At 60.4% G+C, this 217885-nt stretch carries 204 protein-coding genes, 10 tRNA genes and 1 pseudogene (1 of these 215 running past the window's edge); 137 read left to right on the forward strand and 78 right to left on the reverse strand.

Annotation, left to right across the window (positions count from 1 at the left end; genetic code table 11):
- Both ADU59_RS17725 and ADU59_RS17730 read right to left on the reverse strand, forming a co-directional pair.
- Positions 1-115, reverse strand: partial view of an FAD-dependent monooxygenase gene (locus ADU59_RS17725; RefSeq protein ID WP_068955488.1) — the start only. 1049 nt of this gene lie to the left of the window's left edge; the window shows 115 of its 1164 coding nt (coding positions 1-115); it begins with the start codon at positions 113-115; the stop codon falls past the left edge of the window.
- Between the two features lie 18 nt (positions 116-133).
- Positions 134-379, reverse strand: coding sequence for a zinc-finger domain-containing protein (locus tag ADU59_RS17730; RefSeq protein ID WP_068955489.1), 246 nt, complete (start codon positions 377-379; stop codon positions 134-136).
- Between the two features lie 165 nt (positions 380-544).
- Here ADU59_RS17730 and ADU59_RS17735 point away from each other — a divergent pair, with 165 nt between their 5' ends.
- From ADU59_RS17735 to ADU59_RS17775, 9 genes are all read left to right on the forward strand, one after another.
- Positions 545-1330 carry an alpha/beta fold hydrolase gene (locus ADU59_RS17735; protein ID WP_068955490.1) on the forward strand — a complete coding sequence of 262 codons (786 nt, stop codon included), beginning with the start codon at positions 545-547 and terminating at the stop codon, positions 1328-1330.
- A gap of 102 nt (positions 1331-1432) precedes the next feature.
- Positions 1433-2260, forward strand: a complete 828-nt coding sequence (cysE, locus tag ADU59_RS17740; RefSeq protein WP_068955491.1) for a serine O-acetyltransferase — start codon at positions 1433-1435, stop codon at positions 2258-2260.
- Positions 2261-2359: 99 nt separating this feature from the next.
- Positions 2360-2563 (forward strand): DUF3126 family protein, encoded by a 204-nt coding sequence (locus tag ADU59_RS17745; protein ID WP_068955492.1) that lies wholly within the window; start codon positions 2360-2362, stop codon positions 2561-2563.
- Positions 2564-2794: 231 nt separating this feature from the next.
- Positions 2795-3148: a phasin family protein gene (locus tag ADU59_RS17750; RefSeq protein WP_068955493.1), complete on the forward strand. Its 354-nt coding sequence runs from the start codon at positions 2795-2797 to the stop codon at positions 3146-3148.
- A 250-nt stretch (positions 3149-3398) separates the two neighbouring features.
- Positions 3399-3752, forward strand: a complete 354-nt coding sequence (gene clpS, locus ADU59_RS17755; protein ID WP_037166601.1) for an ATP-dependent Clp protease adapter ClpS — start codon at positions 3399-3401, stop codon at positions 3750-3752.
- Between the two features lie 9 nt (positions 3753-3761).
- Positions 3762-6281 carry an ATP-dependent Clp protease ATP-binding subunit ClpA gene (gene clpA, locus ADU59_RS17760; protein WP_068955494.1) on the forward strand — a complete coding sequence of 840 codons (2520 nt, stop codon included), beginning with the start codon at positions 3762-3764 and terminating at the stop codon, positions 6279-6281.
- 80 nt (positions 6282-6361) lie between these two features.
- Positions 6362-7099 (forward strand): AzlC family ABC transporter permease, encoded by a 738-nt coding sequence (locus ADU59_RS17765; protein WP_068955495.1) that lies wholly within the window; start codon positions 6362-6364, stop codon positions 7097-7099.
- On the forward strand, positions 7069-7440 hold the full coding sequence (locus ADU59_RS17770; RefSeq protein WP_068955660.1) for an AzlD domain-containing protein: 372 nt from the start codon (positions 7069-7071) through the stop codon (positions 7438-7440). The genes ADU59_RS17765 and ADU59_RS17770 overlap by 31 nt, the downstream gene beginning before the upstream one ends.
- An 85-nt stretch (positions 7441-7525) precedes the next feature.
- Entirely contained in the window at positions 7526-8455 is a 930-nt protein-coding gene (locus ADU59_RS17775) for a phosphatase PAP2 family protein (RefSeq protein ID WP_068955496.1), read from the forward strand.
- A gap of 9 nt (positions 8456-8464) precedes the next feature.
- Here the strand turns inward: ADU59_RS17775 and ADU59_RS17780 are convergent, their stop codons facing one another.
- The 4 genes from ADU59_RS17780 to ADU59_RS17795 are packed head-to-tail and all read right to left on the reverse strand — an operon-like array spanning position 8465 to position 11330.
- Positions 8465-8890, reverse strand: coding sequence for an HIT family protein (locus tag ADU59_RS17780; protein WP_068955497.1), 426 nt, complete (start codon positions 8888-8890; stop codon positions 8465-8467).
- Between the two features lie 35 nt (positions 8891-8925).
- A complete protein-coding gene (locus ADU59_RS17785) occupies positions 8926-10119 on the reverse strand; it encodes a GNAT family N-acetyltransferase (protein WP_068955498.1) in 1194 nt (397 codons plus the stop codon).
- A 3-nt stretch (positions 10120-10122) separates the two neighbouring features.
- On the reverse strand, positions 10123-10848 hold the full coding sequence (locus tag ADU59_RS17790) for a glycerophosphodiester phosphodiesterase (RefSeq protein WP_068955499.1): 726 nt from the start codon (positions 10846-10848) through the stop codon (positions 10123-10125).
- 14 nt (positions 10849-10862) lie between these two features.
- Complete coding sequence (locus tag ADU59_RS17795; RefSeq protein WP_068955500.1) at positions 10863-11330, reverse strand: RidA family protein; 468 nt, start codon at positions 11328-11330, stop codon at positions 10863-10865.
- 154 nt (positions 11331-11484) lie between these two features.
- Between ADU59_RS17795 and ADU59_RS17800 the strand changes: the two genes are divergently transcribed.
- The 14 genes from ADU59_RS17800 to lpxB all read left to right on the forward strand — a co-directional run bounded on the left by ADU59_RS17800 (position 11485) and on the right by lpxB (position 25845).
- Positions 11485-12321, forward strand: a complete 837-nt coding sequence (locus ADU59_RS17800) for a cell envelope integrity EipB family protein (protein WP_068955501.1) — start codon at positions 11485-11487, stop codon at positions 12319-12321.
- Between the two features lie 193 nt (positions 12322-12514).
- Positions 12515-13285, forward strand: a complete 771-nt coding sequence (gene rpsB, locus ADU59_RS17805; RefSeq protein WP_068955502.1) for a 30S ribosomal protein S2 — start codon at positions 12515-12517, stop codon at positions 13283-13285.
- Positions 13286-13538: 253 nt separating this feature from the next.
- The gene (gene tsf, locus ADU59_RS17810) at positions 13539-14465 is read left to right on the forward strand and encodes a translation elongation factor Ts (RefSeq protein WP_068955503.1); all 927 of its coding nucleotides are present in this window, start codon (positions 13539-13541) and stop codon (positions 14463-14465) included.
- Between the two features lie 210 nt (positions 14466-14675).
- The gene (gene pyrH / locus ADU59_RS17815; protein WP_068955504.1) at positions 14676-15398 is read left to right on the forward strand and encodes a UMP kinase; all 723 of its coding nucleotides are present in this window, start codon (positions 14676-14678) and stop codon (positions 15396-15398) included.
- Positions 15399-15449: 51 nt separating this feature from the next.
- Positions 15450-16010 (forward strand): ribosome recycling factor, encoded by a 561-nt coding sequence (gene frr / locus ADU59_RS17820; RefSeq protein ID WP_068955505.1) that lies wholly within the window; start codon positions 15450-15452, stop codon positions 16008-16010.
- 38 nt (positions 16011-16048) lie between these two features.
- Entirely contained in the window at positions 16049-16792 is a 744-nt protein-coding gene (locus tag ADU59_RS17825; protein WP_068955661.1) for an isoprenyl transferase, read from the forward strand.
- Positions 16792-17625: a phosphatidate cytidylyltransferase gene (locus ADU59_RS17830; RefSeq protein ID WP_068955506.1), complete on the forward strand. Its 834-nt coding sequence runs from the start codon at positions 16792-16794 to the stop codon at positions 17623-17625. The genes ADU59_RS17825 and ADU59_RS17830 overlap by 1 nt, the downstream gene beginning before the upstream one ends.
- 30 nt (positions 17626-17655) lie before the next feature.
- Positions 17656-18789 carry an RIP metalloprotease RseP gene (gene rseP / locus ADU59_RS17835; RefSeq protein ID WP_068955507.1) on the forward strand — a complete coding sequence of 378 codons (1134 nt, stop codon included), beginning with the start codon at positions 17656-17658 and terminating at the stop codon, positions 18787-18789.
- 248 nt (positions 18790-19037) lie between these two features.
- Positions 19038-21380 (forward strand): outer membrane protein assembly factor BamA, encoded by a 2343-nt coding sequence (gene bamA, locus ADU59_RS17840; RefSeq protein ID WP_068955508.1) that lies wholly within the window; start codon positions 19038-19040, stop codon positions 21378-21380.
- Between the two features lie 48 nt (positions 21381-21428).
- Complete coding sequence (gene lpxD, locus ADU59_RS17845) at positions 21429-22496, forward strand: UDP-3-O-(3-hydroxymyristoyl)glucosamine N-acyltransferase (RefSeq protein ID WP_068955509.1); 1068 nt, start codon at positions 21429-21431, stop codon at positions 22494-22496.
- Positions 22489-22956, forward strand: coding sequence for a 3-hydroxyacyl-ACP dehydratase FabZ (gene fabZ, locus ADU59_RS17850; protein ID WP_037166637.1), 468 nt, complete (start codon positions 22489-22491; stop codon positions 22954-22956). Before lpxD ends, fabZ begins: the two co-directional genes overlap by 8 nt.
- A gap of 2 nt (positions 22957-22958) precedes the next feature.
- The gene (lpxA, locus tag ADU59_RS17855) at positions 22959-23771 is read left to right on the forward strand and encodes an acyl-ACP--UDP-N-acetylglucosamine O-acyltransferase (RefSeq protein WP_099050862.1); all 813 of its coding nucleotides are present in this window, start codon (positions 22959-22961) and stop codon (positions 23769-23771) included.
- 5 nt (positions 23772-23776) lie between these two features.
- Positions 23777-24658: an LpxI family protein gene (locus ADU59_RS17860; RefSeq protein WP_068955511.1), complete on the forward strand. Its 882-nt coding sequence runs from the start codon at positions 23777-23779 to the stop codon at positions 24656-24658.
- Complete coding sequence (gene lpxB / locus ADU59_RS17865; RefSeq protein ID WP_068955512.1) at positions 24655-25845, forward strand: lipid-A-disaccharide synthase; 1191 nt, start codon at positions 24655-24657, stop codon at positions 25843-25845. Before ADU59_RS17860 ends, lpxB begins: the two co-directional genes overlap by 4 nt.
- A 36-nt stretch (positions 25846-25881) precedes the next feature.
- Here the strand turns inward: lpxB and gltA are convergent, their stop codons facing one another.
- The gene (gene gltA / locus ADU59_RS17870; RefSeq protein WP_068955513.1) at positions 25882-27171 is read right to left on the reverse strand and encodes a citrate synthase; all 1290 of its coding nucleotides are present in this window, start codon (positions 27169-27171) and stop codon (positions 25882-25884) included.
- Between the two features lie 310 nt (positions 27172-27481).
- Here gltA and ADU59_RS17875 point away from each other — a divergent pair, with 310 nt between their 5' ends.
- From ADU59_RS17875 to exbD, 3 genes are all read left to right on the forward strand, one after another.
- Positions 27482-29980 (forward strand): ComEC/Rec2 family competence protein, encoded by a 2499-nt coding sequence (locus ADU59_RS17875; RefSeq protein WP_425332030.1) that lies wholly within the window; start codon positions 27482-27484, stop codon positions 29978-29980.
- A gap of 227 nt (positions 29981-30207) precedes the next feature.
- On the forward strand, positions 30208-31194 hold the full coding sequence (gene exbB, locus ADU59_RS17880; protein WP_068955515.1) for a tonB-system energizer ExbB: 987 nt from the start codon (positions 30208-30210) through the stop codon (positions 31192-31194).
- A 4-nt stretch (positions 31195-31198) separates the two neighbouring features.
- Positions 31199-31624, forward strand: a complete 426-nt coding sequence (gene exbD / locus ADU59_RS17885) for a TonB system transport protein ExbD (RefSeq protein WP_068955516.1) — start codon at positions 31199-31201, stop codon at positions 31622-31624.
- Between the two features lie 14 nt (positions 31625-31638).
- Here exbD and ADU59_RS17890 read toward each other — a convergent pair whose 3' ends face one another.
- Complete coding sequence (locus ADU59_RS17890; protein ID WP_083198328.1) at positions 31639-32355, reverse strand: acyloxyacyl hydrolase; 717 nt, start codon at positions 32353-32355, stop codon at positions 31639-31641.
- 133 nt (positions 32356-32488) lie between these two features.
- Here ADU59_RS17890 and ADU59_RS17895 point away from each other — a divergent pair, with 133 nt between their 5' ends.
- From ADU59_RS17895 to exoR, 6 genes are all read left to right on the forward strand, one after another.
- Positions 32489-33154 carry a protein-L-isoaspartate O-methyltransferase family protein gene (locus ADU59_RS17895; protein ID WP_068955517.1) on the forward strand — a complete coding sequence of 222 codons (666 nt, stop codon included), beginning with the start codon at positions 32489-32491 and terminating at the stop codon, positions 33152-33154.
- Between the two features lie 304 nt (positions 33155-33458).
- Positions 33459-34856: a TolC family outer membrane protein gene (locus tag ADU59_RS17900; protein ID WP_068955663.1), complete on the forward strand. Its 1398-nt coding sequence runs from the start codon at positions 33459-33461 to the stop codon at positions 34854-34856.
- Positions 34857-35080: 224 nt separating this feature from the next.
- Entirely contained in the window at positions 35081-35935 is an 855-nt protein-coding gene (locus ADU59_RS17905; RefSeq protein WP_068955518.1) for a PopZ family protein, read from the forward strand.
- 127 nt (positions 35936-36062) lie between these two features.
- Entirely contained in the window at positions 36063-38903 is a 2841-nt protein-coding gene (locus ADU59_RS17910) for a valine--tRNA ligase (RefSeq protein ID WP_068955519.1), read from the forward strand.
- A gap of 462 nt (positions 38904-39365) precedes the next feature.
- Positions 39366-40592, forward strand: coding sequence for an OmpP1/FadL family transporter (locus tag ADU59_RS17915; protein ID WP_068955520.1), 1227 nt, complete (start codon positions 39366-39368; stop codon positions 40590-40592).
- A 609-nt stretch (positions 40593-41201) separates the two neighbouring features.
- Entirely contained in the window at positions 41202-41999 is a 798-nt protein-coding gene (exoR, locus tag ADU59_RS17920; RefSeq protein WP_068955521.1) for an exopolysaccharide production regulator ExoR, read from the forward strand.
- Between the two features lie 18 nt (positions 42000-42017).
- On the opposite strand, the gene xth is transcribed toward exoR, so the two are convergent.
- The gene (gene xth / locus ADU59_RS17925) at positions 42018-42806 is read right to left on the reverse strand and encodes an exodeoxyribonuclease III (protein ID WP_068955522.1); all 789 of its coding nucleotides are present in this window, start codon (positions 42804-42806) and stop codon (positions 42018-42020) included.
- Positions 42807-42952: 146 nt separating this feature from the next.
- Here xth and ADU59_RS17930 point away from each other — a divergent pair, with 146 nt between their 5' ends.
- Entirely contained in the window at positions 42953-44413 is a 1461-nt protein-coding gene (locus ADU59_RS17930; protein WP_068955523.1) for a phospholipase D-like domain-containing protein, read from the forward strand.
- A gap of 15 nt (positions 44414-44428) precedes the next feature.
- On the opposite strand, the gene erpA is transcribed toward ADU59_RS17930, so the two are convergent.
- Entirely contained in the window at positions 44429-44761 is a 333-nt protein-coding gene (gene erpA / locus ADU59_RS17935; RefSeq protein WP_068955524.1) for an iron-sulfur cluster insertion protein ErpA, read from the reverse strand.
- Positions 44762-44969: 208 nt separating this feature from the next.
- On the opposite strand from erpA, the gene ADU59_RS17940 reads away from it, so the two are divergent.
- The 14 genes from ADU59_RS17940 to ADU59_RS18005 all read left to right on the forward strand — a co-directional run bounded on the left by ADU59_RS17940 (position 44970) and on the right by ADU59_RS18005 (position 61559).
- Positions 44970-46187, forward strand: a complete 1218-nt coding sequence (locus tag ADU59_RS17940; RefSeq protein ID WP_068955525.1) for a deoxyguanosinetriphosphate triphosphohydrolase — start codon at positions 44970-44972, stop codon at positions 46185-46187.
- A 106-nt stretch (positions 46188-46293) separates the two neighbouring features.
- Positions 46294-48054, forward strand: a complete 1761-nt coding sequence (argS, locus tag ADU59_RS17945) for an arginine--tRNA ligase (RefSeq protein ID WP_068955664.1) — start codon at positions 46294-46296, stop codon at positions 48052-48054.
- Between the two features lie 63 nt (positions 48055-48117).
- Positions 48118-51096 carry an SPOR domain-containing protein gene (locus ADU59_RS17950; RefSeq protein WP_068955526.1) on the forward strand — a complete coding sequence of 993 codons (2979 nt, stop codon included), beginning with the start codon at positions 48118-48120 and terminating at the stop codon, positions 51094-51096.
- A gap of 145 nt (positions 51097-51241) precedes the next feature.
- On the forward strand, positions 51242-52258 hold the full coding sequence (gene nagZ / locus ADU59_RS17955; protein WP_068955665.1) for a beta-N-acetylhexosaminidase: 1017 nt from the start codon (positions 51242-51244) through the stop codon (positions 52256-52258).
- Between the two features lie 81 nt (positions 52259-52339).
- Positions 52340-53158 (forward strand): segregation and condensation protein A, encoded by an 819-nt coding sequence (locus ADU59_RS17960; protein ID WP_068955527.1) that lies wholly within the window; start codon positions 52340-52342, stop codon positions 53156-53158.
- 22 nt (positions 53159-53180) lie between these two features.
- Positions 53181-53885 carry an SMC-Scp complex subunit ScpB gene (scpB, locus tag ADU59_RS17965; protein ID WP_068955666.1) on the forward strand — a complete coding sequence of 235 codons (705 nt, stop codon included), beginning with the start codon at positions 53181-53183 and terminating at the stop codon, positions 53883-53885.
- 324 nt (positions 53886-54209) lie between these two features.
- On the forward strand, positions 54210-54416 hold the full coding sequence (locus ADU59_RS17970) for a twin-arginine translocase TatA/TatE family subunit (RefSeq protein ID WP_068955528.1): 207 nt from the start codon (positions 54210-54212) through the stop codon (positions 54414-54416).
- 72 nt (positions 54417-54488) lie between these two features.
- Positions 54489-55124, forward strand: coding sequence for a Sec-independent protein translocase protein TatB (gene tatB / locus ADU59_RS17975; RefSeq protein ID WP_068955529.1), 636 nt, complete (start codon positions 54489-54491; stop codon positions 55122-55124).
- Positions 55121-55939 carry a twin-arginine translocase subunit TatC gene (gene tatC / locus ADU59_RS17980; protein ID WP_068955530.1) on the forward strand — a complete coding sequence of 273 codons (819 nt, stop codon included), beginning with the start codon at positions 55121-55123 and terminating at the stop codon, positions 55937-55939. The genes tatB and tatC overlap by 4 nt, the downstream gene beginning before the upstream one ends.
- A gap of 71 nt (positions 55940-56010) precedes the next feature.
- Positions 56011-57294 (forward strand): serine--tRNA ligase, encoded by a 1284-nt coding sequence (gene serS / locus ADU59_RS17985; protein ID WP_068955531.1) that lies wholly within the window; start codon positions 56011-56013, stop codon positions 57292-57294.
- Positions 57295-57319: 25 nt separating this feature from the next.
- Positions 57320-58090 carry a 5'/3'-nucleotidase SurE gene (surE, locus tag ADU59_RS17990; RefSeq protein WP_068955532.1) on the forward strand — a complete coding sequence of 257 codons (771 nt, stop codon included), beginning with the start codon at positions 57320-57322 and terminating at the stop codon, positions 58088-58090.
- Positions 58087-58740: a protein-L-isoaspartate(D-aspartate) O-methyltransferase gene (locus ADU59_RS17995; RefSeq protein ID WP_068955533.1), complete on the forward strand. Its 654-nt coding sequence runs from the start codon at positions 58087-58089 to the stop codon at positions 58738-58740. The genes surE and ADU59_RS17995 overlap by 4 nt, the downstream gene beginning before the upstream one ends.
- 310 nt (positions 58741-59050) lie before the next feature.
- Complete coding sequence (locus tag ADU59_RS18000) at positions 59051-59713, forward strand: biotin biosynthesis protein BioC (protein ID WP_068955534.1); 663 nt, start codon at positions 59051-59053, stop codon at positions 59711-59713.
- A gap of 316 nt (positions 59714-60029) precedes the next feature.
- The gene (locus ADU59_RS18005) at positions 60030-61559 is read left to right on the forward strand and encodes a peptidoglycan DD-metalloendopeptidase family protein (RefSeq protein WP_068955535.1); all 1530 of its coding nucleotides are present in this window, start codon (positions 60030-60032) and stop codon (positions 61557-61559) included.
- A 59-nt stretch (positions 61560-61618) separates the two neighbouring features.
- Here the strand turns inward: ADU59_RS18005 and ADU59_RS18010 are convergent, their stop codons facing one another.
- Positions 61619-62491 carry an ATP-binding protein gene (locus ADU59_RS18010; RefSeq protein ID WP_068955536.1) on the reverse strand — a complete coding sequence of 291 codons (873 nt, stop codon included), beginning with the start codon at positions 62489-62491 and terminating at the stop codon, positions 61619-61621.
- Positions 62492-62736: 245 nt separating this feature from the next.
- Between ADU59_RS18010 and yajC the strand changes: the two genes are divergently transcribed.
- From yajC to ADU59_RS18035, 5 genes are all read left to right on the forward strand, one after another.
- The gene (yajC, locus tag ADU59_RS18015) at positions 62737-63072 is read left to right on the forward strand and encodes a preprotein translocase subunit YajC (RefSeq protein ID WP_068955537.1); all 336 of its coding nucleotides are present in this window, start codon (positions 62737-62739) and stop codon (positions 63070-63072) included.
- Positions 63073-63131: 59 nt separating this feature from the next.
- Entirely contained in the window at positions 63132-65693 is a 2562-nt protein-coding gene (secDF, locus tag ADU59_RS18020; protein ID WP_068955538.1) for a protein translocase subunit SecDF, read from the forward strand.
- On the forward strand, positions 65694-66080 hold the full coding sequence (locus ADU59_RS18025) for an Mth938-like domain-containing protein (protein ID WP_068955539.1): 387 nt from the start codon (positions 65694-65696) through the stop codon (positions 66078-66080). It begins immediately after the preceding gene.
- Between the two features lie 9 nt (positions 66081-66089).
- The gene (locus ADU59_RS18030; RefSeq protein WP_068955540.1) at positions 66090-66959 is read left to right on the forward strand and encodes a phytoene/squalene synthase family protein; all 870 of its coding nucleotides are present in this window, start codon (positions 66090-66092) and stop codon (positions 66957-66959) included.
- A gap of 129 nt (positions 66960-67088) precedes the next feature.
- Positions 67089-67535, forward strand: a complete 447-nt coding sequence (locus ADU59_RS18035; protein WP_068955541.1) for a hypothetical protein — start codon at positions 67089-67091, stop codon at positions 67533-67535.
- Here the strand turns inward: ADU59_RS18035 and trmFO are convergent.
- The 4 genes from trmFO to ADU59_RS30295 all read right to left on the reverse strand — a co-directional run bounded on the left by trmFO (position 67532) and on the right by ADU59_RS30295 (position 70752).
- The gene (gene trmFO, locus ADU59_RS18040) at positions 67532-68947 is read right to left on the reverse strand and encodes a methylenetetrahydrofolate--tRNA-(uracil(54)-C(5))-methyltransferase (FADH(2)-oxidizing) TrmFO (RefSeq protein ID WP_068955542.1); all 1416 of its coding nucleotides are present in this window, start codon (positions 68945-68947) and stop codon (positions 67532-67534) included. The two genes, ADU59_RS18035 and trmFO, sit on opposite strands and share 4 nt — an antisense overlap.
- 145 nt (positions 68948-69092) lie before the next feature.
- Positions 69093-69236 (reverse strand): DUF1127 domain-containing protein, encoded by a 144-nt coding sequence (locus tag ADU59_RS18045; protein ID WP_068955543.1) that lies wholly within the window; start codon positions 69234-69236, stop codon positions 69093-69095.
- A gap of 485 nt (positions 69237-69721) precedes the next feature.
- On the reverse strand, positions 69722-69865 hold the full coding sequence (locus ADU59_RS18050; protein ID WP_068955544.1) for a DUF1127 domain-containing protein: 144 nt from the start codon (positions 69863-69865) through the stop codon (positions 69722-69724).
- Between the two features lie 401 nt (positions 69866-70266).
- Positions 70267-70752 (reverse strand): hypothetical protein, encoded by a 486-nt coding sequence (locus tag ADU59_RS30295; protein WP_139093190.1) that lies wholly within the window; start codon positions 70750-70752, stop codon positions 70267-70269.
- Between the two features lie 125 nt (positions 70753-70877).
- Between ADU59_RS30295 and ADU59_RS18055 the strand changes: the two genes are divergently transcribed.
- From ADU59_RS18055 to tig, 4 genes are all read left to right on the forward strand, one after another.
- The gene (locus ADU59_RS18055; RefSeq protein ID WP_068955545.1) at positions 70878-71990 is read left to right on the forward strand and encodes a DUF2157 domain-containing protein; all 1113 of its coding nucleotides are present in this window, start codon (positions 70878-70880) and stop codon (positions 71988-71990) included.
- Positions 71987-72604 (forward strand): GDYXXLXY domain-containing protein, encoded by a 618-nt coding sequence (locus tag ADU59_RS18060; protein WP_068955546.1) that lies wholly within the window; start codon positions 71987-71989, stop codon positions 72602-72604. Before ADU59_RS18055 ends, ADU59_RS18060 begins: the two co-directional genes overlap by 4 nt.
- 192 nt (positions 72605-72796) lie before the next feature.
- A tRNA-Leu gene (locus ADU59_RS18065) sits at positions 72797-72881 on the forward strand.
- 172 nt (positions 72882-73053) lie between these two features.
- A complete protein-coding gene (gene tig, locus ADU59_RS18070) occupies positions 73054-74526 on the forward strand; it encodes a trigger factor (protein WP_068955547.1) in 1473 nt (490 codons plus the stop codon).
- 151 nt (positions 74527-74677) lie between these two features.
- On the opposite strand, the gene ADU59_RS18075 is transcribed toward tig, so the two are convergent.
- Positions 74678-77500: a beta strand repeat-containing protein gene (locus ADU59_RS18075; protein WP_068955548.1), complete on the reverse strand. Its 2823-nt coding sequence runs from the start codon at positions 77498-77500 to the stop codon at positions 74678-74680.
- On the opposite strand from ADU59_RS18075, the gene ADU59_RS30300 reads away from it, so the two are divergent.
- The gene (locus ADU59_RS30300; protein ID WP_139093191.1) at positions 77499-77792 is read left to right on the forward strand and encodes a hypothetical protein; all 294 of its coding nucleotides are present in this window, start codon (positions 77499-77501) and stop codon (positions 77790-77792) included. The genes ADU59_RS18075 and ADU59_RS30300 overlap by 2 nt on opposite strands.
- Positions 77793-78366: 574 nt before the next feature.
- On the opposite strand, the gene sthA is transcribed toward ADU59_RS30300, so the two are convergent.
- On the reverse strand, positions 78367-79773 hold the full coding sequence (gene sthA, locus ADU59_RS18080; protein ID WP_068955549.1) for a Si-specific NAD(P)(+) transhydrogenase: 1407 nt from the start codon (positions 79771-79773) through the stop codon (positions 78367-78369).
- A 304-nt stretch (positions 79774-80077) separates the two neighbouring features.
- On the opposite strand from sthA, the gene ADU59_RS18085 reads away from it, so the two are divergent.
- Entirely contained in the window at positions 80078-81097 is a 1020-nt protein-coding gene (locus ADU59_RS18085; RefSeq protein WP_068955667.1) for a magnesium and cobalt transport protein CorA, read from the forward strand.
- Between the two features lie 12 nt (positions 81098-81109).
- Here ADU59_RS18085 and radC read toward each other — a convergent pair whose 3' ends face one another.
- Genes radC through phaC form a run of 4 tightly spaced genes read right to left on the reverse strand, consistent with a single transcriptional unit; the run spans position 81110 to position 85359 of the window.
- On the reverse strand, positions 81110-81901 hold the full coding sequence (gene radC / locus ADU59_RS18090) for a RadC family protein (protein WP_068955550.1): 792 nt from the start codon (positions 81899-81901) through the stop codon (positions 81110-81112).
- An 8-nt stretch (positions 81902-81909) separates the two neighbouring features.
- Positions 81910-82737 carry a type I methionyl aminopeptidase gene (map, locus tag ADU59_RS18095; RefSeq protein ID WP_068955551.1) on the reverse strand — a complete coding sequence of 276 codons (828 nt, stop codon included), beginning with the start codon at positions 82735-82737 and terminating at the stop codon, positions 81910-81912.
- 30 nt (positions 82738-82767) lie between these two features.
- Positions 82768-83487 (reverse strand): DNA/RNA nuclease SfsA, encoded by a 720-nt coding sequence (sfsA, locus tag ADU59_RS18100; protein ID WP_068955552.1) that lies wholly within the window; start codon positions 83485-83487, stop codon positions 82768-82770.
- Between the two features lie 24 nt (positions 83488-83511).
- Positions 83512-85359, reverse strand: a complete 1848-nt coding sequence (gene phaC, locus ADU59_RS18105; protein ID WP_068955553.1) for a poly(3-hydroxyalkanoate) polymerase subunit PhaC — start codon at positions 85357-85359, stop codon at positions 83512-83514.
- A 148-nt stretch (positions 85360-85507) separates the two neighbouring features.
- Between phaC and ADU59_RS18110 the strand changes: the two genes are divergently transcribed.
- The 4 genes from ADU59_RS18110 (at position 85508) to recJ (ending at position 90539) form a co-directional block, all read left to right on the forward strand.
- Positions 85508-85870, forward strand: a complete 363-nt coding sequence (locus tag ADU59_RS18110) for an SHOCT domain-containing protein (protein WP_068955554.1) — start codon at positions 85508-85510, stop codon at positions 85868-85870.
- Between the two features lie 122 nt (positions 85871-85992).
- Entirely contained in the window at positions 85993-87210 is a 1218-nt protein-coding gene (locus tag ADU59_RS18115) for an LL-diaminopimelate aminotransferase (RefSeq protein WP_068955555.1), read from the forward strand.
- Between the two features lie 80 nt (positions 87211-87290).
- Positions 87291-88613 (forward strand): homoserine dehydrogenase, encoded by a 1323-nt coding sequence (locus tag ADU59_RS18120; protein WP_068955556.1) that lies wholly within the window; start codon positions 87291-87293, stop codon positions 88611-88613.
- A 123-nt stretch (positions 88614-88736) separates the two neighbouring features.
- Entirely contained in the window at positions 88737-90539 is a 1803-nt protein-coding gene (gene recJ / locus ADU59_RS18125; protein WP_068955668.1) for a single-stranded-DNA-specific exonuclease RecJ, read from the forward strand.
- 56 nt (positions 90540-90595) lie between these two features.
- On the opposite strand, the gene ADU59_RS18130 is transcribed toward recJ, so the two are convergent.
- The 4 genes from ADU59_RS18130 to ADU59_RS18145 form a co-directional block, all read right to left on the reverse strand.
- Positions 90596-90670: transfer RNA gene (locus tag ADU59_RS18130), tRNA-Glu, on the reverse strand.
- A gap of 187 nt (positions 90671-90857) precedes the next feature.
- Positions 90858-90932: transfer RNA gene (locus ADU59_RS18135), tRNA-Glu, on the reverse strand.
- A gap of 137 nt (positions 90933-91069) precedes the next feature.
- Positions 91070-92371, reverse strand: coding sequence for a D-Ala-D-Ala carboxypeptidase family metallohydrolase (locus ADU59_RS18140; RefSeq protein ID WP_244506458.1), 1302 nt, complete (start codon positions 92369-92371; stop codon positions 91070-91072).
- Between the two features lie 405 nt (positions 92372-92776).
- A complete protein-coding gene (locus ADU59_RS18145; protein WP_068955557.1) occupies positions 92777-93217 on the reverse strand; it encodes a VOC family protein in 441 nt (146 codons plus the stop codon).
- 197 nt (positions 93218-93414) lie between these two features.
- On the opposite strand from ADU59_RS18145, the gene ADU59_RS18150 reads away from it, so the two are divergent.
- The 6 genes from ADU59_RS18150 (at position 93415) to ADU59_RS18175 (ending at position 97047) form a co-directional block, all read left to right on the forward strand.
- Positions 93415-93993 (forward strand): cold-shock protein, encoded by a 579-nt coding sequence (locus tag ADU59_RS18150; RefSeq protein ID WP_068955558.1) that lies wholly within the window; start codon positions 93415-93417, stop codon positions 93991-93993.
- Between the two features lie 3 nt (positions 93994-93996).
- The gene (locus tag ADU59_RS18155) at positions 93997-94479 is read left to right on the forward strand and encodes a DUF192 domain-containing protein (protein WP_068955559.1); all 483 of its coding nucleotides are present in this window, start codon (positions 93997-93999) and stop codon (positions 94477-94479) included.
- Positions 94480-94581: 102 nt separating this feature from the next.
- Positions 94582-94658: transfer RNA gene (locus ADU59_RS18160), tRNA-Pro, on the forward strand.
- 246 nt (positions 94659-94904) lie between these two features.
- Complete coding sequence (locus ADU59_RS18165) at positions 94905-95210, forward strand: ETC complex I subunit (protein ID WP_037211987.1); 306 nt, start codon at positions 94905-94907, stop codon at positions 95208-95210.
- 42 nt (positions 95211-95252) lie between these two features.
- Positions 95253-95329, forward strand: a tRNA-Arg gene (locus ADU59_RS18170).
- A gap of 308 nt (positions 95330-95637) precedes the next feature.
- Positions 95638-97047: an SGNH/GDSL hydrolase family protein gene (locus ADU59_RS18175; protein WP_068955560.1), complete on the forward strand. Its 1410-nt coding sequence runs from the start codon at positions 95638-95640 to the stop codon at positions 97045-97047.
- 38 nt (positions 97048-97085) lie between these two features.
- Here ADU59_RS18175 and ADU59_RS18180 read toward each other — a convergent pair whose 3' ends face one another.
- Both ADU59_RS18180 and ADU59_RS30665 read right to left on the reverse strand, forming a co-directional pair.
- Positions 97086-97391 (reverse strand): helix-turn-helix domain-containing protein, encoded by a 306-nt coding sequence (locus ADU59_RS18180; protein WP_162843356.1) that lies wholly within the window; start codon positions 97389-97391, stop codon positions 97086-97088.
- 43 nt (positions 97392-97434) lie between these two features.
- Complete coding sequence (locus ADU59_RS30665; protein ID WP_158515734.1) at positions 97435-97578, reverse strand: hypothetical protein; 144 nt, start codon at positions 97576-97578, stop codon at positions 97435-97437.
- A 398-nt stretch (positions 97579-97976) separates the two neighbouring features.
- Here ADU59_RS30665 and ADU59_RS18185 point away from each other — a divergent pair, with 398 nt between their 5' ends.
- Together ADU59_RS18185 and ADU59_RS30305 are read left to right on the forward strand one after the other, a co-directional pair.
- On the forward strand, positions 97977-98945 hold the full coding sequence (locus tag ADU59_RS18185; RefSeq protein ID WP_068955561.1) for a GlxA family transcriptional regulator: 969 nt from the start codon (positions 97977-97979) through the stop codon (positions 98943-98945).
- Positions 98946-99121: 176 nt separating this feature from the next.
- A complete protein-coding gene (locus tag ADU59_RS30305) occupies positions 99122-99469 on the forward strand; it encodes a hypothetical protein (protein ID WP_139093192.1) in 348 nt (115 codons plus the stop codon).
- A 171-nt stretch (positions 99470-99640) separates the two neighbouring features.
- On the opposite strand, the gene ADU59_RS18195 is transcribed toward ADU59_RS30305, so the two are convergent.
- Positions 99641-99716: transfer RNA gene (locus ADU59_RS18195), tRNA-Lys, on the reverse strand.
- Positions 99717-99907: 191 nt separating this feature from the next.
- Between ADU59_RS18195 and ADU59_RS18200 the strand changes: the two genes are divergently transcribed.
- Both ADU59_RS18200 and ADU59_RS18205 read left to right on the forward strand, forming a co-directional pair.
- A complete protein-coding gene (locus ADU59_RS18200; RefSeq protein ID WP_068955563.1) occupies positions 99908-100657 on the forward strand; it encodes a cytochrome c biogenesis CcdA family protein in 750 nt (249 codons plus the stop codon).
- A 31-nt stretch (positions 100658-100688) separates the two neighbouring features.
- Positions 100689-101666 (forward strand): AEC family transporter, encoded by a 978-nt coding sequence (locus ADU59_RS18205; RefSeq protein WP_068955564.1) that lies wholly within the window; start codon positions 100689-100691, stop codon positions 101664-101666.
- On the opposite strand, the gene ADU59_RS18210 is transcribed toward ADU59_RS18205, so the two are convergent.
- Entirely contained in the window at positions 101634-102839 is a 1206-nt protein-coding gene (locus ADU59_RS18210; protein ID WP_068955671.1) for a UbiH/UbiF family hydroxylase, read from the reverse strand. The genes ADU59_RS18205 and ADU59_RS18210 overlap by 33 nt on opposite strands.
- Before the next feature lie 281 nt (positions 102840-103120).
- On the opposite strand from ADU59_RS18210, the gene pcsA reads away from it, so the two are divergent.
- From pcsA to ADU59_RS18275, 12 genes are all read left to right on the forward strand, one after another.
- Positions 103121-103846 carry a phosphatidylcholine synthase gene (gene pcsA / locus ADU59_RS18220; RefSeq protein ID WP_068955566.1) on the forward strand — a complete coding sequence of 242 codons (726 nt, stop codon included), beginning with the start codon at positions 103121-103123 and terminating at the stop codon, positions 103844-103846.
- A gap of 9 nt (positions 103847-103855) precedes the next feature.
- Positions 103856-104833: a quinone oxidoreductase family protein gene (locus ADU59_RS18225; RefSeq protein WP_068955567.1), complete on the forward strand. Its 978-nt coding sequence runs from the start codon at positions 103856-103858 to the stop codon at positions 104831-104833.
- A gap of 54 nt (positions 104834-104887) precedes the next feature.
- Entirely contained in the window at positions 104888-106462 is a 1575-nt protein-coding gene (locus ADU59_RS18230) for an ABC transporter ATP-binding protein (protein WP_068955568.1), read from the forward strand.
- The gene (locus ADU59_RS18235; protein WP_068955569.1) at positions 106452-107546 is read left to right on the forward strand and encodes an ABC transporter permease; all 1095 of its coding nucleotides are present in this window, start codon (positions 106452-106454) and stop codon (positions 107544-107546) included. The genes ADU59_RS18230 and ADU59_RS18235 overlap by 11 nt, the downstream gene beginning before the upstream one ends.
- On the forward strand, positions 107546-108466 hold the full coding sequence (locus ADU59_RS18240; protein WP_068955570.1) for an ABC transporter permease: 921 nt from the start codon (positions 107546-107548) through the stop codon (positions 108464-108466). The genes ADU59_RS18235 and ADU59_RS18240 overlap by 1 nt, the downstream gene beginning before the upstream one ends.
- Before the next feature lie 43 nt (positions 108467-108509).
- Positions 108510-109580, forward strand: coding sequence for a BMP family ABC transporter substrate-binding protein (locus ADU59_RS18245; RefSeq protein ID WP_068955571.1), 1071 nt, complete (start codon positions 108510-108512; stop codon positions 109578-109580).
- Positions 109581-109745: 165 nt separating this feature from the next.
- Positions 109746-110708: a galactofuranose ABC transporter, galactofuranose-binding protein YtfQ gene (gene ytfQ, locus ADU59_RS18250; protein WP_068955572.1), complete on the forward strand. Its 963-nt coding sequence runs from the start codon at positions 109746-109748 to the stop codon at positions 110706-110708.
- 205 nt (positions 110709-110913) lie between these two features.
- Entirely contained in the window at positions 110914-112437 is a 1524-nt protein-coding gene (gene ytfR / locus ADU59_RS18255) for a galactofuranose ABC transporter, ATP-binding protein YtfR (RefSeq protein WP_068955573.1), read from the forward strand.
- Entirely contained in the window at positions 112434-113459 is a 1026-nt protein-coding gene (locus ADU59_RS18260; protein ID WP_068955574.1) for an ABC transporter permease, read from the forward strand. The genes ytfR and ADU59_RS18260 overlap by 4 nt, the downstream gene beginning before the upstream one ends.
- Positions 113456-114424, forward strand: a complete 969-nt coding sequence (yjfF, locus tag ADU59_RS18265) for a galactofuranose ABC transporter, permease protein YjfF (protein WP_068955575.1) — start codon at positions 113456-113458, stop codon at positions 114422-114424. The genes ADU59_RS18260 and yjfF overlap by 4 nt, the downstream gene beginning before the upstream one ends.
- Before the next feature lie 12 nt (positions 114425-114436).
- Positions 114437-115204: a FadR/GntR family transcriptional regulator gene (locus tag ADU59_RS18270; RefSeq protein ID WP_068955576.1), complete on the forward strand. Its 768-nt coding sequence runs from the start codon at positions 114437-114439 to the stop codon at positions 115202-115204.
- A 188-nt stretch (positions 115205-115392) separates the two neighbouring features.
- Positions 115393-116670, forward strand: coding sequence for a hemolysin family protein (locus ADU59_RS18275; RefSeq protein ID WP_068955577.1), 1278 nt, complete (start codon positions 115393-115395; stop codon positions 116668-116670).
- 172 nt (positions 116671-116842) lie between these two features.
- On the opposite strand, the gene ADU59_RS30905 is transcribed toward ADU59_RS18275, so the two are convergent.
- From ADU59_RS30905 to ADU59_RS18300, 6 genes are all read right to left on the reverse strand, one after another.
- Complete coding sequence (locus tag ADU59_RS30905) at positions 116843-116989, reverse strand: hypothetical protein (RefSeq protein WP_099050866.1); 147 nt, start codon at positions 116987-116989, stop codon at positions 116843-116845.
- 88 nt (positions 116990-117077) lie between these two features.
- Complete coding sequence (locus ADU59_RS18280; RefSeq protein WP_068955578.1) at positions 117078-118301, reverse strand: molybdopterin molybdotransferase MoeA; 1224 nt, start codon at positions 118299-118301, stop codon at positions 117078-117080.
- A complete protein-coding gene (gene moaC / locus ADU59_RS18285; protein ID WP_068955579.1) occupies positions 118301-118795 on the reverse strand; it encodes a cyclic pyranopterin monophosphate synthase MoaC in 495 nt (164 codons plus the stop codon). The genes ADU59_RS18280 and moaC overlap by 1 nt, the downstream gene beginning before the upstream one ends.
- Complete coding sequence (gene trpC, locus ADU59_RS18290; protein ID WP_068955580.1) at positions 118795-119610, reverse strand: indole-3-glycerol phosphate synthase TrpC; 816 nt, start codon at positions 119608-119610, stop codon at positions 118795-118797. The genes moaC and trpC overlap by 1 nt, the downstream gene beginning before the upstream one ends.
- A gap of 11 nt (positions 119611-119621) precedes the next feature.
- The gene (gene trpD / locus ADU59_RS18295) at positions 119622-120635 is read right to left on the reverse strand and encodes an anthranilate phosphoribosyltransferase (protein ID WP_068955581.1); all 1014 of its coding nucleotides are present in this window, start codon (positions 120633-120635) and stop codon (positions 119622-119624) included.
- Between the two features lie 15 nt (positions 120636-120650).
- On the reverse strand, positions 120651-122546 hold the full coding sequence (locus tag ADU59_RS18300; RefSeq protein ID WP_068955582.1) for a SurA N-terminal domain-containing protein: 1896 nt from the start codon (positions 122544-122546) through the stop codon (positions 120651-120653).
- 382 nt (positions 122547-122928) lie between these two features.
- Here ADU59_RS18300 and ADU59_RS18305 point away from each other — a divergent pair, with 382 nt between their 5' ends.
- Complete coding sequence (locus ADU59_RS18305) at positions 122929-124575, forward strand: Na/Pi cotransporter family protein (RefSeq protein ID WP_068955583.1); 1647 nt, start codon at positions 122929-122931, stop codon at positions 124573-124575.
- Between the two features lie 7 nt (positions 124576-124582).
- Here ADU59_RS18305 and ADU59_RS18310 read toward each other — a convergent pair whose 3' ends face one another.
- Positions 124583-126349: a hypothetical protein gene (locus ADU59_RS18310; RefSeq protein ID WP_083198334.1), complete on the reverse strand. Its 1767-nt coding sequence runs from the start codon at positions 126347-126349 to the stop codon at positions 124583-124585.
- A gap of 192 nt (positions 126350-126541) precedes the next feature.
- Between ADU59_RS18310 and glmU the strand changes: the two genes are divergently transcribed.
- The 4 genes from glmU to ADU59_RS18330 all read left to right on the forward strand — a co-directional run bounded on the left by glmU (position 126542) and on the right by ADU59_RS18330 (position 131116).
- The gene (gene glmU, locus ADU59_RS18315) at positions 126542-127897 is read left to right on the forward strand and encodes a bifunctional UDP-N-acetylglucosamine diphosphorylase/glucosamine-1-phosphate N-acetyltransferase GlmU (protein ID WP_068955584.1); all 1356 of its coding nucleotides are present in this window, start codon (positions 126542-126544) and stop codon (positions 127895-127897) included.
- Between the two features lie 162 nt (positions 127898-128059).
- The gene (gene glmS, locus ADU59_RS18320) at positions 128060-129886 is read left to right on the forward strand and encodes a glutamine--fructose-6-phosphate transaminase (isomerizing) (protein WP_068955585.1); all 1827 of its coding nucleotides are present in this window, start codon (positions 128060-128062) and stop codon (positions 129884-129886) included.
- Positions 129883-130389 (forward strand): GNAT family N-acetyltransferase, encoded by a 507-nt coding sequence (locus tag ADU59_RS18325; protein ID WP_068955586.1) that lies wholly within the window; start codon positions 129883-129885, stop codon positions 130387-130389. Before glmS ends, ADU59_RS18325 begins: the two co-directional genes overlap by 4 nt.
- Before the next feature lie 10 nt (positions 130390-130399).
- Positions 130400-131116, forward strand: a complete 717-nt coding sequence (locus tag ADU59_RS18330) for a DUF502 domain-containing protein (protein ID WP_068955587.1) — start codon at positions 130400-130402, stop codon at positions 131114-131116.
- Here ADU59_RS18330 and recG read toward each other — a convergent pair.
- Positions 131103-133205, reverse strand: a complete 2103-nt coding sequence (gene recG, locus ADU59_RS18335; RefSeq protein ID WP_068955588.1) for an ATP-dependent DNA helicase RecG — start codon at positions 133203-133205, stop codon at positions 131103-131105. The genes ADU59_RS18330 and recG overlap by 14 nt on opposite strands.
- A 117-nt stretch (positions 133206-133322) precedes the next feature.
- Between recG and ADU59_RS18340 the strand changes: the two genes are divergently transcribed.
- Positions 133323-133640, forward strand: a complete 318-nt coding sequence (locus ADU59_RS18340; RefSeq protein WP_068955589.1) for an FAD assembly factor SdhE — start codon at positions 133323-133325, stop codon at positions 133638-133640.
- Positions 133637-137143: a transcription-repair coupling factor gene (mfd, locus tag ADU59_RS18345; RefSeq protein ID WP_068955590.1), complete on the forward strand. Its 3507-nt coding sequence runs from the start codon at positions 133637-133639 to the stop codon at positions 137141-137143. The genes ADU59_RS18340 and mfd overlap by 4 nt, the downstream gene beginning before the upstream one ends.
- A 54-nt stretch (positions 137144-137197) precedes the next feature.
- Here the strand turns inward: mfd and ADU59_RS18350 are convergent, their stop codons facing one another.
- On the reverse strand, positions 137198-137863 hold the full coding sequence (locus tag ADU59_RS18350) for a DsbA family oxidoreductase (protein WP_068955673.1): 666 nt from the start codon (positions 137861-137863) through the stop codon (positions 137198-137200).
- Between the two features lie 101 nt (positions 137864-137964).
- A complete protein-coding gene (locus ADU59_RS18355) occupies positions 137965-139758 on the reverse strand; it encodes an extracellular solute-binding protein (protein ID WP_068955591.1) in 1794 nt (597 codons plus the stop codon).
- A 305-nt stretch (positions 139759-140063) separates the two neighbouring features.
- On the opposite strand from ADU59_RS18355, the gene ADU59_RS18360 reads away from it, so the two are divergent.
- Positions 140064-140696, forward strand: coding sequence for an invasion associated locus B family protein (locus ADU59_RS18360; RefSeq protein ID WP_068955592.1), 633 nt, complete (start codon positions 140064-140066; stop codon positions 140694-140696).
- Positions 140697-140785: 89 nt separating this feature from the next.
- Here ADU59_RS18360 and hspQ read toward each other — a convergent pair whose 3' ends face one another.
- Positions 140786-141115 (reverse strand): heat shock protein HspQ, encoded by a 330-nt coding sequence (gene hspQ / locus ADU59_RS18365; RefSeq protein ID WP_068955674.1) that lies wholly within the window; start codon positions 141113-141115, stop codon positions 140786-140788.
- Positions 141116-141302: 187 nt separating this feature from the next.
- Between hspQ and ADU59_RS18370 the strand changes: the two genes are divergently transcribed.
- Both ADU59_RS18370 and ADU59_RS18375 read left to right on the forward strand, forming a co-directional pair.
- Entirely contained in the window at positions 141303-142343 is a 1041-nt protein-coding gene (locus tag ADU59_RS18370; RefSeq protein WP_068955593.1) for a hypothetical protein, read from the forward strand.
- Positions 142344-142391: 48 nt separating this feature from the next.
- A complete protein-coding gene (locus ADU59_RS18375) occupies positions 142392-143429 on the forward strand; it encodes a TAXI family TRAP transporter solute-binding subunit (RefSeq protein ID WP_068955594.1) in 1038 nt (345 codons plus the stop codon).
- 96 nt (positions 143430-143525) lie between these two features.
- Here the strand turns inward: ADU59_RS18375 and glnA are convergent, their stop codons facing one another.
- Together glnA and ADU59_RS18385 are read right to left on the reverse strand one after the other, a co-directional pair.
- Complete coding sequence (gene glnA, locus ADU59_RS18380; protein WP_068955595.1) at positions 143526-144935, reverse strand: type I glutamate--ammonia ligase; 1410 nt, start codon at positions 144933-144935, stop codon at positions 143526-143528.
- 60 nt (positions 144936-144995) lie between these two features.
- A complete protein-coding gene (locus ADU59_RS18385; RefSeq protein ID WP_018324798.1) occupies positions 144996-145334 on the reverse strand; it encodes a P-II family nitrogen regulator in 339 nt (112 codons plus the stop codon).
- Positions 145335-145671: 337 nt separating this feature from the next.
- Here ADU59_RS18385 and ADU59_RS18390 point away from each other — a divergent pair, with 337 nt between their 5' ends.
- A complete protein-coding gene (locus ADU59_RS18390) occupies positions 145672-147150 on the forward strand; it encodes a bifunctional ADP-dependent NAD(P)H-hydrate dehydratase/NAD(P)H-hydrate epimerase (RefSeq protein ID WP_068955675.1) in 1479 nt (492 codons plus the stop codon).
- On the opposite strand, the gene ADU59_RS18395 is transcribed toward ADU59_RS18390, so the two are convergent.
- Together ADU59_RS18395 and uvrA are read right to left on the reverse strand one after the other, a co-directional pair.
- On the reverse strand, positions 147151-147954 hold the full coding sequence (locus tag ADU59_RS18395; RefSeq protein WP_068955596.1) for a DUF72 domain-containing protein: 804 nt from the start codon (positions 147952-147954) through the stop codon (positions 147151-147153).
- A gap of 24 nt (positions 147955-147978) precedes the next feature.
- Entirely contained in the window at positions 147979-150900 is a 2922-nt protein-coding gene (uvrA, locus tag ADU59_RS18400) for an excinuclease ABC subunit UvrA (RefSeq protein ID WP_068955597.1), read from the reverse strand.
- Between the two features lie 266 nt (positions 150901-151166).
- Between uvrA and ADU59_RS18405 the strand changes: the two genes are divergently transcribed.
- Together ADU59_RS18405 and ADU59_RS18410 are read left to right on the forward strand one after the other, a co-directional pair.
- Positions 151167-151709: a single-stranded DNA-binding protein gene (locus tag ADU59_RS18405; protein WP_068955598.1), complete on the forward strand. Its 543-nt coding sequence runs from the start codon at positions 151167-151169 to the stop codon at positions 151707-151709.
- Between the two features lie 72 nt (positions 151710-151781).
- A complete protein-coding gene (locus ADU59_RS18410; RefSeq protein WP_068955676.1) occupies positions 151782-152039 on the forward strand; it encodes an RDD family protein in 258 nt (85 codons plus the stop codon).
- 10 nt (positions 152040-152049) lie between these two features.
- On the opposite strand, the gene ADU59_RS18415 is transcribed toward ADU59_RS18410, so the two are convergent.
- A complete protein-coding gene (locus ADU59_RS18415; RefSeq protein ID WP_068955599.1) occupies positions 152050-152676 on the reverse strand; it encodes a MarC family protein in 627 nt (208 codons plus the stop codon).
- A 232-nt stretch (positions 152677-152908) separates the two neighbouring features.
- On the opposite strand from ADU59_RS18415, the gene gyrA reads away from it, so the two are divergent.
- The 5 genes from gyrA (at position 152909) to ADU59_RS18440 (ending at position 159127) form a co-directional block, all read left to right on the forward strand.
- A complete protein-coding gene (gene gyrA, locus ADU59_RS18420; RefSeq protein WP_068955600.1) occupies positions 152909-155698 on the forward strand; it encodes a DNA gyrase subunit A in 2790 nt (929 codons plus the stop codon).
- Positions 155699-155819: 121 nt separating this feature from the next.
- Positions 155820-157343 carry an FAD-binding oxidoreductase gene (locus ADU59_RS18425; RefSeq protein ID WP_244506459.1) on the forward strand — a complete coding sequence of 508 codons (1524 nt, stop codon included), beginning with the start codon at positions 155820-155822 and terminating at the stop codon, positions 157341-157343.
- A gap of 11 nt (positions 157344-157354) precedes the next feature.
- Positions 157355-157762, forward strand: coding sequence for a DUF4383 domain-containing protein (locus tag ADU59_RS18430; protein WP_099050874.1), 408 nt, complete (start codon positions 157355-157357; stop codon positions 157760-157762).
- Positions 157762-158838, forward strand: coding sequence for a hypothetical protein (locus ADU59_RS18435; protein WP_068955602.1), 1077 nt, complete (start codon positions 157762-157764; stop codon positions 158836-158838). The genes ADU59_RS18430 and ADU59_RS18435 overlap by 1 nt, the downstream gene beginning before the upstream one ends.
- Positions 158822-159127, forward strand: coding sequence for a hypothetical protein (locus tag ADU59_RS18440; protein WP_139093193.1), 306 nt, complete (start codon positions 158822-158824; stop codon positions 159125-159127). The genes ADU59_RS18435 and ADU59_RS18440 overlap by 17 nt, the downstream gene beginning before the upstream one ends.
- A 106-nt stretch (positions 159128-159233) precedes the next feature.
- On the opposite strand, the gene ADU59_RS30670 is transcribed toward ADU59_RS18440, so the two are convergent.
- A complete protein-coding gene (locus tag ADU59_RS30670) occupies positions 159234-159374 on the reverse strand; it encodes a hypothetical protein (protein WP_158515735.1) in 141 nt (46 codons plus the stop codon).
- A 360-nt stretch (positions 159375-159734) separates the two neighbouring features.
- Here ADU59_RS30670 and coaD point away from each other — a divergent pair, with 360 nt between their 5' ends.
- The 5 genes from coaD to tgt all read left to right on the forward strand — a co-directional run bounded on the left by coaD (position 159735) and on the right by tgt (position 163688).
- Entirely contained in the window at positions 159735-160229 is a 495-nt protein-coding gene (gene coaD / locus ADU59_RS18445) for a pantetheine-phosphate adenylyltransferase (RefSeq protein ID WP_068955603.1), read from the forward strand.
- A gap of 30 nt (positions 160230-160259) precedes the next feature.
- Complete coding sequence (locus ADU59_RS18450) at positions 160260-160829, forward strand: peptidylprolyl isomerase (protein WP_068955604.1); 570 nt, start codon at positions 160260-160262, stop codon at positions 160827-160829.
- Between the two features lie 45 nt (positions 160830-160874).
- A complete protein-coding gene (locus ADU59_RS18455; RefSeq protein ID WP_068955605.1) occupies positions 160875-161384 on the forward strand; it encodes a peptidylprolyl isomerase in 510 nt (169 codons plus the stop codon).
- Between the two features lie 76 nt (positions 161385-161460).
- Entirely contained in the window at positions 161461-162561 is a 1101-nt protein-coding gene (gene queA / locus ADU59_RS18460; RefSeq protein ID WP_068955606.1) for a tRNA preQ1(34) S-adenosylmethionine ribosyltransferase-isomerase QueA, read from the forward strand.
- On the forward strand, positions 162558-163688 hold the full coding sequence (gene tgt / locus ADU59_RS18465; RefSeq protein ID WP_068955607.1) for a tRNA guanosine(34) transglycosylase Tgt: 1131 nt from the start codon (positions 162558-162560) through the stop codon (positions 163686-163688). Before queA ends, tgt begins: the two co-directional genes overlap by 4 nt.
- A 12-nt stretch (positions 163689-163700) precedes the next feature.
- On the opposite strand, the gene ADU59_RS18470 is transcribed toward tgt, so the two are convergent.
- Positions 163701-164126 carry a DUF4864 domain-containing protein gene (locus ADU59_RS18470; protein WP_099050868.1) on the reverse strand — a complete coding sequence of 142 codons (426 nt, stop codon included), beginning with the start codon at positions 164124-164126 and terminating at the stop codon, positions 163701-163703.
- 199 nt (positions 164127-164325) lie between these two features.
- Positions 164326-165612, reverse strand: coding sequence for an NAD(P)/FAD-dependent oxidoreductase (locus ADU59_RS18475; protein WP_068955608.1), 1287 nt, complete (start codon positions 165610-165612; stop codon positions 164326-164328).
- Between the two features lie 286 nt (positions 165613-165898).
- Here ADU59_RS18475 and ADU59_RS18480 point away from each other — a divergent pair, with 286 nt between their 5' ends.
- Positions 165899-166843 carry a phosphoribosylaminoimidazolesuccinocarboxamide synthase gene (locus ADU59_RS18480; RefSeq protein ID WP_099050875.1) on the forward strand — a complete coding sequence of 315 codons (945 nt, stop codon included), beginning with the start codon at positions 165899-165901 and terminating at the stop codon, positions 166841-166843.
- Here the strand turns inward: ADU59_RS18480 and ADU59_RS18485 are convergent.
- The 3 genes from ADU59_RS18485 to metG are packed head-to-tail and all read right to left on the reverse strand — an operon-like array spanning position 166836 to position 169994.
- Positions 166836-167651 (reverse strand): MBL fold metallo-hydrolase, encoded by an 816-nt coding sequence (locus tag ADU59_RS18485; RefSeq protein ID WP_068955610.1) that lies wholly within the window; start codon positions 167649-167651, stop codon positions 166836-166838. The genes ADU59_RS18480 and ADU59_RS18485 overlap by 8 nt on opposite strands.
- Before the next feature lies 1 nt (position 167652).
- A complete protein-coding gene (locus tag ADU59_RS18490; protein ID WP_068955611.1) occupies positions 167653-168432 on the reverse strand; it encodes a TatD family hydrolase in 780 nt (259 codons plus the stop codon).
- An 11-nt stretch (positions 168433-168443) separates the two neighbouring features.
- Complete coding sequence (gene metG / locus ADU59_RS18495) at positions 168444-169994, reverse strand: methionine--tRNA ligase (protein ID WP_068955612.1); 1551 nt, start codon at positions 169992-169994, stop codon at positions 168444-168446.
- Between the two features lie 216 nt (positions 169995-170210).
- On the opposite strand from metG, the gene ADU59_RS18500 reads away from it, so the two are divergent.
- Entirely contained in the window at positions 170211-170528 is a 318-nt protein-coding gene (locus ADU59_RS18500) for a nucleoside triphosphate pyrophosphohydrolase family protein (RefSeq protein ID WP_068955613.1), read from the forward strand.
- Here the strand turns inward: ADU59_RS18500 and ADU59_RS18505 are convergent.
- The 4 genes from ADU59_RS18505 to ADU59_RS18520 all read right to left on the reverse strand — a co-directional run bounded on the left by ADU59_RS18505 (position 170500) and on the right by ADU59_RS18520 (position 174660).
- Entirely contained in the window at positions 170500-171543 is a 1044-nt protein-coding gene (locus tag ADU59_RS18505; RefSeq protein ID WP_068955614.1) for a DNA polymerase III subunit delta', read from the reverse strand. The two genes, ADU59_RS18500 and ADU59_RS18505, sit on opposite strands and share 29 nt — an antisense overlap.
- Entirely contained in the window at positions 171540-172238 is a 699-nt protein-coding gene (tmk, locus tag ADU59_RS18510) for a dTMP kinase (RefSeq protein ID WP_083198330.1), read from the reverse strand. Before tmk ends, ADU59_RS18505 begins: the two co-directional genes overlap by 4 nt.
- 168 nt (positions 172239-172406) lie before the next feature.
- Positions 172407-173561: a D-alanyl-D-alanine carboxypeptidase family protein gene (locus ADU59_RS18515; RefSeq protein ID WP_068955615.1), complete on the reverse strand. Its 1155-nt coding sequence runs from the start codon at positions 173559-173561 to the stop codon at positions 172407-172409.
- A gap of 67 nt (positions 173562-173628) precedes the next feature.
- Positions 173629-174660, reverse strand: a complete 1032-nt coding sequence (locus ADU59_RS18520) for a septal ring lytic transglycosylase RlpA family protein (protein WP_068955616.1) — start codon at positions 174658-174660, stop codon at positions 173629-173631.
- Between the two features lie 424 nt (positions 174661-175084).
- Here ADU59_RS18520 and ADU59_RS18525 point away from each other — a divergent pair.
- Positions 175085-175174, forward strand: a tRNA-Ser gene (locus ADU59_RS18525).
- 40 nt (positions 175175-175214) lie between these two features.
- Here the strand turns inward: ADU59_RS18525 and ADU59_RS18530 are convergent.
- From ADU59_RS18530 to ADU59_RS18545, 4 genes are all read right to left on the reverse strand, one after another.
- Positions 175215-175508, reverse strand: a complete 294-nt coding sequence (locus ADU59_RS18530) for a putative quinol monooxygenase (protein WP_244506460.1) — start codon at positions 175506-175508, stop codon at positions 175215-175217.
- 75 nt (positions 175509-175583) lie between these two features.
- The gene (locus ADU59_RS18535; protein ID WP_068955618.1) at positions 175584-176180 is read right to left on the reverse strand and encodes a cysteine hydrolase family protein; all 597 of its coding nucleotides are present in this window, start codon (positions 176178-176180) and stop codon (positions 175584-175586) included.
- 26 nt (positions 176181-176206) lie between these two features.
- Complete coding sequence (locus ADU59_RS18540; protein WP_068955619.1) at positions 176207-176881, reverse strand: glutathione S-transferase family protein; 675 nt, start codon at positions 176879-176881, stop codon at positions 176207-176209.
- A gap of 29 nt (positions 176882-176910) precedes the next feature.
- Entirely contained in the window at positions 176911-177669 is a 759-nt protein-coding gene (locus tag ADU59_RS18545) for an SDR family NAD(P)-dependent oxidoreductase (protein WP_068955620.1), read from the reverse strand.
- Between the two features lie 172 nt (positions 177670-177841).
- Here ADU59_RS18545 and ADU59_RS18550 point away from each other — a divergent pair, with 172 nt between their 5' ends.
- Positions 177842-178741, forward strand: coding sequence for an AraC family transcriptional regulator (locus ADU59_RS18550; protein WP_068955621.1), 900 nt, complete (start codon positions 177842-177844; stop codon positions 178739-178741).
- Positions 178742-178851: 110 nt separating this feature from the next.
- Here the strand turns inward: ADU59_RS18550 and ADU59_RS18555 are convergent.
- Together ADU59_RS18555 and ADU59_RS18560 are read right to left on the reverse strand one after the other, a co-directional pair.
- Positions 178852-179147, reverse strand: a pseudogene (locus ADU59_RS18555) (thioredoxin domain-containing protein); the annotation flags it as partial.
- A gap of 93 nt (positions 179148-179240) precedes the next feature.
- On the reverse strand, positions 179241-179915 hold the full coding sequence (locus tag ADU59_RS18560) for a glutathione S-transferase (RefSeq protein ID WP_244506461.1): 675 nt from the start codon (positions 179913-179915) through the stop codon (positions 179241-179243).
- A gap of 56 nt (positions 179916-179971) precedes the next feature.
- Here ADU59_RS18560 and ftrA point away from each other — a divergent pair, with 56 nt between their 5' ends.
- Complete coding sequence (ftrA, locus tag ADU59_RS18565) at positions 179972-180955, forward strand: transcriptional regulator FtrA (RefSeq protein WP_068955623.1); 984 nt, start codon at positions 179972-179974, stop codon at positions 180953-180955.
- A 265-nt stretch (positions 180956-181220) separates the two neighbouring features.
- Here the strand turns inward: ftrA and ADU59_RS18570 are convergent, their stop codons facing one another.
- Positions 181221-182105: a LysR substrate-binding domain-containing protein gene (locus tag ADU59_RS18570; protein WP_068955624.1), complete on the reverse strand. Its 885-nt coding sequence runs from the start codon at positions 182103-182105 to the stop codon at positions 181221-181223.
- A 120-nt stretch (positions 182106-182225) separates the two neighbouring features.
- On the opposite strand from ADU59_RS18570, the gene ADU59_RS18575 reads away from it, so the two are divergent.
- Both ADU59_RS18575 and ADU59_RS18580 read left to right on the forward strand, forming a co-directional pair.
- On the forward strand, positions 182226-183098 hold the full coding sequence (locus ADU59_RS18575) for a PhzF family phenazine biosynthesis protein (protein WP_068955625.1): 873 nt from the start codon (positions 182226-182228) through the stop codon (positions 183096-183098).
- Between the two features lie 472 nt (positions 183099-183570).
- Positions 183571-184005 (forward strand): hypothetical protein, encoded by a 435-nt coding sequence (locus ADU59_RS18580; RefSeq protein WP_068955626.1) that lies wholly within the window; start codon positions 183571-183573, stop codon positions 184003-184005.
- Between the two features lie 103 nt (positions 184006-184108).
- Here ADU59_RS18580 and ADU59_RS30675 read toward each other — a convergent pair whose 3' ends face one another.
- Positions 184109-184264 carry a hypothetical protein gene (locus tag ADU59_RS30675; RefSeq protein WP_099050869.1) on the reverse strand — a complete coding sequence of 52 codons (156 nt, stop codon included), beginning with the start codon at positions 184262-184264 and terminating at the stop codon, positions 184109-184111.
- A gap of 351 nt (positions 184265-184615) precedes the next feature.
- On the opposite strand from ADU59_RS30675, the gene ADU59_RS18585 reads away from it, so the two are divergent.
- Positions 184616-184834, forward strand: a complete 219-nt coding sequence (locus ADU59_RS18585; RefSeq protein WP_068955627.1) for a hypothetical protein — start codon at positions 184616-184618, stop codon at positions 184832-184834.
- 164 nt (positions 184835-184998) lie between these two features.
- Here the strand turns inward: ADU59_RS18585 and ADU59_RS18590 are convergent.
- The 3 genes from ADU59_RS18590 to ADU59_RS18600 form a co-directional block, all read right to left on the reverse strand.
- Positions 184999-185072: transfer RNA gene (locus ADU59_RS18590), tRNA-Cys, on the reverse strand.
- Between the two features lie 292 nt (positions 185073-185364).
- Positions 185365-186078: a transcriptional repressor LexA gene (lexA, locus tag ADU59_RS18595; protein WP_068955628.1), complete on the reverse strand. Its 714-nt coding sequence runs from the start codon at positions 186076-186078 to the stop codon at positions 185365-185367.
- Between the two features lie 271 nt (positions 186079-186349).
- Positions 186350-186628 (reverse strand): hypothetical protein, encoded by a 279-nt coding sequence (locus ADU59_RS18600; RefSeq protein ID WP_068955629.1) that lies wholly within the window; start codon positions 186626-186628, stop codon positions 186350-186352.
- A gap of 215 nt (positions 186629-186843) precedes the next feature.
- Here ADU59_RS18600 and ADU59_RS18605 point away from each other — a divergent pair.
- From ADU59_RS18605 to ADU59_RS18630, 6 genes are all read left to right on the forward strand, one after another.
- A tRNA-Asn gene (locus ADU59_RS18605) sits at positions 186844-186918 on the forward strand.
- Between the two features lie 202 nt (positions 186919-187120).
- Positions 187121-187753, forward strand: coding sequence for a LysE family translocator (locus ADU59_RS18610; protein ID WP_068955630.1), 633 nt, complete (start codon positions 187121-187123; stop codon positions 187751-187753).
- A 65-nt stretch (positions 187754-187818) separates the two neighbouring features.
- Entirely contained in the window at positions 187819-188241 is a 423-nt protein-coding gene (locus ADU59_RS18615; RefSeq protein ID WP_068955631.1) for a DUF1365 family protein, read from the forward strand.
- A 43-nt stretch (positions 188242-188284) separates the two neighbouring features.
- Positions 188285-189538 carry an SAM-dependent methyltransferase gene (locus ADU59_RS18620; protein WP_068955632.1) on the forward strand — a complete coding sequence of 418 codons (1254 nt, stop codon included), beginning with the start codon at positions 188285-188287 and terminating at the stop codon, positions 189536-189538.
- Positions 189539-189691: 153 nt separating this feature from the next.
- A complete protein-coding gene (locus ADU59_RS18625; protein ID WP_068955633.1) occupies positions 189692-190048 on the forward strand; it encodes an SMR family transporter in 357 nt (118 codons plus the stop codon).
- Complete coding sequence (locus tag ADU59_RS18630; RefSeq protein ID WP_068955634.1) at positions 190035-190361, forward strand: SMR family transporter; 327 nt, start codon at positions 190035-190037, stop codon at positions 190359-190361. The genes ADU59_RS18625 and ADU59_RS18630 overlap by 14 nt, the downstream gene beginning before the upstream one ends.
- On the opposite strand, the gene ADU59_RS18635 is transcribed toward ADU59_RS18630, so the two are convergent.
- Positions 190349-191191, reverse strand: a complete 843-nt coding sequence (locus ADU59_RS18635) for an SDR family NAD(P)-dependent oxidoreductase (protein ID WP_068955635.1) — start codon at positions 191189-191191, stop codon at positions 190349-190351. The two genes, ADU59_RS18630 and ADU59_RS18635, sit on opposite strands and share 13 nt — an antisense overlap.
- A gap of 105 nt (positions 191192-191296) precedes the next feature.
- The gene (locus tag ADU59_RS18640) at positions 191297-191944 is read right to left on the reverse strand and encodes a ChrR family anti-sigma-E factor (RefSeq protein ID WP_068955636.1); all 648 of its coding nucleotides are present in this window, start codon (positions 191942-191944) and stop codon (positions 191297-191299) included.
- Between the two features lie 318 nt (positions 191945-192262).
- On the opposite strand from ADU59_RS18640, the gene ADU59_RS18645 reads away from it, so the two are divergent.
- The 5 genes from ADU59_RS18645 to ADU59_RS18665 all read left to right on the forward strand — a co-directional run bounded on the left by ADU59_RS18645 (position 192263) and on the right by ADU59_RS18665 (position 196048).
- Positions 192263-193303: a cysteine synthase A gene (locus ADU59_RS18645; RefSeq protein WP_068955637.1), complete on the forward strand. Its 1041-nt coding sequence runs from the start codon at positions 192263-192265 to the stop codon at positions 193301-193303.
- A 7-nt stretch (positions 193304-193310) separates the two neighbouring features.
- Entirely contained in the window at positions 193311-194054 is a 744-nt protein-coding gene (locus ADU59_RS18650) for an alanyl-tRNA editing protein (protein WP_068955638.1), read from the forward strand.
- Between the two features lie 15 nt (positions 194055-194069).
- A complete protein-coding gene (gene sseA, locus ADU59_RS18655; RefSeq protein WP_068955639.1) occupies positions 194070-194924 on the forward strand; it encodes a 3-mercaptopyruvate sulfurtransferase in 855 nt (284 codons plus the stop codon).
- Positions 194925-194929: 5 nt separating this feature from the next.
- On the forward strand, positions 194930-195496 hold the full coding sequence (locus ADU59_RS18660; RefSeq protein WP_068955681.1) for a GNAT family N-acetyltransferase: 567 nt from the start codon (positions 194930-194932) through the stop codon (positions 195494-195496).
- Between the two features lie 81 nt (positions 195497-195577).
- Complete coding sequence (locus ADU59_RS18665; RefSeq protein WP_068955640.1) at positions 195578-196048, forward strand: DUF1203 domain-containing protein; 471 nt, start codon at positions 195578-195580, stop codon at positions 196046-196048.
- A gap of 326 nt (positions 196049-196374) precedes the next feature.
- Here the strand turns inward: ADU59_RS18665 and ald are convergent, their stop codons facing one another.
- Positions 196375-197493 carry an alanine dehydrogenase gene (ald, locus tag ADU59_RS18670; protein WP_068955641.1) on the reverse strand — a complete coding sequence of 373 codons (1119 nt, stop codon included), beginning with the start codon at positions 197491-197493 and terminating at the stop codon, positions 196375-196377.
- A gap of 164 nt (positions 197494-197657) precedes the next feature.
- Between ald and ADU59_RS18675 the strand changes: the two genes are divergently transcribed.
- On the forward strand, positions 197658-198110 hold the full coding sequence (locus tag ADU59_RS18675) for an Lrp/AsnC family transcriptional regulator (RefSeq protein WP_425332032.1): 453 nt from the start codon (positions 197658-197660) through the stop codon (positions 198108-198110).
- 26 nt (positions 198111-198136) lie between these two features.
- On the opposite strand, the gene ADU59_RS18680 is transcribed toward ADU59_RS18675, so the two are convergent.
- The 3 genes from ADU59_RS18680 to ilvA all read right to left on the reverse strand — a co-directional run bounded on the left by ADU59_RS18680 (position 198137) and on the right by ilvA (position 201371).
- A complete protein-coding gene (locus ADU59_RS18680; RefSeq protein WP_068955643.1) occupies positions 198137-199381 on the reverse strand; it encodes a GGDEF domain-containing protein in 1245 nt (414 codons plus the stop codon).
- Positions 199382-199500: 119 nt separating this feature from the next.
- The gene (locus tag ADU59_RS18685) at positions 199501-199818 is read right to left on the reverse strand and encodes an HlyU family transcriptional regulator (protein WP_068955644.1); all 318 of its coding nucleotides are present in this window, start codon (positions 199816-199818) and stop codon (positions 199501-199503) included.
- Between the two features lie 305 nt (positions 199819-200123).
- Entirely contained in the window at positions 200124-201371 is a 1248-nt protein-coding gene (gene ilvA, locus ADU59_RS18695) for a threonine ammonia-lyase (protein WP_068955646.1), read from the reverse strand.
- 181 nt (positions 201372-201552) lie between these two features.
- On the opposite strand from ilvA, the gene ADU59_RS18700 reads away from it, so the two are divergent.
- Positions 201553-202167 carry a hypothetical protein gene (locus tag ADU59_RS18700; RefSeq protein WP_068955647.1) on the forward strand — a complete coding sequence of 205 codons (615 nt, stop codon included), beginning with the start codon at positions 201553-201555 and terminating at the stop codon, positions 202165-202167.
- Between the two features lie 6 nt (positions 202168-202173).
- Here the strand turns inward: ADU59_RS18700 and ADU59_RS18705 are convergent, their stop codons facing one another.
- Positions 202174-202929: a competence/damage-inducible protein A gene (locus ADU59_RS18705; RefSeq protein ID WP_068955648.1), complete on the reverse strand. Its 756-nt coding sequence runs from the start codon at positions 202927-202929 to the stop codon at positions 202174-202176.
- Between the two features lie 164 nt (positions 202930-203093).
- Between ADU59_RS18705 and wrbA the strand changes: the two genes are divergently transcribed.
- On the forward strand, positions 203094-203693 hold the full coding sequence (wrbA, locus tag ADU59_RS18710; protein ID WP_068955649.1) for an NAD(P)H:quinone oxidoreductase type IV: 600 nt from the start codon (positions 203094-203096) through the stop codon (positions 203691-203693).
- Between the two features lie 305 nt (positions 203694-203998).
- Positions 203999-204241, forward strand: coding sequence for a DUF2188 domain-containing protein (locus ADU59_RS18715; RefSeq protein WP_068955650.1), 243 nt, complete (start codon positions 203999-204001; stop codon positions 204239-204241).
- A 215-nt stretch (positions 204242-204456) separates the two neighbouring features.
- Here ADU59_RS18715 and ADU59_RS30680 read toward each other — a convergent pair whose 3' ends face one another.
- Positions 204457-204606, reverse strand: a complete 150-nt coding sequence (locus ADU59_RS30680; protein ID WP_158515736.1) for a hypothetical protein — start codon at positions 204604-204606, stop codon at positions 204457-204459.
- Between the two features lie 145 nt (positions 204607-204751).
- Positions 204752-204994 carry a hypothetical protein gene (locus tag ADU59_RS18720; RefSeq protein ID WP_244506462.1) on the reverse strand — a complete coding sequence of 81 codons (243 nt, stop codon included), beginning with the start codon at positions 204992-204994 and terminating at the stop codon, positions 204752-204754.
- 208 nt (positions 204995-205202) lie between these two features.
- Between ADU59_RS18720 and ADU59_RS18725 the strand changes: the two genes are divergently transcribed.
- The 3 genes from ADU59_RS18725 to ADU59_RS18735 all read left to right on the forward strand — a co-directional run bounded on the left by ADU59_RS18725 (position 205203) and on the right by ADU59_RS18735 (position 206620).
- A tRNA-Leu gene (locus ADU59_RS18725) sits at positions 205203-205287 on the forward strand.
- Between the two features lie 39 nt (positions 205288-205326).
- The gene (gene gpt, locus ADU59_RS18730) at positions 205327-205824 is read left to right on the forward strand and encodes a xanthine phosphoribosyltransferase (RefSeq protein ID WP_068955652.1); all 498 of its coding nucleotides are present in this window, start codon (positions 205327-205329) and stop codon (positions 205822-205824) included.
- Positions 205825-206035: 211 nt separating this feature from the next.
- Positions 206036-206620, forward strand: a complete 585-nt coding sequence (locus tag ADU59_RS18735; RefSeq protein WP_068955653.1) for a hypothetical protein — start codon at positions 206036-206038, stop codon at positions 206618-206620.
- A 59-nt stretch (positions 206621-206679) separates the two neighbouring features.
- Here the strand turns inward: ADU59_RS18735 and ADU59_RS18740 are convergent, their stop codons facing one another.
- On the reverse strand, positions 206680-210282 hold the full coding sequence (locus ADU59_RS18740) for a M10 family metallopeptidase C-terminal domain-containing protein (protein WP_068955654.1): 3603 nt from the start codon (positions 210280-210282) through the stop codon (positions 206680-206682).
- A gap of 231 nt (positions 210283-210513) precedes the next feature.
- On the opposite strand from ADU59_RS18740, the gene ADU59_RS30310 reads away from it, so the two are divergent.
- From ADU59_RS30310 to ADU59_RS18755, 4 genes are all read left to right on the forward strand, one after another.
- Positions 210514-210795: a hypothetical protein gene (locus ADU59_RS30310; protein WP_139093194.1), complete on the forward strand. Its 282-nt coding sequence runs from the start codon at positions 210514-210516 to the stop codon at positions 210793-210795.
- A 661-nt stretch (positions 210796-211456) separates the two neighbouring features.
- On the forward strand, positions 211457-215263 hold the full coding sequence (locus ADU59_RS18745; protein ID WP_068955682.1) for a vitamin B12-dependent ribonucleotide reductase: 3807 nt from the start codon (positions 211457-211459) through the stop codon (positions 215261-215263).
- 26 nt (positions 215264-215289) lie between these two features.
- The gene (locus ADU59_RS18750; protein WP_068955655.1) at positions 215290-215568 is read left to right on the forward strand and encodes a BrnT family toxin; all 279 of its coding nucleotides are present in this window, start codon (positions 215290-215292) and stop codon (positions 215566-215568) included.
- Complete coding sequence (locus tag ADU59_RS18755; protein ID WP_068955656.1) at positions 215549-215890, forward strand: helix-turn-helix domain-containing protein; 342 nt, start codon at positions 215549-215551, stop codon at positions 215888-215890. Before ADU59_RS18750 ends, ADU59_RS18755 begins: the two co-directional genes overlap by 20 nt.
- Positions 215891-216766: 876 nt before the next feature.
- Here the strand turns inward: ADU59_RS18755 and ADU59_RS18760 are convergent.
- Together ADU59_RS18760 and ADU59_RS31390 are read right to left on the reverse strand one after the other, a co-directional pair.
- A complete protein-coding gene (locus ADU59_RS18760) occupies positions 216767-217027 on the reverse strand; it encodes a DUF559 domain-containing protein (RefSeq protein ID WP_338012941.1) in 261 nt (86 codons plus the stop codon).
- Positions 216940-217164, reverse strand: a complete 225-nt coding sequence (locus tag ADU59_RS31390) for a DUF559 domain-containing protein (protein ID WP_338012940.1) — start codon at positions 217162-217164, stop codon at positions 216940-216942. Before ADU59_RS31390 ends, ADU59_RS18760 begins: the two co-directional genes overlap by 88 nt.
- Positions 217165-217885: the final 721 nt, after the last annotated feature.

Genomic DNA, 217885 nt, shown 5'->3' on the forward strand with positions numbered 1-217885 from the left:
GGGCGGACGTCCGTTCGAAGATCTCGCTGGGAATACCCTTGCGGGCAAAACAAAGAGCAGCCGTCAGTCCGGCAATGCCAGCTCCGACGATTGCGACGGGTTTGCCCCGGTTCATGTCGGGAGCGTTTGCCGCTCAGGCCGCCTTCGCATTGAAAGTGCAGCCGTCCGGCACCGTCTGGTCCGCATGGAGCTTGGCGTTGTAACGGTACAGCGTCGAGCAGTAGGAACAGACCTTTTCGATATCATCGCCCATGTCGATATAGATATGCGGATGGTCGTAAGGAACGGATGCGCCGGTGCACATGAATTCCTTGACGCCGATCTCGATCACCGCGTGGCCGCCGTCGTTCTGGAAGTGAGGAATACCGTGCCCGGCCATGTCATGCTCCGTCGTCTGGAAGGATAGTCGAATTTGGCCGCACCATAGAAAGCTTTGCACAAAAAGTGTAGCGGCAAAGATGCCGCGGCCGTGCGTTTTTTGGTGTGCCGGGGTTTTCCCCATGCGGCCGCTGCCATAGGTTCGCTCAAAAACAGGACACCTGCGATGGATTTGAACCCGCCCGCCTTTTCGACCTTTACCCATGACGGCCTCTCGATCGCCTATTTCGACGAGGGTGATCCGTCCGGTGATCCCATTCTTCTGATCCACGGATTTGCATCCAGCGCCAATGTGAACTGGGTCTATCCGGGTTGGCTGAAGACGCTGGGCGATGCGGGATACCGGGTGATCGCGCTCGACAATCGCGGCCATGGCGCCAGCGGCAAGCCGCATGATCCCGGGGTCTATCATCCATCGGCAATGGCAGGCGATGCCGCGGCGCTGCTGGACCATCTCGGCATCGCCGAGGCGCATGTGATGGGCTATTCGATGGGCGCGCGCATTTCCACCTTTCTGACGCTGGCGCATCCCGACCGCGTCCGCTCTCTTGTTCTCGGCGGGCTCGGCATCGGCATGGTGACCGGCGTCGGCGATTGGGATCCGATCGCGGATGCGCTCAACGCTCCGTCTCTCGATGTGGTGACCCACGAGAGGGGGCGGATGTTCCGCGCCTTTGCCGATCAGACCAAAAGCGACCGCAAGGCGCTTGCCGCCTGCATTTCGACCTCGCGCGATCTGCTGTCGGCCGAGGATATGGGCCGCATCGACGTGCCGGTGTTGATTGCCGTTGGTACCAAGGACGATATAGCCGGTTCGGCACAGGAACTGGCCGCTCTTGTTCCTGGTGCCGAGGCGCTGGATATTCCCGGTCGCGATCATATGCTTGCCGTCGGCGATCGGGTCTTCAAGAAGGCCGTGCTTGAGTTTTTGGCAAAGGTCGGGCACGCTTGAGGCTGATGAGGGCTTCCAGGCTTCAATTTTCGGCCAGCCATTTATATCCGGCACGATTTGGCCTATATCACATCGACAGACAGACGACGAAGGAGAGTGGCGATGGTCGCCAGGACTGACATACGCCCGACCGAAACCGTGAAGATCATGGATCCGATCTGGGACAGTCTGCAGGAGGAAGCGCGGATTGCGGCCCAGAACGATCCCTTGCTCGCGGCCTTTCTCTATTCCACCATCATCAACCAGCATTCGCTGGAAGACAGCGTCATCTACCGGATCTGTGAACGGCTCGACCATCCCGATCTGCAGGCCAACCTGCTGCGCCAGACCTTTGCCGAAATGCTGGAAGACTGGCCGGAATGGGGCAGTATCCTGCGTGTCGACATCCAGGCGGTCTACGACCGTGATCCGGCCTGCACCCGTTTCCTCGAGGCAATCCTGTATTTCAAGGGCTTCCATGCGATCCAGACCCACCGGCTGGCGCATTGGCTGATGAACCGCGGACGCCGCGATTTCGCGCTCTACCTCCAGAGCCAGTCCTCGTCGGTTTTCCAGACCGACATCAACCCGGCAGCACGCATCGGCAAGGGCATCTTCCTCGATCATGCGACGGGGCTCGTGGTTGGCGAGACTGCGGTTATCGGCGACAATGTCTCCATCCTGCATGGCGTGACGCTCGGCGGCACCGGCAAGGAGGGCAGCGACCGCCATCCCAAGATCGGTAACGGCGTGCTGATCGGCGCCGGCGCGAAGATCCTCGGCAACATTCATATCGGCAATTGCTCCCGCGTTGCCGCGGGCTCCGTCGTGCTCAAGGAGGTTCCGCCGAAGACCACGGTCGCCGGCGTTCCGGCACGCGTGGTCGGTGAAGCCGGCTGCTCGGAGCCGTCGCGGTCGATGGATCAGTTGCTGGTTTCGTTCGAGATTTGATCCCGGCGTTTTGTCGGGTGGCCGCCTTGCCGGGGGTTTACACCGCTTGAGGCTCTGTGCGAAAAGCGGCGCAAATCAAACCGCCATGGAGAAAAGACTTTGAAGCCCGAAGAAATCAAAAAGCTGGAAGCCTATTTCAAGCGCACCTTCAACCAGGCGATGGTCATCAAGGCGCGGCCGAAGAAGGACGAATCCGCCGAGGTCTATCTGGGCGACGAGTTTCTGGGCGTTGTCTTCCGGGACGAGGAGGACGGTGAACTGTCCTATAACTTCTCGATGGCCATTCTCGATATCGACCTCTGAATGCCATTTTCAGTTGAACGTATAAATTTGACCCGGCTCTGATCTTCAGGCCGGGTTTTTTGATAAATCATACTTTTTGTTTATTTTTTCGCTGAAAACGGGCTGTTTCCGCGGTTTTTCATCAAGCTGTTGCAATGATAGCGTTTTATTGCATTGCACGTATACATTGACTTTATTGTGCGGTGCACATAAATTATTGCTGTCGCGAGCCATCAAAAAAGGAGCAGCCTGATGTTCAATTTCGAAGATGCGAATAAGAAGAGCAAGGAAACGATGGACACGATGTTGAAGAGCTATGCGTCGCTGACGAAGGCTTTTCAGGCGATCGCCACGGAAGCCGCCGACTATTCGAAGAAGGCTTTTGAAGACAGCGTTGCCCACATCGAGAAAATCAGCACCGTCAAGAGCGTCGAGGCCGCGTTCGAACTGCAGACCGGCTACGTGAAATCCGCCTACGAAGGCTATATCGCCGAAGCCACGAAGATCGGCGAAATGTATGCCGACCTCGCCAAGGACGCCTACAAGCCTTACGAAGCGCCGGTCGCCAAGGCGACGGCCGCTGTCAAGGCCGCCGCTGCCGCTTGAGGCTGCTGCCCCACAATTTGAACGTTGAAAAACCGGCCACGCGTTTCGTGGTCGGTTTTTTGTTGTCTGCGTGGCATATTGATGATCTGCGGGTTCAGAAAGTTGATCAATCTTGTGCCTCATGACGCAAATATGATTGCAGTGCGGAAGAACAGCCTTAAAATCCGGAAAAGAACCACTAGATTATGTGTCACGAACAGGTCGCGAATATCTCCCAAGCATTTGCGGCTGGACAAGGGAATGAAGTAGAATGATCGCCATGCCGGTCCGGATGCAAAAAGACAGCGACGGGGATGGGGGCAATGCCAACCGTGGCACGTCTGTCATCACTCGGACAAAGCCGAAGACCAAGAAGCCGAGCCTGTATCGCGTTCTGCTTCTGAACGATGACTACACGCCGATGGAATTCGTGATCCACATCCTGGAGCGCTTTTTCCAGAAGGACCGCGAAGCGGCAACTCTGATCATGCTGCACGTTCACAATCACGGCGTGGGTGAATGCGGTGTTTTTACCTACGAAGTTGCCGAAACCAAAGTGACGCAGGTGATGGATTTCGCCCGCGAGCATCAGCACCCGCTGCAATGCGTCATGGAAAAGAAATGAGGAACTGACGTGCCAACATTTTCAACAAGCCTTGAAAAGGCGCTGCATCAGGCTCTGACGCTGGCCAACGAGCGCCATCATGAATATGCGACCCTGGAGCACCTCCTGCTGGCGTTGATCGACGACGCCGATGCGGCGGCGGTCATGGGCGCATGCAACGTCAACCTCGACAGCCTGCGCAAGACCGTATCCGATTATGTCGACAACGAACTCGGCAACCTGGTGACGGGCTATGACGAGGATTCCAAGCCGACGGCGGGCTTCCAACGGGTCATCCAGCGGGCCGTGATCCATGTCCAGTCGTCCGGACGCGAGGAAGTGACGGGCGCCAATGTGCTCGTTGCCATCTTCGCCGAGCGCGAGAGCCATGCCGCCTATTTCCTGCAGGAGCAGGAGATGACGCGCTACGATGCGGTCAATTTCATATCGCACGGCATCGGCAAGCGGCCCGGCGCCTCCGAGGCGCGTCCGCCGCGTGGCGCCGACGAGCCGGAATCCGAGCAGAAGGCATCACGCGAGCAGGATGAAAGCGGCCCGAAGAAGCAGCAGGATGCGCTGACCGCCTATTGCGTCAACCTCAACGAGAAGGCCAAGGTCGGCAAGATCGACCCGCTGATCGGCCGCCATGCCGAGGTCAACCGCACCATTCAGATCCTGTGCCGCCGCTCGAAGAACAACCCGCTCTATGTCGGTGACCCCGGCGTCGGCAAGACGGCGATCGCCGAAGGTCTGGCCAAGCGCATCGTCGAGAAGAAGGTGCCGGAAGCGTTGCAGGACGCGACGATCTTTTCGCTCGACATGGGCACGCTGCTCGCCGGCACCCGCTATCGCGGTGACTTCGAAGAGCGGCTGAAGCAGGTCGTCAAGGAACTGGAAGAATATCCGGGCGCCGTGCTGTTCATCGACGAGATTCACACCGTGATCGGTGCCGGTGCGACTTCCGGCGGTGCCATGGACGCCTCCAACCTGTTGAAGCCGGCTCTGTCTTCGGGCGCGATCCGCTGCATCGGCTCGACCACCTACAAGGAATACCGCCAGTTCTTCGAAAAGGACCGCGCGCTGGTGCGCCGGTTCCAGAAGATCGATGTCAGCGAACCGACCATCGACGATGCCATCGAGATCATGAAGGGGCTGAAGCCCTACTTCGAGGACTATCACAAGCTGAAATACTCGAACGAGGCGATCAAGTCGGCCGTCGAGCTTTCGGCCCGCTACATCAACGACCGCAAGCTGCCGGACAAAGCGATCGACGTGATCGACGAGACCGGTGCTGCCCAGATGCTGTTGCCCGTCAACAAGCGCCGCAAGCTGATCACCGAAAAGGAGATCGAAGCAACGATTGCAACGATGGCCCGCATTCCGCCGAAGTCTGTTTCCAAGGATGACGAGGCCGTTCTCGCCAATCTGGAAAAGGAACTGCGTTCGGTCGTCTACGGTCAGGATCTGGCAATCGAAGCGCTTGCCTCGGCGATCAAGCTGGCGCGTGCCGGTCTTCGCGAGCCCAACAAGCCGATCGGCTCCTACGTCTTCTCCGGCCCGACAGGTGTCGGCAAGACGGAAGTCGCCAAGCAGCTTGCAGCGTCGCTCGGCGTGGAACTCATCCGCTTCGACATGTCGGAATATATGGAGCGCCACACCGTCTCGCGTCTGCTCGGTGCACCTCCCGGCTATGTCGGCTTCGACCAGGGCGGCCTTTTGACCGATGGTATCGACCAGCATCCGCATTCGGTTCTGCTGCTTGATGAAATCGAGAAGGCGCATCCGGACCTGTTCAACATCCTGTTGCAGGTCATGGATCACGGCTCGCTGACGGACCACAACGGCAAGAAGATCGACTTCCGCAACGTCATCCTGATCATGACGACGAACGCGGGCGCATCGGAAATGGCCAAGGCTGCCTTCGGTTTCGGTTCCTCCAAGCGCGAAGGCGATGATGTCGAGGCGCTGAACCGCCTGTTTACGCCGGAATTCCGCAACCGTCTCGATGCGGTGATCCCGTTTGCATCGCTGCCGACGCCGGTCATCCATCAGGTCGTGCAGAAGTTCGTCATGCAGCTGGAAACCCAGCTTGCCGAACGCAACGTCACCTTCGATCTGCAGCCGGAAGCCATCGCCTGGCTGGCCGACAAGGGCTACGATGAAAAGATGGGTGCGCGGCCGCTGGCGCGCGTCATCCAGGAACACATCAAGAAGCCGCTCGCCGATGAAATTCTCTTCGGCAAGCTGAAAAAGGGCGGCGTCGTCAAGGTAACGGTCGGCACCAAGCCTGATGGCACAAAGGGCCTGTTCCTCGACTACGTTCCGGAAACGGCGCGCATCAAGCCGAAGGCAGAAGTCGTGGCGCCGGTGAAAAAGGCGTCCAAGGCGGCAAAGCCGAAGGAAATGGAAACCGTCGGTGCCGAGCCGGAAAGCCGCGCCAAGCCGAAGAAGGCATCCAAGGCGGCTGTGAGCGAAGAGCCGGCGACTGCCAAGGCTGCCGAGCCGCCCCGCAAGGGAAGCACGGTGCCGAAGGTACCGCGCAAGAAGTAGGCGTATAGAAAAGAGAGACACAGTGCCGGGCGGAATGGTCCGGCACTGTTTTTTTGTGACATGAATCAGCGGATATAGTGATGGACGATAGCCAGACGATCGGCTCCCGGCGGGACTGGTTCCTGATCGGCATGAAGGGCATTTTCAGCCTGCCAGCCATCATCCTGATGCTGTCCTTCGTCGGCTTCTGTGCCTTTACGGCGCAGGCGGGCATTCCGGTAGAACAGGTGGTGTTCATGACGGGGATGGTCTGGGCTCTGCCGGCCAAGGTCATTCTTGTCAGCTCGATCCTCGGCGGCGCCAATCTGCTGACCGCATTCATCGCCGTTACTCTGTCTTCGATCCGGCTGATGCCGATGGTCGCGGCCCTCGTTCCGGAAATCCGCACCGAAAAGACCCCCACCTGGCTCTTGCTGTTCCTGTCGCATTTCGTGGCGATCACCGCCTGGGTGTTCGCGATGGAGCGGGTGCAGGCAGTGCCGCGCGAGCGGCGGATCGCGTTTTTCGCCGGTTTCGGCATCACGCTCGTTCTGGCCAACATGCTTCTGGTGGCGGTCGTCTATCAGTTCGTCGCCGAGTTTCCGCCCATTGTGGCGGGTTGCCTGTTTTTCCTGACGCCGGTTTACTTTCTCGCTTCGATCTGGAGTTCCGCGCGTCACCCGGTGATCTACGTGGCGCTGGCCGTCGGGCTTATTGCCGGCCCGTTGTTTTACTGGCTGGCGCCTCAGTTCGACATTCTGCTGGCAGGCGTCGGCGGCGGCACGCTTGCGTGGGCGGCCGAGCGCAGCTGGCGCCGGCGCAAGGAGGTTCGCGCGTGACCGTGCTCGAAGGCTGGTGGGCCTATGTCTTCATCGCGATTGCCGGCTGGCTTGCGACCGATCTCTGGCGCTGGCTTGGCGTGCTGGCCGGCAATCGGCTGCGCGAGGATTCCGAAGCCTTGAACTGGGTGAGGGCGGTCGCAACCGCGCTGGTGGCCGCCGTCATCGCCAAGCTGATCCTCTATCCGACCGGTGTCCTCGAGCAATCACCGCTCTGGCTTCGTCTGGGCTCGGTGGCCGTGGGCGCAACTGCGTTTTTCATCGGACGCCAAAAACCGGCCATTGGTATCGCCACGGCGATTGCGGTGCTGGCGATTGGCTTGTGGGCATTGGGATTTTGAGAAACGTCAGCCAAAATACCAACGGCGCTTAGCCGAATCTTAAATGCCATGGCGTATGTGTTGCCTGAATTTAAAGGAGCAGCAGATGCGCTTTTTGCCCGGAGAATGGTTCGTCGTCCGAATTATTTTGACACTGGCTGCGTTGGATACCGTCCTGCTCTATTCCAAGAACATACCAGTCGATGTTGTTGGTTACGCCAGCATCATTGGCATCGGACTGTTTCTGGTTGCGGCCGGACAATATTATCGTGTCATCCGTCACGAAGGCCGCCTGGCGTTGGCTTTGATCGCGGCTGGACTGTTTGTGCTGTTCACCATCATCGGTTCGATCTTCAATTACATGTTTCTTCCCAATACCTTTGCGCCGATTGACGATTTTCTGATGCAGGTCGATGCGGCGATGGGATATCATTGGCCCACATTGTTGATCTGGGTATCGAACTACCCGTGGTTCGGGACGTTTTTGTATCAGGTCTATTTCACGTCTCTGCCGCAACTTTTGGTCATCATTCTCGTTTTGGGCTTCATGGGTGAGGCGCAACAGCTGCACCGTTTTCTGCTGACTGGGGTCATCGGTGCGCTTCTGGCGATTGTGATCTGGGCGCTGTTCCCCAATTTCGGTGCCAAGAGCTTCCATGATCTGCCGCAGTCCGTGCTGGACGCATTTCCGATCGCTGTCACACCGGCCTATGGCGATGCACTGCTGGCCCTAAGTCGTGATGGCGTGGAATATCTGTCTCCAAAAAATGTTCTTGGTTTGATTGGCTTCCCATCATTCCATACCGTAATGGCATGCATGTCAGTCTGTTTCGTGCCGCGCCATCGCATTTTGATGCCGGTGATCTTTTGCCTCAATGCCTTCATGGCGCTGGCCATTCTCGTTCAAGGTGGCCATCACCTGATCGATATGATCGGCGGTGTCGGCGTGTTCGCGATAGCCTATGCACTGTCAGGCTTGACAATGCGGAAGTTGAGTATCGATTACCAGAATATCAGCGAACTGAAGACCGTCTGATCCCAGCCGTCAGAGTGCTTCCCTGATTTTCGCGGCATTGGCCGCAAGAACGACCCCATCCTCCATCTTGCCGGAATGCGGCCGCAACGGAACGCCCTCGTGCCGGGGAATGACATGGAAATGCAGGTGGAACACGGACTGGCCCGCAGGCGCTTCGTTGAACTGCATGATCGTCACGCCGTCGGCATCAAAGGCATCCTGTGCTGCGATCGCGACTTTCTGGACGACGGCGATCAGGGAGCCGAGCGTTGCCGGATCCGCGTCGAGAATGTTGCGCGACGCAGCTTTCGGCACGACCAGAACATGGCCTTCCGCCTGCGGCATGACATCCATGAAGACGAGGGTGTTGTCGTCTTCATGGACCTTGTGAGCGGGAATTTCGCCGCGCAGGATTTTGCCGAAGATATTGTTGCTGTCATAGGCGGCGCTGGTCATGTGCGTCTTTCCTCCAAAAATCTGTATCTTTTCGTTTAGTCGTCGGTCTCTTGCCGCTCGCCTTTGCGGAACGGGCTATGCTCGGCAAGGATATCGCTCATCTGCTCGACATCCTGCCGTTCGCGTTCGAGATAATCGGCGACGGCGCGTTTCAACCCCGGATGGGCGATGAAATGGGCCGAATGGGTGGTGGCGGGCAGATATCCGCGTGCCAGCTTGTGTTCGCCTTGCGCGCCAGCCTCCACCCGCTTCAATCCCTCCGAGATCGCGAAATCGATGGCCTGATGGTAGCAGACCTCGAAATGCAGGAACGGATGATCTTCGATCGCGCCCCAGTGGCGGCCATAGAGCGCGTCGCTGCCGATGAAATTGATGGCGCCGGCAATATATTTGCCGTTGCGCCTGGCCATGACCAGCAGGATGTCGTCGGCCATGCGTTCGCCGATCAGCGAATAGAATGCGCGGGTCAGGTAAGGCCGCCCCCATTTGCGACTGCCGGTATCCATGTAGAAGGCGAAGAACTGGTCCCAGACACTTTCCGTCAGGTCCTTGCCGGTCAGCCAGTCGATGCTGATGCCGTGTTCGAGCGCTGCCCGGCGCTCCTTCTTCAGCGCCTTGCGCTTGCGTGACGCCAGCGTCTCAAGGAAGTCGTTGTGCGACGTGTAGCCGTCATTGAGAAAATGAAACTGCTGGTCGGTCCTGTGCAGGAACCCGGCGCGCTCGAATGTCGGGATTTCCTCCTGCGGCACGAACGTCACATGCGCTGACGACACGTTGTGACGGCGGGCGAGTTCCTGCAATCCGGCGGCAAGCGCATCCTGGACCACGCCCGTGTCCGTGCCCAGCGCGCTGAGCAGCCGTGGACCCGTCGCTGGCGTGAACGGAACCGAGCATTGCAGCTTCGGATAATAACGTCCGCCAGCGCGCTCCAGAGCATCGGCCCAGCCGTGATCGAAGACATATTCGCCCTGGCTGTGGTTTTTCAGATAGCAGATCAGGCCGCCAGACAGACCGCCCTGGCCGTCTTCCATCAGAAGGTGCTGGCCGAGCCATCCGGTGTCGGCTGTGGCCGAGCCGGATTCTTCCAGTGAAGAGAGATAGGCATGGGAAACGAACGGATTGTAGAGACCGCCGGATTGTCCCTTGGCGGCCCCGGACAGTCGGTCCCAGCTTTCCTTCGAAATATCCTCAAAGGACGTTTCGACGCGGATTTTGACTTCGCCTGTCATACCCTAAGCGATAAGCCTTTCCTTCGGATCGAAGCCTTCGAATGTCATCTGATCCGCATATTTGAATGTGTGACCGGCCGCGGCATGATCCCTGACTGTCCAGGTAATGACTGCGCGCCCGAGCGACCGTTCCTTGTCGATGAACGAATTTGGCAGATCTCCGTAGAAATAGGAAATGAAATCAAGGCCAAGCTGCATCGCTTCTTCGTGAACGAAGAACTGCTCTGGTTGGTTGCCTCCCGCTGTCAGGCCGAGTGGATAGGGTGGATGCTGAGCCTTGAGATCCTTCAGCAGCCAGTGGTCGAAGCTCATCAGCGCGACATGGCCCTGATAGTTCTCAAGCGTTTCCAGCACCGCGTCGGCAAAACCGTCATCGTCGCCCTTGCGGCCCTTGAGTTCGAGAATGATTGGGACACGGCCTTTGACCAGCCGCAGAAGCTGGCCGAGCGTCGGTACCTTGTCAGCCGTACCGCCGATGGCGACGAGCCCCAATTCGCCAGCCGTCTTTTCGCGGATATCGCCCTTGATGCCGCAAAGCCGCAGCATGTCGTCATCGTGGAAGACCACCGGCACGCTGTCGGCGGTGTATTGTAGGTCGCACTCGATGGCGAAGCCGTTTTCTGCCGCTCTTGCAAAAGCCGAGAGGGTATTTTCCCAGATGGCATGGTTCATGTCGTGATAGCCGCGATGGGCGATCGGCTGCGCTGTCAGCCAGGACAGGTCTTTCATGGGATACCGTCCGCTCAAGCGATTTCGATCACCGCGTCGATTTCGACGGCGGCATTGAAGGGTAGGGCGGCCATGCCGACGGCGGCGCGGGCATGGATGCCGGCATCGCCGAGAACCTTGGCAATCAGGTTGGAGGCGCCGTTGATAACCAGATGCTGCTCGATGAAGGTCGGCTTGGAGGCGACGAAGCCGTTGAGCTTGACGATGCGGCGGATGCGCGAGAGCTCGCCGCCGAGCGCTGCCTTGGCCTGAGCCAGGATGTTGATGGCGCAGAGTTCGGCTGCGCGCTGGCCGGTGGCAACGTCGACAGTGTCACCGAGATGCCCGGTGATCGCAATCTTGCCGTTTTCCATCGGCAGCTGACCGGAGATATAGAGATGCGATCCACTGATGACGAAGGGAACATAATTGGCGGCGGGCGCTGCGGCCTGCGGCAGGGTGATTCCCAGCTCTTTAATGCGTGCTTCTATTTCTGCGGACATGGATGACTCCGGTCATTGTTGTGTTTTGTCGCCAAATGCTGCATGCAAGCCGAGATTCATGAAGTGATGAAATACCGCTTCGGGCTCATCGATGCCTCGCTTTTGCCGGATGTGTTCTTATAGCATCGGCGGCGAGTCCAACAGGAGGAAACGGATGTTTCGTTCAGGCTTTGCCTCTGTCATTCTGGCATGGGCGTGTTTCTCAGGCGTGACGGTCGGCGGTGCCTCCGCAGCATCCGCCAACATCCTGGTGCCGCACCGCGCGGTCTATGATCTGGAATTGAAGGACTCATCGGAACGCTCCGGAATTTCCGGAATGTACGGCCGCATGGTCTATGAATTCAACGGTTCGGCCTGCGAGGGCTATACCGTCAGTTTCCGTTTCGTCACCAAGGTCGATACTGGTGACGAGGTCAAGCTGACGGATCAGCAGACGACGACCTATGAGGATCTGAAAAACGGCAATTTCCGCTTTCTGACCCGTTCCTTCACCGACGAGAAGCTGGACAAGGAAGTCCGCGGTACGGCGCATGAAGCGAAGAAGGGGCTGACCGTCGACCTGACCTCGCCGGACAAGCGAAAGGTCGACCTTGCCCAGGGCCTGTTTCCGACCGAACACATGCTGGAGGTCATCGATCGGGCAAAAAGGGGCGAGAAGTTGTTTGAAACCCGTATCTTTGACGGATCGGATTCGGGCGACAAGACATTGATCACCACCACCATGGTCGGGAAGTTTCAGAAACCGGCCAAGGGCGATGCGGATAGCGGAGACGTCGGAAAAGCAGGCGCAATGGCGGCCAAGCCCTATTGGCCGGTGACGATCTCATACTTCAACGACAACACGTCCGGCGATGCGGTGCCGATCTACCGTATGGAGTTCAAGCTCTATGAAAACGGCATTACCCGCGATCTGACCATGGACTATGGCGATTTCGTCCTCACCGGCAAGCTGGCCGACCTTGAAATGTTCAAGGAAGGCGAGTGCAAATAGGGGCCGCAAGCCCGCACGGCAGTATTTTGCGCCTTTTCTCTTGATTTGTCGGGCGACAGAGGGTATGGGCACCGCATTCCACACGTAAGGTTTGGGGCCGTCCGGGAGAAATCCGGGCAGTTCCACCCGGTGGCGCTTTCGAAGAAAGCGCTGTTTGCCTTGCGGAGGTTCAACCGGAAAAGGAGAAAAAGGCATGGCATTGCCCGATTTTAGCATGCGTCAGCTTCTGGAAGCTGGCGTTCACTTCGGTCACCAGACTCACCGCTGGAACCCGAAAATGAAGCCGTACATCTTCGGCGATCGTTCGAACGTTCACATCATCGACCTCGCGCAGACCGTTCCATTGCTGTCGCGCGCCCTGCAGGTTGTCAGCGACACCGTTGCCAAGGGTGGCCGCGTGCTGTTCGTCGGCACCAAGCGCCAGGCATCCGAAATCATCGCTGACGCTGCCAAGCGTTCGGCTCAGTATTACGTCAATGCCCGCTGGCTCGGCGGCATGATGACCAACTGGAAGACGATTTCGAACTCGATCCAGCGTCTGCGCAAGCTCGACGAAATCCTGAACTCGGAAGCTTCGGGCTTCACCAAGAAGGAACGCCTGAACCTTGAGCGCGAACGCGAAAAGCTGAACCGCGCACTCGGCGGTATCCGCGACATGGGCGGCGTACCGGATCTGATGTTCATCATCGACACCAACAAGGAATCGATCGCCATCGACGAAGCAAAGCGTCTTGGCATCCCGGTTGTTGCGATCATCGACTCGAACTGCGATCCGGACCGCATCGACTTCCCGATCCCCGGCAACGACGACGCTTCGCGTGCGATCTCGCTCTATTGCGATCTGATCTCGCGTGCAGCGCTTGACGGCATTGCCCGTCAGCAGAGCTCGTCCGGCCGCGACCTCGGCGCTTCCTCCGATCTGCCGCTTGAGCCGGCTCTCGAAGAAGTCGCAGCCGAAGCCTGATAAGGCCGAATGGCGGGTCTGCCCGCCATTCCAATCACACGATCAGGACGAGGCCGTTTACGACTGAAGAAGTGAACGGCCTCGTTCTTTTGCATCGGACCGGCCCATCGAGCGCTGGTCGTTACGATGCCTACTCTCGCGATGAACCTTTCATCACGATGTCACATTCAGGGGTCATGCCCTGCCACATCCTCCTGGTATCGCGCCGGCTTTCTGGCTGCGCACCAGCCGAACAAACGAAGAGGCAAAAAAGATGAGCACTATTACTGCAGCAATGGTGAAGGAACTGCGCGAAAAGACCGGCGCAGGCATGATGGATTGCAAGAAGGCACTCGGCGAAACCAATGGCGACATGGAAGCCGCGATCGACTGGCTGCGCGCCAAGGGCATTGCCAAGGCCGACAAGAAGTCGGGCCGCGCTGCTGCTGAAGGCCTCGTCGGCATCGTTGGCAACGGCACCAAGGCCGTCGTCATCGAACTCAATTCCGAAACCGACTTCGTTGCCCGTAACGATGCCTTCCAGGACCTCGTCCGTGGCGTCGCAGCCGTTGCCGTCGGCACCGACGGTTCGGTCGAAACGATCAGCGCGGCAAACTACCCGGCAACGGGCAAGTCGGTTGCTGAAAGCATCACCGACGCGATCGCAACCATCGGCGAAAACATGGCCCTGCGCCGTGCAGCCCTGCTGTCGGTCGAAGACGGCGTTGTCGCGACCTACATCCACAACTCCGTCGCAGACGGCCTCGGCAAGCTCGGCGTTCTCGTCGCGCTGAAGTCGACCGGCGACAAGGATGCGCTGAACGCCATCGGCCGCCAGGTTGCCATGCACATTGCTGCGACCAACCCGCTGGCCATCCGCTCGACGGAAGTCGATGCTGCTGTCGCCGAGCGCGAGCGCAACATCTTCATCGAGCAGGCCCGCGAATCCGGCAAGCCGGAAGCGATCATCGAAAAGATGGTCGAAGGTCGCATGCGCAAGTTCTTCGAAGAAGTCGCTCTTCTGTCGCAGGCTTTCGTTATGAACCCTGACCTGACTGTCGAAGCTGCCGTCAAGGAAGCTGAAAAGACCGTCGGTGCCCCGATCGAAGTTGTCGGCATGGCTCGCCTTCTTCTCGGCGAAGGCGTCGAAAAGGAAGAATCCGACTTCGCAGCCGAAGTGGCTGCTGTCGCCAAGGGTTGATTTCTTCATCCTGATTGGGAAAACACCCATCCTCATTGGGAAACAGTCCGGGCATCGCGTGACAACGCGGTGCCCTTCGTGTATCCGGCATCATCATCACATTGACGCAGGCTCCTTCGGAGATCATCCGGGGTGATATCGGCCGCGCAAGGATGAAAGATCAGTTCCACGCACCATCTCGCATGTGTGCCTTCTTGGACAGGAGTGACGATGTCGGCCAAACCTCTCTACAAACGCGTGCTGCTGAAGGCTTCGGGCGAAGCTCTCATGGGAAACCAGGGGTTCGGGATCGATGTTGCGGTCGCTGACCGGATTGCGTCCGACATAGCCGAAGCGCGCGCCATGGGAGTGGAGGTCGGCGTCGTCGTCGGCGGCGGAAACATCTTTCGCGGTGTCGCGGTTGCGTCCAAGGGCGGAGACCGGGTGACCGGCGACCACATGGGCATGCTGGCGACCGTCATCAACGCGCTGGCGCTGGCAACCTCGCTGCGCAAGCTCGACATCGATACGGTCGTCCTTTCCGCGATCGCCATGCCGGAAATCTGCGAAAGCTTTTCGCAGCGCGCCACGCTTTTTCATCTCTCTCTCGGCCGCGTCGTGATCTTTGCCGGCGGCACGGGCAATCCGTTCTTCACCACCGATTCGGCGGCTGCGCTGCGCGCTGCGGAAATGGGGGCCGAAGCGATCTTCAAGGGCACGCAGGTGGATGGTATCTACACGGCCGACCCGAAGAAGGACCCGACGGCCACCCGTTTCGACCGCCTGACGCACAGCGAGGTCTTGCAGAAGGGGTTGGCCGTCATGGATATTGCCGCCGTGGCGCTGGCGCGTGAAAACAGCATTCCGATCATCGTCTTCTCGATCCACGAGAAGGGCGGGTTCGCGGAAATCTTGACCGGCGGCGGCCGGGCGACCATCGTAACAGACAATTGAGCAGCCAAAGGGCGGCCGCAATGCCGCTGCGATAAATCGGGAGTTTGATCCATGAGTGAAGGTATTGACCTGAGTGACCTGAAGCGCCGCATGGATGGCGCCATTAACGCTTTCAAGAGCGATGTCGCATCGCTGCGCACCGGCCGTGCATCGGCCAACGTGCTCGATCCGGTCATGGTCGAGGCCTATGGTTCGCGCGTGCCGTTGAATCAGGTTGCCAATATCACCGTTCCTGAAGCGCGCATGCTCGGCGTTTCGATCTGGGACAAGTCGATGGTCAACGCCGTCGATCGCGCCATCCGCGAATCGAATCTCGGCCTCAATCCGATCGTTGACGGGCAAAATCTGCGCATTCCGTTGCCGGAATTGAACGAAGAGCGCCGCAAGTCGCTGGTAAAGGTCGCGCATGACTATAGCGAAAAGGCCAAGATTGCTGTGCGCAACGTGCGCCGCGACGGCATGGACAGCCTGAAAAAAGCCGAAAAAGACGGTGACATCGGCCAGGATGTGAGCCGTAGCCAGTCCGAAAAGGTGCAGAAAATGACCGATGAGATGATTTCCGACATCGACCGCTTGCTCGCCGAGAAGGAAAAGGAAATCATGCAGGTCTAGTGTGTCTTTTTCCGAGTCTCTGTTTTTTCGGGCCATTGATGTCGAACCCCTTGCTTAGAAATGTTCCCACGCATGTTGCCATCATCATGGATGGCAACGGCCGTTGGGCCAATTCGCGCGGACTGCCGCGCACCATGGGGCATCGCAAGGGGGTGGAGGCCGTGCGCGAGGCGGTTCGCACCGCCGGCGAAGTGGGTATTCGATACCTGACGCTTTTTGCGTTTTCCTCGGAAAACTGGAGCCGGCCGGAGGCCGAGGTCTCCGACCTGATGGGATTGCTGAAGGCCTTCATCCGGCGCGACCTGGCGGATCTCCACCGCCAGAACGTCCGCATCCGGGTGATTGGAGACAAGGCCAACCTTCGCGGCGATATCTTGCCCCTGCTGCTGGAGGCCGAGGATACGACGCGCGGCAATACCGGCATCACGCTGGTTATTGCATTCAATTACGGCTCTCGCGATGAAATGACACGTGCCATGCAAGCTTTGGCGGTCGAGGTTGCCCAAGGGCGGCTGTCTGCAGATCAAATTACCCCGGAACGCATCGCCAGCAAGCTCGATACGGCCGGCATTCCCGATCCGGATCTCGTGCTGCGTACCAGTGGCGAAGAGCGTCTGTCGAATTTTCTGCTCTGGCAGGCCGCCTATTCGGAATTGCTGTTCGTTCCCGAATTGTGGCCGGACTTCACCCGCGAGGTTTTCCTCGATGCGCTGAAGACCTATGCCGGCCGGGAACGCCGTTTCGGCGGTCTGTCGCAGCCAACGCTTGCGGTCGGTTCCTGATGCAGAGCGAACTGCGGCTGCGCATCATATCCGGCATCGTGCTTGCCATCATCGCCCTTGGTGCAACCTGGGTGGGTGGGACAGCTTTCGAGCTTCTGTCCGTGGCCATCGCCGTACTCGTCTATTACGAATGGTCAACGATCACCCGGCTGGCCGAGCGTGATTTCCAGGGCAATGCGTTCGGCTGGCTGGCGCAGGCGGTGATTGCCGCTCTCATACTGTTCGGCGGCGCCGATGTGACCTTGCTGGTTCTGGCGGCCTTTGCCGTTATCGCCGCGGCATGGGTGTTTTTCCGGGGCGGCAGCTGGTGGCTGCCGGGCGGTATCGTCTATGCGGGCCTCACCGGCATCTCGCTCTCGGCGATCCGGGGCGACAGCGATATCGGCCTGATCGCCATGATCTTCGTTTTCGCCGTCGTCTGGGCGACCGATATCCTCGCCTATTTCACCGGCAGGGCGATCGGCGGCCCGAAACTGGCGCCGCGCATTTCTCCCGGTAAAACATGGTCCGGTGCCATTGGCGGCACGGTTTGCGGCGTGATCGCGGGCGTTGCTGTGTTCATGAGCCATTTTTCGCTGGACGACGCACGCATTCCGTTGCTGGCGCTGGCCCTTTCTGTCGCCAGCCAGATCGGTGATCTCTTCGAATCGCATATAAAGCGCCGCTTTGGCGTGAAGGATTCGAGCAAGCTCATTCCGGGACATGGCGGCGTCATGGACCGTGTCGACGGACTTGTTTTCGCCTGTTTTGCCGCGCTTTTGATTGCTTTGGTGCAAGTCATGTCCGCCGGTGGACAAAGTGCGCCCATGGGGGCAATCCTGCTGGCGCCGTAAATGGCGCCGCATACCTGATCGAGGGACCACATGGCTTACCTGGCCGATATGCTTCACCTGATTCTCGGCTATATCGTGCCGTTCCTGCTGGTGCTGACGCTGCTCGTTTTCGTGCATGAGATGGGCCATTATCTGGTCGGCCGCTGGTCCGGCATCCGTATCCTCGCTTTTTCGGTCGGGTTCGGTCCGGAATTGTTCGGTTACACCGACAAGCAGGGAACGCGCTGGAAGTTTTGTGCCATCCCGCTCGGCGGCTATGTGAAATTCTTCGGCGACGAGGATGCCGCCAGCGTTCCGGACTATGGCCGCCTCGAGCAATATTCGGCCGAGGACCGTGACCGCACCTTCCTGGGTGCAAAGCTGTGGAAGCGGGCCGCCACCGTTGCGGCCGGGCCGATTGCCAATTTCATTCTGGCGATTGCGATCTTCGCCGTGCTTTTTTCCATCTATGGCAAGCCCGTCGCCGATCCCGTCGTTGCGGAAGTCAAGGAAAATAGCGCCGCCGCCAAGGCCGGTGTGCTGCCGGGCGACCTGCTGGTGTCCATCGATGGCACGCACGTCACCACCTTTGACGACGTCCGCCGCTACGTCAGCATCCGTCCGGAAACGCCGATCACCATCCAGATCAAGCGCAAGGGGGAACTGCTCGATCTGCCGATGGTGCCGCAGCGCACCGAAATCACCGATCAGTTCGGCAACAAGATGGAACTCGGCATCATCGGTATCCTGACCAACCAGGAGACAGGCAATTTCCGCCTGCAGAGCTTTGGTCCGCTCGAGGCCGTCGGGCAGGGCGCGGTCGAAAGCTGGCAGATCGTCACCGGCACGTTCAATTATCTCGCCAATCTCGTGACCGGCCGGATGAAGGCCGATCAGCTTGGTGGCCCGATCCGGGTGGCCCAGGCATCCGGCCAGATGGCGACCCTCGGTATCGCTGCCGTGCTGCAGCTGGCGGCGGTGCTGTCAGTTTCCATTGGACTTCTCAATCTAATGCCGGTTCCCGTACTTGATGGCGGGCACTTGATGTTTTATGCGGTTGAGGCCGTCCGGGGAAAGCCGGTGGGTCCGGGCGCGCAGGACATCGCGTTCCGTATCGGTTTTGCCATGGTTCTGATGCTGATGGTTTTTGCCACGTGGAACGACATCAGCTCGCTTCTGGGCTAGGATTTCGGGTTTGCATCGGTGTTGCGGACTTGAGGGAGGCGGTCGGCCCTATTGAGAATTCAATGGGTTGATCGAAAGGAATTGTTTACGATAAAGCAATTCTGTAGTGGCCGTTAGGACACGGTTTCAATTGAAGTAAACAGAAATTAACGTGCGACCTTGCTTGTATGTAAAAAGCGGTTAAAACGGCAACCGTGACCGGAGTCGGTACGAGTTCGCTGCGGGGCATTGGGAAGAAGGTAAGATTTATGAAAGCTGGTTCAAAGTTTTTGAACGCGGTGTCGGCGGTTGCGCTGTCTGCTAGCATGGTCGCAACGGGGACTGGCATTGTAACGCTTGCAAGTGCATCTGTCGCAGAAGCCGCAACGATCAACCGTGTCGAAGTTCGTGGCGCCACCCGTGTCAGCCCCGAGACAGTCCGCGCCAACATCACCATTGTGCCTGGCAAGAGCTTCAGCAACGCCGATATCGATTCTTCGGTGAAGCGCCTCTATTCCACCGGCTATTTCTCCGATGTCAGTATCAATGTCTCCGGTGGTACGCTCGTCGTCACCGTGAGCGAGAACCAGCTCGTCAACCAGGTCGTTTTCAACGGCAACCGCAAGATCAAGGACGACAAGCTGCAGGCGGTTGTCCGCACGCGCTCGCTCGGTCCCTACAGCGAAGCGACAGCTGAAGCCGATATTCAGGCGATCAAGGATGCCTATGCCGGCATCGGTCGCGAAAACGTGAGTGTGACCACGCAGGTTGTTCCGATCGCTGAAGGTCGCGTCAATCTGGCCTTTGTCATCAATGAAGGCGATCGCACCAAGATCACGGCCATCAAATTCGTCGGCAACAATGCCTACAGCAACGGTCGTCTTGAGGCTGTTATCTCGACCAAGGAGTCGGGGATCTTCTCCTTCCTGAGCCGTAAGGACGTTTACAACGCCGACAAGTTGCGCGCAGACGAAGAGCTGTTGCGCCAGTTCTATTACAATCGCGGCTACGCCGATTTCCGTGTTGTCTCGTCGGACGCCGTGCTGAACGAAGCGACCAACGAGTATACGGTAACGATCACCGTCGAAGAGGGTGAGCGCTACGATTTCGGAACGGTCAATGTCGAATCGACCGTCGAAGGCGTGAATGCCGAGGAACTGAAGGGGCTCGTCCGGACCTCCGAAGGTTCGATCTATAAGGCGAAAGACGTTCAGGAAAGCATCTCTGCGATTTCTAAGCGTGTCGCGTCTCAGGGCTATCCGTTTGCCCGTGTAACGCCGCGCGGCAACCGCGATTTCGCCAACCGCACGATCGCTGTCGATTACCTCGTCGATCAGGGCGAGCGCGCCTATATCGAGCGTATCGAGATCCGTGGCAACACGCGTACCCGCGATTATGTTATCCGTCGCGAATTCGATATGAGCGAAGGTGATGCGTTCAACCAGGAAATGATCACGACGGCCAAGCGCCGCCTCGATGCTCTTGGTTATTTCTCCACGGTCAATATCTCGACCCAGCCGGGCAGCGCGTCCGACCGCGTCGTGGTTATCGTTGATGTGCAGGATCAGTCGACCGGTTCGTTCGGCATCGGTGCAGGCTATTCGGCCGGCAGCGGCGGCGGCTTCCTTCTGGAAGCCTCGATCGAGGAGAAGAACTTCCTCGGTCGTGGCCAGTACATCCGCCTTGCCGCAGGTCGTGGCGACAACAGCCGTACATACAACGTCTCGTTCACCGAGCCTTATTTCCTCGGTTACCGTCTGGCTGCCGGTTTCGACGTTTTCAAGAATGAAAACGACTATGACTCGGACAACTACAGATACGAAGATCAGGGCTTCAGCCTGCGCGTAACCGCGCCGATCACGGAAAGACTGTCGACGACATTCCGTTACAATCTGACGCAGATGGATTACCACGGCGACAGGACCGAGCTTTCCACTCCGTATGATCGTGTGATCGATGGGTCTCCTTGGACGCGGTCGTCGATCTCGCAGACTTTGACCTATAACACGCTCGATGATGCGCAGCTGCCGCATGAGGGTATCCTTGCCTCGGCAACGCAGGAATATGCCGGTCTTGGCGGCACGTCGGATTTCTACAAGCTGACGGCCAAGGCCAAGTGGTATTACACCGTCAATGACGATGCTGACATCATTGCATCGCTTTCGGGTGGCGCTGGTCATGTGTTCAAGACCGGCGGCGAGATGGAGGTCTTCGACCAGTTCCAGCTCGGCAGCAACGATATTCGTGGTTTTGAGCGCAACGGTCTCGGTCCGCGTATGTCCAATGGCGACTCGCTCGGCGGTACGACCTATTTCACGGCCTCTGCCGAAGCGACGTTCCCGCTGCCGTTTGTATCTCGCGATGCCGGCTTCCGCGGTGCGATCTTCGCCGATGCTGGTACGCTGTATGGCAACGAAGTGAACCTGACCTACAAGGGTGCCACAGACACCACCAAGGGTGGAACGGGAAGCTCGCTTCGGGCGTCTGTCGGTCTGGGTCTGATCTGGGCATCGCCTTTCGGTCCGCTGCGTGTCGACTATGCGATCCCGGTTGCCAAGGAAGATTACGACAGGGTTCAGAACCTCAAGTTTGGTATCTCGTCCTCCTTCTGATCCTTGCAGTCCAGAACTGCCTGCCAAAACTGTTCTGGAGTGTTGGCCATGGAACACAACTGGTTTTTCCCGCCGCATGATGGGATCCGCCTGAGCGATCTGGCGGATCAGATTGGTGCGACGCTTGAAGACGCATCCTCCGCCGACCGGCTCGTCCGGTCGGTGTCGCCGGTCTACCGGGCGAAGGAGGGGGACATCTGCTACATGCTGTCCCGCAAAAACCGCGCCGAGCTGGAAACCTGTCAGGCGACCGCGATCGTCTGCGACAAGGCTTTGGTGCCGCTCATTCCTTCCCATATTCCTGTTCTTTTGACGGCATATCCCCACACGGCTTTTGCGGTGGCTGGCGCGATCCTGCATCCGCAGGCGATGCGTCCGACCCAAAATCTGTCTGGGGCAGGCGGCATATCGCCCGCTGCTTTCATCGACCCGTCAGCGCAGATCGAGGACAATGTCGATATCGAAGCGACGGCCGTGATCGGCGCAGGCGCACATATCGGCTCAGGCACGTGGATTGCCGCCGGCGCTGTCATCGGGCCCGGCGTGCGTATTGGCCGCGATTGCACGATTTCAGCCGGCGCCAGCGTGCTCTGCGCGCTTGTCGGCAACAATGTCATCATCCACCCCGGCGCCCGGATCGGGCAGGACGGTTTCGGCAATGCGCCGGGACCGAAGGGTGGCATGATCAAGATCGTCCAGATTGGCCGCGTCATCCTGCAGGATAGGGTCGAAGTCGGCGCCAATACGACGATCGATCGCGGCGCAATGGACGATACGGTGGTCGGCGAAGGCACGAAAATCGATAATCTTGTCCAGCTTGGACACAATGTTCGCATCGGCCGCCATTGCGGCATCGCAGCGCAGGTCGGGATTGCCGGCAGCACTGTCATCGGCGACGGCGTCCTGATCGGCGGTGCTGCAGCAATCAACGGGCACATTACCATCGGCGACCGCGCACAGATCGCGGCCATGAGCGGTGTCGCTGCCGACGTGCCTGCGGGCGAGCGTTACGGCGGCATACCGGCACGCCCCATGCGCGACTTTCTTCGCGATGTCGCGGAAATGACGGCGCGGGCACACAACAGACAAAAGAAATCGGGAGGCATTGATGAGTGAAGCAGGAACAACCGTTCTCGGTACAGCCGATATCCGGGAAATCTTGAAGTTGCTTCCCCATCGCTATCCGTTCCTGCTGGTGGACCGGATCATCGAGATCGACGGGGACAATTCGGCGATCGGCATCAAGAACGTGACCGCCAACGAGCCGCATTTCACCGGGCATTTTCCCGAGCAGCCGATCATGCCGGGCGTTCTTCTGATCGAAGGCATGGCCCAGACGGCCGGCGCGATCTGCGCGCGCAAGACCGGCGACGGCAGCAACCTCGTCTATTTTATGACGATCGACAACGCCCGCTTCCGCAAGCCGGTCATCCCGGGCGATCGGGTCGAGTTCCATGTCGTCAAGCAGAAGCAGCGCGGCAATATCTGGAAATTTCACTGTGATGCAAAAGTTGACGGGCAACTTGTCGCAGAAGCTGATATCGGCGCGATGATTATCAGCAAGGAAGACGCCTGAACATGATTGCAGCCACTGCGAAGATCCACCCGCTCTCGGTTATCGAAGACGGGGCGGTGATCGGCGACAATGTTGTTGTCGGCCCCTTCTGCCATGTCGGGCCGAAGGTGACGCTGGCGGACAATGTCGAGCTGATCAGCCATGTGGTCGTGCTCGGACGCACGACAGTCGGTAAGGGATCGAAGATTTTTCCGTCCGCCGTCATCGGCGGCGATTCGCAGAGCGTGCATCACAGTGCGGTCGATACGACTTTGGTGATCGGTGAAAACTGCACCATCCGCGAAGGCGTGACGATGAACACGGGAACCGTCGAGCATGGCGGCGCGACGGTCATCGGCGACAACAATCTGTTTCTCGCCTATGCCCATGTCGCCCATGATTGCCGCCTCGGCAACAATATCATCCTGTCCAACAACGTCATGCTGGCGGGCCATGTCACGGTCGGCGACCGCGCCATTCTCGGCGGCGGCTCGGCCGTACACCAGTTTGTCCGTATCGGGCGTCAGGCGTTCGTCGGAGGGCTTTCGGCTGTCGCCTATGACGTCATTCCCTATGGCATGCTGAATGGCAATCCGGGCTTGCTCGGTGGTCTGAATGTCGTGGGCATGAGCCGCTCCGGCATTGAAAAGCCAGTCATTCATACCGTGCGGCGTGCCTACAAGCAGATTTTCGAAGGTCCGGAATCCATTCGCGCCAATGCCGCAGCGATCCGTGGCGATTACGTCGATTGCCCGCCGGCGCTCGAGATTCTCGATTTCATCGCGGCGGAAAGCGATCGGGCCCTGTCGTCACCGACACGGGGCAGCAAGGGCTGAGGCAGATGAGCTTGGACAGCCGGCCAGAGATCAAAGACCGGCTGGCGATCATCGCTGGTGGCGGTTTGCTGCCGCTGCATGTCGCCGAGGCGGCGCGGATACACGGCGAAAATCCCTTCATCATTGCGCTCACCAACGAATCGGACCGGGACTGGTCCGCGTTCGACCACACGACGCTTGGCATCGGCAATTTCAAGGCGATCAGCGGCGTCTTTCGCGATGCGGGGATCGGCCGCGTGGTCATGTCGGGTGCCGTGCGCCGCCGGCCGGACTGGCGCGATATCAAGCCGACGCTGAGGAGCCTCGCGAAAGTACCCAGCGTTCTGCGCACGCTTCTGTCGGGCGGTGATGATGCCGTTTTGAAAATGGCAATCGAGCTCATCGAGGCCAATGGTGCGCGGGTGATCGGCGTGCAGGAGATCGTGCCGGAGCTTTTGGCCGACATCGGCACGCTGGGCGCCTGCAATCCGGGCGCGGAAGACCAGGCGGATATCGAGGCTGCCGAAGCTGCTGCCATCGCGCTCGGCCATCTGGATGTCGGGCAGGGTGCCGTGGCCGTGGGCGGGCGCGTCGTCGCTCTGGAGGGGCCGGAAGGCACCGACGCGATGCTTGAACGCGTGGCGCGGCTGAAAGCCGATGGCCGCATTTCCAGCCGCCGGCGCGGTGTTCTCGTCAAGCTCTGCAAGCCGCAGCAGGATCTGCGTGCCGACCTGCCGTCGGTCGGGCCTTCGACGATCAGGAGCGCCCAGGCCGCCGGACTTGCCGGCATAGCGGTCGAGGCCGGCCGCGCACTGGTTCTCGAACGGGCCGAGATGATTGCACTGGCCAATGAGGCCGGTCTCTTTGTCACGGGGGTCGACCGCGCCTTGTTGCGAGGTTTGCGATGAACGCGAACGGTCTGAAGCTCGCTGTGATTGCCGGAGAAGTCTCTGGCGACCTGCTTGGGGCCGACCTCGTCAAGTCTCTGCGTCCGCTGACCGGCGGCAATCTCTCCCTGGTGGGGGTTGGCGGCGAGGGGCTGGAGGCGGAGGGGCTTGTATCCCTGTTCGATTATTCCGAGCTGTCCATCATGGGGATCTCGCAGGTCCTGGCCAGGTTGCCGAAGCTCATCCTGCGGATACGCCAGACGGCCAGCGCCATCATTGCGGCCAGGCCGGATGTCCTCGTTATCATTGACAGCCCGGATTTTACCCATCGCGTCGCACGCATCGTCCGCAAGGCTTTGCCGGACCTGCCGATCGTCAACTATGTCTGCCCGAGCGTCTGGGCCTGGAAGCCCGAACGCGCCCTCAAGATGCGGCCCTATGTCGATCACGTTCTGGCGGTGCTTCCCTTTGAGCCGGAGGTGATGCAGCGCCTTGGCGGTCCGCCGACGACCTATGTCGGGCACCGGCTGGCAAGCGACGCCAATGTGCTGTCCGTCCGCGCGCAGCAGGTGGAAAAACACGCCGCGGGGGTGGATGTGGATGTAGCAGCTGCCACATGCCTGCTGCTGCCAGGGTCGCGCGGCAGCGAAATCAGCCGGCTGTTGCCCGCTTTCGGAGAAACGGCGCAGGAGTTGCGCAGCCGTCATCCGGACATGCGGTTCCTGCTCCCGACCGTTCCAAGGCAGGAAAAGCTCGTCCGTCAGATCACCGAATTCTGGCCCGTCAAACCGGAGATCACGGTTGGTGCAGCGGCCAAGTGGCAGGCTTTCGCCGAGGCCGATGCTGCCATTGCCGCATCCGGTACCGTCATTCTCGAGCTTGGGCTGGCCGGTATCCCGGTGGTGTCGACCTACAAGGCCGATTGGATCATTCGGCTGATGCACAAGCGCATCAAGATCTGGACGGCGGCCATTCCCAATCTCGTGGCCGATTATCCGGTGGTGCCGGAATATCTCAACGAAGCGATCCGCCCCGGTGCGCTGTCTCGCTGGGTGGAGCGTCTGACCGCCGTCACGCCCGAGCGCGAGGCGATGCTGTCCGGTTTCCGCACCGTCTGGAAGCGCATGGCGACGGACAGGCCACCCGGAGAGGCCGCCGCCCAAATCGTTCTGGATGTTCTCAATGCAAAAAAGCCCGGCCATCTCTGAAGAGGCCGGGCTTTTCCATGTGCTGATTCCGTCAGCTTAGCGCTTGGAGACGGGTACGTAATCGCGTTCCGGCTCGCCGATGTAGAGCTGGCGCGGACGGCCGATGCGCTGTTCCGGATCTTCGATCATCTCGTTCCACTGGGCGATCCAGCCGACCGTGCGGGCGAGTGCGAACAGCACCGTGAACATGGTCGTGGGGAAGCCGAGAGCCTTCAGCGTGATGCCGGAGTAGAAGTCGATGTTCGGATAGAGCTTCTTCTCGATGAAGTAGCTGTCCGTCAGTGCGATGCGCTCGAGTTCCATCGCAACGTCCAGCAGCGGATCGTCCTTGTGGCCGAGTTCCGCCAGCACTTCATGCGTCGTCTTCTGCATGATCTTGGCGCGCGGGTCGTAGTTCTTGTAGACGCGGTGGCCAAAGCCCATCAGACGGAACGGATCGTTCTTGTCCTTGGCGCGGGCGATAAATTCCGGAATACGATCGACCGAGCCGATTTCAGCCAGCATGTTGAGGGCTGCTTCGTTGGCGCCGCCATGGGCGGGGCCCCAGAGGCAGGCAATACCGGCAGCGATACAGGCGAACGGGTTGGCACCCGAGGAGCCGGCAAGGCGCACTGTGGACGTCGAAGCGTTCTGCTCGTGATCGGCGTGCAGGATGAAGATGCGGTCCATGGCGCGGGCAAGCACCGGATTGACCGTATATTCTTCGCACGGAACAGCAAAACACATGCGCAGGAAGTTCGACGCGTAGTCCAGATCGTTCTTCGGATAAACGAAGGGCTGGCCGATATGGTACTTATAGGCCATGGCGGCGAGCGTCGGCATCTTGGCGATCATCCGCAGGCTGGCAACCATGCGCTGATGCGGATCGGTGATGTCGGTCGAGTCGTGATAGAAGGCCGAAAGGGCGCCGACACAGCCGCACATGACAGCCATCGGATGAGCATCGCGGCGAAAGCCGGTAAAGAAGCGGGACATCTGCTCGTGCACCATCGTATGATGGGTGACGCGGTAGTCGAAGTCGACTTTCTGTGCCTTGGTCGGGAGTTCGCCGTAGAGCAGCAGATAGCAGACTTCCAGGAAGTCGCCATGCTCGGCCAATTGCTCGATCGGATAGCCGCGATGCAGGAGGATACCCTGGTCACCGTCGATATAGGTGATCTTGGATTCACACGATGCTGTCGAGGTGAAGCCGGGGTCGTAGGTAAACTGGCCGGTCTGCTTGTAGAGGGTGCCGATATCGACCACATCCGGACCGATCGACCCCGATCGCACCGGCAATTCTACCGTTTTGTCATCGACGGTTACGACTGCGCTTTTTCCTGTCATGGGGATCCTCCGTTTGCAGCAAATTGGCACACAATTATGCCGCAGATATTAACGCCGACCATGTGCTACCCGATTTAGACACGGCTGCCAAGTTGAACCAAAGGCAAATTGTGCGATGCAAAAATAGGCATATGGCAACGCAATAATTACATGTTCGGCCCGTATGTCCAATGACATAATCGTTCGGGGCTGGTCGCCCGCTGTGGGTCGGGAAACTGCTGCCTGTTTTTTAGGCGAAAATCTCCTCGGTTGCATTTGAGGGTGCCCGGTTGCAAACTGCTGATGGGCGAGTGCGGCTGGAGCGGCATTCATGACTGAGGGGCAGGAGCCAAGAGTGGCGTCACGCACGCGGTTTCGCGGCGCGCTTCCCGATGCCTTTCAGACTTTGCTGAAAATCCCTGAAACACCTGAAAAAACATCGGAAAACCCGGAGCGACCGCCATATTTTACAAGGCTCCCGTCAATTGGCAGGAAGCTGCGAGGGGGCGAGTGGCGTGTTCGGTTCCGGCAGGCCGTGAGGGAGGAGCAGGCCTTCGGTCATGCTTTTCTGTTCATACCGGTGTTCCTTGGCCTGGGTTCGCTCGTGTGGTTTTCGCTTGCCGAGACGCCCGGCTTTCTCAAACTTGCACTGCTGACGTGCGTTTTTGGCATAGCAGCTTTTTTGCTCCGGCATTCGGCCAGCGTCTGGCGCATCATCACGCTTCTGGCTGCGTTGTTTATCGCAGGCATGGTGCTTGCCGCCGTGGAGACGGCGCGCATGGATACGGTGTTGCTCGATACGCCGGTCACGACAATGGTTCGCGGTACGGTCACGGCGCGGGAAACCACCGACCGGGGGTATTGGCGCTACACGGTCGCTGTGACGCAGACCACGGATCCGGTCTTGAAGCGTCCTCCCGAGATGGTCACGCTTCTCTCCCGCAACCGCGAAACGCCGGTCGGGATCGGTGGTGGGATCGAGGGCAGGGCGCGATTGTCGCCGCCATCCGGCGCCGTCCTCCCCGGTCTCAACGATTTCGCCTTCGACAGCTATTTCAAGGGCATCGGCGCAGTTGGGTATTTCTACGGAAAGCCGCAGGCCGTCGCGGCAGCTGACGACGGTGTCAAAGGCGGGATCGCAGCATGGCGTGTTCGCGCGGGCGAGGCTGTGGCCCGATGGCGCGAGGCGATCGGCGCGCGTATTCGCGGAACGATCGGTGGCGATGCAGGCGCAATTGCCGCGGCGCTGGTGACGGCCGAGGAGCGCGCCATCAGCCGTCCGACGATCGAAGCGCTGCGCGAGGCGGGACTTGCGCATGTGCTGGCGATTTCCGGGTTGAACATGGTTCTCGCGGCCGGAACCTTCCTGGTCGGCGCCCGCACGCTTCTCAGTCTCGTTCCGGGGCTGGCACACCGGTTTCCGATCAAGAAGATTGCCGCTGCCGGCGCCCTGATCATGGTGTTCGCCTATATTCTCATCTCGGGCGGTGCTGTGTCTGCCGTCCGGTCCTGGATCATGATTTCCATCATGCTCGTTGCCGTGTTCTTCGATCGGCCGTCGATCAGCCTGCGCAATGTGGCGCTGTCGGCGCTGATCATTCTGGTGGTCACCCCGTCGGCTGCGACCGGCCCCGGTTTCCAGATGTCGTTTGCCGCGACATTGGCGCTGGTCGCCGGTTATGCGCATTGGCGCGAGCGGCCTGGCCGTGACGCGCGGCCGGCCCGCCGCAAAGCCGGGCCGCTGACGGCCGTTGGCGGCTTTTTCGCCGGCTTGCTGCTCAGTTCCTTCATCGGCGGTATGTCGACGATGATTTATTCGGCCGGGCATTTCCACAGGCTTGCGGCCTATGGGCTCGTCGGCAATGTGCTGGCCATGCCGGTCATCAGCATTTTCGTCATGCCGTTCGCCCTGATTGCCATGCTCCTGATGCCCTTTGGGCTGGATCGCTATCCGCTGCTGGTCATGGGGCAGGGGCTGGATTGGATGATCACCATCGCTGATATGGTCTCTTCCTGGGGTGGCGAGGTGACGACCGGCCGCATCCCGGACCATGCTTTCATGCTGATTGCGGCGGGCGGTGTTCTCGCCTGTCTGCTTCGAACATGGCTGGCCGTGTCCGGCCTCATTGTCGTTGCCGCAGGCCTTCTCGTGGTGTGGAGCGGCACTGCTGCGCGGCCAGACGTGGTGATCGCGGAAGATGGGCGTCTGGTGGCGATGATCGAACAGGACAGAGCTGCCACCAACCGGAGCAAGCCGCCCGATTTCGTCTTTTCCCAGTGGCAGCGGGCGCTGCGTTTGCAGAGCCATCAAAAGCCGGAGCAGCGGACTGATCTGGCAATCGAGGATACCGAAGTGCCGGAACCGGCCGTAACAGAGACCGGTGGCGGCCGGAAAAAGCGGCCACCGATCGACAAGGATCTGGCGCGTTTTGCCGTTCGCCAGCTTTTGGCCGAGGCAACGCCCGACCGTTTCCTGTGCGTGCCGAAACAATGGTGTGCCGCCAGGGCGCGGCAGGGCTGGCGGATCGTCACGGTCGAAGACGCGCGGTTTATCGGTATTGCCTGCGACGAGGCGGATATCGTCGTGATACCGGTCATGCTGCGATTTCGCACCTGCCGGTCGGGTGCGCTGCTGTTGAGCGGTCAAAGCCTACGGCGCACGGGGGCGGTCGAGATTTACGGTCCGTCTCCGGGCGAGCCGGCGGGAGAGACCGGCAAGGCGGAGATGCGGGTGGTTTTCGCACTGGAACAGTTGCAGCGGCCATGGGCACGACACAGGACCTACGACTGGCGAACCGGGCTGTTCGATGCGCAGGCACCGGATGAATAAGGCCGGTTCCGGCTTCAGGCATGAGCGATGGGAAGCCGATTTCCGCCAATTTATTTATTCTTGATTAAAGCACTCCACAAATCCTTGTCTTTCCGCCATAGTATGTCATATGAAGCCGCGATGGACGCCGGCGCCGCTGGGGCCGGCTGTCAAATGATGGATTTGCGCGTTCCTGCCATCCCGTTCTCCCAAGCGGACGGTGGGCGATGATGAGATAAGGATAGATCATGCCGAACCGGGTAATGCCGAAATGGATGATGCTGGCGGTCGTGCTGCTGGCCTTCTCGAATGCCGGAGCGCTGCACGCGCAGGAAACACCGGCTGCAGCAACAAGCCAAACGCAACAGCCCGTTCAGGCAGCGCCTGAAGGCAATGTATTGCCGGCAACGCCCACGGATGATGCAGCGCAGACCGCGCCGGACGATGAAACCGTTCGGAATGATGTGCAGGCAGACGCAGCCAATCCGGTCCTGCCGCACGACCTTTCGCCGCTCGGCATGTTCATGGCCGCGGATATTGTCGTCAAGGGTGTCATGGGCGCCCTGGCTCTGGCATCGGTCGCAACCTGGGCCATTCTCCTCGTCAAGTCGTTCGAACTTGCGGCAGCAAAGAGCAGCGCCAGGCGCGCGGTGCGGGCCTTGTCCGACGCGGTGATCCTGCGGGATGTTCGCGAGGCTTTGACGGCTAAGAAGGGGCCTACGGCGCAGATGATTGCGGCTGCGGGCGACGAGTTGTCGAAATCGGAAGCGATCCTCGATATCGTCTCGACGCAGGGCGTGAAGGAACGTGTGGCATCGCAACTGTCCCGCATCGAGGCCGGGGCGGGCAAGCGCATTGCCAGCGGCACCGGCATTCTCGCGACGGTCGGCTCGATCTCGCCCTTCGTGGGGCTTTTCGGCACGGTCTGGGGCATCATGAACTCGTTCATCGGCATCAGCCAGGCGCAGACGACCAATCTTGCCATCGTCGCCCCCGGTATCGCCGAAGCGCTTTTGGCAACGGCCATCGGCCTCGTTGCCGCTATCCCGGCCGTCATCATCTACAATTATTTCGCCCGCTCGATCAGCGGCTATCGTCTGATCCTCGCCGATGCGTCGGCTGCGGTCGAACGGCTCGTCAGCCGTGATCTCGACTTCCGCCAGGCGCGTCGTCTCGCGCCGCGCAAGGCCGAAAGCCATGCGCATACGGAAGCCGGCATCGCGCGGATCGGATAAGACCATGGCCAGCAAGATCAGCGAAAGCGCCGGCGACCTCGAGGAAAACAGCGAGATCAACGTCACTCCTTTCATCGACGTCATGCTCGTTCTGTTGATCATCTTCATGGTGGCGGCGCCGCTCGCCACCGTCGATATGAAGGTCGACCTGCCGCAATCGGCCGCAGCACCGGTCAAGCGCGACGACAAGCCGGTTTTCGTTACCCTGAAGGCCGACCTCTCCCTGGCGCTGGGCAACGATGAAACCGAACGCGACGATTTCGTCGCGGAGCTCAACCGCATGACCGAGGGCAATACGCAGACCCGCATCCTGCTGCGCGCCGACAAGGCCGTCGACTACGGCGAGCTGATGGCGGTCATGAACCTCATCCAGAGGGCGGGCTATGCGAAAATCGGACTTGTCGGCCTGGAAGCGGCCCCTGCCGGCTGAGGCCGGAAGCGGGATTAAAACTTGTATCCGATGGCCAGGCCTGCATGGCTGAGGCCATCGTTCGGCCCGTCGCACAGATTGGCGTGCGACGAATGGTCCGCCGTTGCCAGGATCCGCCAGTTGTCCGTTACCCGGTAACCGACCGCGACCTGCTCGCGAAAGAGCAGGCGGCATCCCAGATCCGGCCCGCGAGCGCCGCTATCCAGATTGCCATTGTGAACGGTCCCCCCAAGGCCGAGTTCGACAAAGAAACGGTCGGTGATATCGGCGGTCCAGCTGAAGCCGCCATAAATCTGATCGACCCCGCCGCCTGCGCCGATGGAGGTGCCAAGATAGATCCTCGGTTCGAGAATGGACTGCTGCCATGTTGCCGTCCCGCCGCTCGACAGCGGATCGAAGAATATCGTGGCGGACGGAAAGATGCCCGATTCGCGCCCGTCTCCGCCATTGATCGAGGCACTGGTGCCGAAACGCAGTTCATCGAAAATCGCTTCGGCGGCCATCGCGCTCTGATGTCCTGGGCTGGAAAAGACCAAAGCTGTCGAGAAAAGTCCAAGCCGAATAAGATTGGTCAGACGTGGCTGTTTAAAACGCACTTGCACTTTTACGCCTCCCGTTCCGGCGATTCGGTTCAATGCATGGGGAATCTGACCGGATTTCTTGCAGATGGGAACCAGAATATGTGTGCCGGCTTTTGTGAAGCTTGCTTTTTTGCAAGAACTGCATTCCATAGCTTGAAACGGCAGATGCGCGGATTTATGAGCTTGGCCATGCCCGGTCGACTCACGCCACCGGTTGTTTTATCTGCGCAAGCCAAAAGCGCGCAAACGCCGGAAGACGATCCGGATCACGAGGGCAGGCAGGATGAATTTCGAAGCAGCACGCATCAAGATGGTCGACAACCAGATCCGCACGACGGATGTGACGTCGCACGCCGTTCTTTCGGCATTCCTGTCGGTTCCGCGAGAAGAGTTCGTGCCTGTGGGGATGAAGCCGCTGGCCTATATCGACAGCGATATCGAGCTGTCGGCAGATCCTGCCACTGGCCGGCGCTACCTGATGGAGCCGTCGCCCCTGGCCAAGCTTCTCCAGCTGGCCGAAATTTCCAAGGGCGACAAGGTGCTCGAGGTCGGTTGCGGCACGGGCTACGCATCGGCAATTCTGTCGGACCTTGCCGGTTCGGTGGTGGCGCTCGAAAGCGATGCCGCACTTGCTTCGGAAGCAACGGCAACTTTGACCCGTCTCGGTTATTCGAATGTTTCGGTCGTCACGGGCGAGCTCGAAAAGGGCCATGCGGCACACGCGCCGTATGACGTGATCTTCGTTCACGGCGCGGTCGAGACGGTCCCGGCATCACTTCTGGCACAGTTGAATGACGGCGGTCGTCTGGTGGCGGTGGTTGGCTTTGGCAATGCGTCACGTGCCCAGCTCTTCCTGCGGGAAAACGGCAAGACATCGGAGCGGCTGGCGTTCAACACAGCCGTCAAGCCGCTGCCGGGATTCCGGCTGGCCCGCGAATTCGTCTTTTGACGATCCGCTGATCGAGAGCACGCAATATCCGATTGCCGCCGCGCAGATCGCAATGTTGCGATTTGGCAACGTGATCTCCGTTTCTCTGCTGTTTGCCCCATAGGCAAGAGCCGACATGGTTGTTCGCACGTCCAATCCGGGCTTCAAAGGAAGCCTTGGGGGCTATTGGGGCGGTGTATTTTCTGTATTTTTCGTCTGCTGGCCGAATATGGCAGGACGCGGCAGCTATCCGGGGGATCCGGACCGTCGATATTGTGCGGAATTGGGAGGCGCTGATCGCAGCAGCTTCCGTACCGGAGTAAAAATTGTGTCGATTTTTTATAAGACGGCTGTGGCGGCGGCTCTTTCCACCGCAGTGTGGTTCATGCCTTGCACCGTTTCCGCTGAAACCATTACCGGTGCGATGGCCAAGGCTTATCAGAACAATCCGGATCTCAACGCTGTTCGCGCCGGTCTTCGCGCAACCGACGAAGGTGTCCCGATCGCCAAATCCGGCTACCGGCCACAGGTTTCGGCAAGCGTGCAGGGGACCTTGACCTCGCTGGAAATGGAGCGGCGCTTCGGCCTGAAGGACACGGTCGAGGACTTTCATACTGGGGTTGCCAGCATTACGGTGACGCAGCAGATTTTCGATGGATTCCAGACATTGAACAATGTCAGGGCTGCGGAGGCCAACGTATTTTCGAGCCGTGAGACGCTCAAGGCTAACGAAATTTCCATCCTGCTGGCAGCCGCGCAGTCCTATGCAAATATTGCGAGAGACCAGCGGATCGTGGCGATCCGGAAGCAGAACCTGGCCTTCCTCAAGGAACAGTTGAAGGCCGCCCAGTCGCGCCTGGGCGTTGGCGAGGGAACGCGGACAGACGTTAGTCAGGCCGAGGCAGAGCTTGCGAGCGCGCAAGCCATATTGGCAAACGCCATTGCCCAGCTGAAGCAGAGTGAATCCGTCTATGTGCAGATCGTCGGTGATGCGCCGGCGGGCGTGAAACAGCCCGCACCGGCATCGAAAGCTCTGCCGAAGACGCTCGATCAGGCTGTTGCGGCCGGTTTACGCGATAACCCGACGATTGCCGCCGCGCAGTACAATGTCGATGCGGCAGGATACAGGGTCAAATCCGCGGAGGGAACGATGTTGCCCGGCGTGGTGGTGCAAGGCTCCGTGGCGCGCAATACAGGCGATGCATCGGAGCGTACCGCAAGCGGTCTCGATAGCACAAGGGCCACCATTACCGCCCGTCTCGAAGTGCCGCTCTACCAGGGGGGCGCTGAATACGGCCAGATCCGGCAGGCCAAGGAGCGTCTCGGCCAGCAGCGCATTCTCGTCGATTCCGCCCGCGCGGCGGTTCAGCAGACGATCGTGTCCGCTCATGCCCAGTTGGAGGCAGCGCTGGCGACGACCATTGCCAACAAGGCGCAGGTCAGTGCGGCCAACATGGCGCTGGCGGGTGTCATCGAGGAGCGCAAGGTCGGCCAGCGCACGACGCTCGACGTGCTTGATGCGCAGCAGAGTGTTCTGGTTGCCGAGGAGAGCCTTGTTTCGTCGCAGCGCAATGCCGTGGTTGCCAGCTATTCGCTGCTGGCGGCGACGGGGCGCCTGACCGTTCGCAGTCAGGGCCTGCAGGTGGCTGAATATCGTGCCGAGGAACATTATGAAGAGGTCAAGGACAAGTGGTTCGGATTGCGCACAGTCGATGACCGGTGATCTTATCGCCTCATAACGCCAACGTTTCCAAAAATGGCGCGACCGTCCTGAACGGGCGGTTTCGCGATGCTGTAATGCAGCGGGTGACGTGGCGAACAAACCTGTGCATGATTCCTACTTGATGATTCGCAGCGTTTTGTTCCGATGTGAACTCGCATACAGTCCGTACCAATGACTGCGCGGCAATGTCTCGATTAAACGCGACCGCAGAAACGGGGATAAGAATGGCACAGCCCAATGTAGCGCGTGAACCTTCGATGGACGAAATTCTTGCGTCCATTCGAAAGATCATCGAAAGCAACGAGCCGGGCATTCCTGGTTTCCCCGCCAACGATTTTGGCCGGGCTCCGGATGATGCCTATCGCGGCTATGACGACGATGCTGAAGACATTCGTCTGACGATCGACGATGAAGGGATCGCCCCGGAATTCGAGACCGGGGAGGCTCATCCCGCTCCGTCCGTGCCTTTCCAGCCGCGAGAGCAGCAGGAGGCGAGTGCGAGGCCCGCAACACCGGCGCCGCCGCTATCGCTTGCCGATGTCGCGGCGCGTGTTCGCGCCGCCTCGGAGCGGCACGCGGTTCCGCTGCGGGAGCCGGAAAGCCCGTCTTCCGCCATTCGCGCCCGATCCGACAATCCGGCCCGGTCCGACAATCCGATGGTAACCTCCCGTATGGCGCCTGTGTCCGCTCCGCTGCCTTCGCAGCCAGAGGTCAGGCATGAGCCGTCGCCGGCGGCGGCAGTTTCCGTCGCCCAGCCGATTGTTGCAGCCGAGGAGAAAGCCGAACCGGCACCGACCGTCGCCGTCGAGCAGCCGGCAGAATTGCGCCAGCCGCTTGCCGTCGTCCCGGAAAAGGATACGGCAGCCATCGTTTCGCCTGCGGTCGGCGAGCAGGTTGCGCGGTCGTTCGGCGATCTGGCCCTGGCCGTCGACAGCAGCGCCCGACGCTCTTTCGATGAGATTGCCGAGGACATGCTGCGCCCGATGCTGCAGGAATGGCTCGATGACAATCTGCCGACGCTCGTTGAGCGGCTGGTGCGCGAGGAAATCGAGCGCGTCGCGCGCGGTCCCCGGCGGTAGACCACGCTTTTTCCATCTGCAAAGCCGCCAGCAACCACACTGGCGGCTTTTTTGGTGTTATTGTTGACACCAAAGCCTCGTTCCGATTTACAAACCACCGATATCAATCAGCAAGTTTGGCTCCAGAATGCTTGAAAAAACCTATGATTCCGCCGCTGTCGAACCCCGTATCGCCCAGCTATGGGATGACGAGGACGCCTTCCGCGCCGGCGCAGGTGCAAAACCGGGCGCCGAGAGCTTCTGCGTCGTCATCCCGCCGCCGAACGTGACCGGTTCGCTGCACATGGGACATGCGCTGAACAACACGCTTCAGGACGTCATGGTGCGCTTCGAGCGCATGCGCGGCAAGGACGTGTTGTGGCAGCCGGGCATGGATCACGCCGGCATCGCCACACAGATGGTCGTCGAGCGCAAACTGATGGAACGCCAATTGCACCGCCGCGAAATGGGTCGCGAGGCCTTCATCGACAAGGTCTGGGAATGGAAGGCCGAATCCGGCGGCCTGATCTTCAACCAGCTGAAGCGTCTGGGCGCATCCTGCGACTGGTCGCGCGAACGCTTCACCATGGATGAAGGTCTGTCGAAGGCTGTTCTTGAGGTCTTTGTCTCGCTCTACAAGGATGGCCTGATCTACAAGGACAAGCGTCTGGTCAACTGGGACCCGAAGCTACTGACGGCGATCTCCGACATGGAGGTCGAGCAGATCGAGATCAAGGGGCATCTCTGGCATCTGCGCTATCCGCTGGAAAAGGGCGTTACCTATCAGCACCCGATTGCCTTTGACGAAGAGGGCAAGCCGACCGAGTTTGAAACGCGCGACTATCTGGTTGTTGCGACCACGCGGCCGGAAACCATGCTCGGCGACACCGGCATTGCGGTCAATCCGGAAGACGAGCGGTACAAATCGATTGTTGGCAAACATGTCATTCTGCCGATCGTCGGCCGCAGGATACCGATCGTTGCCGATGACTATGCCGATCCGGCCGAGGGCACCGGTGCGGTCAAGATTACGCCGGCGCATGATTTCAACGACTTCGAAGTCGGCAAGCGTACCGGTCTTCGCCAGATCAGCATCCTCAATATCGATGCCACCGTTACCATCAAGGAAAACGAGGACTTTCTGGAAGGACTCGACCATCCGGCCGCCCTGCATGGTGCCTGGGACCGGCTGGAAGGACAGGATCGCTTCACCGCGCGGAAGATCATCGTCGAGATTTTCGAAGAAGCCGGCCTGCTCGACAAGATCGAGCCGCATCAGCATATGGTTCCGCACGGCGATCGCGGTGGCGTGCCGATCGAGCCGCGTTTGACCGAGCAATGGTGGGTGGACAACAAGACGCTGGCCAAGCCGGCCATCGCCTCGGTTCGGCAAGGCCGCACCCAATTCGTTCCAAAAAGCTGGGAAAAGACCTATTTCCAGTGGCTGGAAAACATCGAGCCCTGGTGCATTTCCCGCCAGCTCTGGTGGGGACACCAGATTCCTGCCTGGTACGGTCCTGATGGTCAGGTTTTCGTCGAGAAGACCGAGGAAGAAGCGCTGCATGCGGCTATTCAGCATTATCTGGCGCATGAAGGGCCGATGAAGGCCTATGTCGAGGACCTGCTGGAGAACTTCAAGCCGGGCGAGATCCTGACGCGTGACGAAGACGTTCTCGATACGTGGTTCTCGTCGGCGCTCTGGCCGTTCTCGACGCTGGGATGGCCGGACAAGACACCCGAATTGGCCCGATACTATCCGACCAACGTTCTGGTGACCGGGTTTGACATCATTCCGTTCTGGGTTGTCCGGATGATGCAGATGGGCCTGCATTTCATGAAGGATGAAGCCGGCAATCCGGTCGAGCCCTTCCACACCGTCTACATTCATGCTCTGGTGCGCGACAAGAACGGCGCCAAGATGTCGAAGTCGAAGGGCAACGTCATCGACCCCCTGGAACTGATCGACGAATACGGCGCCGATTCGCTGCGGTTCACGCTGGCAATCATGGCGGCGCAGGGCCGCGATGTGAAGCTCGATCCGGCCCGCATCGCCGGCTATCGCAATTTCGGCACCAAGCTCTGGAACGCGACGCGCTTTGCCGGCATGAACGGCGTTGCCAACGATCCGAAGTTCGTGCCCGAAACCTGCTCGCTGACGATCAATCGCTGGATTCTCACCGAGCTTTCCCGCGCGATCCGCGACGTGACCGAAGCCATTGAAGGCTACAGGTTCAACGAGGCGGCCGGCAGCCTCTACCGCTTCGTCTGGAACCAGTTCTGCGACTGGTATCTGGAATTGCTGAAGCCTGTCTTCAGCGGTGACGATGAAGCCGGGAAGGCGGAATCGCAGGCGTGTGTCGCCTATGTTCTCGATGAGACCTACAAGCTGCTGCACCCCTTCATGCCGTTCATGACGGAGGAGCTCTGGGCGCAGACGGCCGGCGAGAGCAGGACGCGCGACAGCCTGCTCTGCCACGCGGACTGGCCGGCAGCGTCCTATGCCGATGACGCAGCTGCAAGCGAGATCAACTGGCTGATCGATCTGGTGTCGGGCATCCGTTCGGTGCGCTCGGAAATGAACGTGCCGCCGGCGGCCATCGCGCCGCTCGTGGTCGTCGAGGCGAGCACGCAGACGAAGGAGCGGCTGGAACGGCATGCCGCGGCCATCCGCCGGCTGGCGCGTGTGGATGCCATCGATCTCGCTGCGGCGGCCCCGAAGGGCAGCGCCCAGATCGTGGTCGGCGAAGCGACGGTTTGCCTGCCGCTCGGCAGCCTGATCGATCTGGCGGCTGAAAAGCTGCGGCTCGAAAAGGCTGTTGGCAAGGTTGACCAGGAGCGTGAGCGTATCCTCGGCAAGCTTTCCAATGAAAAGTTCGTGGCCAATGCCCGTCCGGATGTGGTCGAGGCGGAACGCGAACGTCTCGCCGAGCTTGATGGCCAGAAGGCATCTCTGGGGGTGGCGCTGGCGCGGGTCGCAGACGCCGGTTGAAGACCGGCAATCAGAACGGCGTGCGGAACCGGGGCAACCGCTTCGGGTTCCGGGGCGCTGCCTTGAGCCATTGAAGATCGATCGAGTAAGGCGGCGGTGGCCGCCTTACTCACGTTCTGCGTGATTCTATCGCGTACACGCGGGGATTCCGCCTTCTGTGCCTCATCTTTCGTCGCTGATGCGCGCAGACGTCAAAAAATGGCATTGTTGTGTCGATGTGACACTCAGATACATTTCCGAAAAATTATTCTAACGAATGATGCGGTGTGGAGATTTTGGAGAATTCCATGCTGAATTCTTCGATTTTTGCGCCGTTCAATATTTTCTTACGTAAATTTCTCGTGATCCACAGCTGCTGATCGCCAAATCTAGGCCTTTGCCATTGGCAATTCGCAGTCAATACTTCCGTTCGCGGGGCCGATGTTCGCGTCGGCGACCGATCTGTGTTCAGGGGAGGGACGGATGGTTCACAAGAAAATCAAGACTGCCATGATGGCGGCACTGACTGTTGCATTGGCCGCAAGTGCTGCAAATGCTGGCGGTCTGGAACGTGGCGGCTACAATATCGACCTGCTGTTCGATCCATCGACCTATGCGGCCGAAGCCGCGGCGACCTATGTCAATCCGCAGCGCAAGCTTGACAATGTCGTGGACACGGACCCTAGCAACGGCATTGGCTCGAATGGTCGCGGTGCCGGCAAAACCAATGGTGTTGGTGACACGGAAGGCTACTGGGTTCCCCGTATCGGCGTAAAGGCCGGTTTTGGTGACAGCGTCGACTGCATGGCCGACTATTCGCAGCCCTGGGGCGCACATACCAAGCCGGGTGCGAACTGGATGGGTGCCAACGACAATATCGAAACGAAAATCGAGAGCGACAACTACGCGGCGACATGTTCCTACAAATGGGACGTTGGTAAGGGCCAGTTCCGCATTATCGGTGGTGCTTTTTACCAGGAAGTCAGTGGCTTCAAGGAGCGCCTTGTGACCCCAGTTCTGATGCCGGGCTTTGACGGCATTGGCCGCCTTGACTTGGATGGCAGCGGCTGGGGCTGGCGCGCTGGCGCGGCCTATGAAATTCCCGAATATGCGTTTCGCGCGAGCCTTGTCTACAACAGCGCAGTGGATCTCGACAATCTCGGCGGGACGATCGATCTGACCAAGGTTCTCCTTCCGAACGGGGCTGGTGGTTTTGTTCCGGGCACCAAATACGATGTATCCAGCTTTGCTTCCATGCCGGACTCTCTGGAACTCAAGGTTCAGACCGGCGTAGCCCCCGGTTGGCTCGTCTTCGGATCGGTCAAGTGGACGGACTGGAGCCAGTTGCAGGTCATTCAGATCACTCCGAACAGCACTCTCGATCCACGTAACCTTCCGACAAGCCTTACTCTTCTCTATCGGGATGGTTGGACAGTTTCGGGCGGTGTCGGTCACAAATTCAACGATAAATGGAGCGGCGCGGCCAGCCTGACCTGGGACCGTGGTACCAGCCATGGTTACGGCAATCAGACCGATACCTGGACGCTCGGAACCGGCGTATCCTATTCGCCGACCGAGAATGTCGAACTGAGGCTCGCTGGTGCCATTGGTCTTTTGACAAGCGGCAGCTCGGTTGGCGAGGATGTGAAGTACAACTTCGGCAATGACATCGTCAGCGCTGTCTCCACCTCACTGAAGGTCAAGTTCTGATCATCTGGCGATCATCATCCCAGGAGGCCCGGTGTTCGCATCGGGCCTTTATGTATTCGTGGTGGTTCATTGTCGCGCCCGCGGCCTGCGTCAGTCCCTCACGGCGTGCATGAGCGTTGTCGCGTTCAGGGCCAAATTTCCGCCACTTGCATGGTTTCCCTCCCGGGAATTGCAACCGCCGAAATCGGATTTTTTACGTTTCGGGCATCACGTTTTGTGACGATTCAGCAACACATGCTTTTCTATAGTTCGCCGCAACCTGCCGGTGGGCGATTGTGTCTATTTCCCGCCACAAACTAAGAGCACCGATGGACTTGACAAACGTGCCAGTAAGTTTTGAGCATGCGGCGTTTGAGGGAATATGAGTCATCGCGTTTTCGAAAAAATCCATGTCTCTCGTGATGTTACGTGGCTTCGGAGCAGCTTTTCAGGGCTGCTTGGCAGAGCGTATCGACGTGAGATGGATGGTATGGCTGGGGCGGGCCGTACTCTTGCCGAAAACGCTGGCTACTGTTGGGGAATTGCCGGGGCGAACGACGTTCACGGCAGAGAGCTCATTTGGACTGGCACAGACCGGCTCTTGGGTTTGAACGGAAGAAATAGACTATCATGCTGATACGCGGTTACCGGTCGTTGACGTTTCTTGTTCTGGGTGTTTCGCTCGCGCTGGCCGCGCAGGGACGCGTGGCCTGTGCGTTTGATCCGGGTGCCGGCGTCACCAAGGAATCGGGTCCTTTCGCTCTCTTCAAATTCGGTTTCTCCGCCTACAAGAATGGCCGCAAGGATGAAGCGGTCGAAGCCTATCGTTATGCCGCGGAAAAGGGCCATACGGGCTCCCGCTGGGCACTGGCCAACATGTATGCCTATGGCGACGGCGTGGCCGAAAACGATCTGGAAGCCTTCAAGATCTACAGCGAGATTGCGGAAAAGGGCGTCGAGCCCGGTTCCGAGGATACCGGCTATTTCGTCAATGCGCTGATTTCGCTGGCCGGTTACTATCGCCGCGGCATTCCCGACAGTCCGGTCAAGAGCGATCTCAGCCAGGCCCGCCAGCTCTATTTCCAGGCAGCCTCCACCTTCGGTGTTGCCGAGGCGCAGTTTCAGCTGGCGAAAATGCTTCTCTCCGGCGACGGCGGCAGCGTCAATGTCCAGCAGGCGAAGAAATGGCTCAACCGCGCCCGCAAGAACGGCCATGCCGGCGCCATGGGCGTTTTCGGCAATGTCATCTTCCAGGAAGGTCAGACGACGCGTGGGCTGGCCTATATGACCGCGGCACTCGACCAATGTACGCCAAAGGAACGGCCCTGGCTGCAATCCCTGCAGGAGCAGGCCTTCTCGATTGCCAGCGAAGACGACCGCCGCGCGGCCGTCGTCATGTCACACAGCATTCACCTCGACAGCGACTGAGCCGTCCAGGCCGCCGCTTCATGCGGCGAAATTGAACTCCGCTGCCACCGGCACGTGATCGGACGGCTTTTCCCAGGCGCGCACGTGCTTTTCGACATTCGTCGAGATCAGCTTGTCGGCCGCTTCCGGCGACAGCATCAGATGATCGATGCGGATGCCGAAATTCTTCGGCCAGCAGCCGGCCTGATAATCCCAGAATGTATAGAGCGGCGTCGTATCCGTTGTTGCGCGGACGGCATCGGTGAAGCCGAGATTTTCGAGGCGGCGGAATGCCTGGCGCGTGCGCGGCTGGAACAGCGCGTCGTTCTGCCAGACCTTGACGTCCCAGCAATCATGCGGCTCGGCGATGACGTTGTAGTCACCCGCCAGAATCAGCGGTTCTTCCAGGGCAAGCCGACTCTGCGCAAAAGCATTGAGGCGGTCCATCCAGGACAGTTTATACGGATATTTCTCCGTTTCGACCGGATTGCCGTTCGGCAGGTAGAGCGAGCAGACGCGGATTGCACCGCCTTCGATCGAAAACACACCTTCAATGAACCGGGACTGCTCGTCGGAATCATTGCCCGGCAAGCCGCGATTGACTTCGTCCGGCCGCAGCTTCGAAAGAAGAGCGACGCCGTTGAAGCCCTTCTGGCCGTGGGTCTCGACATGATAGCCAAGCGCTTCGATTTCCGCGCGCGGAAAGCCTTCGTCCATCGTTTTGATTTCCTGAAGGCAGACGATATCGGGCTGCGATTCCTTCAGCCAGGCCACGAGGACGTCGATGCGGGCCCTGACGCCGTTGATGTTCCAGGTAACGATTTTCATGCGGTTGACGTCCTTTTGGCTGCGGCGCGAAGGCCTGCTTTCCTTTTAGCCCCGGTGGTTTCTTTTGACAAATCCGATGTGCAGGGAAGGCGTTATGAGGAGCGTGTCGAATTGCTTCCTGACCCCGGCCCGCTATAGTCGAGAGCATGATCGTTGTGCTCACAACCTACTGGCCGCATGTTCTGGCCGTGCTCTCCGTCGTCCTCGGTGTGCCGGCTGCCATTCACGCCACGATGACCAAGGACGAGGTGCGCTCGGCGCTCGGCTGGGTCGGTGTGATCCTTCTGTCGCCTGTGATCGGCGCGCTCATCTATGCGGTTGCCGGCATCAATCGCATTCGCCGCTCGTCGATCGGACAGCAGCGGTCGCTGTTTCGCGAGCGCGGACCGGATGCCATGGGCCGGTTCGATATTTCGAGTGCCGTTGTCGCTGATCGGTTCGGCCAGCGATTCGGGGCGATGAAGCTGCTGGGAGACCGCGTCAGCCGGCATCGCATGTGCGGCGGAAACGGCATCACCATGCTGGAGGGCGGCGATGCCGCCTACGCGATGATGCTGCAGCAGATCGCGGCTGCAACGCGTTCCATTCTGCTCGAGACCTATATTTTTGACCGCGACCCCGTCGGACTGCGCTTTGCCGATGCGTTGATCGCAGCAGTCAAGCGCGGCGTTACGGTGCGGATACTGATCGACGCGGTTGGTGCGCGATATTCGGTCCCGAGTATCGTCGGCTATCTGCAGGCCGGTGGGGTGACGGTGAGGGTTTTCAACGGCAACATCATCATGGGGCTGCGGCTCCCTTACGCCAATCTGCGCACGCACCGGAAAATCCTTGTGGTCGATGGCGCCGTTGCCTTTACCGGCGGCATGAACATCCGCTCCGGGTTCACGGCGGAATTTGCCGGCGATGACCAGGCGCGCGATACGCATTTCCGTGTATCTGGACCGGTCGTTGCCGATCTCTTTCAGGTGGCATCGGAAGACTGGCAGTTTGCCAGCCGGGAAGCGCTGGACGGTGAAGCGTGGAAAATTTCGCTTGCGCCGCAACAGCAGAAGCCGGCGATGCTGATGCGCGCCGTGCCGTCCGGTCCCGACCGGGCCAACGAATCCAACCACAAGATGATGATGGGGGCGTTTTCGATCGCACGGCGGAATATCCGCATCATGTCGCCTTATTTCCTGCCGGACCGGGAGCTGATCAGCGCCCTTGTTACGGCGGCCATGCGCGGGGTCGAGGTCGATATCATCGTTCCGGCCGTCAACAACCTGATGCTGGTCGATCGTGCCATGACGGCGCAGTTCGACCAGCCCCTTAAGGGCGGGTGCCGCATCTGGCGGGCCACCGGTGCTTTCAATCACGCCAAGCTGATGACGGTGGATGATCGCTGGACCTATGTCGGCTCCTCGAATCTCGATCCGCGCTCGCTGCGGCTGAATTTCGAGATCGATCTGGAAGTGCTGGACGCCGGTTTCGCCGGCGCCGTCGGCCAGAAAATCCAGACGGTGCTGAAGAATGCACAGCCGGTGACGCTAGCCGACCTGCGCGCCAAGCCGTTTGCCACGCGTCTGCTCAACAAGATTTTCTGGCTGGGGTCGCCCTATCTGTAGGGCGATGCGCTTTCGTCAGACCGAGAAGCTCGTGCCGCAGCCGCAGCTCGCCACCGCATTCGGGTTCTTGATCTGGAAGGATTGGCCGAGCAGATTGTCGACGAAGTCGATTTCGGAGCCGCTCATATAGACCAGCGACAGGCTGTCGATCAGCACCTTCGCCTCGCCCTTCTCCAGAATGAGGTCGTCATCGTCGGCATCGCCGACCAGATCGAACTTGTAGGAAAAGCCCGAACATCCGCCGCCTTCGACGGAAACGCGCATGGCCTTTTTCTCGGCATCCGATTTCAGGATCACGGCAATGCGTTTTGCCGCCGAGTCCGAGAGAGTTACAGTTTCAGTGGTCATATCTACCTCCTGCCGGGGTCAAGAACCGGAGAGATTCGCTGTTTACGTCACCCGTCGTCCAGTATTACCGACAGCCGGGAAGGATCGATTGCGCAGCAAATCCTTGTTTTCGTTCAAGGTCCGGGTGTTTTCCACTCGGTGCTTTCCTGCAGCGCCCACTATAGGTATGAAGGCTTTAATACCGCGTCAATGGGATGCTGAACGGGAAATGACATTGGACAGACATGCGCTTGGTTTCGGTGCCGGTGAACGTGCGATTTTCGCCTCCGATCCGTGGGCGAGCCGGGGACGGCTGTTTCCGGAAACCGGCAGCCTGACGCGCTCGGATTTCCAGCGCGACCGCGACCGTATCGTTCATACCACGGCCTTCCGCCGCCTGAAGCACAAGACCCAGGTCTTCATCGCCGCCGACGGCGACCATTATCGCACACGGCTGACCCATACGATCGAGGTCGCGCAGATCGCCCGTGCGCTGGCCCGTGCGCTGAAGCTGGACGAGGATCTCGCCGAGGGGGTCGCGCTCGTCCATGATTTCGGCCACACGCCCTTTGGCCATACCGGCGAAGACGCGCTGCACGAAATGCTCGAGCCCTACGGCGGCTTCGATCATAATGCGCAGTCTTTGCGCATCGTCACCAAGCTTGAACGCCGATACGCCGAATTCGATGGCCTCAATCTGACATGGGAGAGCCTGGAAGGGCTGGTCAAGCACAATGGACCACTGGTGGCTGCGAGCGGCGAGGGCATGCGTGGCCCGGTTCCCCAGCCCATTCTCGACTATTGCGCCGTGCACGATCTGGAGCTGGCGAGCTTTGCCAGCCTCGAAGCACAGGTGGCGGCGATTGCCGACGATATCGCCTACAACACCCACGATATCGATGACGGATTGCGGTCCGGCTATCTGACGTTCGAGATGTTGGAAGAAATTCCCTTCCTGGCCGGCCTGATGCGCGAGGTCGGAGGCCGCTATCCGGGGCTGGAGGCAAGCCGCTTCACCCACGAAATCATGCGCCGTCAGATCACCGCCATGGTCGAGGATGTGATCACTGTCGCGCAGGACAATCTCAAGGATATTCGCCCCGACAGCGCAGCGGACGTGCGCAATGCGGGCAGGGTGATTGCCACGTTCTCCGGCGACATGTCGAAGACGGACCAGCAGATCAAGAAGATGCTGATGACACGGATCTATCGCCATCCCGAGGTGATGCGTGTTCGCGCCAATGCGGCCCAGATCGTCACCGACCTCTACAACGCCTTCATGGCCGACCCGCGTGAGATGCAGAAGCATTACTGGATAGACCAGATCGCCGGCATGGCCGAACCTGCCAAGGCCCGCCATGTGGGCGACTATCTGGCCGGAATGACCGATACTTATGCCATTGCCGTGCACCAGCGCTTGTTTGACCATACTCCTGATTTGCGGTAGTCACCGCGCCGGTTACGGCAGCAGCGAACATATCGGGCTGTCAGCGGCCTGAACGATATTAACGCGATCTCGCGCGCCTTTAGGCGGAGCAGAGCGGATGGGTGCCATGAATCTTTTCACTGACTTCGGATCAAGAATTAAAAACGTCCTGGAAGCGCTTGATATCGTGCGTGAAAATCGATCAGAGCTTGATTTCAGCCGAATCAGCGTTGAATCGCCCCGTGACGCGAGCCATGGTGACGTCGCGACGAATGCGGCAATGGTGCTGGCCAAGCCGCTCGGCACCAATCCGCGTGCGCTTGCCGACCAGATCGTCGCCAAGCTGCAGGAAGATCCGGAAGTGGCCGGTGTCTCGGTGGCTGGCCCTGGCTTCATCAACGTCAAGCTTTCGGTTGCCTATTGGCAGAAGCTGCTGGCCGTGATGGTTGCCGAAGGCACCGCATACGGCAAGAGCACGGTCGGTGCCGGCCGCAAGGTCAATGTCGAATATGTCTCGGCCAATCCGACCGGTCCGATGCATGTCGGCCATTGCCGTGGTGCCGTCGTCGGCGACACGCTGGCCAACCTGCTGGAGTTTGCCGGTTACGAGGTGACCAAGGAATATTACATCAACGACGCCGGCTCGCAGATCGATACGCTCGCCCGGTCCGCTTTCCTGCGGTACCGCGAGGCGCTCGGCGAAAAGATCGGCGAAATCCCGGCTGGGCTCTATCCCGGCGATTATCTCGTTCCGGTCGGCGAGGCGCTGGTGCATGAATTCGGCACCAGCCTTCGGCTCATGCCGGAAGACAAGTGGATGCCGCTGGTCAAGGACCGGACCATCGATGCGATGATGGTGATGATCCGTGAGGATTTGGCAGCTCTCAACGTTCATCACGACGTCTTCTTCTCCGAGCGGACCCTGCATGCCGACGGCGCCGGACGGATCCGTAACGCCATCAACGACCTGACCTTCAAGGGCCATGTCTACAAGGGCGCCTTGCCGCCGCCGAAGGGGCAGCTGCCGGAAGACTGGGAAGACCGCGAACAGACCCTGTTCCGCTCGACCGAAGTCGGTGACGATATCGACCGGCCGCTGATCAAGTCGGACGGTTCCTATACTTACTTTGCCGCCGACGTTGCCTATTTCAAGGACAAGTTCGATCGCGGCTTCAACGAAATGATCTATGTGCTGGGGGCCGACCATGGTGGTTACGTCAAGCGGCTTGAGGCTGTGGCGCGCGCCGTTTCCGGCGGCTCTTCGAAGCTGACGGTGCTTCTGTGCCAGCTCGTCAAACTCTTCCGTGACGGCGAGCCGGTGAAGATGTCGAAGCGCTCTGGCGATTTCGTCACGCTGCGGGATGTGGTCGAGGAAGTCGGCCGGGATTCCGTGCGGTTCATGATGATCTATCGCAAGAGTTCGGAACCGCTGGACTTCGACTTTGCCAAGGTGACAGAACAGTCGAAGGATAACCCGGTCTTCTACGTGCAGTATGCCCATGCGCGTTGCATGTCGGTTTTCCGGCAGGCGGCTGAAGCTTTTCCGGATATCGACTTCGCGACCGTCGATCTCGCCGGCGCTATCGAAGGCAATATCTCCGATTCGAACGAGCTGCAGCTGGTTGCCAAGCTGGCAGAATATCCGCGTGTTATCGAGGCTGCGGCACTGTCGCAGGAGCCTCACAGGATCGCGTTTTACCTCTATGATCTTGCCAGTGCCTTCCATGCGCACTGGAATAAAGGTAAAGATGCTCATGAATTACGTTTTGTTAACGATAAAAATGGAGAATTGACCGTTGCCAGACTAGGGTTGGTGCGTGCTGTCGCCTCGGTGTTGAAGTCGGGCCTGTCTATTACAGGTACCGCTGCACCGGATGAGATGCGATAGTATTGTCACCATTTACCCACAATGCACTGGCAATGACTGGCTAGTAAGTTGTGAGTGGAGCGCATGGCAGACAAACAATTGGCACGAAGCGGGACTGCGGAATTCGACGTTTTGGCGGATGATGATCCATTGGCCGAACTCGCCCGCATTGTCGGCTATGACAATCGTCCCGCGGTCCAGCAGCTGCAGGAGCTCGAAAAACACCGCGATCTGATTCGCCAGGAGCCGGTGCTCGATCTGGAGGACGAACTCCTGCGGGAGTTCGATGTTTATGACGCGCCGCAGGTCGCTCCACCGGTGCATGTCGCTGAACCTGCGCCTGTCGAAGAGCCTGTCTCCTTCACTCCGCTTGAAGCGGAATATGATTTTGCTCCCGCGCAGTCCGTCGAACCGGCAGTGGTCGAATATCAGGCGGAAGAGCTTCCTTTCGAGCCCGTGGCCGATGCTGCCGCATCCGTGATGCCTGTTGCTAAAGAGCCGGCTTTCGTGGAGGCCGATCCTTTCGAAGCCAGCACGCAGTCTGAGCCTGTCGCTCAGTCCTGGCCGCAGGAGCCGGAGGCTGCCGCCCCGGACGTCGGCAATGGCTGGGCGGTCGAGCAGTGGAACGAACCGGTTTTTGACGGAACGGATCTCGAGCGCGAACTTGAGCTGTCCATCGGCTATGATGAAACCCTGGTCGAGACGCCGGACGTTGAAACCCAGCAGACACCGCGCTTCGAACCGGAAGCGGATTTCGCCGCACATGAGGAACGTTCCGACGCGTCTGTCGCTTCGCCTGTGTTCGAAGAGCCTGTTGCATTCGAGCCCGTCGATGACTTTCGCGCTGAAATCGAGCAGCCGGTAGCAGATGTTGCCGTGCCGGAAGCGCGTGCGCAGGACGATCTGCCTGAATGGCAGCCCGAGCCTGCACCTGTCTCTGGCGATGTCGTCATCTCGCCCAAGGACCCGCATGGCATCGACGCCCTTTTGGCCGATATCGAGCGGTTTCCGGTTCCCGCAACCGCCGCTGCAAAGGCGGTTTCGTCGCCGGACGTCACACGCAAGGTCAATTATCCCTTCACCCCGTCCTTCAGCCGCGCCACACCTGTCGCCTCGACTGGCGGCGTGTTGTCACAGAAGGCATTTGCGACGCCACTTGCCGCGGCGGTCGTACCATCGCCTGTCGTGGCGCCCGTCCCGGCAGCTGTCGCCGAGGCGGCCTACCAGCCTGCCGAGACATTCGTGGAGCCGGTGGTGATCGAGGCCGCCCCGGCTCTGAAGCCGGTCACCGACGCGGAGCCGGATTTCGATCTCGACACGTTCGAGCTGGATCTTTCCGGTATCGATCTGGACATTGATCCCTCCGAATTCGAGCTTGCCGCGCAGGAAACGGCCTTTGCGCCCGTCAATGCGGCGCCGGTCAACGTTACGCCCGTCAAGCCCGTCGCGGCCGAACCGGTCATCGCCTATGCGGCACCCGTCACGGATATTCGGCCGGTCCGCGAGCAGGTCGCAGAAGAGCCGGAAAGCGTGCTGGCTTTCGATCCGTCGATGATCGCGGAAACGGAAGAGAGCGTGGCGACGATCGGCGATCTCAATGTGCCGCAATTGCCTGTCGTCGAGCAGGAACGTCCCGTTGTCCATCAGCCGGACTACGATCTCGATATCGACGCTGAAATGGCGCAGCTTTTTGGCACGCCGAGCCGTGCCACGCCAAGTTCCGACCGGGTTGCCGAAGACGAGCATGGGTTCGGCTCCGTTGCCCAGTCCGTCTCGCCGGCCGTTTCTTCGGGCGCCCGCGTCGAAGAAGATTTCGATGAGTTCGAAAAGGCCATGGAAGAGGATTTCCGGTTGTCGCTGACCCAGCGCCAGGACACCGATCCATCTTCGGACCGCCTTGCCGTTGGTTCGGGCTATACGGATAACAGCGATTACGACGACGAACGCACCGGCGTGAACAAGCGCCGTATGATGCTGCTGGCCGCGGCTGTTGCCGGTCTGGCGATCTTCGGCGGCGTTGGCGTCTATGCCTTCATGGGCGGCGGTTCAGCGCTTTCCGGCGGAGAACCGAAGATCATTCTGGCTGACAAGACGCCGGTCAAGATGGTGCCTGTTGAGAAGGGCGGCAAGACCGTTCCGAACCAGGACAAGGCCGTCTACGACCGCGTTGCCGGCGCACAGGACACCATGCCGCAGCAAGGCACTCTGGTCTCTTCCACGGAAGAGCCGGTGGATGTCGTCCAGCGGACCCTGACGCCGGAGAACCTGCCGCTCGAAGGTGCCAATGACGATCTGCCCGGCGTGACGCCGGTGGACGATGATGGCAGCGACCGGCTTTTGCCTGATGGACAGACGGCGGAAAACGCTGCTGCCGATGAAGACCAGTCGCCTGCCGTATCGCCGCGCAAGGTCCGCACGATGATCGTCAAGCCGGATGGCACCCTGGTTGCCCGCGAGGAGCCCGCTGCGACGAACGTCGCTTCGGCAGAGACCAATGCAAACAAGGGCGATCCGCAGGTCAAGGTCGTCAAGACCACGACGGTGACGCAGACAGCCTCGACCTCGCAATCCCAGCCGGTCGCCGCTCAGCTTGCCGCGCAAGGCCAGAAAAGCGCGCTTGCCGAGGCCGCCGATGCGGCAGTCGAGGAAACGGCACCGGTTCGCTCCGTTAAGACCTCAGCGGTTGCCGACACCAGTCCGGTGCCTCAGACGCGTCCGGTCGCGGAGCAGGCCAAGGTTGTCGATACCTTCAAGAACGATCAGGCCGCTGCCCAGCCGGTTGCTGAGGCCAAGCCTGTCGAAACGGCTTCCATCGCGCCAGGCACTTACGTGATCCAGATCGCTTCGCTGCCGTCCGAAGCCGAAGCCCAGGCGTCCTACAAGTCGCTGTCCGGCAAGTTCGGCGGTGTGATCGGCGGCAAGGGCGTCGATATCAAGAAGGCCGAGATTGCCGGCAAGGGCACCTATTTCCGGGTGCGTATCCCGGCCGGTACCCGCGATGCCGCCAACGCGCTGTGCTCGCAATACAAGAGCGCCGGCGGCAGCTGCCTCGTGACGAGGTAGGCTGGCGGAAAAACGGATTTTCAAAAGGCGTGGCGTAACAGCCGCGCCTTTTGGTTTTCAAGGCAGGCTGCAATAGCTGTGAATGATTGTCGGGGTTGGCCAAACTGGCATTCGCCTTGCGGGCAGCAACGACTATGATTTCGACATGACCGAATCAAAAGCATTCATTTCAGGCTGCAAGGGCCTGACCCTCACCTCCGATGAAAAGGCCTTCTTTGCCGGTGAGCGGCCATGGGGCTTCATTCTCTTCGGACGCAATATCGGCGAACCCGAGCAGATTGCCGATCTGACGGCCGCGTTGCGCGACAGTATCGGCAATCCCGATGCTCCCGTGCTGATCGACCAGGAAGGCGGCCGTGTCCAGCGCATCCGTCCGCCGATCGTCGCGCAATATCCGAATGGAGCCGCGATCGGTGAAATTTACCGCCGGGATCGCGAACAGGGACTGCGCGCCGCGTGGCTGATGTCGCGGCTGCATGCCTTCGACCTGATGCGGTTCGGCATCACTGTGGATTGCCTGCCTGTACTCGACGTGCCGATCGAGGGCAGCAGCGATGTCATCGGCAATCGCGCCTATGGCTACGATCCGCGCGCCGTCGCAGAAATTGGCGCCGCCGCCGCTGCAGGCCTCAAGGCAGGCGGCATGCTGCCTGTCATGAAGCATATGCCGGGCCATGGCAGGGCCTTTGTCGATTCCCATCACAAGCTGCCGGTCGTGGATACCGCCTTCGACGAACTGGCCGGAAGCGATTTCCTGCCCTTCGTTGCCATGAAGAACGAGCTGATGGGGATGTCCGCCCATATCGTCTTTACCGCCATCGATCCGGACAATCCGGCGACGACCTCTGCCAAGGTCGTGCGCGAGGTCATCCGTGGCCATATCGGTTTTGATGGATTGCTGTTATCGGACGATGTCTCGATGAACGCCCTGGCGGGCGATATCGAGACGCGGGCACGCGGTATTGTTGCGGCCGGCCTCGATATTGTGTTGCATTGCCACGGCATCATGGATGAAATGCTTCAGGTCGCACGCGTGGCCCCGGTCATTTCCGGTGATACGTTGCGCCGGGTGAAAGCGGTCGAGGCAGGCTTTGCCAAGCCGGACGCAGCCGACGAGGCAGCGCTGCGCGACGAGTTCAACGGCATGCTGGCCATCGCATAGGGGGCACGCGCTGATTTCAGGGGTAGGGCAATCGTGAACAACGCCGGCGACACGCAGAAGAAACCGGCGGCAAGAGCGCCGATGGATCCGCTGTGGCAGGATGAAACGTCCGATCGTGGCCTGCATGAGGAAGCGCTTGTTGTCGATATCGCCGGTTTCGAAGGCCCGCTCGATCTTCTGCTGCATCTCGCCCGCAACCAGCGCGTCGACCTGTCCCGTATCTCCGTCCTGGCGCTTGCCGAGCAATATATCGCCTTCATCGAGCGCGCCCACAGCATCCGGCTTGAGCTTGCAGCCGACTATCTTGTCATGGCGGCTTGGCTCGCCTTTCTGAAGTCCCGGCTGCTGATCCCGCAGCAGGCCAAGGACGAGGGGCCATCGGGCGAGGAAATGGCCTCTGCGCTGGCGTTCCGCCTCAAGCGTCTTGAAGCCATGCGTGAGGCGGCGACCCGGCTGATCAACCGCAACCGGCTCGGCCGCGACGTCTTTGCCCGCGGTGCGCCCGAACATATCCCGGTGGAAAAGACATCGGCCTTCGAGGCTTCGCTCTACGATCTGCTCAATGCCTATGCTTCGCTGCGCCAGCGCGAAGCGGTGATGCAGGTGACCATCGAGAAGCGGCAGGTCTGGTCGCTGGCCGATGCGCGCCTGATTCTCGCCCGGCTGATCGGCGAGATGGTCGACTGGACCGCGCTCGATCATTTTTTGCTGCGCTACATGACCAGCCCGAAGGAGCGCGCAACGGCGATTGCCAGCTCCTTTGCCGCATCGCTCGAAATGGTGCGCGAAGGACGGCTCGAAATCCGTCAGGATGGCGCGTTTTCGCCGATCTATCTGCGCCAGGGGCCAAACCCGCTGACCGCCGAGGGGCTGGCGGATATGGAGGCGGGGCGTGATTGATCCGCAAGAGCATCTGCCGGGGATGATCGAGGAACAGGATGACGCGGGCGTAACGGAAACCCTTCTTGATCCCCGGATCGAGCTGGAAGCCGAACGCATCGCCGAAGCGCTGGTCTTCGCATCGGCCCAGCCGGTCTCCGAAGGCTATATTGCCGCGCGCCTGCCAAGGGGCGCCGATGTTGCGCGTATCATGAGGCGGTTGAAATCGATCTATGCCGAGCGCGGCGTCAACCTACTTCAGATTGCCGATCATTGGGCTTTCCGCACCGCCGCCGATCTCTCCTTCGTCGTCCAGGCGGATGAAAACGAGGTGCGCAAACTGTCGCGGGCAGCCCTCGAAGTGCTGGCCATCATTGCCTATCATCAGCCCGTGACCCGTGCGGAAATCGAGGACATTCGCGGCGTGCAGACCTCCAAGGGCACGCTGGACGTTTTGATGGAAGCCGGCTGGATCCGGTTTCGCGGCCGCCGCCGGACTCCCGGCCGGCCGGTAACCTTTGGGACCACGCGGGATTTCCTCGATCATTTCGGCCTTGAGGAACTGCGCGATCTGCCCGGTCTTGAGGAATTGAAAGGGGCGGGGCTGCTCTCCGGCCGCATTCCCGCCAACTTCCAGATACCCGTGCCGCTTGGCGATGATGGTTTTGGCGAGGACGAGGATCCGATCACACAGCTGGATCTCGAAGAACTTGGCCTGCTGGCGCCGACCGGCGGAGACGGGGAATAGCCGCGTTGACGCATGGCGTCTTTCGCGGAAGAATCTCGTGTTTTTCATGGGATCACCAAGTGTTGACCGGCTGTGTGCAATGGTCGCATCCGCCTCTGCATGCGGATCAAAAAGGCGGTATGCGCCCCATCTCGACGGCTGCCGGTTGTGATCTGGCGGTGAAAGGTCGATTGATACGGCCGGTCGCCTGCCTATCCCTGTCGAACTCGTGAAGCAAGGATTGCGCGGCGTGTCGCTTTCCGTTAACGAGCGAGATACATTGATGTTTGAAAAAGATGGTTGAACATCTTAAATCGGGGTTACAGGCTTCAAGGGAGTAAGGACATGGGTTCTTTTAGTATCTGGCATTGGCTGATCGTTCTGGTCGTGGTTCTGCTGCTGTTCGGTCGCGGCAAGATTCCGGAATTGATGGGCGACGTTGCCAAGGGCATCAAGAGCTTCAAGAAGGGCATGACCGAAGAAGACACGACGACGGCCGAAAAGGGCGTCGACGGCAAGACGGTCGAACACAAATCCGACGAAGTCCGCTGATCATGCATTTTGCTCAGGGCCTGACCCTTGGGGCGGGCCCTGTCGTCCTTCGGTTTTGTGGAGTCACTGAGAATGCTTGATGTCGGCTGGACCGAGCTTGTCGTTATCGCCATCGTTCTGATCCTCGTGGTCGGCCCCAAGGACCTGCCGCCGATGCTGCGTGCGTTCGGCAAGATGATGACCAAGATGCGCGGCATGGCGAACGATTTTCGCCAGCAGTTCGACGAGGCGCTGAAGGAAGCGGACCTTGATGATGTGCGCAAGACGCTGGCCGATGCGCAGAAGCTCAATCCGGCACACACCATCCGCGAGGCGATGAATCCGCTTCGCCAGATGGGCAATGACATCAAGGCCGATCTGCAGAAGGCTACGGCCGTCGATACGAAACCGGCAGCGGCACCAGTGGCCACCGAGACCGTGGCGGAAGCGATTGTTCCGCCAGAGCAACCGAAGACCGATCCGGTCGCGGCCGCAGCGATTGCCTCCGCCGCCAAGCAAATGGACCGTGCTGCCGCCGCCGAAAAGCCGAAAGCCAAGCGGGTTTCCAAGCCTAAGACGGTGGCGGTCGAAACCGCGGCTCCGGTGAAGGCTCCGTCCGCGAAGGTACCGGCGAAAAAGACAAAGGCGGCGACAGCAGCCTCCGACAGCGTAAAGCCGCAAGTCCGCAAGACCGCTGCCAGGACGACCAAGAAAAAGGGTGACGCATGAGCGGCGATATCGACGACAAGCCCCAGCCGCTGATTGCGCATCTGATCGAACTGCGCGCGAGGCTTATGTGGGCCGTTGGCGCGTTTTTCGTGGCGTTCCTGGTGAGCTTCTACTTTGCCAAGGGTATTTTCAACGTGCTCGTGCAGCCCTTCAAATGGGCTGTCGGATGGGCAGGGTTGAGCCACAAGGAAGTGGAACTCATCTATACGGCGCCGCAGGAGTTTTTCTTCACGCAGGTGAAGGTTGCGATGTTCACTGCGCTGGTGATCGCGTTTCCGGTGATCGCCGCGCAGATCTACAAGTTCGTCGCACCCGGGCTTTACAAGAATGAGCGGGCAGCATTCCTGCCGTTTCTGATCGCATCGCCCATTCTGTTCATCATGGGCGGTTGCCTGGTCTATTTCTTCTTCACGCCGATGGTCATGTGGTTCTTCCTGGCGATGCAGCAGGATGGCGGCGAGGGGCAGGTATCGATCCAGCTTCTGCCGAAGGTCTCGGAATATCTGAGCCTGATCATGTCGCTGATCTTCGCCTTTGGCCTGGTGTTCCAGCTGCCGGTGGTCACGACGCTGCTTGCCCGCGTCGGTTTCGTCACCTCCGACGGTCTCAGGGAAAAGCGCAAATATGCGATCGTCATCGCCTTTATCGCCGCCGCGATCCTGACGCCGCCGGACCCGGTCTCCCAGATCGGCCTTGCCCTCCCGGCTATCCTTCTCTACGAGGTTTCCATCTACACGGCCCGACTCGTCGAGCGGCAACGGGCACGCGACGCGGCTGCGCGCGCGGTTGCCGAGACGGAAGAAAACGTCGGCTGATACGCTTGCGTATCGGCACGATGTGTTCGGGTTTTCAGTTTTTACCAAGACCGATCAGGACCTGAACGACCATGCTTGATATCAAATGGATTAGGGACAACGCCGAAGCCCTGGACGCCGCGCTTGCCAAGCGCGGCGCAGAGCCCCTGTCGGCCGCACTGATTTCGCTCGATGAAAAGCGCCGGTCCCTCGTACAGGCGCTGCAGGACATGCAGTCGCGCCGCAACTCCGCTTCCAAGGAAATTGGCGCGGCCATGGCGCAGAAGAACAGCGCGCTTGCCGAGACGCTGAAGGCGGAAGTGGCCGAGCTCAAGACCACGATGCCGGCTCTGGAAGAGGAAAACCGCCAGACGGACGCGGCACTTGCCGACGCCTTGCTGAGCCTTCCCAATATTCCGCTGGACGATGTGCCTGTGGGCAGTGACGAACACGGCAATGTGGTCAAGCATGTCCATGGCCAGAAACCCGGCTGGAATCACAAGCCGAAGGAGCATTTCGAAATCGGCGAAGAGCTCGGCTGGCTGGATTTCGAAGGCGCCGCCAAGATCGCCGGTTCGCGTTTCACCATCGTCAAGGGACAGCTGGCCCGTCTCGAGCGGGCGCTGGGGCAGTTCATGCTCGACCTGCACACGACCGAACATGGCTATCTCGAAGTCCAGCCGCCGCTGATGACGCGCGACGAGGCGATGTATGGTACCGGGCAGCTGCCGAAATTCTCCGAGGATCTTTTCAGGACCACGGATGGCCGCTGGCTGATCCCGACTGCCGAAGTGCCGCTGACCAACATGGTGCGCGAGCAGATCCTCGAAGCCGACGTGCTGCCGCTGCGCTTTACCGCGCTGACGCCCTGCTTCCGCTCGGAAGCCGGCTCTGCCGGCCGCGATACCCGCGGTATGCTGCGCCAGCATCAGTTCAACAAGGTCGAACTGGTGTCGATCACGGATGCCGAAAGCTCGATCGACGAACATGAGCGCATGACGGCCTGTGCCGAAGAGGTTCTGAAACGTCTCGGTCTGCACTATCGGGTGATGACGCTCTGCACCGGCGACATGGGTTTCGGTGCCCGCAAGACCTACGACCTCGAAGTCTGGCTGCCGGGACAGGATGCCTATCGTGAAATTTCGTCCTGCTCGGTCTGTGGTGATTTCCAGGCGCGGCGTATGAATGCGCGCTATCGCACCAAGGACGACAAGAGCCTGAAGTTCGTTCATACGCTGAACGGCTCGGGAACCGCCGTTGGCCGTACCTTGATCGCCGTTATCGAAAACTATCTGAATGAAGACGGATCGGTAACCGTACCGGCCGTATTGTTGCCCTATATGGGTGGCCTTACCAAGATCGAAAAGGCCGGATGAGCCGCGTCTGGCGGTAGGGATAGACATGCGTATTCTGCTGACCAATGACGATGGCATCCATGCCGAGGGCCTTGCTGTCCTCGAGCGGATCGCCCGGACGATCTCCGACGATGTCTGGGTGGTTGCGCCGGAAACCGACCAGAGCGGTCTTGCGCACTCGTTGACCCTGTCGGAGCCGCTGCGTTTGCGGCAGATTTCGGAGAAGCACTTCGCCCTGCGCGGCACGCCGACCGATTGCGTCATCATGGCGGTGCGCAAGGTTCTCGATATCAAGCCGGATCTCATTCTTTCCGGTGTCAATGTCGGCGCCAACATGGCCGATGACGTCACCTATTCCGGTACGATCGCCGGTGCCATCGAGGGGACGCTGCAGGGCATCCGTTCCTTTGCCTTGAGCCAGGCCTATCGTCATGCGGATGGCCCGGCCGTTCCCTGGGATGTGGTGGAAACGCATGCGCCAAAACTGCTGAAGAAGCTGATGCAGCTCGACTTGCCGGATGGCACGTTCCTCAATCTGAATTTCCCGAACTGTGCGGCGGATGCCGTCGCCGGTACCGAGGTTACCAGCCAGGGCAAGCTCGACTTCGGCCTGACGATCGACGAGCGCTCCGATGGGCGCGGTCACCCTTACTTCTGGCTGCGTTTCGGCGAGCGCTTTGGCGATTTCCGGGCCGGGACCGATATTCATGCGATCCGCGAGCACAAGATTTCCGTGACGCCGCTGAAGCTCGACCTGACAGACTATGCCGTGCAGGACCGGGTTGCGCGCGCGCTTCTCGACGGAGCCGCCGATTGAGCCCGCGCGTCATCGAGCAGGAGGGGTTCGCCGCATTGGTGCTGCGCCTGCGGGCCGAGGGGATTTCCGACAAGGATCTGCTCAATGCCGTCGAGCAGACGCCGCGGACGATCTTTGCGCCGCCGCAGTATCAGGAGAATGCCTATTCCTCCCGTCTCGTTCCGCTGGATTGCGGTGCGTTCATGGAGGGCTTCGATTTCGCCGTCCGGCTGCTTCACAGCCTCAACGTCAAGCCGGGGCAGCGCGTTCTTGAGGTCGGAACCGGCAGCGGCTTTACCGCCGGCGTGATGGGGCGGATCGCCGAACGCGTGCTGACGATCGAGCGTTACAAGACGCTGGTGGCTGGTGCGCAGCGCAATCTGGAAAAGGCCGGCATCCGCAACGTGATTGTCCGCCATGCGGATGGCAGCATCGGCCCGGCGGGTGAGGGGACGTTCGACCGCATTCTGGTCACGACCGCCTTCTCGAGCCTGCCGCGGGTCTTTTCCGATCATCTCGTGTCGGGCGGCATTCTCATCGTGCCGATCATGATGAGCGAAACCGAATGCCGGATCGTCCGGCTGACACGGACAGGCAGCCGGTTCGACCGCGAGGACCTGTTCGAGGCGCCGTACCTGCCGTTCGTGCCGCAGATGGCCTCCTTTCTCTGATATTTGCCGGTCGTCCGTTGGCCGTTTTTGCGGCTTTCCCGGAGCGGTATCCGTGAAGGCATTGCAATGGACTGCTGATTCCGTGATTTTTTTGCTGCGACGCAGCAATGCGAAGATGCGGTTTCCTGGCGGTACGGGGATATAGCGTAGCGAAAACAGCGCGTTAATTTTTCATTAACCACGGTCAGCCTCGCGCAAGTTTCGAGGCATAACCGGGATCTGCGCACAAAAGTCATACTTGTGAGCTGACCTCTGATTTCAGGCGTGTGTGTCAGTTCCAATCCAGGCGTCAAGACGCAGGAGACGGCAGATGCAGATTGCGAACAGATTGGCCTCGGCGTCTTCCGGAGACGGACTGAGCAACCTTGCCGGCCGCGCCGCGGCGCAGGGAACGTCCGGCAATCGGGAAGATGGAAATGCGATCGTATCGCTGACCGGCGGCTACGATCCGGCCTCGCGCGTGTCGCTCTCGGCGGAGGCCCTGCTGTTTCTCGGCCGCACCAAGCGCATCCAGGAAAAATATCCGGCCTTGACCAAGGATGAGTGGAGCAACGAGCTGTCGCCGCAGCTTGCCGCCCGCGAGTACCAGGCTTTCGGCAAATACAGCGAGACTGGCGACCACAAGGCCTATTATCGCGCCTTCATCGAGTATTACGACAATCTGCGTCCGGAGGACCAGAACAGCCTTCGCTATTTCGGCACACGCGACGCGGCAATCGCCGGTTTGCGCTCGACGGAATACAGCGCCGAAAGCGGAATCGATGGCGGCTCGACGTTCCAGACGCTCGTTAGCGTGCTGCTGGATGCGGATAAGCCGCAAGCCGCCGACCCGGCGATTTCAACGCAGAGTGCCGCCGGCATGATCACCGGCGATATGTTCGGCTGGGATACCGGTACGATCAGTTACGAGGATGTATCGCAGACACGTGGCGCTCTCTCGGAGATCGAGAAGTTTTATCAGGAAAGCTTCTGAGGATTCTATTCCTCAATCCCCTCACCGATTTTTCACAGGCCGTGTAAAAACCACAAACATGCGGCCTCATGAGCTGCATCGGCGCAGATGCGGGCAAGGCGGAACGTGGCCGCCGGCATCGGGAGTTGGCGTTTGGCTGGGGGCACCTTCTGCTCCGCCCCGCTTGGATAATTGCCGATCGTTTCGGCTCCGGCCACAGATCATGGTTATCAATTCATCAAAAAACATGCGTGCCGGTAGCGGTTTTAACCGCGCGGTAACTCTAATGCGTTTTAATCATCCTACACCGAGTTGTGTTCCAAGTGGGTAAAGCGTCATGCGTATTAGAGTTTCGTCGAGTGTGGGAAAGTCCGTCGTTCGCCTGCTTGCGGCGGTGTTGCTGGCAAGCGTGGCGACAGGTTGCAGCTCCGATGTGAGCCGCTTCGGTGGGCTCTTCTCCAAGTCCGATAACCTCACCACCAGCTCGATCGCGCCCAGCAATGTCCCTGTTCCGCGCGGCGATGTACAGGGGGGCGGCATGGCGGCCATGCCTGCGATGGCAGCCGACAACCGCGAGCAGGTGGTCAGTCAGCCATTCCCCGATCCGGTGAATACGGCGACGACACCGCTCTCCCGTGCCCGTGAAGCCTCGACTCCTATCAATGTTCAGCGCGTCGCACTCGCCGATCCGGCTTCGAAGGTCCGCGATACCTCGCTTGCCCAGCCATTGCCGACTGTTCGCGAAACGGCTAAGGCAGCACAGACGCTCAAGGCCGATCCGGTAACGACAGCCACCACCAAGGGCGGCTGGTCCACAGCGAACGCACCTGCGGTCCTGCTGCGTCAGGGCGATTCGGTTGCGACGCTTTCCAAGCGTTTCGGTGTTCCGGAAAAGGAAATTCTGAAGGCCAATGGCCTGAAGTCGTCGTCCGACGCCGAGCCCGGCCAGCGCATCCTCATCCCGACCTTCGGCGTTGCAGGAAGTGCCGCCAAGGCTGCAGCATCCGATGCTGCGGCGAGCCTTGATGTCGACAAGCAGAAGAATATCCCGCTGCAGCCGGACAATCGTGACGTGGCCATCCTGCCGGGGCAGGCGCAATCGCGTGAAAAGGGTGTCAACCGCACCGATATGGCCGCCGGTAAGCAGCCCGTATCAGGCGACGGCAATGGTCAGGACGGTACCTATACCGTCAAGGCGGGTGATTCCCTGAACCGGATCGCCAAGGCGAACGGCGTGTCGGTCGAAGCGCTGCGCAAGGCCAATGGCATGGAGACTGCGGCGATCCGTATCGGCCAGACCCTGAAGCTTCCGGGTGCCAGCGCATCAACGCCGGACAAGCTGGTGACGGCCTCGGTTCCCGCCAAGAGCGAGGTGAAAACCGCCAAGGCCGATACCAAGCCAACCGAATATACGCCGCCGGTCGCCAAGCAGTCGGTTACGGAAGTCGCCTCCAGGGACGATTCATCCGAGGCGTCGCCGAAGGCAACGGGCATCAGCAAGTATCGCTGGCCGGTTCGTGGCGCGGTCATCGCCGGATATGGTGCCAATGTCGAAGGCAACCGCAACGACGGCATCAATATCTCGGTTCCGGAAGGCACCCCGATCAAGGCGGCCGAAAACGGTGTGGTCATCTATTCCGGCAGCAGCCTCAAGGAACTCGGCAATGCCGTCCTGGTGCGCCATGACGATGGTACGGTCACGGTCTATGGCAACGCTTCGGAACTGAAGGTGCAGCGCGGCCAGAAGATCCAGCGCGGCCAGACGCTGGCATCGTCGGGCATGAGCGGCACGGCAACGCAACCGCAGGTGCACTTCGAGGTGCGCAAGAACGCTACGGCCGTCAATCCGACCACATTCCTCGAGTAGTCGATCCGGCCTCAGCCTATTCTCATAAAAAAAGCCCCGCGTTGGGGCTTTTTTTATGTTCAGACGAGATCGATCTTCGTCTGCGAGCGGCCGGCGAGGTCCTGGATGAACTGCCAGGCGACGCGGCCGGAGCGGGCGCCGCGGGTTGTACTCCATTCCAGCGCATCGGCATGGAGTTGCACGGGATCGGCCGCCAGCCCGAAATGAGCGGCATAGCTGTCGATCATCGCCAGATAGTCATCCTGGCTGCACTTGTAGAAACCGAGCCAGAGCCCGAAACGATCGGACAGTGAAACCTTCTCCTCGACCGCTTCGGACGGATTGATCGCTGTGGATTGCTCGTTTTCCATCATGTGACGCGGCAGCAGATGCCGGCGGTTGGATGTCGCGTAGAGCAGCACGTTCGCCGGCCGGCCTTCTATGCCGCCGTCGAGAACGGCCTTGAGTGACTTGTAGGACGTATCGTCATGATCGAAGGACAGGTCATCGCAGAAGACGATGACCGGTACTGGCGCGGTTTTCAGGATTTCCATCAGAGTCGGCAGCGTGGCGATGTCCTCGCGGTGGACTTCGACCAGTTTCAGGCGGATGCCTGCGTGTTCGGCCACACTGGCGTGAACCGCCTTGACCAGCGATGACTTGCCCATGCCCCGTGCGCCCCAGAGAAGCACGTTGTTTGCCGGAAAGCCCTGCGCAAAGCGCAGCGTGTTGTCGAAGAGGATATCGCGCACATGATCGACGCTGCGGATCAGCTTGAGTTCGACGCGGTTCGGCTTGGTAACCGGCTGCAGATGCAGGCGCTGGGGAGACCAGACGAAACATTCCGCCGCGTTCCAATCGTTGACGGCCGGCGCCGGCCCCGCGATCCGTTCGATGGCTGCCGACAGCTTGCGCATTTCGGCGATCAGAAGGTCGATTTTGGTATCCTGCATCTAAGAGCTTCCCGAAAGATGGCGACAGGTTTCGGCTGAGAGGCCGAACTGTCCGGTAGCACGGCTGATCTAACGGTAAAAGCCGCGAAATCGATGAGAAAGAGCTTCTCCTTGGGCCGATTTCATGTATGAGGCTGAAGACAGAGGCCGGGGGGCGGTTGTTGCATTCATATCAGCCTTTCCTATATTCCGGCGATCCGAAACGCGGGCAGCCTGTCCGCCAAATTGCATTCAAGGAGTGATTGATGTTCATTACCGAGGCATTCGCCCAGACGGCACCCGGCGCAGGTGCCGGTGGCGCTGATATTCTGATGTCGATCCTGCCGTTCCTGCTGATCTTCGTCGTGATGTACTTCCTGATCATCCGTCCGCAGCGCGCCAACATGAAGCGCCGCGAGGAACTGCTGAAGAACATTCGCCGCGGCGATCAGGTCGTCACCGGTGGCGGCATCCTCGGCAAGGTGACGAAGGTCATCGACGATAGCGAACTCGAAGTCGAAATTGCTGACGGCGTGAAGATTCGTGTGGTACGCAGTGGTGTATCCGAAGTCCGTGTGAAGGGCGAACCCGTCAAGGAATAGTCTTGCGGGGAGGCCGGGATACACTGGTCACCTTGTAACGACATATCTTTGAGAGCTTCATGCCATATCTTTCCCGCTGGAAAACCATCATCGTCTGGCTCGTCGTGCTTCTCAGCATCGTGGTGGCCTTGCCGAATGCGGTTCCCAACAGCGTGCTGGATGGTTTGCCGGACTGGGCTCCAAAGAAGCAGTTGATGCTTGGCCTCGATCTTCAGGGCGGATCCCAGATCACGCTGAAGATCGAGCGGGACGATGTGGTCAAGGCCCGTCTCGAGGCCGTCATCGATGCAGTCGGCTCGCGGTTGCGTGCAGCCGCCATCGGCTATTCAGGCCTGTCCGGCACCGGGCAGGCCATTCAGCTTCGTCTTCGTGATCCCGCGCAAACCGATGCTGCGCGCGCGGCATTGAAACCACTGACCGAACCGGTCAAGGCGGGCGGGCTGACGAAAGATGCCGTCAGCGAAGTGACCATCACTAGTTCACCCGATGGTGTCTTGAACCTTGACGTCACGAACGATGGTATCGACCATCGCATTTCGACCACGCTCGACACAGCGATCACCGTGTTACACCAACGGCTGACCGAACTCGGTTCCCTGCAGCCGAAAATCCGCAGGCAGGGTGCCGACCGGATCGTCGTTCAGATCCCCGGCCGCTACGATCCCGAACAGGTCAAATATATCCTCAGCCAGGCGGGTGCGCTGTCGTTTCGAAGCATCGACATGTCGATGGCCGTGCAGGATGCGGTCAACGGCCAGCCGCCGGTCAATTCGGAGGTTCTCTATTCGGCCGACGATCCGCCGATCGGCTATCTCGTCCGCCGGCAGCCGATCATCGCCAACAGCGACATCGTCGACGCCCAAGCGGCCATCAATGCCCAATCGGGCAATCCTGTCGTCAATCTGCGGCTGGGGCCGGAGGGAACCGCACGGTTTGCGCAGGCGACAGCCGACAATGCCGGTGCGACGGTTGCGATCGTTCTCGACGGGTCGGTGATTGCGACGCCGCTGGTGCGCAAGGCAATCACCGACGGCACCGTGCAGCTGGTCGCGGAGATGAGCCCGGAAGGGGCTGACGATCTGGCGCTGCTCTTGCGCGCCGGCGCCTTGCCGACGCCGCTGACCGTTGTCGAGGAGCGATCGATCGGCGCCGGGCGCGGCGCGGATTCGATTCACTCCATTGTGACGGCCGGTGCCATCGGCGCCGTTCTCGTCATCCTGTTCATGGTGGGATTCTACGGACTTTTCGGCGCAGTCGCGAGCCTTGCGGTTGCGCTCAACGTCGTCATGATCATCGCTGTGCTGTCGGCCACGGGGCTGCCGCTGACCTTGCCGGGGATTGCCGGGATCGTGCTGACGATCGGCATGGCGGTCGATTCCAATGTTCTGATCTATGAGCGTATCCGCGAAGAGGTGCGGCATGGCCGGTCTGTGTCGGATGCGATGAAATATGGTTTCTCACGGGCCTTCGCCGCCATCGTCGATGCCAACATCACCACGCTGATCGCCGCCATCATCCTGCTGTTCCTTGGGACCGGTTCGGTTCGCGGTTTTGCCGTAACGCTTGCCATCGGTATCGTCACCACGCTCTTTACCGCTTTCACCCTGACGCGGGTGATGCTGGAGATCTGGGTCGATCGCCGCCGGCCGACGGCGCTGCCGGACGGTATCCGCACCGGTATCTTCGATGGTGCCGCGTTCCGCTTCATGGCGATCCGCAACTATGTCTTTTCGCTGACGGCGATCCTGTCCGTCCTCAGCATGCTGCTGTTCGGTGCGCTCGGGATCAATCTCGGCATCGATTTTTCCGGCGGTTCGGTGATCGAGCTGAAAGCCCGCGAGGGCAATGCCGATATCGAGGATATTCGCGGGCGGCTGTATGAGCTCAATATCGGCGATGTCACGGTAAAGCCGTTCGGTTCGCCGCAGGATGTCGTGGTACGCGTGCATTCGCGCGATGGCGGTGAGAATGCCGAGCAGACATCGGTGATCATGATCCGCGGCGAGCTCGAGGATGCCTATGAATTCCGCCGCGTCGAAGTCGTCGGGCCGTCCGTCTCCGGTGATCTCACGACGGCGGCAACCATTGGCGTGCTCGCCTCGCTGCTGGCGATCCTGATCTATATCTGGGTCCGGTTCGAATGGCAGTTCGCTGCAGGTGCCATCGTCGCCACGCTGCATGACGTGCTGTTGACCATCGGCCTCTTCGTCGTCACCGGCATGGAGTTCAACCTGACGAGCATCGCAGCACTTCTGACCATCGTCGGCTATTCGCTGAACGACACGGTGGTGGTCTATGACCGGGTTCGCGAAAATCTCAGGCGCTATCCGCGCATGCCATTGCCGATCCTGATCGACACCTCGATCAATCAGACCCTGTCGCGAACGGTCCTGACCGGCGCGACGACCACGCTGGCGCTGGCAGCGCTTTGCTTCTTCGGCGGCGAGGCCATCCAGGCATTTGCCTTCGTGATGCTGTTCGGCGTCGCCGTCGGCACGTTCTCCTCCATTTACGTCGCAGGCCCCGTCCTCATCCTCTTCAAGCTGCGGCACGGTGCGCCGGGCGGCGATGCGGAAAAGACCGGTGGAGCCGAGATGCACCCGGCCAAGGGAGCGCAGTAGATGCGTAAGCCGATAGAAATCCGGCAGGCGCATTTCCCGGGCCGGGCGCCGATCGACAGCTATGGCAACGGCGGCTTCCGTTTTGCCGAGATGTCGCATCGCGGTTCGCTGCTGATGCTGCCGTCCGGCATCTACGGCTGGGACATGGTGGAAGGCGATCCATTGACCGCGGACTATTTCCAGCGGGTCTTCGAAGAAGCGGCAGCGATCGAGGTGATCCTTGTCGGAACGGGCAAGGACATAAGGCCGTTGCCGGCCGCGCTGAAGGCGAAGTTCAAGGAACACGCGATTTCATCCGATCCGATGAGCACCGGCGCTGCCATTCGCACCTACAACATCATGCTTGCAGAATCCCGCGCCGTGGCTGCAGCCCTTATTGCCGTCTGAACGATGAACATGCCAGAAAATTCGACTGCCGCCCCCAAGTCGGTCTACGACGCCTGCCTGCCGGCTTTGCGGGATAGCGATCGTGATCGTTATCTCGCCTGCCTGCTGTCGCCACAGGACAAGCGCGGACCGCTGTCGGCGCTCTATGCCTTTCACGCCGAAATCGCTCGAATACGCGATCTGGTGCGTGAACCGCTGCCCGGCGAAATCCGTCTGCAGTGGTGGCGCGATGTGCTTGCTGATCCAGGCGGCGCAAGCGGTGAGGGCCATCCGCTGGCGGAAGCGCTGCTTGCCTGCATCAGACGTCATGAACTGCCGGTTTCGGTGCTTGAGGACATGATCGACGCCCGCATCTTCGATCTCTACGATGATCCGATGGAGAACCGGTCCTCGCTGGAAGGCTATGCGGGCGAGACGGCATCGGCGCTCATCCAGCTCGCCAGTCTCATTCTCGATCCCGCCCATGCGCCGCAATCGGCGTCAGCCGCCGGTCATGCGGGCGTCGCCCAGACGATTGCCGGTCTGCTGCTGCTGCTGCCGCTGCATCGCCGGCGCGGGCAGGTCTATTTTCCGGCGGAGCTTCTGGCTGCGACCGGGCTGGACCGGGATGCCTTTCTGTCCGGCAAGGACGAGCAGGCCGTCACCCTGGCGATCCGGGCATTCGCCGGTCTTGGCCGCGACCATCTGGCCAAGGCACGCGCGGCATCCGATGCGATCTCTCCAATGAACCGCTCCGCCTTCACCACGCTGGCGCTGGCGGAGCCGGTCTTCGACCGTGCCGAGCGGGCGGGCTCGAAACTCTTCGACCAGTCGATCGTTCCGTCGCAATGGCGCCGGCAGTGGTGGATGTGGAAAGCCGCCCGCAGCGGCCGATGGTAAAACGCCCGAAGCAATGGTTGCCGGGCAGCGACCACGATTTCCCAAACGGCGGCACATTGGCGCAAGGTTCGCCTTTTAAGATTGCGCCCGTGTTATCGTCGCATACGGCGCAAAAGAGGAGTCGGCGTCATGGTCTGGCCGGTCGTCATCATCTGCATTCTGCTTGCAGCTGTTTTCTACGTGCGGATGAAGGCGCGTGCCGACAAGGACAGGCGGGAGCCGGATGCCGGTCTGGCAATCCTCGATTTCGGCCGCGCCTTTCCCGAGGAGGCCATCAGGGCCATTCACGCGACGGTCGATGAGAAAGCCTATTTCGTCCGCCTTCACGACGGCAAGGTCGGGTTCATGGCGGCACACGGCAATCATTTCATCTGCCACCTGATCGCGGCGGGCAAGGTCAGTGTCGATGTGAGCCATGCGCGGAGCGGGCAGGGCCTCAAGGTGCATTTCGCCGATTTCTCGCATCTCGACGGCGTCTACGCGTTTGCGAGCCCCGAGATCGCAGCCGAGGTTTCCCTCTGGCTGCTCGACAGCTTCAATCCGCACTCGGATGCTAAGGCCGTCCCGGCGGGTTAACTGTGAGCTTTCAGCCAGGCTGCACAATCTTCCAGCGCGCGCGCGGCGACGAGCTGTTTCTTCATCACCGTCTTGTCCTTGCCCCGGAAGCGCTTGATGCCTTCGGGCTTGACGATGGCGCCGGGTTCCAGCAGCGGAAACAGGCCGAAGTTGATGTTCATCGGCTGAAACGAGCGTTTGCCGGGTTCATCGTCCGAGACGATATGGCCGCCGGTGATATGATTGAGCAGCGAGCCGAAGGCCGTGGTTTCCGGCGGTAGTGGCAGCGGCTGGCCCTTCCGCTCCGCGGCTGCGAAACGGCCGGCCAGAAGGCCGATGCTGGCGCTTTCGACATAGCCTTCGCAGCCGGTGATCTGGCCGGCGAAACGCAAGCCCGGCCGCGATTTCAGCGTCAGCGAGGTGTCAAGCAGCACCGGTGAATGGATATAGGTATTGCGGTGCAGGCCGCCGAGGCGAGCGAACTCGGCTTTTTCAAGCCCGGGAATCATCCGGATGACTTCCGCCTGTGCGCCGTATTTCAGCTTCGTCTGGAACCCAACCATGTTGTAGAGCGTGCCGAGCGCATTGTCCTGGCGCAACTGCACCACCGCATAGGCCTTGACGGTCGGATTGTGAGCGTTGGTGAGGCCCATCGGTTTCATCGGGCCGTGACGCAGGGTTTCACGGCCGCGCTCTGCCATGACCTCAATCGGCAGGCAGCCGTCGAAATAGGGCGTGCCTTCCCACTCCTTGAAGCCGGTCTTGTCGCCGGCGATCAGCGCATCGACGAAGGCGTTGTACTGCGCCTCATCCATCGGGCAGTTGATATAGTCCTTGCCGGTTCCGCCCGGCCCGACCTTGTCGTAGCGTGACTGGAACCAGCAGATATCCATATCGATGCTCTCGGTATGAATGATCGGGGCGATGGCGTCGAAAAAGGCCAGCGCATCGGCGCCGGTTTCGGCCTGGATAGCGCTTGCCAGTGATGGCGCCGTCAGCGGCCCGGTGGCGATGATCGCGAGATCCCACTCCTTCGGCGGCAGGCCGGACACTTCCTCGCGCACGACGGTGATCAGCGGGTGGCTGTCGATCGATGCCGTCACGGCGTCGGAGAAGCCGTCGCGGTCGACCGCGAGTGCGCCACCGGCCGGAACCTGGTTCTTGTCGGCGCAGGACATGATCAGCGAACCGGCCAGCCGCATCTCGGCATGCAGCACGCCAACGGCGTTGCTGGTGGCGTCATCGGAGCGGAAGGAGTTGGAGCAGACCAGTTCGGCAAGGCCGTCGGTCTTGTGGGCATCCGTGCCGCGCACGCCGCGCATTTCGTGAAGAATGACGGGGATGCCCGATTCGGCGATTTGCCAGGCGGCTTCAGAGCCGGCAAGGCCACCGCCGATGACGTGGATGGGAGCGTGGGAAGATTTGTCTGTCATGCGCCGTTTATTAGAGCAAGGCGGGCAGGAAGGAAACCGGTTCCGTGCGGGTGATCGCTTGCAGGAGCCCGGAATCAAAAACGGCACCCCGTGGTGCCGTTTTTAGTCCCTCGACATTCCCGGTCCGGTCAACGGACTGGTCCGATTAACGGAAGGAACGCGAAGCGATGTTGCGGATGTCGAAGCGGGTGATGCCGATGTCCGAAAGGGCGTGGTTGGACAGGTTGCCGAGTTCGGCAACGGTACGGCGATAGTTGATCCAGCTTTTTGCGATACGAATCGGGTTCATGATCTTTTCCTCAGGAAACAAATGAGCAGTGCAGCGATTTGCCTGCTTCGTTGGGATCTTTATAGGCCTTGCGCGGGAAAAGATGGAGTGCAAAGAAAATGCATCTGCTATGCGTTTGTGCAATGCGATGATGCTTCTCTGGGCATTAGGCTGTCTTGATGAAAAAGAAGCCATAGGTTAACGGCCCGTCGGGAGCCGGCCTGTTTGTGTTAACTCTTTGTTTTTCAGAAAAGTTTTTGCGAGGATCGTTGTGCCTGCTGATTGCTTGGCCTGCCGCAGGTTAGCTGCGATTTCCCTGCGGGGAAAATAGGCAATTCTACGGTGCTGCGCTGCTTCGCCGAGGAGGCGGGCCGGGCCGGAGGCGACCAGTGAAGGTTCGCTTGTTTACTGCGCCACGGGGTGGACGAAAAAAACGCCCGCCGGAATGAACCGGAGGGCGTTTGGCAGCTGCGCATCAGGCCGGATAAGCCGGCCGGTTGCGTGAATTACTTGACTGCCTGACGGGCAACGTACTGGATATCGCCACGGCCGATGCCGAGGTCGTTCAGTTCGCGGTCGCTCATGCGGCCGAGTTCGTTGCAGGTCTGACGGTACTTGCGCCAATTGTTGAACGAGCGAGCGATGTTCATGATGCTGGTCCTTTCTAGGGTTTGCCAGCACCGTTTGCTGGCCCTCATCTGATGGTGCGAATATACGTCGCGCGCCTTTGAAATTACAGAGACAATGCTGCATCGCACCCATGCGTTTCTTGCATTCCTCAGGGCTGCCTTGGTCGTGGTTTGACCAAATTCTGTGCGAGCGCGCGAATGCTAAAGAAGGGGATGCTGATTATTGGGAGGTGGTGCGAACAAAAAACAACGCCCGTCAGGGGAGGAGGTCCGACGGGCGTTGCTTGTTCTGATTGGCAACTGGGAGGAGGAGTGTTGCCAATCCCATCGAGGCGCGCTGGGAGGAGGAGTGCGCTGCCCCGAAGTTGTCCTCAAGATAAATCCATCGATCGGAAATGGGTAGAGCCAATGAGGAATGGCACCTATGTGGACGGTGCATGGCTGGCCCATTCCGGCGGCACCCAGATGGTTAAAATTTCACCATTTGCCCGGGTGAGGTGCAAAAAATCGCGAAAATACAATGATTTTCGGGTGTTCTGAAACAAATAACGCCCGCTGGGGGAGGAGGTCCAGCGGGCGTCATTTATGGTGACAGGCAACTGGGAGGAGGAGTGTTGCCCGTCGGATCGGAGTGGCGCTGGGAGGAGGAGTGCGCCACTGCGAATTCTATGATGCGAACCTTTCGGTTCGCTGACCTTTTCCGCGTCTTGCGCGGAAGCGGCTGGTCTTGCCGCTGACGGCCCCGATCGCTTGCGCCGATCTCGTTCCGTCTTCTTGAATTCAATATAGCTCTGCGGCCGGAATTTGTGCAGTGCAATATCATCATGGATGATATGCAGATTTCGCATGAGCCCCGCCGGTGGAGACGTGTCTTTGTCGAGACGACAGATTTGCACGAAACTCTTCATATCCCGTTAACGATGATCCTGTTCTGGGCGCACCCCGGATTTGCGTCGTCTCGTCTTGCTTGTCTAGGAATTATCGAGGCACATGATATGTGTTGCGCAACACACGCATGCAGGGAGATCGGTCGATGTACCGGGGGCGGATCGAGAAAGACTTCAATACATGGGTTTCCAAGGGCATGCTCGATGCCGGAGCGGCAAAGGCGATGCTGGCGGAGTATGACGCCCGCGAATCCGTCTTCAGTACGGGCAGGGTTCTGCTGATATTGGCGGCGGTGCTGCTGTCGGCGGCCATTCTTCTTCTCGTTGCTGCCAATTGGGAAGCCATTCCCCGCCTGGTGCGCGTCGGCGGCATCCTGGGCCTGATCTGGGCGTTTTACCTGCTGGCCGCGTTCTGCCTCGGACGCGGCGTCAAGGGATTGGGCGCCGCATTGCTCGTTCTGGCGACCATGACCTTCGGTGGCGCCATCGCGCTGGTCGGGCAGATGTACCATCTGTCGGGGGATGCGGCCGATGCGCTGCTGGTCTGGTTCGCCGCATCCTGCGTGGCGGCGATCGTCTTCCGGTCTGCGGCGCTGTCAGTGCTTTGCGGTTTCCTGGCGTGGGCCGTTTTCGGCCAGCTGGTGGTCGATAACGATGCCTCGCTGGATGGCAATGGCTACATCTATTTGATCCCGCTCCTGGTCGTCGTCGTGATTGCCCTGGTGCGGTATACCAATGCCGGCATTGCCCGGCATCTGGGCTATCTGCTCGCTTTGGCGTGGCTTGCATGGTTCTATACGGAGCTGCCGGAAGTCTGGGTCGCAGCCGCTCTGTTCGGCGCCGGTCTGCTGGCATTCCTGATTGCCAGCCTTCCCGTCTCGCCGCTTTACCGTTTTGCCCGCGACGCCGGGGCGGCACCTTCCTTCTATAGCTTCGCGCTCGCTATCCTGGGGCTGGCGGCGCTACATGCCGAAACGAGCGGTTTCGCTCAGGAGACGGTACTCGGCGCAACGACACTGGCCGTCGCTCTCGGCGGGATCGCCATCGCCGGCCGGTTGAACGGCGCCGTCCGCTTTCTCGGTTACGCGGTGTTTGCGGCCGAAACCCTCTACCTGGCATTCGAGACGCTGGGCAGCATGCTCGGCACATCCGGATTCTTCCTGATTTCCGGTTTGGTCGTCGGCCTGATCGCCTGGCTGGTCATTCGTGTTGAAAAGCGCCTCTCGGCGCAAACCGTCGCTGAAGGGAGCGTGGCATGAACAAAAATCTGCTGATCCGGCCTTTGTTCGCCGCCATTCTGGTCGCCGTGCTGCAGACCGCCTTCCTCGGCTATATGATCGAAAGCCGTGCCTCGATCCTGCGCAACGGCGTCGATGTCGTGCTGAAGACCGTACCGGTCGATCCCCGCGATCTCCTGCGTGGCGACTACGTCATCCTCGCATACGACATTTCGACGATTCCCGGCGAAAGGGTGAAGGGGAAACGGCCCGATACCTCCGGCACGCATGAACTTTGGGTCCGGCTTGAGAAAACGTCCACCGAATATTGGGATGCGGCGGAGGCATCGTTCGAGCCGCTGGCGCCGCAAGCGGACAGCGTGATCGTCCATGGTAAAATCGGCTATCAGGCTTTGGCTTCATTGTTCGATGCCGCCGGGGCATTGTTGAATCCAGAGGACACTGTGACACCATTGACCAATATCGAGTACGGCATAGAGCGATATTATGTGCCGGAAGGTGAGGGGAAGGTGCTGGAGGAGGCGCGCAATGCCAGTGCGCTGTCCGTAACCGCAAGGGTCGATGATGCCGGCACGATGCAGATCCGGTTGATCGCCATCGACGGGAAACCGCTCTATGAAGAGCCGCTTTACTGACCGGTTGAAGCATTGCTTGCCGGGCAAGTGACAAGAACACGACGGTTGCCGCATTTTTCCTTTGATCGATTGGAAACGGGTGATATAGAGACGCCGCGCTCGGGAACGCCCTGAACCCGGTGCGGAAGGATGACAGGCGTTACGCCGTGATGTTTCTGCATCGACGTGAGCAGGCGCTGCGGTTTTCTGAACGCGGGTATGGTGAAATTGGTAGACACGCCAGATTTAGGTTCTGGTGCCGCAAGGCGTGGGAGTTCAAGTCTCTCTACCCGCACCAGAATGAAGAGACGCCCAAGGCTTGCCTTGGCGTCGATCGAGAGGACGGCGCCATTTTGCTTGCAAAACGGTGACTGATTTGCGTAAAGCCACTCCCGGCAAATGGATCGGCTCAAGTGCTCGTGTACAAGAACACCGACAGAGCCCTGTCAACGTGAAATGAAGGTTTGAACATGCAGGTTATCGAAACGCTCGCTGAAGGGCTGAAGCGCGAACTCAAGGTCGTTATCCCGGCCAAAGACATGGAAGCTCGGATGAACGAGCGCCTGGCCGAAACCAAGGACAAGGTCCGCATCAACGGCTTCCGTCCGGGCAAGGTGCCTTTCGCACATCTGAAGAAGATGTACGGCAAGTCGATCATGGCTGAACTCGTCAACGAACTGGTCCGCGAAAAGCCGACCGAAATCCTGTCGGAGCGCGGCGAAAAGTCTGCGACCCAGCCGGAAATCGCGATGACCGAGAACGAGGCCGAAGCCGACAAGATCCTCAGCGCCGAAGCCGATTTTGAATTCACGGTCGCTTACGAAATCATCCCGGCGATCGAACTCAAGGACGTCAGCGGCATCAAGGTGACCCGCGAAGTCGTCGATATCGACGAAGCCGAAGTTACCGAGCAGATCCTCAAGATCGCTGAAAACGCCCGCACCTACGAGACCAAGAAGGGCAAGGCCGCCAACGGCGACCGCGTCACCATCGACTATCTCGGCAAGGTTGACGGCGAAGCCTTCGACGGCGGCAAGGACGAAGACGCTGAGCTGGTTCTCGGCTCCAACCGTTTCATCCCGGGCTTTGAAGAGCAGCTCGTCGGCCTCAAGGCTGGCGACGAAAAGGTCATCACCGTTACGTTCCCGGCTGAATATCCGGCTGCCAACCTCGCCGGCAAGGAAGCCACCTTCGACATCACCGTCAAGGATGTTGCCGCTGCCGCCGAAATCGAAATCAACGACGACCTCGCCACCAAGCTCGGCCTCGAATCGGCCGACAAGCTGAAGGAAGTCGTTCGCGGCCAGATCGAAAGCCAGTACGGCTCGATGACCCGCCAGAAGGTCAAGCGTCAGATCCTCGACCAGCTGGACGAACTCTACCAGTTCGACACGCCACAGCGCCTCGTCGATGCCGAATTCGATAACATCTGGCGCCAGATCAACACCGACCTCGAGCAGGCCGGCAAGACCTTCGCTGACGAAGACACGACGGAAGAAGACGCCCGCGGCGAATACCGCAAGCTGGCTGAACGCCGCGTCCGCCTCGGCCTCGTTCTCTCGGAAATCGGCGAAAAGGCCGGCGTTACGGTGAGCGACGACGAAATGCAGCGCTCGCTGTTCGAACAGCTGCGCCAGTTCCCGGGCCAGGAAAAGCAGATCATCGACTACTTCCAGAAGACCCCGGGTGCCGCCGCTTCGCTGCGCGCGCCGATCTTCGAAGAAAAGGTCGTCGATCACCTGCTGTCTGAAGTGAAGGTCACCGACAAGACCGTCAGCAAGGAAGAATTGCTGGCCGACGACGAGGACGGCGCTTCGGAAACGAAGAAGGCTCCGAAGAAGAAGGCTGCTGCCAAGGCTGAAGCCGCCGAAGGCGAAGAAGCCGCAGCACCGAAGAAGAAGGCTCCGGCCAAGAAGAAGGCCGCTGACGACAGCGCCGAATAAGGCCTGCGTTTTTCGCAAGGTTGTGAAAAGGCCGTCCCGAAAGGGGCGGCCTTTTTCGTTGTCACGGGCTTTCCATACGCCTCGATGGTGCTGAAAAGATCTTTGGAAATCATGAAATCTGCCCCAGCAAATTGCTGGGGCAAATTCTGGCTTAGACAATCAGGAAGTCAGCATTTGTCAACGCTAGGCCGGTACTCACCTTCGCAAACAATACGCTGCCACCCGCACCAGTGCCATTGGAGTCATAGTAAAGTTCGCCGGTGTCGCTTTCGTAGATGATACGGTCGGAGGCATCGCCTGCGAGGCCCGTCGTGTTGGATCGGAATGCCGATGCTGCGAGCACGCCAACTGCGCCGATCGCGGTAAATATTGCGTCGTCCAAGGAGATTGTGTCCGCGGACACATTGAAGTCCGTAATGGTATCGACGTTTGTGGTCGCGCTTAGCGCCCTGTTAAACGCGAATGTATCATTGCCGGAGCCGCCGGTCAGGGTATCGTTACCCCCGTATCCTTTCAGGACATCGTTGCCGGCGCGACCGAGTATCGTATTGTTGCCGTTGTTTCCGTAAAGAGAATCGTTGAAAATGGAGCCGGTCAGATTTTCAATCGATGAGTAGGTGTCACCGGCGGCTTGACCAGTGTTGACCGTTGCGTCTGATAGGCTCGCAATGACGGCAGAGGTCGCGTCGAAATAGGAGGCTGTGTCTGATCCGGCACCGCCGGACAGTATATCCGCACCATTGCCACCGTTGAGCGTGTCGTTTCCGTTCTCGCCAGTCAGCGTGTCGTTGCCGGAAAAGGCCCTGATCGAATCGTTTCCGTCACCTCCCTTGATAGTATTGACACCAGAAGTACCATTCAGGTTGTCGTTGAAATTAGAGCCGGTGAGGTTTTCAATCGACGAGTATGTATCACCGGCGGCTGCGCCGGTGTTGATCGTAGAGTCCACCAAGCTTGCAGTGACGGCAGCGGCCGCGTCGAAATAGGAGGCGGTATCTGAACCGGTGCCGCCGGACAAGGCATCCGCGCCATTGCCGCCGACCAATGTGTCATTTCCGGCGTCTCCAGACAAAGCGTCGTTGCCGGAGCGGCCTTCAAGCGTATTGCTCGCTGTGTCGCCGGTGATGACGTCGTTGAGTGAGCCGCCGGTAACGTTTTCGACACCGGAAACCGTCAGCGCCGGACCGAAAGTGCCGCCAACACTGTCAAACACCTGCAGCGTGCCTGCTCCAAGATCAATGTTGATGCGCTGGTTGGTGTAAGCGAACACGTAGCGATCGGTCCCGCTGCCTCCCACGACGTTGTCAGCAAATTGGCCGTCACGGACAATGATGGTGTCGTTGCCGGCGCCCGCATTGATCGTGTCCGTCGAGAAGCCGCCTTCGATCGTGTCGTTGCCGTCGAGCGCGGTGATGATGTTCTCATTGCTGTTGCCAAAGATCTTGTCGGCGTTGTTGGTGGCGATGATGTTTTCGAAACCGGTCATGGTCTCACTGTCTACCGCATCGGAAGCAAGGCCGTTGAGGAGGTCGAAGGTCGCGCCGGAGACGCCCGAGAGGCTCCAGTCGATTGTATCGTTACCATTGCCACCGTCATGAACATCATCATTGATCGGCGAAACGACGATCAGCGTGTCGTCACCGTTGCCGCCGAAATATTGCTTGATGCTGCCGCTCTCCGTGATGATGTCATTTCCGTCGTGGCCGAAAACCTTGCTGGCACTGCCGTTTGCGGTAAAGACATCGTTGCCGATCGTGCCTACTTGCTCGGAGTTTGGCGCGTAGACGGCAGTCGTGTTGACGGTATCGCGGGTGTCCATGATTTTCACGCGGATATCGCCACCGTCATTCCAGGTGACCGAGAAGCGGCCGTCTTGGAAGGCTGCCAGCTCAATTTCGGTAATTGAGGTACCGCCACTGTTGTCGACAACGAATTCACCGGAAACCGTGAACACGTTCTGGCCGGAGACGCTGTAGCGCTGGCCGACGATCTGGCCGCTGGTGTCGTCATCCCAGACGAGAATGAAAGTGCCGTCGGCAAGGCCGATGACGGCTGGCTCGTTCTGGGAATTGGCCAAAGAGGTGACGCCCGCGTTGAAGGGACCACCACCGGTCAGTGCGGCCCCATTGCCGTCGAAGACGCGGAATTTGATGTCGCCCGCGTTGGAGCTGATCGCATATGCGACAACAAAGCCACCGCCGGCGAGCGCAGTAACCTGCGGATCGTTAAACTCGGTTCCAGAGTCTACGGTGCCGCTGGTAACCGCGACGCCGGTGCTGTCGCGGATATCAAACAATATGGAGTCGTTGGCCGGTGACGGATTGTTGTTGCTGTAGACGATGACGTAGTTGCCGTTGGTCATGGCGGCCACGTCCGGTCCGCTAGCGTCCTCGCCGGTCCCTGTTGCACCGGCGAAGAGGGTGATTTCAGCGCCCACCGTGTTGGTCGTCGGATTGTAGGTGCGGATGATAATGTTGTCGGAACCGTCAGCGTTGACAGTGTGATAGGCCGCGAGCACCGATGTCGATGATACCGAAGCGATCGAAGGATCTTGTGGGTTCGGGGCGCCGTTGTCGAAGAAGAGATCGTTGCTGCCGACCGATGTAACCACGAAGGTAGCCGGGTTGAAGCTGTAGGTCTCAATATCGAGGTCGTCGAAGCTTCCCAACTCATCGTAGGCAATGACGAAGCCGCCATCGCTCAGTGCTGTTACCGTCGGATTGAACTCGCTGTCACCAGTATTGCGTGTATTCAGGCGAATTTCGTCTGTGACTGCATTCCCCTGTGAATCGAAAATCCGGCCGATGATATCAGTGCCGGCCGGTGATCCGGGAACGGACGAATCGTCGCTGTCGGTCCAGACAACCAGGAAGTAGCCACTGGCGAGTTGGGTGATGACAGGATCGGATTGCGACCCTGTCGCGTTGAGGTTGGCGATGAAGTCTTCGCGCCAGGTTACAGGAGTGTTGGGCATGGTACATTTCTCCGATAAATTGCGTAATGCGCCCAATGCGCATCACTTCTCTTTCGAATGCTTGTCCTGCTGTTTCTTCTGCGCTTTCGTGACGGCGATCGGCGGACGCGAAAGCATATTTTCGGCAATACTCTTCCGTGGATCGGCCGCAGGGAATCCAGCCGAAACTCTTCGCATTACCGTCATTGGTAGCCGATGGAATATTCTTGGAGTGGGAGCGTATCTGCGGCTTCGTCATGCATTTGCGTCGTCGATTCAAAATTCGATCCGTAATGGCGAAATCAAACTTTAATTTTAGCAGAGCAATTGAAGTGACTGCCGTCAGAAACGGAGGGAGCTTAGTCCGGAGGCTCGTCAAAAGCCTGATGTATCGGATAATCCGTTCTGCCCCAAGACTGTTGAAGCAGAAGAAGTAAATTCCCTCGCACCCGGTTTTTCATCACACCTCCCTCGATGCGCCGGATCTCCCGCCCGGCGTTACATCAACTGTCGTTGTTTGACGCAGTTTCTCTTGTAGAAGCAAAGTAGTACGGAGTCTGGAAATGTTCTTAATTGTTATTTTTGAATATTATTTATTTAATATAAAAGCTTGTGTGGTGTTGTCTGTATAATTCTGATGTTGATCAATATTTCAGAAAAACTCTAAGAGAATGACGCTTGTCTGTAATGGTTTATTCGTGTGCCGAGAGAAAAATACTGATATTTAAATTATGCATTCAAGAGAATAAAATTGAGAATTCCACTCGGCTTATTCCGTAGAAGATATTATTTTAAGCTAATTTAGTAGGTTTGACAAGCCTATAGCCTCGCGCTTGGAATTTCTCGCGCACGTAGCCATGTTGCGGCCTTACGGTCTTAGAATGGGCTTACGCCTTCGCGCCGATCTCGCCCATCCGGTTGCCGGCGTCGAGGCCTGCGATCTTGTAGGCTTCGGCCAGTGTCGGGTAGTTGAAGGTGTTTTCGACGAAATACTCGACGGTGCCTTTCAGGTTGAGCACAGCCTGTCCGATATGGACGAGCTCCGTCGCACCTTCGCCGACGATGTGGACGCCGAGCAGGCGCCGGGTCTTCAGCGAGAAGATCAGCTTCAAGAGCCCCGAATCGAGCCCCATGATGTGGCCGCGCGATGTCTCCCGGAAGCGGGCGATGCCGCATTCATAAGGAATACCGCGCTCCTTGACCTCTTCCTCGGTCAGGCCGCAGGTCGAGATTTCCGGTACGGCATAGATGCCATAGGGGAAGAATTTCGGCGGTTCCTTGGCGATGGCGCCGACGGCGACGCGGGCTGCGATGCGGCCCTGTTCCATCGAGGTGGAGGCAAGGCTGGGGAAGCCGACGACGTCGCCCGCCGCGTAGATGTTCGGAACCGAGGTCTGGAATGTTTCCGGATTGACGCTGAGCCGCCCGCGGCTGTCGGCTTCAAGGCCGGCTGCTGCCAGATTGAGCGAATCCGTTGCGCCCATGCGGCCTGCGGCGAACAAGACCATTTCGCAGCTGATCACGCGGCCGCTGTCGAGCGTGATCGCGCATTTGCCGTCGGGCGTCCGCTCCACCTTGTCTGCCTTTTGCCCCAGATGCAGCTTCATGTTGCGGTCGCGCAGCTGATAGGTGAAATCCTCGACGATTTCCTTGTCGATGAAGTCGAGCATGGTCGCCTTCGGATCGATCAGCGTCACCTGCGTATCCAGCGCGCTGAAGATCGTCGCATATTCGATGCCGATGACGCCGGCGCCGATGACAGCCAACGAGCGCGGCAGCTCCTCGATTTCCAGAAGCTCGTCGCTATCGAGCACCGTCTTTCCGTCGAACGGAATGTAATCCGGACGGAAGGGTTTGGTGCCGACGGCCAGCAGGATGCTGGTTGCGGAAACCTGGATGATTTCTCCGTCTTCCTTGGCGATCTGCATCGTCTGCGGGTCGATGAAGCTCGCCTTGCCGCGAATATGCTGGACGCGGTTGCGGGCGAACTGGTGTTCGAGCACCTCGACCTCATGATCGAGCGTGATCAGAAGACGCCGGCGCAGATCGTCGGCGCTGATTTCTTCCTTGACGCGGTAGGCCCGCCCGTAAAAGCCGCGTTCGCGCCAGCCGGTCAGGTTCAGCGCGGTTTCGCGAAGGGTTTTGGAGGGAATGGTGCCGGTATGGACCGAGACGCCGCCGACCCGCTTTCCCTGTTCGATGACAAGAACCTTCTTGCCCAGTTTGGCGGCCTGAATGGCGGCCCTGCGTCCTGCTGGACCACTGCCGACAACCACGAGATCGTACTGGTTCATGGGGCGTTTCCGGTGATGGAGAAAGAATCATTGTGCGCTGCGGCAAATGTCGCTCGCAAGCGTCTATATCGTCAATCTTACAGTTTAATAAAGCTTTATGCGCCGCCATCAGGCTGCGGATGCTTATTTTATGGAATGCGATTATATTTAAGCTGGGAGCAATATGCAGCCCCCGGAAGGGATGCATTTGTACTGTTGATATTTGATACTGGATAGGCCTGACCGGTGACGCCCGGTTTCTGCAACGGGAGAGATGGCGATGGCTTTGCAAGAAACCGGTGACCCGCAGAGACACGAGCCGCTTATGCCTTCGAGCGATGACGCGGGGACGGCTCCCGCCAAGCCCCCGACGCGTCCGGGTGTTGTCGCGGCCGCCGTCTACGAACACGGCCAGCGCATTCTCGATATCGAAATAAAGGATGCGCACACGTGGAAAGGCCGCGACAAGGCGGTGGTCTGGATCGGTCTGCATGAGCCGGACGAGGCGCTGTTGCGGGAGGTCCAGGCAGAATTCGGCCTGCACGAACTTGCGATCGAGGATGCCGGCCATGCCCACCAGCGCCCCAAGCTGGAAATCTATGGCGACGCCATCTTCGTCGTGGCACGCACGGCCCATATGATGGGCGAGGAAATCGTCTTCGGCGAAACGCATCTGTTTGTCGGCCGCGGTTATGTCGTCTCGGTGCGCCATGGCCCTTCGACATCCTACAATCTGGTGCGGCAGCGGTGCGAGGCTTCGCCGGCGGCGCTGGCACATGGCGAGAACTACATCCTCTATTCGATCCTCGATTTCATCGTCGATAACTACATGCCGGTCGTCGAGGGCATCCACGCCGAGGTTGAGGAACTGGAGGAGCGGGTGCTGCGCGACCGGCTCGACAAGAAGGATATCGAACGGCTCTATTTCCTGCGCCGCAGCCTGCTTCGCCTGCGCAATGCCGTGGTTCCGCTGGTCGATGTCTGCCGGCGGCACGAGCATCTCGATCTTCCCGGTATGGACGCGACGCTGCATGCGCTGTTTCGCGACGTTACCGACCATGTGCGCCGCGTGCAGGAGGATATCGACACGTTACGGGAAGTGCTGGCTTTCACCTTCGAAGCCAGCCTGATGATCGGCCAGTCCGAGCAGACCGAGATTTCCCGCAAGCTGGCGTCGTGGGCGGCGATCCTGGCCGTCCCGACGGCGATTGCCGGTATCTACGGCATGAATTTCGAAGACATGCCCGAACTGAAGATCAAGTATGGCTACTTCGTCATCCTCGGGTTCATCATTGTGGTGTGCAGCCTGCTTTACCGGATGTTCCGGCGGGCCAAATGGCTCTGACGCAGCATTCAGTCAGATCAGCCGCAGACTTTTGAGGCTGGCATGGCCATCCTTGCCGATGATGATGTGGTCGTGCACGGTAATCTCCAGCGGCTTGGCGATATCGACGATCAGCCTGGTCATCTCGATATCGGCGCGCGATGGCGCCGGATCGCCGGATGGGTGGTTGTGGACGAGAATCAGGGCCGTCGCAGACAGTTCCAGAGCCCGCTTCACCACTTCGCGCGGGTAGACCGGGGTGTGATCGATCGTGCCGGTCTGCTGCACCTCGTCGGCGATCAGCGCATTGCGCTTGTCGAGAAACAGGATGCGGAACTGCTCGCGGGTTTCATGCGCCATCGCGGCGTGGCAATAATCGATCACGGATGACCAGGAGGCCAGCACCTGTTTGCCTTTGAGGCCGCTCTTCAGCGTGCGATGGGTCACCGTCGAAATGAGCTTCAGGTCGAACGCGACGGCCTCGCCAATGCCTTTGACCTCCTGCAGCAGAGCCGGCGAGGCACCGAAGACGCCGGCAAGCGTGCCGAAACGCTCGAGCAGCGCCTTGGCGATCGGCTTGGTGTCGCGGCGCGGGATCAGTCGGAACAACAGCAGTTCGAGGATTTCGTAATCGGCCAGCGCCGTATCGCCATGCTCCCTGTAACGGGTTCTCAGGCGGTCTCGATGGCCGTGATAATGCGCGTCGTCCTGCTGTACCGCGGCTATCGCGGCCCCTGCGCGTTTTGGCTGCTGCCCGGCGAAAAAGCCCCTCTCATCGGCCGGTTGCGAAGTGTCGCCATCGGGAGAGAAAGGGGGCTTGGTCATTGTATGCCCTATGCTGGCAGCCCCGGACGGTCGAGGCCGCCCGGCGACAGGGTGAAGATCTCGCAGCCATCGGCGGTGACCCCGACCGCGTGCTCGTATTGCGCCGACAGCGACCGGTCACGGGTGACGGCCGTCCAGCCGTCGGCCAGCACCTTCACGTGCGGGCGGCCGAGGTTGATCATCGGCTCGATCGTGAAGATCATGCCTTCGCGCATTTCCGGCCCCTCGTTCGCCCGGCCGTAATGCAGGATGTTCGGGGCGTCATGAAACAGCCGGCCGACGCCATGGCCGCAGAAGTCGCGCACCACCGAGCAGCGTTCGGCTTCCGCGAAGGTCTGGATGGCTTCGCCGATGGCGCCGGTGCGCGCGCCCGGCTTGACGGCGGCGATGCCGCGCATCAGGCATTCGTGGGTGACTTCGAGCAGGCGCTGGGCCGCGCGCTTGATTTCGCCGACCGGATACATCCGGCTGGAATCGCCGTGCCAGCCGTCGATGATGTAGGTCACGTCGATATTGACGATATCGCCTTCACGCAGCGGCTTCTCGTTGGGAATGCCGTGGCAGACGACGTGATTGATCGAGGTGCAGGACGATTTGGTGTAGCCGCGATAGTTCAGTGTCGCGGGCAGGGCGCCGTGATCCATGCCGAATTCGAACACGAAACGGTCGATCTCGTCGGTCGTCACGCCGGGTTGCACCCGGCTTGCCAGTTCGTCGAGGCAGCGCGCGGTGATCTGGCAGGCACGCTTGATCCCGGCAAAATCCTCGGGCGTATAGAGACGGATGACGCCGGTATTCTTGAGGGGCGCTGATGCAGCCTCGATATAAGTGACCATTACAATACTTTCAGTTGTCTTTCTTAAATGTCATAGATCAGCACAGGCGGGTTCGTCCATCGGGATCAGGCCGTCAGGCGCAATTTGCTGCGGCGAAACCCGGCATTTGACGGCAAAGGCTTCAACCCCGCGCTGCATCGCGCGCCGGAATGCCGTGGCATAAAGCGGATCGAGATCGTCGCAGATCCTGAAGGTAGCGCAGTCGTCACGCTGGATGAGGTAGATCATGATGGCGCGGTGACCCGCTTCGACCATGTCGCCGAGCTCTTCCAGATGCTTTGCACCACGGGCCGTCGGGCTGTCTGGAAATTCGGCAAGGCCGGTTGTGCGGCTGAAATGCACGTTCTTGACCTCGACATAGGCGCGGCCGCGCTCCGGATCGGTCAGAAGCAGATCGATGCGGGAGTTGCGGCCGTATTTCTGTTCGCGCTGCACCGTCGAATAGAGATGAAGGTCGCCGATCTGCCCGGCACGGATTGCCTCTTCCGCCAGCCGGTTCGGCAGGCCGGTGTTGATGCCGACGACGGTGTCTGCCACCTCCACCATTTCGAACATATGGCGGTATTTCCGTGTCGGGCTGTCGTGCTCGGACAGCCAGATGCGTGAGCCGGGCGTCGTCAACCCGCGCATCGAGCCGGTATTGGGGCACGAGCCGGTAATCGCGCTTCCATCGTCAAGTACGGCATCGAAGAGAAAGCGTTTGTAGCGCTGAATGAGGATGGCGGGAACCAGCGGCCTGTCGAAAAGCATCTATGTCAAATGTCCGTTGTTTGATCAGGCACGGACATAGGAACCCGGCGCTTCTTCCAAGGAGTTGAGCTGTCCGCCGGTTTTGCGCGCAGGCACCCGCTCGCTGTCCAGCGTTTCGATCCAGGCCTGCCAATGCGGCCACCAGGAACCGGGCGTCTCCTTGGCCGTCTTCACCCAGTCGTCGAAGTCGCCCTTGGCCGGGCCGCCGGTCCAGAATTGGTACTTGCCCTTGTCCGGTGGGTTGACGACGCCGGCAATATGGCCGGAGCCGGACATGACATAGGTCACATCGCCGCCGAAGAACCGGCTGCCGATGAACACCGATTTTGCCGGGGCGATATGATCTTCCTTGGCGGCGAGATTGTAGATCGGAATTTTCACGCTATCGAGCGAGACCGTTTTGCCAGCCAATACCATCTCGCCCTTGGCCAGGTTGTTCTGGAGATAACAATTGCGCAGATAGAAGGAGTGGTTGGCCGCCGGCATGCGGGTGGAATCGGAATTCCAGTAGAGCAGGTCGAAGGCGGTCGGCTCCTGGCCCTTCAGGTAGTTGTTGACGAAATAGGGCCAGATCAGATCCGACGCCCGCAGCATGTTGAAGGCCATGGCCATTTTCGAGCCGTCGAGATAGCCGGTCTCCTTCATCCGCTCTTCCATCTGGGCGATCTGTTCTTCGTCCGCAAACACCTTGAGGTCGCCGGCATGGGTGAAATCGACCTGCGTGGTGAACAGCGTCGCGGAGCGGATACGCGTGTCGCCTTCCTGCGCATGCAGGGCAAGTGTCGCTGCAAGCAGCGTTCCGCCGACGCAATAGCCGATGGCGTTGACATCCTCCTCGCCGGTTGCCTGCCGGATGATGTCGAGGGCAAAGCCGATGCCTTCGCGGGCGTAGGATTCCCAATCCTTGGCCGCATGGCGCTCGTCCGGGTTGACCCAGGAAATGACGAAGACGGTATGGCCCTGGTCCACCGCCCATTTGATGAAGGATTTCTGCGGGTTGAGATCCAGAACGTAGAATTTGTTGATCCAGGGCGGGCAGATCAAGAGCGGCCGTTTCAGCACTGTCTCGGTGGCTGCATCATATTGCAGCACCTGGCAGACGTCGCTCTGGCCGATCACTTTGCCGGGTGTCATGGCGATATTCTCGCCGATGGCGAATTTGCTCGTATCGGTCTGTCGAAGCTTGAGGTCGCCTTTGCCGGCGACGATATCTTCGGCCAGCATCTGCATGCCCTTGACGAGATTGGCGCCACTAGAGGCCACGGTCTCGCGATAGAGTTGCGGGTTGGTTGTGACGAAATTGGCGGGCGAAAGGGCGCTGGAAATCTGCCGCACATAGAAGGCGGCCTTGTGTTTGGTATGGTCGTCGAGGCCTTCGGCATCGCGCACCATCCGGTCTGCCCAGTCGGAGGTGATGAAATAGGCCTGCCGCAGGAAATCAAAGAACGGATTGGCGGCCCAGTCGGCATCCGAAAAGCGTTTGTCGTTGCGGGGCACATCGGCAGCGGGGCTGACAGCGTCGCCGCTCATCTTCTGCAGGGTGCGCGTCCACATGGAGAAGAAGCTCCCCATCAGGTAGGTCTGCGCTTCAAGGGTGCGCCGCGGATCGGAAAGCCAGTATTCGGAGACTTTGGAAAGCGTCTTGACCATATCGACGACCGGATCAGCCACCATGTCGGTCTTTGCGCCGCTTTCGCGCGGGGCGAGCCATGCGGATGCGGCCTTGCCGAGTTGCTCGACCGTGCGCGCGAGGTTCATCGTGAAGGCTTCAGGGTCTTTGAGGATGTAGGGATCGACGGATTTCGGGTCGAAACCGGTAAAACCATCCGCGCTGGCGCCCGTCTGGCCCTCGGTCTTCCTGTCTTCTGCCACCCGGTTTCCTCCACAGATGTTTGTTTGTTTTGTCTTTTTACATTCTGCCTTAAAATGATTACAAGTGCCAGCGCATGTTGGACTCGGGGCGCCTGGCAATCGGCCAACTTCGGACAGAGATTCAACGGTATGTGTCGGGTATGGCGAGATGATGAAGTCGGGGAAAGCAGCAATGATGCGGATGGTGACGGCCTTTGGACTGGCAGGTTTGGCGATTGCCCTTGCCGGCTGCAATTCCACGGCGGTTGACGAGCAGCCGTCGATCTATTCCGCGACAATGGCCAAGCCCATTCCGGCCGATGTCTATCCGGTCATCGAAGGCAAACTGCCCGCAGCAACCACCCAGATGAGCAACGAAGAGGCCGCAAGCCAACAGGCGAAATTGACGGCGCTCGGGTCCGCCCGCTCGTCCGGTGCGATCTCGGAAGCCGAATATCAGCGCCGCCTGAAGGAATTGCAGCTGCTCGCCGCCAACCACGGTGCCGACACGTTGAAGCAGATACAGAATTAGCACTTGCGTTTCGGCTGATTTGGACGCAAAGCGTTTCGTGGCCGCGTGGGCCTGATTGCACCGCGCGCGTCTCCTTGCACGCATGATTCCAGCATGGGGACAGCGCAAGACGAGGTTTAGAGATGGAAGAGTTTCACAAAGTCCGGCGTTTGCCGCCTTACGTTTTCGAACAGGTCAACCGTTTGAAAGCCAGCGCGCGAGCGGGTGGAGCTGATATCATCGACCTCGGTATGGGCAACCCGGATCTTCCGACGCCGCAGTCGATCGTCGACAAGCTGTGCGAAGCCGTCCAGGATCCGCGCACGCATCGTTATTCGTCCTCCAAGGGCATTCCCGGTCTTCGCCGCGCGCAGGCCGCCTATTACGCCCGCCGTTTCGGCGTCAAGCTGAACCCGGATACGCAGGTCGTGGCGACCCTCGGTTCCAAGGAAGGCTTCGCCAATATGGCGCAGGCGATCACCGCGCCCGGCGACGTGATCCTGTGCCCGAACCCGACCTATCCGATCCATGCCTTCGGCTTCCTGATGACGGGCGGCGTCATTCGTTCGATTTCGGTGGAGCCGGACGACACGTTCTTCCCGCCGCTGGAGCGGGCGATCCGCCATTCGATCCCCAAGCCGATCGCGCTGGTGATCAACTATCCGTCCAACCCGACGGCGCATGTGGCGACACTGGATTTCTACAAGGAAGTCGTCGCGTTCGCGAAGAAGCACGACATCGTCATCCTCTCGGATCTGGCTTACTCGGAAATCTATTTCGACGGCGTCCTGCCACCGTCCGTTCTGGAAGTTCCAGGCGCGATGGACAACACGGTCGAATTCACCTCGATGTCGAAGACGTTTTCCATGCCCGGCTGGCGCATGGGCTTTGCCGTCGGCAACGAACGCCTGATCGCCGCCTTGACGCGGGTCAAGTCCTATCTCGACTACGGCGCCTTCACGCCGATCCAGGTGGCCGCGACCCATGCGCTGAACGGTGACGGTTCCGATATCGCCGAGGTGCGCAATATCTACAGGCGCCGCCGTGATGTGCTGGTCGAAAGCTTCGGCAAGGCCGGCTGGGACGTGCCGCCGCCGGCAGCCACCATGTTCGCCTGGGCGAAGATTCCGGAAAAGTTCCGTCATCTCGGCTCGTTGGAGTTTTCCAAGCTTTTGGTCGAAAAGGCCGATATCGCTGTTGCTCCCGGCATTGGTTTCGGCGAACAGGGTGACGACTATATCCGTATCGCGCTCGTTGAAAACGAACACCGGATTCGCCAGGCTGCCCGCAGCCTGAAGAAGTTCCTTTCGACGGCTGACGACACGTTGCACAACGTCATTTCGCTGAACGCGCATCGCTGAGGCGCCGGGTTTTCCGGTTCTTCTTTGAAATCTGCTCCGCCGTTTCAGGCGGAGCGCTCTCGACATGTTAGGAATTGTGTATGGCAGATGCCCTTAAAATCGGCATTGCGGGCTTGGGAACCGTTGGTGCCTCGCTGGTGCGTATTCTTCAGGAACGCCACGAAGCGCTGGCGACCACATGCGGCCGGGCAATCGAAATTACTGCCGTTACGGCACGCGATAGGAACCGCGACCGCGGTGTCGATCTCTCCGCCATGACCTGGCACGACGATGCGCTGTCGCTGGCTGAGACTGCCGATATCGACGTTTTCGTCGAACTGATGGGTGGTGCGGGCGAGCCGGCTTTGTCCGCCGTCAAGGCAGCGCTGTCGCGCGGTGTGCATGTGGTGACCGCCAACAAGGCGCTGCTTGCCGCCCACGGCATCGCGCTTGCCGGTCTTGCCGAAGAGCATGGCGCGCTTTTGAACTACGAAGCTGCGGTTGCCGGCGGCATTCCCGTGATCAAGGCGCTGCGGGAATCGTTGACAGGCAACACGATTTCGCGCGTCTACGGCATCATGAACGGCACCTGCAACTACATCCTCACCAAGATGGAGAAGGAGGGGTTGTCCTTCGAGGCCTGCCTCAAGGAAGCGCAGCGCCTCGGCTACGCCGAAGCCGATCCGGCCTTCGATATTGAGGGCAATGATACCGCCCACAAGCTGTCCATCCTGACGAGCCTGGCCTTTGGAACGGCGATTGCCGCCGATGACATCTATCTCGAAGGCATCACCAATATTTCGATCGACGATATCCATGCGGCGGCCGATCTCGGTTACCGTATCAAGCTGCTCGGCGTTGCCCAGCGCACCGATAGCGGTATCGAGCAACGCGTCCACCCGACCATGGTGCCGCTCGAATCGGTGATTGCCCAGGTTGATGGCGTCACCAACGCGGTGGCGATCGAATCCGATATTCTCGGTGAATTGCTGATGGTCGGCCCCGGCGCCGGCGGCAATGCGACGGCATCCGCTGTGCTTGGCGACATCGCCGACATCGCCAAGAGCCGCCCGGGCGCCCAGCATGTACCGGCCTTCGGCCGTCCGGTCACGGCGCTTTTGCCGTACAAGCAGGCGCAGATCCAGAGCCACGAGGGCGGATACTTCATTCGCCTCAAGGTTCTCGACAAGACTGGTGTGTTTGCAAGCATCGCAACGCGCATGGCCGAAAACCGCATCTCGCTCGAATCGATCGTTCAGCACTCGAAGCACCCGGTCGAAACCGGCGAGCCGCAGACGATCATCCTCGTCACCCATGCGACGACCGAGGAATCGGTGCGCAAGGCGGTGGCAGCGATCAAGAGCGAAGGCTATCTCGTCGGCGACCCGCAGGTGATCCGTATCGAACGGCCGAAGACGGCCTGATCCAGTCGCCGATGCATTTTTCGCGGCCCCATCCGGTTATCCATCCGGGTGGGGCCGCTTTCGTTCCGGTTTGCGAAGGACGCAAAACCCGGCTACGAACAGTCTCAAAGTCACAGGTGTATGATGAGCGAATTGCCAGATCCCGTGCAGCGGGCGTTTCTCAATGTGGAGCGGTCGGTGACCGGGCAGCGCTGGGTGTCGCGGCTAGATCAGGCCGGGCAGAACCGCGCGCTTGCGATCAGCCAGGTGCATGGCTTCTCCGATCTCATCGCCCGCGTGCTGGCCGGGCGGGGAGTGACGATGGACGATGCGGTGGCATTCCTCGATCCGACCATCCGCGCGCTGATGCCGGATCCCGAAACTCTGACGGACTGCGGCAAGGCCGCCGCGCGCATTGTCGCTGCGATCAAGGCGCGTGAAAAGGTGGCCATCTTCGGCGACTACGATGTCGATGGCGCCGCGTCCTCGGCGCTGATGTTCCGCTTTCTGCGTCATTTCGGCATCGAGGCCGAAATCTACATTCCGGACCGCATTTTCGAGGGCTACGGCCCGAACCCGGCGGCGATCAATCAGTTGATCGACAATGGCGCGCAGCTGATCGTCACCGTCGATTGCGGCTCAACCAGCCACGAATCGCTGGCTGCCGCTGAAGTGCGCGGCATCGATGTCGTGGTCATCGATCACCATCAGGTCGGCGCGCAGCTGCCGCCCTGCGTGGCGCTGGTCAATCCGAACCGGGAAGACGACCTGTCGGGGCAGGGGCATCTCTGCGCCGCCGGTGTGGTCTTTCTCGTTCTCGTCAACACGATGCGGCAGTTGCGCGAAAGCGGCGACAGGCGGGTGTCCTCCTTCGATCTGCTGGCCCTGCTGGATCTCGTCGCCCTGGCGACCGTGTGCGACGTCGTGCCGCTCAAGGGCTTGAACAGGGCCTATGTGGTCAAGGGGCTGGTTGCCGCCCGGCATATGCAGAATCCGGGATTGTCGGCGCTGTTCCGCAAGGCCGGGCTTGGCGGCCCGGTCACGCCCTATCATTTCGGCTTTCTGATCGGTCCTCGAATCAATGCCGGTGGCCGGATCGGCGATGCGGCTCTCGGCAGCCGGTTGCTGACGCTGGACGATGAAAATGCCGCCGAAACGATCGCCGCCAAGCTTGATGAGCTAAACAAGGAACGCCAGGTGATGGAAATCGCCATGCTGGCCGAAGCCGAGGCCGAAGCGCTGGCCGAATACGGTACCGGCGAATCGGCATCCATTATCGTGACGGCGCGTGAAAACTGGCATCCCGGCATTGTCGGCCTGCTGGCGGCCCGCCTGAAGGAGAAATTCCGCCGCCCGGCCTTTGCAATCTCTTTCGATCCGAACGGCAAGGGAACGGGATCGGGCCGGTCGATCAGTGGCTTCGACATCGGAAAGATCGTTCGCGCCGCGGTGGATGGTGGCCTGTTGGTCAAGGGCGGCGGCCATGCCATGGCGGCGGGCCTGACGGTCGAGCGCGCGAATCTGGGCAAGCTGCGGCATTTCTTCGAGGAACGGACCGGGAATGCGATCAAGGATCTCGTCTCGACCGAAACGCTGAAGATCGACGGTGCGTTGGGGGCTGCCGGTGCCAATCTGGCGCTGATCGATCAGCTCGAACAGGCAGGCCCGTATGGGGCAGGGCATCCGCAGCCGATCTTTGCATTGCCGGCACACCGCTTGCGCGATTCGCGGCAGGTGGGTGCCAATCATGTGAAGGTGACGCTGGAGGGCCAGGATGGTTCGCGGGTCGAGGGCATCGCCTTCCGCGCGCTGGAAACGCCGCTCGGCGATCTGCTGCTGTCCGAGCGCGGCACGACGATCCACGTCGCCGCATCGATATCAGCTGATCTATGGCAGGGAACGAGGCGTGTTCAGCTGCGCGTTATCGATGCCGCAAAGGCTCTCTGAGCCGGGCGGTTCTTCGTGGTGGAAACGTCTTCAGTGTATGGGGAATTGAAAGACCATGGTACGCCCTAGGGGAGTCGAACCCCTCTTCCCAGAATGAAAATCTGGTGTCCTAACCGATAGACGAAGGGCGCATCAGTGGTGTGGGCGTCTTATAGTCAGGCGCCTTGAATGCTGCAAGCGCTAATTCGCATTTTTTGACGATTTTTCGCAGTAAAAACAGAGCTGAAGGAAAACCCTTCAAAGACGCAAAAACACCCGTCAGCAAGGCGCTGCTGCGGGGGAGAGTACGAATATCGATGCTGAAGGGGAGGTTCACAATGGTACGCCCTAGGGGAGTCGAACCCCTCTTCCCAGAATGAAAATCTGGTGTCCTAACCGATAGACGAAGGGCGCAGCCGTTGTGTGGGCGTCTTATAGTCAGGGCTTTTGAATACCGCAAGCGGCAAATTTCATTTTTCTGTAAAAAAGCCCTGATAAAGCGCGGGTTGTTGATAATATTGGAAATGTCGAACGATAACAGAGGGTTGCCATCAGCCCCTGCGGCGGCGGCAGCGCCAATTCCAGTCGCGCTCTTCGCCGGTGTCGATATGGACCGATTCCGTGTGGCAATAGGTTCCCACGCCGCCGCGCCCCGGAATGGTGCGCAGATAGGCGGCAAGATCCCATTTGCCGACACCGGGTACCTGGATGTCAGCGGCCTGACAGGTCGTGTGAAGCGAATGCCGGCTTCCGCCGGCGCTGGCATTGTGCTTCAGGTCGCGCAGACCGGATGTTACCATGACCTTGCGGCCGTAATGGTTCTCGACGACCTTCAGAACCTGCAGCAGTTCCGGCTGGAAACAGCCCGTCTCCACTTTTTCCGTCTGCAGCCAGAGGCCGTTCGGCGCAAGGCGGGCCAGACCGGGCAGGGAGGCCATTTCGACCGTAGCGCTCTCATCGTCATGGCCCGGCTCTGAATCGTCCGTGGTCGCAAACATCGACGTTGTCCGCACGCCGGGAAGTGCTGTGAACCCGAGCGCGGCAATCTGCTGCTGTTTCATGTTGGCGGCGGCAAGCGTCTTCTTAGCCGGTGCCTTGGCAAATCGATCGTCATTGAATTGATTGCGGCTCTTGCGCTTGGCTGCGAACAGCCCGGCCAGCGTCAGGCTTTTTTCCGTTCCATCCGTCTTGTCTCCGTCATCAGGCACGTTTCCCGAATCGGGAAGGACCGCCACCGCGCTGTGGGCCGTACCCGCGGAGGCTGCACTTGAGGGGATAGGGACGGCGACGGGAAGCGGGGTGGTGTCAGCGCCTGGCTCGGCACTTGCCACTTGCTGTACGGCCGGTACGGTACCTTCAGTGTTGCTCGCACCTTCGAGCGGCAGCACGACCGGAGCCGTCGCCGGCTGGCCGCTGTTGAAAAGACTGTTTGTGGCGGGATTGACACCGGTGGCTTGCCCGACGGGCAGCGGCGCATGGTCTCCGGCGGCATTGGCATTCTGTGTCTGGGTGGCAAAGATGCTGTTCGATGTTGCCTTGAGGCCGGTGCTTTGCATGGTCAGCGACGCCGGCTGGCCGTTGGCTTCGGCAGGCACCATCGCATTTGCCTGGGCCGGATATCCGCCCTGTTGCTGCGCATTGGCACCGACGGCGACGACCTGTTGATCTTCATAAGTGCCAGGCCCTGTCTGTGCAGCGTCAGCGGATGCAGCTTCGGGAACTGCCTGGTCCTCCGCCGATGCCGTTTCTTTCGCGGCCGTGACGCAACCGGACAAGGCCAGTACCGAGACGGTGAGCGCGAGTGCGCAGCCTAAACCGCGAATCGTCGCTGCTGTTTGCAGAACATCACGCAACGTTGGATCCCCACTCAATGCGGGCCGGGCGACATCTGCTGCCGTCATGGCCATTCATTTGGAAGTCGCAAACCGCGTATCGGCGCGTGCCCTGTCAGGGCTGTGCGCGCCGCTCCCTCGCGGTCTGACCGGTTCAACCGGAAGCAGGATGCACGCCAGCCTCCAGCGGCGGTTCGCATCCCATCCCTTAACGTTTCGTTCAAATATTAGTGAACGCGCCGTTGTTTGTAAACCTGCACTGACGCAGGCGGCATTTCTCCGCCTGGTTTTCCGGAATTTCCCACCGTCTGAGGGCCGAGGTGGTCCGAAATGATGCAGGCGATATCCAATGATTCGGCCCCTAAGAGCCGGACTGGAAGACTGGATATCGCCCGGCCGCATTGCGCGGGGCTTACCAAACGCCGGTTACCAGGCGCCGGTATTGCCCATCGATGCCCAGGGCTCCTGTGATGGAAGGTTCTCGCCCTTCTGCAGGATTTCGATCGAAATGCCGTCCGGCGAACGGACAAAGGCCATATGACCGTCGCGCGGCGGCCGGTTGATGATGACGCCGTTGTCCATCAGGTGCTGGCAGGTCGCATAGATATCATCGACCTCATAGGCGAGGTGACCGAAATTGCGCCCGCCGGTATATTCCTCCGTATCCCAGTTGTAGGTGAGTTCCAGGCAGGGCGACAATTCCGTCTTCGCACGGTCGAGATCGCCGGGGGCCGCGAGGAAAACCAGCGTGAAACGGCCCTTTTCGTTGTCGTAGCGGCGGATTTCCACAAGGCCGAAAAGTTCGCCCCAGAAGTGAAGTGCGGCGTCCAGATCTTTGACGCGAACCATCGTGTGCAGATAACGCATTGTAATGTCCCTCTTTTGCTGAAGATGGCGTATATGTAGCTGACAACCAGCCAGAGGCAAGGCTCGCAGGCTATCGCTGGCCGACTGCAAATTTCATCCGAGGGCTTGCACAATTGCGGCGGGACGATGTTATTCTGACTGTCAAGAATCAGTTAACCGTAATGATGTGACGCGTAAGTCGAGGGGCTGGACAGGCAATGGCGGACAGGATTTCAGCGAAGGGCGTCACGCCGGATGACGATTTTGGCAATGACGCACTCGATCTGATTGAAATCACCGGCGTGATCAAGTGGTTTGATGTCGCCAAGGGATTCGGCTTCATCGTGCCTGACAACGGCATGCAGGATGTTCTCGTGCACGTCACCTGCCTGCGTCGCGACGGCTACCAGACGGTGCTGGAAGGCGCGCGCGTCGTCGCACTCATCCAGAAGCGCGACCGCGGCTATCAGGCCTTCCGCATTCTCTCCATGGACCAGTCGACCGCGATCCATCCGTCACAGCTGCCGCCGGTCAAGACCCACGTTCAGGTGACGCCGACCAGCGGGCTGGAACGGTGCCTGGTCAAGTGGTTCAACCGCACCAAGGGTTTTGGCTTCCTGACGCGCGGCGACGGCACCGAGGACATCTTCATCCATATGGAAACCCTGCGCCGCTTCGGATTGACCGAGTTGCGCCCGGGGCAGACCGTGCTGGTCCGGTTCGGCGATGGCGACAAGGGCCTGATGGCGGCCGAGATTCATCCCGACGTGCCGGCGCCGACCGGTCGGGCCCACTGAGCGATGGCGGGGTTCCTGCGCCTTTCCGGAAGCGCCCTTGTGGCGCTTTTTTTATGGCTCGTGCCGTTCTGCGCCACGGCGGCGGATATCACCTTCGACACCGAGCCCTTGCAAATCATCTCCACTGGCGGCAAGATTCACCGGTTCACCGCCGAACTGGCCGTCGATAGCGATCAGCGGGCCCATGGCCTCATGGATCGCCGTTTTATGCCGCGTGATCGCGGCATGCTGTTCGACTTCGGCCAGACGCGTCAGGTGATGATGTGGATGAAGAACACCTATCTTCCGCTCGACATGCTGTTCATCGCCAAAGATGGCAAGGTCGAGACGATTCGTGAGAATGCCGTTCCCCAGTCCGAGGCGATCATCGATTCCCGCGTACCGGTGGCTTTCGTTCTCGAGCTGAACGGCGGCACCGTCCGTCGTCTTGGCATCGCAACCGGCGATATCGTCGACAGCCCGCGCATCTCCGGCGCAACGCCCTGAACGGGCCGTTCCGCATTTGCGGGACAAGCCCCTGTGGGATTGTGCAATTTAGGTGTTGCAGGGGCAGGGGGAAGCGTGTATCTCCCCGCCATCGACGGGTCACGGAGTGTAGCGCAGCCTGGTAGCGCATCTGGTTTGGGACCAGAGGGTCGGGAGTTCGAATCTCTCCACTCCGACCATCGATTTTCCCCTTTAGAACAGCAATGGAAATCGAGGCTTTCGCCTCGCTGGGACGTTGTGCCCTTTGGTTGCGTCATCCGCAGAGTCGGCGCGTTTTCTGCCCGTGAAACGACGGATGCCTGCAAAATCGGCGGATATAGTGCGGCAAGGTCATTCCGTTTTGATCTATTCTGCGCTATGGCAATGCGCAGCGGCCGGCAGCAGTGCGCCGGTGCGATTGAACTATGCTGGAGCCCGCTCAAGATATGTCCGCCAAAATCTATCGACCCGCAAAAACCGCCATGCAGTCCGGCAAGGCCAAGACGCATTTGTGGGTTCTCGAGTTCGATCAGGAAACGCCACGCACGATCGATCCGATCATGGGATATACGAGCTCGGCCGATACGCGTCAGCAGGTCAAGCTGACATTCGAGACCGCTGAGCAGGCCGTGGCCTATGCCGAGCGCAACGGCATCGAATACCGCGTCATCGCGCCGAAGGAAGCGACCCGCAAGAGCGTCTCCTACAGCGACAATTTCCGCTTCAGCCGCACGCAGCCCTGGACGCATTGATCCAAGGCTTATACTTTCCGGAGGCCAACGCCTCCTCCAAGCGGCCCCTTAGCTCAGCTGGATAGAGCACCTGCCTTCTAAGCAGGTTGTCGCAGGTTCGAGCCCTGCAGGGGTCGCCAATTCCACTTTCAGATATTTGATTTCATTGAAAATGTAGGCGCTCAAGGATTTTGGAGTGCCCCATATGCTGTTTCGGTCCTCATCGGGGCTGACCGGCAGTGGCTTCCAGTTCCCATGAACCGTTCAAGACCGACACCGGAATGAGCCTCGCTCAAGGCCACTCCCTCGGTCGTTCCGCCCCACGCGCAGGCGCTTGCCGGCCGCGCGCGCAGGACCTACAACTGCCACAGACATTAAACGGCGGCACTGTTTTGGATGGCCGTAATTATTTTTATTGCAATAATTTTTAATATACGAGGATTTCAGAATGGGCGACATTGCCAGTGTGTTTGGCGTGCACGATATTGCATTTGAACGGGCGCAATATGCCGCTCTGTCCCGGTTTCACCGTTGGAAGCTCGGTTTTACCACGTTGCGCTCCATTCCGGAGGTGATGGATTCTCCACCGGTGATGACGGTCGGTGCTGCGGGCGCGGCCAGTTTAATCAGCGGATCGACCATACCCGGCTGCGGCAAAGACGATGCGCGAATGACGCGGCTGGGTGGAACCTTCGAGGACAGCGGCGCCTACAAGAGAGGCGCGCGCGGCGGTGTGCGTTATCGTTTCATCTTTGACGGATCGCGCTTCGACTACCGGATTCGCTCCTATCTCGGGCAGGGCTCCGTCACCCTCTATGTGGATGGCAAGCCCGTGTCCAAGGCCCTCTTCTCAGAGGAGCATCCGGGGCTGAACGATGACACCGAGCATTTTATCCTGCTGGATTTCGGGACCGATGTTTTGACCTACGGGCTGGTCAGTCCAGCAATCCTGAACGCCGGTTCCGGCTACGCCGCGGGCGACGTCATTACTTTGGCTGGCGGCATCTTTACCACGCCTGCTCAGCTGCGTGTGACCGGTGTGAAGGCCGGCGCGATCACGGCAGCAGCAATCCATCGCGCGGGCGTTTACAGCGTTGCACCGGACACGATGAGGCAGGCGAACGCGACGGGATCGGGAGCCGGCGCCGCCTTTACCACGGCTTTCGCCGGGCTTCACACGACGAAACGTGCTCGAAAAATCGAGATGATCCTGGGGTTCGGCGTCCGTTTCGCAGGCATCAACGTTGATCCCGGCGTCAGCGTTCTTCCGTGGGCGGAGAATACGGAAGCCACCAAGCTGCTGATTGCCGGCGACAGCGTGACACAGGGATTTTTCAACACATGGGAAGGCGGCAACTGGTCGCGCCAGGTCGCCTATATGCTGGGGCTGGAGGAGCGCTTCGTCCAGTATGGCACCAGCGGACGTGGCTTTCTGAAGAACACGCCTTTCTCGCTCGATACGCCGGGGATTATCGATCTCGCACCAGACATGCTGGTCATTGCGGACGGCTTCAACGACATGTTTCAGTTTGCCGCCACCGGGGCAGCCTTGAGGGGCGATGTCACGGCAAGGCTGAACGAACTGCTGACGGCATTGCCGAACGTGCGGATTGTCGGCATCAGCCCCTATTATGACACCACCAGTTCGAAGGCATGCACTGCCGCCATCGCGGCAGGTTACGCGGCTGCGTCGGATCAAAGTCGCGTTCGCTTCTACGATTTCGCCGCGACGGGCGCCTATTCCGCGTTCGGGGCCTTCGCTTCGACGGACGGGACGCATCCGGGACAATCCGGTCAGGATTTCCTGGCGGCCGTCCTTATCCCACCGATCGCGAATTTGTTCCTGTCGATGGCGTGAGGGCAACCTGACATCAATGCCGCGTTGCCCCACATCGCCTAGCCTCCCGGCACCTCGTCATCTGCCGCCAGACCGCCTTCGTTTTCGAGGTTCGAAAGACGGCGTGCTTCCGAGCGGGTGAACTTGAGCTGGACACCCAGTCCTCTTTCTCCCTCCGGAATGAAGACGGCGCCGGCAGTCTCCAGGGCGGATTGAAGGGACAGGATGATGTCTGCCGCCGGTGTTTCGAGTTTTCGCTCGAATCTGGCGATCGTCTCCTCGTCGACACCGGAAAGCGTCGCCAGAAGCTGTCTGGATATGTCAACGAGTGCACGAGCGGCGCGGCATTGCGAGCCTGTTATCATGATCATCTCCGGTTGGATGAAGGGCGGCCACCGGTCGCTCAGGCTAAAGCACGAAGAAACCGATGATCGCAGCAATCGGCACGGGGACGCCGACCAGCCATATCAGCAGTTCGCGTACCATCATCTGGCGATAATACGATGCCTCGGGGCTTGAGGGAACAGCGGCTTGCACAGGTGGAACGGTCATGATCGCCTTCCGGGGCTAGAGGTAAAGCATCCAGACCGGGAGGACGGCGGCAAGCGGAGCGCCCATGAACCAAAGAAAACCAGCGCGCGGCATGACGATTTTTCTCCACGGATGAGCTGCTGTAACGCGCGGTTGCCGGGTTTCGTTCCGCCCGACCGATAGGGTCGATTTCACCGCCTCTGACCGTCTCCTCAGTGTGACAGCGAGATCAAAAAAAAGCGGGCCGAAAGCATCTCTGCCGTTCGACCCGTCCGGTAAAGATCGGATAAGGGTAGGGGGAATTTCCTGGCGCTCGCAGGCTGGAAGCACTGCGAACGGGAGGTCTCTTAACGCCGCCATCATGCCCGAGCGGCGACAATCGATTTGACATGAAGCGCAGAAAAATTGACATTTCTCGAATGTCCTTCAACAAGAATTTCATTCGCGGCCTCAAGGTCGTGATCGTTATCCTGCCGGAATCGTCGATCATGTCGCTGGCCTCGGTGCTGGATCCGATGCGTGCTGCGAATCGCGTGGCCGGCAGGGCGCTGTTCGAGTGGCAGATCCTGTCTGCCGATGGCTTGCCGGCTCTTCTGACCTGCGGTGTGCCGATTGCGGTCGACGGCGTTTTTTCGACGCGGGCAGAAGGCGATTTCCTGCTGGTCATTGGCGGGTTCAATCTGGAACGCCATGCGGGAAAACCGTTCATCGCCGCCTTGCAGGCCTGCGCGCGGCAATTTTCCGTTGTGGCCGGGATCGAATCGGGGTGCTGGCTGCTGGCGCGCTCCGGTCTGGTCAACGGACGCACGGCGACGGCGCACTGGGAGGAACTGGAGGATTTCGCGCTCGCCTTTCCCGATGTTTCCGTCCGGGCCGACCGGTTCGTCACCGACGGCAAATTCTGGACCTCCGGCGGCGCGTCGCCGACCTTCGACATGATGCTTCACATGATCCGGCAGCGATTCGGCTCGGCCGTTGCGCTCGATGTGGCCAGCATCTTCGTCTATGACGAGACCCATGCGGCAACGGACGCACAGCCGCTGGTGTCGCTCGGCCGGATGGAGGCGCTCGATCCGGAGCTTGCGCGGGCGATCCGGTTGATGGAGCGCACGCTCGACCGGCCTCTGTCGATCGCAGCCCTTGCTCTTCGCGCAGGGCAATCTCAACGTAAGCTCGAATTGCGGTTCGCCAAGGCGCTCGGCATCAGCCCGGGCCTCTATTATCTGCGGCTGCGCCTCCAGGCGGCGCACCGGCTGGTCAGCGATACGCAACTGAGCATACGGGAGATCGCGCTGCGCTCCGGCTTCGACAGCCTGTCGTCCTTCTCCCGCGCCTTCAAACACCAGTATGGAGAAAGCCCGCTGAAATGGCGGAAGGGGAGCCGATGATGGAGCGTACGGCCAACGATTGCGACAGTTTTTTCCGATCCGATCGTCGCGGTTTTTCCCGGATTAGCGCCTTTCTGCCGCCGATCAGGCGGACGAATCAAGGAATTCTCGTCGCCCTCCCTTGCCGCCATCGCCTTGACGCGCATATTCCATGTTTCAACGGAGAGGTGACGACAATGAAATCTTTGATTCTGGCCGCTGCTATCGGTCTTTCGAGCCTGACGATCGCAGGTTGCGTCAGCGAGGGTGGCTCCTATGACGGCGGCTATAACGGACGCCCCGTCTATTCCGATCGATACGAACGACCGGACAATCGCTGGCGCGACAGGAACGATTATTCCGGCCGCCGCAACGATGGCCGCCGGGACTGGAGCAACAATCAGGGCCGTACCGAACGGCGGGATCGGAACGACCGAAGGGACAACGTCCGCCGTTGCCCCGGCGATCCGCGTTGCGAAGTGCCGGAGTACAACAACGAACGGCCCGGCTACTACCGCCGTGACGGCCAGGCACAGGGCTATTGATTCCGGCTCCACGGCTGAATCGCTGAGGTTCTAGGGGACGAATCAACCGCACCGCTTTCACCGGCGGTGCGGTTCTGTTTCAGGGGAAGCGTTTTGTGGCGTTAACCGTTCGGCACCCATGTCTTGGGGACAAACTGCTATCTATATCTTTGGGAAAGGCAATTTTTAAAGTGGTGAGAGCGCAGGGATTCGAACCCTGGACCTACTGATTAAAAGTCAGTTGCTCTACCGACTGAGCTACGCTCTCCCAGGACCGGTCTGTTGTGCCCGGCGGAAGTGGGCGGACATATGCACAGCGGGCTTGTTTTGGTCAACCCAAAAAACGGGCGAAAATGCAAATTCGATGATTTACAAGGGGATCGCCAAAAGGTGATTGGTTTGGCGGGGGCTTCGGCGTTAAGACGGCGCGAGCTTGTTGCCGGCTGGAGTCTTTACCTGGTGTCGATCGCTGATATTTCCATCTGGACCGCGGTTCTTGCGGGCGCGCTGTCCTTCCTGTCGCCTTGCGTTCTGCCGCTGGTGCCGCCTTATCTCTGTTACATGGCAGGGATATCGGTCGACCAGTTTCGTGGCGGCGAGACGCAGGTCGCGGCTACGGGCACCCGGCGCGCGGTTTTTGGCGCGGCTTTCCTGTTCACGCTCGGCTTTGCCACCGTGTTCGTGGCGCTGGGGGCCGGTGCGTCGAGCATAGGCCTCGTGCTGCGCCAGCATATCGATATCCTCTCGCGCGTCGGCGGCATCGTCATCATCATCATGGGGCTGCATTTCCTCGGGGTCTTGCGCATCGGCATTCTCGGGCGCGAGGCGCGCTTCCAGGGCGGCGGAAAGCCGGCGACGCTGTCGGGCGCCTATATCATGGGCCTTGCCTTCGCTTTCGGCTGGACGCCCTGCATCGGCCCCGTGCTTGGCACCATCCTCGGCGTGGCCGCCGCCCGCGACACGGTCACCGACGGGGCGATGCTGCTGGCCGTCTATTCGCTGGGACTGGCCATTCCGTTCTGGATCGCCGCCGGCTTTTCGGGCGCCTTCATGAAATTCCTGTCACGCTTCCGCCGTCATCTCGGCCTTGTCGAAAAGCTGATGGGCGTATTCCTGATCCTGGCCGGCCTCGCCTTCGTCTTCGGGTTCATCAGTTCCATGGCAATCTGGTTCCAGGAGACCTTTCCCGTCCTGATGCAAATCGGCTAAGCACGGACTGTAAACAGAGGTCCCGTGCGCAATGGCCGAAATATCCGGTTTGGTACTGCCGTTCTTCGGCCTGATCTTTCTTGGTTATCTGACGGCCAGGCTGGCCCGGAATCCGGCCGGTGAGGGCGCCGGCGATGCCATGGGCTGGCTCAATACCTTCATCATCTATCTGGCCTTGCCCGCTTTGTTCTTCAAACTGGTTTCGAAGACGCCGATCGAGCAGTTGACCCGCTTCGATTTCGTTTTCGCCTCCATCGGTGCGACCTACACCGTGTTCGCGCTGGTTTTCGGCGCGGGCTATCTGATCCGCCGCAATTCTCTGGCCGAATCGACGGTGCAGGGATTGGCCGGAGCCTACGGCAATATCGGTTATATGGGGCCGGGGCTGGCATTGCTGGCGCTGGGTGAACCGGCGGCGGTGCCGGTGGCGCTGATCTTCTGCTTCGAGAATGTGCTGCATTTCATGGTGGCGCCTGCGATGATGGCGCTGGCCGGCGATGAAAAGAGCGCACCCGGCAAGCTGGCCGTCAATATTGCCAGGAAGATCCTGCTGCACCCGTTCATCCTGTCGACGATCGCCGGCGTGATCGCCGCATCGGTGTCGTTCCAGCCACCGCTTCCGGTTCAAAGGCTGATCGATTATCTGGCGCAGGCTGCGGCCCCTTGCGCCCTGTTTGCCATGGGCGTGACGCTGGCGCTGCGGCCTTTGAAACGCATCCCTGTTGAAATCGGCTATATCGTCCCGGCAAAGCTGATCCTGCATCCGGTACTGATGTATCTGGTTGTGAGCTTCGCCGGCAATTTCGAGCCGGTCTGGGTGCAGACGGCCGTGCTTCTGGCCGCGCTGCCGACGGCGACCAATGTGTTCGTCATCGGCCAGCAATACGGTGTCTGGCAGGAGCGGGCGTCGGCCACCATCCTGATTACCACCGTCTTGTCGGTGGCAACGGTGACGATGCTGCTCTATCTCATCGGTTCAGGCGCTCTTCCGGCCGATCTTTTCCCGTAAGGTGCCGCGCAGTGATTGCAGGGCGCTGCCGGGGTTGAGCCCTTCGCGCATCATCAGGTTGCGCAGCGGCGCAACGCTGGCCAATGCCTGCAGACCGGCTGCGCGCAGCATCTGCACCGGCAGGAAATCCGACAGCAGCGACCGATTGAGCAGATCGACGCTGACGGTGCGCGACAGGATATCCGCCCGCCGTTTGGCGTTGTATCGCGCGCCGATGTCGTCGGGAATGGGCGCCGAACCCAGCAGCGAAACGGCCGCCATGATGTCGCGCAGGCTGAGGTTGAGCCCCTGTGCGCCGATCGGCGGGAAGGCGTGCGCGGCTTCTCCGATAAGGATCGCACGTCCCTTGCCGAAGGATTTGGCGGCCATGCCGGACAGCGGAAAGGACTGGGGCGTGCCTTCGACGGTCACTTTGCCGAGCATCGACTGCATGCGCTGTTCGACGGCCAGAGACAGCGCGTCGGGCGAGAGCGCCAGCGTTGCTTCCGTATCCTCCGGTTTCTGGACCCAGACGAGGCTCGAGCGCAAACCGCCGGGCAGGGGCACCTGCGTGAAAGGACCGTGCGGCGTGTGGAATTCCGTCGAGACGTTCTGATGCGCCACCTGATGGGCAAAGTTGAGCACGACGGCGCTTTGCGGATAGGACCAGTTGTGTATCTCGATCCCGGCCGCCTCGCGCACGCCGGACCTTCTGCCATCGGCCCCGACGACAAGGCTGGCGGTCACGGTGCGGCCGTCATCGAGCGTCAGGATCGCCCGTTCGGCCTCGAATGCAACCTGCGACAGGCTTGCGACGATACGGCTGAGCGACGGCCGGGCTTCCGCTTCTTTCTCCAGCAGAGCGAGAAAGGGCGTATTGGGAATATTGTATCCGAAGGCATCGAGCCCGACCTCGGCGGCATGAAAGGTCACGGTCGGCGCCCGCAGCAGCCGGTTTGTCCCGTCGACGATTCGCATGCTGGAAAGCGGCGCCGCCAGTGGCGCGATCGCCGGCCAGAGACCAAGGTCACGGACGAGCGCGAGTGATTGATCCATCAGCGCCGTGGTGCGCCCGTCGGGCCGGCCGGCGGCAGGGGCGATCAGAGCGACGCTGCGGCCCGTGTCGGCAAGCGCCAGTGCTGCGAGCGATCCGGCCAGGCCTGCACCGACAACGGCAATTTCGAAGTGCTCCATGGCGTCCGGTCCCTGTGCATAGATGGTATGACAAGCGCTATTCTTAACCGTCACCGGCTGCGAAGGAAATGGGGTGAAATGGCGCAGATGGCGGGGCCGCATCCACAGCTGATTGCCGCGCTTTTCCAGAGAGTTGTGAATTTTGCTGGCAGCCAATCCGAAACGGTGCATATTACCGGCAACACCGCGCGACAAGGCGGGTACGGGAGCGTGGGCCGTGACAATGGCCGGTTCAGCATGCTTCGGGGGAAGCGCAGAGTAAGGACAGGGTGCGTCTGCCGATGAAGTTTTTCAATTACAAGCGCGTGCCCTACGCGGAAATACGCGCCTTTTCCGTCCATATCCTCACCGCATCCGGCTCGTTCCTAGCCTTTCTCGGCGTCGTTGCCGCTGCCGAACACCGGTTTGTCGACATGTTCTGGTGGCTGGGGCTGGCGCTTGCGGTCGACGGGATCGATGGTCCGATTGCCCGCAAGGTGCGCGTCAAGGAAGTGCTGCCCAACTGGTCCGGCGATACGCTCGACAATGTCATCGACTATGTGACCTATGTGCTGCTTCCTGCCTTTGCGCTGTATCAGAGCGGCATGATCGGCGAGCCCTGGTCCTTCTTTGCCGCCGGCGCGATTGTCGTCTCGAGCGCAATCTATTACGCCGATATGGGCATGAAGACCGACGAATATTTCTTTTCCGGCTTTCCTGTCGTCTGGAACATGGTGGTGTTCACGCTCTTCGTCATCGACGCCAGCGAACTGGCTGCCTCGATCGTCGTGTTCGTCTCGGTCGTCCTTACCTTCATGCCGATCAATTTTCTGCATCCGGTGCGTGTCCAGCGTCTGAGGCTGCTCAATCTCGCGGTCTTTACCGTCTGGTCGGTGCTCAGCGGCTATGCGCTGCTGCTGCATTTCGATACGCCCGCATGGGTCGTCGCCGGCGTCGTCGGCACCGGCATCTATCTCTATGTCATCGGTTTCGTCTTGCAGATATTCCCCCGCCTTGGGCGGGGTTGAGGAGGTTTCATGGCACAGGCCATCATGGTGCGCTCGCTTGGCGGGCCGGACGTTCTGAAAATCGAGGGCATCACGCTGTCGGCCCCCGGGCCGGGCGAAGTTCAGATTCGCCAGGTCGCGGTCGGCGTCAATTTCATCGACGTCTATTTCCGGACCGGCCTCTACAAGTCGGCGGAAGGGCTGCCCTTCATTCCCGGCAAGGAAGGCGCCGGCGTCGTCACCGCGGTGGGCGCCAATGTCAACACGTTCTCGGTCGGCGATCGCGTCGCCTATGCGTCGTCTGACGGTGCCTATGCCAGCGAGCGCAACATCGAGATTTCGCAACTGGTGAAAGTGCCTGACGACATCACGCTGGAAACCGCGGCGGCGATGATGCTGAAGGGCATGACAGCGCAGTACCTGCTCAACCAGACCTTCAAGGTCGGCCCTGGAACCACATTGCTGTTTCATGCGGCAGCCGGCGGTGTCGGTCTGATCGCAGGCCAGTGGGCCAAGGCGCTCGGCGCCACCGTTATCGGTACGGCCGGTTCGCAGGACAAGATCGACCTGGCGCTGGCCCATGGCTACGATCATGTCATCAACTACCGCACGGACAATTTCGTGGCCCAGGTCAAGGAGATCACCAACGGCAAGGGCGTCGATGTCGTCTATGACTCGGTTGGCAAGGACACCTATCCCGCCTCGCTCGACTGCATCAAGCCGCGTGGCCTCTGGGTCAGCTTCGGCAATTCTTCCGGTCCCGTAGAGGGCGTCAATATCGGCATTCTCGCGCAGAAGGGTTCGCTGTTTGCCACGCGCCCGACCTTGTTCAGCTATGTGTCGACGCGGCCCGCTCTGGAGGCATGTGCAAAGTCTCTGTTTGATATTGTGCAAAGCAACAAAGTGCGTATCAATATCAACCAGACCTATGCATTGGCCGATGCAAGCCAGGCGCATGCGGATCTCGAAGCAAGAAAAACGAGCGGAACAACATTGCTGATTCCTTGAGGCAAGCCGGAAAGGCAGCCAGGGTCGCGAAGCATTGAGAAAAGAGGGGACGGCGTGCCGGCTGAGGGAGAACCCGTGAACGGTCCATTGCTGGCTGTTGGCCAATTGACGAAACTGTTCGGCACATTCGCTGCCTGTGACGGAATCAATCTCGATATCAGGCCGGGTGAAATCCATGCGCTTCTGGGCGAGAATGGCGCCGGCAAATCGACTCTCGTCAAGATGCTGTTCGGCGTGCTGGCCCCCACCAGCGGCGAGATCGTCTGGCAGGGGCAACCGGTGCGGATCGTCAGCCCGAGTGCGGCGCGCAAACTCGGCATCGGCATGGTGTTCCAGCATTTTTCGCTGTTCGAGGCGTTGACGGTTGCGGAAAACATCGCCCTGTCGATGGATCCCGGCGTCTCCCTTTCGAAGATCGCCAGGGAAGCCTCGGATCTGTCGCATGCCTACGGCCTTCCGCTCGATCCGCATGCGCATGTGGCCGACCTTTCGGTTGGCGAACGCCAGCGCATCGAGATCGTCCGGGCGCTGCTGCAGAACCCCAAACTGATCATTCTCGACGAGCCGACCTCGGTGCTGACCCCGCAGGAGGCCGACCGGCTGTTCGAAACGCTGAACAAGCTCAAGTCCGAGGGGCGTTCCGTTCTCTATATCAGCCACCGTCTGGAAGAGGTGCAGCGCATCTGCGACCGTGCGACGGTGCTGCGCCACGGCAAAGTGACCGGCGCCTGCGATCCGCGCAAGGAAACACCGTCCTCGCTGGCGCGGATGATGGTCGGCAGCGATGTCGCGCATGTCAGCGCTGAGGGAACGAACACCAAGGGCGCGGTCAAGCTTGAGGCCCGGCATCTGTCTGCTTCGGCGAGAACGCCCTTTGCCGTTTCGCTGAAAAACATCTGCCTCAAGGTCCACGCAGGCGAGGTTCTGGCGATCGCCGGTGTTGCCGGAAACGGGCAGGGCGAGCTTTTTGATGCGCTGTCGGGCGAATATCCGGTCGCCAGCGACGATGTCATTCGCATATCCGACAAGCCTGTCGGCACCCGCGGCATCAATGCCCGCCGGCTGATGGGCGCGGGGTTTGTGCCGGAGGAGCGGCATGGACACGCAGCCGTGTCGGCTCTGTCGCTCTCCGACAATCTCGTGCTCGCCCGCAGCCAGTCCGATCGCCGGGCCTTTCTCGGTGGCGGCGTGCTCGGGCTCATCCGGCAGGATGCGGTGAAAATGGCGGCAAAGCGCATTTCCGCGGCCATGGACGTGCGCAAGAGCGGGGAAAACCCGCCTGCCGGCTCGCTGTCGGGCGGCAACCTGCAAAAATTCATCGTCGGCCGCGAACTCGACCGCCAGCCGACGGTTCTGGTCGTCAATCAGCCGACCTGGGGTGTCGATGCCGGTGCGGCCAGCCGCATCCGCCAGGCGCTCGTCGATCTCGCCAAATCCGGCTCCGCCGTGCTGGTCATCAGCCAGGATCTGGACGAGATTTTCGAGGTGGCGACTGAGATCGCGGTGATCAGCGAAGGCAAGCTTTCCGACATTTACCCTGCCGCTGAACTGTCGCGGGAAAAGATCGGCCTACTGATGGGCGGCATGTATGGCAAGACCGAGACCGCGGAGACGGCGCATGCGCATTGAACTGGAAAGACGCCCGGACATTTCCAGGCTGTATTCGATTCTATCGCCGTTCATTGCGCTCGGGCTGACGTTGATCTTCGGCGGCATCATGTTCATGCTGCTGGGCAAGGATCCGGTGGCGGCGCTCTACAGTTTCTTCATCGAACCGTTGACCGAGATCTGGTCGCTGCACGAACTGGCGATCAAGGCGGCACCGCTCATTCTGATCGCGGTCGGTCTTTCGGTGTGTTTCCGCTCGAACAACTGGAATATCGGGGCCGAAGGCCAGTTCATCATGGGGGCGATCGCCGGCTCTATCCTGCCCGTGGTCTTCCACGAGTGGCATTCGCCTTGGGTGCTGCCGCTGATGATGGTGTTCGGCATGCTCGGCGGTGCGCTGTTTGCGGGTATTCCCGCCTTTCTCAAGGCGCACCTGAACACCAATGAAATCCTCACCAGCCTGATGCTGGTCTATGTCGCGCAACTGTTCCTCGACTGGCTGGTGCGTGGCCCCTGGCGCAATCCGGGTGGCATGAACTTTCCCGAGACGCGAACCTTTGACGCGTCGGCCGTCCTGCCGGAAATGATCGCTTCGGGCCGGGCCCATTGGGGCTTCGGTTTCGCGATCCTGGCGGCCATCCTGATCTGGTTCATGATGCGTTACACGCTGAAGGGCTTCGAGATCACTGTGCTCGGGCAATCCGAGCGGGCAGGGCGATTTGCCGGCTTCTCGTCGCGCAAGATGATCTGGTTTTCCATGCTGCTGTCGGGCGCGCTGGCAGGTCTTGCCGGTATCGCCGAGGTCAGCGGCGCCATCCAGCAATTGCGCCCGGTCATTTCGCCCGGTTATGGCTTCACCGCGATCATCGTCGCCTTCCTCGGACGGCTCAATCCGCTCGGGATTATCGTCGCAGGCCTTGTTCTGGCGCTCACCTATCTTGGCGGCGAGGCGGTGCAGGTTTCGCTGCAAATTTCCGACAAGCCGATCCGGGTTTTCCAGGGGCTTCTGCTGTTCTTCGTCCTCTCCTGCGACACGCTGATTCACTACAAGATCAGGATCGTCTGGGCTGATCTGAGCGACACGACTGCGGATGGGGTGCGCTGATGGGAATTTTCGAAGCCATCCTGCTGACGGTCATCACGGCGGCGACACCGCTGGTTCTGGCGGCCATCGGTGAGCTCGTTACCGAACGTTCCGGTGTTCTCAATCTCGGTGTCGAGGGCATGATGATCATGGGGGCCGCATGCGCCTTCATCGCCACGCAATTGACGGGCTCCCCCTATGTCGGCATCCTCGCAGGCATCGTGTCCGGGGCGTTGTTCTCGCTGCTGTTCGGCTTTCTGACCTTGACGCTCGTTGCCAACCAGGTCGCGACGGGGTTGGCCTTGACCATTCTCGGGCTCGGCGTCTCCGGCATGATCGGTGAAGCCTATGTCGGGCAATCCGGCATAAAACTGCCGCAGATCGTCTTTCCGGTTCTGTCGGATATCCCGTTTCTGGGGCCGCTTCTGTTCAAGCAGGATCTGATCTTCTATCTATCGATCGCGCTTGTCGCGGGCGTGCACTGGTTCCTGTTCAGAAGCCGCGCCGGATTGAAACTGCGCTCCGTCGGAGACAGCCATGCCTCGGCCCATGCGCTCGGCATCAATGTCATCCGCACACGTTATCTGGCCGTCATGTTCGGCGGCGCCTGCGCCGGGCTGGCCGGTGCGCAGCTGTCATTGGTCTATACGCCGCAATGGGCGGAAAACATGTCGGCCGGGCGCGGCTGGATTGCACTGGCGCTGGTCGTCTTTGCGTCCTGGCGGCCGTGGCGGATCGTTATTGGCGGTTACCTGTTCGGCGCCGTGTCGATCAGCCAGCTTTATGCACAGGCGTTCGGCATCGGAATTCCGTCGCAGTTTCTTTCTGCTCTTCCCTATCTGGCGACAATCGTCGTACTAATCCTCATCTCGCATAATCGGCGGATGACGCTGATCAATACACCGGCGGCGCTGGGCAAACCTTTCGTGCCCGACCGGTGATTCAAAAGACAACATCAGAATACTCAAACCGACAGGGGTCAAAATGAAAAAACTTCTCTTCGCACTCGCCACGACGGCAGCCGTGATCGGCTTTTCCGCCGCTGCGAACGCCGCCGACAAGGCAAAGATCTGCTTCGTCTATGTCGGCTCGAAGACCGACGGCGGCTGGACTCAGGCGCATGACCTTGGCCGCCTGGAGCTTGAAAAAGCCCTTGGCGACAAGATTGAAACGCAGTTCCTCGAAAACGTTCCGGAAGGTCCGGATGCCGAGCGCGCCATCGAGCGCCTGGCGCGGTCCGGCTGCGGCCTGATCTTCACCACCTCGTTCGGCTTCATGGATGCCACCGTCAAGATCGCCGCGAAGTTCCCGGATGTGAAGTTCGAGCATGCGACCGGCTACAAGACGGCACCGAACCTTGCCACCTACAACAGCCGCTTCTACGAAGGCCGCTATATCCAGGGCCAGATCGCGGCCAAGGTCTCTAAGGACGGTGTTGCCGGTTACATCGCGTCCTTCCCGATCCCGGAAGTGGTGATGGGGATCAATTCCTTCCTGATCGGCGCACGTTCGATCAATCCCGACTTCAAGCTGAAGGTCGTATGGGCAAACACCTGGTTTGACCCGGGCAAGGAAGCCGATGCCGCCAAGGCACTGATCGACCAGGGCGTCGATGTGTTGACGCAGCATACCGACACCACCGCGCCGATGCAGGTTGCCGCCGAACGTGGCATCAAGGCCTTCGGCCAGGCATCCGACATGATCAAGGCCGGCCCGGAAACGCAGCTGACCGCGATCGTCGATACCTGGGGCGCCTACTACATCAAGCGCACCCAGGCCTTTATCGACGGCAAGTGGGAAACGACCTCGAGCTGGGACGGCCTCAAGGACGGCATCCTGTCGATGGCGCCCTATACCAACATGCCCGACGACGTGAAGGCGCTGGCGGAAGAAACCCAGAAGAAGATCGAATCGGGCGAACTGAAGCCCTTCACCGGCCCGCTGAAAAAGCAGGACGGTTCCGAGTGGCTGGCCGCTGGCGTATCGTCGGATGACGGCACGCTGCTCGGCATGAACTTCTACGTTGAAGGCGTCGACGACAAGCTGCCGCAATAAATTCGGGCTTGTATTTTGCAATCAGGGAGGGCGGCCGCAGGGGCGCCCTCTTTTGATTCCGGCTTGGGAAAATTTGCGCAAACCAGGCAAAATACGGTTTACATAAGTCATATAGTATGATTTTTTACCTGTGCTGCGAGGAGCAGCTTTCTTTGGGAGGAAATCATGAAATTGAAGACAGCACTCGCGAGTGCAACGATTCTTGCCGCCTGCATGTTTGGTTCGGCCTCTGCAGCAGATCTGACGATCGGCTTTTCGCAGATCGGTTCGGAATCCGGCTGGCGCGCCGCTGAAACCACATTGACCAAACAGCAGGCCGAAAAACGCGGTATCGACCTGAAGTTCGCCGATGCTCAGCAGAAGCAGGAAAACCAGATCAAGGCGCTGCGCTCCTTCATCGCTCAGGGCGTCAATGCCATTCTGATCGCACCGGTTGTAGCGACCGGCTGGGATGAGGTCCTGACCGAAGCCAAGGATGCCAACATTCCGGTCATCCTGCTCGACCGCACGGTTGATTCGAAGGACGATCTCTACCTGACGGCCGTCACCTCCGATCTCGTCCATGAAGGCAATGTTGCGGGCAAGTGGCTTGTCGATGCGACGGCCGGCAAGCCTTGCAACGTCGTCGAGCTTCAGGGTACCACCGGTTCGTCTCCGGCGATCGATCGCAAGAAGGGCTTCGAAGAAGCGCTGAAAGGCCACGACAACCTGAAGATCGTCCGCAGCCAGACCGGCGACTTTACCCGCACCAAGGGCAAGGAAGTCATGGAAAGCTTCCTGAAGGCGGAAGACGGCGGCAAGAAGATCTGCGCGCTCTACGCCCACAATGACGATATGGCTGTCGGCGCCATCCAGGCGATCAAGGAAGCCGGCCTGAAGCCCGGCAAGGACATCCTCGTCGTCTCGATCGATGCCGTTCCGGATATCTTCCAGGCAATGGCGGCCGGTGAGGCGAACGCCACCGTCGAACTGACCCCGAACATGGCCGGCCCGGCGCTCGACGCGCTCGAAGCCTATCTCAAGGACGGCACCAAGCCTGCCAAGTGGATACAGACCGAATCGAAGCTCTATACCCAGGCTGACGATCCGCAGAAGGTCTACGAAGAAAAGAAGGGCCTCGGCTACTGATCGATTGCCGGCATCGTAACGCTCGCACCAGTGGTCTTCGGACTGCTGGTGCCGATGGGAACACGATGCCGGCGCATCGCCTTTCGCCACCGGATCTCCGAAGTGTCCAACGCCACGATATCGGCCGCGCGTTGTCCGGACGGTGGTATATTCCGTGGCAATCCGTAAGCTGCGGATACTCTCGTTTCCTCAAGAAGCCGGTTTCATGCAAAACACCTCAAACGATATTCTTGTCGCCGCCGGGATCGTGAAAACCTTTCCGGGCGCCATCGCCCTCAACAAGGTCGACTTCTCGCTGCGCCGCGGCGAAGTGCATGCGCTGCTCGGCGAAAATGGCGCCGGCAAATCCACCCTGATCAAATGCATGACCGGCGCCTATCGCCGTGATGCGGGTACATTGACGCTTGACGGCGATGAGATCGATCCGCGCGACACGCTCAATGCCCAAAAGCTCGGGATTGGCACCGTCTATCAGGAGGTCAATCTGCTTGGAAATCTGAGCGTTGCCGAAAATCTCTTTCTCGGCCGCCAGCCGCGCCGTTTCGGCCTCATCCAGACCGGCGAAATGAGGAAGCGGGCCAATGCCTTGCTCGCGCAGTATGGTATCGACATCAACGTTTCCGCAGCGCTCGAAAGCTATTCCGTCGCGATCCAGCAGGTGGTGGCGATTGCCCGCGCCGTCGATCTCTCCGGCAAGGTCTTGATCCTCGACGAACCGACCGCCAGCCTCGATGCGCAGGAGGTGGAGATGCTTTTTGGCATCGTGCGGAGTTTGAAGGCGAGGGGGCTTGGTATCGTCTTCATCACGCATTTTCTGGAGCAGGTCTATGACCTCTCGGATCGTATCACCGTGCTGCGCAACGGCCAGTTGGTCGGCACGCGCGACACCGCCTCGCTGCCACGCAGGGAGCTGGTAACGATGATGCTCGGCCATGAGCTTCAGTCGGTGGAAAAGGCTGTTGCCGCAACCGATACCGCAAGTGGCCCGATTCAATTCCGCTTTTCGAATTATGGCAAGGCCGGCAAGATCAAGCCGTTCGATCTGGAGGTCCGCAAGGGCGAGGTCGTCGGCATCGCCGGTTTGCTGGGCTCCGGCCGCACCGAGACGGCCGAACTGATGTTCGGCGTGCACAAGGCCGATAGCGGCGCCGCCGAAATCGCCGGCAAGCCGGCCAATCTGTCCTCTCCCCGTGCGGCCATTGCGGAGGGCTTCGGCTTTTGCCCCGAGGATCGCAAGCTGGACGGCATCATCGGCGAACTCTCCGTTCGCGAAAACATCGCCCTGGCGTTGCAGGCGCGGCGCGGCTGGGCCCGGCCATTGTCTGCATCCGAACAGAATGCCCTGGCCGACCGCTATATCAAGGCGCTGGATATCCGCACCAGCGATCGCGAGAAGCCAATCCGGCTGCTGTCGGGCGGCAACCAGCAGAAAGCCATCCTGGCGCGCTGGCTGGCCACCAATCCGCAGTTTCTCATTCTCGACGAGCCGACACGCGGCATCGATGTCGGCGCCCATGCGGAAATCATCCGGCTGATCGGTGAACTCTGTGCGCAGGGCATGTCGCTGATCGTCATTTCATCCGAGCTTGAAGAGCTTGTGGCTTACAGCTCGAGGATCATCGTCCTGCGTGACCGCGCGCATGTGGCGGAGCTGACCGGCAGCGAAATCACCACCGAACACATCGTCAATGCCATTGCCGCGGCAACGGTCTCTGGAGGCGCGCAATGATCGACAACGCAAAACGCCTTGGCCGCCGCCTGCTTCCGCAATTCATCGCACTGGCGATGATACTGGTGCTGATCCGGCTCGTCTTTCCGGATTTCTTCTCCATTACGATCCAGAACGGGCGGCTCTACGGAAGCCTGATCGATATTCTCAACCGCGGTGCCCCTGTGGCCCTTCTGGCCGTCGGCATGACGGTGGTCATTGCCACCAAGGGGATCGACCTCTCCGTCGGGGCGGTCATGGCCATCTGTGGCGCCGTCGCAGCCGCATCCAGCGTGCGGGGCGATCCGCTCGTCGTGACATTGGCGCTTTCCCTCGGCACGGGGCTCATCTGCGGTGTCTGGAACGGCTTTCTCGTCTCCGTCCTCAATATCCAGCCGATCATCGCCACTTTGGTCCTGATGGTCGCCGGGCGCGGTATCGCCCAGCTGGTGACGGAAGGCGCAATCCTGACCTTCAACGATCCCGGCCTGATCTTCATCGGCAGCGGTTCGTTCCTGGGCCTGCCGATGCCGGTTGTCATCTGGCTGGTATTCGGCATTGCCGTGGCACTGCTGGTACGGCGCACGGCGCTCGGCATGCTGATCGAGGCCGTCGGCATCAACCGCCGCGCCAGCACGCTTTCAGGTATCCAGACGCCCTTGCTGCTGATGGCCGCCTATATGCTGTCGGGTCTGTGCGCTGCCATCGCCGGCCTGATCGTGACTGCCGACATTCGCGGCGCCGATGCCAACAATGCCGGGCTGTGGCTCGAGCTTGACGCCATTCTCGCCGTTGTCGTCGGCGGTACATCGCTGCTCGGCGGCCGGTTCAGCATCGTCGCTTCGCTGATCGGCGCGCTGATCATTCAGGCGGTCAACACCGGCATCCTGTCGTCCGGCTTCCCGCCGGAGTTCAACCTGATCATCAAGGCTGCGATCATCGTCATCATCCTCGTCATCCAGTCGCCGCGCGTACAGGCCGGCGTATCGTTCCTGAGCCGAAAATCCGTTCGCAGAGAGACAGCGGAGCAGTCCGTCCGATGAACCAGAAATATCTTCCGCTGATCGCGACCATCGTCATCTTCGTCGTCTCCTACGCGGCCTGCGCCGCGCAATATCCGAATATCCTGTCGACGCGGGTGATCGGCAACCTTCTGACAGACAACGCCTTTCTCGGCATCGCCGCGGTCGGCATGACCTTCGTCATCCTGTCGGGCGGTATCGATCTGTCGATCGGCTCGGTCATCGCCTTCACCGGCATATTTCTGGCGGTCATCCTGCAGAACACCAGCATCCATCCGCTGGCCGCCTTCGCGCTCGTTCTTGTCATCACCACGCTGTTCGGCGCCGTCATGGGGGCGATCATCCATTATCTGGAAATGCCGGCCTTCATCGTCACGCTCGCCGGCATGTTCCTCGCGCGCGGTATGGCCTTCGTGCTGTCGATCGATTCCATCCCGATCAAGCACCCGTTCTATGCGACGATGAAGACGTTTTACTACATACTGCCGGGCGGCGGGCGGATCACGCTGATCGGCGGGCTGATGCTGCTGGTCTTCGCCATCGGCATTCTCATCGCCCAGCGGACCCGCTTCGGCACCAATGTCTATGCGCTCGGTGGCGGTGCGCAGACATCGGCTCTGATGGGGGTTCCCGTTGGTCGCACGACGATCATGATCTACGGGCTTTCGGGCTTTCTCGCCGGGCTTTCGGGAATCGTTTATTCCCTCTACACGTCAGCCGGCTATTCGCTCGCCACCGTCGGGGTCGAGCTGGATGCGATTGCCGCCGTGGTGATCGGAGGAACGCTTCTGACGGGAGGTGCCGGGTTTGTTGGAGGAACACTCGTCGGCGTTTTGATTCAAGGATTGATCCAGACCTACATCACTTTCGATGGTTCGCTGTCGAGTTGGTGGACGAAAATTCTGATCGGTGCTTTGTTATTTGCATTCATTCTGATGCAAAAGGGCATCCTGTTTTTGTCACGGCAGAACAGAAAGTATTCCTGAGGGGGGAGTTGCTTGCGTAAAGGTCTGCTCGAAACCGTCATTACTGGCGCCAAGACGCGTACAAGTCATGCACAGGTCGTCGATGAATTGGGCAAGGCCATTGTCGCGGGTGAATTTCCCGTCGGCTCCATCCTGCCGGGAGATCTGGAGCTTGCGGTGCGCTTCAAGGTATCGCGCACGGTGCTGCGCGAGGCGATGAAGACGCTTGCCGCCAAGGGGTTGATCGTGCCGCGCGCCCGCATCGGCACGCGGGTAACGCCGAAAAACAACTGGAATTTGTTCGACAGCGATGTGCTGACCTGGCATTTTCACGGTGGCGTCGATGAGGAGTTTCTCCATCATCTGAGCGAGATACGGCTGGCATTCGAGCCGCACGGCGCAGCCCTTGCGGCAGTGAACGCAACGGAAGCGGAAATCAGCGGCATGATGCGGCTGGCGGTTGCCATGGGCGATCCCGAACACACGGCCGAAACATTGGCCATCGCCGATTTGCGGTTTCACCTCGCGGTGGTCGAGGCGTCGGGAAATCCGTTCATGCGCACCGTCGGCAGCCTGATCGAAGCGGCGCTTGTCGGTATCTTCAAGCTGAGCTCGCCCGCATCCGGCCGCGATCGCATCGACGACGTGGCGCGCACGCATATCCGCATTGTCGAGCAGATCAGCCGGCGCGACGAGGCCGGTGCCAGGGCGGCCATGGAAAACGTCATCCGTGTCGGACGCGAGCGGGTCCGTGTGGCTCTGGGTGTGTCACCCGAAGCGAAAACTCCCGCCGGAAAGTAGCGCCTGCTGCTGCTCGGTGGCCGCGGCCGGCAAGGCGCGCGGTTTGATAATACATGCCTTGCGCCGAAAGAAAGGCAATTCAGCGGTTATCGCCTTGCTGCCATGGCGTCTTGCCCCTATTTGATAGAACTGAAACTGACGCGCATCGCCTCCGGTGCGCGTATCTCTATCAACGGTGTCCGAGGGTTATGTCCGAACTGATCGTTATTTTCGTGCTTCTATTGATCAATGCGTTTTTCGCGCTTTCGGAAATGGCGATTGTGTCGGCAAGCCGGCCCCTTCTGCGGCAAATGGCAAAACAGGGCAACAGCCGTGCCGAACTGGCGCTGCGGCTCGCCGAGGATCCCGGTAAATTCCTCTCCACCGTGCAGGTCGGCATTACGCTCGTCGGCACGCTCGCCGGTGCCTATGGTGGCGCCACGATCGCCGACAAGCTCGCACCGACGCTCAACGACATCAGCTGGATCAATCCCTATGGCAGCACAGTCGCTGTCGCACTGGTCGTCACGCTCATCACCTATCTTTCGGTGGTGATCGGTGAGCTCATTCCCAAGCAGCTGGCTTTGAAGAATTCCGAAGGCGTGGCGATGTTCGTCGCCGGCCCGATGTCGTTCCTGTCGCGCCTGGCCGCGCCCGTCGTCTATCTGTTCGAGATGTCGGCATCGCTTTTCATGCGGATTTTCGGGATCTCCAGCGATAGCGATCACGTCACCGAAGAAGAAGTGCAGGCGATCATGGCCGAGGGCGTCGAAAGCGGCGCGATCGAGAAGTCGGAGCATGAGATGCTGCGCCGGATCATCCGGCTGGGCGACCGCAACGTCAAATCGATCATGACGCATCGCACCGAAGTCAGCTTCATCGATGTCAACGATACGCTCGAAACCATCCGCGCCAAAGTCGAGCAGTCGGCCCATTCCCGCTATCCGGTGATGGATGCAACGGGCGAAGTGCTAGGGGCCGTGCAGGTCAAGGAAATCCTGAATGCGCCGGCCAAGTCCGGCTTCCAGGTGCGCAACTTCGTCAAGGATATCCATACGCTGCCGGAAACGGCGTCCTGCCTGAAGGCGCTGGAGGCGTTCAAGGCGTCGCACATCAACATGGCGATGATTGTCGACGAATATGGCAGTATCGAAGGCATCATCACCATTGCCGATATTCTGGAAGCGATCGTCGGCGTGCTGCCGTCGAACTATGACGATATCGAGCACGCCTTGATCCGCCAGCGCGAGGATGGTTCCTACCTCGTTGACGGCCGCACGCCGATCGACGAAATCCATCTGACGATTGGCATCGACGAAATCGATTCCGACGGCAATTACGAAACCATATCGGGCTTTCTGGTGCAGCAGTTGCGCAAGAACCCGGAGGAGGGTGACGTAACGGAAGCCTATGGCTACCGGTTCGAGGTCATCGATATGGATGGCCGCCGCATCGACAAGATCCTTGTCTCGCGCGCCGCTCACTAACGCATGTTGCCCGAAAGCAAAAAGGCCGGGACAAACCCGACCTTTCCTCAATTCGCCTCATATTTGACCTGCTAGTACATCCGTAGTCAGATCAACTGAACGAATTATTCGGCTGCTTTGCTTAATAAATGGTTACCGTGTCGGCCGTATGACGAAGGATCGGCGGATTTCTTTAGTTTTCCTGAATCGAAATGCCGCCTTGGCCGATCTTCAGTTCGACGCCATCGGGTTTGGATTCCTTGTCGTAGACGTAAATCCCCAGGACCACGACCAGAACGGCGAGACCTCCGATAACCATATAGAGCGCATTGCGATTCACGTCGTTTCCTTCCAACAGAGGCTGAATATGCCCGACGATAGATAGGGGCGGGCAGCTCTTTTGGAAGGGTTGAAACGAACCGGAACGGTCAGGCGACCGGTTGCCGCAGGATCATGATATCGCAGGTAGCGCCCGCATCGGCGGCAGGGGCATGGGGTGGCCGGATGATCAGGCAATCGGACTGGGCAAAGACCTGCATCATCGAAGAATCCTGGCGCGCGAATGTCTCTGCGCGCAGGCTTCCATCTTCGTCTCGCACCAGCCGGGCGCGAACATAGTCCTGGCGCTTGTCGTTGGCCGGGAGAGCCGTCGCGGTCTTCGCCTTGGTATTGCGGTCGCGCGAGGGCAGTGAGCCGAGATGGCGCAGCAAGGGCTCCAGGAAAAGCAGGGCACAGACGAGGCTGGAGACCGGGTTTCCGGGCAGGCCGAGCACGGTCATACCAGCAAGCGTGCCGACCATCAGCGGCTTGCCGGGCCGCATGGCAATCTGCCAGAAATCGAGTTTCATGCCGCTTTCGACGAGTGTCGATTGCACGAGATCATGATCGCCAACCGAGGCGCCGCCAAGCGTCACCAGCACATCGGCGCCTGCCGCTTGCGCCTTGGCCACTGCCGCGGCAATGGCGGCCCTGTCGTCGCGCACGATCCCCAGATCGATGACGTCAGCCCCATTGTCGCGGGCGATTGCCGCCACGCCATAGGTATTCGATGCGATGATCTGATCAGGCCCTGGAACACTGCCGGGCGGCAGCAATTCGTCGCCCGTTGCAAGGATCGCCACCTTCGGACGGACAAGAACCGGGAGTTCGGGATAATTCATTCCCGCCGCGACCGTCAGCCGGCCTGCATCGAGCAGGTCACCGGCCCGTAGCACCGTATCGCCCTCGGCAAAATCCTGCCCCTTGGGCCGGATGTGCCTGCCTTGTCCGGGGGCGAAGGTGGTGCGGATCCGCCCGTCGGCCAGTGTTTCCGCGTCTTCCTGGATCAGCACGGTGTCCGCGCCGGAGGGAACCGGTGCGCCGGTGAAGATACGCACGACCTGACCGGGGCCGACATGGCCCGGAAAGCCGCGCCCCGCCGCCGATTCACCGATAAGGGCAAGCTCCGTCCCGACCACGGCAAAATCGTCGTGGCGTCCGGCATAGCCATCCATGGCCGAATTGTCGAAGGCCGGATGCGTCAGCCTCGCTTTGAGGTCTTGAGCCAGAACGCGGCCCATCGCCTCGTGCAAACCGATTGTTTCAATCCGCGTGATGGGCGCTGCGCCATTGAGCAGCCGGCCGAGTGCATCCGAGACCGGGAGCAAAGCCATCAGCCCTGCCTTTCGTCGCGGATATAATCGCCGGAGCGGCCGCCTGATTTTTGAACCAGCCGGATGCCGCCGATCTCCATCTCCCGGTCGGCCGCCTTGGCCATGTCGTAAATCGTCAGGCAGGCAACGGTTGCGGCGGTCAGGGCTTCCATCTCGACGCCGGTGCGGCCGGTGAGCTTGGCCATGGTCTGGACCCGAAGACCGGGCAGGGCCTTGTCCGGGGTAATATCAACGGACACTTTGGACAGCATCAGCGGATGGCACAGGGGAATGAGATTGGCCGTCTGCTTGGCCGCCATGATGCCGGCGAGGCGGGCCGTGGCGATGACATCGCCCTTCTTGGCGTTGCCCGTGAGGATGAGGTCGAGCGTTTCCGGCCGCATCCGCACGTAACCTTCGGCAACGGCAATGCGCACGGTCTCAGCCTTGTCTCCGACATCGACCATATCGGCTTTGCCGTCGGCGCCGATATGGGTGAGCGAGGGCGCGGTCATCATTCGGCGGCCAGGATGCCGGCGGCGCCGGTGAGAAGGGTGCGGGTCGCGGCGGTGACATCGTCCTTGCGCATCAGGCTTTCGCCGACGAGGAAGGTGGAGATGCCGCTCCTGGCCAGCCGGACGCAATCCTCGTGGCTGAAGATGCCGCTTTCGCCGACCAGCAATCGGTCCGCAGGCACCAGCGGCGCCAGTTTCTCCGACAGGGCGATATCGACCTCGAATGTCTTCAGGTTGCGATTGTTGATGCCGAGAAGCGGGGAGCTGAGTTTCAGTGCCCGCTCCAGTTCCTCCTCGTCATGGACTTCGACAAGCACATCCATGCCAAGCGAGAAAGCCTCATCCTCAAGCCGTTGCGCATCGCTGTCGTTGAGCGAGGCCATGATCAAAAGGATGCAATCGGCACCCCATGCTCGCGCTTCATGGACCTGATAGGTGTCGAACATGAAGTCCTTGCGCAGGGCCGGAAGCGAGCAGGCATCCCGCGCCGCCGTCAGGAATTCCGGAGCGCCCTGGAAACTCGGTTTGTCCGTGAGGACGGAAAGGCAGGCGGCGCCACCGGCCTCATAGGCTTTTGCCAGCAACGGCGGATTGAAATCCGGACGGATGAGGCCCTTGGAGGGGCTGGCCTTCTTGATCTCGGCAATCAGACCGAAACCGCCTGCCGTCTGCTTAGCCTTCAGGGCATTCAGAAACCCACGTGGGGCTTCTTGATCGCCGGCCTTTGCCTTCAGTTCTGCAAGGCTGACGCTTGCCTTTGCAGCAGCGATCTCTTCGCGCTTGTAGATCTCGATCTTCTGCAGAATATCGGCCATCGATCGTCTCCTTATGCTGCGTTCGAAACGCGGACAAGCCGCTCCAGCGTGGCATTGGCAGCGCCATTGCTCAGCGACTGGCGGGCGAGCGCCATGCCTTCACCCAGATCGGCGGCACGTCCGGCAATCACCAGCGAAGCGGCGGCATTGGCAAGGGAAATATCGCGATAGGGCGTCGCATCGCCTTCGAGAACACCCTTGAGGGCCACGGCATTGTACGCGCCATCGCCACCCTTCAGGTCTGCAAGCTGTACCGTTTCCAGCCCGAAATCGGCAGGCGTCAGTTCGAAGGTGCGGATCGAACCGTTTTCGAGCGCGGCGACTTGCGTGACACCGGTCGTCGTGATTTCGTCCAGTCCCTCGCCATGGACGACCCACACGCTTTTCGAACCAAGGTCGCGCAGCACTTCTGCGACCGGCACGAGCCATTGCGGGGCAAAGACGCCGACGAGCTGCTGCTTGACCCCGGCTGGGTTCGACAGAGGCCCAAGCAGGTTGAAGATTGTCCGCGTACCAAGCTCGACCCGTGTCGGTCCGACATGGCGCATCGCCGAATGATGCTGCTGGGCAAACATGAATCCGAGACCGGCTTCGGAAATGCAGCGTGCGATGGCATCCGGCCCGATATCGAGCTTCACGCCGAGGCAGGAAAGAGCATCGGCCGTACCCGACTTGGAGCTTAAAGCGCGGTTGCCGTGTTTTGCGACGGGGACGCCGGCGCCGGCGACGATCAGCGCGGCAAGCGTCGAGATATTGTAGGTTCCGGCACCATCGCCGCCGGTTCCGACGATATCGATGGCGTCGGACGGAGCCTCGACCGTCAGCATGCGTGCCCGCATCGCGCCGACCGCGCCGACGATTTCATCCACCGTCTCGCCGCGCACGCGCAGCGCCATCAGGAATCCGCCGATCTGCGAGGGCGTCGCTTCGCCGGACATGATGATTTCGAAGGCGGCGCGCGCATCCTCGCGGTTGAGCGCCTCGCCCGCTGCGGCCTTGGCGACGAAAGGCTTCAAGTCCGGCATGCTGATCCCTTTGCGTTACCGCTGTTGCGAGAGGGCGAGCTCGGCGAGCTGCTGATTGATCGTGACACCGTAGCCCTTCTGCAACTCGCTGACCATCTGGTCGAGAATGTCGTCGCCGCTGGCCTGGGCGATGGCATTGATCTGCCGGTCGTCATTGTCCAGCGCGTCGCCTGGGTTGTTGTCATCCACTTCGGTGACCTTCAGAAGGATCTGGCCTTCGCCACCGATACCGGCAGCATTGGCAACCAGGCCGTTTGCACCGCCAAAAGCGGCGCTGACTGCGGCAGGGCTCAGAGCTGCGTCTTCGGCGGCGCGGCGCAGTCCGGACTTGGTTTCGACGGCGATGCCGAGTTCGGCTGCAATCGCGGCCAGCGTCTCACCCTTCTCGACCCGGGCCTTCAGCTCGACGGCCTTTGCGGCCAGCTCGTTGCGCTGCTGCTCCGCGGTCCAGTCGGAGACGACCTTTTCGCGGGCTTCATCCAGCGTGCGGTCACGCGATGGCGTCACTTCATCGACGTCGAACCAGACATAGCCGTCACGGCCGAGATTGACCGGCAGGGTCTCCCCGCCCACTTCAGCCTTGAAGGCTTCCTGCAGCAGCGATCTTGCTTCGGGGATACCGGCAATTGCCTCGCCGTTCGCATCGTTGCCACGGGCATCGACGGCGTTGAGGACAACCAGCTTGAGGTTCGTCTGGTCGGCCGCTTCCTTCATCGAGGCACCCGAAACGCGGGCATCCTCGAATTTGTCATGGATGGACATGATCTCGTTGCCGGCGTTCGTCAGGGCCAGTTCCTGGCGCAATTCATCCTTGACGTCGTCATAGGCGCGAACGGTTTCCGGCTTGATGTTGGTGATGCGCAGGATGACCGGGCCGAAGGCGCCGTCGATCACCGGTGTCGTCTGGCCATCGGCGATAACGGCAAAAGCGGCATCGCCGAGCTTGGCGTCGGGCATCCGGTCGCGGGTGAAATCACCGAGCAGCACGTCGCTGGCGGTCTTGCCCGAAGCGGTGACCAGAGCATCGAAGCTCGTTCCGGTGGAGAGCTTGACTGCCGCAGCGTCAGCGTCCGCACGCGAGGGGAAGGAAAGCTGTTCGACGGTGCGGGTTGCCGGCGTGCTGAAGCTGTTCTTGCGCTTCTCGTAGTCGGCGCGCAGCTCGTCTTCGGTAACGGAAGCAGGATCGGCGATATCGGCCGGTTCCAGCTTCACATAGCTGATCTTGCGGAATTCCGGTGCGCGGTACTCGGCCTTGTGGCTTTCGAACCAGGGCTGAAGCACCTCGTCGGACGGCGCCTTGACCGGATCGACATTGGCATTGGACAAAAGCAGATAGTCGATCGTGCGCGTCTGGTTGCGGTATTGGCGCAGCGCGTCGGCCAGCACCTTCGGCGGCGTGTAGCCGTCCGACAGCGCTTCGACGACCTGCGAGCGCACGGCGACCTGGCTGCGGTTGCTGATGTAGTCCTGCTCGCGCAGTCCGGCATTGCGCAGGACGCTGGAGAAAGTCGTGCGGTCAAACTGGCCGTTGACGCCCTTGAATGCCGGATCCTCGCTGATCAGCGTTGCCAGCCGGTCCTGCGACAGGCCGAGGTTCATGTTCTCCGACAGCTGGTCGAGCGTCGCGCCGGCGACGAGCTGCGAGTACACCTGCGCTTCGACGCCGAAGGCCTTGGCCTGTTCGCGGCTCAGCCGCGTACCGAACTGCCGGGAAAGCTGGGCCACCTGCCGCTCGTAGGCGAGGCGGAAATCGCTGGGCGACACCTTGATGTCGCCAACCGTCACAACGGCGTCTGACGATCCTGGTACAAGCGACGTGGACACACCCCAGACACCGAAGGAAAGAACAAGAAGGACCAAGAGCCCTTTGACAACCCAAGTCTGGGCGCCTTTTCTCAGGAATTCAAGCATGGGACTGCATACCTCGTCGCAATTTCATGGCCGCCGGACGGCAACCGGTTTCGTTCCTTAGAGCAATCCGAGCCGGAATTGAAGGGTTGAGGCGCGCAAAAAATCAGGGAAACCGGCTGTGGCGCAGGCGAATGCGAATAGCCCCGGAAAGATAGGCCGCCGATGGCGTGTCAAATGCTTCGAAGGCGGCGCAATATCTCTTCCACAGCTTGCCGTTTGAAGACCGAAACATGTCGGAATCGTTAGCCGGCAATCGAAAAATATCTGCCATTATCGGCCACTGCACGCGTGATAGCGCCTCTGAAACTGCTAATGTTGACCTGCCAGAATATGCCGACTCGCTTCTCGCGCAGCAATCTCGGCGGGATAGCCGGAGTACCGAATGGAATCCATCATCGTCATGGTCAACCTTTTTGGAGCAGTCGCGCTGCTGCTCTTTGGCCTGTCGCAGGTCAAGGAAGGGGCGACGCGTGCTTTCGGCATCAAGCTGCGGACCGGGTTGGCGCAGGGGACCAGTGGACCGGTACGCTCGTTTGTCGGTGGCTTCGTCGCAACGGTCGCGCTTCAGAGCTCTACCGCGACCGCGCTGATGATCGCGTCTTTTGTCGAAAAGGGACTGGTGCGTGCGCGCATGGCGCAGATCGTGCTGCTGGGCGCTAACGTCGGAACGGCGGTCACCGCCTGGATCGTCGCGACCGGCATCGACTGGCTGTCGCCGCTGCTCATTCTTGCCGGCGTCATGCTCTATCGGGCGGGGCGGTCAAGTGCCCAGCAGGGGGCGGGCACCGCTCTGGTCGGCATCGGGCTGATGCTGTTGTCGCTGCATCTGCTTGGGCTGGCGACGGAGCCGATGCGGCAATCGCCGGCGCTTGGCGCATTCCTCACCATGCTCGACAGCGCCTGGCCTGTCGCACTGATTTTCGCCGCCGTGCTTGCCTTCGTCTCGTCCTCCAGCCTTGCGGTCGTGGTTCTCATCCTGTCGCTGTCGTCGGCCGGGATCCTGTCGTCCGGGCTGACGATCGCGCTGGTCCTCGGTGCCAATCTCGGCGGCGCCGTGCCGCCGGTCATGGCGACGCTGTCGGCTTCCGCTTCCGCCCGGCGAGTGACGGCCGGCAATCTCGTCGTTCGCGCCATCGGCTGCCTGATCGCGTTGTCGGTGGCGGCACCGGTGGCGGGTTTTCTCCAGACGCTGCCTTTATCGCCAGCAAAACTGCCGGTCGATATTCATCTGCTCTTCAACGTCGCACTCGCCATTCTGGCCTGGCCGTTTTCGTCTCTGCTGTCGGCCACCATGCTCCGGCTCATCCCGGACGAACCCAAAACGGAGACCGGGCCGCTCTATCTCGACGACAGGGCGCTGGCGACACCGGTCATCGCCCTTTCGGGAGCGACCCGGGAAGTCCTGCGCGTCGGCGATCTGATCGAAGCGATGCTGATCGGCACGATGAATGCGTTCAATCGTAATGATCTTGCCGAACTGAAGGACATCGGAAAGCTGGAGAAACAGGTGGACCTGCTGCAGCAGGAGGTCAAACTCTACCTGTCCCGGCTCGGGCGCAGCGGCCTGAGCGATGACAATGGACGACGCTCCATCGTCATCATCGATTATGCCATCAACCTCGAACATATCGGCGACATCATCGAAAAGGGCCTGACGGAACAGGTCAAGAAGAAGATCGACAACGGTCTCAAATTTTCCGAGGACGGCTATCAGGAACTGACGACGCTGTTCAATCTCACCATCGACAATCTGCGCATAGCCCAGACCATCTTCGTCACGCGGGATGCGGATCTGGCCCGCCATCTGATGGAGGTGAAGGTCGATGTTCGCCACATGGAGAAACGCTCGTCCGAGCGTCATCTGGAGCGTCTGCGTGACGGCCGCGCCGATAGCCTGCAGACGAGTTCGCTGCATCTGGATATTTTGCGCGATCTCAAGCGCATCAATGCGCATATCGTCTCCGTCGCGCATCCTATACTGGATGAAAGCGGCCTGCTGACCGAGAGCCGTTTGCGGCTGCCGCACTGACGATAGGCTAAGGTTTCGCGGCAATTCCGTTGCGCACGAAGGCGTCGAAGCACGGCGTCAGTGTGATGCGGCGATGACCGGCGGCAAGGATCGGCTCGTAAAGGTTCAGCAGTTTCAGCCGCGCGGTGGTCGGCGGGCATGTCGGGTAGAGCGCGAGATCGACGGCGGCGACAGCCTCGCGGACACGCTGGTCCGGCGGCGGCACGGCGCGGTAGGGGTCGGCACCGATGGCGATGTAGCGGGGCGCATGCCGGTCCATCAGCCAGGGAAACGGATTGGTGAAGTCGATCGTCATGATCGTCTCGAAGCGGACATTGTTGGCCGTTTCAAACGCATGAATTGCCGAGACGGCTTCATCGGCGCTGCGCAACCACAGAGCCTGGAAATCGAAGTCGCTATAGAGCAGGAACGACGGCAGTTCGCCGTCTGAGGCCAGCGCCTCATAGGCGGGACGGTAAGCCGTGTAGTTGGCGCGCAGGCGCTCTGTGCGCAGGCTGAGCAGGTCACGAAGACCAACGGCGCCCATGCTTTTCAGGTTATGGTGTTCGAGCGGCGTGTTGTGGATGGCGCCAATCCAGGCACGTGCCGATTTCTGGGCGATAACGGCCACCGGCGGCAATGCAGCGGACAATGACAGCACCGCAATGGTCGCGAACGCGACGGAGGGGCCTCTTTGCCGGTAGCTCAAGAGCATGATGCCAAGCAGCAGCGGCCACAGGAAGATGAATGCCTGGCTGCCGGTATTCTGGCTTTCGAACAGCAGGCCAGCGACGACAAAACTCGCCAGCCAGAAAAACGGCTGATCGGCGGCTTCGCCGAAAGCGGCGAAACCCGGTTTTTGGGTGAAAGCGCGAATTTTCCCATAAAACGCGGAAAAACCGTTGAAAAATAATATGAAGCCGAGAAGGCCGCACGCCAGGATTATACCGAAATTGATCGAGGCAGCCTGCAGCAGACGCGGCAGCAGGCTGGTGTCGTTGATCAAGACCAGTGACAGGATATCGGCGACATAGGCTGACACGATGCCGGAGGCGGCTTCGAGCACAGCGATCGCCGCAAAGAAGAAGATGCCGGCGGCAAGGGCTGCGCGCAGCGGTAAGCGCCCGGCCACAAAAGCCATCAGGCAGAGGATGACACCCGCGGCAACGCCGGTGACCTTGATGAACAGCAGGCCAAGCATGGCAAGCGCGGTCACGGCCGCCAGTGTTTTCCATCCGCGCACGAAAACCAGGCCTGCGGCGAGCACATAGAGCAGCTGGCAGATCTGGCGATTGTAAATTCCGAAACCGTCGGAGCCCGGATAGGGGTAAAACTCTCCGGTGTTGAACGGCAGGAGCGAAAAGAACAGGAAGGGGAGCAGCAGGCCGTAGGCGATGGCGGCCGAGCGTTTCTGCACATCCCAGACGATCAGCGCCATCAACGGGACGGTCACGGTCATGAGCGACCAGCTGGACAGAAGAAGTGCATGGCCATTCGGAAACAGGGAAAGCCATCCGGCAAACAGATAGTAGCCGAGGCCGCCGACCGGCGCGAAAAAGTCGACCGATGGGATCTGGCCGTCGGAAATCCGATTGGCCGCGTCGAGATAGATATAGTGATCCCAGTACATCGGACCGATCGGCATGATGACCGTCGCCATCAGTGCCAGCGGCATGCAGGCAACGGCCAATGCCAATACGATCAGCGGCTGCCGTGCGAGCGTCGCACCAAGGCCGTCGCGCCAAAATGACCAGGGGCGGGCGGAAGGCACTGTGTCGGTTGATGAAGCCTGCATCGTCGGTATCATTCCCGGCCATCGGAACCGTCAAACACGGTCATTCTCCGCTTATGACAGGATCGGGTTTTATCCGGGTTAACATGGCCGTTCTCACGTGGATTATGTTTCTTGCAATCTCTTCCTGCTATGTAACGGGCAGAATCGTGACCGGCTTTAACGCCGGGAGGCCATAAAGACGGGAGAACGAGAATGAAGCGCACATGCCTGGCGATCGTTTTGGCGGCGGGAGAGAGCACCCGGATGAAGTCATCCATGTCGAAGGTGCTGCATCCGGTTGCCGGCCGGCCGATGATTGCCCACGTGGTTGAGTCGCTCGTCAATGCTTCGATTTCGTCCGCCGCACTTGTCCTTGGCCGCGACGCCGATGCGGTCGCAACTGCGGCCGCCCGTGACGACATCGAACTGTCCGCATTTCTCCAGAAGGAGCGCCTCGGTACCGGCCATGCCGTTCTGGCCGCGAGGGAGGCCATTGCCAGGGGCTATGACGATATTCTTGTCGTGTTCGGCGATACGCCGCTGATCACCGCGGCACCGCTTCTGGCGGCCCGGCAGGGGCTGGCCGATGGAAACGACGTGGTCGTCATCGGCTTTCAGACGGCTGATCCGACCGGCTACGGCAGGCTGCTTGTCGAGAATGGCGCGCTTCTGGCGATCCGCGAGCAGAAGGATGCGACCGAGGATGAACAGAAGATCACCTATTGCAACGGCGGCCTGATGGCGATCAACGGTGCCAAGGCGCTGGAACTGCTCGGCAAGATCGGCAATGCCAACGCCAAGGGCGAATATTACCTGACGGATATCGTCGAGATCGTTCGCGCCGAGGGCGGCAGAGCCATCGCCGTCGAGGCACCGGAAACGGAACTGACCGGCTGCAACAACCGCGCCGAACTGGCGGCGATCGAGGCGATCTGGCAAAAACGCCGCCGTCACGAGCTGATGGTATCAGGCGTATCGATGATCGCGCCGGAAACCGTTTTTCTCGCCTTCGATACGCAGATCGGCCAGGATGTGCTGATCGAGCCGAACGTCGTCTTCGGTCCGGGCGTGACCATCGAAAGCGGTGCGATCATCCACGCCTTTTCCCATCTTGAAGGCGCGCATGTCGGTGCAGGCGCGACCGTTGGTCCCTATGCGCGGCTGCGTCCGGGTGCCAATCTGGGGCCGGATTCGAAGGTCGGAAATTTCTGCGAAGTGAAGAAGGCCGAAATCGGCGCCGGCGCCAAGGTCAATCATCTCACCTATATCGGCGATGCCTTCATCGGCGAAAAGACCAATATCGGCGCGGGTACGATCACCTGTAACTATGATGGCGTCAACAAGCACATCACCCGCATCGGCGCGAATGCCTTTATCGGTTCGAACTCGTCTCTCGTGGCGCCGGTCTCTGTCGGAGATGGCGCTCTGGTTGCATCCGGCAGCGTGATTACGCAGGATGTTCCAGCGGACGCGGTGGCTTTCGGCCGGGCGCGTCAGGAGATCAAATCGGGGTGGGCAAAAATCTTGCGGGAGCGGTATCTGGCCGAAAAGGCTGCCAAAAAGAAGTAGCCGGCTGCCGCGCCACGGTTAAAACCTGAAACCGAAAGTGAGTTTCGGGCCGATTGCGCATTTTTCGAAATTCGATACCAAAGCGGCATCTGAAAATGAACTTTGACCGGCATGCCTTTCATCTGCTGCCGGTCACACCAAAGAATTGCGGAGAAGAACTCTATGTGTGGCATCGTCGGTATCGTTGGAAATCAGCCTGTCTCCGAACGCCTTGTCGATGCCCTGAAACGGCTCGAATATCGCGGTTATGATTCCGCCGGTGTCGCGACGATCCATGACGGCGTTCTTGAACGCCGTCGCGCCGAGGGCAAGCTGGTCAATCTGGAAACCAGGCTGCGCGGCGAGCCGCTGGCAGGCTTGACCGGCATCGCCCATACGCGCTGGGCAACTCATGGCGCGCCGACCGAAAACAACGCCCATCCGCATTTCACCGACGGCGTTGCCGTTGTCCACAACGGCATCATCGAGAATTTTTCCGAACTGAAGGACCAGCTTGCCGCAGCAGGCGCCTCGTTCCAGACGCAGACCGATACCGAAGTCGTGGCGCAACTGCTTGCCAAGCTGATCCGTGATGGCATGAGCCAGCGGGAGGCCATGCAGGCGATGCTTCGCCGTGTCACCGGCGCCTATGCGCTTGCCGTGATCTTTCAGGATGCCCCGGGCACGATCATGGCCGCTCGCAGCGGACCGCCGCTCGCCGTCGGTTTCGGCAAGGGCGAAATGTTCCTTGGTTCCGACGCCATCGCGCTGTCGCCCTTCACCAATGAAATTACCTATCTGATCGATGGCGACTGGGCGGTTCTGACGGCCAACAGCATCGAAATCCTCGATCATGACGGCAAGCCGGTCTCCCGCCCGCGTCAGGTCTCTGTCGCCGCCGCCTATATGGTCGACAAGGGCAATCACCGTCATTTCATGGAAAAGGAAATCTACGAGCAGCCGGAAGTGATTTCGCATGCGCTCGCCCATTACGTCGATTTCATCGAGAACCGGGTCAATCCGATCGCCGCCGCGATCGATTTCGCCAAGGTTCCGAGCCTTGCGATCTCCGCCTGCGGCACCGCCTATCTGGCCGGCCTCGTCGGCAAATACTGGTTCGAGCGTTACGCCCGCCTGCCGGTCGAAATCGACGTGGCCTCCGAATTCCGCTACCGCGACATTCCGCTGTCGCCGCAATCCGCAGCCCTGTTCATCTCGCAGTCCGGCGAAACGGCCGATACACTGGCTTCGCTGCGTTATTGCAAGGAAAACGGCCTGAAGATCGGCGCCGTCGTCAACGTCAAGGAATCGACGATTGCGCGGGAATCCGATGCGATCTTCCCGATTCTCGCCGGTCCGGAAATCGGCGTTGCCTCGACCAAGGCCTTCACCTGCCAGCTTTCTGTGCTTGCAGCTCTTGCGATCGGTGCCGGCCGTGCACGTGGGACGGTTTCGGAGGCTGAGGAGAAGCAGTTGGTCCGCCATCTCGCCGAAATGCCGCGCATCATGGGCAAGGTACTCAACAGCATCCAGCCGGCGATCGAAAACCTGTCGCGCGAACTGTCGAAATGCAAGGACGTGCTTTATCTCGGTCGTGGTACCAGCTATCCGCTGGCCATGGAAGGCGCGCTGAAGCTCAAGGAAATCTCCTATATTCATGCCGAAGGCTATGCTGCCGGCGAGCTGAAGCACGGCCCGATCGCGCTGATCGACGAAAACATGCCTGTTATCGTCATCGCGCCACACGACCGTTTCTTCGAAAAGACGGTATCGAACATGCAGGAAGTCGCCGCGCGCGGCGGCCGCATCATCTTCATCACCGACGAGAAGGGGGCCGCTGCCTCCAAGCTCGAAACGATGAGCACGATCATCCTGCCGAATGTCGACGAGATCATCGCACCGATGATCTTCTCGCTGCCGATCCAGCTGCTCGCCTATCACACGGCCGTCTTCATGGGCACCGACGTCGATCAGCCGCGCAACCTGGCCAAATCGGTTACCGTGGAATGATTATCCGTCCCGAAGAGCCAGGTGATATCGCGGCGATCCATACCGTCACAATCGCTGCTTTCAAGGATCATCCGCACAGCGAACAGACCGAACACCTGATCATCGATCGTCTGCGGGTGGCGGGAATGCTCCATCTCTCGCTGGTTGCGGAACTGCAGGGCGAGGTCGTTGGCCATGCCGCGTTCTCCCGCGTCGAACTGTCTGACGGTTCGAGGGACTGGTTCGGACTTGGCCCGATATCGGTTCTGCCGTCACATCATGGGCAAGGCATCGGCGGTGCCTTGATCCGTAGAGGGCTGGACAGACTGCGAGAGCAGGCGGCGGCCGGATGCGTTGTGATGGGGGATCCGGATTTCTATCGCAAATTCGGTTTCCGCAACGATCCCCGGTTCGTCCTCAAGGATTGTGCGCCGCAGTATTTTTTGGCGCAGCCCTTGTCCTCGGCGGGGGGCTCCGGCATGGTGATCTATAACGCGGCGTTTTACGCCGGTGCAGACGAATAGACGGAGCGGCATGACAGACAAACCGGCACGTGGGTTTCTGGCCACACGGTTGAGGAATTATTTCCTGACCGGCCTGATCATCTGTGCGCCGCTTGCCATCACCGCCTGGATCACCTGGTCGTTCATCCTCTGGGCCGACAGCTGGGTAAAACCCTACCTGCCGTTCGACTACAATCCCGACAATTTCCTGCCCTATCCGGTCCCCGGCTTCGGCCTTTTGACCGCTTTGATGCTGATCACGCTGGTCGGTTTCTTCGCCGCCAATCTCATCGGCCGCAGCATCGTCGGTTTCGGCGAATCCCTTCTCGTGCGCACGCCGCTGGTCCGCTCGATCTACAAGGGCCTGAAGCAGATCTTCCAGACGGTGCTGCAGGATCAGTCGAACTCGTTCAAGAAGGCCGGCCTGATCGAATATCCGAGCGCCGGCCTCTGGGCGCTGGTGTTCATCGCGACGGATGCCAAGGGCGAGATGGCGATCAAGTTCACCGAGCGTGGCCTCGACATGGTCGCGGTGTTCCTGCCGCCGACGCCGGTGCCGACAGCCGGATTCCTGATTTTCGTTCAGCGTGAAAAGATCGTCCCGCTCGATATGAGCCCCGAGGACGCTGCCAAGCTGCTGCTCTCCGGCGGTCTGGTCGCGCCCGACTATCTGCCAAAGGCCTTGCCCATGCCGGAAGAGACCGTGCCGGCCGCACTCAAGCGCGGAAAAACCGTCAGCCGGCCCTGAGAAAGCGGATCGCCTCATCACGCCGGTAGAGATAGAGCAGCGTTCTCAAAGCTTCACCGCGAGCCGAGGTCAGTTCAGGGTCGCGCTCGATGATGTAGGCAGCATCCTTGCGGGCGATTTCCAGCAGGTCGCCATGGGCTTCGAGGCTGGCGATGCGGAACCCCGGCGTGCCGGACTGCCGCGTGCCGAGCAATTCGCCTTCGCCCCGCAGTTTCAAGTCCTCTTCGGCGATCAGGAAGCCGTCTTCCGTGTCGCGCAGGATCGACAGCCGTGCCCGGCCGTTTTCACTCAAGGGGCCTTTGTAGAGCAGAATGCAGGTCGATGCCTCGTCGCCGCGCCCGACACGGCCGCGCAGTTGGTGGAGCTGGGCGAGACCGAATCGTTCGGCATGCTCGATCACCATGATCGTCGCATCCGGCACATCGACCCCGACCTCGACAACGGTGGTCGCTACCAGAAGCCGGATCTCGCCGGTCTTGAACGCGAGCATGACGGCGTCCTTCTCCGCACCGTTCATGCGTCCATGGATGAGGCCGACATTCGCACCGAACTGCTTTTCCAGGCTCTGGAAGCGCTCGTCCACGGACATCAGGTCGGAAGCTTCCGATTCCTCGACCAGCGGGCAGATCCAGTAGGCCTTCTTGCCTTCGCCAAGTGCCGTGCGGAGCCTCGCAACGATCTCTCCGGTGCGCTCGGTCGAGACGGTCACGGTCTGGATCGGCTTGCGCCCGGCGGGTTTCTCGGTGAGTTTCGAGACATCCATGTCGCCGAACGCCGCCAGCACCAGCGTGCGCGGTATCGGTGTCGCGGTCATGACCAGCATATGCGGCGAGATTCCCTTGGCCGTCAGCCGCAGCCGTTGATGAACGCCGAAACGATGCTGCTCGTCGACGACGGCCAGCATCAGGTTGCTGTAGACAACCGTATCCTGGAACAGCGCATGCGTACCGATGACGATCTGCGTCTCGCCGGATGCGATCCGTTCCAGAATGGCATCGCGCTCGCGGCCTTTGGTGCGGCCGGTGAGTACATCGATATTGATCGCGGCGGGTGCTGCCATCTTCGAAAGCGTCGCGAAATGCTGGCGGGCAAGGATTTCCGTCGGCGCCATCAGCACGGCCTGTCCACCGCTTTCGACGGCCGCCAGCATCGACATCAGCGCCACCGCCGTTTTCCCCGAGCCGACATCGCCCTGCAGCAGCCGCAGCATGCGCTCGGTTCCGGCCATGTCCTTCAGCACTTCGGCGATCGCTGTTGCTTGGCTGTTGGTCAGCGAAAAGGGCAGGGCGGCGAGGACCGGCTCGCTGAGCTTTCCGGTCGCATGCACCGGCGTTCCGGCCACCTTGCGCAGCCGCTGGCGAACGAGAGACAGGGAGAGTTGTCCGGCGAGGAATTCGTCATAGGCAATGCGCCGGCGGGCGGGGGCCTGCGGATCGATATCGGTTTCGTCGCGAGGATCGTGCAGCGCCAGAAAACAGTCGCGTGCAGAGGCAAAGCTCTGCTTGTCGAGCAGCGCCTCGTCAAGCCACTCCGGGAAACCCGGAATACGGGGCAGGGCCGCCTCGATCGACTTGCGCAGGATACGCGCCGACAGGCCTGCGGTCAGCGGATAGACGGGCTCGACCAGCGGCAGGTTTTCGGCCTCGGCGGCCCGCACCATGTAATCCGGATGCACCATCGACGGGCGGCCGTTGAACCAGTCCACCTTGCCGCTGACGGTGACGGTCTCATCGACCGGCAATGCCTTTTCCAGCCAGTTCCCCTTTACCCGGAAGAAGGTCAGCGCCAGTTCTCCGGTGTCGTCATGCAGGAAGACGCGGTAAGGCTGGCTGGTTCTGGGCGGCGGTGGCTGGTGGCGGTCGACCCTGCCGGTGATGGTGACGATAACGCCTTGCGGTGCACGCGCGATTCCCGGCTGGTGGCGCCGGTCGATCAGTGAGTGCGGTGCATGGAAGATCAGGTCGATCACCCGGCAGTCGTCGATGTTCTCGCGTCCCAAAAGACGCGCATAGAGTTCGCCCGCTTTCGGGCCAATGCCGGCAAGCGAGTTCAGGGGGGCAAAAAGCGGATCAAGGAGAGCGGGACGCATGGCAGGCAGACTGAAACGAGGATTAGGTGTTTGGCAAGGCTGACAATACTCTTTTCAGCGTTTATAGAGCCATGGCAACGCGCCGCCGTGGACGGGCCGCGACAGGAAGGACCTTCGATGACGGGCATCACACGCACGAGCGCCGATCTCGATCCGCGCCGCCGCCGGATTCTTTTTCGGGCCTGGCATCGTGGCATCCGCGAGATGGACCTGGTTTTCGGGCAGTTCGCCGACAATGAACTCGCCGGCCTGGCCGAAACCGATCTCGATGAACTCGAAACCATCATGGCGGAAGAGGACAACGATCTGGTCAAGTGGGTCCTCGGATCGCAGCCGGTGCCGGAGCGTTTCCGCACGCCCCTGTTCGAACGCATCGTTTCCTATCGTCCGGATTTCGATGTTCTCTTTACCGACAAGGACAGAAACGACCGATGATTGCCGGTTTTGATCCCAGGAAAGTCGCGCGCGCCACCCGCGAGCTGACCATCGGCCCGGTGCCGGCCGGCGTCGAGCCGCTGATTCTCGCGGAGCTTGCGCGCGCCAACGGTCCGGTTGCCTATATTCTTTCGGACGGCCAGCGCATCGCCGATGTCGAGCAGATGCTGGGGTTTGCGGCGCCGGACATTCCGGTTCTGACCCTGCCGGGCTGGGACTGTCTGCCATATGACCGTGTTTCGCCGAGCGCCGATACCTCGGCCCGGCGTCTGGCGACGCTGAGCGGCCTGATTGCACACGCGAAAAAGCCGCATCCGGCGATCGTGCTGGTGACGGTCAATGCGGCACTGCAGAAAATGGCGCCGCAGGATATTATCGAGAGCCTCGCCTTTTCCGCCCGGCCCGGGGCGACGATCCGGATGGACGATATCGCGGCAAGGCTTGGGCGCAACGGCTTCGAGCGCGTCGCCACCGTTCGCGAAGTCGGCGAATATGCCGTTCGAGGCGGCATTCTCGATGTGTTCGTCCCCGGTAGCGACGAACCGGTGCGGCTGGATTTCTTCGGCGATACGCTCGAGACCATCCGCTCCTTCGACCCGGCCAGCCAACGCACCACCGGCCAGGCCCGCTCCCTCGATCTCAACCCGATGAGCGAAGTGTCTCTGACGCCTGAGACGATCAGCCATTTCCGCACACAGTACCTGTCGATGTTTGGCGCTGCGACGCGCGACGATGCGCTGTATCTGGCGGTCTCCGAAGGCCGGCGTTATGCCGGCATGGAGCATTGGCTGCCGTTGTTCTACGACCGTCTCGATACGGTTTTCGATTATCTCGCCGGCTTTCACATCGTTACCGATCATGTCGTCCGCGAAGCAGCGGCCGAACGCTCCAAGCTCGTTCAGGACTATTACGAGGCACGTCAGGCATCCGTCTCGCCGGGCAAGTCGCAGATCTCCCAGGGCACGCCCTACAAGCCGGTGCCGCCGGAGATGCTGTATCTGAGCGCTGACGCGTTCAATGCCGCGCTGGTCTCGCGCAATGCCGTCCGCCTCTCGCCGTTTAGCGAACATGAGGGCGAAGCGCGCCAGGTCATCGCGATTGATGCGCGGCTCGGGGTGCGCTGGGCAAAGAACGCGACCGAAACGACCAGCGACGCCGAGCGCGTCAATGTCTTCGATCTGGCCGTCAAATATATCGCCGACCGCCGCGCCAAGGGCGCCAGGGTGCTGATTTCCGCCTGGTCGGAAGGATCGCTCGACCGGCTCCTGCAGGTGCTGGCCGAGCATGGGCTTGCCAATATCAAGCCGGTCAAGGCGCTGTCGGAGCTGAACAGCCTGAAATCCGGGGAGGCGGCCTCTGCCGTCCTCAGCCTCGAAAGCGGTTTCGAGACCGGCAACCTCGTCGTCATCGGCGAGCAGGATATTCTTGGCGACCGCATGGTGCGGCGCTCGAAACGCCGCAAGCGTGGCGCGGATTTCATCGCCGAAGTGGCCGGGCTCGACGAAGGCAGCATCGTCGTGCACGCCGAACACGGCATCGGCCGCTTCATCGGCCTGCGCACCATCGAGGCGGCGGGCGCACCGCATGCCTGCCTCGAACTCGTCTATGCCGACGAGGCAAAACTCTTCCTGCCGGTCGAAAACATCGAACTCCTGTCGCGCTATGGCTCCGAGGGCAGCGATGCCGTCCTCGACAAGCTCGGCGGTGTTGCCTGGCAGGCGCGCAAGGCCAAGCTGAAGAAGCGCCTGCTCGACATGGCCGGCGGGCTCATCCGCATCGCGGCCGAACGTTTGATCCGCCACGCGCCGGTGCTCACCACGCCGGAAGGTCTCTACGACGAATTTGCAGCGCGCTTCCCCTATGACGAGACCGAAGACCAGATGACGTCGATCGAATCGGTGCGCGACGATCTTGGCGCCGGCCGGCCGATGGACCGGCTGGTCTGCGGTGACGTCGGTTTCGGCAAGACGGAAGTGGCGCTGCGCGCCGCCTTCATCGCCGCCATGAACGGCGTTCAGGTGGCCGTCGTGGTCCCCACCACGCTTCTTGCCCGCCAGCATTTCAAGTCCTTTACCGAGCGCTTCCGCGGGCTTCCGGTGCGCATCGCCCAGGCATCGCGTCTCGTCGGTTCCAAGGAACTGGCGCTGACCAAGAAGGAAGTGGCAGAGGGCAAGACCGATATCGTCGTCGGCACGCATGCACTGCTCGGTGCCTCGATCAACTTTGCCAATCTCGGCCTCCTGATCATCGATGAGGAGCAGCATTTCGGCGTCAAGCACAAGGAGAGGCTGAAGGAGCTGAAATCCGATGTGCATGTGCTGACGCTGTCGGCAACGCCGATCCCGCGCACGCTGCAGCTGGCATTGACCGGGGTGCGCGAACTGTCGCTGATCACCACGGCGCCGGTCGATCGCATGGCCGTGCGCACCTTCATCTCGCCTTTCGATGCGCTGGTGATCCGCGAAACGCTGATGCGCGAACATTACCGTGGCGGCCAGAGTTTCTATGTCTGTCCGCGGCTTGCCGATCTCTCGGAGATTCATGATTTCCTGAAATCGGATGTTCCGGAGTTGAAGGTCGCCGTCGCCCACGGCCAGATGCCGGCGACGGAACTGGAAGATATCATGAACGCCTTCTACGAAGGCCGCTATGATGTTCTCCTGTCGACGACCATCGTCGAATCCGGCCTCGACGTGCCGACGGCCAATACGCTGATCGTGCACCGCGCCGACATGTTCGGGCTGGCGCAGCTCTACCAGCTACGCGGCCGCGTCGGCCGCTCCAAGGTGCGTGCCTTTGCCCTGTTCACGCTGCCGGTCAACCGGACGCTGACGGGCATGGCGGAGCGCAGGCTCAAGGTATTGCAGTCGCTCGATACGCTGGGCGCCGGCTTCCAGCTGGCCAGCCACGACCTCGATATCCGCGGCGCCGGAAACCTGCTCGGCGACGAGCAATCCGGCCATATCAAGGAAGTCGGCTTCGAACTCTACCAGCAGATGCTGGAGGAGGCCGTCGCCGAGCTGAAGGGTGACGAGGAGATCGCCGACAGTGGTTGGTCGCCGCAGATCTCGGTGGGAACGCCGGTGATGATCCCGGACGACTATGTGCCCGACTTGCATCTGCGGCTTGGCCTTTACCGGCGTCTGGGCGAGATCACCGAGCTTGGCGATATCGACGCTTTCGGCGCCGAACTGATCGACCGCTTCGGCCCGCTGCCGCTCGAAGTGCAGCATCTACTGAAGATCGTCTATATCAAGTCGCTCTGCCGCACCGCCAATGTCGAAAAGCTGGATGCGGGGCCGAAGGGTGTCGTGGTGCAGTTCCGCAACCGCGAATTCCCCAATCCGGGCGCGCTGGTTGGCTATATCGCCAAGCAGGGTATCATGGCGAAGATCCGGCCGGATCACAGCATCTTCTTCCAGCGCGATTTCCCGACGCCGGAAAAGCGGCTGGCGGGCGCTGCGGTGGTGATGACGCAATTGGCCGGTCTGGCAAAAAGCTAATCGAAAACAGAAAACCGCGCGAAATCTCGCGCGGTTTTCCGGAGCGGCACCGGATCAATTGATCTGGGATGTATCCTTCATCTTGGCGATATCACGCAGGGCGTCCGTCAGAACCTCGACGGATTGGGCTCCCATCACGGCATATTGGCTGTCGATGATGAAACACGGTACGCCGGTGACGCCCATGCCGCGCGCCATCTCGATTTCCTCGGAAACCGCATCCTTGTCGGCATCCGAGGCCAGCAGCGCCGCGATCACGGCGCGGTCGAGGCCGGCCTCGGTGGCGATATCCAGCAGGACGGCGTGATCGCCGACATTGCGTCCCTCTTCGAAATTGGCCTTGAACAGCAGCGCAGTCACCCTGCTCTGCGTAGCAGGCCCATCGGTCAGCGCCCAGCGGATCAGGCGATGGGCATCGAGCGTATTCGGGCTGATCTTCACCGCGTCGAAATTGAAGGCGATGCCATCCTGCTGGCCAAGGCCGGTCAGCATCTCATGCGCCCGATCGACCGCTGCCTGGCTGCCCAGCTTGGCGGCGAGATGCGCCTTGTGATCGACGCCTTCCGGTGGCAGGTCGGGATTGAGCTGATAGGGGCGCCAGTTCACCGTGACGAAGATATCCCCGGCAACATTGGCGATCGCCTGATCGAGCCTCGCCTTGCCGAGATAGCACCAGGGGCAGACGACATCGGAGACGACGTCGATGTTGACATGATCCATGACGCTTTTCTCCTTGCGCTGAAAGTGGTCGATCAGCGACATAAGCGCCTGCGTTTCCGGTTTCAATGCGTTACCAAAAGTATACCGCCATCAATTCCGCATCACTGCACAGTTTCATCCCACCACGTCGGCAGCTGATAGCCGTAGAGCGGCACGACGCTCGGCCGGCCGATGCGTTTCTCGCGGGCGACCCATTGCGAGCCGACGTGATAGAGCGGCACGAGATAGAAACTCGAGACGAGCAGCCGGTCATGGGCGCGGACCGCTGCCGTAAAGTCTTCAACGGTCTTGGCCTGGAGGATGGCGTTGACCAAGGTGTCGACATCCTTGCTGGCGACGCCGGCGAAGTTCGAGCTGCCTTGCTGGTCGCGCGACTGGGACCCCCAATAGGAAATCTGCTCGATCCCCGGCGAAAGCGAAGACGGAAACGACTTGATGATAATGTCGTAGTCGAAGGACTGGCTGCGCTGCTGATATTGCGAATCGTCGACGGTGCGCACGGACGCGACGATTCCAAGCGCTGCAAGGAAGCGCTGGTAGGCGAGCGCCATTTTTTCCTGACCCTCGTTCTGGGTCATGATCTCGAAGGCGAGCGGGGTGCCCTTCTCGTTGACCATCTTGCCGTCCTTGATGCTGTAACCGGCTTCGCGCAGCAGCGTCACCGCCTCGCGCAGCACGTTGCGGTCGCGCCCGGAAGCGTCCGTGACCGGCAGGCGATAGGTGCCGTCGAGGACCGATGGATTGATTCGGTTGCGGATATCGCCGAGCAGCGACAGTTCGCGGTCATCGGCCGCCACGCCGAGATAGGACAGTCCGGAATTCTGCCAGAAGCTCTGCGTGCGGGTATAGGCGTTGTCGTACAGGTTCTTGTTCACCCATTCGAAATCGAAGACCAGCGCCAGGCCCTGGCGAAGCTTGGCATTCTCGAACATCGGACGGCGCGTATTGAAGACGAAGCCAAGCATGCCGGAAGGGGTCTTCGGGGTAAACGTGTCCTTGATCACCTTGCCCGACTGGATCGCCGGGAAGTTATAGCTGCGCGACCATTTCGTCGGGCTACCTTCCGGATAGATGTCGATCTCGCCCTTCTTGAAGGCCTCGAACAGCGAATTGTCCTGCAGGAAATATTCGACGGAAATCTCGTCGTAATTGTCGAAGCCGACTTTCGTGGGCAGGTCCTTGGCCCAGTAGTCGGGATTACGCTTGTAGACGATCCGTTCGCCCGGTTTGACCTCGGCAACACGGTACGGTCCAGAGCCGAGCGGAAATTTCAGCGATGTCTGGTCGAATGTTGCCACGTCGGTCGCATGTTTCGGCAGGATCGGCGTCATGGCGATCAAGAGCGGAAATTCGCGGTCGGCCTGATCGTTGAAGGTGAAGCGGACGCTGCGGTCGCCAACCTTTTCCATTTTCTCGACTTTCGCCAGCCGGGTGCTGAAGGGTACGCGCCCCTTGTCGCGAAACAGCTCGAAGGTGAAGATGACGTCTTCCGGCGTGACCGGCTGTCCGTCGGCCCATTTCGCCTTCGGATTGAGGTTGAACTGGATGAAGGTGCGGTCGTCGTCCCATTCGACGGTCTCGGCCAGCAGGCCATAGAGCGAAAAGGCCTCGTCGCGGGAACGCTGCATCAGCGAATCATAGATGAGATTGCCGTATTCCGGATCCAGCATGCCGCGCGCCGTGGTGCGCATGCTTTTCAGGATGAACGGGTTGAGGCTGTCGAATGTGCCGACGACGCCATAGGAGACATGGCCGCCCTTCTTCACATCCGGCTTGACATAAGGGAAGTTCTTGAAATCGGCGGGCAGGGCGGGTTCGCCATGCATGGCGATGCCGTGAACCGGCTCGGCCTTTGCCGCCATGCCCATACCAAGAGTGGCCAGCAGCGAAATCATACCCAAAAATAGTGCGCGCAAGCCCGCCTCCTGCTGTCGTCGGCCATGTGAATCACGGCAAATTATCACGTTGACCGGCATTTCCAACCGGAAGATACTGTAAAAGGCCCATGCCGGCTCAAGAGTTGATCGCAAAAAATTTACGGAAAGACTGGATATCCGTGGCCGCTCACTGTAACAGGTGTTCCCGGAGACGAGGGTCATGCAATTGCCTTATTTGCCCAACAGGAGAGCGGGCAGCTGACCATTGATGACGAGCGGCCTAAGACAGCTCAGACACCGGAATTCAGGAGACGGATATCGTTATGATCTTCAAGTCGAACTTCACCAAGAAGGCTGCACTGTCGGCATTTGCCGGCGCGGTTGCGGTTGCCGCCATGCCTGTTGCGTCCTTTGCGCAGGAGCAGGCCGCCGGCCGTCCGCCGCAGGGCTGGTTCAAGGTCTGCACCAAGCAGGAAGACAACGATGTCTGCATCGTGCAGAACCTCCTGACGGCCAACAACGGCCAGCTGATTACGGCCATTGGCCTCATCAGCGTTCAGGGCAAGGTCAACCGCAAGGTGCTGCAGGTTTCGGTTCCGTCCGCACGTCTGATCCCGCCGGGCATCCAGATGCAGATCGACGGCGGCAAGGGCTCCAAGCTCGACTACGCCATCTGCATGCCGGACAAGTGCGTCGCAGAAGTTCCGCTGAGCGACGCTGTTCTCGCAAGCTTGAAGAAGGGCGGCGAGGTGGTCTTCACTTCGGTCAACTTCCAGCGTGCCCCGAACCCGATCAAGATTTCGCTCGGCGGCTTCACCGGCGTCTTCGACGGCGAGCCGATCGAGCAGTCCAAGCTCGAAGAGCGTCAGCGCCTGCTGCAGGAAGAAATGCAGAAAAAGGCTGAAGACGCCCGCAAGAAGCTTGAAGAAGCCCAGAAGGCTGCCAAGGCAAACTGATTGCCGATCCAATCCAACAAAACAGCCCGGACGAAATCTCGTCCGGGCTGTTTTGTTTTCAGACAATGGTCATCGGCAGTGAATGATTGTCAGTGTTGGACGACCGCTTTCGGCTTGTACTGGCCAACGGTCTCCGGATCGAAGAAGGCATTCACCTGCGAGTGGCGCACGGGCATTCCGCTCTCATCCGAAACGAGATTCTGTTCGGAGACATAGGCGACATATTCCGTCTCGTCGTTCTCCGCCAGCAGATGGTAAAACGGCTGGTCCTTGGTCGGGCGGACCTCGGCGGGAATCGAATTCCACCATTCCTCGGTGTTGGCATATTCCGGATCGACATCGAATATGACGCCGCGGAATGGAAACACGCGATGGCGAACAACCTGTCCAATCTGAAATTTTGCGTCTCTTTGTTTCATCATGTTAGGTTCCTTTCGCCTTCATATGTGGTGGTTTTTCATCAAACATCAAGTGCGAAGCGCAGGCGGCGGCGGGCGTATGCCGGTCGCAGAATTGAGGCGCAGGTGCAACTGATGCCATTGCTTGCCTCTCCGGGAAATTCATCGTACCTCCTTTGATGGAGCGTTCTTCGGTGGTGGATACGGCATGAGCAATCAGTGGGGCAGGAACAATCAGGTGACACGCGGCGGCGGTTCGTCCAGCCTGTTGCTGCCGGCTGTTCTGTGCCTGTTGCTGGCTGCCGCCGGCGGCTATTTCTGGTTTGCCCGCCAGCAGATGCAGACGGAAATCGCCGCATTGACGGCGCAGACGGACTCGCTGAGGGATGAACTGGCTGCGGTAACGGCAGAGAAGGACACGGCGAACAGCAATCTGGCCGAACTCAAAAGGAATTCCGGAAGCTGGGCAGGCGAACTCGAAAAAGACTATGCCGACCTGACGCTGAACGAAGTTCCCAAGCTCCATCGCCTGCTCGACAAGCGCGACGCCGATATCTCCGCGCTTGAAAAGCTGCTTTCGACGGAAAAGACGGCGGCGAAAACCGCGGCGGATGATTTTACCGCGACGATTGCCGGGCTCACGCAACAGTTAAGCACGGCGAAGGCCGAGGTTGCCGACGCCCGTACACAGGTCCAAAACCTCAGTACCGATAAGGCCGCCCTGAACAAGCAGGTCACCGATCTGAAAGCCGCCGTGGAACGGGCCATGGCGGACACCGTGGCTGCGCGCAAGGCACTGGAGCAAAAGGTGACGGAGGCAGAGAAAAAGCCGCCAACCTTCAAGTCCGCACTCGATCTGGCGCGTGACGTACAGATCCAGACGCTGGAGCAAAGTCTCGCCGACGAGCGCCGCAAGGTCGAGGCGCTCGAGACGCAGCTTGAGGATCAGGCCGCTGTTGCCGGAAAGACGACCGTCGTTCCGTCCGATACGCCTGCAATCGACAAACCGGTAGCCGAAACCGAAGAGACCGTTCCAGCCGCGGGATTGAAGCCGCGCGATCGCTCGATGGTGGACAAGATCATCGGCGCAACGCGCGGTGTGAGCTTACTGGACGATGAAAAGAAACAGCGTCTCAAAGACCGGCTGGTATCGGGCGCTTGTGTCACGGATGCGCTGGAAGACGCTTTCGGCAGGGTGCCGTTGATCCTGATGCGCAACCTGATGCGCGATTTTAAGAGTGACTGCTGACAAACCGGCATCCGCCTTACCGGGGCGGACGGCCTTTTGGGAGAAGATATGATGTTTCGACAGGCCATTGCTGCCGCAACGATCCTTGCAGCCGTTTCGCTCGCCCCGCCATCGGCGGCCGAATTCGAAAAGAACATCATGACCGGCGGGCCGCAAGGCACCTATATCCAGATCGGACGGGACGTCGCAACGCTCGGCAAGACATGCGGCCTGACGCTCAACGTCAAGGAATCGGCCGGCTCGCTCGAAAACTTCGTCGGCGTGCGCAACAGCAGGAACACCCAGTTCGGCATCGTCCAGAGCGACGTGCTGGAATATCTGAAAACCTTCGAGGCTGACGATCCGGAGGTGCAGCAGGCGGTGCGCGGCGTGCGCATCATGTTCCCGCTCTACAATGAGGAAATCCATGTTCTGGCGCGCGCCGACATCAAGGACATGGGCGGTCTTGCCGGCAAAAAGGTTGCCGTCGGCGTCAAGGACAGCGGCACCTTTCTCACATCGTCTCTGATCCTCGATATCCTGCAGGTAAAGACCGGCGAGCGGGTGCCGCTCAACCCCGACGCCGCCTTGCCGAAACTGCTGTCCGGCGAAATCGATGCGTTCTTCTATGTGGCCGGTGCGCCGGCAGCACTGTTCAAGAACAATCCGATCGACGGGGCCAGGTTCCATCTCGTGCCGATCACCGAGGCGCCGTTGCTGGCAACCTATACGCGGTCGCGCATCGCCGGCGGAACCTATGACTTCCAGAAGGATCCCGTTGACCTGATCGCCGTCAAGGCTGTGATGATGACCTATGATTATGACGTCAAGCGCAATGCCTACCAGCGCGAAAGCTGCAAGGCGGTGTCGGAGTTCTCCAGCCTCATTCTCAACAATCTCGACAAGCTGCAGGAGACCGGCCATCCGAAATGGAAGGACGTCGATCTGACGGCACTGCCACCCGGCTGGCAGGTTGGTATCTGCGTCAAGGCCGGCATGGCGATCGACTACAAGCCGGCATGCAAGGTGCCGGAAGCGGTGAGCCAGCAGCCGGATGGCAACGAGGAATATCTCAACCTCCTGAAGCAGCGGCTGAAGAAGAACTGAGCTGAGCATAGCGTTTGAAAACAAAAGGCCGGCTTCGCATGCGAAGCCGGCCTTTTGTTTGAGATGGACCCGCCAGGGCGGGCCCGGAACCGGCTGTTAAGCCGAGTAGTACATGTCGAATTCGACCGGATGCGGGGTCATTTCGAAACGCATGACTTCGACCATCTTCAGTTCGATATAGGCATCGATCTGATCGTCGTCGAAGACGCCGCCGGCTGTCAGGAACTTGCGGTCCTTGTCGAGGCTTTCGAGCGCTTCGCGCAGCGAGCCGCAGACGGTCGGGATCTTCTTCAGTTCCTTCGGCGGCAGATCATAGAGATCCTTGTCCATGGCCTTGCCGGGATGGATCTTGTTCTTGATGCCGTCGAGGCCGGCCATCAGCATGGCGGCAAAGCCGAGATACGGGTTTGCCAGCGGATCGGGGAAGCGAACTTCGACGCGCTTCGACTTCGGACCGGTCCCGAACGGAATACGGCAGGAGGCGGAACGGTTGCGGGCCGAATAGGCGAGCAGAACCGGCGCTTCATAGCCCGGAACCAGACGCTTGTAGGAGTTGGTCGTCGGGTTAGTGAAGGCATTGATCGCCTTGGCATGCTTGATGATGCCGCCGATGTAGAACAGGCAGGACTCCGACAGGCCGGCATATTCGTCGCCGGCGAAGGTCGGCTTGCCGTCCTTCCAGATCGACTGGTGCACGTGCATGCCCGAGCCGTTGTCGCCGAAGATCGGCTTCGGCATGAAGGTTGCCGTCTTGCCATAGGCGTTGGCGACCTGATGGACGACGTACTTGTAGATCTGGATCTTGTCGGCGTTGCGCACCAGCGTGTCGAACTTGACGCCGAGCTCGTGCTGGGCGGCGGCCACTTCGTGGTGCTGCTTTTCGACGGTGACGCCCATTTCGGTCAGAACCGTCAGCATTTCGGAACGCATGTCCTGGCAGCTGTCGATCGGCGGAACGGGGAAATAGCCGCCCTTGACGCGCGGACGATGGCCGAGGTTGCCGGTTTCGTAGTCGGTGTCGTCGTTGGACGGCAGTTCCGACGAGTCGAGCTTGAAGCCGGTGTTGTAGGGGTCGGCCTTGTACTTCACGTCGTCGAAGACGAAGAATTCCGGTTCCGGACCAACGAAGATGGTGTCGCCGATGCCGGATGCCTTGAGGTAGGCTTCGGCCTTCTTGGCGATGCCGCGCGGATCGCGGTTATAGGCTTCGCCGGAGACCGGGTCGAGAATGTCGCAGACGATGACCATGGTGGACTGGGCAAAGAAGGGATCCATGTGCACGGTTGCCGGATCGGGCATCAGCACCATGTCGGATTCATTGATGGCCTTCCAGCCGCCGATCGACGAGCCGTCGAACATGACGCCGTCGGCGAACATGTCCTCATCAACACAGCCGACGTCCATGGTTACGTGCTGCAGCTTGCCCTTCGGGTCCGTGAAGCGCAGATCAACGAACTTGACGTCGTTATCCTTGATTTGCTTGAGGATATCATTTGCAGTCGTCATGTTTTGTAAGTCCCTCTTTTGAGATGACGAGGTAGAGCCCGAACCGAACGGCCGGGCGGATTAGATGGCGTCGATACCGGTCTCGCCGGTGCGGATCCGAATGACCTCCTCGATATTGGAGACGAAAATCTTTCCGTCGCCAATACGTCCGGTCTGGGCGGCGTTGCGGATGGCCTCGATCACGGCCTCCGCGTTTTCATCAGCCAGCACGACTTCGACTTTCACCTTGGGGAGAAAATCAACAACGTATTCTGCCCCACGGTACAGTTCCGTATGGCCTTTCTGGCGTCCAAAACCCTTCGCCTCGGTGACGGTGATACCCTGGAGGCCAACTTCCTGAAGGGCTTCCTTCACTTCATCAAGCTTGAAAGGCTTTATGATCGCTTCGATCTTTTTCATGAGAAAATATCTCTCCGCTTCTCCCGTTATGGCAGGCTTATGCCCGCTCGCCCTCGATATGCATTTTACATGCCAGATATGGCAAATGCGATGCCGTTTTGGATGAAAACTCCTCCATCTGTCCCGATCATATCCCTTTATTCGGAATAAACAGCGCCTTTTGCCTATTTTTTATGAATTTTCCTACGGCAATGATGATTGTCCGCAGCTTGTTGTGCCGGATGCTCCGTTAAGCGTTATATTTGAGCGGCAAATATGTGCAAATGCATAAAAAATAGCCAAAATAGGCTGGCGTTTTATGCTTGTCGGTTCACCGGCTTGGGGGCATTTTGTTGCCATGCCAGTTGACCGGGACGATTCCATCATAACCCCTGCCGAAATGTCCGCGATCGATCGCGACGCGGCGCTGTCGGGGATCGACAGTTTCAGGCTCATGACCTCCGCGGGCACGGCCGTTTCGGCGGCCGCCTTGCGGCTTTATCCGCAGGCGTTGCGGTTTGTCGTCCTGTGCGGGCCCGGCAACAACGGCGGCGATGGATATATTGCCGCCGCCGCCTTGCACGCGAGCGGAGCGCAGGTTGCGGTCCATGCTCTCGGCGATCCCGCCCATCTGAAAGGCGATGCCGCCCGTGCCTGTGCGGGATGGGGGCATGCCGGCGAACCGCTGGCGAAATACAGGCCCAGGCCAGGCGACATCGTCATCGATGCCCTGTTCGGCGCCGGCCTGTCGCGCGCCGTGCCGGATGAGGTGGCGGCCGTGATGCGCGCCGTCGGGAGCGAGCAGCTGCCGGTTATCGCGGTGGACTTGCCGTCCGGCGTTGACGGCCGCACGGGGCAGGTGCTGGGCGAGAGTTTTCACGCCAGCCATACCGTCACGTTCATGGCGCGAAAGCCGGGGCATCTGCTGCTGCCGGGCCGCACGCTCTGCGGCAGCCTGGAAGTGTTCGATATCGGCATCCCGCAACGCATCTTGGCTGCCCACACAAGCGGGCTGAGTGAAAACGGCCCGCATCTCTGGGCCGGACAGGCGCATGCGCTTGATCCGTCGGCCCATAAATTCAAGCGCGGCCATCTCGCGGTTTTCTCCGGCGGCCCGCTGGCAACGGGTGCGGCGCGGCTTTCGGCAGCGGCCGGATTGAAGGCCGGCGCCGGACTGGTTACGCTGGCGTCGGCCTCCGCCGCGCTCGATGCCAACGCTGCGCATCTGACAGCCGTGATGCTGAAGGAAATTGGTGATGCCGGCGCTCTTGCGCGCTGGCTTGCCGACAAGCGCATCGGAGCCTTCGTGCTGGGTCCGGGGTTCGGCGATCTGGAAACAGCCCGCCAATACGCGCTGCTGCTCAACGACCGGGCGCTGGTGCTCGATGCGGACGGGATCACCGCTTTCAAGGACGACCCGTCCTTGCTTTTCGAGGCTTATGCGCAGGGCGAAACCCATCTGGTCATGACTCCGCACGACGGCGAGTTTGCCCGGCTGTTTCCGGATATCGACGCAGACCCAACCCTCTCGAAGGTCGACCGCGCCATCGCGGCCGCCAAGCGCAGTCATGCCGTCATCGTCTACAAGGGCGCCGATACGGTGATCGCATCGCCCGATGGCCGCGCCGCAATCAACACCAACGCGCCGCCCTGGCTTGCCACGGCCGGATCGGGCGATACGCTCGCCGGCATCATCGGCGCACATCTGGCGCAGGGCATGCCCGCCTTCGAAGCCGCCGCAGCGGGTGTCTGGCGCCACGGCCGGGCCGGTGCCAAGGCAGGCGAGGGGCTGACGGCGGAAGACCTGGCCGCGGCGATCGAGCCGCTGCCGGCCTGATCAGTCGACGCGTTTTTGCAAAGCCCGCGCGCCATTCGGCGCATTGACCTTGCCCTCGGTGATGAAGAAGGCAAACACATCGCGTGGTTTCTTTTCGGGCTTGCGCGCGGGATCGCCACGTTCGAGCCCATCGACCATACCGCCGGATGCCCAGGTCTTCAGGCGATCAGCCCAGAGATCCAGCCGCTTGTCATCGTAGCAGGTCGCGACATCGTCGCTGCCGGTCTGCAGGCGCGCATAGACGAAATCCGAGGTCACGTCGGCGATCATCGGATATTCCGCGTGATCGGCGCAGACGACGGCGACATTGTGTTTCGCCAGCAGTGCCGTGAATTCCGGCGTGCGGAACGAGGGGTGACGGACCTCGACGACATGACGCAGCGTCAGGCCATCCTGCTTTTCCGGCAAGAGTGCCAGGAAGGCGCCAAAATCACCGGCATCGAACTGTTTGGTCGGCATGAACTGCCAGAGGATGGGGCCGAGATGCGGTCCCAGCTCCGTCAGTCCCTGACCGAGGAACTTGCCGATCGATTCGCCGGCGTCCGCCAGCACCTTCTTGTTGGTGGCAAAGCGGCTGGCCTTCAGCGAAAAGACAAAACCGTCGGGGACCTCGGAGGCCCATTTGGCAAAGGTTTCCGGCTTCTGCGACCCATAATAGGTGCCGTTGACCTCGATCACCTTCAACTGGCTGCTGGCATATTCGAGCTGCCGCTTCTTCGACAGCTTTTCCGGATAGAACGTCCCCTCCCAGGGATCGAAGGTCCAGCCGCCGATACCGCAGCGGATCGTGCCTGATGTTGACATACTATCTTCCCCTCATTGTCCAGGCTATTCCGCCGCAGCCATCTTGCGGATCGGCCGCCGCTCCAGCAGTTCCTTCAGGAAGGCTCCGGTATGCGACCGCTTTTCCTTGACGATATCCTCCGGTGTTCCTGCCGCGATCACCTCGCCGCCGCCGTCGCCGCCTTCCGGGCCGAAATCGATCACCCAGTCGGCCGTCTTGATGACTTCGAGATTGTGCTCGATGACAACGACCGAATTGCCCTGGTTAACCAGTTCGTGCAGCACTTCGAGCAGCTTGGCGACATCATGGAAATGCAGGCCGGTGGTCGGCTCGTCGAGGATATAGAGCGTGCGGCCGGTCGAGCGTTTCGACAATTCCTTGGCGAGCTTGACGCGCTGTGCTTCGCCGCCCGACAGCGTGTTTGCCTGCTGGCCGACCTTGATATAGCCGAGGCCGACACCCTGCAGCGCCTGCAGCTTGTCGCGCACGGCCGGAACCGCGGCGAAGAACTCGACGCCTTCCTCGACGGTCATGTCGAGCACGTCGGCGATCGACTTGCCCTTGAAATGTACGTCGAGCGTTTCACGGTTGTAGCGCTTGCCGTGGCAGACGTCGCAGGTGACGTAGACATCCGGCAGGAAGTGCATCTCGATCTTGATGACGCCGTCGCCCTGGCAGGCCTCGCAGCGGCCGCCCTTGACGTTGAAGGAGAAGCGGCCCGGCTGATAGCCGCGCGTCTTTGCTTCCGGCAGACCGGCAAACCAGTCACGGATCGGCGTGAACGCGCCGGTATAGGTGGCCGGATTGGAGCGCGGCGTGCGGCCGATCGGCGACTGGTCGATGTCGATGACCTTGTCGATATGCTCGAAGCCGTCGATCCGGTCGTGTTCTGCCGGGTTTTCACGTGCGCCCATGATGCGGCGCGCCGCCGCCTTGTAGAGCGTTTCGATCAGGAAGGTGGACTTGCCGCCGCCCGACACGCCGGTAACCGCCGTGAAGACGCCGAGCGGGATGGAGGCCGTGACGTTCTTCAGGTTGTTGGCGCGGGCGCCGACAACGGTAATTTCCTTTTTCTTCTTCAGCTTGCGCCGCTCGGCCGGAACCGCAACCGAAAGCTCGCCGGAGAGGTATTTGCCGGTCAGCGAGTTCGGATTGGCAAGGATTTCCGGCGGTGTGCCCTGCGCCACGACCTCACCGCCGTGAATGCCGGCCGCCGGTCCGATATCGACGACATAATCGGCCGTCATGATGGCGTCTTCGTCATGCTCGACGACGATCACGGTGTTGCCGATATCGCGCAGATGCCGCAGCGTGTCGAGCAGCCGGGCATTGTCGCGCTGGTGCAGGCCGATCGACGGCTCGTCGAGGACGTAGAGCACGCCCGTCAGGCCTGAGCCGATCTGCGAGGCCAGCCGGATGCGCTGGCTCTCGCCGCCCGACAGCGTGCCGGAATTGCGCGACAGGCTGAGATATTCGAGACCCACGTCATTGAGGAACCGCAACCGCTCGCGGATTTCCTTGAGGATGCGCACGGCAATTTCGTTCTGCTTGACCGTCAGCTTTTCCGGCAATGTCTCGAACCAGTCGCGGGCGATGCGGATCGACATCTGCGTGACTTCGCCGATATGCAGCTTGTTGATCTTGACGGCGAGCGCTTCCGGCTTCAGGCGGAAACCGGCACAGGCCGGGCAGGGGGCTGCCGACATGTAGCGTTCGATTTCCTCGCGCGCCCAGGCACTGTCGGTCTCCTTCCAGCGCCGCTCCAGATTGGGCACGATGCCTTCGAAAGTCTTGGTGGTGTCGTAGGAGCGGGCACCGTCCTCGTAATGGAAGCTGATCTTTTCTTCCGTGCCCTGCAGGATGGCGTGCCTGGCCTCGTCGGACAGGTCGGTCCATTTGCTCGACAGCTTGAAGCCGAAGGCCTTGCCAAGCGCTTCGAGCGTCTGGTTATAGTAGGGGGACGACGATTTCGCCCAGGGTGCAATGGCGCCGTTCTTCAGTGTCCGGTCGGGTTCCGGAACGATCAGGGCCTCGTCGATCTTCTGCTGGCTACCGAGACCATCGCAGGTCGGGCAGGCGCCGAAGGGATTGTTGAAGGAGAACAGCCGCGGCTCGATCTCCGAAATGGTGAAGCCGGATACCGGGCAGGCGAATTTTTCGGAAAAGAGTACGCGTTCATGCGTCTCGTTCAGCGACTTGTTGGCCGACCCGCCCGCCGCGGTTTCTTCCGGCGGCAGCGGCTTGTCGGCAAATTCGGCGATTGCCAGACCGTCGGCGAGCGTCAGGCAGGTTTCCAGACTGTCGGCCAGGCGTGCCGTCAGGTCGGGCCGCACGACGACGCGATCGACGACGACATCGATATCGTGCTTGTATTTCTTGTCGAGAACAGGCGCCTCGGCGATCTCATAGAACTGACCGTCGATCTTGACGCGCTGAAAGCCCTTCTTCATCAGCTCGGCGAGCTCTTTCTTGTACTCGCCCTTGCGGCCGCGCACGATCGGCGCGAGAATATAAAGACGCGTTCCTTCACCGAACTCGACGACGCGATCGACCATCTGGCTAACCGTCTGGCTTTCGATCGGCAGGCCGGTCGCCGGCGAATAGGGCACGCCGACGCGGGCAAACAACAGGCGCATGTAGTCGTAGATCTCGGTGACCGTGCCGACCGTCGAGCGCGGGTTGCGCGAGGTGGTCTTCTGCTCGATCGAGATTGCCGGAGACAGGCCGTCGATCTGGTCGACATCCGGCTTCTGCATCATCTCGAGAAACTGGCGGGCATAGGCCGACAGGCTCTCGACATAGCGCCGCTGGCCCTCCGCATAAATAGTGTCGAAGGCGAGCGACGATTTTCCGGAGCCGGACAGGCCGGTCATGACGATCAGCTTGTTGCGTGGCAGATCAAGGTCGATGCCCTTCAGATTGTGCTCGCGCGCGCCGCGGATGGAAATGGTCTCGAGTTTGCTCATCGTGCCCAGCTTTGTATCTGCATTGGAAAGCTCCTATTTAAGTACGGCACAGCGCATGTCGAGGCGCAATCCGAAAAACAGGCCGGCTTCCTGAGTCGGTTGACAAGATATTGCAAATTTATTAGAACAAATAAAGAACAAAATTTGAAATCTGTTGTGGATGACGCAATGCGAAGGGGCGTATGGTTGGCGCTCAGCCGCTAAGATACACGCTCTGAATTTGGAAGCTCGGCTGCGACGCCGGGCGGGATAACAGGAAAAGCAAGATGGCAGGTAGTGTCAACAAGGTGATTTTGATCGGAAACCTCGGGGCGGACCCGGAAATCCGGCGCACGCAAGACGGCCGGCCGATCGCCAACCTGAACATCGCGACATCGGAAAGCTGGCGTGACCGCGCTTCCGGCGAGCGCAAGGAAAAGACCGAGTGGCATCGCGTGGTGATCTTCAATGAAGGTCTCTGCAAGGTCGCCGAGCAATATCTGAAGAAGGGCGCGACGGTTTACATCGAAGGCCAGCTGCAGACCCGCAAGTGGCAGGACAAGGATGGTCAGGACCGCTATTCGACGGAGGTCGTTCTTCAGGGGTTCAACTCGACGCTCACCATGCTGGGCGGTCGCGGTGACGGGCAGGGTGCCGGCGGTGGCCGCGGCGGTTCGGACTTCGGCGGCGGCAATCCAGGCGGCGGCTCCAGCAATTACGGCGACGACTACGATCGTCCGTCGCCGGCCTCTTCCGGCCGTTCCGGCGGTGGCAGCACCGGTGGCGGCGGCAACTTTTCGCGCGATATGGATGACGATATTCCATTTTGAAGCCGGGCCGGTTGAGCAATGCGCCATGGCCGCGGTTGCTGCCTGATCCTCGAAAAAAGGTGCTGGATTGAAATGAGCGAAGAACAGGCGACCAAACCAGCGCCGGCATCATGGCGGATCATCCTGGCTTTTTTCCTTGACCTGCTGACGGTATTTTTCGTCGGCGGGTTCCTGATAAGCTCCATCTTCGGAGGCCGGACCGAAAACGGCTTTCAGCTGAACGGCTTGCCTGCGTTCCTGCTGTTTGCGCTCATCATTGCCTATTTCATCGTGTCGAACCGCTATTTTGGCGGAACGCTGTGGAAGCGCCTGCTCAAGGCGACACGCTGAACTGACGGTCTCAGGCCATCGCGGATTTGACGCCGTCAACGACGAACTGGACCGCCAGCGCCGCGAGAATGACGCCGAGAAGCCGCGTCAGGATGGCGCGGCCGGTGACGCCTAGAAACCGGTCGATGCGATCGGCGATGACAAGCGCCGCAAACAGGATGGCGAGGCAGAAGGCGATGACCAGGATCAGCTGAGCCCGGTCGATCGTTGCGGAAAAGGATCCGGACAGCAGGATCGTCGCCGAGATCGCACCGGGGCCGGCAATCAGCGGCAACGCCAGCGGAAACACGGCGATATTGTGGATGTGGTCGCGGGTGACGGCCGCCTCGCCGGTCTTTTCCTTGCGCTCGTTGCGCTTCTCGAAAATCATCTCGAAGGCGATCCAGAACAGCAGCAGCCCGCCGGCGATCCGGAAGGCGCCGATGGATATGCCGAGCAGGCCCAGGATGCCGTTTCCGAACAGCGCGAAGGCCGCAAGGATGAAGAAGGCGATCAGCGTGCCGCGCCGCGCTACCAGAAACCGTTCCTGCCGGCTCATGCCAACCGTGAGGCTGAGGAAGATCGGCGCCAGGCCGGGCGGATCGATGGTGACCAGAATGGTGGTCAGCGCATTGATCAGAAGGTCGATGTCAGGCATCCCGTTCCCCTCGCGGCCTTGTTTGAAAACGGCCGTCTGACCAATTGTTAGGCGAGGAGACCATCGAATGAAAGCGCTGTCTTTCACGGTTCTGCCGCTTTTGCCTTGCAAATGCCTGCGAGAGCGCCGATGAGCCTAAAAGGCTGTTCAAAACCCAGCCCCGAAATTGGCGCTCGCTGATGCATTCGGCTATAAAAATCTGTCTGATTCTGAACAAAGATCGTGATCGAAATTGACTGAACAAACCACACCCGGCGGCGGCAAGAATCCACCAGGCATCGAGCCTATTTCCATCATGGAGGAAATGCAGCGGTCGTATCTCGATTACGCCATGAGCGTTATCGTCAGCCGTGCTCTTCCCGATGTTCGCGATGGTCTGAAACCCGTGCACCGCCGCATCCTGTTCGGGATGAGCGAACTGGGCATCGACTGGAACAAGAAATACGTCAAATGCGCCCGCGTCACCGGGGACGTGATGGGTAAATTCCATCCGCACGGCAACTCGGCCATTTATGATGCGCTGGCGCGTATGGCTCAGCCCTGGTCGCTGCGTTTGCCGCTGATCGACGGTCAGGGCAATTTCGGCTCGATCGATGGCGATCCGCCGGCAGCAGAACGCTATACCGAGTGCCGGCTGGAGAAGGCGGCGCATGCGCTGCTCGATGACCTCGACAAGGAAACGGTCGATTTTCGCGACAACTATGACGGCACGCTGAGCGAGCCCTCGGTTGTTCCTGCGAAGTTCCCGAACCTTCTGGTCAACGGGGCAGGCGGCATCGCCGTCGGCATGGCGACGAACATCCCGCCGCACAATCTGGTCGAAGTCATCAACGGCTGTATCGCGCTGATCGATGAACCGGCGCTTGAGCTGCATCAGCTGATGGAGATCATTCCGGGGCCTGATTTCCCGACCGGCGCCTTCATCCTTGGCCGCTCCGGCATCCGCTCAGCCTACGAGACCGGCCGTGGCTCCGTCATCATGCGCGGCCGCGCCACCATCGAGCCGATGCGCGGTGACCGCGAACAGATCATCATCACCGAAGTTCCCTATCAGGTGAACAAGGCGACGATGATCGAGAAAATGGCCGAACTGGTCAAGGACAAGCGCATCGAGGGCATTTCCGACCTGCGCGACGAGTCCGACCGACAGGGCTACCGCGTCGTCGTCGAGCTGAAGCGCGACGCCAATGCCGAAGTCATCCTCAACCAGCTCTATCGCTACACGCCGCTGCAGACCTCGTTTGGCTGCAACATGGTGGCGCTGAACGGCGGCAAGCCGGAGCAGATGACGCTGCTCGACATGCTGCGCGCCTTCGTCGCCTTCCGCGAGGAAGTCATCAGCCGCCGCACCAAGTACCTGTTGCGCAAGGCGCGCGACCGGGCGCATGTGTTGGTCGGTCTTGCCATTGCCGTTGCCAATATCGACGAAATCATCAAGCTGATCCGCGAAGCGCCGGATCCGGCGACCGCGCGCGAACAGTTGATGACGCGCCGCTGGCCGGCATCGGATGTCGAAGGCCTGATCCGTCTGATCGACGATCCGCGCCACCGGATCAACGAGGACCTGACCTACAATCTCTCGGAAGAGCAGGCCCGCGCGATCCTCGAGCTGCGTCTGGCCCGCCTGACGGCACTGGGCCGCGACGAAATCGGCGACGAACTGAACAAGATCGGCGCCGAAATCAGCGACTATCTCGATATCCTGTCGTCGCGCATCCGCATTATGACCATCGTCAAGGACGAGCTTGCAGCCGTTCGCGACGAATTCGGCACGCCGCGCCGCACCGTGATCGTCGAAGGCGGTCCGGACATGGACGACGAGGACCTGATTGCCCAGGAAGACATGGTCATCACCGTGTCCCATCTCGGCTATATCAAGCGCGTGCCGCTGACGACCTACCGGGCGCAGCGCCGCGGCGGCAAGGGCCGCTCCGGCATGGCGACGCGCGACGAGGATTTCGTCACGCGCCTGTTCGTTGCCAATACCCACACGCCGATCCTGTTCTTCTCGTCGCGTGGCATCGTCTACAAGGAAAAGGTCTGGCGTCTGCCGGTCGGCACGCCGCAATCGCGCGGCAAGGCGCTGATCAACATGCTGCCGCTGGAACCGGGCGAGCGCATTACCACGATCATGCCGTTGCCCGAGGACGAAACGACGTGGGAAAACCTCGACGTGATGTTCTCGACCACCCGTGGCACGGTCCGCCGCAACAAGCTGTCGGACTTCGTCCAGGTCAACCGCAACGGCAAGATCGCCATGAAGCTCGAGGAGGAGGGCGACGAAATCCTTTCCGTCGAGACCTGCACCGAACATGACGATGTGCTTTTGACGACGGCGCTCGGCCAATGCATCCGCTTCTCGGTCGATGATGTGCGTGTCTTTGCCGGCCGCAACTCGATCGGCGTTCGCGGCATCACGCTGGGTGACGGCGACCGGATCATCTCGATGACCATCGTCGGTCATGTCGATGCCGAGCCCTGGGAACGTGCCGCCTACCTGAAGCGCGCTGCCGCCGAGCGGCGGGCTGCGACCGGCGAGGACGAGGAAATCGCTCTGGTTGGCGAGGAAGTGACCGAGGAAGGTCAGCTTGATGACGCTCGTTACGAAGAACTCAAGGCACGCGAACAGTTCGTGCTGACGGTCTCGGTCAAGGGCTTCGGCAAGCGCTCCTCCACCTATGACTTCCGTACCTCCGGCCGTGGCGGCAAGGGTATCCGCGCAACGGATACCTCCAAGACGGGCGAAATCGGCGAACTGGTCGCGGCCTTCCCGGTCGAGGACAAGGACCAGATCATGCTCGTCTCCGATGGCGGCCAGCTGATCCGCGTTCCGGTTGGCGGCATCCGGCTTGCGAGCCGCGCCACCAAGGGCGTGACGATCTTCTCGACGGCCAAAGACGAAAAGGTCGTCTCGGTCGAGCGCATCAGCGAACCTGCCGAAGAGGACGAGGAAATCGCTGATGGAGCGGACCTGCCGGAGGGCGAGGCACCCGCCGAGCCGCCAGCGGCAACGGAAGAATAAGATCTTCCATCACACCATCAAAAGCCGGGCGGTTTGCATCGCCCGGCTTTTTCTTTTGCAGTTGAATGTGCCCGCCCAAGAATGAATCCTGCAGCTGGCCCGTTACAAGGATGATACCCGCATGGGTGACGGGCGAGGAATGGGGGATATCATGGGGCGTTTGACGCGGCGCGCGCTGCTGGCTGGAGCATCGGCAGGTCTTGGTATCTATGCCGGGCGCACCCTGCTGGCGCCGACGAGTGCTTCAGGGCCGGTTTTTCCTGTGGCGATGACGCCCCAGAATGGCGGTATTCTCCTCAACGATGCCAGTGAACTGTCCCCGACTTCCGTTGCCAGACATATCACCGTCACCGCCGATCCCATGACGCAGACTGTCGAGACGATCCGTACGATGATGGCCGAGGCGCGCGATGCCGGCCAGCCTTTTGCAGCCAGCGCCGCGCGGCATTCCATGGGCGGCCAGAGTCTGGCAAGGGACGGCACGGTGCTGACGCTGGATCAGCAATGGCTGGAGGCCGACACTGCCGCCAAAACCTATCGCGTCGCCGCCGGCACACGGTGGTCCACCGTCATCGCCAGGCTCGACGCCATCGGCTTTTCGCCGGCGGTCATGCAGTCCAACAACGATTTCGGCGTTGCCAGCACCTATTCGGTCAATGCCCATGGCTGGCCGGTGCGGTTCAGCGGCTGCGGCAGCACCGTGCGGTCGGTGAAGATGCTGTTGTCCGACGGGACGTTCGTCACCTGCTCGCGCAGCGAAAACGCAGCACTTTTTCAGCATGCCATGGGCGGCTACGGCCTGATCGGCGTCATCACCGAACTCGAACTCGACATGGTGCCGAACAGCCGCCTCAACCCGACATTCGAGCGCGTCTCCGGCACCGATCTGGGCGAGACATTTGCACGGATGCTGGACGCGGATCCGTCGATCCAGATGGCCTATGGCCGGCTGGATGTCTCGCTCGACCGGTTCTTCGAGGATGGTCTGCTGATCTCCTATCGGCCGGCGGCGGACCAGTCCGATATTCCCGCGGCGACCGGTTCGGGTTTCATCAGCCGGATTTCGCGGGAAATCTTCCGCCGTCAGGTGGGCTCCGACTGGATGAAGCATACACGTTGGTGGACTGAAACGTCGCTAGGGCCGTCGATCGCGGGCGAGGCGACGCGCAACAGCCTGATGAACGAGCCCGTCGTTACCCTTGACGACCTCGATCCGCTGCGCACCGATATCCTGCACGAATATTTCGTCGCACCATCGCGCTTTGCCGAATTCGTTGCGCTCTGCCGGGATGTCATTCCGGCGTCGTTCCAGCAACTGCTGAACGTGACGCTACGTTACGTCGATACCGATCGCGACAGCGTGCTTGCTTATGCCTCCGAGCCGCGCATCGCCGCCGTCATGCTGTTTTCGCAGGAAAAGACGGTGCGTGGTGAGGAAGACATGGCCCGCATGACCCGAGAACTGATCGAGCGGGTGCTGGCCATCGGCGGGACCTATTATCTGCCATACCGTCCGCATGCCTCGGTCGAGCAACTCGCCCGCGCCTATCCCCGCGCCGCCGCCTTTGCCGCCCAAAAGCGGGAAATCGACAAGGGGCTTCTTTTCCGCAATCATTTGTGGGACGCCTATCTCGGCAATCTATGAAAGGATCGTTCGTGGGGAAATTGCGCATCATCGCCGCCTGCTATGCCATCGCGCTTCTGGGGGCCGCATCGCTCAACTATATACCCGGATTGACCGACGATCAGGGCAGGGCCTTCGGCATCTTCGCCCTCGATATCTACGATGACAGCCTGCATGTCGCGTCGGCGGCCTGGGCGGCGATTGCGGCATGGCTGTCGAACCGGGCGGCGAAAAACTTCCTCCTCTATTTCGGCGTTTTGTATTTCGGCGACGGTCTGCTCGGCCTGATCACCGGCTCCGGCTATCTTGACCTAGGCATTATCAACTACGGCATCCAGGACCTGCCGTTCGGCTTCAAGATTCTGGCCAATCTGCCGCATCTGGCTCTGGGTGGTTTCGCCGTTCTGTCGGTGTTCCTGTTCGGCAAAGAGGCGGCTTGATGCGAGTGGTGTGGAAGCTCCTCAAGTGGAGCCTTGCGGCAATCCTGCTGGTGGTTCTGCTGCTGCTCAGCCCCGTCGCCTATATCGAGGCATTCTGTCATGGCGAGCGCAAGGAGGATCCGTACACGCCACTGATCACGGACGCTGCCTTTCAGCGGCGCGAGGCCAATACGTTTCTGACCTATCCGGAGTGGCACATCGTCTATGCCTATGACGGACTGGCCGAGACGCTGAAGACCGGCGACGAATATGCCTTCGACTATCTGTCCAGTATCCGCGGTTTCTGGACATCGACCTGCGCACTGACGAAAGTCGCCGATGCGCATGGCGGCGCCGATTCCGCGACGCGCATGACCATCCACACGATTGGTGTCAGCTTCACCCTCGAAATGGCGCTGAAGGCTGCCTATGAGGAGACGATCGGCCGCCTGACGGCACTGCTGCGCGGTGAGAACAAGACACCGCAGGATCAGGTGGCTGCGGGCATGGCGGTCGAATATGCCGCCTTCCTGCGCCAGACGCCGTGGTACATGTATCCCTTCGGCGATCAGGTCGAAAAACTTCAGGATGCGCCGGTGACCGACCCGGTTCGCGGCTGGGAGCGCCGCTTTGCTCTGGGTACGGAATGGCGGGCGAAGGTGCTGTACGCTGGCATGATCGCCAACGCCGTTGCCGGTACGACGGGTGCTGCCCAGCTTGAAATCCGCAGCATCGTCAGCGGTTTGCCCGCAGCTGAACTGGCAGCCATCGCCGGTGTGACGGTGATCGGCGAGAACGGCGGCGATATCGAGATACAAACGCCGCGCTACGACCTGTTCACCCGGATACTGGTGGAAATTGCCGAAAAGGGCGGCGCGATCCGGGAAATTGCCGGCAATGACGATATCATGGTGTCCGTCACGGAAAAGCCGGATCAAAGGTCTCCGGAACGGCCCGGAACCGAAATCGCCCGGATCAATCGGGAGGGCTTTGACGGCAGCCGGGTGCTGATTGCCCTGAAGGTGACCGAGCTTGCGGCCCTGTTGCGGGTAGCACCTTTGGCCGATCCGGGGCTCGAACATGTCTTTGATTACTAAACCGGCCAAAGCAATCGTGACGGCCGTGGCGCTGGTTTTCCTCTGGTATGCCGCGATGGCCGGGCTGTTCAGGCTTTCCGAACAGGCGCCGGGCGCTCTGGTGCTGTTTCCGGACCGATACCTGTCCGCGCAAGACCTGCCCAAAGGTATCTCCATTCTGAAATGGAACCGGTTCTTCGCCATTCTTGCCAGCGACGATGCCGGTTATGTCCGCGCGCTCTATGCAGCCGGTTTCCCCCTGGTCTTTCCGGCCAGAAGCAGCGGCTGTCTCAGCTATCGCGGACGATAAGCCTTTTCAGGACAAAGAAAAACCGGACTGGCAGGGGAACCGTCCGGCTTTTATGTCAGCGGGCACTGGAGGTTGCCGCTGTCGGGAGTTCTGATGATCGCGCGTGTTACACGCTGAAACCGCCGGTATCGCGATCGGTTGTCTTCATCGCACTGTGATCGCGCTGAAGTTCGAAAATGGATTTGGAAAACTCGACGAGGAACACAATACTAATCACTGCCGATATGAGCATCATGGTGATGGCCATTGCAGGCGTCCTTCTACTTTAACAGATGATCGCGGGTGAGCCCGGAGCGGTCGTTGCGCGCTTCGTTTCTGATTGCGTTTGCCGTTGCAAAAAGCATGACAAAAAACATGGTCATCGAAAGAAGAATAAGTACCATAGCTGCTATCCCTTCAGCTCAGAAACGGCCACATTGGCAAAAAGTTCCGTTCTGTACTTCGCAAGATAAGAAATTTTCTTTGAAGCGACCTTGAACGTACCCTTCATTTAGCGTTCATCCAGTTCCGCCGCTGTTTCCAAGGGAACATGGTCGCAGGGACAAGCCGCTCCCTTGCGATTGCACGCGGTCCGTGACAAAAGGCTTCGAAACGGAAAACAGGCGCGATGACCACTGCTTTTTACCCGGGCTCCTTCGACCCCATGACAAACGGCCATCTCGATGTGCTCGTGCAGTCACTGAACGTGGCACCGACGGTTATCGTCGCGATCGGCATCCATCCGGGCAAGACGCCGCTGTTTTCCTTCGAGGAGCGCGCAGCCCTCATTCGCCAGTCGCTCAGCGAATTTCTTCCGGAAAGAGCCGGCGATATCTCGGTCGTCTCGTTCGACAATCTGGTGGTCGATGCCGCGCGGCAGCATGGCGCCTCCTTGCTGGTGCGCGGGCTGCGTGACGGCACGGACCTCGATTATGAAATGCAGATGGCGGGCATGAACCGGCAGATGGCGCCCGATATCCAGACCCTGTTTCTACCGGCCGGAACGGCATCGCGGCCCATTACCGCCACATTGGTCCGCCAGATCGCGGCCATGGGCGGTGACGTCAGCGCCTTCGTGCCGAAAGCCGTTCACCAGGCACTCAGCGCAAAACGCAAGTCCTGACGCGTTCATTTCATCTTCACGGGAGCTATCATGAAAATCCTCCAACTCGCTTTCGCAGGCGCCGTTGTCCTCGCATCCCTGACCGGCAATGCCTTTGCCCAGGCCAAGGAATACATCACCATCACGCTGAAGGACGGACCTGTCGTCATCGAGCTTCTGCCGGATGTGGCGCCGAAGCATGTTGCGCGCATCAAGGAACTGGCGGAAGCCGGCGAATACAACAATGTCGCCTTCCACCGCGTCATCCCGGGCTTCATGGCCCAGACCGGCGACGTCCAGTACGGCAATATGGAAAAGGACTTCAAGCCGGAGATGGCCGGCATGGGCGGCTCGTCCAAGCCGAATGTCGAAGCTGAATTCTCCAAGGTTCCGTTTGCGCGTGGCACGGTCGGCATGGCCCGCAGCCAGGATCCGAACTCTGCCAATTCGCAGTTCTTCATCATGTTCGCGCCCGGCGATTTCCTCAACGGCCAGTACACCGTCGTCGGCCAGGTTGTCGAAGGCATGGAGAATGTCGACAAGATCAAGAAGGGCGATGAAGCCAACAACGGTTCCGTCACCGATCCCGACCGCATGATCAGCGTCAAGGTCGGCAAGTAACAACCGCTTTAAACACGCACGTTATAAAACAAGAAGGAGAAAGCCATGGCCGAGATCAAGGATCCGGAAAACACCATCATCATGGAAACCACCAAGGGGCAGGTCGTCATCCAGCTTCTGCCGGACCTGGCGCCGGGCCATGTTGCCCGCATCAAGGAACTGTGCGCCGAAGGTGCCTATGACGGCGTCGTGTTCCACCGCGTTATCGATGACTTCATGGCGCAGACCGGCGACGTGCAGTTCGGCAAGACGGGCGGCAAGGACTTCAACCCGGCCCGCGCCGGCATGGGCGGCTCTTCCAAGCCGGACCTCAAGGCTGAATTCTCCAATGTCAGCCATGTGCGCGGCACGTGCTCCATGGCCCGCAGCCAGATGCCGAACTCGGCCAATTCGCAGTTCTTCATCTGCTTCACCGACAGCCCGTGGCTGAACAAGCAGTATTCCGTCTGGGGCCAGGTCATCTCCGGCATGGACAATGTCGACAAGATCAAGAAGGGCGAGCCCGTCAAGGATCCCGACAGCATCGTTTCGATGAAACTTGCCGCCAACGCCTAATTCAGGCTATTGCCAAAACCCGTCCCGCTGCCTTGAAGGGCGCCGGGGCGGGTTTGCCGTTTAAAGAAGATTTCTGATGCGCGTCGATCTGTTCGATTTCGATCTCCCCGAGGACAATATCGCGCTGCGGCCAGCCAGCCCGCGCGACAGCGCACGTCTGCTTGTCGTCCAGCCACAGTCGGACGAGCCGCTGTCGGATCATGGCGTCATGGACCTGCCGTCTTTCCTGCGTCCCGGCGACGCGCTTGTTTTCAACGACACGAAGGTCATTCCCGCCCAGCTCGAGGGCCTGCGCAGACGCGGTGAGGACGTGGTGACCGAGGTGTCGCTGACGCTGCACATGCGTACCGCGCCCGACCGCTGGAAGGCGTTTGCACGCCCGGCCAAACGCCTGAAGCCCGGCGACCGTATCGAATTCGGCCACGGCTCGAACACCTGCCTGATGGGCTCTCTCGATGCGACGGTCGAGGAGAAGGGCGAGGCGGGCGAGGTGACCTTGCGCTTTGATCTCTCCGGCCCGGCGCTGGACGAGGCGATCCTTGCTGTCGGCCATATCCCGCTGCCGCCCTATATCGCTTCCAAGCGGCCGGAGGACGAGAAGGACCGCACCGACTACCAGACGGTTTACGCCCGCGAACAGGGTGCCGTGGCGGCGCCTACCGCGGGCCTGCATTTTACCGATCGTCTCTTCGCGGCCCTGGATGCGCTTGGCGTCGAGCGCCATTTCGTTACCCTGCATGTCGGTGCGGGCACGTTCCTGCCGATGAAGGTGGATGATACCGACGACCATGTCATGCATCAGGAGATCGGCCATGTCAGCGCCGAGGCTGCCGAGCGGCTGAACGCGGTGAGGGCGAGGGGCGGGCGCATCGTCTGTGTCGGCACCACCTCGCTGCGGCTGATCGAGAGCGCTGCCGAGGAGAATGGCGATATCCGTCCCTGGTCCGGACCGACCGGCATCTTCATCACGCCGGGCTATCGTTTCCGCGCCGTCGATATGCTGATGACCAATTTTCACCTGCCGAAGTCGACGCTGTTCATGCTCGTCTCGGCCTTCAGCGGCATGGAGACGATGCGGCGCGCTTACGCGCATGCGATCGAAACCGGCTACCGCTTCTATTCCTACGGCGATTCCAGCCTGCTGTTCCGGGACGCCCCCATGAGCGAGACATTATGACCGAGACGTTTCAGTTCAACATTCAGGCAACCGACGGCAAGGCGCGCCGGGGCACGGTATCGATGCCGCGCGGAGAGATCCGCACGCCGGCCTTCATGCCGGTCGGAACCGTCGGCACGGTCAAGGCGATGTATCTCGATCAGGTGCGAGACCTCGGCGCCGACATCATCCTCGGCAATACCTATCACCTGATGCTGCGTCCCGGCCCGGAGCGTGTCGCACGGCTGGGCGGCCTGCACGAACTGATCCGCTGGCCCTATCCGATCCTCACCGACAGCGGCGGCTTTCAGGTCATGTCGCTGGCCGGCCTGCGCAAGCTCGATGAGAAGGGCGTGACCTTCAAGAGCCATGTCGACGGCGCCTTGCATCACATGTCGCCGGAGCGCTCCATCGAAATCCAGGGCATGCTCGACAGCGATATCCAGATGCAGCTCGACGAATGTGTAAGACTTCCGGCGGAAGCCACTGATATTGAACGCGCAATGGAGATGTCACTGCGCTGGGCCGATCGCTGCAAGACGGCTTTCGGCGATCAGCCGGGCAAAGCCATGTTCGGTATCGTCCAGGGCGGCGACGTTCCGGCGTTGCGTGTCCGCTCCGCACAGGCATTGTCGTCGCTTGACCTCAAGGGCTATGCCATCGGCGGCCTCGCTGTCGGCGAGCCGCAGGCGGTGATGCTTGATATGCTCGACATCACGTGCCCGGAATTGCCCGTCGAAAAGCCGCGCTACCTGATGGGCGTCGGCACGCCGGACGATATCCTGAAATCCGTGGCGCGCGGCATCGACATGTTCGATTGCGTCATGCCGACCCGGGCGGGCCGTCACGGTCTTGCCTTCACCCGGCGCGGCCGTGTCAACCTACGCAATGCCCGCCATGCCGAGGATACCCGCCCGCTGGACGATCAGTCGTCATGCCCGGCCGCCCGCGACTACTCGCGCGCCTATCTGCATCATCTCGTCCGCGCGGACGAGAGCCTGGGGGGCATGCTGCTGACCTGGAACAATCTCGCCTATTATCAGGACCTGATGGCCGGCATCCGCAAGGCGATCGAAGAGGGCCGCTACGCTGCCTTCATGGAGGAGACCCAGGAGATGTGGCGTCAGGGCGACCTGGCGCCGCTGTGAGCGGGTTTCCGATCAGATTTCAGGGCCGGGGGCCTGCTGCAGCATCTGCACACCGTTGATCTTGTAGGAGCCGTCCGGCTGCTTGACGAGGAAATACAGCGCCGTCCAGTCCTTGCCATCCGGCCCCGAGATCAACACTTCCTGCACCACCGTGCCGCCGTCGACCTTGCTGCGCCCGAAGGCGAAATTGCCGGGCCGGTAGACCGGCGTGTAACTGCGTTTGACCATGTCGAAGAAGATGCTTTTGTCGGGAAACTTGCCCTTGATCTGCGGCGAGGCAAAGGAATAGGCGGTCTCCGCGTCGTCGTTGAGAAACGCCTCGATCTGGTTCTGGATGATCGTTTGCGCCGTATCCACCGGTTCTGCTGCAAACAGCTGGTGCGTGGGAAATATCAACAGTGCAATAATGCATGCGCAGGCTCTCAGCGTCCGGATCATTGGCCCCGTCTCCTTGCTGACAATCAGGATGGATCAGATACGTCGACCGAATGCAGATGGTTTCGCGGCAGGTTTTTCAGCTTTTGATGTGAATTTATAATTACACATATATTTCAGCGTATTGATTGATCTTCTTAAACTGAAAAATAATTTACGAATTGTTCGATGTGTCTAATTTACGCGCGGACGCGCGCCAGGTTCAGATACCCAGCCGGTCTTTCATCCGCCCCCAGAGCATGGCGGAATGCACGCCGACGGGCCAGAACGCATGGAAGCGCATCGGCTTGATGCCGGTCACAGGCAGGTCGATCCGGGCGGATTGTCCATCCACCAGACGCCCGGCCAGCTGCTTGCCCATGGTGGTCGCCAGCGCCACGCCACGGCCATTGCAGCCCAGATAGATCAATGCGTCGTCACTGGGCGCGTGCAGATGGGGCAGGTGGTCCGGCGTGATCGCCAGCTGGCCATTCCAGGCGTGCGTCCAGCGGATTCCCTTCAAGGACGGCCAGAGACTTTCGGCATAGCGCTTCAGATAATCGAGCGGGGCCGTCTGCGCGCCAAGCGCCCGCTGCGGCCCACGTCCGCCCATCAGCAGCCGGTTCTGTTTGTCGAGACGATAGTAGACGGTGATATGTCCGCTTTCGTAGAGCACCGGACGATGCGGCAGAATCTGCGCCGCCAGCTCGTCGGGCAGGGGGTCGGTTGCGACGATGGAGCTATAGACAGGAACCAGAGATTGCCTCAAGTGAGGCCACAGCCCATCGGCATAGGCATTTGTAACAACAAGCAATTTATCCGCTCTGACTGTTGCCCTCTCCATGCGCAAGAACCACTTTCCCGATTGCTTTCGGGCAGACAGAACGCGGCTGTCGCCATGGATCGCTGCGCCGGCTTTCTGCGCTGCGGCAGTCAGGCCGCGCGCATAGTTCAGCGGATGCAGATCGCCGCCGCGCGGATCAAGCAAGGCTGCCGGATAACGGCCGGTGCCTGTCGCCATATGCGTTTCCTTCATATCGAGGAGCCGCGTCGGCATGCCATGCGCTGCGCATTGGGCTGCGGTGGCGCTGACGGCATTGACGGTCAGCGCGTTCGTTGCCGCGCGCAGCGTGCCGGTCTGGCGCGCATCGCAATCGATCTCCAGCCGGCGAATGAGATCGAAGGTGAAATCCGGCGCACCCCAGGCCATGCCGATCATGCGGCGGCCGAGATCGTCTCCGAACCGCGCAAGCAGCTCATCGGGATTGAATTTGAGCCCGGGATTGACCTGGCCGCCATTGCGCCCTGACGCTCCCCATCCGGGCTCGTTGGCTTCCAGCACGCAGACATCGACGCCCATCTCAGCCAGATGCAAAGCGGCGGACAGTCCGGCAAAACCGGCGCCAACGATCGCCACCGATACCGTCCGGTCGCCGTCAAGCGGTGGAGCCGGTGGCGCGGCAATCGCGGTTTCTGCATAGAGGCTGGCGGGCAAGGGGGCTGCGGGCATGCTGTGCCTTCATCGGTATCGATACCGCATTCTGCACGGCGGATGTTATTTGAGAAGGAGAAAGCAGCGATCCGGTCAACGAATCCATTGGCATGTCGCACTTGGAAATAGAATGTACCCCGGTTACAGACATTGATCACATAAGATAGATTATGGAACAATCCGATATGCAAACAACGCCTGAAACCCCATATCGATCCGCTCTCGCGCTTGACCTGCGCTATGCCCCGGGCTTAATCCGATGCCAGTTTAAACCGTCAGCGAAAGACCGGACCCGATGAGCGATTTGCGCCTTCTTTCAGATGCTTTCATTCCCGAATTGCCGGGCCGTTACAATGGCAAGGTTCGCGAGAACTACGATCTGCCGGATGGCAACCGGATCATCATCGCCACGGACCGGCTGAGCGCCTTTGACGTCATCCTGACTGCGATCCCGTTCAAGGGCCAGGTGCTGACGCAGACGGCCCGATACTGGTTCGAGGAAACGGCCGATATCTGCCCGAACCACGTGGTTTCCTATCCCGATCCCAACGTCGTCATCGGAACGCGGCTCGACATCCTGCCGGTGGAAGTCGTCGTGCGCGGTTATCTCGCCGGCACGACCAGCACGTCGATCCTGACCAAATACCGGAATGGCGAACGCGCCATGTACGGCATCACCTTGCCGGACGGCCTGAAAGACAACGAGAAGCTTCCCGAGCCGATCATCACGCCAACCAGCAAGGCCTTCGACGGCGGCCATGACGAGCCGCTCTCGGCCGACGAGATACTCTCTCAAAAACTTCTGACGCCGGAACAATGGGAAACGGTATCCCGCTATGCTCTGGCGCTGTTCGCACGCGGCCAGCAGCGCGCCGCCGAACGCGGCCTGATTCTCGTCGATACCAAATACGAATTCGGCACCGACAAGGACGGTCGCATCGTGCTGGCCGACGAGATCCACACGCCGGACAGCAGCCGTTACTGGATCGCAGAGAGCTACGAGAAAAGCTTTGCCTCCGGCGCACGGCCAAAAAGCTTCGACAAGGATTTTGTCCGCGCCTGGGTGAGCGAGCGCTGCGATCCCTACAAGGACCCGATCCCGGAAATTCCGGCTGAACTCGTCGAGCAGACCTCGAAGGTCTATATCGAGGCCTTCGAGACGATTACCGGCAAGCGTTTTGTCGCCGATCTGTCCGGTGCCACCGTTCTCGATCGTATTCGGGGCAATCTGCGGCCCTATTTCAGCTGATCTCGAATTCCAGCCGCATGCCGTCATAGGCCGGCTGGATATGATCCGGCGTCTCGCGCATGACCGTGTCATAGTCGAGCGGCACATGCATATGCGTCAGCACCGCGCGCCTGGGCGAAAGGCGCGCGATCCAGCCGAGCGATTGCTCCATCGAGAGATGGCTCGGATGGAACGTGTATTGCAGCGTGTCGATGACCAGCATGTCCAGGCCCATCAGCTTGCCGACGGTCTCGTCCGGAAAATCGCTGACATCGCTGCAATAGGCAAAATCGCCGATGCGGAATCCCATCGACATGATGCTGCCGTGGCGCTGAAGCAGCGGCTGGAACGGGATCGTGCCGCCGGCGCCGGTGATGCCGATCGGCGCAAGCGACGGGTCGATGATTTTGGGCTCGACGATCGGCGGATAGCTGCTGCCTGCCGGCGTCTCCATGCAATAGCCAAACCCTTCCCGGATGCGCTCCATCGTCAGGGCATCGGCCCAGATCGGCGTGCGCTTGCCGCTGTAATGGACGTATCCGCGCAGGTCGTCGATGCCGTGGATATGATCGGCATGCGGATGCGAATAGAAGACGGCGTCGATGTTCTGGACTTTGGCGGCGATCATCTGCTCGCGAAAATCCGGTCCGGTATCGATGACCACGGTTGTCGTGCCGCCGTCGGCGCCGATCTGCTGGATCAGCAACGCGGCGCGGCTACGGCGGTTTTTCGGATTGTTCGGGTCGCAGGCGCCCCAGTCGCCATTGATGCGCGGCACGCCCGGAGACGAGCCGCAGCCGAGAATGGTGAAGACCCGCCTCACCGCCATCTCAGAGTCTCGGCATTTTAGAAAAGACGCGGAAAGCATTGTCGGTGGTGATCGCCGCAATCTCGTCCGTCGAAACCCCGATCGTCTCGGCCAGAACCTGCGCCGTGTGCGCCACATAAGCGGGCTCGTTGCGCTTGCCCCGGAACGGCTTTGGCGCCAGGTACGGCGCATCCGTTTCGACGATCATCCGCTCATGCGGAACCGTCTTGGCGATATCGCGCAATTCTGCCGATTTCGGAAAGGTCAGGATGCCGGAAAAGGAAATGTAACCGCCGAGCGCGACGCCGACTTTTGCCAGCTCCGGACCGGATGAAAAGCAATGCAGCAGGAAAGGGAAGGCCCCCTTCCCTGTTTCCTCGGTCAGGATATCGGCCATGTCCTCGTCGGCCGAACGGCTGTGGATCACCAGCGGCAACTGTGTTTCGCGCGCAGCCGCGATATGACGGCGCAGCCCGATTGCCTGTGCATCGCGCGGCGCGTTGTCGTAGAAATAATCGAGCCCGGCTTCGCCGATGGCGACCACCTTCGGATGCGCCGACAGGCGCACCAGATCGGCGGTCTCGATATCCAGCTCCTCGTCGGCATTGTGCGGATGCGTGCCGACCGAACAGAACACGTTGGCATAGGTTTCTGCAATGGCAAGGATCGTGTCGAATTTCTTCACGCGCGTCGAGATGGTGATCATCTGGCCGACGCCGGCCAGCCGGGCGCGCTCAATGATCGCGTCGCGCTCGGCGTCGAAATCCGGAAAATCCAGATGGCAATGGGTATCGATCAGCATCCCGTTGTCCTTTAAGCTTCCGGCGCGACGTAGCGCGGGAAGACCGGCTTGGGCGCTTCCAGCGCCGTTCCGGCAACCAGACGTCCGGCTTCGCCGAGCGAGGCGAAATCGCGCTTGTCAGCCGGAATGGCCACGAGGTCGAGCAGCTTGCCAGCCGATTCCGGCATGAACGGCTGCAGCAGAATGGCAATCTGGCGCACCACATCGGCCGTGACATACAGCACGGTCGCCATACGCGCCGGATCGGTCTTCTTCAGCGCCCAGGGCTCCTGACCGGCAAAATAGCGGTCGGCTTCGGACACGACGGCGATGATGGCGGTCAGCGCCCGGTGGATCATCAGCGCGTTCATGTCATCGCGCGTCGAGGCATGCAGCGCATCGGCAGCCGCCAGCATTGCCTTGTCCTCATCGGTCAGAGGGCCGCATTCGGGGATCTGCCCGTCGCAGTTCTTGACGATCATCGACAGCGAGCGGCTGGCAAGGTTGCCGATGCCGTTGGCGAGGTCGGAGTTGATGCGGGTCGCAATCCCTTCCTCGCTGTAGCTGCCGTCCTGGCCGAAGGAGACTTCGCGCAGGAAGAAATAGCGGATCGGATCGAGACCGAAATGCTCGACCAGATTGAAGGGATCGACGACGTTGCCGAGCGACTTCGACATCTTCTCGCCCTTGTTGAGCAGGAAGCCGTGCGCAAACACCTTTTTCGGCAGCGGCAGGCCGGCCGACATCAGGAAGGCGGGCCAGTAGACCGCGTGGAAGCGGATGATGTCCTTGCCGATCATGTGGATATTGGCAGGCCAGAATTTCGCCCGCGGGCCATTTGGATCGGTCAGATAGCCGGTCGCGGTGATGTAGTTGGTCAGCGCATCGACCCAGACATACATGACATGGCCGGGATCGTTGGGAACCGGAATGCCCCAGTCGAAGGTCGTGCGCGACATCGAGAGGTCCTTGAGGCCGGATTTCACGAAGGAGATCACCTCGTTGCGGCGCTCGGCCGGACCGATGAAGTCCGGATTGTCCTCATAGTGCTTCAGGAGCCTGTCCTGATAGGCCGACAGCTTGAAGAAGTAGCTCGCCTCTTCCACCCATTCGACCGGCGAGCCTTGAGGTCCATAGCGCACGCCATCGGCGCGTAGCTCGGTCTCGCCTTCCTGATAGTAGGCCTCGTCGCGCACGGAGTACCAGCCGGAATAGCTGTCCTTGTAGAGGTCGCCCGCGTCGCCCATCCGGTTCCAGATGACCTTCACTGCCTCATGGTGGCGCGCTTCCGTCGTGCGGATGAAATCGTCGTTGGAGGCATTGAGCAGAACGGCCATCTTCTGGAATTCTGCCGAGTTGCGGTCGGCCAGTTCCTGCGGAGAAATGCCCTCCTTGCGGGCCGTCTGCTGCATCTTCTGGCCGTGTTCGTCGGTCCCCGTCAGAAACAGGACCTCGCGCCCCTCCAGCCGCTGGTAGCGCGCCATCGCATCGGTCGCAATCAGCTCGTAGGCATGGCCGATATGCGGCTTGCCGTTCGGATAGGAGATCGCGGTGGTGATGTAAAACGGAGACGTATCGGTCATGATCGGGTTTCGGCCTATATTGATCTTTTGCGGTCTGATCTTTTTGGTGTCTGGCTATTAGCGCATCCGATGGCGGGATGAAACAGTGTGCCCTCAAGAAAAGCGGCCGCATTCGGCAAACGGCCCGTCCTGGATGGAGCCTGCACAACACCCGAGCCTCTTGACAAAGAGTGCTACGGGCAGGAACATTAAGTGAACGAAATAAGGATTCCAACCATGCTGAAACAGCTCGGCGAGGCATTCTCCCGCGCATCCACGGCCTATGCCGAAACGCACCGGATCGAGCGCGACAGGGATTGGTTTGTCCTCAAGATGCATGAGGAGCTGGGCGAACTCACCCAGATCTGGAACAAGCTGACCGGCCGTGGCCGCCTCAAAGGACAGTCGCAGGCGGACCTGCATCACCTGCTTTCCGACGAAACGGCCGATCTGCTCGGCCATGTCCTGCTCTTTGCCGAACAGAACGATATCGATCTTGCGGCTGCGATCGAGCGCAAGTGGAAATTCAGGCCATCGATCGGGACGCCGCTCTGAGGTCGTCGAGAATCATCAGGACCGTCTGCTTGCGATCGAGATTATAGCCTTGCGCCACGGAAATACGCTCGGTGACGCCGCTTGAAAGACGTGCAAACCTGTCGGCCCGGTCGATCTCGCCGGTGCGCGCGGCTTTGCGGGCCTCGTCCATCACGTAGCCCGTAACGAGTGCGACGAAGAATTCGAAGATGGTTTCGCTGTCTTTCCCCGCCAGAACCTCGGCGAGCTTGTGCATGTCCTTGCGGATACCCGGTTCCTGTCCGGAGAGAATCGCCTCGAAGGCGGTCATGATGTCGAGACCGCCATAATTGATCAGCTTCAATGCTTCCGAAACGCTGCCATCCGCCGACGCCAGCACTTTCTGTGTCTGGGGGCCGGACAGGTCGAAGCCGAGATGGGTCATGGCGTCCCGGAGTGCGCCCGGTGCCAGCGGCTTCAATTGCAGCGGCAGGCAGCGCGAGCGGATGGTCGGCAGGAGCTTGCCCGGCGCATGGGTCAATACCAGGAACAACGAGCGCTTCGGCGGTTCTTCCAGGATCTTCAGGATCGCGTTGGCGGCGTTGCGGTTGAGATCGTCGGCCGGGTCGACGATGACGATGCGCCAGTTGCCGGTCCCGGATGTCTGCGAAAAGAATTTCCCCGCCCGGCGCACCTCGTCGACGGTGATCGCGCTCTTGACCTTGCCGGTCTTCTCATCGACCGGCCGCGTCAGGTGCAGCAGGTTGTGGGAAGCGCCCGAGGCGATCTGCCGGCTGACGATCGAATTTGGATCGGGATCGGCGATCTCTTCCGGTGCCTGCGCCGGATCTGGGTGCGACAGCACATGATTGGCAAAACGGAAGGCGAGCGTCGCCTTGCCGATGCCGGCCGGTCCCTCGATGAGGATGGCATGATGCCCCTTCCCCGAGCGGTAGCTCTGCGCCAGAAAATGTTCGGCCTCGGCATGGCCGAAGAGGCGCGTGTTTTCAGCCGGCGAGATGGCGCCTTCCAGAACGTCGAACCGGTCGGTGCTCATCGTGTCGCTTCCGTGTCCGGCCCGCCCGCCAGTTCGGGCAACAGCGGCTCGACGATCGCCAGCACGGCTGCCGCGATGTCGCTTGCCGCTGCCGTCGCATCGACCACATGGCAGCGCCCGGGATTGGTCGCGGCAATATCGAGAAAGGCCTCGCGGCGCTTTTCGTGGGTTTCGAGCTCTTCCTTTTCGAACCGGTCGAGCTCGGCCTCCTGGCCCTCCGGAAGTTCAATGGCGCTTGCCCGCCGCCGGACCCGCTCCAGCCCGACCGACGCGGGCAGATCGAAGACGATCGTGCAATCGGGAATGACGCCGTTGACCGCAACCCGCTCCAGCGCCTCGATGAAGGGCACTTCCAGATTGCCGGTAACGCCCTGGTAGACGCGCGACGAGTCCATGAACCGGTCACAGATGACGACCGCACCTTTGAGAAGTGCCGGCCGGATGACCTCCTCGACATGATCGCTGCGGGCTGCGGCAAACAGGATTGCCTCCATGCGCACGCCGAAATCCTGAGCAGCACCCGAGAGCAGCACATGCCGCACTGCCTCGGCCCCCGGCGAGCCGCCGGGCTCACGGGTCGTCAGAACCGTGCGTCCGCGTTCCCGCAAGGCATCGGCGAGCAGGCGAATCTGGGTGGACTTCCCTGCCCCCTCGCCGCCTTCGAATGTAACAAACACGCCTTTTCCGACTGACACTCTTGTTTCCCGTCCGCCTATTTTCCGTATGCCCTGCCGTTTGCAAGGCACGTGACGCTCACCGCCGCCGTGCGCTGCACGCCCGCGTTTTTGCGAGCGTTGTCACGTAACCTGATGTTTGTTTAACCGATTGTGTTCGGCCGCGAAACCGCTGGCGATGCCATTTCGTCAAAGCCAGAAGAACAGCAGCTCCTGCAGCGCGTCGAGCGCCCGGCTTGTCAACGAGCCCTCTCCGACCGCGGCGGCTGTTTCGACCGGAATTTCGCGTAAAAGCCGGTTGCCGCTCCATATTGTCAGCGTACCCGCCTTCACACCTGCCTCCACCGGCATCGCCAGCGGCCAGCGATAAACCACCCTGGCGGACAGCCGGTCCGGATTGTTGACAGGCACGAGAACATCGACCGCCTCACGGGTGACCAGCGGCACATGCGAAGCGGCTCCGCCATAGACGCTGGCCTCGCCGACGGTATCGCCGGCCTCAAACAGCCGCTTTCGTTCAAAGGCCGTCATCGACCAGTCGAGTATCTTGCGCGTCTCCTCGATGCGCTCCTTGTCGCTGGCAAGGCCGCCGAGCGCCAGGAAAACCCGCCGGCCGTCCCTCTGCATGGTGGTGACGATGGAATAGCCGAACCCTTCCGCAAATCCCGTCGCAAAGCCATCGACGCCGATATTGGCCGATATCAGCGGAATGCGGTTTCTCTGGCGGATTTTGTTCCACTCGAATTCGGCTTGCGAATAATACCGGAAGAGATCGGGGTAACTCGTCTGGATATGCCGGGCGAGCAAAGCCATGTCGCGCATCGTGACGCTATTTGCCGGATCAGGCAGGCCGGTAGCATTGTGAAAGACCGAGGCGGAAAGCCCGAGTTCACGGGCCCGGTCCGTCATCCGCTTGGCAAAGGCCTCCTCGCTGCCGGTCATGCCTTCGGCCAGAATGATGCAGGCATCGTTGGCGAGCAGCACGGTGACGCCCTGGATGAGATCGGCAACAGGGACGCGCGATTTCAAAGCCGCAAACATCGTCGATGTTCCCGACGGGGCACCGCCGGTGCGCCAGGCATGTTCCGAAACGGGAAATTGCGTGTCGAGCGTCAGCTCGTTCCTGCCGATCGCATCGAACACGACTTCCATGGTCATCAGCTTGGCCAGCGATGCCGGCGGCACAGGCGCGTTTTCATCCTTGGAAAACAGAACCGTACCGGTGCCGGCGTCGATCAGGTAGGCCTGCTTCGCTTTGGTTTCAAAGGCTTGCGCCCGCGCCGCCAAGGGGGCGCAGGCGAGCAAAACAAGGGAGATGAAAACCGAGACCAGTCGTGTATGCATTCCAAACTCCGGTGACGTCTTCGGCAATAGCAGCCGGTCTACCGGGGATCAATCGCTAAGGCTGGGATTAGCGCACGGCATTCTGGCGTTTGGCATAGGCGACGATGGAATTTGGCGTCAGCGGGTTCTGGTCGACGAGGATGGCATCGAAGGCCGTCTTGGAATCGCTTACCCGCGCTTCGACATAGGCCGCCGCATAGGCCATATTGCCGTCCGGCCGTGGAATATATTCGGGCCGCTCCTTCGGCAAGGGACCGATTTCCGGAAGCATGGCGAACGTCTCGAGCGCAGCAGACGCGGCGGACGGCTTTGCGGTTTCCGCAAGGGCGGTGACCGGAACACCCGTTTCCATATTCGACTTCGCCGGAATGGTCAGCGTGCCGAGATTGCCCGCCTGCTTGCGCAGGGGCTCGTTCGAGGCGACCATCACACCCGTTGCGATCTGGCCTTCGGGGAAGGCATTCGGGCTGCGATCGCCTTTCTTGACATAGGAGGCCATCAGATAGGGCATGTCATTGCCCTCCAGCGGCGCCTTGCCGATATACTGGACGCGAACCTGGGCGCTGCCCTTGCGCTTCATGTCGAGGAAATCGGCTGTCTTGGAGGAGACGTCGATGATACGGCCATATTCGTAAGGCCCGCGGTCATTGACGCGCACCACCACCGAAGAGCCGTTTTCAAGATTGGTGACGCGGGCATAGCTCGGCAGCGGGAATGTCGGATGCGCCGCGGACAGGTGATAACTGTCGTAGACTTCGCCGTTCGCCGTCAGGCGGCCGTGGAACGCCGAACCGTACCAGGACGACATGCCGGTCTTGTTGTAGCCGAACTCTTCCTTCGGCTGATACCACTTGCCCTTGACCTGATAGGCCTTGCCGACCTGATAGCGGCCACCGCCCTTGGGGATGTTCTTGCCATCGGCAACGCGCGGGCTGGCCTTCACGCCATAGATCGACTCGGCGAAATATTCCTTGCTGCGCGGCTTGTCCTTCTTGATGCTGGCCGTCGAGCCGCATGCGGTCAGCGCGGCGCAGACCATGGGTATGGCGGCAACACGCAATCCCTTGAAGAGAAAAGCCGCAGTCTGATTGGATATCATGAGCCCCACATCGCCATTCGTAAAAGCCGTACTCGGTACCCTCTCGCGCTTGCCCCCGCGAAAGAACCGGCGTCACGAAACGTAACAGTCGATTAATCATGACAACAACGTGGCGAAATTGCGAATGGTTAACCGTGCCGGAATGAAACAATTGGCGTTATGGTTTATGAATGGTTAATTGTCGGGCGCGGGCGTTGCTTGGCGGATAGCAAGCTCTTCTGCTCGAAACCTGTCGATGCCGGCCCAAAGGCACACATCGCTGCACCGGTATTTGCGCAGACCTGATGCATTGGCGCAAGCGCCGTGGAACCAGTTGACGTTCCCGATCCGCAGGCTATAAAGCGTGCCGTGACAAGCTGGTATCAGAGGTTCGCAGGGAAATCACTCCCCTGCCGAAACGATACAATGTAAAAGTCCGTCACAGGGAAGAGTGTCCGAGTGGTTTAAGGAACCGGTCTTGAAAACCGGCGTGCGGGAGACCGTACCGTGGGTTCGAATCCCACCTCTTCCGCCAGCCCTGCCGATTGCCCTCCATAGCCCGATATTGCCGCCGATCACCGTGCGCCGTAGCGTACCGCCGTGAACACGTGCATGACAGTTGGTGCGGCGAGGAATCGCGCGGTCAGCGGTCGATTGGCCGCCATGTGCGACGATGTCCGGTGCGCCGCGAGTGCGGCCTCGTCCTCGTCGATTTCGATCCGCGTATAGCTGTCGGCAAGAGTGCGCGACTTGAACAATTCGTACAGGCTGTTACCCGGTTCATTGGCGCGCACTCCCGCGGCCTGAACGGCGAAGGCGCGTTCGAATGCGTCGGCGTTACCCGGCGCGCTTGTGGGTTCGACCATCATCCCAATCATCGTATCGCCTCGCATCTACGGCCGACGGCAGCCCGGCCCTATAACCGGGCCGGGTCCAGCGGTGGATTACGCCTGCGCCAGAAACTCCTGGGTGGTGATGGCGTTAGCGTAAAAGGGTGCGATCTCGGCCACGAAGTCGTTCTGCTGCTTGCGGGTATAGCCGGCTGAGGCGTCGTAGATGACGTTGGTGTGGTAGCCAAGGTCGTGCGCGTTGCGCATCGAAGACTCGACGCACTGGCGCAGTGAAAACCCCGATAGGTAGATCTCATCGATGCGGTTGTTGCGCAGGTAGCCGTCGAGCGTGGTTCCGACGAAGACGCTGCTGCCGCCGGCGCGCTCGCGAACGACATGCTCGCCCGCCGCCGGCTCGAAGCCGGGGAAGAAATCGGCCTGCTCGCCCAGGAACGCGCCATGGTCGCGCGTGATCTTGCGCAGGCCGTACTTGGCCTCGCCCAGCACCTTGAAGGTCGGCTCGAACTTCAGTGCTGCATGGATCACGTGCAGGCCGCGACGGCGGGCCTCTTCGAGGATGATCTTCGAATTGGCGATAGCGGTGTCGACCTGCTCCCGGTCCTGAAACACCGGATAAATGCCGCCGGTCGGGGAAAGCCAGTCGTTGACATATTCAATCAGGATCAGCGCGGTCTTGGATGGGGCGGTCATGATATCACTCCTTGGAATTCTGGTTGCTAAGCCGCGATCATCGCGCCTTGCTGGCGCAGGTGGTCGCGAAACAGGTCGGGATAGGTGCCGATCACGGCGTTCTTGACGCTGGATCGCTCGGCAAGCGCCACGCGCCACGCCGTCACCCGTGGCAGGCCAGCAAAGATCGGGTCCGCCACTTGCCGATCGATGATCCCGAAATAGCGGAACAGCGGTGCGTAGACCGCATCGACCAGACCAAAGTCCGCCCCGGCGAAATACGGGCCGTCGCCCAGTTCGGCCTCGATCTTGCTCAGCCGATCACGGAAGGCGGCCCGCTTGGCGTCAGCGGTCGCCATGTCCTTGGCGTGGAGGAACTGCCAGCCCTCCGTAAAGGTCTGGGTGGCGAATTCGATCCAGGCGCGATGCCGTGCACGCAGCAATGCATCGTCGGGGTACATCGCCGCGCCACCCTGCGTCTCGTTCAGATATTCGCAGATCACCACGCTTTCGAAGAGGATCGCATCCTCCCCGTGCGGCTGGCGTACCTTCAGCACCGGCACCTTGCCGGTCGGCGACAGCGCCAGGAACCAGTCGGGCTTGGCCGAGAGATCGACGTTGACCCGGTCGAACGCCACCCCCTTTTCGAGAAGGACGATCGCGGCACGCTGGACGAAGGGGCATAGCGGGTGGCTGACGAGAGTGAGGTTTTGCTCGGTCATGACGGTGTCTCGATGTGCTGGAACAGAGATCAGAGCGACTGGCCGCCCGACACGTCGAACGTCGTGCCATTGGCCCAGCCGAAATCGTCTGACAGGATGGCTGCGACCGCGCCGCCGATGTCGTCGGGCTGACCGACGCGGCCGAGCGCGATCTTGCTCGCGACGAAGGCATGAGCCTGTTCGTTATCGCGGACCCTGCCACCGCCGAAATCGGTGGCGATGGCACCGGGCGCGATGGCGTTGACGCGAATCTGCCGCGCGCCGAGTTCCAGCGCCATGAACCGGGTCAGCGTCTCGAGCCCCGCCTTGGCTGCCGCATAAAGACCGAAGGTGGCCATTGACGTGCGCGTGAAGCCCGTAGAGACGTTGAGGATGCGTCCGCCATCAGCGATGATCGGTAGCAATGCCTGCGTCAGGAACACCGGTCCGCGCAGGTGCATGTCGATCATCATATCGAACTGTTCCTCGCTTGCGTCAGCGACCTGCACGTGGACGACCGCACCGGCGTTGTTGACCAGATAGTCGAACCGGTCGCTGCCGAAGCGGCTCCGAAGCGTCTCGGCGAAGGATGCGGCGAAGGCCGGGAAGCTTGCTACCTTGGTGACGTCGAGCGCGAGCATCGCCGCTGTGCCGCCGAGCGCCTCGATCTCGCTTACCAGCGTCTGGGCTTCCGCGGCACCCTGGCGATAGGTGCCGACGATGCCGACGCCGCGACGGGCGAGATGCAGCGCCATACTGCGACCGAGGCCGCGGCTGGCGCCGGTAATGAGTGCGATCTTCTGAGACATGGCTACATTCCTTGTGTTTCTGATTGTCGGATGGCACGCCGCTGGGGCGCCGCATTCGCTGCCAGTCAGATAGGCGATTGGTGTGTCCGACACCCCGCCTAATGCTCTCAATTATTTGCCTGATTGTCTCAAGCGCTTTGCAGATGGGAGAAATGGTGTCATAGTCTTTGCCATGACCGACACCTTACAGCCGCATCGCGATATCGCGCTCCGCCACGGGCGGACCGGAATGACCCTCACACCGATCCCCCGCCTGGAAATCGGCGTAGGACAAACGACCTCGGGAACGTCACCGTGTCTCTACCGCTCGATGATCTGCTTTATTCTGCAGGGATCGAAAGAGGTGGTCATTCACGACGACCTCCTGCGCTACGACGCGTCCCAATATCTGGTCAGCGCACTCGATCTGCCTTTGAGCGGCCAGATCCATGATGCTGACGACGGCAGTCCTTATGTGGCGATTTCGTTGGTCCTCGATCCGGCACTCCTCGCCGAGGTCGCATCGACGATGCCGGCGGTGCGCGACTCGGACGCGCCAGGCAGCGGCATCGCGATCAACCCGATGACTCCGCCGCTGCGCGACACGCTGCTGCGACTGCTGGCGTTGCTCGACACGCCTGTGGACATCCCGGCGCTCGCGCCGATGGCCGAACGCGAATTGCTTTATCGTCTCCTGCAGGGCCCGCAGGGGCGACTGTTGCGCCACATCGCCCGCCCGGAAGGCGCGATCGGCGGCATTCGTCGTGCAGTCGAATGGATCCGCGACCGCGGCAATAGGCGGCTGCGGATCGAGGCTCTATGCGAAGCCGCCGGCATGAGCCGAGCGAGTCTGCATCGCCACTTTCTCGCGCTGACGGGATTGAGCCCGATCCAGTATCAGAAGCAGATACGCCTTCAGGAGGCGCGCCAGTTGCTGCTCGCCGGCGACCATAGTGCCTCCGACGTCGCCTATGCGGTCGGCTATGAAAGCGCCTCTCAGTTCAGCCGCGAATATCTGCGGCAGTTCGGGGCTCCGCCCGTCCGCGACGTTCGCAGGCTCAGGCAGTCGATCGACAATCAAATGATCAATTAGGCGGCCGTCAGCTCCGATGTTGTTGGCTCCAGAATGTTCAACGGAGCCGGCGGTCATCGCGAAATGGCGAGCCGTGGCGCGGGACTCCCAGGTCACCATCCTCTCGGGGCAGCGGGAGGCGCAACGTCATTCCCCTGCCAAGATAACTGCGGTCGGGCGGACACATCCCGACCTGCGCCCCGGCAGGCGTCACCGACGGGGTAGAAGCGCCCAAACTTTCGGCCGAGATATTGAAGGATCGCTCCAGATCGAAGATCAACAGCGGCTCGCCGTCTGGCCCATCGGGGTCGACAAGCGCCAGGATGCGATTGTTCGGCAAGATCGTCAGAAAGGCAGGCTCGAATTGCTCGCCTTTGATGAGGTCGACGAAATTCACATGATAGGGCACATCCAGCTTTTCCAGCATGATGGTGGTCTTCCACCCGTTGGGCGTCGGCCAATAGTATAGTATTGTTGAATGATGCGGTCATCGGCATGTTCGATCCACTACTTGCGGTCATCAGCTGAAGGGGAAGGCGCCAAACGCCTCGGTCGCCTCCGCGCGGGAAGAAAGCGCTGCAAGCGCCGGGTGGGCCTCGGCGATGATGACGTCCGGGAGCATCTCGCGCGAGAATCGGAAAGCGACGGCGCTGGTGATGTCGGCCTGGACAGGTCTGTCACCGAACAGCCAGGGATCAGCCTGCCGCACCTCATCTTCAAGCAGTCGATAGGCCGCGACCACCTGAAGTTGAACCCGGTCGAGCCAAGGCTGATGCTGCCGTTCCGTCGGACGAAGGTTGTGCTCGTAAACGATCTGAACCGTCTTCTCGCTGGCTGCAAGCGCGAGGCCGATGATCCTCTGGGCGCGGACATGAGCATCAAAACCGGCCGGCGTGAGCTTGAGGTCGAAGGCGGCCAAACGCTCCCCCAGTTCGAGGATCAGACCAGAATCCATCAAGACGGTTCCATCGTCCGTGACCAGCGTCGGCGCCTTCACCACCGGATTGATCGCAAAGAACGTATCGAACGCCGAGAAGACCGATAGAGGCTGATGCTCGAAGACGATGTTCTGAAGATGAAAAGACACAGCCACTCGCCGCACATAGGGGGAATCCAGCATTCCGATCAATTTCATTGGTCTTGCTCCATTTTCTTGGTTGATCGCGGGGATCACCGATCCGCTTTTGCCGATCACGCTAACGATTACACATCGCATTGCCAGTGGCCTGATTTGCCACTATCGTAAGGATCATGCCAATCGGTCCAAATCCCCTCGTCGTCATCCTCGCCTATGACCAGCTCTGCACATTCGAGTTCGGCTGCGCCTTCGAGGTGTTCGGCCTGTCCCGGCCAGAAATGGGATCGGACTGGTATCGTTGCCTGACCGCGGCGACTGAACCCGAACCGATCCGGGGTACGGGTGGCTTGCGCCTCGAAGCCGACGGCGGACTGGAATTGCTCGATGCAGCACACACCATCATCATTCCTGGTTGGCGGGGACCGAACGCCGCGGCTTCGGCGACGCTGCTCGACGCCCTACGACGAGCCAATGCAGCCGGAACGCGGATTGTGTCGATCTGCGGCGGGGCTTTCGTGCTCGCGCAGGCAGGCCTGCTTGCAGGCAGGCGCGTGACGACGCACTGGCACCATCTCGACACACTCGCGGCGCGCCATCCGGAGATCGTGGTGGAAAGACAGGCGCTCTATGTCGACGAAGAGGATATCCTGACGTCGGCTGGGAGCGCGGCTGGCCTAGACCTTTGCATTCACATCGTCAGAAAGGACTTCGGCGCGAAGGCCGCCAACAGCGTGGCGCGCAGGCTGGTCGTGGCTGCGCATCGGGACGGTGGCCAATCGCAATTCATCGAGCGCTCTCTTCCGCCACCCTCCGGTGTGCGCCTTTCCGATCTACTCGAAACCGTCCAGAGGCGGATTGGCGAAAGATGGACTGTCGAGCGCATGGCTGCGGAAGCCCATGTCAGCGTCCGCAGCATTCACCGGCACATTTGTGAAGCGACCGGATTGGCGCCGGGCGAGTGGCTTCAGCGGCAACGCATCGCCTTCGCGCGCGACCTGCTGGAGGAAACGGCTTTGTCCGTGGACGACATCGCCGCACGTTCAGGCTTTGGCACGGGCACAAACTTCCGCCAGCATTTCCGCGCCGCCACCGGACTGCCGCCGACGATCTACCGGACCCGGTTTCACAACGATGTTTCCGGGACGACCGCGTCGTAACTACGCGATAGCCTTCAGACCTCAGCTACGTCCTGATTGCCACCAAACCGATTTGCGCTATCGCCGCTTTTGTCCGCTTGCGACGCAAACCGGAGGCAAAGGCTGAGCAACCAACCTGCCGAGCAAGAGCTGTGTCACACAATCGGCGGCGTTAGAGTGCTATAAGGGCACTCGATGGAAAGCTGGTCGTTGTGTGGAATGAATAGCCTGGAGAGGTCAGCAAGCTGCCGCCTGCCCCGCTGCTCAAGTTTCCGTAGGCCCATAGCTATACCGCCGAAAAGCAATCCTGAAACCACCTCCGCAGCGCTGCCATCTCGGGGCGCTGTTCCAGTCCTGTGGCGCAGGCGAAATGATAGGCGTCGCCGGCAAGCGTCTGCGTGAACGGGGCCTCCAGCAGGCCGGCGGCAAGAGCGTCGGCGATCAGGACCCGGCTGACGATCACCACGCCCTGCCCGGCGATGGCGGCCTGGACGGCCAGCATGCTGTCGGGAAACCGGGGGCCTGCATCGGTATTGACGCCGCTGATCCCGGCCAGCGCGCACCAGCGGGGCCAATCCGGTTTCGGCGTCGGGCGTGTTCGCCCATCGATATGGATCAATGTCGCCCCGCGCAGGTCGTCCGGGCTCGACATGCCGAGGCCGGGGCTGCAGACGGGCGTCAGCGCATCATCGCAAAGCAACGCGCTGACTGCGCCGGGGAACGGACCGGGCCCGTAGCGTATCGCGGCTTCGATGCCGCCGGACCGCAGATCCTCCACGGTATTCGACGTATGCAACCGGATATCGACCATCGGAACGGCTTGGCGCAGCGCCTCCATCCGCGGCACCAGCCAGTGGCTCAGGAAGGCTGTCGTCGACGTCAGCGTGATGGTTCTAGGCCCCGTATCCGCGCGCAACTGCGTGACCACCCTTTCGATTGCACCGAAACCGGAGGCTGTCGCCTCGTAGAGAGCTTTGCCCGGTGACGTGAGCGTCACGGCCCTGGGGGTGCGGTCCAGAACGCGAAATCCCAGATAGGCTTCGAGTTGCCTGATCTGGTGGCTGATGGCCGTCGGCGTGACCAGAAGCTCCTCGGCCGCCATCTTGAAGCTTGCCCGGCGGGCCGCGGCCTCGAAGGCGCGAAGGGATGACAACGGCGGCAGGCGGGACATGCTGAATCCAGCTCATCTTATTGGTGAGAAATTCGATTTTTCCTCATTCTTGTGAAGAGATTATGGTCTGCAAACATCACCACCACAAGAGATCAACTCATCCAGGAGAGGCGGATAATCATGGTCGAGCTCGTCGCTGGTTTCATCGATGTCTTTGCGGACGCGCCGCTGACGGGCAATCCGCTTGCCGTGGTGCAAGGGGCCGACAATCTGACCGACGAGGAGATGCGCCGGATTGCCGGTGAGTTCAATCAGGCTGAGACCACGTTCATCATGCGCAGCACACGCGCGGACTGGAAGTTGCGATCGTTCACCGCAAGCGGCGCGGAAGTGTTCGGTGCGGGGCACAATGCCCTCGGGGCATGGCTCTGGCTTGGAGAGCACGGCGAACTCGGGGACCTGACGACCGCGCGGACGTTTCAGCAGGAGATCGGCCCGGAGGTGCTCCCCATCGAGCTCGTGTCGATCGGTGGCCGCGTTCACGGGCGGATGCGCCAGGCGCCGTTGCGCCTGTTCGAGCCGCTGGATGATGTGACGCCGCTGGCCGCAGCCCTCGGCCTTGATCGCAGCGACATCCGCTCGGATCCACCGGCGCGTCCCGCCGATACCGGGGCGGCCCATCTGATGGTGCGGGTTCGCAACGCAGCCACCGTCGACAGCGCGCAGCCGGATGCCGGCAAGCTGCTTGCCGTTCTGGAGACAACATCGGCCGAGGGCTGCTACATTTATGCGCTCGATCCCGATGCACCGGCTGCGGCCTATGCCCGATTCTTCAACCCGACCGTCGGCCTGTGGGAGGATGCGGCGACGGGAACCGCTGCCGGCCCGCTCGCGGCCTATCTCGCAGCGACCGGAAACCTGAACAGCAACGAACTGGCAATCGAGCAAGGCACGAAAATGGGCCGCCGCAGCATTTTGCATATCCGGCTCACGCCCGAGCCCGAACTCTCCGGCACAGGTATCGTCGTGCTGCGGGGCGTACTCCGGCTTTAGGCGTGACATCGTCATCCATCGATCGGCGAAAGCCGGGAGGGCACCCCAACATATCGGCGGCATAGGATGGGCATGGCCCCGACTCAATACGCGTTCTCATCGGGCGCGGACCGCCATACTCTCATCTATCATATTGAAAATGCTTTGATATGATCCCCGGGGAACGATCGCCCTGCCCGGCTTCTGTCCGCGCGGTACCGTTTGATCGCACAGGGGTACGATGCACCATAACCCGCGTCTGCCGCCGAGGTGATCCGCGCTTAGGCGCGTGGCTGTGGAATGTCCGGATTGCCGGAAGGAAGGTTGCAGCCCGGTACTCCACATCCTGGCAGGTTGCGCGTTCCGGTCTCCGGGCGTCAAACTCCTGGCCTTGCGCCATAAGGCTTCGGTTTCAAAGAGCTATTACCCGGCTTGACACCAATTTCGACTGCTCCATATTGCAGTTTGCAACTACAACTTGGAGGAGAGAGTAATGATAACTCGTACCGCAGTTCTTGCCTCACTCGCACTTCTGGCAACGGTGTCCTTTATGACGCCCGCATCGGCGCTGACGATGAAGGAATGCAGTGTAAAATATAAGTCGGCGCAGGCCGACGGTTCTGCCAAGGGCGTGAAATGGAACGATTTCCGCAAAGCGCAATGCGGGGCCGATGCGACGGCGGAACCGGAAGTCTCGGCAGATAGCAATGTCGAGCCGGACAAGCCGACGACTGTTTCACCGGCAGGTGTCAAATATCCGGCGGCCGTTGACACCAAATATTCGAGCGAAACGCCCGGCAAGGCGCGGATGCACACCTGTGTCGACGCTTACCACGCCAACAAGAACGCAAACACGCTGGGCGGACTGAAGTGGATACAGAAGGGCGGCGGCTTCTACAGCCTCTGCAATGCGAAGCTGAAGGGCTAAGGCAGCTAGGGGCCTCGACTGCCTTCAACCAGACCCGCCGCTTTCATGGGTGGCGGGATCTGCGCTTTGTCAGGATTGCGTGCCTGTCTGGACAAAGCGGTCGCTAGCCTGAAATTTTGCCGGCAACGGCGATGACCGTGGTCAGGGCCGGCGCGTGAGCATGCGTCCACAGCTGATATCCGGCCACACCGCCCAGGATGGCGGACCATATGGCAAAATCCCCGATCCGAAACAGCGGCTCTCTTTTCATCCCGGTCATCCTCGCATCCCCCGGTCATCCTCACATCCAAAGTGATGTCTTGGAGAGATATTGTGCCAAACGTTCACGTTTTGAAGGTGAGGTTTGGTGAACACACCATTTCACATTGACCAATAAAGCGCCGTCACCGGGGTAACCGGCATGGTTGCGAAGGCTTCGAGAACAGGTTGTGAGCGCAGGAGGAAAAGCTTTGAGAAAATTTCGTGCATTCGCCGAAATATGCTATCTTCTTTGAGGAGCAACACTGCATCGAATGCTGTGGCGCCCGTTTCCGGCCTGTAACACAGTCTATGCAGTTCATGGAATTGAAGCGCTGCCCGGTGCGGTGCAAACGCGGTGAAGGAGAATGCAATGCATTACAGCGTGCAGTTTTTCACCTGGACCCCGAAAGAGGGCGTCCATCAAGTCGGGAAGACGATCGAGATCGACGCGATCAATCCAAAGCTTGCGGCCGTATCGCTGCTGGGGTTGCGGCTGGACGAGACCGGCGCGGCCAAAAAGCTCGCGGTGCGCGTCTGGAATGCACCGGACGACAGCAAAGCCGATTGTGCGTGCTTCTACTATCATTGATCCCGCCGCCTCCGGCGATTTGATCCCTCGTTTTCCGGCTACGGGCCGACGCTTGTGGCTGGATGATGAAGCGCAGCTGATTTCCGCCGGTTGCGGCCCTTGGCCGTCCAATCGGATTCTGACGCTTTTCTGCGCCATCTCATTGTAATCACTGTGGGAAATTTTGGAGGCCTCGCCCGGAATTGAACCGGGGTGCAAGGATTTGCAGTCCTCTGCGTCACCACTCCGCCACGAGGCCTCACGAGTTCTAAATCGTCGAACTGTGGCGGCGGTTTAGAATGATCCTAGAAAAATCGCAAGAGGATATTTCCGAAAAACATCCGTGGTGAGTTCCGAAATGACGTTTCCGAACCGTTCTCCCGCTATCCGGTTCGGCGATCGCTTCATTCCTGGTAAAATCCAGCAACGCCCTGCCCCGCTGTTCTGGCCGTCCGGCACCGGCGGCGCAGAAAAACGCCTCCTCCGGCCCACGCTGCCAGACAATGAATGCTGGTTTTCCAATTGCTGCCGGGGTCGGAAATGAACCCGGATTAGTGGTAGCGGCGGATCAGCCCCACCAGTTTCCCCTGGATCTTCACCCGGTCGGGCCCGAAAATCCGTGTCTCATAGGCCGGATTGGCGGCTTCGAGCGCGATTGAGGCGCCCTTTCGACGAAAACGCTTCAGCGTTGCCTCTTCATCGTCCACCAGGGCGACGATGATTTCGCCAGGGCTGGCGGTCGTCGTATTGCGGATGATCACCGTGTCGCCGTCGAGAATGCCGGCCTCGATCATCGAATCGCCGCGCACTTCCAGTGCGTAATGCTCGCCGGTTCCAACCATTTCCAACGGCACGGAAATGTCATGCGTGTTGTTCTGGATGGCCGAAATCGGTACACCGGCGGCGATCCGCCCCATGACGGGTATGGAAACGCTGTCGCTATTGGCGGCTGCGGGTTTGGCGGGCGCCGCCGGCGCCGGCTGGGCGCCAAGGCTGCCCTGGATGACACTGGGGGAAAAGCCGCGCTTGGGCTGCAGGCTCATGGAATAGGCTTCCGGCAGCTTGATCACCTCCAGGGCCCGCGCCCGGTTGGGCAATCGCCGAATGAAGCCCCGCTCCTCGAGCGCCGTTATCAGCCGGTGGATGCCGGATTTTGACGCGAGATCCAGCGCATCCTTCATTTCGTCGAAAGACGGCGGCACGCCCGATTCCTTCATTCTTTCGTGAATGAACAGAAGCAGTTCCTGTTGCTTGCGGGTCAGCATGAACGATCACTCCAGAATCGAGAAACAAATCAAGAACGAACACTATATGTTCCATATGTGTTCCGCAAGTCCCTAAAATTCGTTGAATGTTTTCAAGGGCCGAGGGCCTCGCTGCCGATTGGCCTGCCCCGGATGACGGACAGTCGCCGCAGACTCATGCTCCGCGCGCAGATGCCGCTTACATCTTGGAATGCATTGCACGCGCGTCACCATCCCCGCTGGCCTTGTGCTTTCCCGGCTGGGGTCGATTCGATGAACGGTCAGGCTGATGCTAGCGCGAAACCTGCCGTTTGCGGCCCCACCAGACGGACAGTCTGCGCCGCTGCCGCCGGACGAAGGCGAGGTCGTGCGAGAGTACGATCAGGCCCAGCGGCACCATCCAGAACCCGAGAATGGGCAGAAAGCCGAGCATGCCGCCGAAGATCAGTCCACCGCCCATGGCGATGCGCGGCGCCCGCGATTGCGGCAGCCGCATGCGCCACGACCCGATGACAAGTTCATGCGTGCGCGCATCGATCCCGAATTTTTTCGTTTTCTGCGGTTGTACCATCAACTCCACCTGTTCGAATGCGAGACGCGCCCATGATGCCCCGCAACCCCGCAACGGCAAGGGTTTGGTTCGTCGGCACGTCGCGCATGTACCGCCTCCCTCAGATGGGGCGTTCTCCACAGCCAGACAAGATTGTTTGTTTTTTTTTGAAAAACCGCTTGGCAAATCGGAAAAGCATTTGTATTAGCAGCCTCACTTCTGCAGCGCGCAGATGATCCCTGGTAGCTCAGCGGTAGAGCATTCGACTGTTAATCGACAGGTCGCCGGTTCGAATCCGGCCCGGGGAGCCAAATTCATAAAGCCTTCGCAGAGATGCGGAGGCTTTTTTGATTTTCGGCCATGTTTTGCGCGGCGATGACTGCACTGGACAGTTGCGGCTGGCGGATGGGAAACAATCCGCGATGAAAAGCCCAAGATGACGGATGCGCGACTTTCTTTCGGCATTACTCTATACACGAACGACCTTATCCGGATTAGAGACAGGAGCAGAGAATGCCGTCGACCGAACTGCTGATTGCTTTCCTCGCCACCACGGCGGTCTTTGCCTATATTCCAGGTCCGGCGATGCTCTATGCCGCGGCCCAGACCATTGCACGCGGCCGCTGGTCCGGCCTGATGGCGGCGCTTGGCATCCATCTCGGCGGTTATGCCCATGTTATTGCCGCCGCCGCCGGTCTGTCGATCCTGTTCCATGCGGTGCCGACCCTGTACATGATCGTGAAATTTGCCGGCGCTGCCTACCTTGTCTGGCTGGGCATCTCGCTGTTTCGCGCGGGAGTGCCGAGTGACGCCGCCCTGCCCGGCATCGAGCCGAAATCCGGCCGCCGTGCCTTCTTCGAAAGCGTCACCGTCGAGGTCCTCAATCCCAAGACGGCGATTTTCTTCGTCGCCTTCCTGCCGCAGTTCATCGATGCATCCGCCGCGTTTCCGGTGTGGCTGCAACTTGCCATCCTCGGCACGATCGTCAACCTGATGTTTTCGTCCGCCGATATCGTCTGCGTGTTTCTGGCCGGAGCGCTGATTGCAAGGCTGCGGCGTTCCAGCCATGCGCAGCGCCTGATGCAGCGAGCAGGCGGGGCTATTCTGGTCGGCCTGGGCGCCCACCTCGCCTTCCAGAAAAGCTGATTCCGGCGCTTTTCTCCGTTTCGTAGCGGTCTGCCGCTGTCGCCATAGGACGTCGGCACCGGTGGATGAAGCCGGTCGGCCGTTGTTTCAGCTACGACGTGTTTTCCCTGATGATCGATCTCGACCGGCTGGACGAGGCGGATGTCCGCCGGCAATGCGATGCTTTTCCGCGTCTCGCCGTTCATCCCGATGAGATGCGCCGGCGCATTCTGGAAACCGACAAGCACGGGCCACGGCTGCCTGCGACATTCTCCGGCGTCCAACCGACGTGGAAGACGGGCAAGATTTTGCGTCTTGTTACGCGCATCCCGCATCTTACACTCGAGATTGTCGCAGGGATTCACTGGGAGGTGTTGAAGCTCTGGATCAAAGGCGTCCGTTGCATTTCGCGCCCGCAAGCGCCGCAGGCAACGAGCGTCTGGAGGAATGGCCACAAAGTATCGCCCGGATTTTCCGATGAATCCCAGGTTGGCGGGCCGGCCGAATGAGGCTATTTTGTGTCGATAACAATGATTGCTGAGGATCTGTCGCATGAATACAGCAGGCACCGGTTATTGTGATCCGAAGGACGGCGAACGTCTTTCCACCGAGAATTTGTCACGCATTGTCAAAGGCCTGCCCGCAAAGGCGCAGATGGTTCTGCGCGGTCTCGTTCATATGCAGGCCGGCTGTCTGAAACTGACCTTGCCCGACAATCGCACCGTGGTCATCAAGGGCAAGGCCCAGGGCCCCGTTGCCTCCGTTACGCTGCACAATTGGAACCTGCTGCACCGGGCGTTGACCGGCGGCACCATCGCCGTTGCCGAAAGCTATATGGACGGCGATTGGGACAGCCCGGATGTCGGCGCTTTCCTGGAACTTTTCCTCGTCAACACCGAGGTTGGCCGCAACTTCTCCAATGGCGCGCGCGGCGTGCTGCGGCTGGTCGAAAAATTCCGCCACTGGATGAACGCCAATACCAAGACCGGTTCGAAGCGGAACATTTCCGCCCATTACGATCTCGGCAACGCCTTCTACAAGCAATGGCTCGATCCGACGATGACCTATTCCTCGGCGCTCTATTCGACGGGGGCCAATGACCTGCAGTCGGCCCAGCGCGCCAAGTACAAGGCTCTTGCGGATGCCGCAAATATCAGGGCTGGCGATCATGTGCTCGAGATCGGCTGCGGCTGGGGCGGTTTTGCCGAATATGCGGCGGGTGAGATCGGCTGCAAGGTGACCGGCCTGACGATCAGCCGCGAACAGCTCGCCTTTGCCAATGAGCGCATGAAGAAGGCGGGCCTGTCGGACAAGGTCGAGATCAAGTTTCAGGATTATCGTGACGAAACCGGGCTTTACGACCGGATCGTCTCCATCGAGATGTTCGAGGCTGTTGGCGAAAAATACTGGCCGGCCTATTTTTCGCAGTTGCAGCGCTGCCTGAAGCCGGGCGGAAAAGCCGGCCTGCAGATCATCACCATCAAGCCGGAATCCTATCGGGAATATCGCGCCAATCCGGATTTCATCCAGAAATACGTCTTTCCCGGCGGCATGCTGCCGACACCCCAGCACTTGATCGATCTCGGCCGCAAGGTGGGCTTGAAGATCAGCGGCGATTTCGGCTTCGGCCTCGATTATGCCCGCACGCTGGCCGAATGGCGCGAGCGCTTCTGGAGCGTCTGGGACAAGGTCGAGCCGCTCGGTTTCGACATCCGCTTCAAGCGACTCTGGGAGTTCTACCTGTTCTACTGCGAAGCCGGTTTCCGCGCCAAAAACATCGATGTGAGGCAGATCGTCTATGAATGAGCGCCTATCCGGCGGCGCTGCCCACGTGCATCTCAGCCGCCGGATGCTTCTCTCGCGTATTCGGCAATAAAGTCATCTCCGCGGCTTTACCGCCACGGCCGGGACGCTTATGCAGGCCGCAGCTTTTCAATCGGTCGTTTCAAAGGTGATGACGTGCGTCTTGCATGGGTTTTTCTGGCGCTCGCCATCGCGACCGAGGTTATCGGTCTGACGGTCATGAAGGCGGCATCGACAGGCGGCGGCGTCTGGGGCTACGCCGTCATGTATGTATCGATCGCGCTGTCCTATGTCTTCCTTGCCAAGGCGGTGAAGACGATCTCGGTCGGTGTCGCCTATGCCATCTGGGAAGGCTCCGGCATCGCGCTGATCACCCTCGTTTCGGTGTTCGTTTTCAATCATGTGCTGAACTACCAGGAGATGATCGGGCTGATGATGGCCGTCGGCGGCATCATTCTGGTCAACGCCGGCGAAGTCCATGACGATGGGGAGGCCGCCGATGACCACGCCTAACATCTATTTCATCTTCGCCGTGCTGGCCGGCATCCTCGACGTCGCCGCCAACCTCGCCTCGACCAAATCCAACGGTTTTGCCCGGCGTGGCTGGGGCGCCCTGTCGATCCTGCTGGTGCTGGCCGCGTTCGCCCTGCTGGTCGAAGCCGTGAAAGGCATGGATCTGGCGATCGCCTATGCCATTCTCGGTGCTACCGGAATTTTCGGCACGGCGATTTCCGCGCGGGTTCTTTTCGGCCAGAAGCTGAAGCCGATCGGCTGGGTCGGGCTTGCTCTCGTCTTCGGCGCGGTCGTCGTCCTTCACACCGCCTGAGGACCCCGCTTCAAACCCTTCATCCCATGGCTTGCGGTCGTGAGCGGCCGCTTCTTCCATCCGGTCGCCCTGTTGATGAGCCGGAAGTAGAGGCTATAGGGAAGCAGGTTGATCAGCTTCAAGGCGTAAGTGAAGCGCCTGGGAAAGGTGATTTCGAAGCCGCCGGATTTCAGCCCCTCGGCAATGCGATCGGCCGCGATCTGCGGGCTGATCAGGGCCGGCATCGGAAATTCGTTCTTGGCCGTCGCCGCCGTTTCGACAAAGCCGGGATTGATGATCTGCAGGCGGATGCCAGCCTTGTCGAGATCGAATTTCAGGCTTTCCGCCATGTTGATCAGGGCCGCCTTGGTTGCCCCATAGGCCGCGCCTGTCGGCAGGCCGCCATATCCGGCAACCGAGGAGACGATGGCGATCTGGCCGTGGCCCCTTGCCTTCATGTGGCGCACCGCCGGTAGCAGACAGTTGACGGTGCCGTGCAGGTTGACCGCGAAGGTCTTTTCGAAATCCTCGCGCTGCATCTCCTCGCCGTGAACGGGAATGTAGACACCGGCATTCAGCACGGCGAGCACCACCGATCCGTGTTCGTATTCGATGGCTGCGAGAACACGCTCCATGTCGCGCGGATCGGTCACGTCGCCGTCCAGCACCGTGATCTTGCCGGGCCCGGTCGCCTCATGCTGGAGCTTGACCAGCCTTTCGTGGTCGCGCGCCGTGACGACGACATTGAAACCGTCTTGCACCAGCCGCAGCGCCAGGGCGCGGCCGATGCCGGAACTTGCTCCCGTGATCCAGGCCAGACCCTGCTCGGGACGTGCGACAAAATCGGTCATGGGGGTTCCTTTCGCTGCTCTATCGTCAATCCCGCAAACCGGGATCACCAAATAAGACGTCTTGAAATGGAGTTTGTTCCCGCATTCAGGCCATTCGACGGCAAATCAGCCGATCAGATCGCCAATCAGCTGGCGCAGCGAGCCGGTCAATCTGTACGGCGCCTGCGAGACCGCAAAACCGATGCACGGCCGCTCACGCTCCGCCACGGGCCGGTGGTCGATCCTCTCGTCCGCCACCGAGATATCGCCTTTGACAAAACGCCCGCGCGCATCGTTGAAGGCGCCGTCCAACACCAGCGCCAGTTCGTAGCCGTCATGCGTATGGGCCGGGATCGCCCGGCCGGGCCGGAGCCAGAAGAAGCTGACATCGCAACCGTCGATCTTCCCCAGGCTGTACTCGCGGAAGCCCGGAAGCTTGCGTTTCCACGGAATCTCGTCGGCCTCGAGCCCAATAAAATCATGGACGGCCTTTGGAAAAAGCGCATTTGCGGGCCGCTGCCGTGCTCTGGCCGGTGTTGCCGGCGGATCGGCCGCAAAGACGGCTTTCAGGGCTGCGTCTCTTGACGAGAGCGCGACAGGTTCCATCTTTTCCAGAATATCGCCGGCGACCGCTTCATACTCGGTGACCCTGGATCTGTTGTTCGCCTGCATTTCGAGATGGGCTTCGACGAGCACGCGCGCCGGCTCCGGTAGAATGCCGGCAGCGTAACGTGCCATCAAGGCATCCACTGTATCCAGCTGAACATCAGCCATCGATTTTCTGAACCTGTCTTGCCGCATCGCGCCGCGGAAACTATCGCCTCACTACGCCGGGGGTCAAGAAATGGATCACCCCGGTTTGGGAAACCGCAGCGCCGTGCATCCGGGTCAATTTTTGCCGGTGACGACACTGTGTTGAAACGCTATTTCTTGCTTCCTCGGATGACCTGGCCGAAAAGACGCTCATATTCCGGTATGTTGAATTGCGAAGGCCCGACACGGCCGATACGGTTCGCACATGCCCGTCCAGGTCATCATCAGGTTCAGGCGCCCGCCTGACACACGCAGCTACCGCAGCCAAGAGGTTCGCTAATGTCCGTTCTGCCCTCCGTTCTCGAAGCCATCGGCAACACGCCGCTGATCCGCCTCAAGGGCGCGTCGGAGGCAACGGGATGCACCATTCTCGGCAAGGCTGAATTTCTCAACCCCGGCCAGTCGGTCAAGGATCGCGCCGCGCTGTCGATCATCCGGCAGGCGGAAAAGTCCGGCCAGCTGAAGCCGGGCGGCGTCATCGTCGAGGGCACGGCCGGCAACACCGGCATCGGTCTGGCTCTGGTGGCCCAGGCGCTCGGCTACCGCACCGTCATCGTCATTCCGGAAACGCAGAGCCAGGAAAAGAAGGACGCGCTGCGCCTCCTGGGGGCTGAACTCGTCGAGGTCCCGGCCGTCCCCTACAAGAACCCCAACAATTACGTCAAACTGTCCGGGCGCCTTGCCGCGGAACTGGCAAAGACCGAGCCGAATGGCGCGATCTGGGCCAACCAGTTCGACAACGTCGCCAACCGCGACGCGCATGTGGAGACCACCGCGCCGGAAATCTGGCGCGATACCGATGGCAAGGTCGATGGCTTTGTCTGCGCGGTCGGCTCCGGCGGCACGCTTGCCGGTATTGCTCTTGGCCTGAAAGCGAAGAACCCGAACATCAAGATCGGTATTGCCGATCCGGAGGGAGCCGCACTTTACAACTACTATGCCCATGGCGAACTGAGTTCCTCGGGCAGCTCGATCACCGAAGGGATCGGGCAAGGCCGCATCACCGCCAATCTCGAAGGTTTCACGCCGGATTTCGCCTATCAGATACCGGATACCGAAGCGGTGCCGCTGGTGTTCGATCTCATTGAAAACGAAGGCATCTGCGTTGGCGGGTCCACCGGTATCAACATTGCCGGTGCCATTCGTCTGGCAAAAGATCTGGGACCTGGACATACCATCGTGACGATCCTCTGCGACTATGGTAACCGCTATCAGTCGAAACTGTTCAATCCGGCGTTTCTGAAGTCCAAGGGCCTTCCCGTTCCGGCCTGGCTGACGCGGAATTCCGGAATAACGGTGCCATACGAACCCGCCGGATAAGCATCTCATGAAAACGACTGCCCTGTTTCGCGACGATTTTTATCTTTCAACCACGGAAGCAATCGTCACAGGAATACGGGAAGATGGCGGTATCGAGCTCGACCAGACCTGTTTTTACGCGACGTCGGGCGGCCAGCCCGGCGACACCGGCTTCTTCGAGCGTGCCGACGGCAGCCGAATCGAGATCGCCACCACCCGCCACGGCGATACCAAGGACATCATCATTCATGTTCCGGCCGCCGGTCAGCCGGTACCAGTGATCGGCGAGAAGCTGGTGCTGCATATCGACTGGCCGCGCCGCTACAAGCTGATGCGCATGCATACCGCCTGCCACCTCCTTTCGGTCGTCTGCCAGTTTCCGATCACCGGTGCCGCTGTCGGCGAGGATGAAAGCCGTGTCGATTTCGACATGAGCGAAACCATCGACAAGGAGGCCGTCACCGCCGCGATGATGGCGCTGGTCGACGGCAATCATCCGATCTATCTGCAATGGATCACCGACGAGGAACTCGCCGCCAATCCCGACATCGTCAAGTCGAAGAATGTCCGGCCTCCCATGGGGCTCGGCCGTGTCAGCCTTGTCTGCATTGGGGAAAATGCATCGGTGGACAGCCAGCCCTGCGGCGGCACGCATGTGTCGGAAACCCAGGAAGTCGGCCAGATCCACATCGCCAAGATCGAAAAGAAGGGCAAGGAAAACCGGCGTTTCCGCATCCGTTTCGGTGCGCCGGAAACCGCTTCCACCCTTTGACCGGAGAACAATCCCATGACTGAACAAAAGAGCGCCTTTGTCGTTTCCGCCGACTGGCTTGAGCAGCGGCTGACCGATCCTTCGGTGAAGATCCTCGATGCTTCCTGGTACCTGCCGGCCCAGAAACGGGACCCGAAGGCCGAATATGCCGCCGGTCATATTCCCGGCGCCGTCTTTTACGATCAGGACGCCATCGCCGATCTGACCAGCGGTCTCCCGCACACCATCCCCTCGCCGCAAGCCTTTGCCGAGGCCGTCGGCAGGCTGGGCATCAGCGAGACCGATACGATCGTCGTCTACGACGGCCCGGGCATCTTCACCGCACCACGCGTCTGGTGGCTGCTGCGCACCATGGGGGCGAAGTCCGTCTTCGTGCTGGACGGCGGCATCGATGGCTGGAAGGCGGAAGACCGTCCTGTCACGACCGAGGTTCCGACACCCGTTCCCGCCCAATTCCATCCGCAATTCAAGGCCGAAGCGGTGACATCGTTTGCACAGATGAATGAGATCGTTGCGACGGGCTCCCGCCAGATCGCCGATGCGCGCGGCGGTGCCCGTTTTACCGGCGAGGAAGCCGAGCCAAGGCCCGGCATGCGGTCCGGCCATATGCCGGGCGCAAAGAGCCTGCCTTCCGGCGTCTTTTCGGTGGGGGGCAAATTCAAGTCGCTCGCAGCCCTGCGTGAAACGATCGAGGCAGCCGGCATCGATCTCGACAAGCCGGTGGTCACCACCTGCGGCTCGGGCATCACCGCGGCGATCATCACGCTTGCGCTGCAGTCGCTGGGCCATACCGACAACAGGCTCTATGACGGCTCCTGGTCCGAATGGGGCAGCCGGACCGACACATCCGTCGTCACCGGGAAAGAATGATCAGAATGGCAAAGGGGAAAGCCATCGAGCCGCTGGCCGTTCGCGTTACCGAACTGGAAATGACCGCGCCACCGAAGCAGAGCCTGCCCGTGCCGGTCAACATCCAGACCGCGATCATGCGCGTTCCGGAAATCCCCTTGCCGTTCTATCGCTTCCTCTATCTGCAGGTCGGCCAGCGCTGGAACTGGGTCGACCGTCTGCGGATGAGCGATGAAGACCTTGCTGCGACGCTGCACGACAAGCGCAATGCCGTGACGGTGCTTTATGTCAACGGCGCTCCGGCCGGGTTTTTCGAACTTCTGCAGGTGGATGGAGACACGGTCGAACTCTCGCATTTCGGCATGTTCGAGCATGCGCTCGGTCTCGGGCTCGGCAAATGGTTCCTGCTGCAGGCGCTCTACGCCGCCTGGAGTTCCAATCCGCAGACGGTTCGCGTGGCGACAAACACGCTCGATCATCCCCGCGCCCTGCAACTCTATCAGCGTTTCGGCTTTTCCCCGGTCTCGACCCATGATGCGACGGTGCAGCCGCTCAGCGACGACGAATTCCTGGCGCTCGCACGCGGTCTCTGACTGCCGCCACGGCAAGTTTCGGGTGTCGCGCTCTCCCGGTCCATGGCATTTCCTCCGGCATTGAAACCGGAGGACCACGCGATGCCCCTGCACTACAAGCCGATGCCGAGCGATCTTGCCGCGCGCTACCGCCGCCGCGAGCCGGATGCCTATGGCCTGACACCCGAATTGCACGTGTCCGACGGCCAGGGCATGCCCTGCCGCCATTGCCTCGCCAATATCGCCGCCGGCGATCCCTACCTGATCCTCGCCTACCGCCCGTTCCCTGAACTCCAGCCCTATGCGGAAACCGGCCCCATCTTCCTGCATGCGGAAGAATGCGAAGCCTATGCGGGCGGTGCGGCCGTTCCGTCGATCCTGACGACCAGCAGGGATTATCTGTTGCGCGGCTATGGTCCCGACGACCGGATCGTCTACGGCACCGGCGCGGTAACGCCGGTAGAGAGTATCGACGCCCGCGCAACGGAATTGCTGGACCGCCCCGGGATCGCCTATGTCCATGTCCGCTCGGCCCGCAACAATTGTTATCAGTGCCGCATCGAGCGCGAATAGAAACGGGGCGGACAAGAACCGGCCCCTTCAATCTGCAGACAATGTCCGTTATCGATCTCTGAGAGGTCGCTGGGGAGTTAGGCGGCATTCAACATTTCCTGTGCCCGGGCTTGAGCCGGGGATCGTCACAGGAATCCAGCCAGCCCAAGTCCCTGGGCTGAAAGGTCTTTTGACCCGACGGACGTCGGGTCACTGGATCCCCGCCACAAGGGCGAGGAAGACGGAGACTGTGGTGTTCACTTCGTCCAAAAGCCATTTTCAGAGTGTGTTGACAATCTGACGCGGCCGGAATTTCTGCCCCGTCAGATTGCTTCACTTGGCAGACATCAGGCGATCTTCAGCACCGCTTCCGGCGCATGGCTCTCATATCCCAGCGCCTCGGCAACCGCCTTGTTGGTGACGCGGCCCTTGTGAACATTGAGGCCGGCGCGCAGATGCCGGTCCTCGGCAATTGCCTTCAGGCCACGGTCGGCAAGCTGCAGGCCGTAGTAGAGCGTCGCATTGTTGAGCGCATGCGCCGATGTCACCGGAACGGCGCCGGGCATATTGGCCACGCAATAGTGAACGACACCATCGACCTCGTAGGTCGGATCGGAATGCGTGGTTGCATGCGAGGTTTCGAAGCAGCCGCCCTGATCGATGGCGACATCGACGATAACCGCGCCCTTCTTCATGCCGGACAGCATTTCGCGCGTTACCAGTTTCGGAGCAGCAGCGCCCGGGATCAGCACGGCGCCGATCACCAGATCGGCCGAAAAGACTTCCTCTTCCAGAGCATCGATGGTCGAGAACCGGGTATGCACGCGGCCGGCAAAGAGATCGTCGAGCTGCCGCAGGCGTGGAATGGAGCGGTCGAGAATGCTGACATCGGCGCCGAGCCCCGCCGCCATACGCGCCGCGTGCAGGCCGACGACGCCGCCGCCGATGACGGTAACCTTGGCGGGCAGCACGCCCGGCACGCCGCCGAGCAGGATACCACGGCCGCCATTGGCCTTCTGCAGCGATGTGGCGCCGGCCTGGATGGCCAGCCGCCCGGCGACTTCCGACATTGGCGCCAGCAGAGGCAGGCCGCCGCGATCGTCTGTGACCGTTTCGTAGGCGATGGCCGTGACGCCGGAGCCGAGCAGCCCCTTGGTCTGTTCCGGATCGGGCGCAAGATGCAAATAGGTGTAGAGGATCTGACCGTCGCGAAGCTGCGCCCATTCGGAAGGCTGCGGCTCCTTGACCTTGACGATCATGTCGGATTTTTCAAAGACGTCCTTGGCGGTGGCGACGATTTTCGCGCCAGCCGCGCGATAGGCGTCATCCTCCGCGCCGATCCCCGCGCCCGCCTTGGTTTCAACGATCACTTCGTGGCCATGCGCCACATATTCCCGCACCGATCCCGGCGTCAGGCCGACACGATATTCATGGTTTTTGATTTCCTTCGGGCAACCGACACGCATCCTCGCGTTCCTCTCATTTGCGGCTTTCGCCGTTGCAGTTTTTACCCGCATAGCGAAACAGAAAGCGCGCCGCATGTCCTTGCAAAGAGGTTGGCCAATATCGTATTCTTTCGTGAATTATTGCGTGGACATACAAAAATTCGAAGGATATTCGATTGGCGACGATGGATACCATTGATGCTGCGATCTTACGGATTCTCCAGCAGAACGGCCGGATCGCCAATGCCGAGCTTGCCGAAAAGGTCGGGCTGTCTGCCTCCGCCTGCTCGCGGCGGGTCGATATCCTGGAGAAATCCGGGGTCATCAGCGGTTATCACGCGCGCCTGTCGCACAAGGCGCTCGACTACCGCATCATGGTCATCGTCCATATCTCGCTGTCGGGCCAGTTCGCCAAGACGCTGACCGAGTTCGAGGCCGCGGTGAAACTTTGCCCCAACGTGCTGGTCTGTTACCTGATGTCGGGCGAGTACGACTATATCCTGCGCGTCGCGGCCAAGGATCTCGAAGACTACGAGCGCATCCACCGCGACTGGCTCTCCGCCCTGCCCCACGTCGTCAAGATCAATTCCAGCTTTTCGCTGCGCGAGATCATCGACCGGCCGAATGTCGGCGTCTGATCACGGGCCTGCTGTTGACCCGGTTTTCAGATATTCCCGACGACGCAGTTCCGGCCCCGGCGCTTCGCCTCGTAGAGGCGGCCATCCGCCGCCGACAGCAGGTCCCGCGTCGTGGTGCCGTCGGCCGATGTCGATGCAATGCCGATACTGACGGTGACGGCCGATTGATCCGGTGTCGTCACATCCGCAAGGACGCGCTGGCGCAGATCGTCGGCGCGCGACAGGGCGCTTGTATGATCGAGGCCGTCACACAGGATGACGAATTCCTCTCCGCCGTAACGGAACAGGTGATCGCTCTGGCGAAGCCCGGACTGGATAGCACCGGCAAGCGCCTGCAGCACCCGATCGCCCTCCAGATGGCCGAACCGGTCGTTGACGCTCTTGAAATGGTCTGCGTCGATCATGATCAGGCTGACGACGCTGCCGGAATCGACGGCATGGCGGATCATCCTCGGTCCTTCATACTCGAACCGGCTGCGATCCAGCACACCGGTCAGCATGTCCCGCCCCGATTTCGACAACAGGTCCTCGTAGCGCTCCCGGAAGGTCAGCGTGTTGAAGATGTCGCCGATCGGCTGGCGTGACACCGACAGAACGGAATGGCTGGAAAAATGCAGATAGGCACCGAGAACGACCGAATAGACGGCCGCCGCCCCCATCTTGGCGACCCAGCCTCCCCAGAACACTTCGGCCGGCGCACCGTTCAGGGCATGCAGGGCGATATAGAACCCGGCCTGATCGAAGGTCAGTACGAGGATGCCGCAAAGGAGGAAGCGCAGCGTCAGGCGGCCGCGCATCCAGCGCCCGATCCGCTCGTAAAGCAGGATGATGAGCAGTGAATCGAGATAGAGCAGCAGCGTTCCCCACAGCATCAGCCAGCCCATCTCGTCGATGAAGGCAAGGTCGGCGGTGCGGTTCGGCACCGCCGAGACCGTCTGGTGCATCTGCAGCAGCACGCTCAGCGCGACGGTGAGAAAATTGCCCGCCAGCAGGCCGTAGATCGGCTGGCGTACCGTTGCCGCGTCCTCCTTCACATAGAGAAGCAGGATCATCATCAGCTTGCCGGCGAACAGCACGGCGGAACCCGGCGAAATCACCCCAAAGGGAAGCTGCACGTAGAAGACGGCGGCGAGATAGGTCTCGATGAAATGCAGGACGCCGAGCGCGGCGATGAAAACGCCAAGGCCCAGCCGGTGGCGCAGGTGCAGCAGCGTGACCATGACTGCGACATAGACAAGCCCTTCGCAGAGAAACAGCAAAACATTGGTCATCGGCAAGCATTCACCTGGATTGGCGTCCGGTGTTTTATAAACGGCAAGTTTGAAGAAAAGTTTAGGGTTTCCCGCCCGAAACCCGCCAAAGGCAGGTTCAATTCACCCAACGGCAGGGTTCAGATCTGGCGGGAGGCCACATCATCGGAAAACAGCGACGGACCATGCTGGTCGATGATCTGATGCGCCTTGCGCAACGTCGCGTCGATCACATCCTGCTCCGAGCTGAAAACGTCGGCACGGATGAAGGTGCGGACGCGGACCGCGCCATCGACCTCTTTCTCGATCGAGCCGGCCAGCCTGAACTGCGCCCCTTCCCGCATCGGGGTGGCGCGGATCAGGCAGTCGCCATAGGTTTCCGTCTTGCCGGAGGACGCACTCGCCTCGGCGCTGGAGCCGCCGGAAAAACCGAACAATTTTGAAAGAAATGAAGCCATGCGAAAGACTTAACGCATGGCAAACAGAGCTGTCAAAGGCAAAGTTTCCTCCCGTCCACGATCTTTTCGCCGGTTGGCGGGAAAACGGAAGGACAGCGGCATTGCCCGGATCTTGCCATCGGTTTCCGGTGTCGATGCAAGGCTTGGCGGTAGCGAAACGACGCCCTCGGCATCGGGCCGGGATCGGCCAGCGGCATCCATCACCGTTGGCGATTCCCGATCGCTGATCACGGCGCTCCGCATCGCCAAAACATCCCAAACTGGTTTAGGGAGTTTCTGTAAAACTCGGATATCAATCGATAATATCAAATCACCAGATTGGCGAGTACCTCATTATCGGTAATATCCTGATAGCGCAGCCCCGCCGCATCGAACGCCGCCTTCAGCCGCGGAAAATTCTCCGGATGCTTGGTTTCGATGCCGATCAGGATGGAGCCGAAATTGCGGGCCGATTTCTTCAGATATTCGAAACGGGCGATATCGTCCTCTTCGCCGAGCAGGCCGAGGAAATCTTTCAGCGCACCGGGGCGCTGCGCCATGCGCAGGATGAAATATTTCTTCAGGCCCGCATGCCGCATGGCCCGTTCCTTGACGTCGGGCAGACGCTCGAAATCGAAATTGCCGCCGGAGACGACGGCGACGATGGTCTTTCCCTCCAGCGCCTCGCGCCCCAGCGTTTCCAGTGCCGTGATCGACAATGCGCCTGCTGGCTCGAGCACGACGCCCTCGACATTGAGCATATCGGTGATGGTCACGCAGATGGCATTTTCCGCCAGAAGCAGCACCTGATCCGTCGAGAAATGCCGGAGTGCCGCAAAGTTGAGATCGCCGATCCGCCCGACGGCCGCGCCGTCGACAAAATTGTCGACCTGGTCGAGCGTTACCACCGAGCCTGTCTCCAGGCTGCGGCGCAGGCTCGGTGCCCCCTCCGGCTCGCAGAAGATGAAAGCCTCGGGCCGGACGACATTTTTCAGATAGCCGGTCATGCCGGCCGAAAGCCCGCCGCCGCCCACCGGCATGATCACCAGATCCGGAACGACGCCTTGCGGCAATTGCGCGACGATCTCGGCGGCGACCGTCGCCTGCCCTTCGATGATATCGGCATGGTCGAAAGGCGGCACCATGACGCCGTCGATCCGCTCCACGTGGTCGCGCGCCGCCTGATAGCACTGGTCGAAGAAGTCGCCGACAAGCTTGATGCTGATGAATTCGCCGCCGAACATCCGCGTCTTGTCGATCTTCTGCTGCGGTGTCGTCACCGGCATGAAAACGACGCCAGGAACCCCGAAGTGGCGGCAGACGAAGGCAAATCCTTGCGCATGATTGCCGGCCGAGGCGCAGACGAAGGTCTTTCCCGTGCCACCGGCATCGATGACCTTGCGGAAGAAGTTGAACGCGCCCCTGATCTTGTAGGACCGCACCGGCGAAAGGTCTTCGCGCTTCAGATAGATCGCGGCGCCGTAACGCGCGCTCAGGTGCTCGTTAAGCTGCAGCGGCGTGGCCGGGAACAGCGTGCGCAAAGCCTTAACGGCGCTATCGACATCCTGCTTCATGGAATGCGGTCTTTCGTTCGGGTTCGTGTCGCCCTGCCTATGCCACAACGCACCGCCTGAAACCACAGCTATTCGCATATAACTGGAGTATTTAAATCACCTTTTATGCGGGGCACTTCTCCTTGACACCAGCCGGCAAATCCCGAAAATCCAAAACCGGAGCAGAATGATGGGAGAAGCAATGCGTACCGGCAATCGAAGAGGCGGTCTGCTGACGGGCGCATTGAGCGCGGCCATGGTTCTGTTGCTGATGGCCGGCCCTGCAGCAGCCGGACAGCTTGCGGACGCCGCCGCGAAAGCCGAGGCGCTGGCTGCGGCCGGCAACACCGCCGGTGCCCATGATGTCATGCGCGCCGCAATCAGCGATTTCTCCGCCACGCTTCCCTTTTCCATCGGCAAGGCGGCCTTCGTCACCGCCGTTCCGGCGGGTTATGAGATGTATGACCCCAAACAGGACACGGTGTTCAAACCGGGCGAATCTCTCATCTCCTATGTCGAGCCTGTCGGGCTGAGCTGGAAGCCGGCGGCGGTCTCCGGCAAGATCCAGACGCATTTCACCGTCGATCTGGACATTCTCAGTGCCTCCGGCGAAGTTCTGGCAAGCCAGAAGGCCTTTGGTGATTTCACCTTCACCGGCTTCCTGCGCAACCAGGAAATCTACGCGACGCTGACGACCGATGTCAGCGGCGCGGCGGCCGGCGATTATATTCTCCGGTTTCATTTCAACGACCTGAACAGCGGCAAGTCGACAAGCGTCGACCAGAAGTTCACGATCGCAGCCGCTGCAGCGCCGTAAGCCGCGTCAGGCGCCCTTCTTCGCCGTCGCGATCGTTTCGATCATCGCCTTCACGTCGGCTTCCGCGGCATCGAGCAGGGCTTCGTCGCGGGCGCGGATGACGAGATCGGTCGAAAACGACTTGCCGTCGAACTTCGGATAGGAGCCGATGCTGGTCAGCGGATGGGCCTTCTGTACCTCTCCCAGCGGTCCGCCGATATCCCCTTCCCCGAACGGAGACCGCACGGTGCGCGACTGCACGATCGCACCGCTTTCCAGCTGCGGCAGCAGCGCGTCCAGCATGGCCTGGAAAACCTGCGGCACGCCGGCCATCACATGGACATTGCCGATGATGAAACCTGGTGCCGTCGAGACCGCATTGGGGATATGCCGCGCGCCGTTCGGCATGCGGGCCATGCGCCGCCGCGCTTCGGTGAACTCCATGCCGCGCCGCTCGTACATGGCGCCAAGCAGGGCCATGGCGTCCGGGTCGTGAATGCATTCCACCCCGAATGCGCGCGACACGGCGTCAGCGGTAATGTCGTCATGGGTCGGGCCGATGCCGCCGGAGGTAAAGACGTAGTCGTATTGCCCCCGCAGCCCGTTCAGCGCCGCCACGATCGCCGGCTCGTCGTCGGCGACGATACGGACCTCCTTGAGGTCGATGCCCGCGAGCGTCAGCATATCGGCGAGATGGCCGATGTTCTTGTCCTTGGTTCGCCCGGACAGCAGTTCGTCGCCGATGGCGAGCATGGCGGCGGTGACGATTTTTTCGCTGGTCATCGGAAGGTCCTGTGTGAAGCGGGGATCGTTCAGTCGAAAATCCGACTGTCTCTTGTTTTCGAACAGTCTGTCACCCGCTTCGTTTCAGACAGCGGGCCGGTAAACTGATAAATCCTATCTCCAGAGGCAATCAAGCGGAATTGCCGATTCACAAGGAGAAGACAATGGCTAAGGTGCTGGTCCTGTATTACTCGGCCTACGGACATATCGAAACCATGGCTTACGCGGTCGCCGAAGGCGCCAAGTCCGCTGGCGCCGACGTCACGGTCAAGCGCGTGCCGGAGCTGGTTCCCGAAGATGTTGCCAAGGCCTCCCATTTCAAGGTCGACCAGGCCGCCGGGATCGCCACGCCGGACGAGCTGGCCGACTATGACGCCATCATCTTCGGCGCCGGTACCCGTTTCGGCACCGTTGCCTCGCAGATGCGCAATTTCGTCGATCAGACCGGGGGTCTCTGGATGAAGGGCGCACTGGTCGGCAAGGTCGGCTCGGTCTTCACCTCCTCCGCCACCCAGCACGGCGGCCAGGAATCCACCATTCTCGGCTTCATCCCCACCCTGATGCACCAGGGCATGGTCGTCGTCGGCCTGCCCTACGCCTTCCAGGGGCAGATGGGCCTGGAAGAGGTCAAGGGCGGATCGCCTTACGGCGCCTCCACCATCACCGGCGGCGACGGCGCCCGCCAGCCCTCCGAAGTCGAACTTGAGGCGGCGCGCTACCAGGGCGCCCATGTCGCCAAGATCGCTGCCAAGCTGTCGGCCTGACGCTCTCCTGGACAAGTGACGATTTCGAAGGGCGGCCCCGCAAGGCTGCCCTTTTCCATGCCGCCACATCGCGCGGACCAAGCCGAAAGCCCGTGCTGCCAGCCGAAGTGGCCGAACGCCGGTGTTTCGTGTTACCGTGCCTCGCCCGGACGCAAAGCGAAAAACGCGCAACATGCATTTCGGCTGCTGGAACGATTGTCCGTATCGGCCGTTCCTGTCCGGTCAAGCCGACGCCATCAGGGCATTTGCCACAACGGTGATTGCCATCGGAATGTTCGAATGCGGCGCGCTTCAGGGAGCAGGCAATGAGCAAAGTGGTTTATGCAATCGTCGAGCATGATGGCGGATGGGCTTACAAGCTTGCCGACGTCTTTTCCGAGCCCTTTCCGAGCCGCGAGATGGCTCTGGCGGCGGCAAAGGCCGCGGCGGCCGAGCAGCAGGTTGGCGGCGACGACGAGGAAATCAGCTTTCAGGACCAAAGCGGCCTCTGGCATTACGAACATGCCGACGGCGGTGATCGCCCGGAAGCCATCGTGGAAGACCAGTAGGCGCAATGGCGGGAGCCGACAGCAGGTCCGCGCCTGTCGATCGATCGAGCGCCCTCGACGAAAAGCATCCGTTCGCTCTCATGTATGGAATGGGGGCTTTGCCGGCAAACAAAAGGCTAATCCTCGGATTAGCCTTCCAATTTCCAACGAAATCTGGTTCGCTGGCGATGGTGTCTGGTGGTGCCCGGCAGCCGACTGCCCGAGCTTGTGCTTCGTTACGCCGCCTTGGCGGGATTTTCCTTCTGCGTCTGTTTCGCTTCCAGGATTGCCATGCAGATCAAATAGCTCAGCATGACATCCTGCTGCGCATCGGCCAGCAACTTTGCAGCCTGCAGAAGGTCCGTGACATGCACTCGGTGTGACATCGGAAGCTCCCATTTTTCAACGATTGCAGAGACCTATTGTAATATTCGATCATAATAACTCAACTATAAGTTATAAATTGTAATTATCTATAGTTGCTTTTTATTAAAATACACGCTATGAAGCGACCGCTTCGCAACACACCCCTTACGGTGCCGCTCCGCCGGTCAGCAGTCCGGCCTGCCGGAACCATTGCTCGACGCTCGCCTGCACCGCCGCCTTTGCCTCATCCAGTGTATCGGCGGACTGGAAATCATAACGGATCGTGCCGTTGCAGCCGGAAACCATCCATGTCCAGTTTGTTTGCCCGTCGTGCTGCAACACGTAGGCGAGCTGGTGCTGTCCGAGCATGCCGGCAAAAGAGCGATTGCGGATCGGCGTCCACGTCAATGGGATTTCCTGCAACATGTCGTCCGCGCCTCCATTGTTCACGAGTCACGAATGTAGAGGGCCGGCCGCCCGCGCATAACCCTGTCGTTTGAGGGGTTTTTGCGAATCCGTCCCTGTTGTTTAACCGATCGTGGATTTCGGTGTCCGCAACGCGTTTTCGAAAACAATCTATTGACCTTAGGGCCCGAGTGTCTGAAAGGAAAAGCACGCGGACGTGGCGAAACTGGTAGACGCAAGGGACTTAAAATCCCTCGGAGAGATCTGTACGGGTTCGACCCCCGTCGTCCGCACCACTTCCCGGAACCTTTTGCCACGAACACTGGAGCTTGAGCATGTCACTTCCCGAAAAAGCATTCCCCGTCTCGTGGGACCAGTTTCACCGTGACGCACGTGCGCTTGCATGGCGTCTTGCCGACAATGGCGGCGAGTGGAAGGCAATCGTCTGCATCACCCGTGGCGGCCTTGTGCCGGCGGCGATCGTCTGTCGCGAGCTCAATATCCGGCTGATCGAAACGGTCTGCGTCGCCTCCTATCACGATTACGATGCGCAGGGGCAGATGTACGTGCTCAAGGGCATTTCGGAAGAGCTGAAGGCCGATGGCGGCCAAGGCGTGCTGATCATCGATGACCTGACCGACACCGGCAAGACCGCCGCCGTCGTCCGGGCCATGCTGCCGAAGGCGCATTTCGCCGCCGTCTACGCCAAGCCGAAAGGCCGGCCGCAGGTCGATACCTTCGTCACCGAGGTCAGCCAGGACACCTGGATCTACTTCCCCTGGGACATGGGCTTCACCTACCAGGAACCGATCGCCAAGAGTTCCCGCGGCTGATTGTGGATCGGTCTTGCCCTATCCTCGCCGTGGCGCCGGCCGCCACGGTCCTGTGTCTTTTATGAGCCAGGCTGAATATGGCCTGGTTGGACAGCGGGCCGATCTGATACGTTGAACCCAACCTGCGCAATGGCACCGCTGCGGCAGCGAGAATCCGGACGGAGAGCCTTCAGGTTTTGCCCGCCGATTGCAACGGGGAGGATGGACCATCTTGCGCAGGGCGATCGTTTCAAGCGTTGTCGGCACAGGCCTGTGGCTGAGCCAGATCTCTCCTTCGATGGCTGGTGATGTTCACGTCGAGCCGGTCACGGCCTATATCGAGGCCAACGTCCGGGCGTGGATCGAGAATCCGCTCATCATCGCAGGTCTGAAAAAACAGAACGAGGTTCACGCAGGCCTCACCCCCGCCGAGATCGACGGCCTCGACGCTGCCTGGCGCGCCGAAATTTCCAGCAATGTCCAGCCGTTGATCGATTCGGTCATCCGTAGCCCGCTGTCGAAGTTCCTCAAGGACAGGCAGGTTGCCTCCAGCGGCGTCATCACCGAAATCCTCGTGATGGATGCCCGTGGCCTGAACGTCGGCGAAAGCGAGATCAGCTCCGATTATTGGCAGGGCGACGAACTGAAATGGCAGAAGACCTATCTCGCCGGCCCCACCGTCCTGTTCGTCGACAAGGCGGAAAAGGATGAATCAACCCAGACGCTGCAGTCTCAGGCAAGCCTCACGGTATCCGATCCGCAGACCGGCCGTCCGATCGGCGCCATCACCATCGGCATCAATCTGGATGCGCTGTAAAATTCTAATCCGGCGAACATAAGCAGTTATTGCGCCCTGCCCGCCAGATTTGACGGCTATCAAACCACGATGAAATCGTTGCTGGTCAAGGCAAGATCGGTCGTCAGCGTTGCAAACTGTATGCGCCCGCCGGAACCGGTGCCGTCGGAATCGTAAAAGAGCTTTCCCGTATCCGTTTCATAAATGATGCGATCGCTGGCGTCGTGGGCCTGACCCGTGAAATTTTTAAAAAATGCGGCTGAAGCCAGGGTTCCCAGAGTCGTCAGCGCTGTAAAAATCGCGTCATCAAGGCGGATCGTGTCATCGGTCACCGTAAAATCGGTAATGCTGTCAATATTGGTGGATATGCTAAGTTTCGTGTCGAACACGAAAGTATCCGTGCCAGCCTGCCCTGTCAGAGTATCGATGCCGGTGCCGCCGCTGATGACGTCATTACCGCTTCCGCCGGCAATGACGTCTGCGCCTGCGCCTCCGCTTAATGTATTGTTGCCGGCATTTCCGAAGAGCGCGTTGGCAAGATTATTGCCGGTACCGTTGATATTGCCTGTGCCTTGCAGGACAAGATTCTCGATAGAAGTATAATTTTCCAAAGAGCGCGTGATTGTCGACGTAATCCGATCCGCCGTACCGGAACTGTCGACAATCGTATCGCTTCCGGCGTTGAGTACGTAGGTATCATTTCCCGCACCGCCATTCAGCGCATCGGCACCTGTACCTCCATCAAGCACGTTGTTGCCGGCATTGCCCACCAGAACATTTGCAAGACCGTTCCCGGTGGCATTGATGTTCGCCGAGCCCAAAAGGGTCAAGCGCTCGATCGTGGTATAACTAGCCAAAGAACGCGTAATGGTCGAGGTGATGAGATCAGCCGTGCCAACGCTGTCGATAATCGCATCGCTTCCGGCATTGAGTACGTAGGTATCGTCGCCGCCACCGCCACTGAGGGTGTCAGCACCGGTACCGCCGTCGAGCACGTTGTTGCCGGCGTTACCCACAAGGATATTTGCAAGGCCGTTGCCGGTAGCGTTGATATTCGCCGATCCCAGCAACGTCAGTCGCTCGATGGTGGAATAGCCCGCCAGGGAACGCGTGATTGTCGAGGTAATGAGATCAGCCGTACCGGCGCTGTCGATAATCGTATCGCTTCCGGCATTGAGCACGTAGGTGTCGTCGCCGCCGCCGCCGCTCAGCGTGTCAGCACCGGTACCGCCGTCGAGCACGTTGTTGCCGGCATTACCCACCAGAATATTTGCAAGACCGTTACCGGTAGCGTTAATATTCGCCGAACCTAAGAGAGTTAACTGCTCGATCGCAGAATAGCCTGCCAGAGATCGTGTAATAGTCGAAGTGATACGATCGGCTGTTCCTGAACTATCGATCACCGTATCGTTTTCAGCACCAAGCACATAGGTATCGTTGCCTGAACCGCCGCTTAGCGTATCGGCACCCAGTCCACCATCCAGTACGTTGTCGCCAGTATTGCCCACAAGGGTATTCGCAAGACCATTGCCGGTGGCATTGATGTTGGAGGAGCCCAGGAGCGTCAGGCGTTCGATGGTGGAATAGCCCGCCAGCGAGCGCGTGATTGTCGAAGTAATCAGATCGGCGGCACCGGAACTGTCAGTGATCGTATCGTTTTCCGCACCAAGCACATAGGTGTCGTTGCCGGCTCCGCCGGACAGCGTGTCGAGACCTGCGCCACCATCCAGGATATTGTCGCCTGAATTGCCAGTAATCAGATTGTCTAGGTCGTTGCCGGTGCCATCGATGCTGTCGGTCCCAAGCAGGGTCAACCGTTCGATTGTCCCATAGCTCGCCAGAGAACGTGAGACGGTCGAGGTGATGCGGTCGGCGGTGCCCGCCGTATCGATGACGATATCGTTGTCCGCTCCCAGTACATACGTGTCGTTTCCCGCACCGCCGACAAGCGTGTCGACGCCGTCGCCTCCATCAAGGGTATCGTTGCCGGAGCCGGCTGACGTCATGTCGATCGGATTGGGAAGGACGACGCCGAGCGAATAGGTCGTGCCGACCGGTATGGCGATCCCCGGAGGCCCCCCGGCGCCGAAACCGTTGTAAGCTGCGACCTTGATGAAATATTGACCCGGCGTCGTCACCGTATAGGCTATAAAACTCTGGTACCCGATATTCGTGGTTGTGCTGTCGCCGGGATCGTTGGAGGCGTCTTCGTTGTAAGCCAGCAGGTTTCCGGCCGCATCGTAAAATTCGATGTAGCTGTCCATTGTGCCATCGATATCGATGGTGATCTCACCTGGTGCTTTCACCTCGAAGGAGAACCAGTCAAAGCTGCCCCCACCCGTGCCGCTGATCGCGACACTTGGATTGACATCCGAATGTTCGATATTGGCATCCGTATGATAGCCGATGAAACTGCTGAGGTCGCGCGCCGTGGCCTGGGTGCTGTTGGTCGTGTCGGATATTTCTGTAAACAGGCCAGTGCCGGTATAGGTGTCGGCAGGCGTGCGGAAGTCGCCATAAAGCGTGTCGGCGCCGGCGCCTCCGAACAGTTTGTCGGATCCCGCCTTGCCGATCAGAACGTCGTCACCGCCGTTGCCTTCCAGGATGTTCACGGCACTGTTGCCGCCGATCTCGTCATTGCCGGACCCACCCTTGGCGTTTTCGATCAGCGATCGTGCATCCCCCTCGAACTGAAGAGCATTGTAGACATTGCCGTTGGCATGGGCGCCACGTCCAAGGTCGGCGCGCTGTACCTGCGACACAAGCGACCATCCTCCCGGCGAGAGGTCGATCAAGGCATTGTCGGTTGCGGTGGAGAAGTCGTAGGTATCTTTGCCGTTGCCATCCCAGATCGTCAGGAAGACACGGTTGGCCGCCCCGCCGATCCCGCCGCCCGGCGCGCCCTGCCCGATCCCATCGACAAAAAGCTCACCCGTCGTCTGCGACCAACTGTAAACCGTATTGCCGGAATTGGTGTCGAAATCGGCGCCGTAGAGGTACTGGATCGCCGCGATATCGTACATCATCAAGGTCTGCGCATAGCCGTATGTCTCGTTGGTGTAACCGTCCGTCAAGCCGCCGATATAGCTACGATAGGTCATCACGGAAAATTCCATGCTGTCGCGGTCATGCGGGATGGCGAATTCGAAGCCCGGGATGGTCGTGCCTGCATCCTGGCCATGGCTGAGACCGACGGCGTGACCGAATTCGTGAATATGAGTGATCCAGGCGTAGCTGCCGAGCTCCGGTGTCCGATAGGAGGCATAATCGTTGCCGAACCATACGTCGCCGCCGGAGCTGATCTGGCTCAGTTCCGGAAAATCCGCGACACGCGCCGTCGGAAGATTGTAGCCGTCAAACTGATCCGTACCGCCGATCGTCAGATCAGAGCTCCCAAACGGGTCTGCCGCCAGGGAGATGTCCAGATTGGACACTTGCGTGAACGAGCCATAGGTGAAAAGCGCGGTACCGGAATTGACGGCCCCTTCCAGGATCGATTGGATCGCATTCTGCTGGATGTCGCTAACCTGCTGAAAACCGGTGATCGAATGGGGATAGGTGGCGCCGAAATCGCTGAAATCGTCGGCGAAACTGTAGGTAATCGGACCTGCCCATTGTGTTCCGTACAAAATCCCGTCGATATATTGATCGCCGGTCGGCGTCGCGCTGATCACGTTTGTCATGTATTCCCCCGGAAAAATCGGTTTGTCTACAAACAGCCCGACACTTTTCGCTTGTGGAAAAATCAGGCAAAGAAAAAATGAGATACTAATAAAGAATTGGCTTTAGTGGCACGATAGCAGCAATTGATGCACGCCAGAAGACGTATTTTAGCACTTTTTTGGGGACGTATATTCCCGATTTAAAATAAACTATAACAATGCTTTATCTGAACCAGTAGCCAGGAGTTGTGTTTGACCGCGCCCGATCGAAGCCCCCTGTCAGCCACAGAGTTCCGGCGGCATGCCGCTCTCACCCTGCTGGTCTGTCTACTCGCCGTGCCGTCGTGTGCATTCGGTGGCGGCATCGCGGTTGCACCTTTGGCCCGGGACGGCGATGTTGCAGTGACGGAAGAGTTTCGCGCTGCCGAGATCAGCGCGACAGCGGCCGCATGGAAGCTGTTCATCGCCCGCAATCCGGATCATCCGCTTGCCCGTGAAGCACGACGGCGCCTGCGGGCCATTGAACCTAAATGACAGCGATCGAAATCGAGCGTCTGTTTTTTCTGCTCGAATCACTTTTTCCCCAGATTCACACCGCGACGCGTTTGGCTATGGCGGATGATCGCCATGGTTAATCTATTGTGGTTTTTTACCCGCAAAGTTTCGCAAAATCGCTTGCCGCTGCGGACGTCGCTGGAGGTAAGCTGGCGAAGCATCTGATTTTGCTGGATTTGCCCTCTGTCCCCGTTTTCCACAGGTCAGACACACAACATCTGGTGTTCATAAATACGGCACAAACCAGCCCTTGACGGAATCGGGTCGAATGCCGTTAATGGTTTTTAACGTTGCGGCGGCGGCGGGACCGGGCAAGTTTCGAGGCCGGTTCATTTCAGAGAAAAATCGTCTGTGTTTCAGGCGCCCCCGGTGGATGATCCGCCGGTCGCGACGGTTATTTTTTGTGATCTCCCCAGGCGCCAAATACGTCACAAAAAACTGGCGTTAAGAAGCTGTTGATACTATATTTAGTGTTTGCAGCCGAAATCAGCACAAGATAGAGGGTGACCCGGAACGGGTTTCCCATCAGAGCGGAAACGGAAAGCTGGCTGCGCGACACCCCCGTGCGGCCGGGCGGAGACAATTGTGCCCTGAGCCCAAAGCGGGTTCGGGCATGCGGCAAACAAAGGACAAGGGACACATGCAGATCGAACGTCGTTTCACCAAGGCAGGCCAATCGGCCTATGCCGAAATTGAGTTCCGCAAGGCCATCAGCGAGATCAAGAATCCCGATGGCTCGATCGTGTTCCGCCTTGCGGATATCGATGTGCCCGCGCAGTTTTCCCAGGTCGCAGCCGACATTCTGGCGCAGAAATATTTCCGCAAGGCCGGCGTTCCCGCGCGCATGAAGAAGGTCGAGGAAAATTCCGTTCCCTCCTGGCTGTGGCGCTCCGAGGCCGACCTCGCCGCGATGAAGGACCTGCCGAAGGAACAGCAATACGGTTCCGAAACCGACGCCCGCCAGGTCTTCGATCGCCTGGCCGGCACCTGGACCTATTGGGGCTGGAAGGGCAACTATTTCGCATCCGAAGAAGCCGCCCTCGCCTTCCGCGACGAGCTTGCCTACATGCTCGCCACCCAGCGCGTCGCGCCCAACAGCCCGCAATGGTTCAACACCGGCCTGCACTGGGCCTATGGCATCGACGGTCCCGGCCAGGGCCATTTCTATGTCGACCCCTTCACCAACAAGCTGGTGAAATCCAAGTCGTCCTACGAGCATCCGCAGCCGCATGCCTGCTTCATCCAGTCCGTCGGTGACGATCTCGTCAACGAAGGCGGCATCATGGACCTGTGGGTGCGCGAAGCCCGCCTGTTCAAGTATGGTTCCGGCACCGGTTCCAACTTCTCCTATCTGCGCGGCGAAGGCGAGCGGCTTTCCGGCGGCGGCAAGTCGTCGGGCCTGATGTCGTTCCTGAAGATCGGCGACCGCGCCGCCGGCGCCATCAAGTCGGGCGGCACCACGCGCCGGGCCGCCAAGATGGTCGTCGTCGACATCGATCACCCGGATATCGAGGACTACATCAACTGGAAGGTCAAGGAAGAGCAGAAGGTCGCAGCCCTCGTCACCGGTTCCAAGATCGTCGCCAAGCACCTGAAGGCGATCATGAAGGCCTGCATCAATTGCTCGGCTGAAAACGACGCCTGCTACGACCCGAAGGAAAACCCGGCCCTCAAGCGCGAAATCAAGGCTGCCAAGCAGAGCCAGGTTCCGGAAAACTACGTCAAGCGCGTCATCCAGTTCGCCAAGCAGGGCTACAAGGACATCGAGTTCAAGACCTACGACACCGATTGGGATTCGGAAGCCTATCTCACCGTGTCGGGCCAGAACTCCAACAACTCCGTCTCGCTGAAGGATGACTTCCTGCGCGCCGTGGAGGCCGACGGCAACTGGAACCTCACCGCCCGCAAGGACGGCAAGGTGATGAAGACGCTGAAGGCCCGCGACCTCTGGGAACAGATTTCCCACGCCGCTTGGGCATCGGCCGATCCGGGCCTGCATTTCAACACGACCATGAACGACTGGCATACCTCGCCGGCCGCCGGTCCGATCCGCGCATCCAACCCGTGCTCGGAATATATGTTCCTTGACGACACGGCCTGCAACCTTGCCTCGCTGAACCTGCTCCAGTTCAAGGATGCCGCCACCAAGAACATCGACATCGCCGATTACGAGCATGCCGTGCGCCTGTGGACGCTGGTTCTCGAAATCTCCGTGATGATGGCGCAGTTCCCGTCCAAGGAAATCGCCGAGCGTTCCTATGAATACCGCACGCTGGGCCTCGGCTATGCCAATATCGGCGGCCTGCTGATGTCGTCGGGCATTCCCTACGATTCGACCGAAGGCCGCGCCATTGCCGGCGCGCTGACCGCCATCATGACCGGCGTCTCCTACGCGACCTCGGCTGAAATCGCAGCCAAGCTCGGCCCCTTCCCGGGCTTCAAGCCGAACCGCGAATCGATGCTGCGCGTCATCCGCAACCACCGCCGCGCCGCCCACGGCGAAACCCAGGGCTATGAAGGCCTGTCGGTCGATCCGGTGGCGCTGATCCACACGGAATGCCCGGATCAGGACCTGATCGCCCATGCCAAGGATGCCTGGGACAAGGCATTGACGCTCGGCGAACAGCACGGCTACCGCAACGCCCAGGTCTCGGTTATTGCGCCGACCGGCACGATCGGTCTGGTCATGGACTGCGACACGACCGGCATCGAGCCCGATTTCGCGCTGGTGAAATTCAAGAAGCTCGCCGGTGGCGGCTACTTCAAGATCATCAACCGCGCCGTTCCGGAAGCCTTGCGCACGCTCGGCTACTCGGAAAGCCAGATTGCCGAGATCGAGGCCTATGCCGTCGGCCACGGCAACATCAACCAGGCGCCGGCGGTCAATCCCGGTTCGCTGAAGGCCAAGGGCTTTACCGACGACAAGATCGAGGCGATCAACGGCGCCACCAAGGCTGCCTTCGACATCAAGTTCGTCTTCAACCAGTGGACGCTCGGCGTCGAGTTCCTGAAGGACACGCTGAAGGTCACCGACGAGCAGCTCGCCGACATGAGCTTCAACCTGCTCGAGCATATCGGCTTCTCGAAGAAGGACATCGAAGCGGCCAATGTGCATGTCTGCGGTGCGATGACGCTGGAAGGCGCGCCGTTCCTGAAGGCCGAGCACCTGCCCGTCTTCGATTGCGCCAATCCCTGCGGCAAGATCGGCAAGCGTTACCTGTCGGTCGAAAGCCACATCCGCATGATGGCAGCCGCCCAGCCGTTCATCTCGGGTGCGATCTCCAAGACCATCAACATGCCGAACGAGGCGACGGTCGAGGATTGCAAGGCCGCCTACATGCTCTCCTGGAAGCTGGCGCTGAAGGCCAACGCGCTCTATCGCGATGGCTCCAAGCTTTCCCAGCCGCTCAACGCCTCGCTGATCGAGGACGATGAGGACGAGGATGCGATGGAAGATTTCCTGGCAGCGCCGGCCGCCGCCCAGGCCGTCACCGTCACCGAAAAGATCATCGAACGCGTCATCGAGCGGGTCACCCGCGAACGCGAAAAGCTGCCGAACCGCCGCCAGGGCTATACCCAGAAGGCGATCGTCGGCGGACACAAGGTGTATCTGCGCACCGGCGAATTCGGCGATGGCCGCATCGGCGAGATCTTCATCGACATGCACAAGGAAGGCGCTGCCTTCCGGGCGATGATGAACAACTTCGCCATCGCCATCTCGCTGGGTCTTCAGTACGGCGTGCCGCTGGAAGAATATGTGGAGGCCTTCACCTTCACCAAGTTCGAACCGGCCGGCATGGTGCAGGGCAATGACGCCATCAAGAACGCCACGTCGATCCTCGACTACGTGTTCCGCGAACTGGCCGTCTCCTACCTGAACCGCCACGACCTCGCCCATGTCGATACGTCCGACTTCGGCAACACCGCACTCGGCAAGGGCATCCAGGAAGGCAAGACCAACCTGCTCTCCACCGGCTGGACCCGCGGCCACAAGCCGACGCTCGTCTCCGGCGGCCAGATCGACCGTGCCTCCGGCGAGCCCAAGGGTGCGGCAACCGCTGCCCCCGCCAAGGCCTCCGGCGGCGCCAACGTCACCGCCTTCTCCGGCAGCGCCGCCCGCAAGCTCGAGCCGGCCGTCTCGATCGCCACCTCCGAAATCGTCGCCTTCAAGCGCGACTACGAGGAGCGCGCCGTCGAACAGGCCGAAGAGATCGCCGGCGACACCGGCACAGAACCGGACGTCACCGCCCTCTTCTCCGACAAGGCCGCCGCCGAAGCCGCCGCTGCCAAGTCGGACGCCAAGAAGATCGAAGCCGAACGCCGCATCCGCTCGATCGCGCAGGGGTATACGGGCAACATGTGCTCGGAGTGCCAGAACTTCACGATGGTGCGGAATGGCACTTGTGAGAAGTGCGATACTTGCGGTGCCACGAGTGGGTGCTCATAATAGCTACTGGTAATCAGTAGTATTCGATGCTAGATTTCGAATGGGATGAACAGAAGGCTGCGGCAAACCTCGCCAAACATGGCGTCAGTTTTGCTGCGGCCTCTGCCGTTTTCCTGGACCCCTTCGCCGTTGATATCGAAGACCGGTCCATGGACTACGGTGAAATACGACGCCGTATCATCGGGCTGGCCAGCGGTCTGTTTCTCACCGTGGCCTATACCGAGCGCGGTGACGCGATTCGACTGATCTCGGCACGACGATCGACCAGAACGGAACGGCAGGCCTATGAAACAGCCAATCGATAAAACCGATGCCATGGATTGGAAGCAGCTGGCGTCGATGTCGGACGAAGAGACGGAAGCCAATGCCGCCTCCGACCCTGACAATCGTCCGTTGACCGCCGCCGAATTGGCATCGGCCAAGCCGATGCCCCGCGTCAAAATTATCCGCCGATCCCTTCAACTCACGCAGGAAGAGTTCTCTGCGCGCTACCAGATCCCGCTGGGTACCCTGCGCGACTGGGAACAAGGACGTTCGGAACCGGACCAGCCGGCAAAAGCATATCTGAAGGTCATCGCCGCCAATCCCGCAGGGACGGCGGAGGCATTGATCAAGGGCGCGGCATAGAATCCGGCCGGTTCGACACCAGCAGACGCGGCCCCTCTCTCCCCCTCGGCGGGGGAGAAAGCAATTTCAGCATCTTAGCGTCAGCTCAGTGCTAGAAATTGCAAGAGAGGGGTAGGTATGGACGCACGGAACGATCCGGGAAAAAGTGAGCCCCTCACCAACAAAATCTAACACTTAGCCTGCGGCTAAGATGTTGATTTTGTGTCCTCTCCCGCAGGGGGAGAGGTAGGCCCGCGTCCTGCGCCATCACTTTCAGTTCCGCCGTACCCGTCGTCACGTCCATATCGCCGGTCGAGAGCGTGAAGGCGCGAAAAGCAAGGGGGACGAGCATGGAAGGGCTTTCGCAAACGTACGGCGGCAGACGCAGAGCCTATCTCCCCCTCGGCGGGGGAGAAAGCAATTTCAACATCTTAGCTTTAGCTAAGTGTTAGAAATTGCAAGAGAGGGGGTAGGTATGGGCGCACGGAACGCCCCCTCACCAACAAAATCTAACACTTAGCCTGCGGCTAAGATGTTGATTTTGTGTCCTCTCCCGCTGGGGGAGAGGTAGGCCCGCGTCCTGCGCCATCACTTTCAGTTCCGCCGTACCCGTCGTCACGTCCATATCGCCGGTCGAGAGCGTGAAGGCGCGAAAAGCAAGGGGGACGAGCATGGGAGGGCTTTCGCAAACGTGTGGCGGCAGACGCGGTCCCTATCTCCCCCTTGGCGGGGGAGAAAGCAATTTCAACATCTTAGCTTCAGCTAAGTGTTAGAAATTGCAAGAGAGGGGGTAGGCAGGGGCGCACGGAACGATCCCCTCACCAGCAAAATCTAACACTTAGCTGAAGCTAAGATGTTGATTTTGTGTCCTCTCCCGCAAGGGGAGAGGGAGCGCCCTCATTCGCCGGCATTTCGGAGTTCGGCCAAAATCGCCAGGCAAACGCCATCGAGGTTTTTCACCACCTCCTCGTTCCAGAAACGCAAAATCCGAAACCCTTCCCCCCGGAAGAAGGCATCCCGCGCAAGGTCGCGCCCATTCTCCGCATGCTGAAACCCGTCGACCTCGACGATCAGCCGTGCGTCGAAGCAGACGAAATCCGTGCGTCGAAGCAGACGAAATCGAGGATGTACGTGTGAAGCGGCACCTGCCGTTTGAATTTGAAACCTTCGAGTTGGCGGTTGCGCAATGTCTGCCACAACAGATTTTCCGCCATCGTCGCATCCGCGCGCATGGTTCTGGCGAAGTGACGATGCCGGTCGGGGACCTTGCGATGCATGCAGGTTTTCCGAAGCATAAAAACGGTGCGGCAAAGTACCTGTCCCCTTGCGGGAGAGGAAGGAAAATCAGCATCTTAGCGTCAGCTAAGGGCTGGATTTTTCAGGTGAGGGGCTCGTTCTGTGCGCCCCTGCCTACCCCCTCACCTGCAATTTCTAACACTTAGCTAAAGCTAAGATGTTGAAATTGCTTCCTCTCCCGCAAGGGGAGAGGTAAATCGCAGCACGTGCCCCCACCCTCCGTCATTCCTGTGCTCGTCACAGGAATCCAGTGCGCCGTGTCTACGGCGCGCAAGACTCTTTTCGACAATGAGAGCAGGAGAGTTCTCTCACGGCGCAGACGCGCCGTGGCTGGATTCCTGTGACGAGCACAGGAATGACGGAGGAGAGGAAGTGCCCACATCATAAACTAAAGCGGGGACGCACCATCGCAGCCGGGACGCACCGCCCCTCCCTCTCCCCCAGCGGGAGAGGACACAAAATCAACACCTTAGCCAAAGGCTCAGTGTTCAATTCTACCACCGACGGCCTCCCGGCCCCACGCTCAAAATCCCCGCCCCAAAAACCCATGCCATACTCCTGATCGTTCCGCCGAGGATACACTGCCAGCCGTGGCAGCGAGGCGGGGCCGGCGCCGGGTGTGGGGAAAGGACGGAAGTCCTCATATCGGGGGTTCGCGGAAAATGGTTTCCCTCCGCAGGCTGTCGCGGCTGCGGACGTGCCTGTGCGGCACAGAAGACC

Origin of the sequence: Pararhizobium polonicum, assembly GCF_001687365.1 — a bacterium.
GTDB classification, from domain to species: domain Bacteria; phylum Pseudomonadota; class Alphaproteobacteria; order Rhizobiales; family Rhizobiaceae; genus Pararhizobium; species Pararhizobium polonicum.

Coding starts and splice junctions, on each gene's coding strand:
- nagZ (WP_068955665.1), top strand. CDS start 51,242: ATGACCGAATCAAAAGCATTCATTTCAGGCTGCAAGGGCCTGACCCTC.
- ADU59_RS18425 (WP_244506459.1), top strand. CDS start 155,820: ATGGGTGACGGGCGAGGAATGGGGGATATCATGGGGCGTTTGACGCGG.
- ADU59_RS18245 (WP_068955571.1), top strand. CDS start 108,510: ATGAAAAAACTTCTCTTCGCACTCGCCACGACGGCAGCCGTGATCGGC.
- ADU59_RS18575 (WP_068955625.1), top strand. CDS start 182,226: ATGGTCGAGCTCGTCGCTGGTTTCATCGATGTCTTTGCGGACGCGCCG.
- ADU59_RS18235 (WP_068955569.1), top strand. CDS start 106,452: ATGCGCATTGAACTGGAAAGACGCCCGGACATTTCCAGGCTGTATTCG.
- ADU59_RS30295 (WP_139093190.1), bottom strand. CDS start 70,752: ATGAAGAGTTTCGTGCAAATCTGTCGTCTCGACAAAGACACGTCTCCA.
- ADU59_RS18665 (WP_068955640.1), top strand. CDS start 195,578: ATGCCCCTGCACTACAAGCCGATGCCGAGCGATCTTGCCGCGCGCTAC.
- ADU59_RS18630 (WP_068955634.1), top strand. CDS start 190,035: ATGACCACGCCTAACATCTATTTCATCTTCGCCGTGCTGGCCGGCATC.
- ADU59_RS18585 (WP_068955627.1), top strand. CDS start 184,616: ATGCATTACAGCGTGCAGTTTTTCACCTGGACCCCGAAAGAGGGCGTC.
- ADU59_RS17875 (WP_425332030.1), top strand. CDS start 27,482: ATGACTGAGGGGCAGGAGCCAAGAGTGGCGTCACGCACGCGGTTTCGC.
- ADU59_RS18535 (WP_068955618.1), bottom strand. CDS start 176,180: ATGACCGCCCCATCCAAGACCGCGCTGATCCTGATTGAATATGTCAAC.
- ADU59_RS18120 (WP_068955556.1), top strand. CDS start 87,291: ATGGCAGATGCCCTTAAAATCGGCATTGCGGGCTTGGGAACCGTTGGT.
- ADU59_RS18540 (WP_068955619.1), bottom strand. CDS start 176,881: ATGACCGAGCAAAACCTCACTCTCGTCAGCCACCCGCTATGCCCCTTC.
- lpxB (WP_068955512.1), top strand. CDS start 24,655: ATGAACGCGAACGGTCTGAAGCTCGCTGTGATTGCCGGAGAAGTCTCT.
- ADU59_RS18385 (WP_018324798.1), bottom strand. CDS start 145,334: ATGAAAAAGATCGAAGCGATCATAAAGCCTTTCAAGCTTGATGAAGTG.
- tsf (WP_068955503.1), top strand. CDS start 13,539: ATGAGCACTATTACTGCAGCAATGGTGAAGGAACTGCGCGAAAAGACC.
- exbD (WP_068955516.1), top strand. CDS start 31,199: ATGGCCAGCAAGATCAGCGAAAGCGCCGGCGACCTCGAGGAAAACAGC.
- ADU59_RS18405 (WP_068955598.1), top strand. CDS start 151,167: ATGGCAGGTAGTGTCAACAAGGTGATTTTGATCGGAAACCTCGGGGCG.
- ADU59_RS18005 (WP_068955535.1), top strand. CDS start 60,030: ATGCGTATTAGAGTTTCGTCGAGTGTGGGAAAGTCCGTCGTTCGCCTG.
- ADU59_RS17775 (WP_068955496.1), top strand. CDS start 7,526: ATGCGCTTTTTGCCCGGAGAATGGTTCGTCGTCCGAATTATTTTGACA.
- ADU59_RS18075 (WP_068955548.1), bottom strand. CDS start 77,500: ATGCCCAACACTCCTGTAACCTGGCGCGAAGACTTCATCGCCAACCTC.
- ADU59_RS18085 (WP_068955667.1), top strand. CDS start 80,078: ATGCCTTCGAGCGATGACGCGGGGACGGCTCCCGCCAAGCCCCCGACG.
- yjfF (WP_068955575.1), top strand. CDS start 113,456: ATGAACCAGAAATATCTTCCGCTGATCGCGACCATCGTCATCTTCGTC.
- xth (WP_068955522.1), bottom strand. CDS start 42,806: ATGAAAATCGTTACCTGGAACATCAACGGCGTCAGGGCCCGCATCGAC.
- ADU59_RS18375 (WP_068955594.1), top strand. CDS start 142,392: ATGATGTTTCGACAGGCCATTGCTGCCGCAACGATCCTTGCAGCCGTT.
- ADU59_RS18440 (WP_139093193.1), top strand. CDS start 158,822: ATGTCTTTGATTACTAAACCGGCCAAAGCAATCGTGACGGCCGTGGCG.
- ADU59_RS18300 (WP_068955582.1), bottom strand. CDS start 122,546: ATGCTTGAATTCCTGAGAAAAGGCGCCCAGACTTGGGTTGTCAAAGGG.
- ADU59_RS18490 (WP_068955611.1), bottom strand. CDS start 168,432: ATGCTGATCGATACCCATTGCCATCTGGATTTTCCGGATTTCGACGCC.
- gltA (WP_068955513.1), bottom strand. CDS start 27,171: ATGACAGGAAAAAGCGCAGTCGTAACCGTCGATGACAAAACGGTAGAA.
- exoR (WP_068955521.1), top strand. CDS start 41,202: ATGCTGATACGCGGTTACCGGTCGTTGACGTTTCTTGTTCTGGGTGTT.
- ADU59_RS17780 (WP_068955497.1), bottom strand. CDS start 8,890: ATGACCAGCGCCGCCTATGACAGCAACAATATCTTCGGCAAAATCCTG.
- tig (WP_068955547.1), top strand. CDS start 73,054: ATGCAGGTTATCGAAACGCTCGCTGAAGGGCTGAAGCGCGAACTCAAG.
- ADU59_RS18175 (WP_068955560.1), top strand. CDS start 95,638: ATGGGCGACATTGCCAGTGTGTTTGGCGTGCACGATATTGCATTTGAA.
- mfd (WP_068955590.1), top strand. CDS start 133,637: ATGATTGCCGGTTTTGATCCCAGGAAAGTCGCGCGCGCCACCCGCGAG.
- pcsA (WP_068955566.1), top strand. CDS start 103,121: ATGAAGTTTTTCAATTACAAGCGCGTGCCCTACGCGGAAATACGCGCC.
- ytfQ (WP_068955572.1), top strand. CDS start 109,746: ATGAAATTGAAGACAGCACTCGCGAGTGCAACGATTCTTGCCGCCTGC.
- ADU59_RS18700 (WP_068955647.1), top strand. CDS start 201,553: ATGCGTACCGGCAATCGAAGAGGCGGTCTGCTGACGGGCGCATTGAGC.
- ADU59_RS17795 (WP_068955500.1), bottom strand. CDS start 11,330: ATGTCCGCAGAAATAGAAGCACGCATTAAAGAGCTGGGAATCACCCTG.
- ADU59_RS18060 (WP_068955546.1), top strand. CDS start 71,987: ATGAACAAAAATCTGCTGATCCGGCCTTTGTTCGCCGCCATTCTGGTC.
- ADU59_RS17735 (WP_068955490.1), top strand. CDS start 545: ATGGATTTGAACCCGCCCGCCTTTTCGACCTTTACCCATGACGGCCTC.
- queA (WP_068955606.1), top strand. CDS start 161,461: ATGCGCGTCGATCTGTTCGATTTCGATCTCCCCGAGGACAATATCGCG.
- ADU59_RS30675 (WP_099050869.1), bottom strand. CDS start 184,264: ATGACCGGGATGAAAAGAGAGCCGCTGTTTCGGATCGGGGATTTTGCC.
- ADU59_RS17905 (WP_068955518.1), top strand. CDS start 35,081: ATGGCACAGCCCAATGTAGCGCGTGAACCTTCGATGGACGAAATTCTT.
- ADU59_RS30680 (WP_158515736.1), bottom strand. CDS start 204,606: ATGTCACACCGAGTGCATGTCACGGACCTTCTGCAGGCTGCAAAGTTG.
- pyrH (WP_068955504.1), top strand. CDS start 14,676: ATGTCGGCCAAACCTCTCTACAAACGCGTGCTGCTGAAGGCTTCGGGC.
- ADU59_RS17950 (WP_068955526.1), top strand. CDS start 48,118: ATGGCAGACAAACAATTGGCACGAAGCGGGACTGCGGAATTCGACGTT.
- ADU59_RS18550 (WP_068955621.1), top strand. CDS start 177,842: ATGACCGACACCTTACAGCCGCATCGCGATATCGCGCTCCGCCACGGG.
- ADU59_RS18450 (WP_068955604.1), top strand. CDS start 160,260: ATGAAAATCCTCCAACTCGCTTTCGCAGGCGCCGTTGTCCTCGCATCC.
- ADU59_RS18745 (WP_068955682.1), top strand. CDS start 211,457: ATGCAGATCGAACGTCGTTTCACCAAGGCAGGCCAATCGGCCTATGCC.
- ADU59_RS17930 (WP_068955523.1), top strand. CDS start 42,953: ATGATCGTTGTGCTCACAACCTACTGGCCGCATGTTCTGGCCGTGCTC.
- ytfR (WP_068955573.1), top strand. CDS start 110,914: ATGCAAAACACCTCAAACGATATTCTTGTCGCCGCCGGGATCGTGAAA.
- yajC (WP_068955537.1), top strand. CDS start 62,737: ATGTTCATTACCGAGGCATTCGCCCAGACGGCACCCGGCGCAGGTGCC.
- frr (WP_068955505.1), top strand. CDS start 15,450: ATGAGTGAAGGTATTGACCTGAGTGACCTGAAGCGCCGCATGGATGGC.
- ADU59_RS18150 (WP_068955558.1), top strand. CDS start 93,415: ATGGCGGACAGGATTTCAGCGAAGGGCGTCACGCCGGATGACGATTTT.
- ADU59_RS18475 (WP_068955608.1), bottom strand. CDS start 165,612: ATGCCCGCAGCCCCCTTGCCCGCCAGCCTCTATGCAGAAACCGCGATT.
- ADU59_RS18650 (WP_068955638.1), top strand. CDS start 193,311: ATGAAAACGACTGCCCTGTTTCGCGACGATTTTTATCTTTCAACCACG.
- ADU59_RS18205 (WP_068955564.1), top strand. CDS start 100,689: ATGGCCGAAATATCCGGTTTGGTACTGCCGTTCTTCGGCCTGATCTTT.
- trpD (WP_068955581.1), bottom strand. CDS start 120,635: ATGCCGGACTTGAAGCCTTTCGTCGCCAAGGCCGCAGCGGGCGAGGCG.
- rseP (WP_068955507.1), top strand. CDS start 17,656: ATGGCTTACCTGGCCGATATGCTTCACCTGATTCTCGGCTATATCGTG.
- ADU59_RS17860 (WP_068955511.1), top strand. CDS start 23,777: ATGAGCTTGGACAGCCGGCCAGAGATCAAAGACCGGCTGGCGATCATC.
- ADU59_RS18675 (WP_425332032.1), top strand. CDS start 197,658: ATGGATACCATTGATGCTGCGATCTTACGGATTCTCCAGCAGAACGGC.
- sfsA (WP_068955552.1), bottom strand. CDS start 83,487: ATGCTTTTCGACAGGCCGCTGGTTCCCGCCATCCTCATTCAGCGCTAC.
- map (WP_068955551.1), bottom strand. CDS start 82,737: ATGGTCACTTATATCGAGGCTGCATCAGCGCCCCTCAAGAATACCGGC.
- ADU59_RS18620 (WP_068955632.1), top strand. CDS start 188,285: ATGAATACAGCAGGCACCGGTTATTGTGATCCGAAGGACGGCGAACGT.
- ADU59_RS18260 (WP_068955574.1), top strand. CDS start 112,434: ATGATCGACAACGCAAAACGCCTTGGCCGCCGCCTGCTTCCGCAATTC.
- gpt (WP_068955652.1), top strand. CDS start 205,327: ATGTCACTTCCCGAAAAAGCATTCCCCGTCTCGTGGGACCAGTTTCAC.
- ADU59_RS18755 (WP_068955656.1), top strand. CDS start 215,549: ATGAAACAGCCAATCGATAAAACCGATGCCATGGATTGGAAGCAGCTG.
- ftrA (WP_068955623.1), top strand. CDS start 179,972: ATGCCAATCGGTCCAAATCCCCTCGTCGTCATCCTCGCCTATGACCAG.
- ADU59_RS18110 (WP_068955554.1), top strand. CDS start 85,508: ATGATGAAGTCGGGGAAAGCAGCAATGATGCGGATGGTGACGGCCTTT.
- ADU59_RS18530 (WP_244506460.1), bottom strand. CDS start 175,508: ATGATGGTCGAACCCACAAGCGCGCCGGGTAACGCCGACGCATTCGAA.
- ADU59_RS18340 (WP_068955589.1), top strand. CDS start 133,323: ATGACGGGCATCACACGCACGAGCGCCGATCTCGATCCGCGCCGCCGC.
- ADU59_RS18485 (WP_068955610.1), bottom strand. CDS start 167,651: ATGGCGGTGAGGCGGGTCTTCACCATTCTCGGCTGCGGCTCGTCTCCG.
- ADU59_RS18705 (WP_068955648.1), bottom strand. CDS start 202,929: ATGACCAGCGAAAAAATCGTCACCGCCGCCATGCTCGCCATCGGCGAC.
- ADU59_RS17970 (WP_068955528.1), top strand. CDS start 54,210: ATGGGTTCTTTTAGTATCTGGCATTGGCTGATCGTTCTGGTCGTGGTT.
- secDF (WP_068955538.1), top strand. CDS start 63,132: ATGCCATATCTTTCCCGCTGGAAAACCATCATCGTCTGGCTCGTCGTG.
- ADU59_RS18520 (WP_068955616.1), bottom strand. CDS start 174,660: ATGATATCCAATCAGACTGCGGCTTTTCTCTTCAAGGGATTGCGTGTT.
- ADU59_RS18500 (WP_068955613.1), top strand. CDS start 170,211: ATGCTGAAACAGCTCGGCGAGGCATTCTCCCGCGCATCCACGGCCTAT.
- ADU59_RS18030 (WP_068955540.1), top strand. CDS start 66,090: ATGCCAGAAAATTCGACTGCCGCCCCCAAGTCGGTCTACGACGCCTGC.
- ilvA (WP_068955646.1), bottom strand. CDS start 201,371: ATGAAGCAGGATGTCGATAGCGCCGTTAAGGCTTTGCGCACGCTGTTC.
- ADU59_RS18635 (WP_068955635.1), bottom strand. CDS start 191,191: ATGACCGATTTTGTCGCACGTCCCGAGCAGGGTCTGGCCTGGATCACG.
- ADU59_RS18000 (WP_068955534.1), top strand. CDS start 59,051: ATGCAGATTGCGAACAGATTGGCCTCGGCGTCTTCCGGAGACGGACTG.
- ADU59_RS18515 (WP_068955615.1), bottom strand. CDS start 173,561: ATGCATACACGACTGGTCTCGGTTTTCATCTCCCTTGTTTTGCTCGCC.
- ADU59_RS18615 (WP_068955631.1), top strand. CDS start 187,819: ATGAAGCCGGTCGGCCGTTGTTTCAGCTACGACGTGTTTTCCCTGATG.
- hspQ (WP_068955674.1), bottom strand. CDS start 141,115: ATGAAACAAAGAGACGCAAAATTTCAGATTGGACAGGTTGTTCGCCAT.
- surE (WP_068955532.1), top strand. CDS start 57,320: ATGCGTATTCTGCTGACCAATGACGATGGCATCCATGCCGAGGGCCTT.
- tgt (WP_068955607.1), top strand. CDS start 162,558: ATGACCGAGACGTTTCAGTTCAACATTCAGGCAACCGACGGCAAGGCG.
- ADU59_RS18310 (WP_083198334.1), bottom strand. CDS start 126,349: ATGCAGGCTTCATCAACCGACACAGTGCCTTCCGCCCGCCCCTGGTCA.
- ADU59_RS18470 (WP_099050868.1), bottom strand. CDS start 164,126: ATGATCCGGACGCTGAGAGCCTGCGCATGCATTATTGCACTGTTGATA.
- ADU59_RS18395 (WP_068955596.1), bottom strand. CDS start 147,954: ATGTCAACATCAGGCACGATCCGCTGCGGTATCGGCGGCTGGACCTTC.
- ADU59_RS18370 (WP_068955593.1), top strand. CDS start 141,303: ATGAGCAATCAGTGGGGCAGGAACAATCAGGTGACACGCGGCGGCGGT.
- radC (WP_068955550.1), bottom strand. CDS start 81,901: ATGACCAAGCCCCCTTTCTCTCCCGATGGCGACACTTCGCAACCGGCC.
- ADU59_RS18610 (WP_068955630.1), top strand. CDS start 187,121: ATGCCGTCGACCGAACTGCTGATTGCTTTCCTCGCCACCACGGCGGTC.
- tatC (WP_068955530.1), top strand. CDS start 55,121: ATGAGCGGCGATATCGACGACAAGCCCCAGCCGCTGATTGCGCATCTG.
- glnA (WP_068955595.1), bottom strand. CDS start 144,935: ATGACGACTGCAAATGATATCCTCAAGCAAATCAAGGATAACGACGTC.
- ADU59_RS18275 (WP_068955577.1), top strand. CDS start 115,393: ATGTCCGAACTGATCGTTATTTTCGTGCTTCTATTGATCAATGCGTTT.
- cysE (WP_068955491.1), top strand. CDS start 1,433: ATGGTCGCCAGGACTGACATACGCCCGACCGAAACCGTGAAGATCATG.
- ADU59_RS18155 (WP_068955559.1), top strand. CDS start 93,997: ATGGCGGGGTTCCTGCGCCTTTCCGGAAGCGCCCTTGTGGCGCTTTTT.
- ADU59_RS17790 (WP_068955499.1), bottom strand. CDS start 10,848: ATGAAAGACCTGTCCTGGCTGACAGCGCAGCCGATCGCCCATCGCGGC.
- ADU59_RS18715 (WP_068955650.1), top strand. CDS start 203,999: ATGAGCAAAGTGGTTTATGCAATCGTCGAGCATGATGGCGGATGGGCT.
- ADU59_RS17800 (WP_068955501.1), top strand. CDS start 11,485: ATGTTTCGTTCAGGCTTTGCCTCTGTCATTCTGGCATGGGCGTGTTTC.
- ADU59_RS30305 (WP_139093192.1), top strand. CDS start 99,122: ATGAAATCTTTGATTCTGGCCGCTGCTATCGGTCTTTCGAGCCTGACG.
- ADU59_RS18055 (WP_068955545.1), top strand. CDS start 70,878: ATGTACCGGGGGCGGATCGAGAAAGACTTCAATACATGGGTTTCCAAG.
- ADU59_RS17750 (WP_068955493.1), top strand. CDS start 2,795: ATGTTCAATTTCGAAGATGCGAATAAGAAGAGCAAGGAAACGATGGAC.
- ADU59_RS17890 (WP_083198328.1), bottom strand. CDS start 32,355: ATGGAATGCAGTTCTTGCAAAAAAGCAAGCTTCACAAAAGCCGGCACA.
- ADU59_RS17940 (WP_068955525.1), top strand. CDS start 44,970: ATGACATTGGACAGACATGCGCTTGGTTTCGGTGCCGGTGAACGTGCG.
- sthA (WP_068955549.1), bottom strand. CDS start 79,773: ATGAACCAGTACGATCTCGTGGTTGTCGGCAGTGGTCCAGCAGGACGC.
- ADU59_RS18685 (WP_068955644.1), bottom strand. CDS start 199,818: ATGGCTTCATTTCTTTCAAAATTGTTCGGTTTTTCCGGCGGCTCCAGC.
- ADU59_RS18740 (WP_068955654.1), bottom strand. CDS start 210,282: ATGACAAACGTGATCAGCGCGACGCCGACCGGCGATCAATATATCGAC.
- recG (WP_068955588.1), bottom strand. CDS start 133,205: ATGCGTCCCGCTCTCCTTGATCCGCTTTTTGCCCCCCTGAACTCGCTT.
- ADU59_RS17785 (WP_068955498.1), bottom strand. CDS start 10,119: ATGACAGGCGAAGTCAAAATCCGCGTCGAAACGTCCTTTGAGGATATT.
- ADU59_RS18390 (WP_068955675.1), top strand. CDS start 145,672: ATGCCAGTTGACCGGGACGATTCCATCATAACCCCTGCCGAAATGTCC.
- ADU59_RS18435 (WP_068955602.1), top strand. CDS start 157,762: ATGCGAGTGGTGTGGAAGCTCCTCAAGTGGAGCCTTGCGGCAATCCTG.
- clpS (WP_037166601.1), top strand. CDS start 3,399: ATGATCGCCATGCCGGTCCGGATGCAAAAAGACAGCGACGGGGATGGG.
- ald (WP_068955641.1), bottom strand. CDS start 197,493: ATGCGTGTCGGTTGCCCGAAGGAAATCAAAAACCATGAATATCGTGTC.
- ADU59_RS18645 (WP_068955637.1), top strand. CDS start 192,263: ATGTCCGTTCTGCCCTCCGTTCTCGAAGCCATCGGCAACACGCCGCTG.
- ADU59_RS17960 (WP_068955527.1), top strand. CDS start 52,340: ATGGATCCGCTGTGGCAGGATGAAACGTCCGATCGTGGCCTGCATGAG.
- ADU59_RS18355 (WP_068955591.1), bottom strand. CDS start 139,758: ATGATTTCGCTGCTGGCCACTCTTGGTATGGGCATGGCGGCAAAGGCC.
- ADU59_RS18660 (WP_068955681.1), top strand. CDS start 194,930: ATGGCAAAGGGGAAAGCCATCGAGCCGCTGGCCGTTCGCGTTACCGAA.
- lpxA (WP_099050862.1), top strand. CDS start 22,959: ATGATTGCAGCCACTGCGAAGATCCACCCGCTCTCGGTTATCGAAGAC.
- serS (WP_068955531.1), top strand. CDS start 56,011: ATGCTTGATATCAAATGGATTAGGGACAACGCCGAAGCCCTGGACGCC.
- rpsB (WP_068955502.1), top strand. CDS start 12,515: ATGGCATTGCCCGATTTTAGCATGCGTCAGCTTCTGGAAGCTGGCGTT.
- trpC (WP_068955580.1), bottom strand. CDS start 119,610: ATGGCCGATATTCTGCAGAAGATCGAGATCTACAAGCGCGAAGAGATC.
- ADU59_RS17910 (WP_068955519.1), top strand. CDS start 36,063: ATGCTTGAAAAAACCTATGATTCCGCCGCTGTCGAACCCCGTATCGCC.
- glmU (WP_068955584.1), top strand. CDS start 126,542: ATGAAGCGCACATGCCTGGCGATCGTTTTGGCGGCGGGAGAGAGCACC.
- ADU59_RS18545 (WP_068955620.1), bottom strand. CDS start 177,669: ATGTCTCAGAAGATCGCACTCATTACCGGCGCCAGCCGCGGCCTCGGT.
- ADU59_RS30665 (WP_158515734.1), bottom strand. CDS start 97,578: ATGACCGTTCCACCTGTGCAAGCCGCTGTTCCCTCAAGCCCCGAGGCA.
- ADU59_RS18640 (WP_068955636.1), bottom strand. CDS start 191,944: ATGGCTGATGTTCAGCTGGATACAGTGGATGCCTTGATGGCACGTTAC.
- wrbA (WP_068955649.1), top strand. CDS start 203,094: ATGGCTAAGGTGCTGGTCCTGTATTACTCGGCCTACGGACATATCGAA.
- coaD (WP_068955603.1), top strand. CDS start 159,735: ATGACCACTGCTTTTTACCCGGGCTCCTTCGACCCCATGACAAACGGC.
- ADU59_RS18225 (WP_068955567.1), top strand. CDS start 103,856: ATGGCACAGGCCATCATGGTGCGCTCGCTTGGCGGGCCGGACGTTCTG.
- ADU59_RS18360 (WP_068955592.1), top strand. CDS start 140,064: ATGATCTTCAAGTCGAACTTCACCAAGAAGGCTGCACTGTCGGCATTT.
- ADU59_RS18330 (WP_068955587.1), top strand. CDS start 130,400: ATGACAGACAAACCGGCACGTGGGTTTCTGGCCACACGGTTGAGGAAT.
- erpA (WP_068955524.1), bottom strand. CDS start 44,761: ATGACCACTGAAACTGTAACTCTCTCGGACTCGGCGGCAAAACGCATT.
- ADU59_RS17765 (WP_068955495.1), top strand. CDS start 6,362: ATGGACGATAGCCAGACGATCGGCTCCCGGCGGGACTGGTTCCTGATC.
- ADU59_RS18115 (WP_068955555.1), top strand. CDS start 85,993: ATGGAAGAGTTTCACAAAGTCCGGCGTTTGCCGCCTTACGTTTTCGAA.
- lpxD (WP_068955509.1), top strand. CDS start 21,429: ATGGAACACAACTGGTTTTTCCCGCCGCATGATGGGATCCGCCTGAGC.
- ADU59_RS18185 (WP_068955561.1), top strand. CDS start 97,977: ATGTCCTTCAACAAGAATTTCATTCGCGGCCTCAAGGTCGTGATCGTT.
- ADU59_RS18600 (WP_068955629.1), bottom strand. CDS start 186,628: ATGGTACAACCGCAGAAAACGAAAAAATTCGGGATCGATGCGCGCACG.
- ADU59_RS18145 (WP_068955557.1), bottom strand. CDS start 93,217: ATGCGTTATCTGCACACGATGGTTCGCGTCAAAGATCTGGACGCCGCA.
- ADU59_RS17895 (WP_068955517.1), top strand. CDS start 32,489: ATGAATTTCGAAGCAGCACGCATCAAGATGGTCGACAACCAGATCCGC.
- ADU59_RS18350 (WP_068955673.1), bottom strand. CDS start 137,863: ATGGATCATGTCAACATCGACGTCGTCTCCGATGTCGTCTGCCCCTGG.
- ADU59_RS18010 (WP_068955536.1), bottom strand. CDS start 62,491: ATGCAGGATACCAAAATCGACCTTCTGATCGCCGAAATGCGCAAGCTG.
- ADU59_RS31390 (WP_338012940.1), bottom strand. CDS start 217,164: ATGCTTCGGAAAACCTGCATGCATCGCAAGGTCCCCGACCGGCATCGT.
- ADU59_RS17830 (WP_068955506.1), top strand. CDS start 16,792: ATGCAGAGCGAACTGCGGCTGCGCATCATATCCGGCATCGTGCTTGCC.
- ADU59_RS18025 (WP_068955539.1), top strand. CDS start 65,694: ATGCGTAAGCCGATAGAAATCCGGCAGGCGCATTTCCCGGGCCGGGCG.
- ADU59_RS18415 (WP_068955599.1), bottom strand. CDS start 152,676: ATGCCTGACATCGACCTTCTGATCAATGCGCTGACCACCATTCTGGTC.
- tatB (WP_068955529.1), top strand. CDS start 54,489: ATGCTTGATGTCGGCTGGACCGAGCTTGTCGTTATCGCCATCGTTCTG.
- fabZ (WP_037166637.1), top strand. CDS start 22,489: ATGAGTGAAGCAGGAACAACCGTTCTCGGTACAGCCGATATCCGGGAA.
- uvrA (WP_068955597.1), bottom strand. CDS start 150,900: ATGAGCAAACTCGAGACCATTTCCATCCGCGGCGCGCGCGAGCACAAT.
- ADU59_RS17730 (WP_068955489.1), bottom strand. CDS start 379: ATGGCCGGGCACGGTATTCCTCACTTCCAGAACGACGGCGGCCACGCG.
- ADU59_RS18045 (WP_068955543.1), bottom strand. CDS start 69,236: ATGAACCCGATTCGTATCGCAAAAAGCTGGATCAACTATCGCCGTACC.
- ADU59_RS18180 (WP_162843356.1), bottom strand. CDS start 97,391: ATGATAACAGGCTCGCAATGCCGCGCCGCTCGTGCACTCGTTGACATA.
- ADU59_RS18165 (WP_037211987.1), top strand. CDS start 94,905: ATGTCCGCCAAAATCTATCGACCCGCAAAAACCGCCATGCAGTCCGGC.
- ADU59_RS18280 (WP_068955578.1), bottom strand. CDS start 118,301: ATGGCTTTGCTCCCGGTCTCGGATGCACTCGGCCGGCTGCTCAATGGC.
- argS (WP_068955664.1), top strand. CDS start 46,294: ATGAATCTTTTCACTGACTTCGGATCAAGAATTAAAAACGTCCTGGAA.
- ADU59_RS17825 (WP_068955661.1), top strand. CDS start 16,049: ATGTCGAACCCCTTGCTTAGAAATGTTCCCACGCATGTTGCCATCATC.
- ADU59_RS18325 (WP_068955586.1), top strand. CDS start 129,883: ATGATTATCCGTCCCGAAGAGCCAGGTGATATCGCGGCGATCCATACC.
- bamA (WP_068955508.1), top strand. CDS start 19,038: ATGAAAGCTGGTTCAAAGTTTTTGAACGCGGTGTCGGCGGTTGCGCTG.
- ADU59_RS18240 (WP_068955570.1), top strand. CDS start 107,546: ATGGGAATTTTCGAAGCCATCCTGCTGACGGTCATCACGGCGGCGACA.
- ADU59_RS18750 (WP_068955655.1), top strand. CDS start 215,290: ATGCTAGATTTCGAATGGGATGAACAGAAGGCTGCGGCAAACCTCGCC.
- moaC (WP_068955579.1), bottom strand. CDS start 118,795: ATGACCGCGCCCTCGCTCACCCATATCGGCGCCGACGGCAAAGCCGAT.
- ADU59_RS17915 (WP_068955520.1), top strand. CDS start 39,366: ATGGTTCACAAGAAAATCAAGACTGCCATGATGGCGGCACTGACTGTT.
- ADU59_RS18305 (WP_068955583.1), top strand. CDS start 122,929: ATGGAATCCATCATCGTCATGGTCAACCTTTTTGGAGCAGTCGCGCTG.
- ADU59_RS18570 (WP_068955624.1), bottom strand. CDS start 182,105: ATGTCCCGCCTGCCGCCGTTGTCATCCCTTCGCGCCTTCGAGGCCGCG.
- glmS (WP_068955585.1), top strand. CDS start 128,060: ATGTGTGGCATCGTCGGTATCGTTGGAAATCAGCCTGTCTCCGAACGC.
- exbB (WP_068955515.1), top strand. CDS start 30,208: ATGCCGAACCGGGTAATGCCGAAATGGATGATGCTGGCGGTCGTGCTG.
- ADU59_RS18680 (WP_068955643.1), bottom strand. CDS start 199,381: ATGACCAATGTTTTGCTGTTTCTCTGCGAAGGGCTTGTCTATGTCGCA.
- ADU59_RS18505 (WP_068955614.1), bottom strand. CDS start 171,543: ATGAGCACCGACCGGTTCGACGTTCTGGAAGGCGCCATCTCGCCGGCT.
- scpB (WP_068955666.1), top strand. CDS start 53,181: ATGATCGAGGAACAGGATGACGCGGGCGTAACGGAAACCCTTCTTGAT.
- ADU59_RS30670 (WP_158515735.1), bottom strand. CDS start 159,374: ATGGCCATCACCATGATGCTCATATCGGCAGTGATTAGTATTGTGTTC.
- metG (WP_068955612.1), bottom strand. CDS start 169,994: ATGACCGATACGTCTCCGTTTTACATCACCACCGCGATCTCCTATCCG.
- ADU59_RS18580 (WP_068955626.1), top strand. CDS start 183,571: ATGATAACTCGTACCGCAGTTCTTGCCTCACTCGCACTTCTGGCAACG.
- ADU59_RS18035 (WP_068955541.1), top strand. CDS start 67,089: ATGGTCTGGCCGGTCGTCATCATCTGCATTCTGCTTGCAGCTGTTTTC.
- ADU59_RS18410 (WP_068955676.1), top strand. CDS start 151,782: ATGAGCGAAGAACAGGCGACCAAACCAGCGCCGGCATCATGGCGGATC.
- sseA (WP_068955639.1), top strand. CDS start 194,070: ATGACTGAACAAAAGAGCGCCTTTGTCGTTTCCGCCGACTGGCTTGAG.
- ADU59_RS30300 (WP_139093191.1), top strand. CDS start 77,499: ATGGTACATTTCTCCGATAAATTGCGTAATGCGCCCAATGCGCATCAC.
- recJ (WP_068955668.1), top strand. CDS start 88,737: ATGAGCGAATTGCCAGATCCCGTGCAGCGGGCGTTTCTCAATGTGGAG.
- ADU59_RS18210 (WP_068955671.1), bottom strand. CDS start 102,839: ATGGAGCACTTCGAAATTGCCGTTGTCGGTGCAGGCCTGGCCGGATCG.
- trmFO (WP_068955542.1), bottom strand. CDS start 68,947: ATGACAGACAAATCTTCCCACGCTCCCATCCACGTCATCGGCGGTGGC.
- ADU59_RS18050 (WP_068955544.1), bottom strand. CDS start 69,865: ATGAACATCGCTCGCTCGTTCAACAATTGGCGCAAGTACCGTCAGACC.
- ADU59_RS18455 (WP_068955605.1), top strand. CDS start 160,875: ATGGCCGAGATCAAGGATCCGGAAAACACCATCATCATGGAAACCACC.
- lexA (WP_068955628.1), bottom strand. CDS start 186,078: ATGCTGACCCGCAAGCAACAGGAACTGCTTCTGTTCATTCACGAAAGA.